202 protein-coding genes, 2 other RNA genes, 3 pseudogenes and 1 other annotated feature (1 of these 208 cut by a window edge) are annotated in these 230,686 nt (G+C 49.4%); of the genes and pseudogenes, 54 read left to right on the top strand and 153 right to left on the bottom strand.

What is annotated here, in order from left to right; all coding sequences use genetic code 11:
• Nucleotides 1–473: 473 nt before the first annotated feature.
• The 4 genes from AC50YG_RS14745 to AC50YG_RS14730 form a co-directional block, all read right to left on the bottom strand.
• Nucleotides 474–2,435 (bottom strand): glycoside hydrolase family 15 protein, encoded by a 1,962-nt coding sequence (locus tag AC50YG_RS14745; RefSeq protein ID WP_494827696.1) that lies wholly within the window; start codon nt 2,433–2,435, stop codon nt 474–476.
• Nucleotides 2,417–3,874: a glycogen synthase GlgA gene (glgA, locus tag AC50YG_RS14740; protein WP_473757748.1), complete on the bottom strand. Its 1,458-nt coding sequence runs from the start codon at nt 3,872–3,874 to the stop codon at nt 2,417–2,419. Before glgA ends, AC50YG_RS14745 begins: the two co-directional genes overlap by 19 nt.
• Nucleotides 3,875–3,982: 108 nt before the next feature.
• Entirely contained in the window at nt 3,983–5,092 is a 1,110-nt protein-coding gene (gene glgD / locus AC50YG_RS14735; protein WP_494827695.1) for a glucose-1-phosphate adenylyltransferase subunit GlgD, read from the bottom strand.
• Nucleotides 5,089–6,255: a glucose-1-phosphate adenylyltransferase gene (locus AC50YG_RS14730; protein ID WP_494827791.1), complete on the bottom strand. Its 1,167-nt coding sequence runs from the start codon at nt 6,253–6,255 to the stop codon at nt 5,089–5,091. Before AC50YG_RS14730 ends, glgD begins: the two co-directional genes overlap by 4 nt.
• A gap of 1,141 nt (nt 6,256–7,396) precedes the next feature.
• Here AC50YG_RS14730 and AC50YG_RS14725 point away from each other — a divergent pair.
• Entirely contained in the window at nt 7,397–8,293 is an 897-nt protein-coding gene (locus AC50YG_RS14725) for a helix-turn-helix domain-containing protein (RefSeq protein ID WP_473757750.1), read from the top strand.
• A 37-nt stretch (nt 8,294–8,330) separates the two neighbouring features.
• Here AC50YG_RS14725 and helD read toward each other — a convergent pair whose 3' ends face one another.
• The gene (gene helD / locus AC50YG_RS14720) at nt 8,331–10,670 is read right to left on the bottom strand and encodes an RNA polymerase recycling motor HelD (protein WP_494827790.1); all 2,340 of its coding nucleotides are present in this window, start codon (nt 10,668–10,670) and stop codon (nt 8,331–8,333) included.
• A 289-nt stretch (nt 10,671–10,959) separates the two neighbouring features.
• On the opposite strand from helD, the gene AC50YG_RS14715 reads away from it, so the two are divergent.
• On the top strand, nt 10,960–11,661 hold the full coding sequence (locus AC50YG_RS14715; protein WP_473757751.1) for a queuosine precursor transporter: 702 nt from the start codon (nt 10,960–10,962) through the stop codon (nt 11,659–11,661).
• 155 nt (nt 11,662–11,816) lie between these two features.
• On the opposite strand, the gene AC50YG_RS14710 is transcribed toward AC50YG_RS14715, so the two are convergent.
• Together AC50YG_RS14710 and AC50YG_RS14705 are read right to left on the bottom strand one after the other, a co-directional pair.
• On the bottom strand, nt 11,817–14,123 hold the full coding sequence (locus AC50YG_RS14710; protein ID WP_494827692.1) for an alpha/beta hydrolase: 2,307 nt from the start codon (nt 14,121–14,123) through the stop codon (nt 11,817–11,819).
• The gene (locus AC50YG_RS14705; RefSeq protein ID WP_494827691.1) at nt 14,120–14,908 is read right to left on the bottom strand and encodes an ABC transporter ATP-binding protein; all 789 of its coding nucleotides are present in this window, start codon (nt 14,906–14,908) and stop codon (nt 14,120–14,122) included. Before AC50YG_RS14705 ends, AC50YG_RS14710 begins: the two co-directional genes overlap by 4 nt.
• A 174-nt stretch (nt 14,909–15,082) precedes the next feature.
• Between AC50YG_RS14705 and AC50YG_RS14700 the strand changes: the two genes are divergently transcribed.
• Nucleotides 15,083–15,712, top strand: coding sequence for a GTP pyrophosphokinase (locus AC50YG_RS14700; RefSeq protein ID WP_341278386.1), 630 nt, complete (start codon nt 15,083–15,085; stop codon nt 15,710–15,712).
• A 59-nt stretch (nt 15,713–15,771) separates the two neighbouring features.
• Here the strand turns inward: AC50YG_RS14700 and AC50YG_RS14695 are convergent, their stop codons facing one another.
• From AC50YG_RS14695 to AC50YG_RS14685, 3 genes are all read right to left on the bottom strand, one after another.
• On the bottom strand, nt 15,772–16,221 hold the full coding sequence (locus AC50YG_RS14695) for a hypothetical protein (RefSeq protein ID WP_494827688.1): 450 nt from the start codon (nt 16,219–16,221) through the stop codon (nt 15,772–15,774).
• Between the two features lie 88 nt (nt 16,222–16,309).
• Nucleotides 16,310–16,519, bottom strand: coding sequence for a DUF1540 domain-containing protein (locus AC50YG_RS14690; protein ID WP_056029269.1), 210 nt, complete (start codon nt 16,517–16,519; stop codon nt 16,310–16,312).
• A 54-nt stretch (nt 16,520–16,573) separates the two neighbouring features.
• Nucleotides 16,574–17,074, bottom strand: coding sequence for a YpuI family protein (locus AC50YG_RS14685; protein ID WP_338551943.1), 501 nt, complete (start codon nt 17,072–17,074; stop codon nt 16,574–16,576).
• A gap of 207 nt (nt 17,075–17,281) precedes the next feature.
• Between AC50YG_RS14685 and AC50YG_RS14680 the strand changes: the two genes are divergently transcribed.
• Nucleotides 17,282–19,162: a S8 family peptidase gene (locus tag AC50YG_RS14680; protein WP_494827686.1), complete on the top strand. Its 1,881-nt coding sequence runs from the start codon at nt 17,282–17,284 to the stop codon at nt 19,160–19,162.
• A 117-nt stretch (nt 19,163–19,279) separates the two neighbouring features.
• Here the strand turns inward: AC50YG_RS14680 and AC50YG_RS14675 are convergent, their stop codons facing one another.
• From AC50YG_RS14675 to AC50YG_RS14480, 40 genes are all read right to left on the bottom strand, one after another.
• Nucleotides 19,280–19,705: a DUF488 family protein, N3 subclade gene (locus tag AC50YG_RS14675; protein ID WP_494827684.1), complete on the bottom strand. Its 426-nt coding sequence runs from the start codon at nt 19,703–19,705 to the stop codon at nt 19,280–19,282.
• A gap of 315 nt (nt 19,706–20,020) precedes the next feature.
• An RNA gene (rnpB, locus tag AC50YG_RS14670) (RNase P RNA component class A) lies at nt 20,021–20,427 on the bottom strand.
• A 75-nt stretch (nt 20,428–20,502) separates the two neighbouring features.
• Complete coding sequence (locus AC50YG_RS14665) at nt 20,503–21,624, bottom strand: Nif3-like dinuclear metal center hexameric protein (RefSeq protein WP_494827683.1); 1,122 nt, start codon at nt 21,622–21,624, stop codon at nt 20,503–20,505.
• Nucleotides 21,591–22,379 carry a tRNA (adenine(22)-N(1))-methyltransferase gene (locus AC50YG_RS14660; protein WP_494827682.1) on the bottom strand — a complete coding sequence of 263 codons (789 nt, stop codon included), beginning with the start codon at nt 22,377–22,379 and terminating at the stop codon, nt 21,591–21,593. Before AC50YG_RS14660 ends, AC50YG_RS14665 begins: the two co-directional genes overlap by 34 nt.
• Complete coding sequence (locus AC50YG_RS14655) at nt 22,379–23,224, bottom strand: hypothetical protein (RefSeq protein ID WP_494827681.1); 846 nt, start codon at nt 23,222–23,224, stop codon at nt 22,379–22,381. The genes AC50YG_RS14660 and AC50YG_RS14655 overlap by 1 nt, the downstream gene beginning before the upstream one ends.
• A gap of 149 nt (nt 23,225–23,373) precedes the next feature.
• Complete coding sequence (gene rpoD / locus AC50YG_RS14650; protein WP_341278393.1) at nt 23,374–24,510, bottom strand: RNA polymerase sigma factor RpoD; 1,137 nt, start codon at nt 24,508–24,510, stop codon at nt 23,374–23,376.
• Between the two features lie 34 nt (nt 24,511–24,544).
• Nucleotides 24,545–26,380, bottom strand: a complete 1,836-nt coding sequence (dnaG, locus tag AC50YG_RS14645) for a DNA primase (protein ID WP_341278394.1) — start codon at nt 26,378–26,380, stop codon at nt 24,545–24,547.
• Between the two features lie 42 nt (nt 26,381–26,422).
• Nucleotides 26,423–26,893 (bottom strand): YaiI/YqxD family protein, encoded by a 471-nt coding sequence (locus AC50YG_RS14640; RefSeq protein WP_473758012.1) that lies wholly within the window; start codon nt 26,891–26,893, stop codon nt 26,423–26,425.
• A 37-nt stretch (nt 26,894–26,930) separates the two neighbouring features.
• Nucleotides 26,931–27,746 carry a pyruvate, water dikinase regulatory protein gene (locus AC50YG_RS14635; protein ID WP_473757761.1) on the bottom strand — a complete coding sequence of 272 codons (816 nt, stop codon included), beginning with the start codon at nt 27,744–27,746 and terminating at the stop codon, nt 26,931–26,933.
• Nucleotides 27,747–27,830: 84 nt separating this feature from the next.
• Nucleotides 27,831–29,915, bottom strand: a complete 2,085-nt coding sequence (glyS, locus tag AC50YG_RS14630; RefSeq protein WP_494827680.1) for a glycine--tRNA ligase subunit beta — start codon at nt 29,913–29,915, stop codon at nt 27,831–27,833.
• Nucleotides 29,915–30,796: a glycine--tRNA ligase subunit alpha gene (gene glyQ / locus AC50YG_RS14625; protein ID WP_473757763.1), complete on the bottom strand. Its 882-nt coding sequence runs from the start codon at nt 30,794–30,796 to the stop codon at nt 29,915–29,917. The genes glyS and glyQ overlap by 1 nt, the downstream gene beginning before the upstream one ends.
• A 390-nt stretch (nt 30,797–31,186) precedes the next feature.
• A complete protein-coding gene (locus AC50YG_RS14620; RefSeq protein WP_494827679.1) occupies nt 31,187–32,215 on the bottom strand; it encodes a pectinesterase family protein in 1,029 nt (342 codons plus the stop codon).
• 129 nt (nt 32,216–32,344) lie between these two features.
• Nucleotides 32,345–33,319 (bottom strand): LacI family DNA-binding transcriptional regulator, encoded by a 975-nt coding sequence (locus AC50YG_RS14615; RefSeq protein ID WP_341278399.1) that lies wholly within the window; start codon nt 33,317–33,319, stop codon nt 32,345–32,347.
• A 60-nt stretch (nt 33,320–33,379) separates the two neighbouring features.
• A complete protein-coding gene (locus AC50YG_RS14610) occupies nt 33,380–34,993 on the bottom strand; it encodes an extracellular solute-binding protein (protein WP_494827678.1) in 1,614 nt (537 codons plus the stop codon).
• Between the two features lie 45 nt (nt 34,994–35,038).
• Entirely contained in the window at nt 35,039–35,920 is an 882-nt protein-coding gene (locus tag AC50YG_RS14605) for a carbohydrate ABC transporter permease (protein ID WP_473757766.1), read from the bottom strand.
• 39 nt (nt 35,921–35,959) lie between these two features.
• Entirely contained in the window at nt 35,960–36,817 is an 858-nt protein-coding gene (locus AC50YG_RS14600) for an ABC transporter permease (RefSeq protein WP_494827788.1), read from the bottom strand.
• Nucleotides 36,818–37,143: 326 nt separating this feature from the next.
• Entirely contained in the window at nt 37,144–38,304 is a 1,161-nt protein-coding gene (locus AC50YG_RS14595) for a pectate lyase family protein (RefSeq protein WP_494827677.1), read from the bottom strand.
• 363 nt (nt 38,305–38,667) lie between these two features.
• Nucleotides 38,668–40,206 (bottom strand): MDR family MFS transporter, encoded by a 1,539-nt coding sequence (locus tag AC50YG_RS14590; RefSeq protein WP_494827673.1) that lies wholly within the window; start codon nt 40,204–40,206, stop codon nt 38,668–38,670.
• A 160-nt stretch (nt 40,207–40,366) separates the two neighbouring features.
• The gene (recO, locus tag AC50YG_RS14585) at nt 40,367–41,113 is read right to left on the bottom strand and encodes a DNA repair protein RecO (RefSeq protein ID WP_494827669.1); all 747 of its coding nucleotides are present in this window, start codon (nt 41,111–41,113) and stop codon (nt 40,367–40,369) included.
• A 53-nt stretch (nt 41,114–41,166) separates the two neighbouring features.
• Complete coding sequence (locus AC50YG_RS14580) at nt 41,167–41,325, bottom strand: YqzL family protein (RefSeq protein WP_338556873.1); 159 nt, start codon at nt 41,323–41,325, stop codon at nt 41,167–41,169.
• A 107-nt stretch (nt 41,326–41,432) separates the two neighbouring features.
• Complete coding sequence (era, locus tag AC50YG_RS14575) at nt 41,433–42,356, bottom strand: GTPase Era (RefSeq protein WP_473757769.1); 924 nt, start codon at nt 42,354–42,356, stop codon at nt 41,433–41,435.
• A complete protein-coding gene (cdd, locus tag AC50YG_RS14570; RefSeq protein ID WP_341278407.1) occupies nt 42,356–42,802 on the bottom strand; it encodes a cytidine deaminase in 447 nt (148 codons plus the stop codon). The genes era and cdd overlap by 1 nt, the downstream gene beginning before the upstream one ends.
• Before the next feature lie 21 nt (nt 42,803–42,823).
• On the bottom strand, nt 42,824–43,195 hold the full coding sequence (locus AC50YG_RS14565) for a diacylglycerol kinase (RefSeq protein WP_494827668.1): 372 nt from the start codon (nt 43,193–43,195) through the stop codon (nt 42,824–42,826).
• Nucleotides 43,195–43,692, bottom strand: a complete 498-nt coding sequence (ybeY, locus tag AC50YG_RS14560) for an rRNA maturation RNase YbeY (protein WP_494827666.1) — start codon at nt 43,690–43,692, stop codon at nt 43,195–43,197. The genes AC50YG_RS14565 and ybeY overlap by 1 nt, the downstream gene beginning before the upstream one ends.
• On the bottom strand, nt 43,689–45,947 hold the full coding sequence (locus AC50YG_RS14555) for an HD family phosphohydrolase (protein ID WP_494827664.1): 2,259 nt from the start codon (nt 45,945–45,947) through the stop codon (nt 43,689–43,691). The genes ybeY and AC50YG_RS14555 overlap by 4 nt, the downstream gene beginning before the upstream one ends.
• A 17-nt stretch (nt 45,948–45,964) precedes the next feature.
• Entirely contained in the window at nt 45,965–46,936 is a 972-nt protein-coding gene (locus tag AC50YG_RS14550; RefSeq protein ID WP_338551966.1) for a PhoH family protein, read from the bottom strand.
• A 6-nt stretch (nt 46,937–46,942) separates the two neighbouring features.
• The gene (gene yqfD / locus AC50YG_RS14545; protein WP_494827663.1) at nt 46,943–48,136 is read right to left on the bottom strand and encodes a sporulation protein YqfD; all 1,194 of its coding nucleotides are present in this window, start codon (nt 48,134–48,136) and stop codon (nt 46,943–46,945) included.
• Between the two features lie 12 nt (nt 48,137–48,148).
• Nucleotides 48,149–48,427 (bottom strand): sporulation protein YqfC, encoded by a 279-nt coding sequence (yqfC, locus tag AC50YG_RS14540; protein ID WP_341278412.1) that lies wholly within the window; start codon nt 48,425–48,427, stop codon nt 48,149–48,151.
• 173 nt (nt 48,428–48,600) lie between these two features.
• A complete protein-coding gene (locus tag AC50YG_RS14535) occupies nt 48,601–49,140 on the bottom strand; it encodes a YqfB family membrane protein (RefSeq protein ID WP_494827661.1) in 540 nt (179 codons plus the stop codon).
• A 55-nt stretch (nt 49,141–49,195) separates the two neighbouring features.
• Nucleotides 49,196–50,188: a flotillin-like protein FloA gene (floA, locus tag AC50YG_RS14530; protein ID WP_056029336.1), complete on the bottom strand. Its 993-nt coding sequence runs from the start codon at nt 50,186–50,188 to the stop codon at nt 49,196–49,198.
• 47 nt (nt 50,189–50,235) lie between these two features.
• On the bottom strand, nt 50,236–51,624 hold the full coding sequence (locus AC50YG_RS14525) for an NfeD family protein (protein ID WP_494827659.1): 1,389 nt from the start codon (nt 51,622–51,624) through the stop codon (nt 50,236–50,238).
• 214 nt (nt 51,625–51,838) lie between these two features.
• A complete protein-coding gene (locus tag AC50YG_RS14520; RefSeq protein WP_046229920.1) occupies nt 51,839–52,282 on the bottom strand; it encodes a GatB/YqeY domain-containing protein in 444 nt (147 codons plus the stop codon).
• 15 nt (nt 52,283–52,297) lie between these two features.
• Nucleotides 52,298–52,471 (bottom strand): 30S ribosomal protein S21, encoded by a 174-nt coding sequence (rpsU, locus tag AC50YG_RS14515; RefSeq protein ID WP_046230300.1) that lies wholly within the window; start codon nt 52,469–52,471, stop codon nt 52,298–52,300.
• 100 nt (nt 52,472–52,571) lie between these two features.
• The gene (locus AC50YG_RS14510; RefSeq protein ID WP_494827656.1) at nt 52,572–54,506 is read right to left on the bottom strand and encodes an FAD-dependent oxidoreductase; all 1,935 of its coding nucleotides are present in this window, start codon (nt 54,504–54,506) and stop codon (nt 52,572–52,574) included.
• Between the two features lie 143 nt (nt 54,507–54,649).
• A complete protein-coding gene (locus AC50YG_RS14505; protein WP_494827654.1) occupies nt 54,650–55,579 on the bottom strand; it encodes a polysaccharide deacetylase family protein in 930 nt (309 codons plus the stop codon).
• Between the two features lie 43 nt (nt 55,580–55,622).
• Nucleotides 55,623–55,967 carry a histidine triad nucleotide-binding protein gene (locus tag AC50YG_RS14500; protein ID WP_494827652.1) on the bottom strand — a complete coding sequence of 115 codons (345 nt, stop codon included), beginning with the start codon at nt 55,965–55,967 and terminating at the stop codon, nt 55,623–55,625.
• Between the two features lie 129 nt (nt 55,968–56,096).
• Nucleotides 56,097–56,714, bottom strand: coding sequence for a hypothetical protein (locus AC50YG_RS14495; RefSeq protein ID WP_494827651.1), 618 nt, complete (start codon nt 56,712–56,714; stop codon nt 56,097–56,099).
• 86 nt (nt 56,715–56,800) lie between these two features.
• Nucleotides 56,801–60,793: a helicase-exonuclease AddAB subunit AddA gene (gene addA / locus AC50YG_RS14490; protein ID WP_494827649.1), complete on the bottom strand. Its 3,993-nt coding sequence runs from the start codon at nt 60,791–60,793 to the stop codon at nt 56,801–56,803.
• Entirely contained in the window at nt 60,768–64,355 is a 3,588-nt protein-coding gene (gene addB, locus AC50YG_RS14485; RefSeq protein ID WP_494827647.1) for a helicase-exonuclease AddAB subunit AddB, read from the bottom strand. Before addB ends, addA begins: the two co-directional genes overlap by 26 nt.
• 152 nt (nt 64,356–64,507) lie before the next feature.
• Complete coding sequence (locus tag AC50YG_RS14480; protein WP_494827645.1) at nt 64,508–65,887, bottom strand: class I SAM-dependent rRNA methyltransferase; 1,380 nt, start codon at nt 65,885–65,887, stop codon at nt 64,508–64,510.
• Between the two features lie 103 nt (nt 65,888–65,990).
• Between AC50YG_RS14480 and AC50YG_RS14475 the strand changes: the two genes are divergently transcribed.
• Nucleotides 65,991–66,965, top strand: coding sequence for a Na/Pi cotransporter family protein (locus AC50YG_RS14475; protein ID WP_494827643.1), 975 nt, complete (start codon nt 65,991–65,993; stop codon nt 66,963–66,965).
• Between the two features lie 22 nt (nt 66,966–66,987).
• On the opposite strand, the gene AC50YG_RS14470 is transcribed toward AC50YG_RS14475, so the two are convergent.
• The 16 genes from AC50YG_RS14470 to gpr form a co-directional block, all read right to left on the bottom strand.
• A complete protein-coding gene (locus AC50YG_RS14470) occupies nt 66,988–67,419 on the bottom strand; it encodes an NUDIX hydrolase (protein WP_473757784.1) in 432 nt (143 codons plus the stop codon).
• Nucleotides 67,420–67,529: 110 nt separating this feature from the next.
• Complete coding sequence (mtaB, locus tag AC50YG_RS14465) at nt 67,530–68,960, bottom strand: tRNA (N(6)-L-threonylcarbamoyladenosine(37)-C(2))-methylthiotransferase MtaB (protein ID WP_494827640.1); 1,431 nt, start codon at nt 68,958–68,960, stop codon at nt 67,530–67,532.
• Between the two features lie 4 nt (nt 68,961–68,964).
• Complete coding sequence (locus AC50YG_RS14460) at nt 68,965–69,744, bottom strand: RsmE family RNA methyltransferase (RefSeq protein WP_494827786.1); 780 nt, start codon at nt 69,742–69,744, stop codon at nt 68,965–68,967.
• A gap of 231 nt (nt 69,745–69,975) precedes the next feature.
• On the bottom strand, nt 69,976–70,650 hold the full coding sequence (locus AC50YG_RS14455) for a site-2 protease family protein (RefSeq protein ID WP_473757786.1): 675 nt from the start codon (nt 70,648–70,650) through the stop codon (nt 69,976–69,978).
• The gene (gene prmA, locus AC50YG_RS14450; RefSeq protein ID WP_473757787.1) at nt 70,647–71,645 is read right to left on the bottom strand and encodes a 50S ribosomal protein L11 methyltransferase; all 999 of its coding nucleotides are present in this window, start codon (nt 71,643–71,645) and stop codon (nt 70,647–70,649) included. The genes AC50YG_RS14455 and prmA overlap by 4 nt, the downstream gene beginning before the upstream one ends.
• 213 nt (nt 71,646–71,858) lie before the next feature.
• Nucleotides 71,859–72,053 carry a hypothetical protein gene (locus AC50YG_RS14445; RefSeq protein ID WP_473757788.1) on the bottom strand — a complete coding sequence of 65 codons (195 nt, stop codon included), beginning with the start codon at nt 72,051–72,053 and terminating at the stop codon, nt 71,859–71,861.
• A gap of 133 nt (nt 72,054–72,186) precedes the next feature.
• Nucleotides 72,187–73,314 carry a molecular chaperone DnaJ gene (gene dnaJ / locus AC50YG_RS14440; protein WP_494827639.1) on the bottom strand — a complete coding sequence of 376 codons (1,128 nt, stop codon included), beginning with the start codon at nt 73,312–73,314 and terminating at the stop codon, nt 72,187–72,189.
• 360 nt (nt 73,315–73,674) lie between these two features.
• Nucleotides 73,675–75,501 carry a molecular chaperone DnaK gene (gene dnaK / locus AC50YG_RS14435; protein ID WP_341278430.1) on the bottom strand — a complete coding sequence of 609 codons (1,827 nt, stop codon included), beginning with the start codon at nt 75,499–75,501 and terminating at the stop codon, nt 73,675–73,677.
• 64 nt (nt 75,502–75,565) lie between these two features.
• Entirely contained in the window at nt 75,566–76,138 is a 573-nt protein-coding gene (gene grpE / locus AC50YG_RS14430) for a nucleotide exchange factor GrpE (protein WP_494827637.1), read from the bottom strand.
• Nucleotides 76,139–76,160: 22 nt separating this feature from the next.
• A complete protein-coding gene (hrcA, locus tag AC50YG_RS14425; protein WP_046229934.1) occupies nt 76,161–77,186 on the bottom strand; it encodes a heat-inducible transcriptional repressor HrcA in 1,026 nt (341 codons plus the stop codon).
• Nucleotides 77,187–77,480: 294 nt separating this feature from the next.
• Nucleotides 77,481–77,960: an N-acetyltransferase gene (locus AC50YG_RS14420; protein ID WP_081418578.1), complete on the bottom strand. Its 480-nt coding sequence runs from the start codon at nt 77,958–77,960 to the stop codon at nt 77,481–77,483.
• Nucleotides 77,961–78,091: 131 nt separating this feature from the next.
• On the bottom strand, nt 78,092–79,261 hold the full coding sequence (hemW, locus tag AC50YG_RS14415) for a radical SAM family heme chaperone HemW (RefSeq protein ID WP_494827636.1): 1,170 nt from the start codon (nt 79,259–79,261) through the stop codon (nt 78,092–78,094).
• Between the two features lie 115 nt (nt 79,262–79,376).
• Nucleotides 79,377–81,194 carry a translation elongation factor 4 gene (gene lepA, locus AC50YG_RS14410; protein ID WP_494827634.1) on the bottom strand — a complete coding sequence of 606 codons (1,818 nt, stop codon included), beginning with the start codon at nt 81,192–81,194 and terminating at the stop codon, nt 79,377–79,379.
• Between the two features lie 104 nt (nt 81,195–81,298).
• Entirely contained in the window at nt 81,299–81,754 is a 456-nt protein-coding gene (locus AC50YG_RS14405; RefSeq protein WP_494827633.1) for a hypothetical protein, read from the bottom strand.
• A 34-nt stretch (nt 81,755–81,788) separates the two neighbouring features.
• Complete coding sequence (gene spoIIP / locus AC50YG_RS14400; protein ID WP_494827631.1) at nt 81,789–83,015, bottom strand: stage II sporulation protein P; 1,227 nt, start codon at nt 83,013–83,015, stop codon at nt 81,789–81,791.
• A 200-nt stretch (nt 83,016–83,215) separates the two neighbouring features.
• Entirely contained in the window at nt 83,216–84,217 is a 1,002-nt protein-coding gene (gene gpr, locus AC50YG_RS14395) for a GPR endopeptidase (protein WP_341278437.1), read from the bottom strand.
• Between the two features lie 181 nt (nt 84,218–84,398).
• Here gpr and rpsT point away from each other — a divergent pair, with 181 nt between their 5' ends.
• The gene (gene rpsT / locus AC50YG_RS14390; protein ID WP_341278438.1) at nt 84,399–84,671 is read left to right on the top strand and encodes a 30S ribosomal protein S20; all 273 of its coding nucleotides are present in this window, start codon (nt 84,399–84,401) and stop codon (nt 84,669–84,671) included.
• An 84-nt stretch (nt 84,672–84,755) separates the two neighbouring features.
• On the opposite strand, the gene holA is transcribed toward rpsT, so the two are convergent.
• From holA to AC50YG_RS14355, 7 genes are all read right to left on the bottom strand, one after another.
• Entirely contained in the window at nt 84,756–85,793 is a 1,038-nt protein-coding gene (gene holA, locus AC50YG_RS14385) for a DNA polymerase III subunit delta (RefSeq protein WP_494827629.1), read from the bottom strand.
• A gap of 232 nt (nt 85,794–86,025) precedes the next feature.
• Complete coding sequence (locus AC50YG_RS14380; RefSeq protein ID WP_494827628.1) at nt 86,026–87,069, bottom strand: anti-sigma factor family protein; 1,044 nt, start codon at nt 87,067–87,069, stop codon at nt 86,026–86,028.
• The gene (locus AC50YG_RS14375; RefSeq protein ID WP_056029404.1) at nt 87,066–87,614 is read right to left on the bottom strand and encodes an RNA polymerase sigma factor; all 549 of its coding nucleotides are present in this window, start codon (nt 87,612–87,614) and stop codon (nt 87,066–87,068) included. The genes AC50YG_RS14380 and AC50YG_RS14375 overlap by 4 nt, the downstream gene beginning before the upstream one ends.
• 202 nt (nt 87,615–87,816) lie before the next feature.
• Nucleotides 87,817–88,191, bottom strand: a complete 375-nt coding sequence (locus AC50YG_RS14370) for a hypothetical protein (protein ID WP_494827627.1) — start codon at nt 88,189–88,191, stop codon at nt 87,817–87,819.
• A 905-nt stretch (nt 88,192–89,096) separates the two neighbouring features.
• Nucleotides 89,097–91,808 carry a ComEC/Rec2 family competence protein gene (locus tag AC50YG_RS14365; protein ID WP_494827625.1) on the bottom strand — a complete coding sequence of 904 codons (2,712 nt, stop codon included), beginning with the start codon at nt 91,806–91,808 and terminating at the stop codon, nt 89,097–89,099.
• Nucleotides 91,809–92,318: 510 nt separating this feature from the next.
• Nucleotides 92,319–92,849: a deoxycytidylate deaminase gene (locus tag AC50YG_RS14360; protein ID WP_341278443.1), complete on the bottom strand. Its 531-nt coding sequence runs from the start codon at nt 92,847–92,849 to the stop codon at nt 92,319–92,321.
• 118 nt (nt 92,850–92,967) lie between these two features.
• Nucleotides 92,968–93,759: a ComEA family DNA-binding protein gene (locus tag AC50YG_RS14355; protein WP_494827624.1), complete on the bottom strand. Its 792-nt coding sequence runs from the start codon at nt 93,757–93,759 to the stop codon at nt 92,968–92,970.
• A 231-nt stretch (nt 93,760–93,990) separates the two neighbouring features.
• Between AC50YG_RS14355 and comER the strand changes: the two genes are divergently transcribed.
• Nucleotides 93,991–94,830 carry a late competence protein ComER gene (gene comER / locus AC50YG_RS14350; protein ID WP_494827623.1) on the top strand — a complete coding sequence of 280 codons (840 nt, stop codon included), beginning with the start codon at nt 93,991–93,993 and terminating at the stop codon, nt 94,828–94,830.
• Nucleotides 94,831–94,876: 46 nt separating this feature from the next.
• On the opposite strand, the gene leuS is transcribed toward comER, so the two are convergent.
• A complete protein-coding gene (gene leuS / locus AC50YG_RS14345) occupies nt 94,877–97,315 on the bottom strand; it encodes a leucine--tRNA ligase (protein ID WP_494827620.1) in 2,439 nt (812 codons plus the stop codon).
• 80 nt (nt 97,316–97,395) lie between these two features.
• Nucleotides 97,396–97,611: a binding site (T-box leader), on the bottom strand.
• A 274-nt stretch (nt 97,612–97,885) separates the two neighbouring features.
• Between leuS and lplA the strand changes: the two genes are divergently transcribed.
• Nucleotides 97,886–98,881 (top strand): lipoate--protein ligase, encoded by a 996-nt coding sequence (gene lplA / locus AC50YG_RS14340; RefSeq protein WP_494827784.1) that lies wholly within the window; start codon nt 97,886–97,888, stop codon nt 98,879–98,881.
• A 49-nt stretch (nt 98,882–98,930) separates the two neighbouring features.
• On the opposite strand, the gene AC50YG_RS14335 is transcribed toward lplA, so the two are convergent.
• From AC50YG_RS14335 to AC50YG_RS14320, 4 genes are all read right to left on the bottom strand, one after another.
• Nucleotides 98,931–99,374: a VanZ family protein gene (locus AC50YG_RS14335; RefSeq protein WP_494827619.1), complete on the bottom strand. Its 444-nt coding sequence runs from the start codon at nt 99,372–99,374 to the stop codon at nt 98,931–98,933.
• Nucleotides 99,375–99,401: 27 nt separating this feature from the next.
• On the bottom strand, nt 99,402–100,658 hold the full coding sequence (locus tag AC50YG_RS14330; RefSeq protein WP_494827616.1) for a GNAT family N-acetyltransferase: 1,257 nt from the start codon (nt 100,656–100,658) through the stop codon (nt 99,402–99,404).
• Between the two features lie 194 nt (nt 100,659–100,852).
• A complete protein-coding gene (locus AC50YG_RS14325) occupies nt 100,853–101,155 on the bottom strand; it encodes a hypothetical protein (protein WP_341278449.1) in 303 nt (100 codons plus the stop codon).
• A 12-nt stretch (nt 101,156–101,167) separates the two neighbouring features.
• Nucleotides 101,168–101,368, bottom strand: coding sequence for a YwbE family protein (locus AC50YG_RS14320; protein ID WP_494827614.1), 201 nt, complete (start codon nt 101,366–101,368; stop codon nt 101,168–101,170).
• A gap of 285 nt (nt 101,369–101,653) precedes the next feature.
• Here AC50YG_RS14320 and AC50YG_RS14315 point away from each other — a divergent pair, with 285 nt between their 5' ends.
• On the top strand, nt 101,654–103,438 hold the full coding sequence (locus AC50YG_RS14315; RefSeq protein ID WP_494827612.1) for a DEAD/DEAH box helicase: 1,785 nt from the start codon (nt 101,654–101,656) through the stop codon (nt 103,436–103,438).
• A 264-nt stretch (nt 103,439–103,702) separates the two neighbouring features.
• Nucleotides 103,703–103,795, top strand: coding sequence for a sporulation protein YjcZ (locus AC50YG_RS14310; RefSeq protein WP_081418580.1), 93 nt, complete (start codon nt 103,703–103,705; stop codon nt 103,793–103,795).
• Nucleotides 103,796–103,890: 95 nt separating this feature from the next.
• Here AC50YG_RS14310 and AC50YG_RS14305 read toward each other — a convergent pair whose 3' ends face one another.
• From AC50YG_RS14305 to AC50YG_RS14290, 4 genes are all read right to left on the bottom strand, one after another.
• A complete protein-coding gene (locus tag AC50YG_RS14305; RefSeq protein WP_341278451.1) occupies nt 103,891–104,103 on the bottom strand; it encodes a hypothetical protein in 213 nt (70 codons plus the stop codon).
• Between the two features lie 101 nt (nt 104,104–104,204).
• Nucleotides 104,205–104,960: a pseudouridine synthase gene (locus AC50YG_RS14300; protein ID WP_494827610.1), complete on the bottom strand. Its 756-nt coding sequence runs from the start codon at nt 104,958–104,960 to the stop codon at nt 104,205–104,207.
• A gap of 86 nt (nt 104,961–105,046) precedes the next feature.
• Entirely contained in the window at nt 105,047–105,850 is an 804-nt protein-coding gene (gene yjbM / locus AC50YG_RS14295; protein WP_341278453.1) for a GTP diphosphokinase, read from the bottom strand.
• 18 nt (nt 105,851–105,868) lie between these two features.
• A complete protein-coding gene (locus tag AC50YG_RS14290; protein ID WP_341278454.1) occupies nt 105,869–106,966 on the bottom strand; it encodes a quinone-dependent dihydroorotate dehydrogenase in 1,098 nt (365 codons plus the stop codon).
• A 159-nt stretch (nt 106,967–107,125) separates the two neighbouring features.
• Here AC50YG_RS14290 and AC50YG_RS14285 point away from each other — a divergent pair, with 159 nt between their 5' ends.
• Nucleotides 107,126–107,266, top strand: coding sequence for a hypothetical protein (locus AC50YG_RS14285; protein WP_473757809.1), 141 nt, complete (start codon nt 107,126–107,128; stop codon nt 107,264–107,266).
• Here the strand turns inward: AC50YG_RS14285 and AC50YG_RS14280 are convergent, their stop codons facing one another.
• The 3 genes from AC50YG_RS14280 to AC50YG_RS14270 form a co-directional block, all read right to left on the bottom strand.
• Nucleotides 107,267–108,679, bottom strand: a complete 1,413-nt coding sequence (locus AC50YG_RS14280) for a L,D-transpeptidase family protein (protein WP_494827607.1) — start codon at nt 108,677–108,679, stop codon at nt 107,267–107,269.
• 242 nt (nt 108,680–108,921) lie between these two features.
• Nucleotides 108,922–109,155, bottom strand: coding sequence for a ferredoxin (locus AC50YG_RS14275; protein WP_046229957.1), 234 nt, complete (start codon nt 109,153–109,155; stop codon nt 108,922–108,924).
• 131 nt (nt 109,156–109,286) lie between these two features.
• Nucleotides 109,287–110,555 carry a DNA polymerase IV gene (locus tag AC50YG_RS14270; RefSeq protein ID WP_494827606.1) on the bottom strand — a complete coding sequence of 423 codons (1,269 nt, stop codon included), beginning with the start codon at nt 110,553–110,555 and terminating at the stop codon, nt 109,287–109,289.
• 338 nt (nt 110,556–110,893) lie between these two features.
• Between AC50YG_RS14270 and cimA the strand changes: the two genes are divergently transcribed.
• The gene (gene cimA, locus AC50YG_RS14265) at nt 110,894–112,507 is read left to right on the top strand and encodes a citramalate synthase (RefSeq protein ID WP_494827605.1); all 1,614 of its coding nucleotides are present in this window, start codon (nt 110,894–110,896) and stop codon (nt 112,505–112,507) included.
• Between the two features lie 251 nt (nt 112,508–112,758).
• Here the strand turns inward: cimA and AC50YG_RS14260 are convergent, their stop codons facing one another.
• Complete coding sequence (locus AC50YG_RS14260) at nt 112,759–113,670, bottom strand: DMT family transporter (RefSeq protein ID WP_494827603.1); 912 nt, start codon at nt 113,668–113,670, stop codon at nt 112,759–112,761.
• 24 nt (nt 113,671–113,694) lie between these two features.
• Nucleotides 113,695–114,225: a TlpA family protein disulfide reductase gene (locus AC50YG_RS14255; protein ID WP_341278460.1), complete on the bottom strand. Its 531-nt coding sequence runs from the start codon at nt 114,223–114,225 to the stop codon at nt 113,695–113,697.
• 203 nt (nt 114,226–114,428) lie between these two features.
• On the opposite strand from AC50YG_RS14255, the gene AC50YG_RS14250 reads away from it, so the two are divergent.
• Nucleotides 114,429–114,857: a M67 family metallopeptidase gene (locus AC50YG_RS14250; protein WP_494827602.1), complete on the top strand. Its 429-nt coding sequence runs from the start codon at nt 114,429–114,431 to the stop codon at nt 114,855–114,857.
• On the opposite strand, the gene AC50YG_RS14245 is transcribed toward AC50YG_RS14250, so the two are convergent.
• The 3 genes from AC50YG_RS14245 to AC50YG_RS14235 are packed head-to-tail and all read right to left on the bottom strand — an operon-like array spanning nt 114,844 to nt 118,068.
• Nucleotides 114,844–115,578 carry a 3'-5' exonuclease gene (locus AC50YG_RS14245; RefSeq protein ID WP_099519672.1) on the bottom strand — a complete coding sequence of 245 codons (735 nt, stop codon included), beginning with the start codon at nt 115,576–115,578 and terminating at the stop codon, nt 114,844–114,846. The two genes, AC50YG_RS14250 and AC50YG_RS14245, sit on opposite strands and share 14 nt — an antisense overlap.
• Nucleotides 115,579–115,595: 17 nt before the next feature.
• Nucleotides 115,596–116,663 carry a DUF294 nucleotidyltransferase-like domain-containing protein gene (locus AC50YG_RS14240; protein WP_494827600.1) on the bottom strand — a complete coding sequence of 356 codons (1,068 nt, stop codon included), beginning with the start codon at nt 116,661–116,663 and terminating at the stop codon, nt 115,596–115,598.
• Between the two features lie 34 nt (nt 116,664–116,697).
• Nucleotides 116,698–118,068 carry an ammonium transporter gene (locus AC50YG_RS14235; RefSeq protein WP_473757816.1) on the bottom strand — a complete coding sequence of 457 codons (1,371 nt, stop codon included), beginning with the start codon at nt 118,066–118,068 and terminating at the stop codon, nt 116,698–116,700.
• 345 nt (nt 118,069–118,413) lie between these two features.
• On the opposite strand from AC50YG_RS14235, the gene AC50YG_RS14230 reads away from it, so the two are divergent.
• A complete protein-coding gene (locus tag AC50YG_RS14230) occupies nt 118,414–118,863 on the top strand; it encodes a MerR family transcriptional regulator (protein WP_473757817.1) in 450 nt (149 codons plus the stop codon).
• Between the two features lie 65 nt (nt 118,864–118,928).
• Nucleotides 118,929–119,612 (top strand): zinc metallopeptidase, encoded by a 684-nt coding sequence (locus AC50YG_RS14225; protein WP_473757818.1) that lies wholly within the window; start codon nt 118,929–118,931, stop codon nt 119,610–119,612.
• Nucleotides 119,613–119,773: 161 nt separating this feature from the next.
• Here the strand turns inward: AC50YG_RS14225 and gltC are convergent, their stop codons facing one another.
• Together gltC and AC50YG_RS14215 are read right to left on the bottom strand one after the other, a co-directional pair.
• Nucleotides 119,774–120,676 carry a glutamate biosynthesis transcriptional regulator GltC gene (gltC, locus tag AC50YG_RS14220; protein ID WP_473757819.1) on the bottom strand — a complete coding sequence of 301 codons (903 nt, stop codon included), beginning with the start codon at nt 120,674–120,676 and terminating at the stop codon, nt 119,774–119,776.
• A gap of 25 nt (nt 120,677–120,701) precedes the next feature.
• Nucleotides 120,702–121,358 (bottom strand): rhomboid family intramembrane serine protease, encoded by a 657-nt coding sequence (locus AC50YG_RS14215; RefSeq protein ID WP_341278467.1) that lies wholly within the window; start codon nt 121,356–121,358, stop codon nt 120,702–120,704.
• A 94-nt stretch (nt 121,359–121,452) separates the two neighbouring features.
• Between AC50YG_RS14215 and tpx the strand changes: the two genes are divergently transcribed.
• Entirely contained in the window at nt 121,453–121,971 is a 519-nt protein-coding gene (gene tpx / locus AC50YG_RS14210) for a thiol peroxidase (RefSeq protein ID WP_494827599.1), read from the top strand.
• A gap of 72 nt (nt 121,972–122,043) precedes the next feature.
• Here the strand turns inward: tpx and AC50YG_RS14205 are convergent, their stop codons facing one another.
• From AC50YG_RS14205 to cshA, 4 genes are all read right to left on the bottom strand, one after another.
• Nucleotides 122,044–122,439: a DUF1499 domain-containing protein gene (locus tag AC50YG_RS14205; RefSeq protein WP_341278469.1), complete on the bottom strand. Its 396-nt coding sequence runs from the start codon at nt 122,437–122,439 to the stop codon at nt 122,044–122,046.
• A 111-nt stretch (nt 122,440–122,550) separates the two neighbouring features.
• Nucleotides 122,551–122,735: non-coding RNA, 6S RNA (ssrS, locus tag AC50YG_RS14200), on the bottom strand.
• Nucleotides 122,736–122,780: 45 nt separating this feature from the next.
• Entirely contained in the window at nt 122,781–123,569 is a 789-nt protein-coding gene (locus AC50YG_RS14195) for a YesL family protein (protein ID WP_341278470.1), read from the bottom strand.
• Between the two features lie 195 nt (nt 123,570–123,764).
• Complete coding sequence (gene cshA, locus AC50YG_RS14190; protein WP_473757821.1) at nt 123,765–125,363, bottom strand: degradosome RNA helicase CshA; 1,599 nt, start codon at nt 125,361–125,363, stop codon at nt 123,765–123,767.
• 272 nt (nt 125,364–125,635) lie between these two features.
• Between cshA and AC50YG_RS14185 the strand changes: the two genes are divergently transcribed.
• Both AC50YG_RS14185 and AC50YG_RS14180 read left to right on the top strand, forming a co-directional pair.
• Nucleotides 125,636–125,830, top strand: coding sequence for a hypothetical protein (locus AC50YG_RS14185; RefSeq protein WP_046229973.1), 195 nt, complete (start codon nt 125,636–125,638; stop codon nt 125,828–125,830).
• Nucleotides 125,831–126,038: 208 nt separating this feature from the next.
• Nucleotides 126,039–127,226, top strand: coding sequence for a putative glycoside hydrolase (locus AC50YG_RS14180; RefSeq protein WP_473757822.1), 1,188 nt, complete (start codon nt 126,039–126,041; stop codon nt 127,224–127,226).
• Between the two features lie 175 nt (nt 127,227–127,401).
• Here the strand turns inward: AC50YG_RS14180 and pfkA are convergent, their stop codons facing one another.
• Nucleotides 127,402–128,370: a 6-phosphofructokinase gene (pfkA, locus tag AC50YG_RS14175; RefSeq protein ID WP_341278473.1), complete on the bottom strand. Its 969-nt coding sequence runs from the start codon at nt 128,368–128,370 to the stop codon at nt 127,402–127,404.
• Between the two features lie 31 nt (nt 128,371–128,401).
• The gene (locus tag AC50YG_RS14170) at nt 128,402–129,430 is read right to left on the bottom strand and encodes a tetraprenyl-beta-curcumene synthase family protein (RefSeq protein WP_494827782.1); all 1,029 of its coding nucleotides are present in this window, start codon (nt 129,428–129,430) and stop codon (nt 128,402–128,404) included.
• A gap of 260 nt (nt 129,431–129,690) precedes the next feature.
• Here AC50YG_RS14170 and AC50YG_RS14165 point away from each other — a divergent pair, with 260 nt between their 5' ends.
• On the top strand, nt 129,691–130,869 hold the full coding sequence (locus tag AC50YG_RS14165; RefSeq protein WP_494827592.1) for an MFS transporter: 1,179 nt from the start codon (nt 129,691–129,693) through the stop codon (nt 130,867–130,869).
• Between the two features lie 130 nt (nt 130,870–130,999).
• Here AC50YG_RS14165 and AC50YG_RS14160 read toward each other — a convergent pair whose 3' ends face one another.
• The 4 genes from AC50YG_RS14160 to AC50YG_RS14145 form a co-directional block, all read right to left on the bottom strand.
• Nucleotides 131,000–131,716 carry a YebC/PmpR family DNA-binding transcriptional regulator gene (locus AC50YG_RS14160; RefSeq protein ID WP_341278475.1) on the bottom strand — a complete coding sequence of 239 codons (717 nt, stop codon included), beginning with the start codon at nt 131,714–131,716 and terminating at the stop codon, nt 131,000–131,002.
• Nucleotides 131,717–131,833: 117 nt separating this feature from the next.
• Nucleotides 131,834–133,387 (bottom strand): hypothetical protein, encoded by a 1,554-nt coding sequence (locus tag AC50YG_RS14155; protein WP_494827590.1) that lies wholly within the window; start codon nt 133,385–133,387, stop codon nt 131,834–131,836.
• 169 nt (nt 133,388–133,556) lie between these two features.
• Nucleotides 133,557–133,754 (bottom strand): cold shock domain-containing protein, encoded by a 198-nt coding sequence (locus tag AC50YG_RS14150; RefSeq protein WP_046229980.1) that lies wholly within the window; start codon nt 133,752–133,754, stop codon nt 133,557–133,559.
• Between the two features lie 82 nt (nt 133,755–133,836).
• A complete protein-coding gene (locus AC50YG_RS14145) occupies nt 133,837–134,538 on the bottom strand; it encodes a methyltransferase domain-containing protein (RefSeq protein ID WP_494827588.1) in 702 nt (233 codons plus the stop codon).
• A gap of 199 nt (nt 134,539–134,737) precedes the next feature.
• Here AC50YG_RS14145 and AC50YG_RS14140 point away from each other — a divergent pair, with 199 nt between their 5' ends.
• From AC50YG_RS14140 to pepF, 3 genes are all read left to right on the top strand, one after another.
• Complete coding sequence (locus tag AC50YG_RS14140; RefSeq protein WP_341278478.1) at nt 134,738–134,971, top strand: hypothetical protein; 234 nt, start codon at nt 134,738–134,740, stop codon at nt 134,969–134,971.
• 78 nt (nt 134,972–135,049) lie between these two features.
• Nucleotides 135,050–135,232 (top strand): hypothetical protein, encoded by a 183-nt coding sequence (locus tag AC50YG_RS14135; protein ID WP_099519659.1) that lies wholly within the window; start codon nt 135,050–135,052, stop codon nt 135,230–135,232.
• A 277-nt stretch (nt 135,233–135,509) separates the two neighbouring features.
• Nucleotides 135,510–137,300: an oligoendopeptidase F gene (gene pepF / locus AC50YG_RS14130; protein ID WP_494827585.1), complete on the top strand. Its 1,791-nt coding sequence runs from the start codon at nt 135,510–135,512 to the stop codon at nt 137,298–137,300.
• Nucleotides 137,301–137,422: 122 nt separating this feature from the next.
• Here pepF and AC50YG_RS14125 read toward each other — a convergent pair whose 3' ends face one another.
• The 6 genes from AC50YG_RS14125 to hemE all read right to left on the bottom strand — a co-directional run bounded on the left by AC50YG_RS14125 (nt 137,423) and on the right by hemE (nt 144,090).
• On the bottom strand, nt 137,423–138,322 hold the full coding sequence (locus AC50YG_RS14125) for a DUF92 domain-containing protein (RefSeq protein ID WP_494827583.1): 900 nt from the start codon (nt 138,320–138,322) through the stop codon (nt 137,423–137,425).
• On the bottom strand, nt 138,316–139,092 hold the full coding sequence (locus AC50YG_RS14120; RefSeq protein ID WP_494827581.1) for a glycerophosphodiester phosphodiesterase: 777 nt from the start codon (nt 139,090–139,092) through the stop codon (nt 138,316–138,318). Before AC50YG_RS14120 ends, AC50YG_RS14125 begins: the two co-directional genes overlap by 7 nt.
• A gap of 20 nt (nt 139,093–139,112) precedes the next feature.
• A complete protein-coding gene (locus AC50YG_RS14115; protein ID WP_494827580.1) occupies nt 139,113–140,501 on the bottom strand; it encodes a CapA family protein in 1,389 nt (462 codons plus the stop codon).
• Between the two features lie 70 nt (nt 140,502–140,571).
• Nucleotides 140,572–142,059, bottom strand: coding sequence for a protoporphyrinogen oxidase (hemG, locus tag AC50YG_RS14110; protein ID WP_494827578.1), 1,488 nt, complete (start codon nt 142,057–142,059; stop codon nt 140,572–140,574).
• A 26-nt stretch (nt 142,060–142,085) separates the two neighbouring features.
• Nucleotides 142,086–143,027 (bottom strand): ferrochelatase, encoded by a 942-nt coding sequence (hemH, locus tag AC50YG_RS14105; RefSeq protein WP_494827576.1) that lies wholly within the window; start codon nt 143,025–143,027, stop codon nt 142,086–142,088.
• On the bottom strand, nt 143,014–144,090 hold the full coding sequence (gene hemE, locus AC50YG_RS14100; protein WP_341278485.1) for a uroporphyrinogen decarboxylase: 1,077 nt from the start codon (nt 144,088–144,090) through the stop codon (nt 143,014–143,016). The genes hemH and hemE overlap by 14 nt, the downstream gene beginning before the upstream one ends.
• Before the next feature lie 221 nt (nt 144,091–144,311).
• Here hemE and AC50YG_RS14095 point away from each other — a divergent pair, with 221 nt between their 5' ends.
• Nucleotides 144,312–145,523, top strand: a complete 1,212-nt coding sequence (locus AC50YG_RS14095; RefSeq protein WP_494827573.1) for an MFS transporter — start codon at nt 144,312–144,314, stop codon at nt 145,521–145,523.
• Between the two features lie 182 nt (nt 145,524–145,705).
• On the opposite strand, the gene AC50YG_RS14090 is transcribed toward AC50YG_RS14095, so the two are convergent.
• Together AC50YG_RS14090 and AC50YG_RS14085 are read right to left on the bottom strand one after the other, a co-directional pair.
• A complete protein-coding gene (locus tag AC50YG_RS14090; RefSeq protein ID WP_473757834.1) occupies nt 145,706–146,488 on the bottom strand; it encodes an MOSC domain-containing protein in 783 nt (260 codons plus the stop codon).
• A gap of 99 nt (nt 146,489–146,587) precedes the next feature.
• Nucleotides 146,588–147,487, bottom strand: coding sequence for a DMT family transporter (locus AC50YG_RS14085; protein WP_494827571.1), 900 nt, complete (start codon nt 147,485–147,487; stop codon nt 146,588–146,590).
• A gap of 245 nt (nt 147,488–147,732) precedes the next feature.
• Between AC50YG_RS14085 and AC50YG_RS14080 the strand changes: the two genes are divergently transcribed.
• Both AC50YG_RS14080 and AC50YG_RS14075 read left to right on the top strand, forming a co-directional pair.
• Nucleotides 147,733–148,899, top strand: a complete 1,167-nt coding sequence (locus tag AC50YG_RS14080) for an AAA family ATPase (protein ID WP_494827569.1) — start codon at nt 147,733–147,735, stop codon at nt 148,897–148,899.
• Nucleotides 148,900–148,901: 2 nt separating this feature from the next.
• Nucleotides 148,902–149,618 carry a hypothetical protein gene (locus tag AC50YG_RS14075; protein WP_494827567.1) on the top strand — a complete coding sequence of 239 codons (717 nt, stop codon included), beginning with the start codon at nt 148,902–148,904 and terminating at the stop codon, nt 149,616–149,618.
• 163 nt (nt 149,619–149,781) lie between these two features.
• On the opposite strand, the gene abc-f is transcribed toward AC50YG_RS14075, so the two are convergent.
• Both abc-f and AC50YG_RS14065 read right to left on the bottom strand, forming a co-directional pair.
• A complete protein-coding gene (gene abc-f, locus AC50YG_RS14070) occupies nt 149,782–151,551 on the bottom strand; it encodes a ribosomal protection-like ABC-F family protein (RefSeq protein ID WP_494827565.1) in 1,770 nt (589 codons plus the stop codon).
• Between the two features lie 431 nt (nt 151,552–151,982).
• Nucleotides 151,983–152,615 (bottom strand): O-methyltransferase, encoded by a 633-nt coding sequence (locus tag AC50YG_RS14065; protein ID WP_494827563.1) that lies wholly within the window; start codon nt 152,613–152,615, stop codon nt 151,983–151,985.
• A gap of 114 nt (nt 152,616–152,729) precedes the next feature.
• Here AC50YG_RS14065 and AC50YG_RS14060 point away from each other — a divergent pair, with 114 nt between their 5' ends.
• Together AC50YG_RS14060 and AC50YG_RS14055 are read left to right on the top strand one after the other, a co-directional pair.
• Complete coding sequence (locus AC50YG_RS14060) at nt 152,730–153,896, top strand: THUMP domain-containing class I SAM-dependent RNA methyltransferase (RefSeq protein ID WP_473757837.1); 1,167 nt, start codon at nt 152,730–152,732, stop codon at nt 153,894–153,896.
• A 65-nt stretch (nt 153,897–153,961) separates the two neighbouring features.
• Entirely contained in the window at nt 153,962–156,040 is a 2,079-nt protein-coding gene (locus tag AC50YG_RS14055; RefSeq protein ID WP_494827560.1) for an LTA synthase family protein, read from the top strand.
• 109 nt (nt 156,041–156,149) lie between these two features.
• Here AC50YG_RS14055 and AC50YG_RS14050 read toward each other — a convergent pair whose 3' ends face one another.
• From AC50YG_RS14050 to AC50YG_RS14030, 5 genes are all read right to left on the bottom strand, one after another.
• A complete protein-coding gene (locus AC50YG_RS14050) occupies nt 156,150–157,592 on the bottom strand; it encodes a S16 family serine protease (protein ID WP_494827558.1) in 1,443 nt (480 codons plus the stop codon).
• A gap of 120 nt (nt 157,593–157,712) precedes the next feature.
• Nucleotides 157,713–157,937, bottom strand: coding sequence for a YuzB family protein (locus AC50YG_RS14045; RefSeq protein WP_341278496.1), 225 nt, complete (start codon nt 157,935–157,937; stop codon nt 157,713–157,715).
• Nucleotides 157,938–157,981: 44 nt separating this feature from the next.
• On the bottom strand, nt 157,982–158,284 hold the full coding sequence (locus tag AC50YG_RS14040; protein ID WP_341283032.1) for an iron-sulfur cluster assembly accessory protein: 303 nt from the start codon (nt 158,282–158,284) through the stop codon (nt 157,982–157,984).
• A gap of 51 nt (nt 158,285–158,335) precedes the next feature.
• The gene (locus AC50YG_RS14035; protein ID WP_056029577.1) at nt 158,336–158,572 is read right to left on the bottom strand and encodes a hypothetical protein; all 237 of its coding nucleotides are present in this window, start codon (nt 158,570–158,572) and stop codon (nt 158,336–158,338) included.
• A 198-nt stretch (nt 158,573–158,770) separates the two neighbouring features.
• A complete protein-coding gene (locus tag AC50YG_RS14030) occupies nt 158,771–159,748 on the bottom strand; it encodes a M14 family metallopeptidase (protein ID WP_494827555.1) in 978 nt (325 codons plus the stop codon).
• A 119-nt stretch (nt 159,749–159,867) separates the two neighbouring features.
• Here AC50YG_RS14030 and AC50YG_RS14025 point away from each other — a divergent pair.
• Nucleotides 159,868–160,350, top strand: a pseudogene (locus AC50YG_RS14025) (transposase); the annotation flags it as partial.
• A gap of 148 nt (nt 160,351–160,498) precedes the next feature.
• Here the strand turns inward: AC50YG_RS14025 and AC50YG_RS14020 are convergent.
• Complete coding sequence (locus tag AC50YG_RS14020; protein WP_494827554.1) at nt 160,499–160,738, bottom strand: hypothetical protein; 240 nt, start codon at nt 160,736–160,738, stop codon at nt 160,499–160,501.
• Between the two features lie 1,193 nt (nt 160,739–161,931).
• Here AC50YG_RS14020 and AC50YG_RS14015 point away from each other — a divergent pair.
• Nucleotides 161,932–162,087, top strand: a pseudogene (locus AC50YG_RS14015) (IS5/IS1182 family transposase); the annotation flags it as partial.
• 188 nt (nt 162,088–162,275) lie between these two features.
• On the opposite strand, the gene racE reads toward AC50YG_RS14015, so the two are convergent.
• From racE to AC50YG_RS13985, 6 genes are all read right to left on the bottom strand, one after another.
• Entirely contained in the window at nt 162,276–163,085 is an 810-nt protein-coding gene (racE, locus tag AC50YG_RS14010) for a glutamate racemase (protein WP_473757841.1), read from the bottom strand.
• Between the two features lie 264 nt (nt 163,086–163,349).
• Entirely contained in the window at nt 163,350–163,769 is a 420-nt protein-coding gene (locus tag AC50YG_RS14005) for a YtxH domain-containing protein (protein ID WP_494827551.1), read from the bottom strand.
• 58 nt (nt 163,770–163,827) lie between these two features.
• Nucleotides 163,828–164,352, bottom strand: a complete 525-nt coding sequence (locus tag AC50YG_RS14000; RefSeq protein ID WP_473757843.1) for a hypothetical protein — start codon at nt 164,350–164,352, stop codon at nt 163,828–163,830.
• A gap of 84 nt (nt 164,353–164,436) precedes the next feature.
• A complete protein-coding gene (locus AC50YG_RS13995) occupies nt 164,437–165,108 on the bottom strand; it encodes a helix-turn-helix transcriptional regulator (RefSeq protein ID WP_494827549.1) in 672 nt (223 codons plus the stop codon).
• 72 nt (nt 165,109–165,180) lie between these two features.
• Nucleotides 165,181–165,621 (bottom strand): DUF86 domain-containing protein, encoded by a 441-nt coding sequence (locus AC50YG_RS13990; protein WP_473757845.1) that lies wholly within the window; start codon nt 165,619–165,621, stop codon nt 165,181–165,183.
• A gap of 230 nt (nt 165,622–165,851) precedes the next feature.
• A complete protein-coding gene (locus tag AC50YG_RS13985; RefSeq protein WP_056029594.1) occupies nt 165,852–166,139 on the bottom strand; it encodes a Dabb family protein in 288 nt (95 codons plus the stop codon).
• A 110-nt stretch (nt 166,140–166,249) separates the two neighbouring features.
• Here AC50YG_RS13985 and AC50YG_RS13980 point away from each other — a divergent pair, with 110 nt between their 5' ends.
• On the top strand, nt 166,250–166,507 hold the full coding sequence (locus tag AC50YG_RS13980) for a hypothetical protein (RefSeq protein WP_046230008.1): 258 nt from the start codon (nt 166,250–166,252) through the stop codon (nt 166,505–166,507).
• Nucleotides 166,508–166,705: 198 nt separating this feature from the next.
• Here the strand turns inward: AC50YG_RS13980 and AC50YG_RS13975 are convergent, their stop codons facing one another.
• The 10 genes from AC50YG_RS13975 to AC50YG_RS13930 all read right to left on the bottom strand — a co-directional run bounded on the left by AC50YG_RS13975 (nt 166,706) and on the right by AC50YG_RS13930 (nt 175,778).
• The gene (locus tag AC50YG_RS13975; protein ID WP_473757846.1) at nt 166,706–167,095 is read right to left on the bottom strand and encodes a cupredoxin domain-containing protein; all 390 of its coding nucleotides are present in this window, start codon (nt 167,093–167,095) and stop codon (nt 166,706–166,708) included.
• Between the two features lie 192 nt (nt 167,096–167,287).
• On the bottom strand, nt 167,288–167,683 hold the full coding sequence (locus AC50YG_RS13970) for a YhjD family protein (protein WP_341278506.1): 396 nt from the start codon (nt 167,681–167,683) through the stop codon (nt 167,288–167,290).
• Between the two features lie 89 nt (nt 167,684–167,772).
• Complete coding sequence (locus tag AC50YG_RS13965; protein ID WP_341278507.1) at nt 167,773–168,171, bottom strand: phage holin family protein; 399 nt, start codon at nt 168,169–168,171, stop codon at nt 167,773–167,775.
• A 138-nt stretch (nt 168,172–168,309) separates the two neighbouring features.
• Nucleotides 168,310–169,410 carry a GerAB/ArcD/ProY family transporter gene (locus tag AC50YG_RS13960; protein ID WP_494827545.1) on the bottom strand — a complete coding sequence of 367 codons (1,101 nt, stop codon included), beginning with the start codon at nt 169,408–169,410 and terminating at the stop codon, nt 168,310–168,312.
• Between the two features lie 17 nt (nt 169,411–169,427).
• Nucleotides 169,428–169,655, bottom strand: a complete 228-nt coding sequence (locus AC50YG_RS13955; protein ID WP_494827543.1) for a hypothetical protein — start codon at nt 169,653–169,655, stop codon at nt 169,428–169,430.
• A 10-nt stretch (nt 169,656–169,665) separates the two neighbouring features.
• Nucleotides 169,666–170,886 carry a Ger(x)C family spore germination protein gene (locus AC50YG_RS13950; protein WP_494827541.1) on the bottom strand — a complete coding sequence of 407 codons (1,221 nt, stop codon included), beginning with the start codon at nt 170,884–170,886 and terminating at the stop codon, nt 169,666–169,668.
• Nucleotides 170,887–170,897: 11 nt separating this feature from the next.
• Nucleotides 170,898–172,397 (bottom strand): spore germination protein, encoded by a 1,500-nt coding sequence (locus AC50YG_RS13945; protein ID WP_494827539.1) that lies wholly within the window; start codon nt 172,395–172,397, stop codon nt 170,898–170,900.
• Nucleotides 172,398–172,496: 99 nt separating this feature from the next.
• The gene (locus AC50YG_RS13940) at nt 172,497–173,609 is read right to left on the bottom strand and encodes a GerAB/ArcD/ProY family transporter (RefSeq protein ID WP_494827537.1); all 1,113 of its coding nucleotides are present in this window, start codon (nt 173,607–173,609) and stop codon (nt 172,497–172,499) included.
• A 96-nt stretch (nt 173,610–173,705) separates the two neighbouring features.
• Nucleotides 173,706–174,815 carry a GerAB/ArcD/ProY family transporter gene (locus tag AC50YG_RS13935; RefSeq protein WP_494827536.1) on the bottom strand — a complete coding sequence of 370 codons (1,110 nt, stop codon included), beginning with the start codon at nt 174,813–174,815 and terminating at the stop codon, nt 173,706–173,708.
• 123 nt (nt 174,816–174,938) lie between these two features.
• Nucleotides 174,939–175,778 carry an AraC family transcriptional regulator gene (locus AC50YG_RS13930; RefSeq protein ID WP_494827534.1) on the bottom strand — a complete coding sequence of 280 codons (840 nt, stop codon included), beginning with the start codon at nt 175,776–175,778 and terminating at the stop codon, nt 174,939–174,941.
• Between the two features lie 145 nt (nt 175,779–175,923).
• Here AC50YG_RS13930 and AC50YG_RS13925 point away from each other — a divergent pair, with 145 nt between their 5' ends.
• Nucleotides 175,924–177,978 (top strand): beta-galactosidase, encoded by a 2,055-nt coding sequence (locus AC50YG_RS13925; RefSeq protein ID WP_494827532.1) that lies wholly within the window; start codon nt 175,924–175,926, stop codon nt 177,976–177,978.
• Between the two features lie 148 nt (nt 177,979–178,126).
• Here the strand turns inward: AC50YG_RS13925 and AC50YG_RS13920 are convergent, their stop codons facing one another.
• From AC50YG_RS13920 to AC50YG_RS13895, 6 genes are all read right to left on the bottom strand, one after another.
• Nucleotides 178,127–179,065, bottom strand: coding sequence for a glycosyl hydrolase (locus AC50YG_RS13920; RefSeq protein ID WP_494827530.1), 939 nt, complete (start codon nt 179,063–179,065; stop codon nt 178,127–178,129).
• Nucleotides 179,066–179,125: 60 nt separating this feature from the next.
• Complete coding sequence (locus AC50YG_RS13915; protein ID WP_473757856.1) at nt 179,126–179,422, bottom strand: hypothetical protein; 297 nt, start codon at nt 179,420–179,422, stop codon at nt 179,126–179,128.
• 36 nt (nt 179,423–179,458) lie between these two features.
• Entirely contained in the window at nt 179,459–180,949 is a 1,491-nt protein-coding gene (locus AC50YG_RS13910) for an alpha-N-arabinofuranosidase (RefSeq protein ID WP_494827528.1), read from the bottom strand.
• Nucleotides 180,950–181,201: 252 nt separating this feature from the next.
• Entirely contained in the window at nt 181,202–183,085 is a 1,884-nt protein-coding gene (locus tag AC50YG_RS13905; protein WP_494827526.1) for an ABC transporter ATP-binding protein, read from the bottom strand.
• A complete protein-coding gene (locus tag AC50YG_RS13900) occupies nt 183,082–184,809 on the bottom strand; it encodes an ABC transporter ATP-binding protein (RefSeq protein WP_494827524.1) in 1,728 nt (575 codons plus the stop codon). The genes AC50YG_RS13905 and AC50YG_RS13900 overlap by 4 nt, the downstream gene beginning before the upstream one ends.
• Nucleotides 184,803–185,327, bottom strand: coding sequence for a MarR family winged helix-turn-helix transcriptional regulator (locus AC50YG_RS13895; protein ID WP_494827523.1), 525 nt, complete (start codon nt 185,325–185,327; stop codon nt 184,803–184,805). Before AC50YG_RS13895 ends, AC50YG_RS13900 begins: the two co-directional genes overlap by 7 nt.
• A 1,014-nt stretch (nt 185,328–186,341) precedes the next feature.
• Between AC50YG_RS13895 and AC50YG_RS13890 the strand changes: the two genes are divergently transcribed.
• Nucleotides 186,342–186,821: a C40 family peptidase gene (locus AC50YG_RS13890; protein ID WP_341278521.1), complete on the top strand. Its 480-nt coding sequence runs from the start codon at nt 186,342–186,344 to the stop codon at nt 186,819–186,821.
• Between the two features lie 202 nt (nt 186,822–187,023).
• Here the strand turns inward: AC50YG_RS13890 and AC50YG_RS13885 are convergent, their stop codons facing one another.
• On the bottom strand, nt 187,024–187,953 hold the full coding sequence (locus tag AC50YG_RS13885) for a manganese-dependent inorganic pyrophosphatase (RefSeq protein WP_473757861.1): 930 nt from the start codon (nt 187,951–187,953) through the stop codon (nt 187,024–187,026).
• 235 nt (nt 187,954–188,188) lie between these two features.
• On the opposite strand from AC50YG_RS13885, the gene AC50YG_RS13880 reads away from it, so the two are divergent.
• Nucleotides 188,189–188,965 (top strand): Cof-type HAD-IIB family hydrolase, encoded by a 777-nt coding sequence (locus AC50YG_RS13880; RefSeq protein WP_473757862.1) that lies wholly within the window; start codon nt 188,189–188,191, stop codon nt 188,963–188,965.
• 234 nt (nt 188,966–189,199) lie between these two features.
• Here the strand turns inward: AC50YG_RS13880 and AC50YG_RS13875 are convergent, their stop codons facing one another.
• A complete protein-coding gene (locus AC50YG_RS13875; RefSeq protein WP_341278524.1) occupies nt 189,200–189,364 on the bottom strand; it encodes a hypothetical protein in 165 nt (54 codons plus the stop codon).
• A 279-nt stretch (nt 189,365–189,643) separates the two neighbouring features.
• On the opposite strand from AC50YG_RS13875, the gene AC50YG_RS13870 reads away from it, so the two are divergent.
• On the top strand, nt 189,644–190,507 hold the full coding sequence (locus AC50YG_RS13870) for a VOC family protein (protein ID WP_494827521.1): 864 nt from the start codon (nt 189,644–189,646) through the stop codon (nt 190,505–190,507).
• Nucleotides 190,508–190,628: 121 nt separating this feature from the next.
• Here AC50YG_RS13870 and AC50YG_RS13865 read toward each other — a convergent pair whose 3' ends face one another.
• Nucleotides 190,629–192,986, bottom strand: coding sequence for a glycosyltransferase family 39 protein (locus tag AC50YG_RS13865; protein WP_494827518.1), 2,358 nt, complete (start codon nt 192,984–192,986; stop codon nt 190,629–190,631).
• A 180-nt stretch (nt 192,987–193,166) separates the two neighbouring features.
• Between AC50YG_RS13865 and AC50YG_RS13860 the strand changes: the two genes are divergently transcribed.
• Nucleotides 193,167–193,850 (top strand): response regulator transcription factor, encoded by a 684-nt coding sequence (locus AC50YG_RS13860; protein ID WP_494827517.1) that lies wholly within the window; start codon nt 193,167–193,169, stop codon nt 193,848–193,850.
• Nucleotides 193,847–195,349 carry a sensor histidine kinase gene (locus AC50YG_RS13855; protein WP_494827515.1) on the top strand — a complete coding sequence of 501 codons (1,503 nt, stop codon included), beginning with the start codon at nt 193,847–193,849 and terminating at the stop codon, nt 195,347–195,349. Before AC50YG_RS13860 ends, AC50YG_RS13855 begins: the two co-directional genes overlap by 4 nt.
• Nucleotides 195,350–195,419: 70 nt before the next feature.
• Here AC50YG_RS13855 and AC50YG_RS13850 read toward each other — a convergent pair whose 3' ends face one another.
• Nucleotides 195,420–196,691: a purple acid phosphatase family protein gene (locus tag AC50YG_RS13850; protein ID WP_494827511.1), complete on the bottom strand. Its 1,272-nt coding sequence runs from the start codon at nt 196,689–196,691 to the stop codon at nt 195,420–195,422.
• 233 nt (nt 196,692–196,924) lie between these two features.
• On the opposite strand from AC50YG_RS13850, the gene AC50YG_RS13845 reads away from it, so the two are divergent.
• The 12 genes and pseudogenes from AC50YG_RS13845 to AC50YG_RS13790 all read left to right on the top strand — a co-directional run bounded on the left by AC50YG_RS13845 (nt 196,925) and on the right by AC50YG_RS13790 (nt 210,233).
• Nucleotides 196,925–197,638, top strand: coding sequence for a polyphosphate polymerase domain-containing protein (locus AC50YG_RS13845; RefSeq protein ID WP_494827509.1), 714 nt, complete (start codon nt 196,925–196,927; stop codon nt 197,636–197,638).
• 3 nt (nt 197,639–197,641) lie between these two features.
• A complete protein-coding gene (locus AC50YG_RS13840; RefSeq protein ID WP_341278531.1) occupies nt 197,642–198,370 on the top strand; it encodes a DUF4956 domain-containing protein in 729 nt (242 codons plus the stop codon).
• A gap of 18 nt (nt 198,371–198,388) precedes the next feature.
• Nucleotides 198,389–200,017: a CotH kinase family protein gene (locus AC50YG_RS13835; RefSeq protein ID WP_494827507.1), complete on the top strand. Its 1,629-nt coding sequence runs from the start codon at nt 198,389–198,391 to the stop codon at nt 200,015–200,017.
• A gap of 430 nt (nt 200,018–200,447) precedes the next feature.
• The gene (locus tag AC50YG_RS13830; protein WP_494827505.1) at nt 200,448–201,881 is read left to right on the top strand and encodes a PTS mannitol transporter subunit IIBC; all 1,434 of its coding nucleotides are present in this window, start codon (nt 200,448–200,450) and stop codon (nt 201,879–201,881) included.
• A gap of 82 nt (nt 201,882–201,963) precedes the next feature.
• Nucleotides 201,964–202,110, top strand: a pseudogene (locus AC50YG_RS13825) (HTH domain-containing protein); the annotation flags it as partial.
• Nucleotides 202,111–202,251: 141 nt separating this feature from the next.
• The gene (locus AC50YG_RS13820) at nt 202,252–204,042 is read left to right on the top strand and encodes a BglG family transcription antiterminator (RefSeq protein WP_494827503.1); all 1,791 of its coding nucleotides are present in this window, start codon (nt 202,252–202,254) and stop codon (nt 204,040–204,042) included.
• On the top strand, nt 204,039–204,476 hold the full coding sequence (locus AC50YG_RS13815; protein ID WP_473757873.1) for a PTS mannitol transporter subunit IIA: 438 nt from the start codon (nt 204,039–204,041) through the stop codon (nt 204,474–204,476). The genes AC50YG_RS13820 and AC50YG_RS13815 overlap by 4 nt, the downstream gene beginning before the upstream one ends.
• Complete coding sequence (locus AC50YG_RS13810; RefSeq protein ID WP_494827500.1) at nt 204,473–205,624, top strand: mannitol-1-phosphate 5-dehydrogenase; 1,152 nt, start codon at nt 204,473–204,475, stop codon at nt 205,622–205,624. Before AC50YG_RS13815 ends, AC50YG_RS13810 begins: the two co-directional genes overlap by 4 nt.
• A gap of 70 nt (nt 205,625–205,694) precedes the next feature.
• Nucleotides 205,695–207,410 (top strand): phosphoenolpyruvate--protein phosphotransferase, encoded by a 1,716-nt coding sequence (ptsP, locus tag AC50YG_RS13805; RefSeq protein WP_494827499.1) that lies wholly within the window; start codon nt 205,695–205,697, stop codon nt 207,408–207,410.
• Nucleotides 207,411–207,471: 61 nt separating this feature from the next.
• Nucleotides 207,472–207,732: an HPr family phosphocarrier protein gene (locus tag AC50YG_RS13800; RefSeq protein WP_494827497.1), complete on the top strand. Its 261-nt coding sequence runs from the start codon at nt 207,472–207,474 to the stop codon at nt 207,730–207,732.
• 182 nt (nt 207,733–207,914) lie between these two features.
• The gene (gene fabV / locus AC50YG_RS13795) at nt 207,915–209,108 is read left to right on the top strand and encodes an enoyl-ACP reductase FabV (protein WP_494827496.1); all 1,194 of its coding nucleotides are present in this window, start codon (nt 207,915–207,917) and stop codon (nt 209,106–209,108) included.
• A 186-nt stretch (nt 209,109–209,294) separates the two neighbouring features.
• Nucleotides 209,295–210,233, top strand: coding sequence for a ribose-phosphate diphosphokinase (locus AC50YG_RS13790; protein WP_056029736.1), 939 nt, complete (start codon nt 209,295–209,297; stop codon nt 210,231–210,233).
• A 131-nt stretch (nt 210,234–210,364) separates the two neighbouring features.
• Here the strand turns inward: AC50YG_RS13790 and AC50YG_RS13785 are convergent, their stop codons facing one another.
• The 6 genes from AC50YG_RS13785 to AC50YG_RS13760 form a co-directional block, all read right to left on the bottom strand.
• Nucleotides 210,365–211,039, bottom strand: a complete 675-nt coding sequence (locus tag AC50YG_RS13785; RefSeq protein WP_494827493.1) for an NAD(P)H-dependent oxidoreductase — start codon at nt 211,037–211,039, stop codon at nt 210,365–210,367.
• 196 nt (nt 211,040–211,235) lie between these two features.
• Complete coding sequence (locus AC50YG_RS13780) at nt 211,236–213,527, bottom strand: glycoside hydrolase family 3 protein (protein WP_494827781.1); 2,292 nt, start codon at nt 213,525–213,527, stop codon at nt 211,236–211,238.
• A 220-nt stretch (nt 213,528–213,747) separates the two neighbouring features.
• On the bottom strand, nt 213,748–214,734 hold the full coding sequence (locus tag AC50YG_RS13775) for an iron-hydroxamate ABC transporter substrate-binding protein (RefSeq protein ID WP_494827491.1): 987 nt from the start codon (nt 214,732–214,734) through the stop codon (nt 213,748–213,750).
• A gap of 115 nt (nt 214,735–214,849) precedes the next feature.
• Nucleotides 214,850–215,866: a FecCD family ABC transporter permease gene (locus AC50YG_RS13770; RefSeq protein WP_494827489.1), complete on the bottom strand. Its 1,017-nt coding sequence runs from the start codon at nt 215,864–215,866 to the stop codon at nt 214,850–214,852.
• 2 nt (nt 215,867–215,868) lie between these two features.
• Nucleotides 215,869–216,873, bottom strand: coding sequence for a FecCD family ABC transporter permease (locus AC50YG_RS13765; RefSeq protein WP_494827487.1), 1,005 nt, complete (start codon nt 216,871–216,873; stop codon nt 215,869–215,871).
• 127 nt (nt 216,874–217,000) lie between these two features.
• Entirely contained in the window at nt 217,001–218,626 is a 1,626-nt protein-coding gene (locus AC50YG_RS13760) for a helix-turn-helix domain-containing protein (protein WP_494827485.1), read from the bottom strand.
• Between the two features lie 225 nt (nt 218,627–218,851).
• Here AC50YG_RS13760 and AC50YG_RS13755 point away from each other — a divergent pair, with 225 nt between their 5' ends.
• The 3 genes from AC50YG_RS13755 to AC50YG_RS13745 are packed head-to-tail and all read left to right on the top strand — an operon-like array spanning nt 218,852 to nt 222,569.
• Nucleotides 218,852–220,351, top strand: coding sequence for a spore germination protein (locus AC50YG_RS13755; RefSeq protein WP_494827483.1), 1,500 nt, complete (start codon nt 218,852–218,854; stop codon nt 220,349–220,351).
• Entirely contained in the window at nt 220,348–221,451 is a 1,104-nt protein-coding gene (locus tag AC50YG_RS13750) for a GerAB/ArcD/ProY family transporter (protein ID WP_494827481.1), read from the top strand. The genes AC50YG_RS13755 and AC50YG_RS13750 overlap by 4 nt, the downstream gene beginning before the upstream one ends.
• Nucleotides 221,448–222,569 (top strand): Ger(x)C family spore germination protein, encoded by a 1,122-nt coding sequence (locus AC50YG_RS13745; protein WP_494827479.1) that lies wholly within the window; start codon nt 221,448–221,450, stop codon nt 222,567–222,569. Before AC50YG_RS13750 ends, AC50YG_RS13745 begins: the two co-directional genes overlap by 4 nt.
• Before the next feature lie 80 nt (nt 222,570–222,649).
• On the opposite strand, the gene AC50YG_RS13740 is transcribed toward AC50YG_RS13745, so the two are convergent.
• A complete protein-coding gene (locus AC50YG_RS13740) occupies nt 222,650–223,351 on the bottom strand; it encodes a metal-dependent hydrolase (RefSeq protein WP_494827478.1) in 702 nt (233 codons plus the stop codon).
• Nucleotides 223,352–223,988: 637 nt separating this feature from the next.
• Between AC50YG_RS13740 and AC50YG_RS13735 the strand changes: the two genes are divergently transcribed.
• Nucleotides 223,989–225,002: an ABC transporter substrate-binding protein gene (locus tag AC50YG_RS13735; protein ID WP_494827476.1), complete on the top strand. Its 1,014-nt coding sequence runs from the start codon at nt 223,989–223,991 to the stop codon at nt 225,000–225,002.
• Nucleotides 225,003–225,219: 217 nt separating this feature from the next.
• Nucleotides 225,220–226,833, top strand: coding sequence for a helix-turn-helix domain-containing protein (locus AC50YG_RS13730; protein WP_494827474.1), 1,614 nt, complete (start codon nt 225,220–225,222; stop codon nt 226,831–226,833).
• Nucleotides 226,834–227,162: 329 nt separating this feature from the next.
• Here AC50YG_RS13730 and AC50YG_RS13725 read toward each other — a convergent pair whose 3' ends face one another.
• Nucleotides 227,163–228,269 carry an MBL fold metallo-hydrolase gene (locus tag AC50YG_RS13725; RefSeq protein WP_494827472.1) on the bottom strand — a complete coding sequence of 369 codons (1,107 nt, stop codon included), beginning with the start codon at nt 228,267–228,269 and terminating at the stop codon, nt 227,163–227,165.
• Nucleotides 228,270–228,524: 255 nt separating this feature from the next.
• Here AC50YG_RS13725 and AC50YG_RS13720 point away from each other — a divergent pair, with 255 nt between their 5' ends.
• Nucleotides 228,525–228,821 carry a hypothetical protein gene (locus AC50YG_RS13720; RefSeq protein WP_473757902.1) on the top strand — a complete coding sequence of 99 codons (297 nt, stop codon included), beginning with the start codon at nt 228,525–228,527 and terminating at the stop codon, nt 228,819–228,821.
• Between the two features lie 87 nt (nt 228,822–228,908).
• Here AC50YG_RS13720 and AC50YG_RS13715 read toward each other — a convergent pair whose 3' ends face one another.
• A protein-coding gene (locus AC50YG_RS13715) for a non-ribosomal peptide synthetase (RefSeq protein ID WP_494827471.1) crosses the window boundary here: on the bottom strand, nt 228,909–230,686 show its final stretch. The gene runs 1,903 nt beyond the window's last position; the window shows 1,778 of its 3,681 coding nt (coding positions 1,904–3,681); its start codon lies beyond the right edge, outside the window; its stop codon occupies nt 228,909–228,911.

The following is a 230,686-nucleotide window of genomic DNA, read 5'->3' as shown; positions in this document are numbered from 1 at the left end:
TAACTAAATAAAATATAGATAAATTTTAGCAAATTACATATGTAATGGTAAAATACTTTTACGAAGAAGTCTGTCGAAATTAGCTGTCGAATACATACTTTTTTTGTCGGAAATAGTTTTTAAATCGTTTCAATATCATAAAAGCAGCCGTTCCCTCAATGGAAACTGCTGTTTTTTAGCTAATTATCGCGAAAACGAAAGCAACACAATTTCATGTAAGCGTTTTATTAATTGTAAATATACGACATTTATACTTATGATACAGACAAACTTTCTTGTATATAACAGCAGCGTATCCCGTCCGCTTTTTTCGTAATCACATTCCCCTTTTGGAAGCTATTTTTGGCAGAGCATGCTGCGATTACCGCAAAAAAATAGCAGGGAAAAGAACGCTTGCCGCGTTCTTTTCCCTGCTGGACCTTCTTTATGGATGATACTTAATACTGCCTTTTTCATTCAAATAAATGATAGATTTAGCCCTTGAGCTGCTTATACTTCTCTGCGTATTTGCTTACGCTCTGAATGAATGTCGCATGCGACCAAGTGAGCGGTGCGACCGAGAGCGGGCTGCCATCGAACGGATTGAGCTGCTCCGCCAGCAGTCCGCTGGATAAAGCATGGTCTACGACCCATTGCAGTGTCTGCTTCGGCCCTTCCAGATCCTCGAGCTTCTGAGCAGAAGCAATTTGGTAATTGGCGACCCATAGCGTACAAATAATCCATGGATTGCCCGGAATTTTGTCAATGTCGCCGGTTTGCTGGAAATAATAATCGTTTGTATACCGCGCATGTCCGCCAACATCGGTCTGGATTCTCAACCCGTCCCTAATCGCATTCATCGTCCGAACGACTTTATCATCATCGACCGGCAGCACGCCAAACTCCCAAATGCCGAATACGCTGCTCTCCAGCGTCATATCCTTCACCCAGCCATTGTCCTTCTGAATGAGACCGCGCGCAAACCGTCCGCTTTCTTCATCCCACAGCTGTGTCAGCATGCCATGCTTGATCGTCTGGGCTGTATTGCGATAATGGTCGCTGCGCTCGTAATCGCCGAACAGCTCGGTGAAGAAGGCTGCTGCCATTAAACCGCCATACACAGAAGCGACGGTATAGGTCCAGATGCCGTAGCGCTCTTCCCATAGGTCATAGCTTGGCTTAGGCAGAGATAGCTCAGGCTCTATATAGCTGCTGAGGAACGTAGCTGCCTTGCGGATTAAGTTGCTGTATAAGGACTGAGGCAGCTCAATGACTTGATTCCGCAAATAATCCTGCCATAATGCGAACAGGACGAGCGCTGTCTCGTCTTCCTGAATCGGAAGCCTTTGGCTGCCCTGCACGATGTACGGATGCCAGCTGGAGCCGACCGTTCCGTCCGGATTGTATTTGTGGTACAAATAGCCGTCTGGTGCAAGCGCTGCTGCGCAAAAATTGAAAAATGGGGCGATTACGCTCTGGTAACCGGCAAGCGACATCGATTCGGCAATCAATGCGCCGTCACGCGGCCACATGTAGCTGTAATGATCACGATTGTATTGCAAAATATCGGTGTCATTGGCCGCCAAAATCGCGCCGCGCTCATCCACCTGTGTGCGGACAATGAGCAGGCTGTGACGGAACATCCGGCTGATGCTCTCATTTAAATCGCCCAGATCGCTCTCCGCTCTTCTCAGCCAATGATTCCAATAAATAACGACACGGCTAAGCAGCTTTTCTGGACTATTATCGAGGACGTATTGATTAAGCTCCTTGACCTCCTCCAGGTTTTTCCCAATTGACATCCAATAATAAAAGGTTTTTTCGCCGCCTCCCGGCACATTGGCGCCAAGGCCAATCGTGCTGTCCACGGAGCCTTGGGCAATCGTATTGCCCATTAGCACGCCATCCTCTGCATCACGCCAGGTGCCTTCCGCAGAGTGGAACCGCTTGATGCCCGTCGAATATTGCATTAAGCCGCCTTCATCGCTCGAGCCGCTGAACATAAAATAATTCGAGCGCTTGTAATGAAACAGCGTATTATTTTCCGGGTAATAAGCAGCTGTATCGCCAACCTCCGAGCCGTCGATCATCAAATCCTGATGAAAAAACAGCCTTGCCTCGCGGGCATCATTCCGTAAATTACGTACGACGACTCGTTTAATATAAATGCATTCGCGCTGATGAATGCCGTCATTCATTTGCAGCTCAACGCCAAGCCCCTCATGCCTTGCTATAATATTCGTAACGAGCGAATCGTCAATGTAGCCAAGCTCAATGTTCCATTCTGGTTCATCCAGCCAGGAGAAGACGCCTCCAATCCAAATGCCAAACCGGCAATAGTGGCCACCCACATGATTGAGCTGTCCCACATAAGGATAATAAATATCGCGGATGTAACAGGTTTGATCCAAATTCACTAACAGCTTGCCATTGCCAATTACAAGGTGACGGGGCATTGTTTGTTCTCCTCTCGCTGTAACAAAAGTTGATGATATACGGCTACATAGGCTTTGGCGGAGCGATTCCAGCTATAGTTCTCCTTGGAGACATTGTCTATAATTTGTTTCCAGGCCTCTGGATTCCGGTATAGGCGAAGCGCTCTGCTAACCGTACTCCAATATTCATCGGCATTATAGCCCACAAAGCTGAATCCATTTCCTTCTCCAGTATATTCATCATAAGACTGGACGGTATCCTTTAACCCCCCGGTCTCCCTAACGATCGGGACAGCACGGTAGCGCAGCGCAAGGAGCTGGCTAATTCCGCAAGGCTCGAAGCGTGAAGGCAGCAAATATAAATCAGCTCCTGCGTAGATGCGGCGAGCAAGCCTTTCATTATAGCCAAGCCTTACCGCAATTTTGTCAGGGTGACGCTGCGCATACTGCTGCAGCAGCTGCTCATAATGCCACTCGCCCGAACCAAGAATGACGAGCTGGACATCTTGTTGCAGCAGTTCCTCAAGCCTGGCCGTGATGAGATCCAGCCCTTTCTGCTCAACAAGCCGGTTAACCATGCCAATGAGCGGAATTTCCTCCGATTCCGGCAGTCCAAGCTCCTGCTGCAAATCGAGCTTATTTTTCCTTTTTCGGCTAATCGAATTACGGAATGGCGTATGCAGCGAGGAATCCTTCATCGGATCATAGGACTCATCATCAATGCCGTTTACAATGCCCAGAAGATCGCCTTCGCGATGCCGCAGCAGCTCCTCCAGACGCTCGCCATATTCACTGTCCTTGATTTCTTCCGCATAAGTATGGCTGACTGTCGTCAGCTTGTCTGCGTACACGAGACCACCCTTCAAACAGCTGGCTGCGCCATGAAACTCCAGCCCCTCCGGGCCAAAAGCCTCATCACCCGCACCCGTTAAATCCTGCAGCTGCTTGATGTCTAGTACGCCCTGATATTTCAGGTTATGGATAGTGAAAACGGTGCGGATATCCGCCCATTCTGCCGCATATTTCGTCTTGAGCAGAAACGGAATGAGCGCGGTTTGCCAATCATGGCAATGGATGACATCAGGAAGCACATCAACAAAGCTTAGCGCCGCCAGCACAGCAAAGCTAAAAAACACAAAGCGCTCAGGATCGTCTCCATACCCATATAACCCTTTGCGCTTAAAGTAAAACTCATTATCAATCAAATAATAGCAAACGCCATCGATTTCTCCACGAAATAGCCCGCAATATTGGTTGCGCCAGCTAAAGGAAACATTGAAGGAAGCAATTTGTTCGAAATATTCCAAATATTCTGCTGGAATATCCTCATATTTTGGCAAAATAACGCTTGTGCCGATTTGACGTTTAACCAGTGCTTTGGGAAGAGCGCCTGCAACGTCGCCCAAGCCGCCGGTTTTTGCGAGTGGCGCGGCCTCCGAAGTTGCAAACAAAATATTCATTTTTTCTCCTCCTGTTTCGCTTAAAAATGTAGCCAGCAGAGGCTGCGACACGCTGTAGACAAGTCCCAGCTTTACCCCCAGCCTCATGCCTGCTATTCATTTAGTTAGTTAGATCGTCTTGCGCTTGCCCGCCAGAAAGGGAAGCTTCTCTGCTCCTCTTATATCCCGGTTGCAATCGACTCGTACATCCTTATCCAAAATACTATGCTGAATCAGGCTATTTTCGCCAATGATGCCATTTTGCATGATGATGCTATTGCGTATGACTGCCCCTTTGCCAATATGGACACCCCTAAACAAAATGCTATTCTCCACGGTTCCTTCAATGCGGCAGCCATTGGCGATTAATGAATTATTAACCTTGGAGGATTCCAAATATCGCGCAGGCGGTTCATCCTTGACCTTCGTGAATATCGTGCCCGGCTGGAAAAACAGCTCCTTCCACACTTCAGGACAAAGTAGATTCATGCTATTGGTAAAATAGCTTTCAAGCGTATTGACTACGCCCAAATAGCCATCGTATAAATGTCCATAAACCCGCAGCTTGTTCAAGCGGGAGAAAATCGCATGGCGTACGAGATGATCCTGTCCCTGAGCGAGCGAGGTTTCTACGAGTTCCATGAGCAAATCTTTTTTCATCACATACATTTCCATTGAGGAAACATCGCTCAGCATTCGCCCATAGTTTTCCTGAATCGATGTAACTCGGCCATCGCTGCTCATCTTGACCTTGCGCGCCTTGCCAGGCAGATCATGCTGCTTCTTGCACACGATTGTAATATCCGCCCCGCGTGCCTCATGTTCATCAATAATCGGATTGAAATCAATATTGCAAACCATATGGCTGCGCGTAATGACAACATACTCCGCCGTTGAACGGTTGAAATAATCGCGATTTTGATAAAAATGGTATAAATCGCCACGGCTGATTTCCTGCAAATCATCCGTAGCCGGCGGCAAAATAAACAAGCCGCTTTGGCGATTATTCAAATCCCAATATTTACCTGATCCAAGATGATCCATCAGCGAGCGATATTTCGTATGCGCAAACACCGCTACCTTGTTAATGCCAGAGTTCACCATGCTGGACAAAATAAAATCAATGAGCCTGTAGCGTGCTCCAAACGGCACGGTCGCAAGGCAGCGGCTTTGCGTTAAATGCTCCAACTCGTCCGTCTCGTGGATTAAATTGATAACGCCCATTATCCGGTTGCTCATGATGGCTCCACCTCCAGCAATACGTGATCATTCGCAACAAACTGTCCGACAGCTACGACGGTAATCGCATCATCCTCCGGATCACCAATCTGCACGCCGTCTTCGATTACAGCGCCTTCGCCGATAATGGCCCGGTAAACGCGCGCCCCTTCGCCAATCCGCACGTTCGGCATAATGACGGACTCGCTAACCTCACTGTCCTTCTCCATCTGGACGCCATAGAAGAGAACCGAGCGATCTACCCGTCCTTCCACAACGCAGCCCTCCGTCACCATAGATGATATCACCTCGGCGCCCGCCGCTACGTATTGTGCCGGCCGATTAGGATTGACAGAGTAGATGCGCCAGTCTTTATCCGATAAATCCAGCGAAGGCTCCTCTGCGAGCAAATCCATATTCGCCTCCCACAGGCTTTCAATCGTGCCGACATCTTTCCAGTAGCCGCGGAACGAATAAGCGCTGACGATGAGGCCATCCCGCATCATAGCCGGAATAATGTCCTTGCCAAAATCATTGCTGGACTGCCGGTTCGCCTCGTCATAAATTAAATATTTTTGCAATACTGACCATGTAAAAATGTAGACGCCCATCGAAGCGATATTGCTGGTAGGCTTTGCAGGCTTTTCTTCAAATGCAGTTATGCGGTCTTCATCATCGACATGCATGACACCGAATCGGCTGGCTTCCTTCCATTCTACTTCTATACCTGCTATCGTTACATCCGCCCCGCACCGCTTATGATGCTGAAGCATCAGATCGTAGTCCATCGTATAAATATGATCGCCGGAAATGACCAAGACATAGCTTGGATTATATCGCTCAATAAACTCCATATTCTGATAGATCGCGTTGGCCGTGCCCTTGTACCAGACGCCGCCCTTCTGTTTCACATGCGGAGGAAGAATAGCCATGCCTCCATCGCTGCGATCCAGACCCCAAGGCGTTCCAATGCCCAAATAACGATTGAGCTCAAACGGCTGGTACTGCGTCAATACACCTACTGTATCGATACCTGAATGCGTGCAATTGCTTAATGTAAAATCAATAATCCGATATTTCCCGCCAAAATAAACGGCAGGCTTGGCCAAATCCTTCGTCAGTACTCCAAGACGTTTTCCTTCACCCCCTGCAAGCAGCATTGCCAACATTTCTTTACGAGCCATGGACACCAACTCCTTATTCATGAGTGTCCCCCATAACCTGGTTGAGAGAGCAAGGCGATAGCGGGGGAAAATGTGATGAGATGCAACATTTGCAGCCGTGCCCAGCAATCGTATCGCTGACGAAATAAGGCTTCTGCCTTATCCCCGAGTCCCGGGTCAAATGATTTGTCGTCTATGAAAGAGCGGCAACAACCCGGCTCTGGCACTCCAATTTGATAGTTGGAGCAGCATTTTGGAGTAGTTGGCTTTAACAACAAACCCTTGCCACATCATAATCATGATATGACAGATTGTCCGGCAATATGATTATATGCCAGAATAGAACTGGAAAAGAGCTTCCGTCCGTAAGCAGAGAACTATGGAGCTAAAATGAAAGTGAAGCACAGAGCAGCTTAGTTGTGATAAATTCGTATGCGAGAGTTCTAAATCAGCGGTGTTCTTGCCATTGAGTGAAATACAGCTGTAGTGGGGATAATCATCCTGCAAGCTTGGAAAGCTACGATTGACAAGGTCTGCTCCTTCCTTCTAAATTGGACAAAAGCGACGGTTGCCTGATTATTTTTGAGGTAAATGGGGCCAAGGGCCCCATCTTGCAGCTAGTTATATTATACATCTTTCATAGCCAAATGAAACCTTAAATTGCTGATTTACTGACTGATAGAAGATGAATATGTATTTATTTTATACTGTACGGGTTACCCGATGAATGTAATAATGTTTAGAGCAGTATCCCTTCGTGCTGGCGCTTTTTGTACAATTAATCCATTTACAGTTCGTTACAATTTTTGTTCTACGGGGCCGGATAGTAAGAGGGTCTCCATGACGCATAAGACGTTGATGGTGCATGGAGCATAATTCTCTGGCTTTGACGGGTTTGGTGCAGTTCTCAATGTTGCATTCATTATTCATGGTGTATCTCCTCCGGAATCAAGCCTTTTAAAATATATCCCTATTTATTGATTATTTTAACAAGGATAGTGACCAGTTAGAAAGCGCGCTGAGCGCCCAATAAGCTGTAAAAATCGGACAGATATCCATACATCCGCTAGCTATATGCCCGCTAAGCTTTCAAGTTTAATTAATTAAACCTTAATATACATTACATAAATGCCGCACAGCTGGCTCAAAGGAGCGAAAACGATTGACGGTTTTTGAAAGAGTGTTTCAAATGATGGACAGTCCTGCTGCTATTCTCCGATCTGTAAAGCATTATGGCTTCATCATGGATGTCAATGAATCTTTTATCCGCCTAACTGGTCTGGAATATGAATATTTGATAGACAAGCCGATAGGCGAGCTGCTTGAGAACTGGTCGCTCAAGCACTACAAGACCAGCACAAAGCGGGAAGGACTGCTCCACACCTGCAAGCCCGGAGGAACGCCTGTCATGGTGGAGCATAATACCCTGAGCATGCTAAACGAAGAGCGTCAGGCATTATCGCTCATTATACTGAGTGATTTGAGCTCCCACCATTGGATTGAAAAGCAATTCGAGACGAATACGGTGCTGTTTAGCGGTATTCTCGATGCCAACTACCAGGTGCAATTTTTGAAGGACCCCTTCCCCGCCTATTTGATAGCCGACGGCCATTTGAATGGAGAGTCTTTTCTGGAAATTGTGGCCGAAAGCGAGCATCTTCGCCTGCTTCATATTTTGGAGGAAACGCGAAAATTCAAGAAAACAAACCATATTACTGTAAAAACAACCAAAGTGAACGGCGTAGAGCTTGAAGTAAAGATAACGTTCACTCCCATCTTTGACGGGTTTGGACGAATTAAGGAATACGCCTTTATCGTGCTTGATTTGCAGCCTATTAATACGCATGAGTATATCGATTCCAGCATGCGGCTGAAAATTTGGATGGCAAAACGCGACATAAGCGCTGGCCAGCTCGCGGCTGCCACAGGAATTTCCATCCAGACGATTTCTAAGCTGCGCAATGGAAAAATAAAAATGCCCCAGCGGCTTACGGCTGAACTGATTGCCTCGGAGCTTAAGGTTGACTGTTTAGAGATTTGGCAAAAAATACGCAAATAAGGGATGGTCCCCTTCAGGACCATCCCTTATTTGCATTCTATATGTTATTAAGCGGCTCGGCTAACTGCGCTTTGTCCAGAAAGCAGGTTGGCTCGCCCATGTAATAAAGGTGCAGCTCATGCATTGCTCTCGTACAGGCCGTATAAAACAGCTTGCGCTCGTCTTCCCGTCCATATACTAGGCTCGAAGCATTATACAAAATAACAGCGTCAAACTCCACGCCTTTTGCCAAATAGGAAGGAATGACGACAACCCCCTGCTCGAACGTCGACGTTTCTTTGGCAATCAAATGAATATCCGGCACGATGGCGGACAAGGCTTCAAAAGCAAGCCTGCTCTCCTCCGCTGTCTTGCCTATAACGGCGATCGAGCTATTGCCCTGCTGCTTGAGCGCTTCGATCCGCTGGGCAATTTGCTGCTTCAGCTCTTCCTCGCCAGCAATAGCTGTAATCGTTGGCCATGGGCCGCTGCGATTGAATGGAATAATCCGCTCTCCGCCCGCGATAAAGCTGCTTGTAAACTCGGAAATTTGGCGCGTGGAGCGATAGCTTCGCGTAAGTATGACGCGCTCGGTTTCCTGCTCCTCATACATGCCCGCTAATGCATGAAAGCTGTCACCGACTACGGCATGGGCGAAAATCGATTGGTTCAAATCGCCAAGCGCCGTAATTTTGCAGCTCGGGAAAATTTTCTTTAAATAATGGAATTGGAACGGCGAATAATCCTGCGCTTCATCGACGAACAAATGCTTAACCGACGTATTCGTCTGGAAGCCCTCAAGCAGCTCCTTCAAATATAAATAAGGCGTGGCATCCTCATAAAATAATTCCTTCCGCGTCAGCTTCTCAGCCGTGCCTTCGCAGATCGCAGCCCAAAGCTGCGGATATTCGCCCTCCTGCTCGTTTGCTTCATGAAACAGCTGGCGGTACACCTCCGGCATATCCAGAAACTTGAGCCGCTTAACCCGGCTGCGCAGGCGCTTAAAGCGCTCCTGTACAATAATCGCTGCCAGACGGTCGCTCTCCCGCTTATGATCATCGAAGGAATTTTGCGTAAACCCTTCCTTATCCAGCAGCTCGCTGTAAACCGTATTATACGTTTCGTTATCGAGCAGCTCCATCTCTTCTTCTACCCAGCGCTTGCCCCGTTCCTCGCGCCCAAGGCGGGTCAGCTCCTTGAGCAGCCACTCGGCAGTCATGCGCAGACGGTTTGGAATCGGATGAGAACGATTTTGGCTGTAAAAATGCTCATGTATCGCCTCGGCAGTAATTAAGGTGCGGCCGCGGAATTTCAACGCCCGGAAGCGCAATCCCTTCTCGCCGAGCGAAGCGGCATACCGGTCAATAAGCCCAATAAAGGAAAGGCTTGATTTATAGCGGATTCCTTCAATGCGGGCATCATATTCGCTGCCATGGGCGGCAGAGAGCGTATACTCCAATTGGGAGAAAGGGTCCTCCAGATCAAAGGTTTGAACAAGGCGATGCTCCAAATACTGCTGATACGTCGTCTGCTGCATATTTTGCTCGCCAAGCTCTGGCAGTACGGTTGCGACGTAGCTGTTAAACATCGAATTTGGTGAAAAGAGGACGATTTGATCGGCATTCAATGTACCGCGATAGCGATAAAGCAAATACGCCACCCGCTGCAAGGCGGCTGAAGTTTTGCCGCTTCCCGCCGCTCCCTGTACGAGCAGCAGGCGAGCCCGCTCATTGCGGATAATTTGATTTTGCTCGCGTTGAATCGTCGCCACAATGCTTTTCATTTGCGAATCCGACTGCTTGCCCAGCACCGCTTGCAGAATTTCATCGCCAATCGTTACTCCCGTGTCGAACATCCCTTCAATTTCGCCCTGGCGAATGATATATTGACGCTTCAGCGTCATTTCTCCAGAAATTTGTCCACTAGGCGTCTCATACTTGGCAGGTCCCGGAGAATAATCGTAATACAGGCCGGATATAGGCGCACGCCAGTCATAAATTAAATAGTTGGCCCCGCTTTCGTCGAGCAGCGAGCCTACCCCCAAATAAATCGGTTCAATTGCCTCGCGGCTCTCGCCATCCTCTACAAAATCAATGCGACCGAAATAGGGCGATTGCGCCAGCTTCTTCAGCAGTCCCAGCTGCTCCATCGCTACGCGGCGCGTCCGCTCCCGCTCCGACAGCAGTTCCGCCTGCTGCTTCAAGCTTGCATGCGTCTCCGCAGATTCGGCGGAATCCTCAAAATTGACGGTTACGTCATCCCAGAAGTTTTTACGAATGTCTACAATGTCCTCGCGCAGCTCTCCAGCCTGATCCTGCAGGCCTTCGATTTGCTCCTTGACCCACTTCGTTACCCGATTAACTCGCAGCTGTTCTCGTTCAAGCTCAGAATTCGGCATCATAGGTCACGCTCCTTATATATAAAAGTAGTACTTCCCCAAAGTTTCAAATCACAAGGTGAAACGACCGCGCGCCATCCTCTGGTGGCGCGCTGCGTTTCAGTCCGAGAAATATAGAGAAAGGATGGCGATATCAAATACTTTCCTATATTTCAAATAAACATTGCTCGCCCTAAAACAAGCGATTATAATGGCAAAGGCAGAAATATAATCATACATGCTGCATCGCAGCAAAGCAAGCCGCGGTTCGTAAACTCCCGCGTTATCAAAACTAGGAGGTTTTTTTCACATGTTCAACTTGTGGTTCGGCGTTCTTTTTATGCTCGCCCACTTCACACTGTTTCTCATTTCCTACCGTTTATTCGGCAAGGTCGGCGTCTATGCCTGGATCGGCATGGCAACCGTTATCGCCAATATTCAAGTCGTCAAAACCGTTGATTTGCAAATCGGAACACTAGCCATCGTCATTACGCTCGGCAATACGATGTATGGCACCATTTATTTGGCTTCCGACCTGCTTAACGAGAAATATGGCGAAGCCGATGCCAAAAAAGCAGTGTGGTTCGGGTTTTTCACCTTAATTGCCTCAACCATTATTATGCAGATGGCGCTTCTATTTAATCCAGCCGAGCCCGGTCTGGAGGCGCAAGCAGCGCTTCAAAGCATATTCGGCATGCTGCCGCAAATTGCACTTGGCAGCCTATGCGCCTATTTTGTAAGCCAGTTTCTTGATGTGAAAATTTACACGCTGCTCAAGCGGCTGTTTCCAGCCCGCAATCAGCTGTGGATTCGCAATAACGGCAGTACGATTGTCAGCCAGTTCGTCGATACGCTCATTTTTTGTACGATCGCCTTTGCGACCGAATATGAGTTCGATGTATGGATGTCCATCTTCCTGTCTACCTATGTCATTAAGTTTCTGGTGTCCGTCTGCTCGACGCCGTTTCTATATGCAGCGCGAAGCTTCACGTTCAAAAAAGAATCAATCTAAATTCATACATTCAAGGTGAAACGGCCGAAAGCCGTCCTGTGGCGGCGCGTTTCATTCCGAGAAATATAGAGACAGGATAATGAAATGATATCCTTTCCTTTATTTGTACAAATAACCTCCCTTCTGCCGGGAGGTTATTTGTTTACAGCCGCATTTTATTGATAAAAGCCGATGTCATCCAGCATCACCCTACCAGCCGCTCCGGAAAAATAAAACGTTATCCGCGTAATTTTCGCCCCGGATGGCCAGCCGCCTGCTTCCGCAAACCGCGCTAGCGGCAAGCTGTAGGTCTGAAACACCGATTCAATGCTCTCTTTATATTTTCCCTTCTTAATCCGCTTCTCCAGCCAAGGAGCAATGGTAAACTGCGTTTCGAAGGGCAGCGGAATATCGTTAAAGCTGGATAATGGCAAGCGCACCGCCTGCCCCTGTGAAGGCACAAGCTCCAGCTCGATTTGCGGCGCAGCTGCCGCATCATCATCCCTATTTTCCACTCCCATATTTTCCATTGAAAAGCTGAACGTATTAAGTCCTTTGGAAACGATGGCCTCGCTATACGTCCCTGCAAGCTCCAACGTATAGGACGCAGCAGCGTCCCATTCCAGTACAGCACCGCGCGAGCCCTTATTGCGATTGTCCCGGTCCTTCGCCTCCGACTCCTCCCATACCTTGAAGCCTTCGGCGCTCAGCTTGCCTCCGCTCGGCAGCGTCAGCTTGTTCACGTCTTCTTCATAACGCGCTGCCGCGAGGAAGGAAGCATCCTCGTATCTGCTTACATAATTGCTGGTGGAGGGGAGCCAATCCGGCGCCGTTTTGTTATTTTCGAACAAAGGCTTATAAGCATCGTTGCCGTGCAGAGTAGCTTCCAGAAAAGCCGAGACATACACTTTGGCCGCCTGCTGCTGCTCCGCCTGCGTCATCATGTTCTGCTGATTAAGAAACAGGCCGCCGGGAACCCGTTCATCCATCATGCCCCAATCCGAATTAAAGCGGCTGTGGTTCGCCTCGGACATATAGAGCGACGCTTTAAAATACGGCGAGCCTAGCGTAAAGCTGGTGCGAATGTACTGCCTGTCTCCGTAAAAGCTGTTGACGTCGCCATCCCTTGCGCCTTGCAGCGTCAAATAGCTCACATCTTTAATCCGCGCCGATACATTGTCCACCTGCTTATCCGTCGGAGCCAAAGCCACTACTGAAGCAAAATTGACCTGGGCGATGCTGGAAAGCCCTTCATCCTCGGCAAACCATCGTTTGTAATCCACGGCCATCGCTACCGCTTGACCACCACGGGAATGCCCAATTAAAGATACCTTGGAAAAATCAACTTTGCTGTAAAAGGGATTATCCGTCAGCGTACTGAACGACTGTATTTGCTGAATGTGCTTGAGCATGATCCATGCCCGCATTTTCATATCCTGCTCAGGGATGCTCGACCAGACTGAATAATTAAGAAAGTTTTCATCTACCGATATCGCGATAAAGCCCCGGCTCGCAAGCAGCTCGCCCAAGTAGGCATAGCCTGCGTCCGAAAACTCCTCCATTAAATGATTGCCATGCACCATGAGCACAAGCGGAAACGCTCCATCGCCTTCAGGCATCCACACTCTCGCGTTTAACGGAAGCTCACGTTGATCAAAGCCCCAAAACTGCTGCTTGAGCCACGCCCACTTTTTAATGTAAGCCGATGCGTCTACGGAGGTCGCGAGCAGCTCCGTCTCCTCGCCGTATTCGCTGCGCTGCTTGTCACTCCCGCTGCCGTAGGTAAAGGCCTTATAGCTGTAATCGCCGGGCAATGCCGGATTGTCAGCTTCAATGGAAGCAACCGGCACGCCGTCCCCTAGGCTCATATCCGAGGCCCCATCTGCAGATGAATAGTTGGAATCCATATCGGCGGCAGGTGCTGCATCATCAGAAGCTCCGCGCAATTGATTCGCTGCAACGTTTACAAATAGTGCTCCTGCCACAATAATGCCTGCTATGGCGAGCCCTCTGCCGCGCAGCTTCACTATTTGACCGAGCAGCATGCCTGCCATCGCGCCACAAATCGCATACGCCGCTGCAAATAGCGCCGCCATTAGCATGCCAAATTCCGAATAATACAAAATAAAATAAGCTTCAAATCCTACGTATAAAAAAAACCCGGCAAACAAGCGGGGAACGGGCACAAAAACAAGCGATAGCAGCACTGAGCACAGCTGCGCGGCTGCATACAAGGCCGCGGTATTTAACGACACAAAACCGCCGATATCCACAAGCGTCCCAAATCCCGTCGGCATGCCCAGCGCAACCAGCACCATCGCCAGCGTTCCCGCGATCAGCAGCCCTGCGGAGCCATGGTAGAACAGCGTCCTGTCATAGGCGAGCCGCTGCTGCATCCGCGCCTTTAACCACTGGGCCAACCGCTGCCGCTTAGGAAGCTTCGGTGGCGGAACAAAGCCTAATGGCCCTAATGCTGTATTCACTTGCTCTCAGCTGCCTTTATAAAGAGCCAATTGCGGTTCTCACGCTGTTCGATCTCTACAGGCACGCCAAAAAAATCGCTCATGTGCGCTGATGAGAGCACCTTGCTTGTATCACCGGCTTCAAAAACCCGGCCATCCTTAATCAGCAGCGTTTGATTAAAGCAAGGCAAAATTTCCTCCACATGATGGGTTACATAAATAATAGTCGGCGCATCCGGCTGCTGTGCCACCTGATTGATCATCTCCAGCAGCTGTTCTCTCGCAAACACATCGAGCCCGGTACAAGGCTCGTCCAAAATGAGCAGCTTAGGCGCAGCCATCAGCGCTCTTGCAATGAGCACCCGCTGGCGCTCGCCCTGCGAGAGCGTTCTGTACGTCCGGTTCAGCAATACTTCACAGCCGAGGCTGCGCATCAGCGAGATTGCCTGCTCTTCATCCTCCTGCAGCGCTTGATCATACAGCCCAATCGTAGCGAATTTTCCGCTTAAAACAATTTTGAAGGCGGTATCCTGACCGTGCAGCTTCTGCTGGAGCGATGTGCTGACCCAGCCTATGCTTTTGCGCAGCTCACGCAAATCGTATTCGCCAAATTTATGTCCCAGCACCGATACAGACCCGGTCGTTGGCCAAATATAGCCGTTAATCATATTTAAAAGCGTCGTCTTCCCGGAGCCGTTAAGCCCTAACAAGCACCAGTGCTGACCCGCTTCAACCTGCCAATCAATCCCTTGAAGGACGATCTTTTCTTCCCGTTCCCAAGTTACGTTATGAATGTCTATAATCATTGCGCTCATCCTCCCATGTAGTCTAAATTATATGTAAATTGACCGTAACATTCAATCCTTCCACAGCACCCGCCTACTGGGGCGACGTTGTGCCTCCACCCCCGAAATGAGCAATGTGGACGGGAACATGGTACAATAATAGCAGCAATAATGATATTAGGAGTGATGGATCGCATGCAGCGAGATATGATGAAGCAATGGGCGCACTTTTTTTTAACGTATAAATTTGCCTTGGATGAAGTGGAGACGAAGCTGAATATTTTAAACGAGGAATTTCAATTTATTCATGACTACAACCCGATTGAGCATGTCAAAACGCGGATTAAAAATCCCGAAAGCGTCATGGACAAGCTCCGCCGCAAAAATATGGATATTAATTTGGAAAATGCAAAAGAACATATTCGCGATATTGCTGGCGTCCGGGTCATCTGTTCTTTCTCCACTGATATTTATCAAATACTGGAAATGATCAGCCAGCAAACCGACGTTAAAGTGATTGAAGTGAAGGATTATGTCCTCAATCCGAAGCCAAACGGCTATAAGAGCTTGCATCTCATTGTAGAAATCCCTGTCTTCCTGACGAACCGCATTGAAAATGTGCTTGTTGAAATTCAAATCCGCACGAGCGCAATGGATTTCTGGGCCAGTCTGGAGCATAAAATTTATTACAAATATAATGAAGGCATTCCACCGGAAATTCAACAGCAGCTGAAGGAATCCGCCGACATGATCAATTTGCTCGATAAACGCATGCTCGCTCTGAATCAAGAGGTACTTAAGCACCGCGAATTCGCGATAGAATAATCGCAAAAAGCCTCCGGCACCGCTGTATAAGCGGTTGGCCGGAGGCTTTTTTTTCAAGGTCAGGTTATCGCGCGGTACAATGGAATAATGACAACAGCGAGCACAAAGGCAATGAGGCCAATTGTGACTGCCCAGGATCCAAGTCCCTTCGCCCCTTGTCGGTACGCGACAAAGCCAAGCACTGCTGCGGCTGCCCCCATTAGCGCGGGCCATAAAAACCATGAGACGATCGCAAACACCAAACCGACCCAGCCCAGCGCGGTGCCTCCGGTGCTTTCCCTCACCGTATCCTCGCCTTCGCTTTTGCTTTCGCTGCGCGGTACATAAGATACGGGAACGGGTACACCAGCGGCAAATTCCCCCGCCAATTCTTCATTGATATTACGGCTTGCACCGTTTATTTCTTCATCGGATAACAATGCTCTATGATGACGCTCTTCCAACGCTGCTTCGTCGTTTTGCTCCTTCTCCCCATGACTGCTGCCCTCTGTTTCATCCCAGCGTTCCATTTGGGCTCACCTCCACTTCATAAGCTTTGCCTTTCGATTCAAACCATCCTAGCCCGTCCTTCTCCACCTGACAGCCATCCCCAGCTGCTTAGCGCGCTTTAAAGGTATGGCAGCATGTTGCAGACGACTTCGCCGCCTGGTCCTGATGCTGCAAGCCAAGCTCTTCAGCGGCAAATTCTGATCCAAAATCGGCACTTGCATGCTGATCAATATCAATGGCAATGGAATCAGCGCCACAGTTATTACCTTCTGACCAAAACGTGCAATTCGATACGCTGCATGATACGCCCTTTGGCATAAAAAAATCACCTCCGCTATCAAGTTTCCCTGAACGGAGGTGATTCATTCTGCCTTATTTTTGCCCCTGCATCCGGCGCTGGGTCATGTAGTCTGTTTCGTAGTAGGCAAGCTCATCGCGCAGCTCTTCGTAAATTTTGGATAAAGACAATACGATATCGCGGGCTTCACGAACAGGCTTGAACAAGAAGCGAATCGCGTCTTGACCTGTGTATGCGTAGCGGCCATCTTCGGAATAACATTCATTTTTAGGATAGAAGAAGGCATTTACACATTGATGGTACACTTCGTACAAGGCACGTTCTGCAAAATCGTTATCAAAATTGGGGCGTCTGAGCAATACTCCCAGCTTTTCAACCGAGACTTCAGAAAACACCAACAAATGTCTCAAATCGGATAGCAGGCCTTTGTAAAAATTTTGCGCCTCATCACTGCTTTGCTCCCCATTCAATTGTACGAGCGAATAGTGATTCAAAAATGGCTCCAATTGATTCACGGCTTCTTTTAGTTTAATACGGGTTGTCTCACTAAGTGGTTTGACATTAGTCGCTGGCATAGGTAGTTCCCCTTTCTTCAATCCAAACAAGCTTAAACGTTGCAAGATCATAAAACTCTAGGCATCAACATAGTACCACAAATTACTTGCAGATGGTACTGGAGAAACGCTGATTGTGCCGCATATTTTCTGGATTTTAAAGCGAACCTATACATCAAACAGGCTCATGCTGTTATTCCAGCTGTCATTTAATGGAGGTTTGCGCAAATGAAAAAGAAATGGATCGGCGTCTTTACCGTGCTTGTTGCGGCGACGCTGCTGATTCCGACTGCACCTTTGTTTCTTCCTCAAGGCAAAAAACCCGCTGCACCTGTCAAAAGCTTGTCTACCAACCAGGAGAAGCAGCATAAGCTGCGCACGCTCAATCGGGATATGGAGGCCACTTCTTTTCTGTGCGTCTCCGAATGCACCAAAGAATTTTATAAGCTGATGGACACGAGCCAGGCCGGGAAAACCCGGAAAACAGGAAAAACAGTGTCGACCAAGCACGTTACCAGCATGATGAGCATGCATAAGCATATGTCCTACATCCGCTTGATGAACGGAGAGCGAAGCGTACAGCGCGGTGCCATTCCTTCTAACTCCGGCAAAAGCGAAGTAGAAGCAGCTGCGGCAGCCATCAAACAGGGCAAAACCTATGAATCCAAGCCATTTGTAAATGAGAGTGGCAGCCGTTTCATCGTGCTCGGGGTTCCCCATCAGAAATACCGCGGCATGGGCGTCGTCGGCGTCATTAAGCAGGATATTGTCACTCAGGTGGAGCGCCATCAGAAGCGCAATTTGCGGCTTGTCCCCTATCCGAACGAAGGCAACTACCGAATTGAGTCGGTTATTCCGAATACGAACCGTGATACAACGGTACAGACCGGGGAAGACAATGGCAATGCCAGCCATTACCATGTGAAGGATGTTGTGGTTCATTTTGCCGAGAAGGTAACCGATGAGCAGCTTGAAAAAATGAAGCAATCCGTTAACGCCGTTTCCGTCAACCAAATTAATCAGATCGACAATACCTATGTGTTCCGATCCAAAAATATGGAAGCGAAGCAAATGAAGGAATATTTCAGCCGCTCCTGGAAAACGGAATATGTCGAGCCTCACTATTTATATATGACGAATGAAACAAATAATGACGGCGACAGCGGAGACGTCATTCCCAATGACGCGCTGTATGCCAAATATCAATGGAATCTACCCTCCATCGAAACGGAGAAAGGCTGGAAGCTGTCGAGGGGCAGTGATCAGGTCATTGTAGCTGTACTGGACACCGGCGTACAATTGGATCATCCCGATTTGCAGGGCAAGCTGCTGGATGGCACCAACATTGTCGACAGCGAGGCTGAGCCGGATGATGATGTCGGTCACGGTACGCATGTAGCTGGCATCATTGGTGCGTCCGTCAACAATGGCGAGGGTGTCGCCGGCTTATCCTGGTACAACAAGGTGATGCCGGTCAAGGTGCTCGACAGCAGCGGTGCAGGCTCAACCTACTCGGTTGCTCAAGGGCTGATCTGGGCAACTGACCATGGCGCCAAGGTTATTAATATGAGCCTCGGCAATTATGCACAGGCTGATTTCCTGCATGATGCAATCAAATATGCGTATGATCATGACGTAGTCCTCATCGCCGCCAGCGGCAATGACAATACGGATCGCCCGGGCTATCCAGCCGCTTATCCGGAAGTATTCGCTGTTGCGGCAACAGATTCCGCGCAGAAAAAAGCCTCTTTCTCCAACTACGGCGACTATATTGATGTGGCTGCACCGGGAGACAGCATTGCCAGCACGTACCCTGGAGGCCAATATGCAGCGCTCTCCGGCACCTCAATGGCAAGTCCGCATGTAGCGGCGCTAGCCGGTCTCATTCGGTCCGTCAATCCGGATTTGACGAACGAGGAAGTGATGGAAATTATGCGCAAATCGGCCGTTGATCTGGGCGATCCTGGTAAGGATGTTTATTTTGGCTACGGAGAAATAGACATTGATCGTGCTCTCAAAGCCGCAATGAACTTTAATACGGCACTCCAGACGTACCCGGACAAGACGAAAAACCGTCTCAATTCCATCACGCGCAAATACGAAAAATAAGCTGCTGGTAGACTGAGCGGGCATGGCAAAAACGTTTGAACCGCTTGGCAGCCGGTCTGCATAAGACATGAAAAGCATGGCATTGAAGCAGCTCATCCGCTTCCTGCCATGCTTTTTTTAAAACAGCTTTATCTGCTCGATTAAAATCGGATTAAGCTCCTCCGCCTTCACCCCGTATGGCGCAAAAAACTCACCAACCAGGCGGCGATGACAATAACGATGGTCATGGCAAAAACAGACCAGCACCACATGGCTGCCCTCCAGCAGCATGCGGTAAACTTGGCGAAGCGCCTCAAGCTTGCGATCAAATTGCAGCTCCGCAACAAAGCGCTCTTCATATTTCGGCCACCATGCGAAATCAGCATCTTCTTTTCGCCCATCAAGCGAAAACTGGAATAAATCCTGCGAAGGCGCTAAGACTTGACACATCGACACATCCGCAATATCCATCTCCGCTCGCGTAATCATCAGCTTTTTCGCTGCGAAATTTATTTTTTTCAAGCCATTTAAATTACTCGTATACAGCTTGCCTGAAGGCAGCATATGATTCAACCTCCTACGAAAATGCAAAAAAGAGATGCAGGGCCGTTAGCTCCCGAAGGAACGTCCACTAACATCTCTATAATCGCAAATGACGAATGGTTCAAAATATAAGAATTTATAAGTTTCACACTTATCATTAGGCTTATATTTCTCGGATTGAAACGTGCCTTGCCGCCAAAGGACGGCGATAGCCGTTTCACCTTGAAATATAAGAATTTATAAGTTTTTCACGTATAAATAGGCTTATATTTCTAAGGCAAAGCTCTTCGCGTCCCAGAAGGACGACGAAGTCGTTTTTGCTTGTTTAAGTTCGTTACGGAAAGTTTGCCGTAAGCCGGGTTCTGTACTTTCAGTGGTCCAAACGGTGACGACCCTCCCACTAAGAAAGCGACAATCATCTATCTACGCCGCCTATTGCTAAGCGGCTCCAGCAACCAACCCGGACGTGCCTCAGGCTAAGGCCGCAGCTCGAAGCTGCAACGTCCTCTCGGTCTTGCTCCAGATGGGGTTTACCAGGAATACAGTCACCTGTACTCCTCGTGGTCTCTTACACCACGGTTCCACCCTTGCCTGTGCTGGCACGAAGCCAGCCATCGGCGGTCCATTTCTGTGGCACTATCCTTCAGCTCGCGCTGACTGGACGTTATCCAGCATCCTGCCTTGCGGAGCCCGGACTTTCCTCTCGCGGCAACAAGGCCGCCAGCGATTGTCTGTCAAACTTTCCGGTGCATCAACCAGTATACAAGGTATTGGCGTAAAGCTCAAGCTTTAATCATTTTCCAAGCTGCCGCTTGGCTTTATACAAATGTAAAAGGCTCCGTATGGATCGCAGAGGCGAGCGCCTTCGTGTCCGATTTGCGCGACTGCAGCTGCACATTAAGCCAATCGGCTGTGCGCTGCTTCATTATTTTTTCCACATTATGGCCGGGGTCAATAATCGCAATGCCCGCAGCAAGTGCATCATGAGCGGTATGATAGTCAATATCGCCCGTAATGAGCACATCGGCTCCGGCAAAAATCGCATGGCGAACGTAGCGAGCCCCTGAGCCGCCGAGTACAGCGACCTTACGCACTTCACGACCTGCTTCACCAACTACCCGAACAACGGGTACCTCGAATGCCTGCTTCACGCGCTCTGTAAGCTCAGCAAGCGTTACAGGCTCGCTCAGCTTACCCGCTCTGCCTAGTCCAACTGAACGGCCGGTTAAGTCGATTTCGTACAAGTCATAAGCAACCTCATCGTAAGGATGGGCTTTCAGCATCGCTTGTAAGGCTTTGCGCTTTAAGCTGTCAGGGACAACGACCTCAAGACGGACCTCTGCTGTTTTTTCCAGCTTGCCAGGAGCGCCAATGTACGGCGTCGTTCCTTCCCCAGGCAAAAACGTTCCCGTTCCTTCGGTTATAAAGCTGCAGCGGCTGTAATCGCCGATCTGGCCGCCTCCTGCGCTCCAGATCGCCTCCAGCACCTTTTCCTCATGCCCTTTAGGGACGAACACGACGAGCTTATTCCATTGGTCCGTATGCACTTCCTCCAGGCACACACGCCCTTCCGGCTTAATACCGACCAAATCCGCCATCCAATCGTTAATGCCGCCATCTGTTACGTCCAGATTGGTGTGTGAGATGTACACGGCAATATCATTTTTGATCAGCTTCTCATACATCTTGCCTGCTGGCGTAGACGTATCAAGCTTTGAGAGCGGGCGGAAAATAATCGCATGGTGGGCAATAATCAGTTCTGCCCCAGCAGCAATCGCTTCATCCACGACCTCATCCGTCACGTCGAGAGCCACGAGAATATGGCTAATGGGCTTACCCAGCGTTCCTAGCTGCAGCCCGATTTTATCATTTTCTACCGCATAATGCTTTGGAGCCAGCTGCTCCATTATTTGGACGACGGTGTGTCCATTGGCAAGCATGCGAGCACCTCCTTCATAATCGTCATTTCATGACGCAGCTGCGCCAGCTTTCCAGCTGCTTCCGGCTGCTCTGAAAGGGACAAGCTTTGGCATACGCGTTCCAGCTTTTCAAGCTCCGCCTGCCATTTTTGATGAAATACGGGAATCGGCTTACGCAGCAAAAAAGGCCCCATCCGCACGAGCAATGCTAAGCGAATTTCCACAGGCAAGGAGTCCGGCAATAAGGACATATCATAAACTTTAGCGTTATGCTCCTTGCTCTCTTGGCCACCTTGCTTCTGAGCATGGAGAACCTCGTAAATCTTTCCGTCTTCCTCCATGATCGTCTCAGCAAGCAGCGACCAGCCATGCTCAAGCAGCCAGCTTCTGACCCGGTCCTCGCCAACATTGGGCTGAAGCACCAGCTCTTTGACGCCTTCGAGCTTGCCAGCCTGATAGCCAGCCTCCAAAATATCGCTCATTAATGCGCCGCCCATGCCCGCAATCGTTACCGTGTCAACCTCCAGCGGCTGAATGACGGACAAGCCATCTCCTTGGCGAACATCGAGCTTATGGAGCAGCCCTACGGCTGCTCCCTGCCTGCGAGCCGCATCATACGGCCCTTTATTCAATTCTCCGGCAATCGCCGAAGGTACAATTCCCGCTTGCAGCAAATAAACAGGCAGCTGCGCATGATCTGATCCAATATCAGCTATACGCGAGCCCGCTGTTACATAGCCCGCAATCGTTTGTAATCGGTTAGAAAGTTTCAACATTAAGCAACCCACACTATCCATTTTTTTCTCATTGCAAACAATAATATGCCGCCTAAAGCGATTTTAATGAGCAGCTGCAATTGCAGCCAGTCCGTTTCCAAAGCAAACAGCATCGCATACAGCTCAGGCATAAACCATACTAAAGCACATGTTACGAACAATACAGCCGAAACCGGCTTCGACCATTGATGCACAAACCAGCTAGCCCATCCGAACAAGCCCGACAGTGGCAGCCAATAAAGCTGAATGCCGTACCATGCTGGAGAATCGGTCAAACTTGACAATAACCATGCATATACGAGCAGGGAAGCAACCCAGCCGCATAAATGCAAAATATGAATGCGAGCGCTAATGCCATAAACGATCCAAAAAACAGAACAGAAGCCCAGCAAACTAGCCTTCCAGTACCATTCCTCGACGCCATGGAAATTTAGTATGTACATTCCTGCCCCAAGCATAAGCAGCATGCCTACCCCGCCGATTACAAGGCCAGTGGCTTCATTTCGTTTGCGTACCCGCTGGGAAATAATGAGTGAAATGACGACTGCCGAAGCGACGACCCCTATTTGCAATAAAGGATGAAAAGCGTTAAAATAAAGCACAACCAAGGAAATTAAGGTAAAAAACCCAAAAGTAAGGAGCCACTGTTTCCCTGATGCCTGCGAAGCGGCCATGACTGCCTTACCGATTCCGCGTGAAGAAGCTTGCCTTTTTTTAGGATCTTCCTCTTGATCGGGATCCACATATAAATTAAGCAGGAAATCACAATACTGCTGCGGCAGAAGCTTGCTTCTGCTCCAATAATCGATCTCTTTAACAATGGTCTGCCGACGCTCTTCATTCATCCCGGGCTTATTCCTTTCGAGGGAACTTTATACCAACTTGTATTTTGAAAAAAAAGACCTTGCTGCTCGTTCATGCAGAAAGGTCTGATCTGGTAAAACGTTATAGCTATATCGCGTTATAAAACCTGCCTACCGTTCTAAAACACGATTTATTCGAGAAAATCCTTCAAGCGTTTGCTGCGGCTCGGATGACGCAATTTGCGAAGTGCCTTCGCCTCAATTTGCCGTATCCGCTCGCGGGTTACGCCAAACACCTTGCCCACTTCTTCCAGCGTTCTTGTACGTCCGTCATCAAGACCGAAGCGCAAGCGCAATACGTTCTCTTCACGCTCGGTAAGCGTATCGAGCACATCCTCAAGCTGTTCCTTCAGCAGCTCATAAGCAGCTGCATCCGCAGGAGCAAGCGCCTCCTGGTCTTCAATGAAATCGCCAAGATGGGAATCGTCTTCTTCGCCAATCGGCGTCTCCAGCGATACGGGTTCTTGTGCAATCTTCATAATTTCCCGAACTTTTTCCGTGCTCAGCTCCATCTCGGCAGCAATTTCTTCCGGTGATGGCTCGCGTCCCAATTCTTGCAGCAATTGACGCGATACTCTGATCAGCTTGTTGATCGTTTCCACCATATGAACAGGAATCCGGATCGTCCGCGCCTGATCGGCAATCGCCCGTGTAATCGCTTGGCGAATCCACCATGTCGCATACGTACTGAATTTAAAGCCCTTCAGATGGTCAAACTTCTCAACCGCTTTAATCAGACCCATATTGCCCTCTTGAATCAAGTCGAGAAACAGCATGCCGCGTCCAACATAGCGCTTGGCAATACTGACCACGAGACGAAGATTCGCTTCAGCCAGTCTGCGTTTAGCTTCCTCGTCGCCATTCTCGATTCTGCGTGCGAGTTCAATTTCATCGTCAGCAGAAAGCAGCGGCACGCGTCCAATTTCTTTTAAGTACATCCGAACAGGGTCATTAATCTTGATGCCCGGCGGAAGCGCCAAATCATCATCAAAATTAAAGTCGTCCTGTTCTCTTTCCTGTTCTCCTTCACGATTATCAAGCGGATTATGACGCTCCTCATCATTTTCGTTGAGAACCTCAATCCCTTGATCATCCAGCTGCTCGAAAAACTCGTCAATCTGCTCCGGATCCTGGTCGAAAGGCGACAATTTCTCCATAATCTCTTTATAAGTTAGGGAGGATCTCTTCTTACCCTGTTCAATCAGCTGGTCTTTGACTTGATCCAGCTTTTGTTCAGCTTCCAATCCAGTATGCTGATCATTCGCCATATTCCGACTCCCTCCTCCCTAGAAACCCAAGCCTCTATCGTCCTTTAAGCTGTCTCTCTAGGGCATTAATCTCAGTGTGCATTTGCGCGGCTAACATATAATCCCCGGCACGTTCTGCCTGTACCGCTTCTTCCTTCTTAAGCTCAAGTTCCCTGAATGCGGGCACCTTGCTAATATCCTCGATATCAGCGGCTAATATGTCCTCGTCAAAAGGAACATCCTCCATCATTGAAATGGCTGCCGCTGCTCTCTCCAGGCGTTCATCCTGAAGCGAACCAATAAAGCGTCCGACATCTGGATCATGATCCTGCGCATAAAATGCGTACAAATAAGCAGCAAGCGCTGCATGATCCTCCACATTGAACGCTTCGCCAAGCCTGTCGTGCACCGCGAGCGCCGCTTCCCGGTCACGCATCATGACATGGAGCAGACGCCTTTCCGCCTTGATGTATGCGGGCAGCAAGGATGGAGGGCCCGAACTACGGCGATTTTCATTCCTACCATTATTCCACGAATTATCGTTATTATCCCCTTGCGGCTTCTTTTTTTGCAGCTCCAGCACTTTAGCTTGGCAGTCCTGCTTCAAAACGTCAAGGGGGAAATTAAACTCGCGGGACAACTCCTGTAAGTAAACTTCGCGTTCAATAGCGGAATCAAGATCTGCAACAATGGCAGCTGCTTCGAGCAAATAGTTTTTCCGGCCCTCTTCTGTTAGCAGTATATGGTTTTTCCTTGAATATATAAGCTTAAATTTTGTGGTGGTTGCCGCTCCGTCGATTGCTTCCCTAAGGAAGGTATCGGGGCCGTATTCCTCAATATACTCATCGGGATCCTTGCCCTTTGGCAGGATGGACACTCTGACTCTAAGTTTGGCCTTCTCGAGCATCGGAATGGATTTCAAAGCAGCTGCTTGTCCGGCATCATCGCCGTCATAGCACAGGATAATCTCCTCCGCCTGCCTTCCGAGTATGGCACAATGCTCCTCAGTCAATGCTGTACCCATCGTGGCAACACCATTATTTACGCCTGCACTCCAAGATTTAATAACATCCATATACCCTTCAAAAAGAACAACCTGTTTGCTCTTGCGAATAGCTGGCCTTGCATGATGCAGATTGTAAAAAACTCGGCTCTTCGTAAACAGCATCGTTTCCGGGGAGTTCAAATACTTGGGCCCGCCGTCACCAATTACCCTTCCACCGAAAGCAATCACTTTGCCGTCACGATCCCATATTGGGAACATGATTCGGCTTCTGAAACGGTCGACATGACCGCTGCCGTCATTTTTAGCCGATAACAAACCGCCCTTTTCCATTAAAGCTGGGTCAAAATTTCTTGCTGTTAAAAATCGGTTAAGCGTGTCCCATTGGTCCGGCGCATACCCTATCATAAAGTGGTCGATCTGCTTTTCCCTGAGACCCCTATCAAGCAAATAGTCTTTAGCAATTTTGCCATGCTGTGTGTTATTCAATAGATAGTTATACAATTTCGCTGTCAACTGATGAGCCTCAATAATGGCTAAGCGGTCTAAGTCAACTTCTTCGCGCTGACTGCCCTCGGCGCCAGTCCAGGTTACAGGCATCCCTGCTTCCTCGGCTAGCACTCTGACCGCCTCTGGAAAAGAGTAGCCTTCGATCTCTTCCACGAATCGTATGACATGTCCGGTCTTACCGCAGCCGTAACAATGGAAAATTTGCAGCTCTGGCGTGACCGTAAACGATGGGGTCTTCTCAGAGTGGAAAGGGCATAACCCTTTCATGTATTTGCCGTGCTTCGTGAGATGAACATACTTCCCGACTGTTTCTACGATGTCATAATGACGGCGTACCGCATCTATGACCTCCTCCGGTATTTTATTACCGTATGTCATCGTTCATCACCTTCATCCTAAGTAACACGTAAATAATATTCGCTAAATGTCATGTTTCTCCTGCTCGCTTTGCAAAACTTTTGTCATCTTTTGTTGAAATCGATCTCGATCTTCCGTTGTCATGGCTTTCGGACCCTTGGATTTGCCGCCGCTGCGCCTGCGTTTGGCTTGTTCATGACGGCGTTCCATCAAATAATCGATGTTGTCATCCGTATATTGCTCGCCGCGCGGCGAAAGAACAAGTGCCCCCTTGCCAAGCGCAATGCAAGCGAGGCCGAAATCCTGGGTAACAACGACATCGCCCTTCAGCAAATGATTGACGATATACATGTCTACGGAATCTTTCCCCGCCTCCACCTGTACAACCGAAACACCCTCTTCTGCTGCAAGGTGATGATCATAGGAAGAAACCATTAGCACTGGCAACGAGAAGCTGCGGGCAATTTGCTTAATTTCCACTTTGACGGGACAAGCATCTCCATCAACGATTATGGTAGGTTTTTTTATAGAAATAACGACTCACCGCTCGTTTCTTCTCTAGAATAGCACCCTAAGTGAAGCGGATATGCTCCATAATCAGGCTTGCCGTTTCTTCGACCGCACGATGGGATACGTCAATAATGACACAGCCCAACTGCTTCATGATGGACTCCGCATAAAGCAGCTCCTTCTCGATGCGGTCCGTCGCCGCATAAGATGCGCTGTTCGGCAGCCCAAGCGCCTTGAGCCGTTCCTTGCGAATGATGTTCAAATAGGGCACGCCAATCGTCAGCCCTATAATTTTCGCCTTCGGTACATGAAACAGCTCTGCGGGCGGCTTAAGCTCCGGTACGAGCGGGATATTCGCCACCTTGTATTTCTGGTGAGCCAAATACATCGATAGCGGCGTCTTAGACGTTCGGGATACGCCGATGAGCACAATATCGGCTTTCAGCACACCCGAAGGATCTTTCGCGTCATCGTAACGGACAGCAAATTCAACAGCGTCCACCTTGCGGAAATAGTTTTCATCCAGCACATGGTTTAGCCCCGGCTCCTGCCGGGATTGCTGTCCCGTCTTCACTTCAAGACTTTGGATGAGCGGGCCGAGCAGATCAATCGACACGGTATCATACTGCTCTGCCAGCTTGCCCATCGCCTCGCGCAAATGCGGGATGACGAGCGTAAACAACACGATCGCTCCCGCTTCCTGAGCCTGGCGGACTACCCGTTCAAGCGCCGCTACATCCGTAATGAAAGGCGCTCTCCGGATATCCGTCTGAATCGGATGAAACTGTGCGACGGCAGCTCTTACAACAAGTTCGCCCGTATCGCCAGCTGCATCCGAAACGACATAAATAATGACATCTGTCATCGATTTTGTCATGTTTTATCATCCTCCCCTTCTTAGTTAGAAGTTGTTTCGAAGATGAGCGATTCATCGATTGCCGCGGTTATTTTCTGCGTGATCCTATGACCAGACAAGCTTCGAATAATCCGCCACAACCGCTATATCTTCTGCAATTAAAGCCAAGGTCGCCAAACGGTTAGCGCGTACCTTCTCATCTTCCGCCATAACCATTACAGCATCGAAATACGTATTAATTGGTGCTTTCAGCGCAGCAAGCTTCGCTGCAGCATCAGCAATTTCTCCTCCGGCAACAGCTTGCTGGAACAATGCATGAACCGCCTGCCATTCCTTGTACAGCGCCGATTCAGCTGGCTCCGCAAACAAGGCTTGGTCTACAGCTTTAGTCGTTGCTTTGGCAGCCAAATTGCTGACGCGATTGAAAGCATCCACAATCAGCTTGAACGCTGCGCGGTCTGCGCCCGAAGCTTGTGCATTCAATAGAGCTGCACGCTCCACTGTCAGCAGCAGATTGTTGAAGCCTGCACCCATTACAGCATCTACAACGTCATAACGAATTGCTTGCTCAGACAACACATTTTTCACACGAAGCGCGAAAAATTCCGTTAAATCCTTGCGTACTTCATCCGCACTGCGCTTCATGCCTCTTGCCTCATGAACGTCAAGCGCCGCATCAAACAAGTCGCTAAGCTGCAAATTCAAACGCTGTGCCAAAATAATTTGCACAGCGCCAGCCGCTTGACGGCGAAGAGCGTAAGGATCCTGCGACCCAGTTGGAATAATGCCGATGGAGAAGCAGCCGACAATCGTATCCAGCTTATCTGCAAGGCTCACAACTGCGCCAGTGATCGAGGCAGGAGCGCGATCTCCAGCAAAACGCGGCTGGTAATGCTCATTAATGGCAGCAGCAACCGTCTCGTTCTCGCCTGCTTTACGGGCATAATCCTCGCCCATAATGCCTTGCAGCTCTGGAAACTCGCCGACCATTTGGGTTACCAGGTCGAACTTGCAAATATCAGCTGTACGGCTAATATGCGCTGCAGTAGCTGCATCCACATGAAGTTTTGCTGCAAGCAAATCAGCCAAAGCGCTGATACGGCCGACTTTATTAGCAACCGTTCCCAGCTCCTCGTGATAAACAATGTTTTCAAGCTTCGCAAGAGCGTCACCGATCGCCAGCTTCTGATCTTCCTCATAGAAAAACTTAGCATCAGAAAGACGGGCGCGAAGCACCTTTTCATTGCCTTTTGCTACAACGTCAATTTTGTTCCGGTCGCCGTTGCGAACCGTTACAAAGTATGGAAGCAGTTGACCTTTGCCATCCAGCACCGGGAAATACCGCTGATGCTCACGCATCGACGTAATGAGCACATCCTGCGGAATTTTGAGGAATTCGGGATCAAATGTACCATACAGCACATTCGGAATCTCGACAAGGAACAGCACTTCCTCCAGCAAATCCTGATTGATGGCGATTTCCCAGTTTTGCTCCTTCGCCAGCTGCTCAATTTGAGCGACGATGATTTGTTCCCGCTCTTCTACATCGACGACAACATGCTGCTCACGCAAACGTTCTTTGTACGCCGAAGGCTCAGTTACAGTTGTTTCAGCCCCGAGGAAACGATGTCCTCTGCTGCTGTTTCCACTGCGCACACCTGTAATTTCAAACGGAACTACATCTTGGCCATAAAGAGCCAATAACCATTTTATCGGTCGAATGAACCTCAAATCGTAGCTTCCCCAACGCATATTTTTCGGGAACGACATGGAGGTAATCAAATTCGTCAAACCTTCGGACAATACAGCCGCCGTATCAATACCGATGCTGCTTTTGTTCGCATATACATATTCTACTCCTGCCAGCTCTTGAAAATAAAGCTGCTCCGGCTCCGCGCCTTGACTGCGTGCAAAGCCAAGCGCAGCTTTGCTCCAGTTGCCCTGATCATCCTGGGCAATTTTGCGGGATGGGCCTTTTACCTGCTCATTGACATCCGCCTGCTTCTCTTCAACACCCTTCACCAAAACGGCAAGCCGGCGCGGCGTAGCATACGCTTGTACATCTTGATGAGCAATACGCGATTCTGCAAGCCATTTTACCAGCTTCTCCTTAAGCTGATTCATAGCACCTCTTACGAACCTCGCAGGAACTTCCTCCAAACCAATTTCCAGCAATAAATCCTTAGCCATTACGCCTCGCTCCTTTCTTTCAGCATCGGGAATCCAAGGCGCTCGCGCTCTTCCAAATAAGTCGCAGCCACTTGGCGTGCCAAATTTCTCACGCGCATAATGTAGCCCGTCCGTTCCGTCACGCTGATCGCGCCGCGCGCATCAAGCTGATTGAACGCATGCGAGCATTTCAGCACATAGTCATAGGCCGGAAACACAAGATTATGCTCCATCGTCTTCTTTGCTTCTTCTTCGTACATATTGAACAAAGAGAACAGCATGGCCGTATCAGACGTCTCAAACGTATATTTGGAATGCTCATATTCCGGCTGCTTGAACACATCGCCGTACGTTACGCCGTCAACCCATTCAAGATCAAACACATTTTCTTTGTCCTGAATATAGGAAGCAAGACGCTCCATTCCATATGTAATTTCCACAGCTACCGGGCTTGCATCAATGCCGCCCACCTGCTGGAAATAAGTAAACTGCGTAATTTCCATGCCATCGAGCCATACTTCCCAGCCAAGTCCCCATGCGCCAAGCGTCGGGGCTTCCCAGTTGTCCTCAACGAAACGGATATCGTGGTCCCTCGGATCAATACCGAGCCGAGTAAGGCTTTCCAAATAAAGCTCCTGAATATTGTCCGGCGAAGGCTTTAAAATAACTTGAAACTGGTGATGCTGGTACAGCCTGTTCGGATTTTCACCATAACGGCCATCGTTCGGACGGCGAGAAGGCTCCACATAAGCTACATTCCAAGGCTCTGGCCCAATAGAGCGCAAAAACGTCATTGGGTTCATCGTGCCTGCGCCTTTTTCCACATCGTAAGGCTGCACCAAAATACAATTTTGCTCGGCCCAGAACTGCTGCAGCGTTAATATCATGCTCTGAAAGTTCATACCTTTTCCGCTCCTTTTTTTGCTTTTGCTATTTCACCAGCGGCGGCAGTCTCAAGGGAACGCAAAAACTCTCGCCTCTACGTCTGCCGCCAGACATAGGGACGAGAGCTGATCTCCCGCGGTTCCACCCTACTTGGCTTTCTTGACTGCAGCAACAATAACCAGTTAGTCGTACACTAGTTCTTCTCTACTTGCTGCGCAAGAAAACCCGCTTTCTTAAACGCGACTCCGGAGTGCCCTTTCGCTGCTGGTCCGCTCCGGGCTCTCACTATCCCCGAATCGCTAAAGCTGCAACCATCACAACTACTTTCTCCATCATTGTCCGATATTTATATCTGTTTATCATAAACATTTTGCATGCCATTGTCAAACTTACAGGCTGAAAGCCTTCTAATCCAGCAGCCGCACAGCTTGTTGCGGAGACCAGCCATCGGCACCAGCCAAAATCTGGGCCAGAGTATACTCCGCTGCCTGGTCGGCTGTAAGCTGCTGCGACCAGCTAATTCGCTTGTCTCTGGAGCCGCCTGGTCCTGTACTTGCATATTCCGCATAATAAACCGTCAGTTGGGCATCAAGCTTGTTCCAATCATCCCATCCGGCAGGAGCAATATGCTCGCCCATCCAGCAGCTAATAAAAATCGTTTTGGCATGATTGCGCCATGGCCTGCCTAAATATACGCTTCCGGCAGGAGCATCGCCTGTCAAACGGCATTCGTTGAATACATATCCGTGGGGAACATGCTCTGGGGTAGACGCAGCGGTAATCCATCCGTTAATCGCCCCGGGATCTGTCGCGCCGCGATTTTTAGCAAAAATCTCGCAGCGGTTGAACAGCGCCGTCGCCGATCCAAATATAAAATCAACATCGCCTTCTATATAACAGTTCTCGTAATATTGCCGGGACTGCCTTCTTGGAGCTCCCTCCCGCGGACCGCCAAAAAAACTGCGGTCAATTGGAACTTCCGGCAGCGGCCCCGTAAACAGTGTATCCTGATGGCCAATTAAGCGGCAGTTGCGGAAGCAGGCGCGATCGCCATCGGCATAAAGCGCTAGCGCTTGACCCACTTTTTCTCCGGGACCTGCCGAATTGATCAACGTCATATTTTCTCCTATAAAATCATCCGCTCCTACGAACACAGTATACGAATAAAACGTATGATAGAGCTCGCCGTCCGGAAATGCTTTTGTGGCATGGTCGTCAAAGCTGATGATCGTCTCGTTCACATTTTCGCCGATTAAGCTGATCATTGGCTTTTCGATATGAAGCTTTTCCTTATAAAACCCATTGCGAACATAAATGACAACCCGCTCCTGGTTCGTTGCTGGAACGGTATCAACTGCTGCTTGAATAGACGTAAAATCACCGCTTCCGTCAGCGGCTACTACTATAGGGACAACCTTAGCTTCTTCTGCTTTCATTCTAGCCGCTACACCTCCGCCGGAAAAGCCTGCTGCCTGCTCTCGTCCGTCTCCTGAAAAATCGCTTCCGCTGTCCACAGCGTCCAGGCAAGCTTCTTTGTCTGTTGCATTGCAATGTCCTCCTTCAAGCTACATTCGCTCCTTGCAAGCCGCTACCGAATTCCGCAAATACAGCTGCGGCTGGATGACGACCGGATATTTAGCGTCTTCACCCCGTATAAGCGCAACGATCAGCTCAGCCGCCTGAACAGCCAGCTCGCCAAGCGGCGGGCCGATCGTCGTCAATGCGACCTCGGCATACTGCATATCCGGCAAATCATCGTAACCAATTAAGGAGATATCCTGCGGCACTTGGAAGCCCGCTTCGATGAAAGCACGCAGCGCCCCGCGTGTAACCAAGTTGTTGAGGCCGATGAATGCGGTTGGCGAGCTGCTCGTAAACGTATAATTGCGTACGGCAAAATAACCGTCTTCCCAAGAGGAATAAGCCGGAAGCACGCTTTCTGGACAAAATTCCAAGCCTGTCCGCTGCAGCGCTTCCTTATATCCTTCAATTTTAATGTTCTGGGAGTTGCCGATAAACCCAATACGCTCATGGCCATGCGCTTTCAAATGCTCGACCGCTTTGAAGATACCTTCTTTGCGGTCGATTTTAATATAAGGCGAATTCGGGTTTTCATCAGCGCCGAGTACGAAGCATGGCATTGGCATCGAGGAGACGAGCTTCCAGAACGCCTCCCGATCATCCAGCATATACTCCCAAAAAATACAGCCATCCACTCGCAGCTGACTAAAGATGTCTACCCCATCGCCCGCTATGACCAAAATCATTTGATAGCCGCGGCTTTTCAGCTCGCTATGCAAATTTTTCGAGATATTGGAAAAGAGCGGGTTGCTGAGTTCATCCAGAACAAAGCCAATAATATTGCTTTTGCCCGAAGAAAGCTGCTGCGCCATAATATTTTTTCGGTATTGATATTTTTCCGCGATTTCCAGCACCTTCTGTCTAGTTGCCGGTTTAATTAGCGGATCATTGTTCAATGCCTTGGAAACTGTGCTGTAGCTTACTCCTGCAAGCTTGGCGATGTCCTTTATAGTAACCATTCCTAAGCCCACACCTTTCCCGTCAACCGCTTGCGGCCCTCTTGTCCCATGCTATGGAAGCTAGGATTTCGAGGCAGCCAAGTACCGGTCATACTGAGCCTGCCTGCCCGCAATGATTTGTTCAATATTCATATTTTTTAAGTTTGCAATATAAGCATCGAATTGATCAAGACTTTCTTTTCCTGTAATGAATTTCAAATTCATTTCATCTACATACGTTTGGATGTCCGGCATCGACATATTCTCAACGCTTGCTTCCTCTGGCAGCGCATATACGTTAGGGAATGGTGGACGGATATATTGCTCAAGCTCCTTGTCACGCTCCTTATGCCATGGCGCTACAATGGAATCCGCAGAATCCGTCGATTGCGCGCTAGGCAGGTTAACCGGGCCAATGCCATATTTTTGAATAAAATCATTGTCCTTGCCCTTCTCAGTAAACTGCTTCTTGCCGTCCTTCTCTTCGTACGTTACGTCTTCAATACCCCAAGTGTAGTAGGTTTGCGCTTCTTCGCCAATAGCATAGTCCAGAAATTTGAAGGCCAGCTCAGGGTTTTTCGCATTTTTGGAAATGCCGAAAATCCCGCTTACTGGCGTACGGCCCACGTAAAACTGGTCACCATGCGGCCCTTTCAGCGGCAAAATGCCTTGGATGAGCGGCTCCTCCGGTTTGTAGTCCGCAAACAGCGGGCTGTATACCATGGATGTATACCAGCTGAAGTTGAACGTCGCTCCGGTTATATTTTGCGAAAATCTCGATGTCACTTGATCCGCTGTCGTACTGGCAAAATCAACGCCCAGCAAACCGTCGTTATATAAGCCGTTCAGGTAAGTCAAATACTCCTTGTATACAGGCTCGTAGTAGCCATAATGCACTTTACCGCTGTCATCGGCGTAAAAATTACTCGACAAATCCATGCCAAACACCGGTCCAAAGGCCATCGGTATAAATTTGGGGTCCATCGACATTGGAATTTCATCCTGCTTGCCATTGCCATTCGGATCATCCGTTTTGAATTTTCTCAGCATTTCCGTAAATTCGTCGAGTGTGGTCGGCTCTTGAAGGCCTAGCTTGTTCAGCCATCTTTCATTTACCATAAACTCTGGCATGTAATTTTTCGTCAGCGTCTGCTGCGGGATATAATACATTTTACCATCTGGCGTTGTCAGGCTGGCCTTAATATCTGGCGATTTTTCATAAAGTTCCTTCAAATTGACGCCATATTTCTCGTACAGCTCATTAAGCGGCAGAAACATTCCGCTACTCAAATATTTCATCGTCTGGTCCTTGTCGGGCAAATACACAATGTCAGGCAAATCCGTTCCAGCTGCAAGCCTCGGCCCTACAGCATCCGGATAGTTTTGCGGAGGCAGCAGCTCCCAGTTTACTTTCACATTGGCATTTTTCTCAATCTGCTTGACGATTTCTGCCGTTGCCAGGTCCACATTCGTCGTCCACGCATTCGTTCCTAGTAAGGACAGCTCCTGATTAGCTTGGTCGGTTATCGGTCCTGACCCGTTGTAGGCCGGTCCCGACTCCACTGCTGTGCTTGCCGCTGGTGCAGCATTTCCATCTGTTGCTGCCGGTGCTCCACTGTTGCTGCATCCCGCCAAGGCTGTTGCCAAAATCATGACCGACAATACTCTTTTTGTCCCTTTTAACTGTTGTGCCATTTAACGTTCCCTCCCATTAGTAAAAGCCGAGTTTACATGCGGTCGTTAGCCTTTCACTGCGCCTAGCGTAATGCCTTTAACGAAATAACGCTGGATAAAAGGGTAAATCATAATAATAGGCAAGATGCTTACGACGATAGATACATACCTGACCTGCAGAGAGGATACCGCAAGCGAGGCCGTCGACGTCGCACCTCCCATACGCTGCATAATTTCCGGAGATGCCATAATGAGCACCCTTCGCAGAAAAATTTGCAGCGGCTGCAGCTCCTGATTGCCTAAATAAAGCAGCGCGGAGAAAAAATTGTTCCAGTGAAACACCGCGTAATACAAGGTCAGCACTGCAAGCGTTGGCTTGACGATCGGTACGGCGAGCCGGAACAGCATTGTAATATCATTCGCTCCATCAATGGAGGCACTCTCGAAAATTTCCTTCGGAATGCCCTCAAAGGCCGAGCGGCAAATCATGACGTTGAACGTAATGACGAGCACTGGAACGACCATGACCCATCTCGTATTGTAAAGGCCAAGTGTCGTCAGCAGCATGTAGAGCGGAATTAATCCGCCGGAAAAATACATTGTAAAGGCAATGAAGAAATTCAGCTTGCGTCTTAGGAAAAATTGCGCTCTGGATAAAGGGAACGCTGCCAGGCAGGTGGCGACAATGTTCAGCGTCGTTCCGACAACGGTGTACCATACCGTATTGTAAAAGGAAACCCACAGCTCCTTGTACTGAAGCACCATTTTATACCCCGAAATCGTGAAATCGACTGGATATAAAAACACCTGCTGCTTGTCAATCGCGCTGACGGAGCTGAATGATACGCTGACGACATAGAGGAAAGGATATAAGGTTACGAGAATGGCCACACAAGTTATGAAATACACGAGGCCATAATAAATCAGATCTGTGCTAGATTTTTTCATACCAGACTCCTTTTCCAGCGGCTTGTAAGGTGTGCGCTTTTACCATAGCGACATGTTCGTTGCCCGACGGGTCAATTGATTCGCCGCAAATACGAGAATAAAAGTAATGATTGAATTGAATACGCCAATGGCTGTTGCGAAGCTGTAGTTTTGCCCGATGATCCCCATTCGGTATACATAGGTCGAAAGCACATCTCCTGTTTCATACGTTGCTGCGTTATAGAGCAAATATACTTTCTCGAAGCCTACGCTCATAATGCCGCCAAGCGACAGCAGCAGCAAAATAATAATCGTAGGTTTTATGCTTGGAAGCGTTAAATGCCATAATTCCTGAAATTTGTTGACCCCATCGATTTTTCCCGAATCATACATTTCCGGATCAATACTCATAATAGCTGCAATATAGATGATGGAGCTAAAACCGAAGCTTTGCCAAATGTCCGAGCTGGTGAAAATCGTTCGAAACCATCCCGGCTCCATCATGAAATTAATTGGGCCAAGTCCCACTTTCCCCAGCAAAATGTTGACGATGCCATCCGTCGGCGACAGGAAGTTGATCAGCATGCCGGCAATGACAACGGTTGAAATAAAATGCGGCAAATACGTAATCGTTTGGGCGAAGCGCTTGAATGCCCTGTTTTTAATTTCGACTATGCAAATCGCGAATAATATCGGAATCGGAAAGCCGAACAGCAGCGGTAGAAAAGCAAGGAAAAAGGTATTGCGGAGCAGCCTCCAAAAATAAATCGAGTCATAAAATTGGATGAACCATTTTAACCCCACCCAATCCCCGCTGAAGAAGCCCTTTCCCGGCGTAAAGTTTTTGAAAGCCATAATGACGCCCGGCATTGGAAAGTACATAATGACTAAATAATAAATAAAAATAGGGGAAAACATGAGCAGTAAATATTTGTCCCGTTTGATTAGCCTAATCAGAGTCGCAGTGCGGCTATTCAATAAAATCCACTCCCCTCAGGTTTAAATTTACAACGTTTGAAAAATTGAATATGACGCTGACTCCAATCGACCACTAACAGGCAAATTATCTACTCATCATTCCCCCTAACCAAAAATTACAACGTTGTAATTTTAGAATAAATGTATGCGTTTTCATTACGTTTTTATCATTCTAGCAGTTTATTTTCATTTTGGCAATGAAAACGATTTAGAATTTTTTAAAGTCCCGCCAGCACTGGGTTTCAGCTTTCGTTTGATTCGTCAGATTAATGGGGCCCCGCATTCGCTTGCACGATATTCGGAACATTCTGAACAGCATCCAGCGAATAACTGTATGGGAACGGCAGCGATGTTGGGAATGCAGCTCCAGTAGCCGATGCTCCAGTTGTCTGGTTGTAAAAATTGTTGCGCTCATAAAACGTATAGGCATGTGATGAGCTGTCTAGTCCTACCTGGTTGCTTTGATTCGTTTTGTAGAAATAATTGCGTTCGGAAAAAATGACGCTGCCGCTGCCAATCTGGTTCGCATTGTATTGCTGCTGGTTAAATCCGGCTGAATTGTTGCCGCTCGGCGTTGTGCTGTTATCAAAATAATTGTTGTACAGATGAACAAAGCCTCTCATCAGCGGACGCCCTTTCATATTCGGGCCGAACCAGTTGTGATGCATCGTGACATGCAGCTTGCCGCCGCCATAGGTGTATGAATCGCTGGCATTAGAGCCAATAATGAGCGCAAGACGCTCAGAGGCGAGATCCTGATTAACGCCTACCCAATTCCAAAGCGGATTCGGATTCATATTTACCCAGCTGTCTGTGAAGTAGAAATGATTATAGGAGAGGGTTACATTATCCGACTTTTGCGAAACGAGCAGCAAATCGTCACTGATGTTGTAGAAGGTGCAATGGTCAACGAGTGCGTTCGTCACCCGGCGGAAGGATACGCCCAAATAGTTGGTGCCGCTGCCGCCTGGCTGTGTCGCTGCGCCCGAAAGATTTTGCAAATCCTGAATTTTACCGTAAAAGGTAATGTTCTTAATGACGATATTTTCAATATTCGTTCCTGCCGCAAGCAGCTCGCCGCTGAACTTGAGCTGAATATTTTGCAGAACCGCTTGTCCACCCGCAGCCCCTTCAATCGTAACATTGTTCCAGCTGGTGCTTGCAAATGTCAGCGTCGTTAATTGCGAACCGCCGTAAATGTTTCCTCTAACAATAATGTGGTGCTTCCCGCTGTTAAAGGCCGCTTGCAGCTCAGCCAGGTTGGTCACGATGACCGCTGCAGCCGTAGAGCCGTTTGTCGTGCTATATCCGCCTGTTGAAGCCGCTGAAGCTTTAGATACACCAAAATCTGATACGGGCGCTGAAACTAAACAAGCACTGACCATTAACGTACTCAGTAAAACCATCGACCATTTTTTCAAAAGCATTGCCTTACCTCCTCTTGGGTTTTGGTGAAGCGGTGCTGCTGAACAATCGAATCCTCCTTTCTATCCTGAAAGCCAGCAATCTAATAGTAAGCGCTTACAAGATGAAATTGATTATACATCTTTTTGTAAATTTTGGATAGTATTTTCTTTTTTGCAAACTGTGAGGAACAGCTTCATAACAGGGGCCATACAAAAAGCAGCCTATGCAGCAACATTTCGAGTTACCGGTGACCAAGGGAGTGCTGCGGATAGCGGTTATCCAAGAAAAAGCCAAGCAGCGCGCGGGGTCCTTTTGAGGCAACCCACTCTTGCTGCAAAAAAAAGGGAGCGGGCCCACGGCCTGCTCCCCTCCCTCACCATTCCTTATTTTCCCTTTGCCAATTTTCCTGCCTGCATCCGTTCCCGCTCGATCAGTTCTTTCATCGAGGAATTACCCATCAGCAGTACACAAGCAAGCGCCAGCACAGCCGGCACAATCGACCACATGAACGTTGTGGAAATCGAATGCGACAGCGCGCCAACGATTTTATCCATTATTTCCGCGGGAATCGACTCCCTTTTTTCAGGGGTTAAAATTTGCCGGACATTTTCAGTAGGAAGCGCCGCTCCGCCACTGCCGCCTGAAAAAGCGGCGGTCATGCCATTCGTGAAGCTGTTGCGCTGAATAATCCCAAACACGGTAATGCCCACTGTCATCCCGAACGAACGTATAAACGACATCGTGGCATTCGCTGAACCACGCTGCCTCATATCGAAGCTGTGGATGGTGGACATTCCAAGCACCGAGAACGAGAAGCCAATCCCAAAGCCGGTAATGAACATATAGAAGGCAAGCGTCCATTTAGTCGTTTCCGGACTGATCGTTGAGAGCAATACAATGCCTGCAATAAAAATAATGGCGGACAGCACCATAACGTTGCGATATGGCATTTTATTAGCGAGAACACCGCCCATTTGCGCTGCAAATACCGAGCCTAACGTCATCGGCAGCAGCATCAGGCCAGAGCTAGTAGCCGTACCTCCGTACACCCCCTGCACAAAAATCGGAATGTACAGAGCTGCTGTAATAAAGGCTGCGCCATAAAATAGGGCAGCTCCCGTGCTTGCGCCATACAGGCGCACACGGAACATCTTGAACGAAATAATCGGCTCAGCCGCCTTGCGTTCAACAAAAATGAAAATAATAAACAAAATAGCGAAAGTGGCGAACAGCCCTAAAATTTGGGCCGAATCCCAAGCGTATTCATTTCCGCCAAGCTCAAGAGCGAACATTAAGCTGACAATCGAGCCCACAAGTGTTGCGGCTCCCCACCAGTCAATTTTCTGCTTGGAGTGCTCCATCGATTCCTTGTAAAACAATAAAATAAACAGCAAAGCTACAATTCCAAACGGAATATTAATATAAAAAATCCAGCGCCAGTTGATGTAGTCGGTAAAATAGGCGCCAACCAGCGGACCGAATAAGCTTGAGGTGCCGAATACGGCTCCAAACAAGCCGCCCATTTTGCCCCGTTTTTCAGCTGGAAACACGTCAAATACAATCGTGAAGGCAATCGGCAGCATGGCGCCGCCACCGATACCTTGAATAGCCCGGTAAATGCTGAGCTGTGTGATGGACTCTGCGGTTCCGCAAAGTACTGACCCGAGTAAAAATAAGAAAATGCCTAATATAAAAAACCGTTTCCTGCCGTACATGTCGGACAGCTTGCCGAAAATCGGCATTCCCGCCATCTCCGTTACCAAATATGCGGAGGTGACCCATACAAATTTGTCCATACCGCCTAGATCGCTCACAATCGTTGCCATAGCCGTTGAAACAATCGTATTATCGATCGATGCAACGAAGATGGCCAGCAATAACCCTGCTACGACGAAGCCAAGTCTACTTTGACTCGCAGACATGAAAAATTCCCCCTTGAAGTGATGTGTTGTACTTGAAAAGCTCTAGTTGTAGCGTATTGCCTTGCGCCGCTTAGCTTTGTTATTATAAACAATCTCCTCCTAGCGTCCTATTAGACGAGAGAACGAATAAACGCTCGGTCCTGGGACCGAACGCTATTCCTTATAAGCTATATTTATCAAGCTGATCCAGAAAGCCGCGCGACTTCAGTGGAATGCCAATATGCAGATCCATCAGCATACGCATTACCTTCTTAAGCTCTTGCTTCGTTTCTGGCTTGACTTGTATAGAACCAAGCCTGCGTAAATCCATTCGGACAAATAACCGCAGCAGCTTATACGCTGCTTCAGACAATACGATGCCTTGGGGGTCTTTGTGACAGCAGCGACGGCATAAAACACCGCCTGCGGCCGCACTAATTCGGAAGGGAGTATCCTCCCCGCCGCATTCTACACAATGATCCAGTACAGGCGCATAGCCCGACATATCCAGTACTCTCATCTCGTAAAGATGAGACACAATTTGCGGGTCCTTCCCTTCTACCAAGCCGCTTAAATAAGCTTTCAGCTGCTCGAATAGAAAAGAGCTGGTATCCTCCTCCTGCATGGCCCTATCCGTTAATTCTGCCGCATAGGAAGCATAAGCAGTCAGCTCCAGCTGTTCGCGAAGCAGATGGTTGGATGCTAAAATCTCGCCATGATTCAGCGTACCAAGTCCGCTTGTGCGAAAAAAAGTGAATTCCGCATATGTAAAGGGCTGCGCGAGAGAAGCATGCCTGCTCCGAGCCTTCTTCGCGCCGCGTATCAATATCCCTACCTTGCCATTCGTATTCGTCAGCACATTAATTATTTTATTATTTTCCCCGTAATCCATGCTTCGAATAACGATGCCTTCCACACGATACAGCATAATGAAACTCCCCCATGACCTGCTTAAGACAGTCAGGCTGCGCGCCCACTGTACTAAGGAGAAGCTTCTTCTAGCTCGGATGCCCACTGCTGGTCATCACCGAGCAAAGCATTAGGATGATCCGCTTCTCCAAGCTGATCCATTTCCTTGTAGAGCATATAAGACTCCACATCACCGGTCAATGTAAAATACTTCCACGAAAAATTCCGCAATCGTATCAACCCTTTCCGCCTCGGAAATGCTGCTCCAGACGGTATTAGATTGCGTTGATCGAATGAATGTTATCCTTAGCAATTTTCGTCAAATTAGAAGCGGCCCATTAGTCGTTTCTAAAGCCTAAATCTTTAAGCACTCTCTCCTGGTTGCGCCAATCCTTCTTGACCTTAACCCACAGCTCAAGGAACGTACGGGAGCCAAGAAGCGCTTCAATATCGCGGCGCGCAAGCTTGCCAACTTCCTTGAGCAAGGCACCCTTCTTGCCGATAATAATGCCCTTCTGGGAGTCGCGCTCGACATAGATGACACAGCCAATGTAGACAACGCCATTCTCCTGCACCTTCATATCCTCAATCGCAACTGCAATGGAATGTGGAATCTCCTCACGCGTCATATGCAAAATTTTCTCGCGCACCAGCTCCGTTACAACGAACTGCTCCGGATGATCCGTAATTTGATCGGCAGGGTAATATTGCGGCCCTTCTGGCAAATAACGGATCAGCTGATCCATTAGTGTCTCCACATTATTGCCCTGCAGCGCAGAAATTGGAATGATTTCCGCAAAATCATATAAGTCTTTATATTTCGTAATAATCGGCAGCAGCTGCTCTGGATCGATTTTGTCGATTTTGTTCAGCACGAGAAAAATCGGCGTCTTAACCTTTTTCAGCTGTTCGATAATAAAACGGTCGCCGCCGCCAATGCCATCGGCTGCATCAACAAGAAACAGGGCAGCTTCGACTTCCTGAAGCGCGCTTTGCGCGGTTTTCATCATGTAATCGCCAAGCTTGGACTGCGGCTTGTGAATGCCTGGCGTGTCTAGAAATACGATTTGCGTATTGTCTTTCGTGTATACGCCATGGATTTTGTTGCGTGTCGTTTGGGGCTTGTCCGACATAATGGCAATTTTTTGCCCGATCAAATGATTCATCAGCGTAGACTTGCCCACATTAGGTCGGCCGATGATGGCTACAAAGCCGGAACGAAATTTGCCGTTTGTACGGTTGTCAGTTGTAGGTGTACTCATTAGGCTTCAGCTTGCCCCTTTTTCAATACCATTGGTGTAAATGCTCCAGGCAGCAAGTCCGAGACGGTCGAAATCGACCAGTTGCCCCGCAGATTGCCCATAATGACTGGCGTATCTGGGTAAAGCAGCTCAACGAGCACCTGGCGGCAAATTCCGCATGGCGTAATAGGTTCTTCCGTATTTCCAATAACCGCTATTGCCTGAAATTGGCCTGGCTGCTTGCCGTCGGCGATGGCCCGAAACATAGCTGTGCGCTCCGCGCAGTTGCCAGGACCATAAGCGGCATTTTCAACATTGCAGCCAAAGTGGACATGCCCGTCGTTATCCAGCAGGGCAGCGCCAACATTAAACTTGGAATACGGGGTGTATGCCCGCGTCATCGCCTCACCTGCCTGATTAAGCAGCGCAGCATAATTCTCCTGTAAACCTTCATAAGTAACTGTCATTTATTGTTAGCTCCCTTAAAATTACTGGCTTCCCGCCGTTATTACCTGCCATAATGGCGGGCCAAGAATAATAAAACCAATGAAGACGGCAAAGCATGCTGCTAGCAGTACAGCGCCAGCAGCAACATCTTTTGCCGTCTTAGCGAGCGCATGGCGCTCCGGGCTTGCAAGATCTACAACCTTTTCCACCGCAGTATTAATCATCTCTGCTACGATAACGAGTGCCATCGTAAGCAGCAGCAGTGCCCATTCCATACCTGAAAGCGATAGAAAAGCACCGAGCAGAATGACGGCAGCAGCGACCAGCACATGAATGCGCATATGGCGCTCATTTTGCACGCCAAATGCTATGCCCGCCCACGCAAATCCTAAACTGCGTATGAATTTTTTCATTAACGCGACAAGCCTGCCTTCGAAAGCACAGCTTCCTGCTTGCTCGTCATCACTGCCTCATCGCTTTCCGTCTCGTGATCATAACCGATTAAATGCAGAAAGCCATGAACGAACAGGAAGCCAATTTCCCGCTCCAGCGAGTGGCCATACTCCTCGCTTTGCTCGACCGCTTTCTCAACGGAAATGACGATATCGCCCAGCATGCCCGATATAGGATCAAGCTCATCTTCGCTTTCTACTTCAAAAATGATGTCCAGCTCATCCGTGCCGTCATCCTGCATGGCAAATGACAGAACATCAGTAGGACGATCTATATTACGGTAGTCGCGATTCAACTGATGAATTTGCTCATTATCGGTAAAAGTCAGCGTCACTTCGCCCGTTGTCATTCCTTCCGCTTCGCCAGCCAGCCTAAGCAACTGCTCCAAGCGGGCGAGCCAAGCCTCGGGAATGTCTACCTTATTCTGCTCATTGCTATAATCCAGCTGCAAACTCATGCTAAACGCTCCTTTGACTTAACATCCTCAGGGTACTCAATGCGGGAATGAAAAATCCCGATGACGCTTTCCTTGAGCGACTGTGCGATCTTATCCAGCTCCTTGAGCGTCAAATCGCATTCGTTGTATTGGTTGTCATCCAGCCTGCTTTTGATGATTTTGTTGATCATCGCTTCTACCTGCTCAACCGTAGGGCTGCGCAGGCTGCGGACAGCTGCTTCCACGCAATCGGCGATGCCGACAACGGCGGCTTCCTTCGACTGCGCTTTCGGGCCAGGATAGCGGAAGTCATCCTCCGTAAATGAAGGCTCCTCCCCGTGCTCCTCAGCCTGCTTAAGCGCCTTGTAATAAAAGAATTTCAGCGACGTCGTGCCATGATGCTGCTCGGCAATATCCCGAATAGGCTTCGGTATATTATGCGCCTTGAGCATATCGACGCCGTCCCGCGCATGGGCGCAAATGATCGACCGGCTAAGCTTTGGATCAATCGAATCATGCGGATTTTCCATATTCGTCTGATTTTCAATAAAATAATTCGGCCGCTTCGTCTTCCCTATGTCATGGTAGAACGAGCCTACACGGCAGAGCAGCCCGTCCGCCCCGATGGACTCAGCCGCAGCCTCCGACAAATTGCCGACCATGACACTGTGATGATACGTTCCCGGTGTCTCCGTGAGCAGCTTGCGCAGCAGCGGATGGTTCGGGTTAGACAGCTCGACTAGCTTGAGCGCCGACAAAATGCCAAATGTCACTTCAAAAAACGGCATAAGGCCAATAACAAGCACAGCTGTAAGCAAGCCGCTCGCAAAGGCAAAGCAAAGCGAATACACAAGCGGCCCTTGATCCAGCCGCTCCGTCAGCAGCATAAGCGTAAGAACGGAAAACGTACCGAACAGGCTGACCATAATGCCCGCCTTTAAAATCGTCGACCTCTGGCTCGCTCGATGAATCGAGAAGATAGCCGCGACAGATACGACGATAATAACAAAGCCGTATTGGAAATCGAAAATTTGATTTTGCCCCGTGCCCGAATTCAGCACAATGCTGCCGATAATCGCAAACAGAATCGAGCTAATCAACGCCAAATGCATATCCAGCAGCAGCGTAATCAGCATCGTCCCCAGCGCCGCAGGAGCGAGGAAGCCGACATACGGGATCTCATCGGTCTGAATCAATGAAATAATGATCATCACAATGATGTTGATCAAATAAATGAGCCACAGCATTAAAATTTGTGCATTATTATATTTCGGCTTCAAGCCGGAAATGCCGCCCGACTGATGCAAATAGCTGTACATTGCCGCGATGAACAAAATGGACAAAATAAGCAAGCCAAGCTGCGGCCAATAATTGCGTTTATCCTGCAGCAGCGCCGAATCCTTCAGCAGCTCATACATTTCCGGCGTAATAACTTGACCGCGCTTGACGAGAACATCGCCTTCCTTGATGACCACCTGAGGCGTGTTTTTCTTCGCCTGGATTTTCGCTTCATCCGTTGCTTCCTTATCCAGAAAGCGATTCGGCATAATCGAGAAGCGTGCCAGCTCCTGCACGATTTCACGGCTAGTCCGGTCGGAGAGGGAGCTTGCGTTCACCAGCTCCGCCACACGGGTACGCGCAGCATCGGCGCTGCGGAGCTGCTCGCTCATTAGCTTGCGCACGATCTCCTGCGCAACCTGGCGCATTTCCGTGATTGACTCTACGGACATCCGCGGCATTTTATAAAACGTTTCCTCTGGAATTGCATATTCCTGCTCTTTGATAACGACCGCCATCTCATCGAGCAGCGTATCGCTATAAGTGCCATTGCCTTTGTTCACCTTGACGTAATTATCGACAAAATCGGGATACCGGCCAGGGATTTCATTGCGGTATATATCGATTTTATTTTGCGTCGTTACCTGATCGTCCTGGTTCAACTGCTCCATGCGCGAAAATATCTCGCCCAGCAGCAGCTCGCTGCGCAGCGCAACGTTCGAATAGATCGCATCTACGCGATTAGCCGCTTCCTCCTGCGCCTGCAGCGTCGCCTTGCTGTCCGGTATTTGATGGGGAGCGACGATATCCTTCTCGCTGGCAACGCCCTCTTGAATATCATAGGTTTCCGGAACGAGATGCGGAGCGAGACTGAAATAAAACAGCAACACAAATAATAACATGAGCACGAAGCGGACAGCTACGCTCTGTTTCCACCCCGCAGCCTTGGTGCTCTGCAGGTTCCCCTGTTTACCGGAATGATTCTGGTTCTGGTTCATGGAGCGGACATTCCTCTCTATGCTTTGTTCTCAGCGTCCTGATTGTAGGCGACAATGATTTTCTGCACTAAGGAGTGACGGACAACATCCTGCTCGGAAAAAAAGATAAAGCCAAGTTCGTCTATATTTTGCAAAATCCGCTGTGCCTCTATTAAACCTGAGTTTTTCCCTCTTGGCAAATCAATCTGTGTCACGTCGCCGGTAATAACCATCTTGGAGCCAAAGCCTAGCCGTGTCAAAAACATCTTCATTTGCTCCGGCGTCGTGTTCTGGGCTTCATCCAAAATAATAAAGGAATCATCAAGGGTCCGTCCACGCATGTACGCAAGCGGGGCAACCTCAATGGTGCCGCGTTCAAAAGCCTTTACCGTCTGCTCAGGTCCCAGCACATCATGCAGGGCATCATAAAGCGGACGCAAGTAAGGATCGACCTTCTCCTGTAAATCGCCGGGCAGAAAGCCGAGATTTTCGCCTGCCTCGACAGCTGGCCTTGTCAGTATGATTCGCTTCACCAAGCCCTGCTTTAAGGCGGCTACAGCGAGCACGACAGCCAAGTAGGTTTTTCCTGTGCCGGCTGGACCAATACCGAATACGACATCATGCTTGTGAATGGTCTTTACATAATGGCGCTGGCCGATTGTCTTCACCCGGATGGGCTTGCCGCGAAACGTAGTTGTAATTTCAGCCTTGAATAAATCAAGAAGCTCTTCTGCCTGCATCGTACGGGCCAAATCAAGCGCATACATCATGTCCCGCTCTGAAGGCATGTAGCCGCCTCTTACAAGCTGCAGCATGACGCTGAACAGCTGCTCAAGCGAGCGTACCTCCTGCACAGCACCAGAAATGACGATTTCTGCTTCACGAGATGTGATTGAGGACTCGCACTGCGCCTCTACCAGTCTTAGGAACTTGTCCTGTGGACCAAATACCGCTAATCCTTCTCCCGCGTTTTCCAGCGGAATTCTGACGACTATTGTTTCATTTTGCAAACAACCTCAATCTCCTTGCATCTGGACTAGGGGCATCTCTTTCACAATCGATTGCTCTACTTCAAAAAGAACTTTCATATAAACTTTACCATTCTCCGTCTTTTCATGCAAAACAATTTCATCCCGGATGACCGCATCGCTGCCCGCTTTCGTCATAACATTCGCTTTCGCCTGCAAAATTCCACCCGCGCGCGCTTCATCCGCTGATAGTTTCAGCTCTTCCATATGTACTTCCATTACCGTCTGCTTCATCCGACCGAAGGGCAGGCTTATGCTTTTAAAGTTCACCTTATCCTCCTCGACGATCGTCTCCGACTGCTCGTACGGATTTTTGCCGTAGCCGCTCACCTGCAGCGCTCTGCCGCCAATGACGACGTACCACTTCTGCTTTTTTTCCCCCGTATATACTTTAACCTGCTGCGACATCGGTGAAGCAATATTAAACTCATACCAGACCAGCCCACGTACCGAGCCCTTTGCCACAACCGTTTGCGTATAAGCGCCGCCGCCCAGCGTGCCCGAAATCAACGTTTGCCCTTTTTTGACCTTCGCGTTTTTCTTTACGACGGCACGACCGCGTTCCGTATAAATTTCCGTAATGACCGCATCGGCTGACGCAATGAGGTGACGGGGATTTTCCAATTCCCGATGGTCCGGTTCTGTCGTTTCCGCCACTTGAATGATGATTCTCGTTCCTTTCTTCTCCACCCCAATCCACGTTGCTTTCGGCAGCTTGTTGACGAGCCTCTTGGATATAATATCCGTATCCTCCAAACGGAACGACCATTGGAGCGGAAAAATCCCCTCCTGCCTTGCCGCCTCTATAATTTCCTCTTCCGTTAATTTCAAGTTGCCCTTAACCTCAACCGACCATATAAGCGAGGAAAGCAAGTAGATTCCAATGAAAAATAACGCAATGCCTGCGATGAAAAATTTCCGTTTTTCCAGCCTTACCAACCAAAACGGCATCCCTTGCCGCTTTACGACATGCACCCTACAGCCTGTCTCCTTTAAAAAAGGCTTTAAGCGAAAATAATCGCTCACAGACACATCAAACTGCAGCTTGCCATCGCCCGTCCAACCGATGGACGCAAGCTGCAGCCCCCCTTCCAATGCACGATTCACAAGCCGCTCAGGTTGTCCGCCCCTGATATTAACCGTAACGACGCCGAGTACCCAGTCCGACCATTTCAGCTTCAAGCCGCTCCCCTCCTACTCCCGCAAGGCTATGCCTGTAATTTGACCTTCAATAAAAACCTCTTCTGTCCAAATCGTTCGAATAACGAGCGAGTTTCCCGTCACCTCAAGCTCGCCCTTGCTGAGCGCAAGCCTAAGCTGCTCGCTGGAAAAATGTATGACACCGCGATGGTTCTCAATATATAACTGGCGATCGCCGATCATCGTCAGCCGGGGAAGATCATAGACGACATCCTGGGGCAAATCCAGAATATCCGCTGTCATTTTGCGAAGTTTGCGTTTTAAACGGTTCATAGGTAAAGGATCGTCCCCCTTATCACGCTCGCCAGACGTTAAATATGACACAAGGCCCATTATCGTACTATATCAATCTATGCGCGGGGTGCTGGTTTTATGAAAAATAGCGCAGCCTTCAGTCATCCGTAATGGATTTCTGAAAGCTGCGCTATTTAAAAGTAAAGCTAATATTATCTGATCTTGCCATAAGGCCGCTTCGATTTCGGCGGGCCCAATATTTCTGACCAGATAACCGCCTTGCGAAGCTCATCAGCGCTCAAAGGCGCTAAACGCGTGTCAGGAACAACCTCAGCCTCGCTGCTAGCCCGATTGCTGCGCCTTGCGGCGGCTTCACGCTGCTGTGACGCTGTTACAGCTGCTTGCTGCTGCTGCGTGCGCTCAAGCGCTCTGGCGAGCTCTGACAGGTGGTGCTGCTTTTCACGCTCAGCCTCCTCCTCCGCTTGGCGATAGGAAATCGACCGTTCCTCATAATCAGCGTCGTCGTCCCATTCCTGGTAGGCCTCTTCCTGATCATAACGGCCAGACTGCTGCTGCACAGCTGTTCCTTGCTGCGGATAGGCAGTATCAGAAGCGCTTTGACCGTTAAAGTCCGGCATTCGCGGATTGTTCCGTTTTTTTGCACTGACCCGATTGAAGATCGACAGGAGAAAGCCGCCGACAATAACGACGAAATAAATATTTTTTGTAATAAACTCAAATATATGTTCCACTGGTTCAGATTCACCTCCAGGGTAAGCAGCTACGCCCGTACTTTATTCTCCATTATTAATTGTCATTTTTTTCGGTTGGGGCATCGCTCTTGCCAATGGAATTACGCATTTGTGTATCCGACTCCAGGTTTTTCAGGTTCAAATAATCCATGACGCCGATTTTTCCGTTTTTGAGCGCTTCAGCCATAGCAACTGGCACTTGCGATTCGGATTCCACAACTTTCGCCCGCATTTCAATAACGCGCGCCTTCATCTCCTGCTCCTGCGCTACTGCCATTGCACGGCGTTCCTCTGCTTTCGCTTGGGCAATCCGTTTGTCGGCCTCAGCTTGCTCCGTTTGGAGATGGGCACCGATGTTTTTGCCTACGTCTACATCCGCGATATCAATGGACAAGATTTCGAAAGCTGTACCGGCATCAAGCCCTTTGCCGAGAACGGTACGGGAAATCATGTCTGGATTTTCAAGAACGTCTTTATGGGAATTTGCCGAACCGACCGTCGTAACGATACCCTCGCCGACACGGGCGATAATGGTCTCTTCACCCGCACCACCGACAAGTCGCTCAATGTTGGCACGTACAGTAACACGCGCTTTAACTTTAACCTCAATACCGTCCTTCGCTACTGCTGCAACCGTTGGTGTCTCAATGACGCGTGGATTAACGCTCATTTGCACCGCTTGAAGCACATCACGGCCAGCAAGATCAATGGCAGCCGCACGCTCGAACACGAGCGGAATATTGGCACGCTGTGCCGCAATCAATGCATTGACAACGCGGTCAACGTTACCGCCAGCGAGAAAATGGCTTTCCAGCTGATTAATATTCAGCCCAAGGCCGGCTTTCGTAGCTTTAATGAGCGGATTAACAATCCGGCTCGGGACAACTCGGCGTAAGCGCATGGCAACAAGTGTAATAATACCAATACGAACACCCGACGCAAGTGCGGAAATCCAGAGCATAATTGGAAAAAAGCTCAGGAAGACAGACAGTGCAATAATCACAATAACCGCTATAATCAATATTGAAACAACCGGATCCAGACCCATTTATAAATACCTCCATTGCTTTAGTAAAGCGCTGAGTCGCGCTTATGTTATGCTTTCATTGTCTCTTTCACAACTACCCAAGTACCTTCCGCTTTGACGACGACAACACTTGCTCCGGTTGAAATAAACTCGCCTGACGTTACGACATCAATCCGCTCTTCACCGATTTGTACTGTTCCAGCAGGTCTTAACGGAGTAAGGGTAACCCCCTCAAGTCCCAGCAGGCTGTCTTTCTCATCTGCGGATACATAACCTTCTTCCTTCGTCAGCTTATCGCGAAGAATGAATTTGTTCCAAATGCCTCTATGTCTATATTTTCTGAAAATATAATACATCACAAGAACAGCCACAACGAGCGCTGTGACGAGTGAGATAAACGCCGTCATCGGATCGGATGCTGCGGTAACTACACCAGCAACGAGTGCTGCGCCGCCTAACAGTCCCAAAATGCCGAAGCTTGGAACGAATACCTCGATAATGAGCAAAGCCAAGCCTATAACGAAGAGAACAATCGATTCCATGCCTGCAAATCCGGCAACATAATGACCGAAGAAATACAAGCTGAAAGAAATGATTCCCAGAATGCCCGGCACACCAAAGCCTGGCATCAGAAGCTCAACTACGATGCCCGCAATACCAAGGATGAGCAGCACGGTCATCACATACGGATTAACGAGCCAGCGTGATACTTTCTCAGCCAGCGACGGCTCAAACGAAATGAGCTGCTTCTGATCAAGCTTCAGCCATGTAATAGCTTCCCCTACAGAAGCTGCGATATGCTCCGCGTAGCCGCTAGCCAGCGCCTCGTCGGCGGATAGGGATAATATTTCCCCTGCCGGCTTCTCTATGCCTGATTTCGGCAAGCTAACCGCCACTGTCGTATCCACCATGGCAGCTGCAATATTCGCATCCCGGCCATTCAGCTTTGCAGCCTCCATCATCGTCTTCGTCCAATAGGAGACGATCTTCGGGTTATCAATCAATTGGCCTCCGCCATCAACGACAGCCGCTGCGCCAATTGTGCTTCCCGGCTCCATTACAATATTTTGCGCATTGAGCGCAATGTAAGTACCTGCCGACACCGCTTTGCCTTCAATATAGGCAGTTGTAGGAATTGCGCTTTTGCGGATGACCTCCCCGATCTCCTCTGCGCTGGTTACTTCTCCGCCGAACGTGTTAATAACGAGAACGACACGTTCCGCCTTAGCTTCGGCCGCTTCTTTGTAAGCGCGCTCCAAAAATGATTTAAGACCGCTCTCAATCGTCTGTTTGACTGGAACAATGTAGACCGCTCCACCAGCTTCATCCGCGGCAAGCTGCTGTGCCTTTACAGGCTGCATACCGACCAGCAGGCCGCTGCCTAATGCGACAACCAATGCTGAAAAAACAGCTAATTTCGACCAGAAAGCGGTTTGGCGCCATTTTTTTATATTCAACCTTCCACCCCTCCTTTATAGCCATTATATTCGTTATTACGAAGGATTACCCTGAAACGTTGCAAAATAAGCTTAAATAGCTTACACCAACTTACGCCAACTGACCTATTTGATAAGAAAACAGAGTCCTTTTTCATGCGCATCCACCTATAAATGACTGAAATAAAAAGCAAAAAACACCCCTCGGAAGGGATGTTTTCGTCCGAACATATCGTTATTGCAGAAATTGTTGTACGAGCTGATTTACTAGTTTACCGTCAGCGCGCCCTTTTGTTTTAGGCAACAAGGCGCCCATGACTTTCCCCATCTCGGCTTTGGAAGAAGCACCGAGTTCATGGATGGTCTGCGTTACTATCGCTTTTATCTCTTCTTCGGTCAGCTGCGTGGGAAGGTATTGACTAATAATTTCAATTTCTGCGTTAAGACCTGTTACCAGGTCCTCACGGCCGGCTTTGCTAAATTCTTGGAGGGAATCTTTACGTTGTTTGATCTCACGACTTAGGATATCAAGCATTTCACTGTCGTCCAAAGGACGCTTCAAATCAATTTCCAAGTTTTTAGCTGACGCACGCATCATACGAATGGTTGTAAGCCGGAACTTGTCCTGATTCCTCATGGCCTGCTTCATATCGTCGTTCAATCTTTCGCTCAGGTTCATTATACTAAGAGCCTCCTAAAACTTTCTCTTACGAGCAGCCTCGGACTTCTTCTTACGCTTTACACTCGGCTTTTCATAATGTTTGCGTTTCTTAACCTCAGCCAACACGCCATCTTTAGCGATAGAACGTTTAAAGCGGCGAAGTGCAGAGTCAATGGTTTCATTTTTCTTAACCTTAGTTTCAGACACAAGTTTTCCCTCCCTCCGAAACAGACCGTCCAGAGCATTAAACACGGTTTATCAAACTCCATTATAAGTCAAAACAAAATACAGTGTCAACTCACTAATTTCACTCGTAAACAATGCCAAATCCATTTTTCAAAATATCGTAGAACATCATATAAGTATCCCCATTCGTCAGCTCTTCTACATTGAGCATTTGACCAATGATTTCCTCACTAATCCAGCCACGGGAAATGAGATCCTTAAGCGCCGCTTCTCTCGTCGTATCGAGTCCAGCCGTCAGTGCCAGCATATAGGCCGACTGCTCCAATGTCAATGGTCCAGTCAATAAATCCTTCATATCCTTGACCGCACCGTCAGGAAAACCGGGGAACTGGTCAGGATGCGCCTTTTTGAGCGTTCTAAGCTTGTTCAAATAGCGCCCAATGCTCATCGAGCCATCAAGGTCCCATGCCTCATTCGAATAGCTTCCAGACGTCATATACATGCTGGCTGCTGCCACAAGGCCCTTATAGTCCTTGTGTTTCATGTAAGCAGGCTGTTCGAACTTTTCATAGGTCAAGTCCATGCCCTGCTTAACGAGCTTCTTGCGCAGCTTGCTGATGAGCTCCGTCGATTGGGACAGCTCTCTGACTGTGATGTCATTGCTAATGGCAAGGCTCGCCGCCGCTCCTGCAGCTTCTGCCGTCGCCATGCCTAGCGGAATGACCCTTGCGCTGCCATGAGGAATGGTGTCAAAGCTGGCTGAGCGTCCGACTACGAGCAGCCCATCGACTTTAAGTGGAACCAAGCTGCGGAACGGAACGCCATATTGCATCGGGCTTAGCATAATTGTTCCCACATCGCTGTAGTTGATGCTTTGAATATCAACATCGTAAGAGCCATAAGCGATTGCATCCCATTTATCCCGATTTTCCAGCACATCGGCCAACGTCAGCCTGTACTCGCCATAAATATGCCGTGATTCTCTTATATACAGCTCTGATGCAGTACCCGCGTAGTTCATATTGGCGAACTGTGGGTATGTCTTTTTTAAATAGTCAACGATGAGTGGCGACTCTTTTTTGCCGACTTCCATGCCGCGAGCCACGGATTCCGGATCTAGCGGGTCAACTCCATAAATCTGCATCGTGTTAAACAACATCGTTTCATTGTTTTCCCTGCCTATATTAAGACTGCGAATTTTCACCTTCTCGGGGTCGCTTGGCGGATATTTTCTGGCATCGCCAAATCCCCATATGCTCGTGCTGTCTAAGCCTAAGCCTTCCAGCCCTTTGAAATTCCGCCAAGCCTCGTTCGTCACATTGTCCATTCTAAACACGAGCGTTGCTGCCATCTTCGCCTTGCCTTCGCCAATATCCTGGCGCCCAATAGAGTATGGCACGCCAGAGGCGGCAGCGATATCAGCATCCTGCGAAGCATCAATGACTACTTTTGCCGCAACCTTCTCGGCCCTGCCATCCGGTTTAGTAATCGACAGCCCAGTTAGCTGCATATTCTCGCCGGACTGCTGCAAAATCGGCTCCATCTTCTGCACATGCATGAGCAAATCAATGTTTTGCTCCTGTTTAATCATTTTGTAAAAGACGTTGGCCGCCGTATGTGTATCAACCGAGCTGCCTTCAACCTGATCAAACCACTCCTGAAATAACCCTTCATTCAAAAACTTCGATTTGTGCAAATAGCGATAATACCACGGCTGATTTGGGGAATAATTCAAATCGAGCGTATTCAGCCCGCCCAGCGTCATTAAACCGCCCAAAATATCGCGGTCTCTGCCTTCAAGCAGCAGCACGCTCAGCCCATTTCTGGCGCCAGACACAGCAGCCATTATTCCTTCCGGATCGGTACCGACAACAATTAAATCATAGCTCGACTTTACGGCCTCAACCGATTCGACCTTCGTAAAGGGCGCTTGAACACGGTCAATGGACAAACGATCGATAGAAGCTGCTTTAAATTTATATAAATAATAGCAACCGACCAGCATCAAAAAAGCGAGAGCAACGATCGTCAACATTTTATATTTCTTCTTCAACAACTAAAATAACCTCCGAATTATGAATGCCGCCAAGCAGCAAAGCTTTCATTACTAGATTAATAGACTTCATTGGCCGAAAAAGGGCAGGCTCCCGCTTCTCATTAGGAGCCTGCGTATCATGCGAATGCTGCGCCTAAACTGCATCAATGCAAAATGGCTTCCGGATGAAGCAGCGTATGCATATCCGTAGAAGAAGTAACGGTCAACCTCGGAACCAGCATTGGATCGGTTCCCGGCTCAGCAAAACCGCTGCGTACGGAGAACGCCATCCGATAACCATTTTCACGCAAATGATAAATAATCTGTGTGTTCGCCTCGCCGTACGGGTAAGCAAAATAAGGCGAGTCAATGCCAAGCTCTTTTATTTGGTGAATATCATTCGTAATCAGGCTGGCGTCTGCAAGCGAAGAATAGGCAATTCCGCAAACCGCTGTCCCTTTTTTGTGCAAATCATAGGTGTGGCTGTGATATTCAAATACGTCGCTCGACGCTTTCATTTCCTCAGTGGAAAGAAAGCTTGTTTTTTTCGAATCGAATGCTGCCGTCTTTTGTTGAATATGGGTTCCAACAACAAACATCGTCGCGTGAAAGCCATATTTTTTCAAAATAGGATAAGCATAAATAATATTGTTTTGATACCCATCATCGAACGTAATAACGACCGACTTATCCGGCAAAACACCTTCGCCATTTATATATTTCTCGAGCTGCTCCATCGTCGCTGTCTTGTAGCCATTCGTGTGCAAATATTCCATCCCCTGCTCAAACGATTCCAAACTAATCATGGAATTGTTGTCCGGCTCGCTAATGTCAGCCTTTGGAGCAATGTAGTGGTACATCAATACGGGTACCCGATCAGCATTGTCCGCCAGCGTCAACGCTTTTGAATCCAGCAGCGGTTGATTTGCTTGTTTATGCGTCATAATAAACGCTCTATTTTTGGCTAATTCCCAAGAGGTGCAGATTTTTTTCGTAACAACCGTCCCTGGATGGGCTACTGCTGTAGCATAGACAGCGATTAGAAGGACGAATGACAATAGGCCGGCAGCGATATTTTTTTTGGAACGGGACATACAAACTCCTTTCAAAAACCTTTATTGCATGTTCAGCTTTGCCTTATTCCGCATTTAGCGGGCCCAGCTTCTCGCCTCCAAGCAAATGGAAATGCAAATGATACACCAATTGGCCGCCATCGCTATTCACATTGTTAATTAAACGGTAGCCCGATTCGGCAATGCCCTGCTCGATCGCAATTTGACGTGCTGCTGTGAACAGCTCAGCCATTACAGCATCGTCGTCTGCGGTCACATCATTCATTGTGGCAATATGCTTTTTAGGAATGATTAAAATATGTACGGACGCTTCCGGCTTAATATCTTTAAAAGCAATGACTGAATCCGACTCATACACTTTAGTTGACGGCAATGTACCTTCGACAATTTTACAAAAAATGCAATCCATTCAAAACTCCCCCTAAATTATGTTATACAACCTTATTCCATCATAACGGAATGAGCAAAGCTCGTCCAATCCCCTCAGTCTTCCTATAGGATAAAAGATGGATCGGCATAGGTTTTTGACGGCTCGCAGCTATTGCAACCGGGCATCTGTGTGTTCGCCTATCGCCTGCTCCAGCTTATCCGCAATTTCCAGCCAATTGTTGTAGCCATTGCCGATTTGAATGGACAAGCTTCTGTTTTCCAATGTATCTGTATTAAAAGCCATTACAGCTTCCAGCTGCTTGCTGAATGCCTGCTGAAGCTTCGTTAGATAAGCCTGCTCGGCTGCCGTTAGGGCACCCTCATGGCTGCCGACCTTGGCCAACGACTGCTGCACCGCGTTAAAATAAGCTTCCAGCTTGCCGCTAGCAAACTCCGTGCCATTATACTGATGCGCTTCTTTCAAATAACCCATCACATGATCCACATGACGGAAAGCCGTGCCTGCACTGAATTTGGCCTCATTCCGCTCCAAAAGCTCCGCTGATTTCCCCAGGTTCTCAAGCTCAGGCAATACCGCATTATAAAATGCTGCGGCGCCGATGGCATCGGAAGCGACACGCTGTCCAGTCTCATATTTCTTCTCTTGAATGTTGGACAAATATTGCGAATATAAAAACATGTTTCCATTAAGGCTGCACACCAGCAGCACGATAGTGATTGCCAATGCAATCGGCTTTTTCTTCGGCGGTTGTTGCTCTACTGACACGCTTTCTTCCCCCTAAAATTAAATCGCCTTACTATATATAATTACAGCTATTGCTGCCTCTTCGCCATAAAGGTGCTGCTCCAGCTTCAACGAAGTCGCACCGACTGCCCGCCATCAAAAAAGAATACGTGGCACTGCGCTACTTTACGCAGCAAAACGGCTTCGAGCGCTTCCGCATAAAGCTCCAGCTGAAACCGATGGCGCTCTGCTGCCTGCTCCCATTGCTGATTAATGATCCGGTCCGTTTTATAATCGACCAGCACCAATCCATGCTGATCCTCGAACACACAGTCCACCACGCCTTGAATTAAAATCTGCTCGTCCTTTGCTTCGTCAGCAACGGAGGGGTGCACCCGCGAGGCAGGCAGCATGCAGCTGAATGGCACCTCGCGTTTGACCTCACCGGCTGCCAGCAGGCGCAAGCCAAGAGGGCTTGCGAAAAAAGCAGCAATGTTCATGGCATCGATAACCTCCGCCTGACGCGGTGTCAAGAGCTTGCGTTCTACCATGCCGCGGACCATCTTAATAACGACGTCCCCGTCAACTGTGCCATTAAGCGGTATATGCTGCATGACAAGGTGATTGACAGAGCCTTTCTCCGCCGCTGTAAGTGAAATCTGCTCCATAAACCGCGGACGGCGCAAGCGGAAGGAGCCTCTAGGCGCTGGCTGTAGGTCATTGCTATTATTCGCTTCTCCTTGCTCCCTTGCGACACCCGACTGCTCCGGATGTTCTAACGGCTCCGACGATGAATAACTGCCGCTTGCATTCACATCATTCATCGCTGCGGCTCCAGTGTCAAACAAAGGAGCCGCTTCGCGGTCGGCAAGAGCTTCCCCATGAAGACGTTTAATCTCAGTAACAGACGTTTTGGCCGGCAAAAGAGTTGCAGCTTGATGAGAATAATGAAAATCCAATCGCTCGCTCAGCTCGCTGTCCTGCTCCTCCGGCTGCAGCTCAAGCTGCGCCAGCGAAAGAATGCCTTGCAGCCGCATCTCTCTCTCCTCAAGGCCCTCATTTGGCTGGAGCGCTGCTGCTGCTTCACTGCTGAATACCGCCGCTGCAACGAAGCCTGATCGCCATTCCAGCCTTCTCATGCCGGATAGCTGATCTATTTCCTCTGCATCCTGCTGCTCAAAGCTTGATGCGGCGAGCGGTCCAAGCCAATCTAAAAAAGTCGATGCCGATGCCAGTTTAAAATCCGGTATGCTGCCGCTTGCGTCAACAGCTGCCAGCCAGCCTGGCAGCTTCTTAGCTGCATCTGAAACCGTACCGACCAGAAACATTTTTTCCTTTGGGCGGGTGAGAGCCACATATAAAATCCGCATTTCCTCGGCCAGCATTTCCATGCGCAGCCTGCGTCGAATGGCTAGAAATGGCAATGTCGGATAGCTGACACGCTGCTGTGGATCCACAAAACGCGGTCCGAATCCGAGCTGCTTATGGCGCAGAAAAGCACTCCGCAAATCCTGCTGGTTAAATGACTTGCCGAGACCTGCCGTGAACACGACGGGAAACTCCAGCCCTTTGCTCTTGTGGATCGACATAATGCGGACGACATTTTCCTGCTCGCCGAGCGCCCTTGCCGTGCCAAGATCCCCTCCGCTATCACGCATTCGCTCTACAAAACGCAAAAACCGGAACAAGCCCCGGAAAGAGGTTGCCTCGTAACCGCGAGCGCGGTCATGCAAAGCGCGTAAATTCGCTTGGCGCTGCGTGCCGCCAGGAAGACCGCCGGCAAAATCATAATAAGCGGTTTCTCGGTAAATACGCCAAATGAGGTCAGCCAACGCGCCCTGTCTGGCCTCGCTGCGCCAGCGCTCAAGCTGCGCGAGAAAATGGGTCAGCTTCTGGCGCAGCGCCTCTGGAAGCGTTAGGCTGCCTTCGGCAGCTAGCAGCGCTTCAAAATAGCTGACGCCGGACTTTTCTATCCTTATGAGCGCCAGCTCCTCGGCGTCCAAGCCGAAAATAGGAGATCGCAGCGCACCTGCGAGCGGAATATCCTGATACGGATTGTCAATGACACGAAGCAGGGACAATATCGTCTGCACTTCAATGGCATCAAAATAGCCGCTGCTCAGCTCGGCATAAGCGGGTACCCCATCAGCCTGCAGCTCCTCGATGATAATAGGCGCCCACTGCGATGTCGCGCGCAGCAAAATAACGATATCCCGCCATTCCAATGGACGGCTCCGTTTGTTTTTGCCATCATAAACGCGGTAGCCGCTGTCCATAAGCGATTGGATTTTCCGCGCAATCAGCCGGCCTTCCAGCTGCGCTGTCTGCAAATCCTCCGCCGACTCAGCAGCGTCTTGCCCCTCTTCCTCATCCTCTGGCTGCACTTTATCCTCCGCGATGACAGAGCCGGCCTTATCGATGACAATCAGCTCTACTTCGTATGCGCCCGTTTCCTCTGCTGCTGGATAAGAAGCGCCGCATACAAGCTCTGCGCGCTGATCATAATCCATTTCGGCTACGGATTCCCGCATAATGCCGCGAAATACATCATTCACGCCGTCAACTACCTCTTGACGGCTGCGGAAGTTGCGCGCCAGATCAATGCGCAAGCCTGCTGATTGTTCATCGGAAGAAGCAGCTTGAGCTATTGACGATGCATGAGTGGCAGCCTCTTTATCCGCTTCGTCCATGCCCGGCTGAGCAGTCTGTACCGCGTAGCTTTTGTATTTATGCATAAATAGATTTGGCTCCGCAAGCCTGAAGCGGTAAATGCTTTGCTTTACATCGCCAACCATAAAACGGTTCCCCGCTCCCGGTCTTGATATCAGCGTTACAATCGCTTCCTGCACCATATTCATGTCCTGATATTCATCAAGCAAAATTTCATCGAATTGGTTCTGGTATTCCAGCGCCGCATTCGAAGGCAGTGTCTGCTCTACGGACGAGTCTTCCGTGCGCAATATGCGCAGGCAATAATGCTCCAGATCGCCAAAATCCAGCAGCCCCTTCTCCCGTTTCGCTGCTTCATACCTTTTGCCAAAATCAATAATGAGCTCGCTCAGCGCCGCCATTAATGGAGCCAGCTTCTGCAGCTCCTCCAAAAACTGTTCCGGCGTACGCCCGAACAGCTCATCGGCTAATGTGCCGAGCAGCTTTTTGGCACCGTCCCGCAAATCTTTCGCCTGCTCCTGCAGCGATTTGTCATATTCGTCGCCGCGCATCGCCTTTAATTTCCCAAATTCCACCGTATGGAACGGCTCAAACCATTGCTCCCAAGGGCTTTCCTGTACGGCAGTCTTGAGCATGAGGACAAGTGCCAGATCGTCCTCGAAATTGGCAGCATAAGGCGCTGGTCCAGCAGGCTCGCGCGTTAAATCAAGCCCCTTCCGCAGCAGAGCCTCCGCGCCGGCAAGCGCCAGCTCCACATCGTCGCGCAAGCTGGCAACCCAGCTGCTGTGCTGAAGCTCGGCTGCATCTTGCACATTAAAGCTTTGAGCCGTTTCTCGCAGCCATTCTTCAGGCCATGGATGGCTTTGCGCAAAAGCATACAGATCCTGTACGAGCTTATACAGCGGCTCATCGCCGCGTTCTCCGCCCAGCCGGTCCGCCAGCGCCAGAAAAGCGCCACCGGAGCCAGAATCGGCATCAGCCTCGTCATATTTTTCCTCAAAAAGCTGATCCAGCACCTCCATCCGCAGCAGCTCGCTCTCTGTCTCATTGGCGATGCGAAAGCCGGGATCAAGCCCAATCAGCGGATAATAACGGCGAATAACATCTAGACAAAAAGAATGAAGTGTCGTGATCGACGATCTGTTCATCAGCGCAAGCTGGCGCCGCAAATGCTCAGATTCAGGCTGGCGATCCAGCTCCTTCTCCAGCGCAAGGCGAATCCGCTCCTTCATTTCCGCAGCTGCCGCTTTCGTAAAAGTCGCAACGAGCAAACGGTCCACATCGGTCGCGGAAGAAATTTTGCGAATGATGCGCTCCACCAGCACAGCCGTTTTGCCAGAGCCAGCAGCAGCAGCTACAAGGATGTTGGATCCTTCCGTTACAATTGCGCTCCACTGCTCATCGGTCCAGGTGCTGCCTTCTGGTTTAATGGCCTTTATCATTTCCGTCATCGATGCTTTCTCCTTTCTCCAGCCGCTGCCATAGCTCTTCCGTTGAAGGCTTGCGAAGCCGCACATATTCATTGCCGTCAAACAGCGGATCGAACTGACAAACCGCTTTATAATCACAATATTGGCAAGGTATTTTTGTCCCAAGCTTGTACGGCTCAATCGATACCTTGCCACAGCTGATTTCCGAGCCAATTTCGCTAATCGTCCTCCTGACGGAATCCCGCAAAATGTCCCACTGCTTGTCCGTCACGACGGAAGAGCTGCTATAGAAAGCTCCATCCTTCTTAAGCGCTACAGGCAATAGCTCGGAGTATCCCGTTTCCAGCTGATTATCCATGAGGCGCACCGCCTCTGCTTCCGCCGTAACGAGCCCTCTCAGCTTGAAGCGCTTGCGCAGCTCTGCCTTGATTTTCGCTTCCGGCATTTGATTCGACAGCGCAAGCAGCGGATTATGCACGTGAAAATAAAGCACGCCCGCAGGCGATGCCTGCTTTCCAAGCCAGCCGGAAGAATGCGTCACCAATACGTCCAAATACGTTAGCATTTGCAGGGAAAGCCCAAAGGCCACTTCCTCCAGACGCAGCTGAGTCACGCTAGACTTGTAATCCAGCACGCGCAGCAGCAGGCCCTGCTCCGTATCCGCAGCATCTACCCGGTCGATTCGCCCGATTATTTCCATGGACTGTCCATCCTGCAAAGGAATGATAAGCGGCGGCAGCGTTCCGCCAGGCCCAAAATCAACCTCCAGACCGACTGGCTGGAACGCCGCCCGGCGGGCATGCTCACTGAGCATAATGGCCGCCTGCGCTACAATTTCCTTAAGCTTGCGGGCAATATAGCGATAGCGGCCGCTGCTCAGCAATATTTGCGATTGCAGCCTTGGTGCTAGCTCGTCCACTGTATGAACCGCCGCCGCGCGGATTTCACGCTCGGAAGCCGAGCCGAAAGCGTGGCCAAGCCCTTCTTCTCCGGCCAATCGGCTGAGCGCGGCGTGAAATAGTTGTCCCACATCGGGCGCTTCCAGCCGGTTCATTTTACGCTCGCGCAGCTTCAGCCCATGAATGGCAAAATGCTGAAAAGGGCACGACACGAAGCGCTCCATTCTCGAGACACTCGCCCTCAAGCGAACGCCATAAAGCTGCTGTGCCGTATCAGCGGTCAACAGCTCCTCCTGATTCACATATCCAAGCGATTTCGTAAGCAGCGCAAGCTTCGCCTGCCATTCTGGACGTACTGCGAACCAATTGTAAAGCTCCCACCAAAAAGGAGCGATCTCGCTTCCCTGCTTCCAAGCACGCAGCTCCGTTATTAAATACGACAAGGCCCGTTCTGGATGCTGGATATATTCCCTTTGCTCCTTTACAGACATAGCCGGCGTAGGCTCCGCCTGCACTTGCTGTATCGGCAGCCCATGAAACAGCTGTCTTACCTGCCTGATAATTTCGGATGGGAGCAGGCTTTTTCCTTCTTCATCTGCCTCTGACCAGCTCATCCACAAATGACGGCTCGGCGTTGTGAGCACACTATAAATCAGAAAGCGCTCATCGAGCAGCCTTCGCTTGACGCCAGGTGCCATAACCAAGCCTTCCTCAGCCAGCCGCTCCCGCTCCTGATCCGTCAGTACACCATCCTCCTGAAAACGCATCGGCATGACGCCATCATTGGCTCCCAGCACATAACAGATCTGTACCTGTCCGGAACGCGTCCGGTCCATGCTGCCTACCAGCACCTGATCGAGAGCAGGCGGAATGGCTCCTAATTTCAGGCTTTCCAGTCCTGTCTCAAGCATGCCAACGAATATATCGGGAGGCAGCGGTTCATTTCCAACGAGCTCGACCAATTGGTCAAGCAAATTCATGACCCCATCCCACAGCTGGCGATGACCGCGTGAGCGCTGCACACGACCAGCCTCGCTGTCCTCGCGGCTCCAGCGCTCCAGCCGATCCGCCGCCCCCGTATGCTCAAGCAAGCGGTATAAAGCTTCACACATCATGGTGACATTTGAAGCCTTCTCCAGCTCTTTGCCAAACTGCTGCAATGGCGGGACGATTACGCCGCGCGCCGCCATGACTGCTTCGAACTCCGCCTTCGCACGCATGGATGGCGCATTGGCCGCTGCATCCTGTTCTTCCTCAAGCGACTCGACAATGAATGGACGCCATCTTTTTTCATCCAGCCACTTCCAGCCATCGATGCCCGCCGCCAAAACGAAGTTTTCCAGCCAATCAAATTGATCACGGGGAATGCTTCCGTCAAGCGGAAACAGCAGCTCCGTCTTAATACAGCGGAACACCGCCTCATAGCTCCAATTATGCAGCACCGTCTCCAGCGCGGAGCGTATGAACTCGACCAGCGGATGATGAACGGTGGTGTGCCTCTGATCAAGGAAATAGGGGATATTGTATTCTTGAAAAACAGCTTCGATATAGTCGCTATAATCTCCCGTATTCCGCACCATAACCGTCATATCGCGCCAGTTTGTTCTATCTTCCCTTACCCGGCGCAGCATATCGCGCGCCAGCAGCTCCACCTCGGTTCGCCGATTTGCTGCCGCATGCAGCGACAGGCCGCATAATGGACTGGCTGCATCCAGCATAGCCGGATTAGAAAGCGCCATTTGCGTCCGGCCCCCGTAGTGGCGCTCCAAATGAGCCAGCATAGGGCTACTGCTGAACCTGCCCGCCGCTTCACCGCCATCGTTTGTTGTACGCCCATGCATGCCGAGCATAATAGGCTCCAGCATTTCAACTCCTAAGCCCTCCGCCAGCTCCTTCAGCTTTACATATGCATCTGCTGTAGGATGAAACAAATCCAGCTCTAATGGCCGCTCTCCAACCTCATAGGTTCGATTCAGCTTAAGTGTAATCGTCACTTTCTTCGCCCTGCTAATAAGCGAGCTAAGCGCGACATATTCTTTTGGCGTAAAGCCATTAAACCCGTCTATCCAAATTTCCGTGTCTCGAATCGTTGAAAATTCGGACAGCCCCGTTGACAGATGAGCCAAATAATCCTCCGAATCCAAATATTGCCCAGCGAGCTCGGTCTCCAGCTTCTCGTATACAAGCTGCAGGTCATGCAGCTTGCGCTTCAGCAAGGCTGAGTCCTGCAGGGCAGAAGCTGCCTCTTCCCTGCGCTCTGCAATCATCGCCGAATTAATGCCATAACGCTTCCATTCGGTCAACAGCTCCCCAAGACGCTCAATGAAGCCCGGTTTTCCCGCTCCATGCTCGAATAGCTCCAGCTGATTGCCCAGCCGCTGTACGATTTTGTAGAGCAGCATATTCTTGCCCTCGTCGCCAATTGGAATAAGCGCTGTTCCTCCGGTTTCCTGCATGACGCGAAGAGCAAGCCTGCGCAGGCTCAGCACCTGCGCCCGAATCATTCCCTGCAAGCCGCTGCCTCGAAGCAGCGTATACTCGGACTGAAAGGTCGCCTGTTCGGGCACGAGCAAAATAAGCGGAGCCCCGTCCGGGTCTGCGCTCAGCCTGCCGCGAATCGCATCCAGGCAATATGTCGTTTTTCCCGCTCCCGAGCGGCCCAGCACTAATTGAAGCGGCATCATGCAGCCCTACCTTCCGTTACGGTTCTATTATCAACCATACTACCATACCCGTAGCCACTTTTCACGAGCTCTTCAAACATACGTTCTTAAATATTTGGCAAAAAAACCTCTTGAACGAGCAAAAAGCATACTCGCCGTTCAAGAGGTTTCCGTTATTTGCTGCGCACCTCAAAGATGGCAAATTTCAAGTAATGCCCTTCTGTTACGCCAAGCAGCTGCGGATGATCCTTGCCTGCCGCCCGCCATTCCACGAGCCGGAGCAGCTTGCCTGCATCAGCTGCGGCCTCCTGGATCGTCTCCAGAAACAAATCAGGACGCATATGGTAGGAGCAGCTCGCCGTTACCAAATAGCCGCCTTCATTCACCAGCTTCATGCCATGCAAGTTAATATCTTTATAGCCGCGGACAGCACCTGCTACCGCATTTTTTGTTTTGGCGAACGCCGGAGGGTCCAAAATGACAACGTCCCAGGTTTGGCCGCCGCCGCTGATCGGCTTGGACGTATCCGTGCCTGCACGGCTGCGCTCCAGACGCTCCTCTAGCCCCTTCGTTTGCAATCTCAAGTAATCAAAAGCATCGGTTACAACAAATTGTACGCGATCGGTAAAGCCGTTGCGTTCCACATTGCGGCGCGCCGTATCAATGGCATGCTCGGAAATGTCCAAGCAGGTCACTTTCTTCGCACCGTATTTACAGGCGTGCAAGGTAAAGCTGCCCGTATGCGCAAAGCATTCCAGCACCGTAGCACCGTCCCAGTAGGGGAAGGTGACCTCTTTGCCATTTGCATTGACTGGAACGAGTTCCCCTGTTGTCTCTGCACTCGCGCTGCTGTCCTCGACAGGCTTCGGCATTAGCTTAATGCCGCTGCGCAGGCCCCAGCCCTTCATCAGCGGAGCGATGGAGGCGCGATTTTCACGCTGATCATAGAAATAGCCTGTCTTCTGGCCCTCCACAATATCAACCTCAAGCTTAAGCCCATTTTCTTCGATTTCCAAAATCGCCGGGCATTCCCCGTACAGCACGCCTGTACGCTTCTCTAAGCCCTCCAGCTGTCTAACGCCGACATCACTGCGCTCATAGATGCCGCGCGGCTCAAACACCTGGATAAGCGCTTTAATGATCGCATCGCGGTGAATGTCCATACCGAGTGTCAGCAATTGGATGACTAGCACATCATTAAAGCGGTCAACGGTCAGGCCTGGCAAAAAATCAGCTTCTCCGTATACGAGCCTGCAATCCTGATCCGGCACAAAACGGCTGCGGTGCTCCTTCGCCTGCTGGAAACGCTCGTGGAAAAACGCAGCATCCATTGCCTCCAGCGGCTTATACGAAATAATACGCACCGTAATTTGCGATTTAGGATTCCAATAGCCCGTTGCCAGATAACGTCCTTGGTGACTGACTACGTCAACCAAGCCACCCGGCTCTGCGGTGCCTTCCATTTTATCAATCTCGCTTGCATATACCCATGGGTGGCCCTGCTCCAAACGTTTTTTGCGCCCGCGCTGCAGCGCTATCCTTGCTCTCGTCATTATGGCAAAACCAACCTCTCTCATGCTTGTCATGCTTGTCTTGTTTGCTGCATATATGTATGGGTACATCTGTCACTCGTTTTTAGAAAAGGAGATTCAGCCCATGCTTCATTCTATTATTTTGCCGATTGTGATCGGCTTTGCATTATTCTTGAGCGGCATGAAGCTGATGGAGCTGGCGCTGCATCGCCTTGCCGGCACACAATTGAATCGTATTTTGCAGCGGTTTACCGCTACGCCCATTCACGGACTGGCGGCTGGCGCCATCTCTACTGCTTTTCTTCAGAGCAGCACAGCCGTTACCGTCATCTCTATAGGCCTCGTCAATGCCGGGCTGCTCACCTTTCGGCGAACGCTCGGCATCATTCTTGGCACCAACATCGGTACCTGCCTGACGACGGAGCTGCTTGGGCTGAGCCTTGAGCGTCTCACAATGCCGCTGCTCATTCTCTCCGTCTCCGCCTGGCTGCTGACCGCACTGCTCGGCGAGCTGCAGCTTATTCCCGCCTTAAGGACGGGCGGCTGGCTAAGCACGATTCGTTCCGCCTCCGTTGCTACGCTCGGCTTTGGCATTTTGCTCGCCGGCATGGCGATGATGCAAAGCGTCGGCCCGGACATTCAGCAAAGCGCCATGTTTGACTGGTTTATGAGCAAAACGGCGGACAGCCTCTGGTGGGGGCTGGCCGCCGGTGCGGTGCTAACCGCAGCCGTGCATAGCAGCACGGCTGTCATTGCCATTATTATGGGTTTTGCGGCAATCGGAGCGATGCCGCTAGAGGTTGGCATTGCCGTTGTACTAGGCGCAAACGTTGGCACATGCGTCACAGCACTGCTCGCCTCCATTGGCGGATCGCGCGCGGGACAATTCGTTGCGCTCGCCCATATAACGTTGAATGTCGGTGGCGCGCTGCTTTTCATGCCGTTTGTTGGCCTGCTCGCTGAAATATCTGCTTGGCTGACCGCAGCTCCAGCAGCGCAAATTGCCCATGCGCAAACGCTGTTTAATATTTTCAGCTCGCTGCTTGCCCTGCCGCTTTGCTATTTGCCAGCACTGCGGCGGGCACCGCACCCAAACTAAACTTCCAACCCTGCACTATAAGCTATGTAAATGGTATGCCGAGGAGCTCTAATGCGCCGGAGACAATCCGATTGTTGTTGTCATAGCCGGATTGCTTCTGGCGTCTCCATGCATCAAGCGGCTCGAACCAATCCACTCCGCGAATTTCTTCTACTTGAGCTTGCAAATCGCCGCCGATGGCTTCAACCAGGTAATAGTGAACCTCTTTATCGACCGTACCATAGGTATCATGCTGGTACTGATATTTAATTTGGTCAATAGGTGCTACGATATTGCCCTGAAGCCCCGTTTCCTCAGCAATTTCCCGCAATGCGGTCTGCTCAACGGTTTCGCCTGTCTCCATCTTGCCTTTGGGAAGCGATACTTTGCCATAACGATCCTGAATAAGCTGAATTTGCAGCTTGCCTTCTTCCGTGCGGCGGTAGACGACGCCTCCTGCTGATATTTCCTTCACACCTGTTTCCCCCTTGCCTGATTGACATCATATCGCAATAGCGAAAATTCCAGCCGCTGCCTACTAGCGAAGCCAGCGACCGAAATCCGCGCACATTGAATGGCCTTTTGTTATGCTCTTAATGCTTCTGCATTTGTATGAACAGCAGCTTGCTGATCCTGCTCATTATCCAGCTCCAGCACAAAGCTGTGTGTCTCAGAGCCGCGAAGTGCCGACACTTCGCCTTCCAGCACTCGCACGAGCTGGCCACGGCATTCATTGACGCCAGCTTCGGTAACCTTAACGCGGCACAGCTTCCCGATTAATTCTTCGGAGCCGTTGAATACAACTTGAATGTAGTTGTCGGAATAGCCCATAACGAGTCCCGTTCCTGGAGCTCCCTTGTAGTCGCGCTCTGGAATAATATCAAGCACAGCGCCTACATACTTCTCTGCATAAGCAAGCTGCATGCGCTCGGACAAGTCGATCAGCTTGTGGACGCGTTCATTCTTAATTTCATCATCCACTTGATCTTCCATGCGCGCTGCCGGTGTACCCGTCCGTTTGGAGTACGGGAACACGTGCATTTCCGAGAAGCCCAGCTCCTCCATAAAGCGGAAGCCTTCCTCGAACATTTCATTCGTTTCGCCAGGGAATCCAACGATAACGTCCGTGGTAATGGCAACACCCGGCATAACCTCGCGGATACGCTTGATTTTCGCCGCGAATTCCTCGGTCGTATATTTGCGGCGCATCCGCTTCAGCACGGAGTTTTCGCCGGCCTGCAGTGGAATATGGAGATGACGGCACATTTTCGTAGAACGATTCAGCACATCAATCATCGCCTCATCGATCTGGCTTGCTTCAATCGAGCTGATACGGATACGCTCCAGCCCTTCGATATGATCCAGATCCCACAGCAAATCGCTCAGACGGTAGTTATCCAAATCGTCGCCATAGCCGCCAGTGTGAATGCCCGTAAGCACGATTTCCTTGTAGCCTGCCGTAACCAGCTGCTTCGCCTGCTCAACAACGCTATGCGCATCCCGGCTGCGGGACAAGCCTCGCGACCATGGAATGATGCAGAAGGTGCAGAAGTTGTTGCAGCCCTCCTGAATTTTCAGAAATGCCCGCGTGCGCTCGGCAAAATCAGGCACATCCAGCTCCTCGAATTCGCGCGTCTTCATAATGTTGCGAACAGCGTTGACTGGCTGGCGGTCCGCATGAATTTGATCGACAAATGTCATTATTTTCTCGCGATCCTGCGTACCGATAACAAGATCGACGCCGGGAATCGCCATAATTTCGGCTGGGGACGTCTGTGCGTAGCAGCCTGTTACCGCTATAACGGCATCCGGATTGCGGCGCACTGCGCGGCGAATGATTTGGCGGCTCTTCTTGTCGCCTGTATTGGTCACCGTACAGGTGTTGATTAAATAAACATCAGCGGTCGCTTCGAAATCGACCTGCTCGTAGCCTTCATTTTTGAAAAGCTGCCATATCGCTTCTGTGTCGTAAAAATTCACTTTGCAGCCTAATGTATAAAATGCAACCGATGGCATGTTGTTATACTCCTCCCATTTCTCCAGCTTCATACAGCAAGCATGTCAATCCGACGATACCTGCGGTTTCCGTCCGCAGTATCCTTTTGCCGAGGCCGACAATAATGGCTCCTGCTGCTTCTGCCTCATCTGCTTCACGCTCGGTAAAGCCGCCCTCCGGCCCCACCATAAGCAATACGCTCGGAGCGGAAGTATCGTTTCCCCTGTTAGAGCGCCAGCTAGATAGCGCCTGCCTAATGCCCACGCCTTCCGCTGCATCGCCTTCTCGTTCGTAACAAAACAAAACTAAATCATAGGAAGCAATCGATTTGACCAGCTCGCGCCAGCTTCGTACCAGCTCTACAGCCGGTACGCGGCAGCGATGCGACTGCTCCGCCGCTTCCTTGGCGATTTTGCCCCAGCGCTCCAGACGCTTTGCTTCCTTCTTGCCGTCATATTGCACAATCATGCGCTCCGACTGGAACGGGACAAACGAATAGGCGCCAATTTCGGTGCCCTTCTGGATGACCAGCTCCATCTTGTCGCCCTTCGGCAAGCTTTGAGCAATCGTAACAAGCCAGCTCGGCTCGCTATTTTGGGGAAGCTCCTCTGCAATATCCGCCACAACTTCGGTGGACGACGCTTCACGCACCGAAGCAAGCACGACCCGCTGCTCGCCGTCGCTTGCTATAAACGTATCGCCTGCCTTCATCCGCATGACGCGCACAGCGTGGAAAGCATCCTCGCCAAGCAAGCGGACCTCATCATCTGCAAACTGCTCTTTCGCTATAAAATACCGCTGCATATTGTCTACATAACCATCCTTCATAATAGCATGTTTTCATGTCGAAAATCCATGACCAAACCGTGCCAAACAAGGTGAAACGGCAGGCGCCATCCTTTGGCAGCGCAGCGCGTTTCAATCCGAGAAATATAAGCCCATTTATATGTGTCAAACTTATAAATTCTTATATTTCAAGGTGAAACGGCTGCCCTTCGCCCTTTGGCGGCGCAGCGCGTTTCAATCCGAGAAATATTAAATAAACAGTCCGCCGATCAGTCCCATAAAATTGGCTGCCAATTCCTGCGAAAAATTAAGAATCGGGCTAATGGTCACCGCGCGAAGCGGTGGAATAAACAACAGCAGCAGGAAAATAATAATGCCCCATTGCATGTTCTGCTCCATTTTATAGCCGACTTTAAGCGGTACGAGATTTTGAATGATCCGGTAACCGTCAAGCGGCGGCAATGGAATCAAATTGAAAATAAACAGCAAAAAGTTAAGCGAAATGAAATAAGAGAAAAATACTTGCAAAGCATCCTGTACACCAATGGAGCCCATATGGTACAGTCCCGACTTGATGCTGATATAATAAAGAATAATGCCAAGCAGTCCGAGCACAAAGTTGCTAAGCGGACCTGCCGCTGTCACAATAACGCCCATTAAGCGCGGATGCTTAAAGCGATTTTGGTTTACCGGTACAGGCTTGGCCCAGCCAAAGCCTGCAAGCAAAATTAAAATCATCCCCAGCACATCCAAATGAACGCGCGGATTCAGCGTTACCCTGCCGGCATCATAGGCTGTATTGTCACCGAACTTGTACGCCGTGTAAGCATGCGCAAACTCGTGAACGGTGAAAGCAATAATCAGCACAAGCACAGCAAACGGCAATTCAGCGGTCGGATAAGCAAACCATCCTTCCATACTCATTGCGTTACCTGCGGCTTGCGTGCTACGAATACAACCCAGTCTTCATCGCGGCGTATTTCCTCCACGGTAAAGCCGGCTTTCACAAGCCCTTGCTCCACAAGCTCTTCCTTGTTTTTATAAATGCCGGAGGAAATATACAGCCCGCCCGGCTTCAGCGCCTGATAAACCTCATCAATAAACAGCAAAATAATTTCAGCTAAAATATTTGCAACGACCAGATCGACTGGCACCGAGACCGTCGTGGACTCATTTGAACCAACAGATCCGCGTGCCCCTTTGCCGCCTAATACGCCAAGCAGATCGCTGAGCTTAACCTCGACTTGCTCCTCCAGCCCGTTCAGACGCACATTTTCCGTCGCACTTGTGACAGCAATTGGATCGAGATCAAGCGCAAGCACACGGCTGGCACCCAATCTGCAAGCCCCAATCGCCAAAATGCCTGAGCCTGTACCAACATCAATGATTTCCTCGCCGCCCTTAATGACGGATTCCAGCGTCTGCAGGCAGAGGGAGGTTGTTGGATGTGTACCTGTCCCAAAGGCCATGCCCGGGTCAAGCTCAATAATTTTCTCATTCGGCGCAGCCTCGTACTCTTCCCACGTCGGCTTTATAGTCAGTGTTTCCGATACTTTAAGCGGCTTGAAATATTGCTTCCATGCCGTTGCCCAGTCCTCTTCATCTACCATTTGCGAAGTAATTTCATAATCGCCTGGATCAATGCCGAATTCACGCAGCTGTTCGATCGGTGCTACAAGCTCTGCTTTCAAAGCGGCGATATCTGTACCTTCCGAAAAATACCCCTTTATAACGGCATGTCCTTCCGGAATATCATTCAGCGGTGTCTCATACCACTGACCGAGGGACGTGTCCCGTTCTTTGTTCAGCGTGCCGGATTCTTCAATGGAAACCCCGTCTGCATCCCGTTCATGCAAAAAGTTAGAAATCATCTCAATCGCTTGCTCCGTCGTCGAGATTGTAAGTTCATGCCATTTCATTTGCTTCTACGCCTCCAGTGTGAAAAACTAACATCTATTGTACACCAATCCGCATTGATGCACAAAATATGTATTTGAAAATGTGATAAACCTGCTATTTTACAGCCTTTCCAGCTATTAAATCATCTTTTGCGCATAGCAAAAAGAGAGGGCAGGCTGCTTTCCCCTGTCCTCTCCGCCTGCAAATGCCAGTGCTGGCTTTACATGGCCCGTTTACATCAATAGCTCCATACTTCCGCCTGCATCCTCAATTAGGCGCAGTGCCCTGTCCTTGACATGCTCTTCAAGCGTCGCGGTAAGTGCCGTACTGTCTGCCTGTCCATCTACACGAAGCGCCTGCAGCTTGCGCAGCGCTCCCTGTGCCGCCTCAGAATGTTCAAATACAGCACGTACGTGTTGATCAGCCATAATGGGCCAAGCCTCCTTCTTCGTATAGATAAGCGGCATTCCACCGCCCCGCTTCCTACTTCGATAGAATGGAAAACCAGCGCCATTATTATTCATTTTTTCGCAAGCTTTCAGAAAAAAAGACGATCCGCGCTTATTCGCCGCGGAACGCCTTTTTCATCCGATCAAAAATCGATTCGTGATTTTCTGCCGTTTCTGTCGGAACTGAGCCTGTAACGCCGCCAAACTGGCGAAGCAGCTCTTTCTGATCATCCGTCAGCTTCTGTGGCGTAACGACCGTTACTTTAACATGCTGGTCGCCCTGTCCATATCCGCGCAGCTTCGGAACGCCTTTGCCTTTTAGGCGGAAATACGTGCCCGTTTGTGTGCCGGCTGGAATTTTCAGCTTGATTTTCTCCGTCAGCGTCGGAATTTCGATTTCATCACCGAGTGCTGCCTGTACGAAGGAAAGAGGAACCTCGCAATAAATATCGTCGTTTTCACGCTCGAAAAATTCATGTGCTCTGACGCGAATAACGATGTACAAATCGCCCGCAGGACCGCCGCGTTGGCCAGCTTCACCTTCGCCGGACAAACGGATTTGTGCGCCTTCATCAACGCCGGCTGGGATTTTCACAGTAATTTTGCGCTGCTTTTTCACTTTGCCTGCGCCATGACAAGTTCCGCATTTGTCTTTGATTACGCGGCCTGTTCCGCTACAGTTGGAGCAAGCACGACGATTAACCATTCGGCCAAACGGCGTATTTTGCACAACCTCCTGCTGACCAGTACCGCTACATACCGAGCAAGTGTCCGGCTTCGTTCCTGGTTTCGCTCCAGAGCCTGTGCAAGTATCACAAGTCTCGGTACGGGGAATCGTAATTTCCGTTTCCTTGCCGAATACCGCTTCCTTGAAATCAATCGTCATCGTATATTGCAAATCGCTGCCGCGCTGTGGCGCATTCGGATCACGACGGCCACCGCCTCCGCCAAAGAACATATCAAAAATATCGCCAAAGCCACCGCCGTCGAAACCGCCAGCTCCGCCGCCCATGCCCTGATTCGGGTCAACATGCCCGTATCGGTCGTAGGTTGAGCGTTTGCCATCGTCACTCAGCACGTCGTAAGCTTCCTTAACTTCCTTAAATTGCGTTTCGGCATCAGCTGCCTTGTTGACGTCCGGATGATACTTTCGCGCGAGCTGACGGTACGATTTCTTAATGTCATCCGCTGAAGCGTCTTTACCTACACCCAGAACCTCATAATAATCTCTTTTTGACAAACGGTATCACCTCCGCCCATAAATGTGTTGGATAAGCTGGGACAAATGACTTTTATGTGCGCCGTGGTCGCCACTGCGAGAAAAGTTGGACTTCCGGCCGCTGTTGTTTTCTGATTTCTTTAATTATTCCTCGTCGAGGACGAAATCCGAAAACAAAGGCGGACGTTACCACTCTCTCCAGTTCCAACCTTTCTCTCCGTTACTCCCATGCTTCATATATTTCCTTCGTTCAACTTATCCTTTTAAAAAAAGTATAGCTTCGTCTCAACTTCTCGTCGAAGCTTTTTTTATATACTTTAATCATGGAACAAGGTCAAAGACAGGGGAAGCCCTGTCTTTGACCTCTTCCGCGCTACAAGCTTAGTTTTTGTCGTCAACTACTTCGTAGTCAGCGTCAACCACATTGTCTTTGCCTTTTGCTTCCGGCTGCTCGCCTTCTGCGCCCGGCTGTCCAGCCGCTTGCTCATACAGCTTCACGGATAGCTGCTGTACAATTTCAGTCAGCTCATCAGAAGCTGCTTTAATTTCCTCCAGGTTGTCGGTTGCAAGCGAAGCCGTTACCTTTTCTTTCGCAACGTTTGCTTTTTCGATTTCTTCTGGAGCTACTTTATCGCCAAGATCTTTAATTGTTTTGTCTACCGAGTATACGAGTTGGTCAGCGTTGTTTTTCGCTTCTACCAGCTCACGGCGTTTGCGGTCTTCTTCCGCATTCAGCTCGGCATCCTTCATCATTTGTTCAATTTCCGCGTCGCTTAGGCCGCTGGAAGAAGTGATTGTGATTTTTTGGCTTTTGCCTGTGCCTTTATCCAGTGCAGATACGTTAACGATACCGTTCGCATCGATGTCAAAAGTAACTTCAATTTGCGGTACGCCGCGAGGTGCAAGAGGAATATCGCTCAGGGTGAAACGGCCCAGCGTTTTGTTGCCCGCTGCCATTTCGCGCTCGCCCTGCAGGACGTGAATTTCAACGCCAGGCTGATTGTCAGCATACGTCGAATACACTTGCGATTTGCTTGTTGGAATCGTTGTGTTGCGGTCAATCATCTTCGTGAAGACGCCGCCTGCTGTTTCGATACCAAGGGAAAGCGGAGTAACGTCAAGCAATACAACGTCTTTAACGTCGCCAGTCAATACGCCTGCTTGAACAGCTGCGCCTAAAGCAACAACCTCATCCGGGTTAACGCCTTTGTGCGGATCTTTGCCGATCAGCTTTTTAACGGCTTCTTGTACGGCAGGAATACGCGTTGAACCACCAACAAGAACAACTTTGTCGATTTGGCTTGCGGACAGGCCGGAATCGCTCAGCGCTTGACGAGTTGGTTTCAGCGTACGCTCTACGAGGTCAGCTGCCAGCTCTTCAAATTTTGCGCGAGTCAGGTTCGTTTCCATATGCTGAGGAACGCCATCTACCATCGTAATAAACGGCAGCGAAATCGTTGTCGACATAACGCCGGACAGTTCTTTTTTCGCTTTTTCAGCAGCATCTTTCAGACGTTGTACAGCCGCTTTATCTTTGGAAAGGTCTGCGCCTTGCTCTTTTTTGAATTCAGCTACAAGGTGATCGATAATGACTTGGTCAAAATCGTCGCCGCCCAGCTTGTTGTCGCCGCTTGTTGCTTTAACTTCGAAGAAGCCATCGCCAAGCTCAAGGATCGATACGTCAAATGTACCGCCGCCAAGGTCATAAACGAGGATCGTTTGATCTTCTGTTTTCTCAAGGCCGTAAGCAAGAGCTGCTGCTGTCGGCTCGTTGACGATACGAAGAACTTCCAGACCTGCGATTTTACCAGCATCTTTCGTTGCTTGACGCTGGCTGTCATTGAAGTAGGCAGGAACCGTAATAACGGCTTGCGTTACGGTTTGACCTAAGTATGCTTCTGCATCAGACTTCAGCTTTTGCAAAATGATTGCGGAAATTTCTTGTGGCGAATAATCTTTGCCATCAATGCTTTCCTTATGGTTTGTACCAATATGGCGCTTGATCGAAATAATCGTGCGGTCAGGGTTAGTGATCGCTTGGCGCTTCGCGCTTTCGCCGACGATACGCTCGCCGTCTTTTTTGAAACCAACGACCGAAGGGGTTGTACGGCTGCCCTCTGGGTTAGGAATAACGACAGCTTCGCCGCCCTCCATTACTGCAACGCAAGAGTTTGTTGTACCAAGGTCGATACCGATTACTTTACTCATCGTGAATTTCCTCCTTATAATGGTTCTTCATTCCATACATTCTATTATCAAAGGAAAATATCGGTTAGCCGCTCACTTTAACCATTGCCGGACGGAGAACCTTCTCCTTCAGCATGTAGCCTTTTTGAACTTCCTCCACAATAATTCCTTCTTCATATTCATCGGATTCCACCGTCATAATCGCCTGATGGAAGTCAGGGTTAAAAGCTTCTCCAACGACATTCATCGCCGTGAGACCTTCCTGCTCCAGCGTTTGTGTCAATTGGCGGAAAATCATGTCTACGCCTTTCGCAAGCGCCTCTACGTCACCATTAACGGAAACAGCAGCTGTAGCCCGATCGAAGTTGTCGACAACCGGCAGCAGCTCTGTAACGAGCTTCATCGACGCATAACGCGCCAGTTCTTCTCTTTCCTTAGTGGAACGACGACGGAAATTGTCAAAGTCCGCTTGTGTGCGAAGGTAGCGCTGCTGGCTCTCTTCAAGCTGCTTCTCAAGCTCTGCATAACGCGTATCAACTGCTTCAGCTTCATTTTGCCCAGCTTCAGCTGTTTCTTGCGATTCGACAGTCTCGTCTGCCACTAGCTCCTCAACCACATCATTTTGTTGCTCTTTACTCACCCTATTCACCTCCTTCAAATGCCGCTAAAGCATGGCTTCATCATTTATACCAACGGGCCAAAAATGCAGCCATATCTTTAGAAATCATATCTACCAAACTCATTACCTTGCCATACTCCATCCGCGTGGGACCAAGGATGCCGATTGTACCGAGCGGCTGCCCGTCAACCGAATAAGAAGCAGTAATCAAGCTGCAGCTGGCAATCGCCAGATTATCATTTTCCGTCCCGATGCGCACTTGTATGCCTGAAGGCAAGGAGGAAAACATTTTCATCACGGCTGGCGTTTCTTCCAGCAAATCCAAAATCGTTTTTACCTTGTCAACATCTTTGAATTCCGGCTGCGTCAGCATGTTCGTCGTTCCACTTAGGAACAGGCGATGATCGTTATCAGGCTGCAGCGCCTGATCCAGTACGCTCAGCACTTCCTCGCAATGATCGACGTAACGCTCAAGTTCCTGACCGACCTCAAGATAAAGCTTTGATTTCAAGCGGACTAACGGAATGCCGACAAGCTTCGTATTCAAAATATGAACGACCTTCTCCAGCTCCTCCATCTTCACCTCAGACGGCAGCGTAATCGTGCGATTCTCGACGCGCCCTGTATTGGTGACAATGATGGCGACCGCAGAACGCTCATCCAGCGGCACGAGGCTGAAATGCTTCAGCGATGTATTGAACAGCTCCGGGCCCAGCAAAATCGACGTGTAGTTCGTCAGGCTGGACAATATCGATGCTGCATGCTGAATAACCTGCTCCATCTGGCTCATCTGCTCGGTGAAAAAAGAACGAACCTTCGTCATATCCGCATCGTTCAACTCTTCCATCCGCATCAGATGATCGACGTAATAGCGATAGCCTTTAGTAGAAGGAATCCGGCCTGCCGACGTATGCGGCTGCTCCAGAAAACCAAGCTCCTCCAAATCCGCCATTTCATTACGAATGGTAGCTGGGCTGAAGCCAACATCACCGCGCTTAGAAATACTGCGTGAACCGACCGGCTCAGCCGAGCGGATATAATCATCTACGATAGCTGTTAAAATCATTCGCTGTCTATCCGTCAACATGCGCATTCCCTCCAAGTCATCGGCTTTGTCATTAGCACTCGTCTTGATTGAGTGCTAATCGTTAATACAAAAATACCAAACCCGCTTGAGCATTGTCAAGTGAGTTTGGCATTTTTAGTTAGCCTATTTTATTTTTAGCCACTTGTTTAGGCCAATTATCCAGCTTGCGTTTACATACACGTCCTAGTTCCTTCATAACTCGTAAAAAAACCCGATAAAAAAAGAATATTCCCATTTTGGAAATATTCTTTTTCATCAGGCTTGCATGAAAGCATTAATATGATTTAAAAACCCTTACTCCAGCACTTTCAAAACGGCGATTTCATCGCAAGCATTCTGCTTCGGACAGTTGACGCAATCGGTCCATACCTTTTCTGGAAAGATTTCTTTATCTACGACCGTAAACCCATTCCGCAGAAAAAAAGCGACCTCATACGTCAGCGCCATTACCTTCGTAATGCCCTGTTCCTTCGCCGCAGCAAGCAAGCCGTCTACGAGCTTGCTGCCAATGCCCAGACCCTTGTAACCATCCGACATGCCAAGTGACCGGATCTCTACCAAATTATCGCCGAGCTTCGTCAGCGAGCCGCAGCCGACAACCTGGTCGCCTACTTCCGCTACAATAAAAGAATTTATCGAATACTCAAGCATATACCGGGTACGGGGCAGCATGATCCCTTTCTCTGCATAGCCTTGAATTAAATCAAACAATACGTCAACATCATCTTTGGTTGCTTTTCTGCACACTGCCTGCAAGCTGTCCATTAGTTTCATGCTGCTCCCCCCATCCGGTGCTTGTTTCATCACCATATACCTATCATTGAATAAATATACAACATCGCGCATGTTTTCTCAATAGGCATTTTAAAAAATCTTAATATGAATTTTCATATCGGCCAATCTAGCTAAACTTCCAAACCAATAAACGAGCCAAACACTTCATTGCCGAGCAATACGCCTTTATCCGTCAGCCGATAACCCGCACCACGCTCATCCTCCAGACGCTCCATCAAGCCGTCATTCAAATGCTTGTCAATAATCGGGCCAAAATAGCTTTCGAGCGTCTTCCCGTCAAACTGGCGGGTAAAATCAGCTGTACGAATGCCATCCAGCAGACGCAGGCCAACCATCATAAAGTCCTCCATCGCCTCAAGCTCGGAAATCGTCTCGCTATCAAGCCGCGGCAGACGAGACAGCGTAGCGTCAATATAAGGCTGTACCCCCTTGATATTAACATGTCGCTCGCGATTTGCGTACCCATGTGCACCTGCTCCGAGTCCATAATAAGGCTCATTGCGCCAGTACGTTGAATTATGCTTGCTCTCAAAGCCGGGACGGGCAAAATTACTTATTTCATAGTGCTGATAGCCGCCAGCCTTAAGCTGTTCAATCAGCAGCAAATACATATTTAAATCCTCATCCTCTGTAGGCAGCGGCAGCTCATTGCGCTCATACAGCTTGTGGAACAATGTGTTTTCCTCCACTTTAAGGCTGTACAGCGAATAATGCGGCAGCTCAAGCGCAAGCGCCTTCTGCACACTGTCCGCGAGCAGCTCAACCGTCTGCCCTGGCAGGCCAAACATTAGGTCGATCGACAAATTCGTAAACCCTGCGGCTCTAGCGTTCTCCAGGCTACGATACACATCCTCCACATTGTGAATGCGCCCAATACGCTCCAGCAGCGTATTATTAAACGATTGCACGCCAAAGCTGATCCGGTTGACCCCACCGGCATACATCGCCGCCAGCTTGTCAGCATCCGTCGTGCCCGGGTTTGCCTCCATCGAAAACTCGACATCTGGAGACAGCGGAAAATGCTTGCGAACAGCTGCGAGAAATCGCTCCATCTGCGGCGGTGTAAGCACCGTCGGCGTACCTCCGCCTACGAATACCGTATCGATTTGCTCTGGCGGCAGCACGCTGATTGTCCGCTCCATTTCGCGCTCCAGCGCATCCAAATAATCGTCCACCGGCTGTCCTTTCAGCACATAGGACGTAAAATCGCAGTAATGGCACTTATTCGTACAAAAAGGGATATGAATATAAAGCGCTCGCGGCGCGTAATGAATCGTCATGCTGTACACCTGCTTTCCTGTGGCAAGCTCTCTTCAAGCGCCAGTCCGTCATAGTCCGGCTGGCTTCTTGCCTCTCTCATGATAAAAAGGAGAGCCTCCGGCTCTCCTTCTCCCTCTAGCTTTCGTCGATCTTGAGCACAGCCATGAACGCTTCCTGCGGCACCTCAACGCTGCCGACCTGCTTCATGCGCTTCTTGCCTTCTTTTTGCTTCTCAAGCAGCTTGCGCTTCCGGCTAATGTCGCCGCCGTAACATTTGGCAAGTACGTTTTTACGCATCGCCTTAACGGTTTCACGGGCAATAACCTTGGTGCCAATCGATGCCTGTATCGGAACCTCGAACATTTGACGCGGGATAAGCTCCTTCATCTTCTGGCAAATAATCCGTCCACGGAAGAACGCCCGGTCGCGGTGAACGATGACGGACAGCGCATCGACCTGCTCGCTGTTCAACATAATATCCATCTTCACAAGATTGGACTTCCGATAGCCGGACACTTCATAGTCGAACGAAGCATAACCCTTCGTGCTTGATTTCAACTGGTCGAAGAAATCATATACAATTTCCGAAAGCGGAATTTCATACGTAATCGTGACGCGGTTCGTATCCAAATATTCCATATTAACGAATTCGCCCCGTTTGTTCTGGCACAGCTCCATAATCGCGCCGACATAATCATTCGGTACGATAATGCCCGCTTTAACATAAGGCTCCTCGATAAAATCAAGCTTGCCCTGCTCTGGCAGGTTGGACGGATTGTCGATGCTCATGACCGTTCCATCCGTCAGCGTCACCTGATAAATAACGCTTGGCGCCGTCGTAATAAGCGGAATGTTGAACTCGCGTTCAATACGCTCCTGAATAATTTCCATATGCAGGAGGCCCAGGAAGCCGCAGCGGAAGCCGAAGCCTAATGCTGTCGACGTTTCCGGCTCGTAGCGCAGCGAAGCATCATTCAGCTCCAGCTTCTCAAGCGCTTCGCGCAGATCGTTATAATCCTGTGTTTCGATCGGATAAAGTCCGCAAAATACCATCGGATTAATTCGGCGGTAGCCCGGAAGTGCTTCCGGTGCCGGACGCTTCGCATCGGTTACGGTATCGCCGACACGCGTGTCTTTTACATTTTTGATACCAGCAACGACAAAACCTACATCACCAACAGCCAGCTCGTCCACAATGCCCATACGCGGCATGAACGCTCCAACCTCAATAACTTCAAATTCAGCACCAGTCGCCATAAAACGGATTTTCTTGCCCGCTTTGATGCTGCCGTCAATAACGCGAACGTAAACGATAACGCCTTTGTATGCATCATAGTGAGAGTCGAAAATCAACGCCTTAAGCGGCTGATCAGGATCACCTGTAGGAGCCGGAACCTTTGCAACGACCTGCTCCAAAATTTCCTTAATGCCAATGCCTGCCTTCGCCGAAGCATGAACCGCCTCGCTTGCATCCAGTCCAATAACATCTTCAATCTCCTGCTTGACGCGATCTGGCTCTGCGCTCGGCAAGTCGATTTTATTGATGACCGGAAGAATTTCGAGGTTGTTGTCGAGTGCCAAATAAACATTGGCAAGCGTCTGCGCCTCAATTCCTTGTGCGGCGTCTACAACGAGCAGCGCGCCTTCGCAAGCAGCAAGGCTGCGGGAAACTTCATATGTAAAATCGACGTGTCCAGGCGTATCAATCAAATTGAGCAAATATTCCACACCGTCATCCGCCTTATAGGTCAGACGAACAGCCTGCAGCTTAATTGTAATTCCGCGCTCACGCTCCAAATCCATTTGGTCCAGCACCTGAGCTTGCATTTCTCGCGAAGAAAGCGCTCCTGTGTATTCCAAAATGCGATCCGCAAGCGTAGACTTCCCGTGGTCAATATGCGCGATAATCGAGAAGTTTCTAATTTTCTTTTGTCGGTCACGTACGTCAGCCATGCCTAACCCCCACACCATCCATTATTGCTAATCATTCTTTCCATTATATCAGCAATGGAGAGCGCCAGCAATGCGGTTGCCGAAATTCCGGCAGAGCGCCTTTGTTAATTCGTCACCTTTTCAAACAAATCTACAATAAACGCCATGCTTCCGGTCGAAAAAGATTGCAGCAAGCCTGCCGTGCCATCAGCCAGCTTATTGACCGACGGCTCCTGATTTTCATATGGCATGCCCGGCAGCCGGTCGCCATACAGCATATTTTGCTCAGCAAGCTTCCGCACCTCGGCCAGTTCCCTCTCAAGCTCGGATATTTTGCGCGAAGCGGCATCCGACATGCCGGCAATCGACTGTGTTTCAGGTACAGCTGTTCCGCTGACTCCCGTTTCCGCGCCTTGCCCAATGATTGCATCTGCCGGCATGACAGAGGATGCTCCGGTCTCCTCAATCGGCCCGTAAATCCGTTCAATGCCCGAGGAGGACATTTCTATGCCATACAAGATAACAAAAACGAGTACCCCGCCGATGATCGCCCATTTAAACGCATCACGCCGCTTTCTCATACCGACCCTATCCTTTCTACACTAGATTCGCCAATTAGCTTTGTGGAGCTGTAACCTTCTCATCCTGCCAATAAATATCCGCGATCACCTTAGCAAGCACATCTGCGGTGCGATACGACTCTACCAGCGTATTGTCTACACCTCCTACCTCGATCAGCACGCTGTCTGAGGCGAGCGATTGATTGTATTCCCCATTGCCTGTGGCAGCTGTTTTGCCCCATATTCCCCTTGAAATGCCCGGATACTGCTTCTCCAGCGCTTCGTGAATTTTAGTAGCAAATGCCTCGTTTTCCTTCCAGTTCGGATTTTTATGGCCGATGATAAAATAAACCTGTGCATAGCTTTTGCCCTTAATCTCGGTCGTCGTATATTTGCGCTTCTGCGAATCGCGATGCAGATCGAATAATAATTTCAAATCCTTGCTGCTCGCCAGCGCCTCTTTTACCGTCTTCATGGAATATTTATAGGACAGCTCCCATTTGTAATTTTTCATGGCGGTCGGATAATCCGTTTCTGAATGCAAGGCGCCTACCCCGCGCTGCTCCAGCTGCTCTGCGAGCCGCTTGCCGACCAGCGTAATATTCGTTGTGCTGGAATTCGGGTCCTTGGCGCCATCCTTCAATTCCGGGTACCACGATTCCCGATTATGGGAATGATAGATGAATGCGACCTTGGCTTCTCCCGTCGATGGCTTCGTATTTCCGCTGCCGCTTTGCCCTGGCTTGTCCGCTGGGTCAACAGCGCTTGGCGGCAGCGATGGCTGCGGCTCCACAATCGGCTGTTCGCCTGCTGTCCCTTCTTCGGCATGCGAAGGTATCGGCTCATTATCCTCAGGCCCAACGGCGGTATCGGTTCCGCTGCCTTTGCGAATGAGGAAGGAATCTCCGGCATTCATGCCGGGAATGCCGGCCGCTAGCAGGCTTTTGGGCTGGGTAGGATTAATATCCGTCATCAGCCTGACTAGAAAAGCGCTCACCTGCGGCACAGACAGATCGCCAGACTGGTTGCTCCCCTGATAGGCAGGCAGTTCCATTTCCAGCATATCCCCGAACAAACCGCTAGATACTGCCGCTGCAAAACCTTTCATCGAAGACACCGGCGCAGCCGACGCTTGACGATGGGCAACTGCCGCAATGCCTATAATGACGAAAAAAATCATCGAACATAAAGAAAGAACAGCGAATGTTCTTCCTGTGACCAGCAATTGCCGAATTTTCCGGCTTCCATACGCCAAATCGAGCAGCATGATTTTTCGTCTCATCGTTTCGCTTACCTCCCGGTTCTGTGCTAGAGCTGTCTTGCTGCTATTAATCTATGAACGAGTGGACATTAGTAGAACCGACTGCACCCTCATTTTTAATATATTGATCTGCTAGTTTTAGAGTGATAGCGGCATGCTTATATAAAAAAAGCCGCCATACCATGCCTCTGTGTTGAAAGGCATCATATGGCGGCTTACTTTTAATGGGTATAGGCAGCTACATTGTCGGTATCAACCGCATCATGCAGCGAAGCATTGAGCCCGCTCGCAATAATGTTGGCGATGTCCTCGATAAATTGGTCAATCTCCTTCGGCGTAACGAGCAAATCATGGCCGAGCGGGTGAAGCACCTCTTTGACGAGCTGCAGCCGCTCCTGCTCCTCCAACTGGTTCATGATGCCAAATACCTGATTGCTGTCGCCCTTGTTCGTTTCAATGTGCTGACGCATCAGCTCAAGCGTATTATTCACAATTGTAGATGCATACACGACTGTCGGGACCCCTATAGCAATTACTGGAATCCCTAAAATTTCCTTGGTCAGCCCTTTGCGCTTATTGCCGATGCCAGAGCCGGGATGAATGCCTGTATCGGCAATTTGAATCGTCGTGTTCACCCTCTCCACCGCTTTGGAAGCAAGAGCATCAATAGCAATGATGACATCGGGCTTCGTCCGCTCGGCAATGCCTTGAATAATGTCGCTGGACTCAATGCCGGTAATGCCTAATACACCAGGCGCAATAGCGCTGACCGCGCGATAGCCAGGCGCAACCTGATCGGGCATCAGCTCAAAAAAGTGGCGGGTCACCATTACGTTCTCCACGACAATTGGGCCCAGTGCATCCGGCGTCACATTCCAGTTGCCCAGTCCGACAATGAGCACCCGTGCTGTCTTGCCGACTCCGATGCGTTCAAGAAAAATCTCAAAATGCTTGGCGAACATCGTCGCAACCCGGTTCTGCAGCTCCGTATCCTGCGTACGCAGTCCTGGAACCTCCAGTGTGACGTAGTGGCCCTGCATTTTGCCAATTGCAGCGGCCCCTTGCTCATTTTGGACATGAAGGCTTGTAATGACGATGCCATCCTCATCTTGGCGCTCGGAATGGATGCCCGGAATGACGCCGCCCGACTGCTCGGCCATTTCTTTTGCTTCCAGCGCCAAATCCGTTCGAACGTTGTAAGCTTGCAAATCAAGTTGTCCCACCGCATACCCTTCTTCCTTGAAAAATAAATGCTTTCTGCCATTAGTGTTCGCAAGCATTTGGTTTTCATGCGTGCTATTGCTTTTTGGGTATACGCGTGATAATATATTTTAAGTTGTGTTATCCAGAATTATAGCGTATGCTAAAGATTGCCTGTGCATATTTCGTAGGAGGTGAAACTCGATGCCAAACATTAAATCCGCAATTAAACGCGTCAAAACGAGCGAAAAACGCCGCGCTTTGAACGCTTCCCAAAAATCCGCGCTTCGTACGGCTGTTAAATCTGCTGACCAAGCTATCGCCGGCACTGATGTAGCTGTTGCTAAAACAGCTCTAATCGCTGCGACGAAAAAATTGGACAAGGCGGTTACTAAAGGCCTGATTCATAAAAATGCGGCTGCCCGCAAAAAATCTCGTCTTGCTAAAAAGCTTAACGCTATTTCGGCGCAAGCTTAAACCGTCCTTGAACATACAAAAAAGCTGTCTTCCGGTTATCCGGTTGACAGCTTTTTTGTGTGTATATGATGTCGTCGCTGGCCTCTATGCCATCCGCTTTGGGGCGCCAAGCGATAATAAATAAAGCTCAAGGCCAAAGTTTTTATCCAATTGCCCCGTCTTCATCTTATAATCCAGATCAGCAATAGCGGATAGCAATGCCCCTAGCCGCGACGTTGAAAACTTCCGGCACTTCTCCGCAGCCAGCTTGACCGCATAAGGATGAAGTCCGAGCTGTCCGGCCATTTGCTGAGGCGAATAGCGATGCTGCTCCAGCTCTTTAATTTGCAGCATGATTCGCAGCTGCCGTGCAATCAGCGCCGCGATTTTTATCGGCTCCTCGCGTCTGATAAGCAATTGTCTATACAATCGCAGCGACCTGTCCACCTGCAATTCCGCAATTGCATCCACCAATGCGAATACATCCTCTTCCACAGTGGACACCGTAAGCAGCTCCACTTCCTCTCGTCCAATCTGACCGCCAACACCGGCGTGCAGACAGAGCTTGTCCACTTCTAGTGCCAGCTGCTGCATATGAGCTCCGACCCGTGACAGAAGCAGCTCAGCCCCCTCAGCATCCAGCGTGCGTTTCTGCTCAGCCGCCCGGCGGATGGCCCAGCCCTTCAATTCAGATGCATCCAGCTCTTGAAAAGCAATGAGCGCATTGCGATCCTTCAGCTGCTTGACTAGCTTGCGCCGTTCATCCAGCTTCTCCGCGTGAATCAGAAACAGAATGACCGTAGTTTCAGAAGGATTCTCTATATATTGCTGCAAGCGGTCGGTGCGATGGTCCAGCTTTCCCCCCTCTTTCCCGCCAGCCGCAAATACGACGGCATCCCTCACGATGACCAGCTTACGTTCAACAAAGAAGGGCAGCGTCTCCGCTTCCAGTACAGCCTCATCCAGCACACTTTCTGCTGTATCGAATTTGACGATGCCCAGCTCCCGCTCATCAGCGGTGAACATCGCGTCCGCAAGCGTATCGGCAAACTGCTGAATTCGGTAACGGTCTTTTCCGAAAACGACATATACAGAGCGAAATCGCTTGCCCTTAATTTCCTTCAATGCTTCTTTCCCATCCAAAGGTTATTCCTCCCTACCTTCTCCTGTGAACGGCAACAAAGGGATGAGCCCGATCGGCTTCATCCCTTTGTCCCTGAACATCTATATAAACATCAGCAGAAAGATCCATGGCTTCTCCTTCTGCTGATGGTCATACGACGATCAAGGCTAACACGTCGCATCTTCTCTCCACTCTTTACCATACGCAGTTAGAGCGGGAAGTGTGCATACACCTGTAGACCTTCAACTAAAATTAATGTGCTGCTTTGTCATCCTTGAGCGTATTCAGATCAACTGCATATTTTTCAATGCCGCCCGACTCCAGATGAATTTCATAATTCAATATCTTATTGTCCTCCGACCAGCTCAAATTGGCGATCTGGCCGTTTTTGCGCGCCGTTTCCAACAATAGCTTATGGTCGCTTGCCTCATAAATCTTAATGACATAGCCAACAACCTCAGCCGAATAAACGCCGTCACCAGAAACCAATGGAACGGTTGCAAGAGGAGCCTTCTCTGATTCGCCTGAAAGGCTTTCCAATGGTTTCCTATCCTCCTCTGCAGGAGCTTGAGAAGTACTGGTGTCTGTACCCGTGTCAGACTTTGCATCATTGAAATCTGGAGCAGTAAGGCCAGAAGCCGAACCAACATCAGAAGTTCCAAATTCACTGCTGTTATTGCCATTAGCACTTCCGCCATCTTGATTTGATCCGTCGCCGTCTTGTCCTGTTACATTCTTCTTAAGACTCATGCCCGTATCAAGCGATTCCGTGTTCACTTCGCCGGAGGCCTGTGGATCAGTAGCCACAAATTGCCTGACCGCCGACGTGTCGTAATTGGCTATAGGGCTGTCAGCAGCAGTAGCGCTTGCTTCCGTCCGGCCCAAGTCATTGTTTGATTGCGACCCATTAAACCAGCCTGCGTTATAGGAAACGATAAATGTGCCCGCTACAAGGCACGCCGCAACGACGCCTGTAAGTTGCCGAAGTTTCGACGAAGCTCCGCGCGCCGGTGTCTTCCTCCGTTTGGGCGTTGCCGTTTCTTGTGGCTCCACAACAGAGCCAGCCGCTTCGAATGAAAGCTGCTCCAATTGAGGCATAATAGCATCCACAAGGCTGTAGCTTGGCGTTACATGAGGCAGATTTTCCAATTCCGCAGACAAATTTTTCAGCCGCTCAAACATTGCTGCGCAGTCCGGACATTGCTTGAAATGGTTTGTCATGGTTGCTTTCTCGTATTCATCAAGGTCGCCGTCAAGCTCCCTTTGCATATATTCCATCACCTCTTGACAGTTCATCCCCGGACACCACCTTTCTGATAATCATGTAGTAACGTTTGAAGCTGCTGTCTGGCTCTGAATAAATAGGATTTAACTGTGTTTAGGGGCAAATCCAGAGACTCAGCTATTTCATTGTAGGAAAAATCCTGCAAGTATCGAAGCACGACAACAGCGCGGTGATGATCGGGTAGCTTATCAATAGCGTTACGGATGTCTTGAGCTGCGTAAGCGGACAAAACTTCATCCTCTACATTTTGCTTCTCGTGAAACACCATATCATGCTCATCAATGGACACTGTCGGCTTGTTTCTTCTAAACTTGTCAATACAGATATTCGTTACAATGCGTTGAATCCATGTTTTAAATTGGGCTTTTTCTTCGTATGAGCCGATTTTGGTATAAATGCGAATGAGTGCCTCCTGTGCCGCATCCATTGCATCCTGCTCGTTGTTTACTATATAGTAGGCTGTCCGATAAACATGTGTTTCAATCTCTCGCAATAGAGTAATCAATGCATCGCGATCTCCCGACTGAGCGGCTCTAATAAGGCCAGGCTCCACCACGAAGGATCCCCCTCTCTTGCAACCTCTCTGACGAGCAGGTTACGTAAAATGTTGCAAACCTTCGTACAAATTCATTTTTTATTTTAGCCACAAGGCCCATATTCCTATTTTAACAAGCGTACTCCACACTCAAGAATATCAAAAAAAGCAAGCACCGTATATAGCAAGTTCATGACTGCGTGGAGTTAGCCGATTTTTTCTTTTACACAGAGGACTTCTCCAAAAAAGCATATAAGTTAAGATTTATTTTGCCAAAGCGCACTTCACAGCATTCAGCCGGAAAGAAATCCTTTCCACCCACGCATGCCTTGAGCTTGTCCAAAATGTTATTGATGCTGTCCTTATCGAGCTTCAGAATTAGGCCCGATTGCGCGTAATGGAGACTTTCGTCTTCGCTAACCTGTACAAGCCTTAGCTCATTTACCTTTTTACTGTTAATTTGCGCAGCTTCACTTAGAGCAATTGTCGCTTCCTCCCCTGCAAGCATTAGGCAGAGGGCTTCACAAAGCTCTCTTGCACCATATATATCGAATCGGATATCAATGGCATATTTTCCGGCTCTGTTTATTTTTATCATCGAATTCACACTTCCTTGCCTTAATCTCCTGCCGCTGCTTATGCTCATTTTACAGGATCATTTCAAAGAAGCCTACTCCGGGGTTCACTCCACTCCGCTTTTCTTTGTTTATGCCTATAATATGATAGAAGCGTATAGCTTGATGCATGCGCTAAAAATGAGCAGAAAGCTGCTGAGACATACCGCTTTTTCAGGGTGCATATGACAAACTGAGCGGGCTCACTGCTCACTGCTCCTTGCTTAGCGTTTACTTGAAGCAAATGTCAGCTGTCGATTCAAAGCTGGGAACCACATGCTGCGATTGTTGCTGAGATCATTATAATTGAGATCACTATAGCTGAGATCAATGTGGTTAGATCACTGCGGTAGAGATCACTGTAGCCGAGATCAATGTGGTTGAAAATACTGTAACTTAGATCATTGTAGTTGAAAACACTGCGGTTGAGAATCTACGGCTCGGGGCGTGCGCTCCTTTTTTGGCGGACTGAGATTCCGCTATTTTGGGTTTTGATCCGATTTCAGACCTTAAGCGGACAGGAAATCCGTTAATACCCTCTTTATCGCGACAAAATGGCCATTTGCAGCACATTAGCGGCTCCTGAGTCCGCCGCTTGTGCTATACCCTTGATACTGTTGAATTAGCTGCATCTGTGTCCGCCTAGTCCAGCTTTGTACAGGGAGTAAGCCACTTGAACGCAGAACACCCAGCTGCCTTTCGGTACGTAAGTCCACATTTATAAGCGATGACATTACCATCAATAGTGGGAATACTTGTGACTTTAAATTTGATCTGAATCTGGATTTGGATCTGGATATAGCTCACTTATCATTACATACACACCTAAACTATAAGCACTTTTATTAAAAATTCTCCTTTTTATGATTATGTTTATTGTCTTTGAATATCAATTCCTCTTATCCATCGTTCTGACCAATAGCCTCTCCGATGCCGCCCGATATTCAATTTCACCGTCCTGATCTGTTCGGCGCACCTCGGCTCCGGCTGCCTTCAAGCGTCCCAATACATCGCCATGAGGATGGCCGTAGCTGTTTGTCGCACCTGCTGAAATCGCCGCACTCAGCGGCTGCCAGCGTTCCAGCCAATTGGCAGCAGTCGAATAACGGCTTCCATGATGCGCAACTTTAAGCACATCGACTTTAGCGCAGCAGGCCCAATAAAAGGCTGGATTTTCATCCATATCGGCTAGCAAACGCTCCTCCGTCTCAAACCCGATGTCTCCCGTCATTAGAAAAGTATAATTTTTCATCGTCAAATAAAGGACAACACTCGCTTCGTTCTGCTCCTCGATCTTCTTGATTTGCATGTTGGGAATGCTGCTTCGATCCGCGAGGACAACGGCAGAGGGCCATAGAACGGTCAGCTTTGTTTGCTTGCCCATTTCCCACTCCTGCCCCGCCTCCGCCCGGTACATTGGAATCTCATGCTGCACTGCATAGGCAAGCAATTCCTCTGCATCAGGAGAATGCTTCATACTGCCGTTCCATAACAGTCCTTTGACTGGGATCGAATCCATAACCGCTTTAAGCCCCATAATATGATCACTATCCAAATGAGAGACGATGAGCAGATCAAGCTGATGGACACCACGCTTCATTAGCAGCGGGGCGATGACCTTTTTGCCTACTTCAAAAGGATCCTTGCGCGCTCGCCACTCCTCGCCATCCTTACGGAAAGAAACCGTTCCCCCACCGTCGATCAAAAGATGCTTCCCTTCTGGTGTCCTGACATAAATAGAGTCTCCCTGTCCAATATCCAGCACATGAACGCGGCCGTCGCGATCAAATAGGTCAGGATAATAGGCGAAAAATAGCAGGGTTAGCAGCAGGAGGAAAGATGAAAACAGGCTGCTGGGATAAAGAAGCGCCATCGCAGAGGTTGTACTTGGAAAGCCTTTAAATCCTCGAGATGATTTGTGGGTAGCAATGATGCCGCCCGTTCTATGTATGGATGGAAGCTCGTGGAGCGGCTGCGTTTCCAGCTCACTATTTTCGCGACCAGCAGCATAGCCTTCATGCTCTATATCTAGCTCCTGCTCAGGAGAAGCTGAGGATTGACGCACTGGAAGTGCGCGGAATAACAGCGCTAAAGCACCATACCAAGCCGCGATCCACCATAGCGGTGGAGTCGCCCAAATCGTACGAAATAAATCTGCCTTGGCGAGCCAGTCCACAAGCCAAAATGTCCAGTCATTAGCGTAGACACTCGCCCATGCGAGCAGCTTGCCGCCTGATGGCCAAGCCATATGAATGAACAGCGCAGCTCCGCCTAACGGCATAATAATAAAGCTGATAAATGGCACAAGCAGTAAATTAGCCGGAAGCGACAGCAAATGAAATTGGTTGAAATAATAAATGGAAACTGGAAAAGTTACAGCTTGCGCTACGACGCTGACGGCGGTCAAATCGAGCAGCGCTTTTCCCCGCTTCCAGTCAGGCATAGCACGTCTTACAGGAGGGACACCAAGAATAAGACCGAGCGTCACGATAAACGAAAGCTGGAAACTGACATTTTCCAAATAAAAAGGATTGATTGCCAGCATGATGATGGCTGCGGCCGCCAATATATGCAGGCCATCCTTCAGCTTGTGCATGCGCGCAGCCAACAAACCGAGCATACCCATCACGCCGGCCCTAACAACCGAAGGCGAAGCGCCGCTGAGCAGCACATAGAAGGGCACGGCAAAAACGAGCGTCAGCAGCAAGCGCTCCCGCGTCATGCGGCAAAGCCGTAAAATCAGGCCCAGCGCGTAAAGGAACACCGCGACGTGCAGGCCTGATATGGCGAGTATATGCGTTAAGCCGAGACGAGCGAATTGCTGCATGAGGGAGGGATCAAGGTTATCCGTGATCCCGAGAACGAGGCCTTGCATGTAGCCGGCTTGCATGCCCGGGTACATGCCTGTTAGTCGTGCGCCAAGCCAAGCGCGCACGGTGTCGACGCGGCCGAGCAGCGCGGCCGCGGTCCAAGGCGGGCCGGGCGCGATGTCGATCGCGCCCGTGCCCGTAGCTTGAAGCAGCCAGTGGATATTCTGGCTGCTCAAGTAGCGGCGGTAGTCGAAGCCGCCGCGATTAGCCGGGCCAGCGGGCTGCGCCAGCTGGCCCTTAACGTCAACGACGTCGCCGCGCCGCCAAGCAGCGGCGACCTCCTGCTGCGGCTGCTCTTCGAGCCGCAGCTGCACAAGCATCCGCTCGCCGCCGAGCTGGCGCGGCGAGCCAAACCCCGCTACGCTGGCGGCATCGACCGCCAGCTCAAAGCTTGCCCGGTCGCCGTCGATCTCGACGACCGATACAATCGTCCCGGACGCTTCAACCGCTATCGCAGCGTCCGCCCCCTGCGCCTCTGCGGCGCGCAGCACGTCCAGCAGGCCAGTCACATTGCGGGCATCCGCCCACATCCGTTCCCCAGCTGCAAGGACGAAGCCGACTGCACATACGGCTGCCAGCTTTCGCGTCAGCCGCCCCGACAAAACCAGCGCCAGGGCGGCTACCGCCACGCCGCCCGCCGCCAGTGCAGCTCCTGCGCCGCTCAACTTCGCGCCGCTTGCGCAGCCTGCCACAAAACATACCGCGAACCAAAGCAGCGGTCTTCTATTCATTTTCAATCACCTCTTCATTTTGGCTTGAAATCGACTTCATTTTCATGTAAGCAAACTGAGACAGCCCCGCGTTAACGGCTGGCGCCATCCTCTGGCAGCTAAAGCTCGTTACGCGGTGGAATACAAATCATTAATAAGCTCAAACTTTTAAACACCTATATTTGCAAAAAAAGCACCTCTTATCACATGCAGATGCGCATGCGATAAGAGATGCTTCCTCTCAAAATAAACCATTATTTTATCTTCTTTGCTCTTGCTCTTGCAATATTCTATTTCTGTTACTGTTTAACTTTTAAAGGCTGTTCATTTTTTATCATTATTTTTGTTCTATCACTGTTTATGTTCTATCACTGTTTATGTTCCGTCACTGTTTATGTTCCGTCACTGTTTATGTTCTATCACCATTCATTTTTATCAACGCTGCATCTATGGCTGTTGCACTCTCTCTTCCTAGCCCAGTTCCTACCCACTATCACCCATAGCTCTAACCGTCTCTACCCACATACAAAATCAAGAAATAACCGACATTCCCGCCTGCGGCGGCGGTTCATAGCCTTCCAGTAAACGAAAAACAATGCCTAAGTGCCCCATCAGCGTCACAACCTTCTCGCTGTCTTTCGGGTAACCGCGGTGGTAAACAACCTCTTTAATCCCGCTGTTCGCGAGCATATTCGCGCAAGTCCAGCAAGGCTGGTCTGTTACATATACCGTTGAGCCTTCACGATCAGCTCGATCGGTAAACAGCAGCAAATTTTGCTCCGCGTGGATCGTGCGAATGCAGCGCTGCTTTTTAACCATTTGCTCCGCGCCATTTTCCTGCTTAATTTCCCATTCTTCCGCAATCATACAGCCCGCTTCCGAGCAATCCTGAACGCCCATTGGCGCTCCATTATATGCGGTGCCAAGCAGCTTTTTGCCCTGCACCAGTACAGCTCCCACATGCCGCCTCGGGCAGCGTGAGCGCGTCGATACCATATAAGCAATGTCCATAAAATACGTATCCCAGTCTTTACGTTCGGCATCTTGCCCTACTATTGCCATTGTTTCAGCTTCCTCCTTGATGCTCGTTCAAAATAATCGTCAGCCACAATTGCTATTAAAAATACACGATATATTGGTTTTTCATAAAATCCGGCTGCTGCCTGTTATTTTCTCATACTTAAGGATTGGCGACAATGCTGTCTTTCATGCCCTGAAGCAGCTTAGGGCCGATTCCCTTCACTCGCCGCAAGTCATCGACCGATGTGAACCGCCCATTTTTCTCTCGATTTTCAACAATCGCTTTAGCTTTGGCTGGTCCAATCCCTTTCAGGCCATCAAGCTCCTCAGCTGTCGCTCGGTTAATATCCAGCTTGCCCGAATCCGTCGACGACGTTGCTGCCCCTTCACCCGTCTCGCTTTGCCCCGCCCCAACAGCGCCGCTTCCGTTGCCTGCTACATTTCCATTCTCATTGCTATTCTGACTGCTAATTCCATTGCTAGTTCCAGCCCCAGCTTCTGCAGCTCCTCCAGCGTCGACACTTTCCCCATCTTGTATCATCTTCTCGGCACTTTCTACCCCAGATGAGCTCGTTCCCTCTGCTATTCCCCCAGCAGCAGACTTCCCACTTCCGTTTCCCCCATCTCCGCCGCCGCTTGAGGACTGTTTTCCACTACTGCCATTTGTCGCTGCATTCACCTGCTGTCCTTCTGCATCCGCCTGCTTCCCTAAGCCGCTACCCTCTCCAGCCTCGCGCTTCACCCCAGCAGAACCGGATTCACTGCCTTGCTTTGGCGGCAATGCCGCTTCCACAGCCTCATTTAGCGTCGTCCACCCACTTGGAGCCTGCTCCTTCGGCATAAATATAGCTGCTCCAAGCAGCCCACAGGCGAGCAGCAAACAAACCGCCATAATCGTCCGCTTAGCATCCGAACTTTTCCCATATTGCTTCTCCTTCGCTCGTTGCCTCATCCTTTACCCACACCTTTCGCTATGAATAACCGCTCCAAAAAAGATAAAAATCGTTGACATAACTGCCAAGTTGTCAGGAATACGGTAGAAGAACAGGTAAACTGCGAATAGGCTTACTTCGCCTTAAAGCCTGTTCCACTTCGGAAAATCATCACAGCTTACACAGCAATTCAATCAGGCCCCAACAAGGCCGCTTCCATTTCACAACCTCACAACGAAGGAGGTCACCCTATGAAAGTTGGATTTATTGGAACGGGAACGATGGGCAGTCTGCTCATTGAAGCATTAATCGCTTCGGGAGCGCTGGAATCCGATCAAATTTCCGTCAGCAACCGCACTTTCGCCAAAGCACAGGCACTCGCTGACCGCTATGCCGGACTTCAAGCAGAAACGAGCAATGCACGTGCCGCATTTGGCAAGGATATTGTGTTTCTTTGCATTAAGCCGCATGAATTTAAAAAGGTCATCGACGACATAGCGTCTGTCGTAAGGCCTGAGCAGCTGCTAGTTTCGATTACTAGCCCGGTTCTGCTCTCGCACCTTGAGGAAGTAGTGCCCTGCAAAGTGGCCAAAGTCATTCCGAGCATTACAAATCATGTATGGAGCGGCGCTTCCTTATGTATTTATGGCTCCCGCATCCACAGCGAAGACAAGGAACGGCTCGAATCGCTGCTCGCCTTTATCAGCGAGCCGCTGCAAATTGATGAATCCTATACGCGAGTCGTATCGGACCTGTCAAGCTGCGGTCCAGCGTTTATTTCCTGTCTGCTGGAGCAGTTCGTTGACGCAGCGGTTGAAGAGACGGGCATTGACCGCGAGGAAGCGCTCAAGGTGGCCAGCGCCATGCTGCTCGGAACAGGCTTGCTCCTGACTGAAGGAGGCCTTACGCCAGCTGATGTGCAGGCGCGGGTAGCCGTTCCCGGAGGCATTACCGCACAAGCTCTGAAATTGCTTCGCTGTGAGACCGATGATGTATTCAACCGGCTTATCCGGACGACTCATGCCAAATTCCATGACGATGTCGCCAAAGTTTCCATATCTTTCTACGGCGAAGAGGTGAACGGTCAATAGCTGTTCTTCAGCTAACTGACCGTTCACCTCTTCATGTGGCTACCGTTTAATTGGCAACGATATTGACGATTTTACCTTTTACAGCTACAACCTTGCGGATGGTTTTGCCTGCAATAAGCTCCTGCACCTTACCTAGTTCCTTCGCAAGACGTTCCATTTCGGCTTCATCGGTGTCTGCCGCTATCGACAGGCGCTCAATGATTTTTCCATTAACTTGAACGACGATTTCAACCTCTTGGTCAACCGTCCAAGCCTCTTCCCATACCGGCCAGGACTCATAAGTAATCGTCCCTGTTCCGCCCAGCTTCTCCCACAGCTCTTCCGCAATATGCGGCGCAAGCGGGGACAGCATTTTTACAAAATCAGCCATTGCTTCGCGTGGCAGCACTTCGGTTTTATAAGCTTCATTGACAAAAATCATCAACTGGCTGATTGCCGTGTTAAAACGCAGATGCTCAAAGTCATCGGTTACTTTTTTGATCGTACGGTGCCATGTGCGCTTGAATGCCTCGGTTGTTTCAGCGTCCGAAACTTTCGAACTCAAGCTGCCATCATCACCGACGAACAGGCGCCATACACGGCTTAGGAAACGGAAAGATCCTTCTACGCCGTTCGTGTTCCAAGGCTTCGTTGCTTCCAGCGGCCCCATGAACATTTCATACAAACGCAGCGTGTCTCCGCCGAATTCCGATACAATTTCATCGGGGTTAATGACGTTGCCGCGGGATTTGGACATTTTCTCATTGTTCGTGCCCAAAATCATCCCTTGGTTAACGAGCTTATGGAAAGGCTCCTTCGTCTCAACTACGCCCAGATCATACAACACTTTATGCCAGAAGCGCGCATACAGCAGGTGAAGCACAGCATGCTCCGCTCCGCCGATATACAGGTCAACCGGAAGCCATTCGCGCTGCTTCTCCGGCGAACAAATTTCCTTGTCGTTTTTCGGATCGATAAAGCGCAGGTAGTACCAGCAGCTGCCCGCCCATTGCGGCATCGTGTTCGTCTCGCGGCGTGCTTTCATACCCGTTTCCGGATCAATCGTATTGACCCATTCCGTTACATTCGCAAGCGGCGATTCCCCTGTACCCGAAGGCTTAATCGCATCTACATCCGGCAGCAGCAGCGGAAGCTGATCCTCTGGAACAGGCTTCATTGTGCCATCTTCCAGATGCAAAATTGGAATCGGCTCTCCCCAATAACGCTGGCGACTGAACAGCCAATCGCGCAGACGGTAGGTCACTTTGCCATGACCGCTGCCTTTTTCTTCGAGGAAGCTAATCATTTTTGCAATCGCCTCTTCATTGTTAAGCCCATTCAGCAAATCGGAATTTACATGTGCACCGTCGCCAGTGTAAGCCTCTTTGGAAATATCTCCGCCTTGCACGACTTCCACAATTGGCAGTCCGAACTGCGTTGCAAACTCCCAGTCGCGCGTATCATGGCCTGGAACAGCCATAATCGCACCTGTGCCATAGCCAGCCAATACATAATCGGCAATCCAGATTGGCGTTTTCTCGCCATTGACCGGATTAATCGCATAAGCACCCGTGAACACGCCGGATTTTTCCTTCGCCAAATCAGTACGCTCCAAATCGCTCTTGCGGGAAGCTGTCAGCTGATAAGCTTCAATAGCTGCCTTTTGATCCGCTGTCGTAATTTGGGCAACCAGCTCATGCTCAGGCGCCAGCACGCAATAAGTAGCACCGAACAAAGTATCCGGACGCGTCGTGAACACAACAAGGTTCGCATCATGGCCCTCAATAGCAAACGTCACTTCGGCGCCTGTAGACTTGCCGATCCAGTTGCGCTGCATATCCTTGATGCTTTCCGTCCAATCAAGCTCCTCCAGATCCTCCAGCAGGCGCTCCGCATATTCGGTAATTTTCAATACCCATTGGCGCATTGGCTTGCGTACAACTGGATGGTTGCCGCGTTCGCTTAGTCCATCGATTACTTCCTCATTGGCAAGCACGGTTCCCAGCGCTTCGCACCAGTTAACCGGAACTTCAGCTACATAAGCAAGGCCTTTGTTATACAGCTGGATGAAAATCCACTGCGTCCATTTATAATAATCCGGGTCAGTCGTACTGAACTCGCGATCCCAGTCGTAGGAAAAGCCGAGCGACTTGATTTGACGACGGAAATTGTCGATATTTTTAAATGTAATCTCACGCGGATGCTGCCCTGTATCCAGTGCATGCTGCTCTGCAGGAAGGCCAAATGCATCCCAGCCCATCGGGTGCAGGACGTTAAAGCCGCGCAGACGCTTGTAACGCGACACGATATCCGTTGCCGTATAACCTTCCGGATGACCGACGTGCAGGCCAGAACCGGATGGATAAGGGAACATATCGAGTGCATAAAATTTCGGTTTGCCCGCTTCTTCCTTCGTTGCGAACGTCTTGTTCTCATCCCAATATTTTTGCCATTTCGGCTCTACCAACAGTGGATTATAGCCTTGCGGTTGCTGATCTTGACTCATGAATGTTTCCTCCTTAAGCTTGGTAAAGCAAAATTTCAGCGGCTTCCAAACAAAAAAGCTCCCGCCCCTAGCGTATGATCGCTAGGGACGAGAGCTGTCTCCCGTGGTACCACCCTAGTTAGCCCCCGGACATGCTTTGCCGAGTGCTCACTTGTTGCCTTTAACGCAGGCCATACGGTACGCTTGCGCGCACAGCTCCAAGGTGAGATTCATATCGCTGCAGGTCCGGCTTGCACCATCCGCCGGCTCTCTAAGCCATGCCCCGCGATACTACTGCTCCTCATCAACGCCAAATGTGACATTTTAAGAATTAGTTCCGATTATAATGAAGCTTTCGCGCGATGTCAAGAGATAGCCCCTCCGCAACTTCCCTTTTTATTCCAACACACTCACTTCTTGCATGCCAAAATGAACGATGCGTGAACGACAGTCCTTTTTGGCGAGAAAAAGCATTTCTCCTTGCGGGTTGAAAATCCGCTCTCATTTATCCATGGCATTTGCCCCAAGGAGGGGTATAATAGGAGCAGCAAGCTTTTGCAACCTATTACTATTTTCGGAGGAATCGTTATGATGCGTTTTGTAAGCAACGAACATATAACAGACCCTGCGCTTAATTTGGCGCTGGAAGAATATATTTTACGGTCGCTGCCGCCGGAAGACGATTATTTGCTGTTTTATATTAATGAGCCTTCCATTATTATTGGCAAAAACCAAAATACAATGGAAGAAATCAACCCGCGCTATGTAGAGGAAAATAATATCCATGTCGTGCGCCGGCTGTCCGGCGGCGGGGCCGTTTATCATGACGAAGGTAATTTAAATTTCAGCTTCATCATGAGTGACGATGGCCAATCGTTCCATAATTTCAAAAAATTCACCGAGCCTGTCGTAAAGGCGCTAGCCACGCTTGGCGTTCAGGCAGAGCTTACGGGTCGCAACGATATTCAAGTAGGCGAACGAAAAATTTCCGGCAACGCGCAGTTTTCGGCACGGGGCAGAATGTTTAGCCACGGCACCTTGCTGTTTGATTCCGAAATTGAAAATGTCGTATCGGCTTTAAAAGCGAATCCCGAAAAATATGTGTCGAAAGCGACAAAATCGATTCGCAGCCGCGTGGCCAACATTTCCGAGTTTCTGGCAGCACCTATTACAATTGAAGACTTCCGCCAAAGCGTGCTCGCTTCCATTTTTGAAGGCAGCGAGGAAATTCCTTATTACGAGCTGACTGAGGAACAATGGGCAGATGTCCGCGAGCTCGCCCAGAAGAGATATCGCAACTGGGATTGGAATTATGGCCGGTCGCCAGCATTCAATATGCGCCAGACGAAGCGGATAGAAGGAGCTGGTACATTCGATGTGCGTCTCCAAGTTGAAGAAGGCCTGATTGTGGATGCCGCCGTATATGGCGATTTCTTCGGCCGTGGCGAGAGCAGCGAATTTGCAAAGCAGCTTATTGGCCAGCGTTACGAAGCTGCTGCGCTCGGCAAGCTGCTTGGCGAGATCGATCTAGGCTATTATTTCGGCAAAGTGACGCAGGACGACTTAATGGGCCTGATTTTCGAATAAAAGCAAAAGGCGCCCGGCTTTCTCTAATTAAGAGAGCCTAGGGCGCCTTTTATTGCTTCCTAAACCAGACAACAATGCCGTAACCAAGCACAACAGCGACGCTGTTCATGAGTATATCATCGATGTCAAAGCTGCCGCGCCTCGTGAGCATTTGCAGCACTTCCAGCAGCGTAATAAATAGCAGAAACGACAGCAGCGTCTTGCCCAGCCGCCAGCGAAAAACAATGGGAAGCGCGAGGCCAAAAGGTACGAACACGACAATGTTGCCGCCCATATTAATGATCCAATCGCCAAGGTTTATATGATAAAAGTTCGTTACATACAGCTTGATAGTCGAAAACGGAATGATATTATATCGAAGCTCCGCACTGCTGCCCGCCTGCCGGCCAAAGCCAAAAAACATCGCATAAATGAGCCACATCGTATACACAACGATAAGAGCGGCTGTCACTTTTTGTGCAAAGGAACCGGAATTCCCGCCTGCCTGCTTCAACGTAATCGCCCCTCCACTTCGCCCGGGTTAATGGGACGCCGCTAATTTTTTCACCCGATACCAGTAGTTGTATTGCAGCGTAAAACCCAGCTTGTCATACAAGCGATTAGCCGCCTCATTAGCATGCGTAACGAGCAGATAACTGTGCTCCGCCCCACTCTCCTTGCCCCACTGCAAAATATGCAGCAGAAGCTGCTCGCCAAATCCACGCCTGCGAAAATCTGGTGAGGTCACGACGGCATACAGACCGATATATCCTCGCTCCATAACGCCAATACCGCAAGCCGCCGGCGCTCCCTCTACATAAAGCACAGCAAAGGCCGTCTGGAACGGCGGTGATGCAAACATTTTTTTCAGCGTCTCCCGCTCATCAGCCGTATGCTTCGCCATCGACGTATAAGCTTCCAGCCAAGCTTCGCTTAAAAAAGAATCTATGCGAACGTCCAGCCCGCCAGCCGGTTTGCTCATTTGAGCAAGGGGCGCCGTTTTTACGTAAACTGGGTCTATTTTGTCGTAGCCTCGCAGCGCGAGCGTCTCATCCAGCTCTGGCGGCTGGGAGAATGGCGTTATTTTATAGGCCGTATCCAGTCCATGCGCCTTATAAAAAGCTTCGCCATAGGCGATTTTTCGCGAAAGCTCTTCCCCGCTGCAGGCTGCTGGCACAATGGAGTTTGACCGTTTTGTATAGCCGTTCGCCAGACGGAGCTGCCACCCCTCATACATGAGCACCTGCAGCGCAGGCCAAGCATTCATCGATAGCTCCTCCAGCTTGAGATGAAGCCGCTCCTCCAAGGATGAATCTAATGCTGCGCTGTCCAGAAGCTGCTTAATCTGTGCCATATGATGCCGGTCATGCGCGATAAAATCGGTCAAATACGCCTGCAGCCGGAAGGGATGCCCCTCGCTATCTATGTATTCAGCTGCATACTGCTGCTCCGGCAAAGCTTGAATGAGCCCCACAATCGCTTCACGATCCTGAATCGTCTGCCTGATCAGCTTCGCAATTGAAGTATAGCGACCATATAGGCGGGCATTTTCATTAAAAGCATTATGATCCAAATGCTTGAGCGTCAGCACCTGCTGCCGACCCAATCTCTCAATTGCTGTCGTGAGAAAATAACGATCCCAAAGCGCAATATGAGCGACAACTTCGCGAACAGACCATTTTCCCGGAGCCAAGCTTAGCTCCCATACTGCTTCCTCCTGCTGCTCCAACGTCTCCACCAATGTAATCCATTCCTGAAAATACTTGAGCAACTGCTGTTTTCCCTGCTCCTGCTCCATGTACCGCTCTCCCTCGCTTCGCTTTCTCTATATGTGAGCTTACTTTTATAATTCATTCCATTAAACTCGTAAAATTGAAATCTCATATTCGGCATGAGATATAATAGGTTTTGCCCTCTTATCGAAGCCAAACAGCCGCCCTGACGGCGGCACATGCCATTCCATTAACCATTTATCTATTAACAATATATCCATTAAAGCAATTTAAAGCGGGTTATTTGGTCCAGCTGCTGCTCCGCCATTAAAATCGGTCGCTGCTTCGGCCCAAACAGATCAAAATGCGGATAGCTGTCTCGGTAGTGAATATACCGGGGATCGAGCCCATAAGACATGCACCACTGCGCCAGCTTGTCTATATTGGAGCAGCCTACCTTCGTTACCGTCTTCATAGCAGGAAAGCGCGGGTCCAGCCAATAATGCGTCAAAAAAGCGATTTCGCCGCTCTGCACCCGTTCCTTCCAAACATTCATTTCGGTTCTGGATATGCCGAATGCCACTCGTCCATCTCCTTATTCCCCTGGTAAAATATGCTTAATACGGCCCACTTGCCCATCCGTCAGCCGAACTTTAATGCCGTGTGGATGCGTGCCGGAATTCGTCAGCAAATCCTTGACGATGCCTCTCGTCAGCTTGCCCGTACGCTGATCCTGCTTTAGCACAATATCGACCTGCTGGCCCGGCTTGACCGCCGCGCGATTCGTTCCGTTCATGCGTTACCCTTCCTTTTCAAAAAAACGTGGTGAACCAAAGTGTGCACTTGATTAAGACTTTTTCAAAATATAAGCAGTTATAAGTTTAATCCTTATAATAGGCTTATATTTCTCGGATTGAAACGCGCCAAGCCACCAAAGGGTGGCAATTACCGTTTCACCTTGAAATATTTTATACTTTTCTTTCAAAATAGCATAGCATATGTACAGGAAAGATGCACATGATGGGTACAACCTGTTATACTTAACACCAAACGATGTTTTATGAAATGAGGAAATTGTCTAATGTCAACTGATTTTACTGCAATGGGCGTCATGCCGGAGCTGGCCTCGCGTCTCCATGAGAACGGAATTACCGAGCCAACACCGGTTCAAAAAAAATCTATTCCCGTGCTGCTTGCGGGACAAGACGTCATTGCCCAAGCTCAAACCGGAACAGGCAAAACGCTTGCCTTTGCCTTGCCTATATTGCAGCGCATTCAAGTGCACAAGGAACAGGTGCAGGCGCTTATTTTGACTCCAACCCGCGAGCTCGCCATTCAAATTACGAGTGAGCTTACGAAGCTTGCTCCGACTGTTGGCGCTACGGTGCTAGCCGCTTACGGCGGACAAGATGTTGTCGCACAAATTCGCAAGCTGAACAACGCTCCCCATATCGTTGTAGCAACACCTGGTCGTTTGCTTGACCATATTCGCCGGGAGACGATCAACCTGGGCAAGCTGAAAATGCTCGTGCTGGATGAGGCTGACCAAATGCTGCATATGGGCTTCCTGCCGGACGTCGAGAACATTATCGCGCATATGCCTAGAGCCCGCCAGACGATGCTGTTTTCGGCTACGATGCCGGAAGCGATTAAGCGCCTTGCTGCGAACTATATGAATACGCCAGTCGATATCCGTATTCAAAGCACGCATGTGACGCTCGACAACATTAAGCAATTCGTCATCGAAACAACGGACCGCGGACGTGAACGTGCCGTTATGCAGCTCATTGAGCAGCATAACCCTTATTTGGCCGTTATTTTCTGCCGGACGAAGGTGCGGGCCAAAAAACTGAATGCTGCTTTGCAGGATAAAGGCATTCCTTCGGACGAGCTGCATGGCGATTTGACGCAAGCGAAGCGCGAGCAGGTCATGAAGCGATTCCGCGATGCCAAGCTGCAAATTCTCGTCGCAACGGATGTCGCTGCGCGCGGACTTGATGTAGAAGGCGTTACTCATGTGTACAACTATGATGTGCCGCAGGATTCGGAAATTTATATTCACCGTATCGGCCGTACAGGCCGTGCAGGTCAGCGCGGTACAGCAGTAACTCTCTCTTCACCGCATGATCGCGGCGCAGTTGCTCATATCGAGCGCAGCATTGATGCTTCCCTGCAGCGCTTTACGATTGATGAAGAAGGCCAATTAACAGCTGACAACACGAAGCGCTCAGCAGCTCCAGCCAAGGCATATGGCAGAGATTCCTCCTCATCAGAGCGTGGCGGAAGAACACGCGGTGGACGCGATTCGGGACGTTCCGGTCAGCAAGGACGCCGAGGCGGCGAATCCTCTGGTAGTCGCGGACGTCAGCAAGCTGGCGGCAGAGGCCGTGGGCAGCAGGCTGAACGGTCAGCAGCTCCAAGCAAATCGGGCGGCGGCAGCCCCTGGGAAGCAGCAAGCGGCGGCAATACTGGAAGCAAGCGTGGCGGCAATGGAGAGCGTAGCTTCAGTGGTGGCGAGCGCAGCGAACGTTCCTCTGGTCCTCGCAGCTTCGGCGGTGGCGAGCGCAGCGAACGGCCTTCCGGTCCTCGCAGCTTCGGTGGTGGCGAGCGCAGCGAACGGCCTTCCGGTCCTCGCAGCTTCGGTGGTGGCGAGCGCAGCGAACGGCCTTCCGGTCCTCGCAGCTTCGGTGGCGGCGAGCGCAGCGAACGTTCCTCCTCAGGTGCACCGCGCAGCTCTGGAACACGCAGTTCCGGTGGACGCAGCTCCGGTTCTGGCAGCGGTGGTCGCAATTCCGGCGGTTCCAGCCGTGGATCCAGCCCTTCCCGTGGCGGCGGAGCTGGAAGCAGTCGCGGTCGCAAAAGATAAATTAACATTTCAAGCAGCTTTCCGTCGATACCTATCGACGAAGGCTGCTTTTTTCATCCCTCCCGGGCATTCGCCATAGTAACATCCATCATAAGCTGCTGAAATTAGCGGCCTTACAAGAGCCCAATTATAAATGACCCATGACAGGAGTCCATTCCAAACAGGGCGAAATACATACAATACTGTATACCGAGCGGCAGGGAAACGAACATTTCAATAAAGCAGCACCCTAAGCCGGAAATTAACTGTACAGGAGGAATTAGCATGTCTGGTGTACATGGAGGCTTCACATCGACGGGTGCCATCCTGGTCCTGTTTATTCTTCTGGTCATCATAACTAAAGGATTTTTGTACTAATCCTAACCTCACACTGCATGCAAAAAACCGCCGGGATTCGCGCTCCTGGCGGTTTTTCTGTGCTTTATTGCTCCTGATGTACAAGGGAGTAAGACTCATTTTTTATTTTCACCCTTACGCCTGATCAGCTGCAAGCTCCGTTTAATGCTCTCGGTTCCCGCAAAGCTCAGCGTTCCTGCCAAAATGGCGTTGTGCAGCAGCTTAAGCCCCACATTGTACGTCAGCGTGCCGATTACAATTTCAATTATAATGAAACGCCTGATATCTGCTGATGTAATGACGTATACTTTAAAGGTTTGGACGCGCAAGCAGCAATCACCTCAGGATTGGTATTTATTAACCTACCCTATGATGCTGACAGATTGTCTCATTCCTTTTGCTTCGAATGCTGCTGCTTTCTATCCCGTCATTATTGCAAATCTGTCCGTCGATAAGTACGAAGCAGCTCCAGCTCGCCTTCAGTCAGCTCACGATAGCTACCCTCTTCAAGCTCAGGATCCAGCGCCAGAGGACCCATGGCCACCCGCTTTAAATGGACAACCTGTTTGCCTACTGCCTCAAACATCCGCTTGACCTGGTGGAATTTCCCTTCCATAATCGTTAACGTAATCATCGACATAACGCCTTCATTCGTCTGTTCTTGGCTCCGTACATTTAGACGGGCAGGCATCGTCACATACCCATCATCCAGCTCAACGCCCGCAGTAAACTGATCTTGATCTGCACGTCCTACATTCCCTCGCACTACAGCCTCATACGTTTTGGGCACATGCTTGCGCGGCGACAGCAGCTCGTGGGCCAGTTGCCCATCATTGGTCAGCAGCAGCAGACCAACCGTATCCTTGTCCAGACGCCCTACCGGAAACGGCTGGATCGCTTGATCCTCATTTTCGAGCAAATCGACGACTGTCTCATCTTTACGATCCTCCGTCGCCGATACAACGCCTGCTGGCTTGTTCATCATAAAATAAGCGAATTCCCGGTAATTGACCTGCCGTCCTTCGAACCTGACCTCATGCAGTTCAGGATTAATAATCATGCCGCTATCTTTCACAACAGCTCCGTTAACTGTAACGAGCCCCTGCTTGACGAATTTTTTAATTTCACTTCTCGTGCCGTTGCCCGTATGGGACAACAGCTTGTCCAGCCTTATTTTTGCTGCCAAAACGATCTCTCCTCCAAATAACTGCTTCCCTATTTATGCAACAAACCCCCAAAGGCGCTCGCTTGTGCGCCACTGGAGGTCTGTTATTAGCTTTGCGTACCCTTCTTCGCCCGCAAAACCGCCGCTTCAACGTCAAGAGCAAGCTGCTGGAGCCCGAACAAATCCTCCTGCTCCCACATTTCATTAAATTTCAGCTGAAATTGAGCAGCTTCCCGAACGCGGTGGTAAAAATAAAGATCCTGTATCGTGCTGAGCACCTTGCTGACAACATTCGAGCTTTCCTCGAAGCCGCGCTGCGCATCCAAAATTTCATGGCGAATGCTCGACATCTCCTCATCAAGGGAGGAGGCCGCCTCCGCCGCCTTTTTGAGACGCAGACGCACATCCTCAGGCAGGCTTTCCTTATATTTATAGTTCAGCGAGTGCTCGATCGTCGCCCAGAAATTCATCGCAAGCGTGCGAATCTGAATTTCTGCCAATACCTTTTTCTGACCGAGCGCCGTTTGGACAGGATATTCCACGATCATATGATAGCTGCGATAACCGCTATCCTTGTAATTCGTAATATAATCCTTCTCATTCACAAGCTTCAAATCTTTGCGCGAACGAATTAATCCGGCAACCCGGTGAATATCATCAACGAACTGGCACATAATGCGAATGCCCGCAATATCCTCAATCCCTTGCTCCAGCTGGTCAGCTGGCACATGCAGCCGCCTTGCCTTCTCCAAAACGCTCGAAACCTTCTTCACTCGGCCTGTGACAAATTCAATTGGCGAATAGGATTCACGCCTTTTCAGCTCTACGCGCAGCGTTTTAAATTTAACTTTGAGTTCTTCAACCGTTTGCTCGTAAGGCTGTAAAAATAGATTCCAGTCTCGTCCATCCATCAGGGCCGCCTCCTCATCTTATCTATGGTCTGCGCCGATAGCCTCCGTTATGCTGCGGTAGCCATCTTTGCGCAGGCGCTCTTTCAAGCCGCTGGTCAATTCACGCAGCAAGCCTGGGCCCTTGTAGATTAGAGCCGTATATACTTCAACCAATGAGGCCCCAGCGCGGATTTTATCGTATGCATCAGCTGCGGTGAAAATGCCACCCGAGCCAATGATCGGCAGCTTGCCCTCCGTCTGACGGTAAACCGCACGAATAACCTCTGTTGAACGCTCGCGAACCGGAACGCCACTCAGGCCGCCCATTTCCCCAGCGTTCGAATGGGTAAGGCCCGTGCGTGAAACGGTCGTATTCGTCGCAATAATGCCGGAAACGCCGCTATCCTTAATTGTCGCTACCGTCAGCTTAAGCTGCTCATCCGTCATGTCCGGAGCAATTTTGACCAATACTGGCTTCGCGCTTTTTCCTGATTTCGACGCCTGCTGCCTGATTTCCTCCAAAACGGTATCAAGGAGCAGTCTCAGCTCATCCCCATGCTGCAACGCACGCAAGTCCGGCGTATTGGGCGAGCTAATGTTGACGACAAAAAAATCGCCCTGTCCATACAGCGCCTGAATGCATAAGCGATAATCCTCATGAGCAAGCTCATTGGGCGTCACTTTGTTTTTTCCGATATTGACAGCGAGCGGGATGCGGTGTATTTTGCGCTTGTTCAGCCGCTCTGCCATCGCATCAACGCCATCATTATTGAAGCCCATTCGGTTAATCAGCGCTTCGTCAGGCGGAAGCCGGAACAGTCTCGGCTGCTCATTGCCTGGCTGGCTCTTCGGAGTTACCGTTCCTACTTCCATAAAGCCAAAGCCTATGCTGGAAAAGCCATCGGCTGCCTTTGCGTTCTTATCCAGCCCTGCCGCAAGCCCTATCGGATGCGGAAAATGAATGCCGAATAAATCCACGGCAAGCTCCGGCGTCTCATTTACCCCATACATCGCATGCATGATGCCCGTCATGCCCGGAACGCGCCCAGCAGCATGCAATCCATCTATAACCAAATGGTGAGCTTTCTCCGGATCCATGCGAAAAAATATCGGCTTACCTAATGAAGAATAAAGCAATTATACTCACTCCGATCTACAATAAATGTCCTACCCAATAGTGTAGCGTTTTTGTCCAGAAAAGAAAAGGGCAATACGGCTCCTTTGTTATTGCGGCTCTTTCCGAAAACGATTACAATATGACTATATTCCTTATTTATTAGAAAGAGGTTGATGGCCATGAGTTCACCCAAACGCAAACCACCCACAGTTAGAGCAAAAGCGCCCGAAGAGGTCAATAAGAAAGCACTCGTCTGGATAGGCGCTGTTATTGGAGTTGTCATTGTCGCCGTCACCGTTTTGTTATTGGTTAGCGGTTAATCAGCCCAGCCAGTGATATACTTTACCGGGATTCGTCTCGTCCTGACTCGGATTCAGCTTGAAGCGCTCCTTGGATTCCGAAATATCGGACGGCAGAGTCCCGTTTTTAATTCTGACGATCGTACCCATCGGCACCAGATCAAACAACTCCTCCACATCCTGTTTCCCCATACGAATGCATCCGAGCGATTCATCCTGTTCGAGGCTATCCGGCTCATCTGTGCCATGGATGGCATAAAGCGTACTGGAAAGCGTCATCCCCCTGCTGCCGAACTGGCCATTATCGCGCCCATTCGGATTTTTCACCTTCTCGCTAATATAAAAGCTGCCTTCCGGCGTTTTGTCGCCACCTAGCCCAACCTTGAAGCTGCGAACGATAATGTCGCCACTAACAACTGCTAGTCTATAAGTGGATTTATCGACGACGATTTCAAGCGGCTTGCGCCAGGTTTGGTCCACTCCACCTACTAATTCATCCGAATTACTCTGCATAAACTGCGATTGACGTTGCCCTGAATCCGTCTTTGGCTTGTCGCCTTCTGCTTCATTTTGCTGCTGTGCAGGCTGTTTCGCCCCGGACTGATCCGTTTTCATTGCGGCAACAAGCGGTTTAAACATCTCCTTCATGCCAGATGCTTCACCAGCCAAAACATTGTTGGGGTATGGCTTAATGAGATCATCCAGCTTTTCCGGCCACTTCTCTTGCATCCGCTTGTACTGATAGATCGCGCTGGCAAGCGTCCAACGAACCTCCTGCTGCTCGCTCCACGCCTTGAACTTCGTTTTCACCGTGGATGCATCAGCCGGCTTGCAGCTGCATACTCCGCCATCAAGCATTTTCACTTCCATCGGTACATAATCGGACTGCTGCTCCACCGACATCAGCAGCTTGCGACTGCCTGTCCATTTGCGCCAGCCCTCCTGCTCCTCAAGTTTGACTACTGCCGCTACAGACGGCCTCTTAGTCCAGGAAAGCAGCTCTTCCCAAGCGCTTCCGATCGGATTGCGCTCACCCTTGTCGGTCAGCACGACGCCGAAGGTTGGATCAATAGGCGCGTCGATAACAGCAGCCATTCCTGCTGCAGCAGGATCAGCTAGCTTGCTTGCGTTCGAAGGCATGACCATTAGCAGCAGCGCAATCGAAATCGCTCCCATTATTGCGCGGCGAATTCTCCGTTTTTTACGCTGCTGGCGATTCCAATCCTCCAGCATTTCCTGTGGGCTTTCCGCTAGCGGATGAGGCTTGCGCTCAAATGCCTCGTAAATTTCCCCTGCTTGAATGAAGCAATAATTTGCTTTCGCCGTTTTATCGAGCTGCAAATATTGCTTGCCGAGCAAATACCAGGCCATTTTATTGTCAGGATGATTTCTAACATATTGCTTCAGATAGAGGTTATCCTCTAATTGCTCCATCATTAACCCCCCTCAAAGTCCAATACCACTATATCGGCAGCATTTACCTTTTTTTTGACTCTAGTGTAAACGGCTTTGCCAACCTTTGGTGGCAAAAGCTCGTTTCGCGTAGAAATAGAAGCACAATGATAAGCGCCAGCCTTATCTATTCTTCTATTTAAAGCCCACTTCGCACACAAAAAAGCTCCCCATCTACGCAGTGCAACTTCTGCATAGTTGAGGAGCTTAGGTTTAAGCTGGGTTTAGTTAAAAGGCGCGTCCGCGATTTTAATCGAATCAGTCGGGCAGCCGTCTACTGCATCTTGCATATCGTCATAAAGATCTTCCGAGATTGCAACACAGCCTTTATTGCCGTCGTTGCCGAAAATCACCTCTGCCAGACCTTCATCATCGTAATCATAAATGTCAGGAGCCGTTGCGCCGCATGCGCCGCATGCAATACAAGTATCCTTTTCTACCCAAGTGTACTTAGCCATTCAAAATACCTCCCATAAAGTGACGGAATAATGCCGCTATATAGCTTGTCTTCCGTTAATGACATCATAATAATAAAGCTTCATTCATCAATATATACCATCATTCGGCCTTTGGCAACCTGACACCGCGTTTAAAAATCTTCCTTTTGCAGCGAAGTGCCCCGCAGCCGCTTATTGCGAATCAGTGCGGAAGGATCATCGCTGAGCATCCCCGCCGTTAACACCGCATTCTCGCCAAACTTGTCCCGCAGCAAGTCCATCGTCTTTGTCAGCGCTTCCTTCCGCGGCTGCTCCTCATAATTGAACAGATCCAGCTGAACCGCTGTATTCACCTCAGGCGACAAATTTTGCAGCGTAACTCCCAGCAGCCTCACCGGCTCTCCCTCCAGCCAATGCTTGTCGAACAAGCGGCAGGCTTCCTGAAAAATATCTTCCATCGCATGCGTTGGCGAGCGAAATGTATTCGAACGGGTAATGGTCGACATGTCTGGTCTGCGAACCGTAATTTGCACCGTAAGTGCCATCAGCTTCTGCCTTCTAAGCCGCCGTGCGGTCTGATCCGATAAGTTAAGCAGAACACGGTGAATATCTTCCCTGACGATAAAATCCTTCGGCAGCGTCGTCGTATGACCGATCGACTTATTCACTTCCCGCTCTCCATTCACAGGAGCGTGGTCAATGCCACTTGCTGCCCCTTTCATCCACGCTCCAACGACGCCAAACTGCTTAATGAGCAGCCGTTCATCCGTCTGTGCAAGCTGTCCAATTGTGCGAATATTGAGCCGAGCCAGCTTGTCTGCCGTCTTTTTCCCAATGCCGAATAGTACGCCGCACGGCTTGTCCCATAGCAGCTCTGGCACATCACGCAGCCGCAGCACCGTCATTCCATTCGGTTTTTTCATATCCGAGGCCATCTTCGCCAGCAGCTTATTCGGAGCAATGCCAATAGAGCTGGGCAGCTGCCACTCTGTACGGATACGCTCCTGCAAAGCGCTGGCAATTTCCAGCGGTGTTCCAAATATTTTTGAACCGGTTATATCCATATAGCATTCATCTATTGAAACAGCTTCCACCATATCTGTATAGCTTCTGGCAAGCGTCATGAAACCTCGTGAATATTTGCGGTATAAATGGAAGTCCGGCTGAATAAGGATGAGATCAGGACAACGTCTAAGCCCCTCGCGCACCGTCATGCCCGTCTTAACCCCTAGCCTTCTGGCTGTATATGAGCAGGTGACGATGATCCCTTTGCGCAGCTCCACGCTGCCGGCAACGGCTGTTGGTTTATCTTTATATTTATCCGGCTCCTCCGCCTCATGGACAGAGCAGTAGAAGGCATTCATATCCAGATGCAAAATGACGCGGCCCTTCGCTGGATAATGCTCATTCGTATTCGTCATTGTAGAGTTCCACCACCTGCGAGGAGAACCGCTTGAACGCTACGTCTCCACCGTTGTTTATTTGTACTTATCAGCATACCGCTGCCAATGTAGCAAGTCAATTGAACAACAGCAAACTGCAAAAGTCACAAGCGAAAACGGCTGTCTCCGTCCTCTGGCGGCAATGCAACCGTTTCGAGGGTGAAATAGGAATGTATAGGGTGACCCTTATACATTGACCTTCATACATTCTTATATTTAAAAAAAGTAATGGCTCCCCTCTACATTCCAGTCAACTAGTGTTATAATAATTCATTATAATTGTAAAGGCTATCAGTGAAGAAGGAGGCCTTCTGGCCATGACAATGAATTTAACTATTTTTGACACGACGCTGCGTGATGGTACGCAAGGAGAAGGCATCAGCCTATCAGCGGAGGACAAGCTGAAGATCGCTTTAAAGCTTGATGCACTAGGCGTTCATTATATTGAGGGCGGCAACCCGGGAAGCAATAGCAAGGATATTGAGTTTTTCGAGCGCATTAAAGCGTATAATTTGCAAGCGAAGATTACGGCATTCGGCAGTACTAGACGCAAGTTCAGTCTAGCTCACCAGGATGCTAATTTGCTTAGAATTAAAGAATCCGGCGTTCCTGCAGCGACGTTAGTCGGGAAATCTTGGGATTTTCACGTACACACCGCTCTGCAAACGACACTTGAAGAAAACATAGCTATGGTCTACGACTCGCTTGCTTTCCTCAAGCATAACGGTATTGAAGCGATGTTTGACGCGGAGCATTTCTTCGACGGGTACAAGCATAACCCGGAATACGCGCTGGCTGTGCTGCGCAAGGCGCAGGAAGCGGGAACGGATTGGCTCGTGCTTTGCGATACGAATGGCGGCACGCTGCCGGGCGAAATTCACGAAATCGTGTCGCGTGTTCGCGCCGAACTGAATGCTCCGATTGGCATTCATACGCATAACGACTGTGAGCTCGCCGTTGCCAACTCGCTTGCTGCCGTGCAAGCCGGAGCTCGTCAAATACAAGGCACGATCAATGGATATGGCGAACGCTGCGGCAATGCCAATCTTTGTTCGATTATTCCCAATTTGCAGCTTAAAATGGGCTATAACTGTTTGCCGGATGAGAAACTGGGCTTGCTAACAGGAACCGCACGTTTTGTCAGTGAAATTGCCAACGTCCATATGCCTGTAGGACAGCCTTATGTCGGCAATGCAGCTTTCGCCCATAAAGGCGGCATCCACGTGTCGGCGATTATGAAGGATTCCAAAACCTATGAGCATATCGCGCCGGAACTCGTTGGCAACAAACAGCGCATACTCGTCTCCGAGCTGGCAGGCCAAAGCAACATCATATCCAAGGCCCAGGAGCTTGGCCTCGATGTGAACGCCAACAACGAGAAAACGAAGCAAATTATGGAGCGGATTAAAGACTTGGAGCATCAAGGCTATCAATTTGAAGGTGCTGATGCATCGCTTGAGCTGCTGCTTAGAGAAGCTTTTGGCGAGGTTGAAGAAATTTTCACGGTCGAGTCCTTTAAAATGCTGGTGGAAAGCTCTCAAGGAGCGCTCCATACTGAGGCGATCGTCAAGCTGAACGTTGGCGGCGAGCAGGTTTATACCGCTGCGGAGGGCAACGGCCCTGTCAACGCGCTTGATAACGCCTTAAGAAAGGCTCTCGTGCAGTTTTATCCAAAAATCAAGCAGATCCATTTGTCCGACTATAAAGTTCGTGTAATCGACGAGAAAGACGCTACAGCCGCTAAAGTGCGCGTACTTGTAGAGTCTACGAGCATCGACAACACATGGAGCACCGTAGGTGTTTCTAACAATGTAATCGAAGCAAGCTGGGAAGCATTGGTTGACGGCATTCGCTACGCTCTGCTCAACATGGGCAAACCCGACGCTATTGATGCCCCTGTAACCGAGCAGCATGGACTAGTAAACCATTAATTTAGCGCATAATAGGCAACTGTAACGATAAAAAAGGGCATTCCTCAAGCCATCAGTAATAACTGGCTTGCAGGAATGCCCTTTTTTAAAAATATAGGAAAGGATATGATTTTTCTATGCTTTCTCTATATTCCACCCTCGAAACGGTAGCTTTGCCGTCAGAGGACAGCTTTCGGCCGTTTACGCTTGTGCTCTGTTAAAATGGTCGAACACTATTTTTGCAGGCAGCTCGAATGAATGATGCCCCCTCCTTAAGCGGCTGTCTCCGCAGCAACTGCTGTGTACTTGGCCCTTAGTCGGAAAAATAGGCCCATGCTGGCAATCGTCAAAAAGCTTCCAATTAGCTGCGCAGTATTTAAATATTCATTAAGCAGAAAATAAGCCAAAATCATGGCCAGCACCGGCTCGCCGATAATCGCCATCGAAACGTTCGTCGCCCCAATATACTTCAGCAGCATATTAAACACCAAATGTCCGAAGATCGTCGGAATAATCGCAAGCAAGACGAAATACATCCATTCCTCCGCAGCATACCCCGTCAATGCAATTTGATTGACGAGATTGTAAATGAACATGACTGTTCCTGCAATCAAAAATACAATTAAGCTATAAAGATTCGAGGGCAGGCTGCTGCTGACCTTTTGCCCAGCTATCATATACACGGCAACCGCCATCGTTCCGAGCAAGGACAATAAATCGCCAAATAATGCCTCACGCGAAATTCCGATATCGCCCCAAGCGATAACGAAGGAGCCCAATACTGCCATCGCCATACAAAGGCTGCCCGCTATCGTCTGGCGCTCTTTAAACAGAAGAAACGAGCCAAGCATAACAAAAAATGGCTGCAGCGTTATAAATACCATGGAGCTTGCAACAGACGTATATTTCAGCGATTCCATCCACAACAAAAAATGCAGGCCGAGAAAAAAGCCTGCACAACTTAAAACCATCCACTCTTTGCCGGTTAGCCGAATCGTCCGCAGCACCTTCCACGGTACAAGCGGCAGCATAATAACGACGGTAATTAATAACCGGTACATCCCTGCCACCGAGGAAGGGGCACTTGAAAACTTGATAATAATCGACGATACCGCAACAGCCAAAACGGCAATAAACAGCCATACATAAGGGTGGAGCCATAATTTCTTCCGTTCTGTATTCATGTTCGTGCAGGCTCCCTTATTTTCTTATGAATATTTTTCAATGAGACGATCCCATTCCGAAAGCGGAATGACGCCATTGATTCTTTCGCGAATGACACCTTTGGAGTCAATTAGAAACGTCGTCGGAAAAGTATTTACCTTATATTCCTTCGTGACATCTCCCTCACGATCCATCAGAATGGTAAACGTGAATTCATGATCCGCCACAAATTGCCTAGCGGCGCGCTCTTTGTCAAACTTAGTTGAATTAACGCCATACATTGCGATTTTATCCCCGTACTTCTCATGAAGCTCCTGCAAATCAGGCGCCTCCAGCTCACAAGGGCCACACCATGACGCCCAAAAATTCACGAAGCTAAGCTTGCCCTGCTCGCCACCGATTTTGTACATCTGCTCATCAAGCGCCTGCAGCTCAAATTGCTGGGCAGAATATCCCGCTTTCGGCTTAAAATCTCCGGAAGCAGCAATAATTGCGCTGTCTTTCTCCATATATTGCGAAATGGCCAAGCCTGCCAGCACAAAAGCTACTATAAACCATGCGGACGCCTTCTTCATTTTCCCAAATCCTCCTGCCAAATTCATGCTTTTATCTGCTTCTATCGTAACATGGCCGGCAAGACAAGCTCAAGAAAAACAGCTTTCCTTCATTAAACCGTCATATCCGCCATGTTTTCCCCTTTTATTTTAGGTTAAAATAAATCAAATCATACCTTTTCCATATACGATATAGGATATACGATTGACGGGAGGGCATTTGCGTGCAGTTGCAGCTAATACATATAACAACACAGGCTTATGATCGGCTCATTGCCTCATGCCGGGAAGCATTGCCCAGGGAAGCCTGCGGAATTTTGACAGGTGAAAGGGATATCGGCAAAATAGTGGACGTGACCGCTATTGCCAACGTCCATTCTTCCCCTGCCACCGCCTTCGCTTTCGCTCCAGACGATTGGGTAAAGGCTTATTACCGCATGCAAAAAAGCCGGCAATCTCTGCTCGGCTTCTTTCACTCTCACCCAACGTCGCCTCCCCATCCTTCAACTGCTGATGGGCTCGGCATCCATTCGGATGATCGATTATTGTCGTATTGGATTATTTCTTTGCAGCAGCCTTTGCAGCCTGAAATACAGGCTTATTGCTACATGAACGGATGCTTCCAGCCATTGCAATGGGCTATCGCTGACTGAGATAAGCATACAGGTCGCCCAGCGTATTTATATTCCGCTCAAAAATACGCCGCAGATACGACTGCCACAATTCCGCCGTCATTAAGGAATCCTCCAGCGCATGATGCCGCTGTGTAATCGTAATGCCGCTGTCTTCCAGCAAATCATCAAGCGCGTAGCTATCACGCTTCGGCTCCAGCCACTTGGCAACCATCATCGTATCTAATACACGATGGTTTAAGTTAACCTTCGACGTTCGCCATAGCGCTGCGTTGAGAAATTGCTTATCATGTCCGGAAGCATGGGCAACAAGCGGCCGCTTGCCGACAAACTCCATGAAGTCATGCAGCACCTGCATTAAATCAGGGGCATCCTCTACCATTTCATTCGTAATACCCGTTAGCTCCACAATAGCCCGCGGAATGCGGCGCTTTGGATTAACGAGGCTGTAGAACGTCTCCGAGGAATAAATTTCGCTCCCCCGCATTAATACGGCGCCAAAGGAAATAATTTCATCTCCATTCGACGGGTAAAATCCCGTTGTCTCCAAGTCGAACACGATAAATTCCATTTCTCTAAGCAGCATGTCAAGCGGGGATTGCTTGCGCTGCTCTTTGTTGACAGAGCGAATAAAAGCCATTTGCTGGGCGTTTTGCGATCCCAGCATTGAGGCTATGGCCGGCGTAAAGCCGCCCATTTTATATAAGCTCCACATCCGTCCCACGCCTTTAGGTTCCTTCATAATCTCCATCCACCGCCTTACACAAGCCTTCCCATCGTGGTTTTATACACTTTGCGCTGCAGCTTCTTGCCCAGCCGCAAGCTTTTCTTTAATTGATCTTTCATCTCTTTAGTCAGCTTGCTGGAAGCTACTTTGCCATTGTTGCCATACCAGCCGTTTTCCGAGCTTTCAATTGATAACAGTCGAAGCTTAAGAATAAAGAGAAAAGCCTGCTCACATTGCTTGGCTTCCTGCTCCGAAAGCTCCTTTTCTTCCAAAAGCCTCCGCATGCGATCCATCGTAGAAGACTCGCGAATGCCTCGCTGTATCGATAACAAACGAATCGCGTTGACCATAGGAATGTAGGCCCCATATTTAATGTCCAGACTGCCTGCATCCTCTCCATATTGCTCCTTAAGCAAATGGCCGAATACGCCAAGCAGCATTTTGTGCCTCATCGTATTTTCCAGCATGCGTCTAATAATAATCGGCGTTGCCAGCATGTCGGTGAAAAAAATATCCTTAAATTTCTGCATGAGCAGTTCGCTTCCAAAAATACAGCGTGCATCCGCTATAATTAGCAAATACCGAACAGCCTCCCAGCTCGGCTCCTTAAACCACAGGTTAATTTGCTCCTCCCATGCTGATAGTGATTTGCACCACTCGGGGTTGCTGCTGATTACCTCTCCCTCACATGGAGGATATCCAGCTGTTTGGAGGTAGCTGACAATTAACGCTGATAATTCATTAAAGTAGCGCTGCACATACGGCTCATCACCAACTGTATTCTCATAAACAATGCCGCTGTCCTGATCGCTGGACAAGGTTTGCTCTTCCCTGCCTCCGCTGCCGAATAATAAATAGGCGTAAGGCACGGGAGGAGAACCCTTCCCCATCCGTGCCATTTCCGCTTCTGCGAGTGCAATTGCCCGGCTGATCACCGAATCATGCATCTCATTCAATTGTTCATTAAACTGTTCGACAGGGCTTGCAAGGAGAGCTTCCTTCATCCGATCATGTACCTGATCCCGCAAGCTGCGCAGCGTGCCCGCCTCTCCGGCTGAGCCGATCTGCTCCAGCAGCTCCACATGCACAGGGTCCGTCATCTGAGTCTCTCCCCTTTAAATCGCCCTTATAATATTAACCGTGCAGGTTTTGTCCTGCCTTTTTCATTTGCTCAGGATAACCATAAGCGCCATGCTCACTAAGGTCAAGACCTACAATTTCTTGCTCCTCAGTTACACGGAAGCCCATAACCAGCTTCATAACGCCAAGTACCAGGAACGATGCTGCAAGAACGAATGCGCCGCATACAACAACGCTCTCGAATTGGACCCACAATTGTTTCCAGCTACCAGTATCGATAAGACCACCTTGGCCTACGCCAACTTTATCTGCGAGTAATTGTGTTGCAAAAATACCGTTAGCCAGCGTACCCCAAATACCAGCTGCACCGTGAACCGACATTGCATAGATCGGATCGTCGATTTTCATTTTTTCGAAAAACTTCGCGCTGTAGAATACAAGCACACCAGCTACTAGACCGATAACGACTGCCGCCCAAGGATCAACGAATGCGCAGGAAGCTGTGATCGCAACCAGACCCGCAAGTGTACCATTAAGTGTAGTTGTAATATCTGCCTTGCCTGTTACAGCCCACGAAATCAGCAGCGAGGAAACCGCACCCGCACCTGCTCCGAGCATTGTTGTGAATGCTACATATCCAAAGAAGCCGTCACCGATGCTCACCGTGCTGCCTGCGTTAAAGCCGAACCAGCCGACCCACAGAAGCAAGACCGATAGTGCTGTATACACTTGGTTATGTCCTGCAATCTCATTTGCAGAGCCATCCTTGTTGAACTTGCCAATACGAGGCTTAAGTAAAATAGTTGCTGCCAAAGCTGCCAAGGCGCCGGATAAATGGACGACCGTCGAACCGGCAAAGTCTTGTGCACCATCTGCTGCAAGCCAGCCGCCGCCCCAGATCCAGTGAGCAACTACCGGATAGATCGCAGCAATGTAGATAACGGTAAAAATAAGGTATGAGGACAATTTAGCACGTTCCGCAAAGCCGCCCCATGCGATGGAAAGCGATACAGCTGCGAAAGCTAGTTGGAACAAGAAGAAAATGGTTGACGGAAGCTCGTCGTTTACACTTGAAATAGCTGGATTAAAGAAGAAATCGCCCCAGCCGATAACACTGCTCATTCCGCTATCGGCATTAGCCGTTCCGAAAGCAATACCATAACCGATAGCCCAATAAACCAAACCTGCAAGACCAGCTGTGAAAATCGTTTTGCCTGCAACGTGGCCGGCATTTTTCATTCTGGTCGAACCTGTCTCCAAAAGTATAAAGCCGCCTTGCATGAGCAAAACTAACACGAATGCCACCATGACCCATAAGGAGTCGATACCCATATTCAATGTTGCATTGGATGGGTCATTCGCAAAAGCCATTGCCGGGAATACTAAGCACATTGCCCCTAGTGTGAATAACATCTTTCTAATCATTACGACCACTCCCTATACGTTATGTTTCCTAACATTTCAGGAAAGACTTAATGTCATTATAGTCAGTATAGTCGCATTTGACAATACGTTTTATTCTATTTTCAAAAAAAATCTAACATTCCACCTCAAGAAAGCGGTTAATGTTAAGTTTTTTCACAGTCCCTGCCTGATCTTGGCAGCTTTCGTCGCGCTGAAGTTTAACCTTTATGCTTTTCACCTTCTATTATAGGAAGCATCTTCCTAGGCATAATTCTCCTGCGCTCACATATCCATGTCATACGTTTGACTGTATGGTTACTTTCCGATTATCATTAAACATAGACATATATAGATAGAGGAAAGAAGGTGAACGGATTGGAATCTGCTGAACGTTATAAAATTGGAGAACTCGCTAAACTGGCCAACATCAGTCCGCGAACAATTGACTATTATACTTCAATGGGACTTATCGAACCGGCGGAACGCTCTTCTACGAACTACCGCTTGTATAATTCTGAAACATTGATCCGTTTGAAACGTATTGAACAAATGAAGCAAAACAAGCACACGCTTGAAGAAATTAAACATTCATTAGCGCAGTGGGATAGCGTAACTGCTGAAGAGCAGGTATCACGCAAGCTAACCGACCTACAGCTTCGTCTAAGCGAGCTGGAACGCGAGGTTAAAGACTTGGAGCCTGTAATCAAGCAAATGAAGCCACGCCAGGCTAACAAGCTCTACACTCGTCTCATGCCACAAACGGCAGCTTGTATAGAAGCGCTAATGCTGCTGCTAAACAAGGGGAATTTTATGTAAGTTGTACAATAATAGCTTCGCCCCTTGATTGGTAAGTCAAAATTATCATTTGGAGGAATGACGTTATGTTTTTTCACAAAATGGACATTCTCATCCTAATCGCTTTCGCTTTATCGATTTGGGCGCAATTTAGGGTTAAAGGAACGTTCAAAACCTGGTCTACCGTTCGCTCCATGAGCGGACTAACCGGCTACCAGGCCGCACGCAAAATGCTCGATGCTAATGGGCTGCAGCATGTACAGATTGAACCTGTACGAGGCACCCTAAGCGATCATTATGATCCAATATCACGTAAAGTACGACTTTCCGAGCATGTTTATTATGAAAACTCCATATCCGCCTTGTCCGTTGCCTGCCATGAGGTCGGCCATGCGATTCAGCATAAGGCGAATTATCCGATGCTGGCGCTGCGCCATCGCATTTTCCCGGTCGTTAACATCGCATCCGGCATTGCTCCATTCATGCTGATCGCCGGATTTTTGCTGCAACAGGCTAATCTGATTGGTCTTGGCATCATCTTCTTCTCCGTAGCAGTAGCCTTTCAGGTTATTACACTGCCCGTTGAATTTAATGCAAGCAACCGTGCCCGCCATATTATGATTGCCGAAGGCTTTATAACGAATGAGGAAGAACGCGGTGTTGCCAAAGTTCTGAACGCTGCCGCCCTCACTTACGTAGCAGCCGCGCTCATCTCCCTGCTGGAGCTCGTCAAATATATTATGATCTTCTCATCATCAAACCGGGAATAACTAGCTTACAGACTAACATGATCAACTCAGAAGAGTGGGCCCGCCTAAGCATTAGGCAGGCCCACTCTTCTTTTCCCGCAAAAAAAGAACCGCTGCAGCAGCCAGAATAAAATTGGCGCCTGCAGCGGTTCTTTCTCCTACTACCTATAACTGTTCTTGCTTTAATCCTCATGCTTCTTCTCATTGAAATAATGCAGCAGAAAGCCATGGAACACCTTCGCAACGAGCGACAGCTTCTCATTAGAACGATGAATGATGCCGATATTGCGAGTTACATGGGGCTGCTCTACGCGCACCTTCGCTGGCTGTAAAATACCCGTATGATGAAGCGCCATTTCCGGCAGCAAGCTGACACCCATCCCAGCGGCGACCAGCCCGCGGATCGTCTCCGTCTCCTCGCCCTCGAATCCGATTTTCGGTGTAAACCCTGCCTCCTGGCACGCTTCCCATACGATGGGCCTTAACGAATAACCTTCGCTGAACAAGACAAACGTCTCGTCCTTAAGCTGATTCAATTGAATCGAGCTCTCTCCAGCAAGTGGATGTGATGGCGGCAATATCGCATAAAGCTCCTCTGTCAGCAGCACCTGCCCGCATACATGCTCATGCTCATCCGGAAAAGGAGAAATGAACGCAAGATCAATATCACCCTTCACCATATCTCGTATGAGCGACGGATACATCCCCTGCCTAAAACGAAACTTCACATTCGGATGATGCTTGCGAAAAGCGGCCACAACCTGCGGGATTAAGGATACGCCGAGGCTATGCGGAAAGCCTAGCCGAATTTCTCCTTTTTCCGGATCAAGAAATTCATGTATTTCCACAACAGCCCGGTCCAGATCAGCCAATATGACCTCAGCCCGCTTCAAAAACAAATGACCTACAGGCGTCAATTGCAGATTTCTGCCCTTTTGTAAAAAAAGCTTTACGCCAAGCTCTTCCTCCAATTGATGAATTTGACGGCTCACAGCTGACTGAGCAACATGCAATTCTTCCGCCGCCTGTGTCACATGCTCTTTTCTCGCTACTTTGACGAAATAATAAAGCTGACGAAGTTCCATGATCTCTCCTTATCTTATCCAAACATTATCTCCGGACGATCCGCTGCCTGCGTACCATTGCCCGATCGAATAAACCGTACATGAGGAAGCCAGCAAGGCCACCCCCAACATGCGCCCATAAATCTATTGTCGGCAAGATTATGGAATAAATGATGCCTGCTCCCAAAATCATATATACGGTTTTGCGTGATCCATCATCCAGCCAAGCTTTACGGAACAGCGACAAGTATAGATACGCTCCGTAAATGCCATAAATCGCACCGGATGCTCCCACTGACAAATGGACAAATTCCCCATTGCCACCCTCTGTCATAACCGTAATAACTGCACTGAACAAATTGCCGAGCAGCCCGCAAAGCAGATAAAAAACAACATACTTCACAGAGCGCAGCAGACGCTCCAAGGGCGGCGCAAACACGAGCAGGGCAAACATATTAAAAAGCAAGTGCTGAAAGCCTCCATGCATAAAGATGGACGTTAAATAGCGCCACGGCTCTTCCAGTCCGTACGGATCTCCATGAAACGTTAAAAAGGCACCCCAGCGGTACAAGTTTTCTCCGCCAGTCGTTCCACCATTTAAAGCAACAAATATAAAAAAGAGCGTATTTAACGCGATTATCGCAGAAGTTATGGGATAAGATCTTAAATAAACGCGAAAGCTTTCGTATCTTAAAAAAATCATCAGTAATTCCCCCGCTCTAGAATTGGACAATATTGCCGTGCTCCGATTATAATTAATGGGTATTGACCATTTAACTTTGAGGAGGACGTTATACATGTCTCAAGAACGTGCTGGAGCTGCCGCATTTAAGGGCAATCCACTTACATTAATCGGACCAGAATTGAAAGTCGGCGATAAAGCTCCTGATTTTCAAGTAAACAAAACACTCGTTGATAGCGTATCCTTGAAAGATTATGCTGGTAAAATCAAGTTAATCAGCGTTATTCCTTCTATTGATACAGGCGTCTGCGACGCTCAAACTCGCCGCTTCAATGAAGCTGCTGCTTCGCTTGGGGACAACGTCGCTGTACTTACAATCAGTGTAGATCTGCCTTTCGCTCAAGCCCGCTGGTGTGGTGCCGAAGGTATCGATAAAGTCGAGCTGCTGTCGGACTACAAACTTAAAAGCTTCGGCGAAGCATATGGCGTTTACATTAAAGAATTTGGCCTGAATATGCGCTCAATCTTTGTTATCGATGCCAATGATACGATCCAATATGTCGAGTACTTGGCAGAAATGACGGAGCACCCGAATTACGAAGCGGCAATTAACGCGACTAAAGCGCTCGTATAAAATCCAGTATACAATCTTTTATGTGCACAAACAAAGCGAGTGAAGGGAAACCTTCCTCGCTTTTTGTACGTTTTATGAGTTTCCGGTCGTTTTATAAGCAGAGAGCTTCTTGTCCAGCGTCCGATAAAGCTCAAGAATAACCCGGTAGTTCGAACCAAGGTCGCCAAAAGAGCCTCTGGAAGCCGAATAAATATCAACGGCTGCATTTACTGGATTCACACTAATGACCGACACCGTAATGTCCATCGTCCGGCCGAAAGCCGTGCGTTTCTCGAGCACAATCTCCCCAACCGATTGAACTTCATGCAGCACCTTGTAGCCCTGCATTTTCTTCAGCGTAGAAACTACTTCTTCCCAAGCCTTTTCCTTGGACAACTTGTAAAAATGGGATTTGAGCATCGGGTCTTTGGCTTTATCGCCTGTTTGTTCATGACTGCGCAGCAGCCCGATTACGGTCCGCTTCAACAAAAACGATCTCCCCCTCCAGCATCTTTGTATGTAATATCTATATTAACATGTTTTGTTACACAAAAAAAGAACCCTGAGCGTGTTAGCGCAGCAGAGTCTCTTGAGTGTAGATAAAAACCCGCCTATGCCGTCCGACTTACATGTTTCTGAACCTCGCTTTCGCAAGGTGGGTGTCCGCAGAAACGAATTTGAAGTCCCCTTTAGAGGGCATGTCAGCAACGTAACAATTTAGGTCTCCCGAGAAACAGCCATTGGTTCAAAACAACGTAAAGCCGAAACGAACATCGCAGGATGTATTGTTATTATAAACGTTACCTTTACAATTGTAAATGTCTAAACGTTTATTTATTGGACGAGCTCGAATCGCCATCTGTAAGCTCTGCAAATTCGACCTCTTCTGCCTCCTGGGCAAGCCTAGCTTTCTCCGCCTGCTCCTGCAGCTTCTGGTAAATCATGTAGAAATTCCAGAACGACAGATACGCAATAATGCTGCCCATAAAAAACGGAATCAAAAAGGTGAAGCGCGTACTGATATAGATGACCGCACCACTCATTACCGCAGAAGAGAATGAGCGTATTGGACGGCCAATCGTAATCAGAATAGCATTTTTCAACAATTGAAACGTTTTCATGTGATAATGGACAAGCATCGAGAAAAAGTTGAACAAGGAAATGACCAACAGAAGCAGCAACGCAATAAAGATATAAGAAATCAGGCTGTACTGGTCGCGATAAACAATAAAATCGACAATCATAATGGCAAACAGAATAGCGTAGAAAAACCCGCCAATCATACTTTGAAGATAATTTTCCTTATATCCTCTAAAGTACGTTTTGAATAGCGGGACATCCGTTTCACCCATCACCCATTTGCGAGCTACCGCAAACATCGCAGCTGTAGCTGGAAATAAGGTGAACGGAGCAACAATCGCCATGAAAATCAATGTTGTTTTAACATGGTCCAGATAAGCCGCCTCATCTAATGCTGAAGCATTTCCTGGAAATACGCCCACAAACGCCAATAATACAAAAGGAATTGAACATATTAGCCATAATACATTGATTACCGATAATCGCATAATCCATTCGGAGATGCGGTAAAAACCTCCCATTAAACCCCTTGGCTCCATGTGATCTGCCCCCACTATTCCGTCTTGTTCGTTACTATTTTGGTTGTGACATGCACCAAAGCATATTATTCAATCAAGCAGGCTGGCTTAATCAAATGAACAATAAAAAAGGGGAAGTCAGGACGCCCGTAAGGCATCACGGACTTCCCCGGTTTCTTAAGCTTTGTTATTCGGGCTTATCAAGATGATATGACCCTAGTTGTTGTTATTGTTGAAGCTTTCGGACGATGGTTTTGGACGGCGATTCTCGCTAGTGCGAGGTCTGCTGCTGCCACCATCACGGTTACGGTCATAGCTGCTGCTACTGCTGCGCGAGCTGGAGCTCGAACTGCTGCCGCTGCCGCCACGTCTGTCATCACGGCCACGATAGCCGCCACCACCGCCACTGGAGCTGCGGCTGCTGCCGCCGCTAAAGGACGAGGAACCAGAGTAACGACGACCATTCGAACGAATGTCCGGCTTGCGTTTTTTCGCGCGAAGCGGCTCTTCCGGTGTCAATTCAATATTGACTTCCTTCTTCTCGCCTGTCAGCAATTTAACGGCTGCTGCAAGCAAGTGAACGGAATCATATTGCTCAAGCAATTGAATTGCAATTGCTTTGTATTCTGTGAACTCTTCTTCTTGAACAACTTCGAGCAAACGCTCAGCTGTCAAGCGCTGTTTGCCTTCAATCGCTTCCGCAATGCTAGGCAAAGGTTTTTTATTGATTTTTTGACGTGTAATTTTCTCGATGAAATGCAGGTGATCCAGTTCACGAGGCGTTACGAACGACCATGCCGTACCTTCTTTGCCTGCGCGGCCAGTACGGCCGATACGGTGAACATAGCTCTCCGGATCTTGCGGAAGGTCAAAGTTGATAACATGCGTTACGCCCGATACGTCGAGGCCACGAGCAGCTACATCCGTTGCAACCAGCACATCAATGCTGCCATCGCGGAATTTGCGCATTACGCTGTCGCGTTGGTTTTGGGACAAGTCGCCGTGAAGGCCGTCTGCCGTGTAACCACGTTTTTGCAAAGCTTCGCTCAGCTCATCAACCCGGCGCTTCGTGCGACCGAAGATGATAGCAAGCTCTGGGGATTCCATATCAAGCAAACGGCTCAGCGCTTCAAACTTCTGACGCTCATGAACCTCAATATACGCTTGATCGATAAGCGGCGCCGTAACTTGCTTAGGAATAACCGACACATGCTCTGGATTTTTCAGAAATTGCTGTGCAAGCTTCTGAATGTTCGCCGGCATTGTAGCCGAGAACAACATGGTGTGACGCTCGTCTGGAACTTGCTTCAGGATCGACTGAATGTCTTCCATAAAGCCCATGTCCAGCATTTCATCTGCTTCATCAAGAATGACCGTCTGTACATCTTCAAGACGGATCGTCTTACGGTTGATGTGGTCAAGCAAACGTCCTGGTGTACCAATAATAATTTGCGGCTTCTTCTTCAAAGCGCGAATTTGACGTCCAATTTCTTGTCCGCCGTAAATTGGCAATGAGCGTAAACCTTTGTATCGAGTCAACTTCCCGATTTCTTCAGCTACCTGAATAGCGAGTTCACGGGTAGGCGTCATAATTAAGGCGACAATGCGCTCCTCGCTTGTCGGAATTTTATTAATGAGCGGAATTCCGAATGCCGCTGTTTTTCCTGTTCCTGTTTGTGCCTGACCAATTAAATCTTGACCAGCCATTGCAATTGGAATAGCTTTGGACTGGATCGGAGTTGACTCCTCAAACCCCAGCTCCGTGATTGCTTGCAACACTTTAGGTTCCAAGCCAAATTCAGCAAATGTTTTCAAACTTTCTCATACTCCTTTTATCTTCAGCCTACTTGAAAAATATCCAAGCTATTATAGCATACAATCATACACGTTTACCAGCGAAGCTTAAAAACAGATCAAAAGGCGCACGAGAAAGCGGTTGCTTTATCGTATAGCCCCTGCCCGCAGCGCACATGGCAGTTAACCCTGTTTTTTTAAAGTTGATCCTGCTATAATGTGGTTATCCCGCTGTTTTAACGTTTTCATGCCATATGTTTTGCCCTGAACCTATGATGAAAGGGTGATGCCAGGTGGATATCGAAACCGTAACACTGTCACAAATTGTAGAGAAGCTAGCACCCGAGCTCAGTCCTTTTCTTACGGATCGGGAACTCTCGATCAATATCGTATTGAGGGACGGACTGGCTGTACTTGAACCGGCGGATGCAATGGAGATTGTTCAGCACAGCATTTGCGAGCACCAAAGAGAAGCCTTACTGCAATGACAAGGGGATATACCGATTGATAGTAAACCTGCTGACGCATGCGTCAGCAGGTTTTTTGCATGCTTTTCTCTCCGGAAATTCCCGCCCAAAAATGGTGCATTAAGCAACATTTCTCTGTGTAAAATTACGCTTTTTGAAAAAAATAAGTGTCACGCAGCCTAATTCTGCTTTATAATTTGGAAAGAAGAGCTAGCGGGGAGAGAAGGAAATGGACATCATCTTTTCAACTGTCATGCTGTTATACAGCTTGTTGACGGGAAGCGGAGAGGATCATGCAGCCGCCCGGGAGCTCGCAGCCTCGGTACTAAACGCTTCAATAGGAACAAATATCGTGCAGGCAAGCCCATCGGGTGGAGAAGGCCAGGGGACGTCTGAGACGGGCGCTAAGCGTGATCCGCAGAAAGATGCTCCCATTGTGAAGGGCATCTACGTGACGGCTCACAGTGCAGGTGGAGCGCGTATGGATAGCTTGCTTAAGCTTGTGGATGATACGAAGCTTAACAGCATGGTCATCGATGTCAAAGACGACAACGGCTATATTACTTATCCGACCGAGACGCCGGAGCTGCTCGAACTGGGAACTACCCAGAAGTACATTCGCGACATTGGCGACTTGATGAAGAAATTAAAGCAGCATGAGGTTTACCCGATTGCCAGAATTGTCGTCTTTAAAGACACTGTGCTGGCACGCCAGCATCCGGAGCTGTCGTTCCGCCATTCCGACGGAACGATTTGGAAAAATGGCCGCGGTGAAAGCTTTGTTAATCCTTATATGAAGGAAGTCTGGAGTTACAATGTAGCCGTTGCCAAGGAAGCAGCTAAGCTCGGCTTTAAAGAAATCCAGTTTGATTATGTTCGTTTTCCTGAAGGTTTTGATAAGAAAGCCGATTCGCTGAAGTATGAGAAAACAGAGCAGAGCCGAGTCGATGCCGTTGCGGGATTCGTAAAATATGCCCGTGAGCAGCTTGAGCCGCTTGGCGTGCGTGTATCGGTCGATATTTTCGGCTATGCCGCATCGGTGCCTGCAGCCGAAGGCATTGGTCAGGACTTTGTGAAAATTTCCAACGATGTGCACGTCATATCTCCCATGGTTTATCCGAGCCATTACAGCACTGGCTGGTTTAAGCAGAAGGTGCCGGACAAAAGCCCTTATGAAACCATCGTAGGCGCTATGGAGGATACACATGCCAAGCTGGACCCGATCGGTGATGCTAAGCCAATTATCCGCCCTTGGATTCAGGATTTTACAGCCAGCTGGCTTGGACAGGGCAATTATATGAAATATGGCAAGAAAGAAGTCGAGGCACAAATTAAGGCGCTCTCCGACACCGACATTCATGAATTTCTCTTATGGAATGCAGGCAATAAATATTCAGAAGGCGTTAATTACGAATAGCGATTTGATAATGCGCGTTTCATTCCGAGAAATATAGAGAAAGGATAGCGTTAGGATTTCTTTTTCTATATTTCAAACAAATAACCTCCGGTACGCTGCTTTTAAGCGTTGCCGGAGGTTATTTGTTTGTTTTTTAATACGAGCCCTTGCTATTGCCCATACGGGCCTGTAAGCATTATTGCGAAAGACGCAGCGCAAGCTCATACAAATCCAGGTTGAATGGCTTTTTCGTATTGACAACCGTGTCGATATCCGTGGAAAGAAACTCCCCACGCACGATACCGCAAGCTTTGCCCGAATCGCCCGCCATCAGCTGATGCACAGCATAATCGCCCAGACGGCTTGCAAGAATACGGTCAACAGCGGTCGGTGTACCGCCGCGTTGAATATGTCCAAGGACGGTTACCCGCGGCTCAAGTCCGCAACCACGCGTAATTTCGCTGGATACATCATGCCCATTGCCTGCTCCTTCAGCAACAACAACGATACTGTGACGTTTGCCTTTGGCAAAGTTGGCTTCCATCCGCTGCGAAACCTCCGTTAAATTGAACGGCACTTCCGGTACAAGAATGGTCTCGGCGCCGCTTGCAAGTCCAGCATAAAGCGCAATATCTCCGCAATGACGGCCCATAACCTCAACGACAGACGAACGCTCATGAGATGACATCGTGTCGCGAATTTTGTTGATGGCATCAACAACGATGCCCACAGCAGTATCAAAACCGATTGTGTAATCCGTGAAAGGAATATCGTTATCGATTGTTCCTGGCAACGCCATCGTCTTAATGCCGAGCTTGCTCAGCTTGTTAGCCCCTTGATAAGAGCCGTCGCCGCCAATAACGACCAAACCGTCGATGCCACGCCCACGCAAAACTTCAGCGCCTTTCTCCTGGCCTTCAGCTGTCATAAATTCTTTGCAGCGCGCCGTCTGCAAAATGGTTCCCCCGCGCTGTATAATATCGCCTACGCTGCGAAGATCCATTTGACGCAAATCGTCATTCAGAAGACCCTGATAACCGCGTTGTACACCGTATACTTCCAGCCCGTTATACAAAGCGCTCCGTACTACAGCACGAACGGCTGCGTTCATCCCTTGGGAGTCACCGCCACTGGTTAATACTGCGATTGATTTTACTGAAGACATAGTCATTCCTCCAAAATGATGTAATATATTGCTAAGCCTGCTGTTTCCTGATCCACACGCTGTTAATCAGGAAAAACAGGCGGGTAAGCGGACTGTTCTTCATCAGCTTGCGCGTTACGCTGCGCACTTCTTTCTGCGCACGCACCTTCGGATCGGATAAATACAGGGCAAGCAGCCCTTCAATGATAAGGCGATGAAACCGGGAAGCCGGCAAATGCCGCACATCCTCCCTTGCCCACTCCACTATTGTACCGATCCGTTCCGCCATCAAATGGAAGCTGTCGTAATAATTGCAGAAATTCAAATCTCCACCTTCCTGATCCTCCGCCTGATCAATCAAATAATCAAGCATGATATGCAGGCCGCATACGTGGGGGAAATAAACTTCTTTAATTGCCGCCGCATCCGGCGAAGACAGACCATCACCGCTGGCAGCTAAAAATAGCATAAACATGCCGAGCGTCGATCCGCTGGCAGCTGCGAATTCATTCCATTGCAAGTGCGGGTAGCGCTGTGCATGCTTCTCCCACCAAGCGAGCAGCTTCGGCTCACGCAAGTCATGGCGAATGTGCTTGTACACCTGCAAATCCCCATATAGGCTGACCAGCTCGGTTACATCACGCTGAACGCTGGCATAGGAAGGAAGCAGCGCTATTTGGTGCTGGCACACGGCAACGAGGTGGTGCAAATATCCACCGTCGTCCCGCTCCTTCCGGTGGGCATAATAATCCCGGAGCGGCGCTGCCGGATTAACCGCATCAAGCATGGACTGGTGCAGTAGGCGGAAATCATCCGCATCAAGAGAAGTGCTGCGATCGCACAAATTGTCCAGGTAGTCGCTAATCGTTTGCAGCGCAACAATAAGCGGTATCAGAATATGCCGCTGTTCCAAGTTAGCCGCTGCATACACAGCACCGCCCTGACAATGGAATTTCTTGCTCGCTATGCTGCTCAGCGCTTGCGTCCGCAGCTCCCTGTCAGGAATTTGCTCTGCCATCGCCCGCAGCTTCCCAAGCTGCGCTTCAACTTCCGGCAGCACATATTTATATACGCGATGCATAAGTTTTAAAGGCCCTCGGGGCGCACGGCTGCCTGAAAATGTCGTCAATCTCACGATGCACCTCCTCCTCTTAAAAAATGCTGAATAACCGCCGGCTACCAGCCCATTATTACACGATGAATGAAACCTCCACTCATAAATGTACCATTTCAATAAACAATAATCCAGCAGTTCATGTTATAATGGTTTACAATCTATTAATAATTAGCTATAACACCTGTATAATCAAGGTTTTTTACAGTTATGGAGTGAATACAGCAATGACACAACTTGGCCTTGACAAGGCGAAGCCTAACACATCCCAAGAAACGCTGCGCCTCCGCGCCTTCAGCTTTTCTGCCTACTCAACACAGGCACTGCTCGTCTCCTACCTGCCATTATATTTTCTGGCGCGAGGCTACTCCGAGCATCAAATCGGCATTATATATGCAACTGGGCCCTTCATATCTGTCTTTGCGAATTTACTGCTAGGCTGGGCAAGCGACCGGTTTCAGACGATAAAAAAATTGTTTATATTTTTATTATTCGGGCAGCTAGTCATGATCTCGCTGCTGTTCCCAATTCAAGATTTTACGATGATCTGTCTAGTGATGACGATCTTTTATTTTTTTCAGACGCCTATTAACCCTTTGAATGACAGCTTGATTTTATTATCCAGTCAATATACAGGTGTTCCTTATGCGCTCATTCGCATTTTCGGCTCGCTCGGGTTTGCCATATCGGCCTACTTGTTCGGCATTTTATTGAAGGAGATGGGCTCCAATTGGACGCTGCCGCTCGCAGTCTGTACGATAACGATAACGCTAGCGCTCTCCTTTCTGCTGCGTGATTATCGCGGGAGTGCCCGCAAAGTGGATTTCAGCGGTTTTTTCAAGCTGCTGGGCAAAAGAGAGGTCGTTTCCTTTTTCGTCCTCATTTTGATCGTATCGATCGCGCATCGCATGTATGAAGGCTTTCTTGCTGTAACGCTGCATCAAATGGGAGCTAGCGATTCACTTATTGGCCTCGCCTGGACACTTTCCGCCTGCAGCGAAATTCCCGTGCTGTTTCTGCTTGGAAAGTACGGCCATAAATTCAAGGAGCTGCCGCTGCTGTTTATTGCATGCGTATTGTATGCCCTGCGAATGTGGCTCATTGGACATTTGAGCAGCCCTTATCTCGTCGTGGCGACACAGCTCATGCACAGCATTACATTCGGCATCTATTTCTCGACTGCTTTGCGTTATATTTCGCAGATCATTCCCGATGAATTTCGTGCATCTGGCCAAGCGGTATACGCCGTTGTATGGACAGGCCTTGCCGGTCTGCTCAGTGGAACCGTTGGCGGCTATGTATATGAAAGCTTTGGACGCACCGCCTTCTTTAACTTAGGTACTACGCTTGCTTTAATTGCAGCAGCAGGTTTTATTTATAAACATTATACGAGGCGCAGCGCATGAACTTACGCTAACTGAGCGTCCCTCTATAGCTCATGCCATAAATCAAAAAAACAGCTTCGGCTCCACACGATCATGTGGCTCCTGAAGCTGTTTTTGTTCCAGCCTGACTTTGTAGACGTTAATCCCCAAGTTAGTCCTCAAGCTCGAAGTTTGTATACACGTCCTGTACATCGTCATTATCGTCGAAGGAGTCCATCATTTTGGACAGCTTGTCCGCATTTTCACCTTCTACGGCAACCATGTTTTGCGGCAGCCAGCGTACACCTGCGCTAACGAACGTATAGCCTTCCGCTTCAAGTGCGCCTTTCACCTGCTCGAACTCATGCGGATGCGTCAAAATCTCGAAGCTGTCGTCGTTTACGACAAGATCCTCTGCTCCAGCTTCCAGCGTCACCATCATCATGGAGTCCTCATCAATTTCTAAATCCTCACGGTCTACAACAAGCAAGCCTTTATGATCAAACATATAGGCTACACAGCCGCTTTCTCCCATATTGCCGCCACGCTTATTAAAAGACGAACGTACATCAGCCGCCGTACGATTGCGATTATCCGTCAAACAACGAACCATAATCGCTACGCCTCCTGGGCCGTAACCTTCATACATAATTTCTTCATAATCGACTGCGTCGCCGCCCGTCGCCTTCTTGATTGCCCGCTCAACGTTATCATTGGGCATTTGCTCCGCACGTGCATTGGCAATGGCCGTCTTCAGGCCAAAATTCGCTTCGGGATTCGCTCCGCCTTTACGTGCCTGCACATAAATCTCACGCGACAGCTTTACAAACTTATTATTTTTAGCCTGATCGGCCTTCCCTTTGCGATCCTTAAACAATTTAAACTTCATGCCACTCGCTCCTCCGACAAAGATTCCACCTAACAGTGTATCATTTCCCGCCTAATCCGGTCAAAGTCTAAAATGCGAAAAGCGCATGGCAAAATGACGAACTCCTGTCACATATCCTTAAGAAATGTAGCCTTTCTCCCTCCAATATTCCATTGCAAAATCTTCGCCAAAAAAAGGTTTCGTTCCATCCAGCATATCTTGGTTGCAGCGTGTAAGCAGCTTTCGGCCTTTTTCAAAAAATTTGACCGCAGCCAGCAACTTAGCTCCGCCTTCGTAATTGACCATCGTATAATCGTCATCATCTTCATCTTCTGAATACTGAACGGAAATACATTCAGAGCCGTCCATATGCTTCTGGATACGGTAAGAGAAATATTCGACCTTAGCATCGCCCTGTTCATCGGTATAGTCTCTGGCCATGCGCACCAATGCCAATCGCGGAGCATCATTGTCAAGTTCTCCCTCCTGCCGAAATGAAAAATATACATCGCCGATCCATAGCCCGTTCCGCTCTTCATCATCATAATCGTTATACGGCTCGACAAGCGGGAGAGCCAACAGCTCGCGCACCTGCTGCGGATCAATGAGATGACGAGCGTATTCATAGGTCGATACAGCTTGCAGCAAATGAATCCAGTTTTGCTGGCAAAGCTGCTGGATAGCGGCTGGTGAATCATCATCGATCTCCGACCAATCCGTATGCTCGCCCGTGACGCTGCGATATTTGCCTGATAACTGCCATTGCATCGTGAGTGACTGATCTACAGAGCCCGATTGTGCAGCAATAGGTTCTATTTTAAGCAACGCTCCATACGCTTCCCCATCTTGAAAATAGACGCTTCGAAAATGTCCAGAAACCGCTTCATTGCCATAAGCGGTTGCACGGAAAAACTGATCCCCCAGCCAAAATTCATAGCTTGAGCTAGCAGCTTCAGGCTCGCCTAGGAAGCAGAGAGAATCAGCAGTCACCTGCTGCATATATAGCGGTCGGAGCTGTGTATCTTCGAATAAAAAAGGAATTTGCGGCTGCTCATGAATCGGCTTAATTAGCGCTTCATATAAAATTGGCTTGTCTTCCTTCAGAAGACGCAGCATTTCCTCTCGCCAGACGGATGGCTCCTCATCCTCATCTAAAATAATGTCCGGGACAAAAAGCTCGGTCATGTCGAAGCCCTGCCATACACCGAAGTCGTCCCATTCCTCTATGTAGCGTTCAAAAGCTGATGTCCCTTGAATACGCACTCTATATTGATCGCTTGTCATCATCAGCTTTGCCTGCATATTGCCCTCAACGATGAGATCGCCGTGATTATAATCTCCCCAGAACATTTCATCCACTTGCAAATTGCCTGCAACATGGATCTCCTGTCCGCCAACAACCATATGGCTGGCGCGCATATTGCCAAGAACGATCAGGCCGGTAGCACCGTCTGTATCTGTATTGCCAACATAACGATCCACAACTAAATTTCCTTCAACGAGAATGAGCATAGCATTCAGGTCGAGCAAAAGCTCGCTAAGCCGCAAATCCCCTTTATAATACCAAACTTCCTCTTCTTCAAATTCGCCATCATTTTGTTCATGGCGCAAGTAATACCAGCTCTCGCGAGGCAATTTCTGCTTGATTTCACTAAAGCGAAACCGCTGAAACTCGGCACCGGCTTCCATCATCATTGTCCCCCTTTAAAAATAGTTCAAAACGAGGCTTATCTCGCTCTATTATACAGCACCATCCACTGACCACTATCCTAATAGCCTGTTAAAATGCGAAAAGGAGCCCCCGAATTAACCGGAAGCTCCTGTACATGCTGCAATCAAGTATTATAAGAAACTTCGAATCTTATAATTTAACGACGTTAGCCGCTTGTGCACCGCGATTGCCTTCAGTGATGTCGAACTCTACCTCTTGGCCTTCGTCAAGCGATTTGAAGCCTTCGCTTTGGATAGCGGAGAAATGAACGAATACATCCTCGCCGCCTTCTACCGAGATAAAGCCGTAGCCTTTCTCTGCGTTAAACCATTTAACTGTTCCTTTCAAATGAACAACCTCCTAGAAAAAATAAACCGCTGTTTAATCAGCGTATACCCTATATTATACAGTCTCAAACTGGAAAATGCAATTAAACCCTTATTTTCAAAAAATAATCTGATCCAGGAATAAAAGGAAGCTTCGCCGGCATAAGCTCAGCTTGACCGCCCCGCTCTGCGACAGCCTTTAGCAGCTCATCCATGTGCGGGTAAGCCTTCCAGCTTAGCGACAACAGCGGGTAAATCCGCACCTGTCCGCCCGGCTTGCACAGTCGCATCATTTCCAAAACAGCCTGCTTATGGAAATTGAAATCAAACTGCTCCGCATACAAAAACAAAAAATGGCTGCATAACACAAGCGAGAAGGTTCCTTGTTCAAAAGGGAGCTCCGGCAGCTGCCCAAAACGATAACGGGATTTCCCGGCAACAGATCGCAAATGACTTGCAAACAGCTCAAGCGAACGCTCTCTTCCCGCGCGATGATTCGCAGCGTCCTTATAGTAGCTCCAGTCGAATGCCTCCTGCAAAGCGATCAGCTTGTTTGTGGAAACTTCAATTTCTTCTGCAGATTGTGCAATCCACGACTCCACATCTCCGGCATAACGCGGATCAACAGCATGGGCATCATACCCTCGGGCACATGCCTCAGCGGTAAAAGAAGCGCCTCCAGCAGCAATGTCGAGTAGAGGCCCCGCACCCAAATCGTCTTCTGCTAATCCGAACATGTGTACATACTCATCAAAACCCCGGCAGGTGATGGCAACGCCTACCTGCTCATACTTCAATTGCTTCATCTTCTCAACTCTCCTCGTCTCAGCTACACTCTTCCTCGCGAATACGCTCCTATCTCTATAGAAGCTTCGCCTCACAAATGCCACTTTCCCGCATTATAGCTGATATTATAACACCGTCCCTTATTGCTTTCCACCCCCTGGATAGCTAAAATAGTAAGAATACGGTGTAAGCCGTAATGAAAGGTAAGGTGACCTATACATGTTCAAGAAACACGAGATATTCAAAACCGACAAATACAATATGCTGACGGTAGAAGTACAGGGGAAAACCCTCGTCGTACGTGATATTTCTGATCAATGGGGCGAAGAATGCTTTACGTTCGTAAGCCGTCCTGAAATGATGCATTGGGCCGAAAATCGCTTCCGTGCTGACCAGTATGTTGGCCGCGAGGAAGAACGGGAGAACATCATCCGTGCTTTCAAGGAAGTATAAGCAGGAAAAATTAGCCTTTAGAGCGAAGACTAACGAGGCAGTGTTGTGCTTGCGGCTACAGGGGGTGTACGTTTCCAGATGGATTTAATGACTAATATCATCTTTATTGTCGCTTCCTTTGCACTGGGGTGGATTGTCCTTGCAAAACGCGATACTCTCGCTCCCAATTTGCGCCGCGGGCTGGCACTTGCTTCGATTGTTTTAATTGCATTCTCGTTTTTCCTCATTGTATTCAGTCTGTTTCAGATGGGAAGCTCATAAACGCTGGCGGCAGCTGACAAGCCATACACCAAGGAGCAGCCGCCAACGCATCAAATACAAGGTAAATTCTTGTATTTCAACATAACAAGACCGCCTCCGGTACATACTAGGTACAAATTTATGCCCGGAGGCGATTGCAACCATGAAATGGCTACCCGTCCTTGTTTCTTTAAGCCTGACAGCCGGGATTAGTGGCGCTGAGGGAATGATTCAGCCCACCTATTCCAAAACAGCACCACATGCTACTTCATCTACCATTATACCAAGGAGGAATTCGATGAATCACGTACCTAAGCGTTCCGAAACGAAAGTAGAAGCCCGTTGGAAGCTCGAAGACCTGTTTGCAGATCAAGCCGCATGGGATAAGGAGTTTGCCGCTGCCAAAAGCCTGATTGGCAAAATCAGCGCTTTTCAAGGCACATTGTCTGACCCCGCCCAGCTGAAAGCCTGCTTCGAGCAGGAGGATGAATTGTCGCTGCATGTGGAGCGTCTATACGTATATGCCAATATGAAGCATCATGAGGATACGGCTGAGCCGACCTATCAGGCTTTGTCCGACAAATCCAAGAAGCTGAGCGTAGAAACAGGCGAAGCTCTCTCTTTCATTACGCCAGAGGTGCTTTCCTTAAGCGATGAGGCGCTGGATCAATTGATCGCGAATCCGGAGCTGACAGCGTTCCGCCATACGCTCGAGGAAATGCGCCGCCAAAAGGCCCATGTTCTCTCGAAAAATGAAGAGGCGCTGCTTGCGCAAGTGGGCAATATGAGCTCGGCTCCCGGCACAATTTTCAACCTGCTGAACAATGCCGATTTGAAGTTCCCGAAGGTCAAGGACGAGAACGGCGAAGTGGTTGAACTGACGCAGGGCCGTTACATTCAGTTTCTTGAGAGCAAAAACCGCGAGGTGCGCAAAGAAGCTTTCCAAGCGATGTACGATACATACGGAAAGCTCAAAAACACAATCGGTGCAACGCTGAATGCCAATGTAACGAAAAATATTTTTTACTCCCGTGCCCGCAAGCATGATTCCGTTCTCGCCATGTCGCTCTATGGAGATAACATCCCCGAGACGGTTTATACAAACTTGGTTGACACGATTCATAAGCATTTGCCGCTGATGCATCGCTATATGAACCTGCGCAAAAAGCTGCTCGGCGTTGACAAGCTTCATATGTATGATTTGTTCGCTCCGCTTGTAGAGGAATTCGATATGAACATTACGTATGAGGATGCGAAAAAAACGGTCAAAGAAAGCTTGAAGCCGCTCGGTGACGATTATTTGAACGTGCTGCAGCATGGCTTTGACGATGGCTGGATTGACGTGTATGAGAATGAAGGCAAGCGCAGCGGCGCTTACAGCTGGGGAGCGTTCGGCACACATCCTTACGTGCTGCTCAATCACAAGGACAACTTGAACAGCATGTTTACGCTGACGCATGAAATGGGCCACGCCCTGCATTCGTATTATTCCGACACGACCCAGAACTACCGTGATGCGCAATATACGATTTTCCTCGCGGAGGTGGCTTCCACGCTGAACGAAGCGCTGCTGATGGACTACTTGCTTGACAAGTCTACCGATCCGAAGGAAAAAATGTACCTGCTCACCTACTATGCGGACCAATTCCGGACGACGGTGTTCCGTCAAACGATGTTTGCCGAATTCGAGAAAATCATTCACGAAAGAAGCGAGCAAGGCGAATCGCTGACTCCGCAGGATTTGAGCAAAATCTACTACGACCTCAATGTTCAATATTATGGCGACGATATGGCCGTAGATGAAGATATTGCGATGGAATGGGCACGTATTCCCCATTTCTACAACAGCTTCTATGTGTACAAATACGCAACTGGCTTCTCGGCCGCAACGAGCTTCTCCAAGCAAATTTTGGAGGAAGGCGCGCCAGCAGTCGAGCGTTATCTCGGCTTCCTGAAGAGCGGCGGCAGCGACTTCTCGATCAATATTTTGAAAAAAGCGGGCGTCGACATGTCCTCGCCAGAGCCGATTGAGCAAGCGATGAGCGTATTTGAAAGTCTCATCGGCCAAATGGAAGAGCTGACAAAATAATTAATTTGTTCAGCCTCTCTGCTCCCCAGCTTGCTTTCTGAGCTAAGGGGATATGCGCTAAAAGCAAAAATAACACCTTCCACTCCGGCATCATGGAGAGAAGGTGTTATTTTATTTTGCAATTAAAGCCACCAAAGGCCCAGTGTCAAGCCAACTACACCTGCAAGCAAGGATGACAGCATATTAACCCGGTCATTGTTCATAAAATCAAACCCGCGTATCCGCTCGGCCGGCACGCCGCAATGCGTGCGACGCTCCGTTTCGCTGCCGCAGCTTACGCAGCGGTACATCGCCTGCCAAGTGGCGCCAAGCCATGAGTCGGCGAAGCATCCAGCAAAGCCAGCCATTGCCGCAGCAGCAATAAGAGCTGCAGCTGAGGCAAGGCTAAGGCCGCCGCCTGCAAGCCCCGCTGTTCCAGCCTGCAGATCGGCTGCAGACGCTGGATGAAACCAGACCAGCATAACGGCGGCTACAACGCCAATGCAGGCTGCTCCAGCGAGCGCCGCCAGTGAGCCGAGCCGCGTCACAGCACCGCTCGTGCCGGGAGCAACTATTTTGCCGCTCGTCACCGATCGAGGTGGGCGCTTGCTCAGCGCACCGATCTCCGTCGCCCATGTGTCGGCATTTACGGCCGCCATAACTCCAATATAGGCGAGCAGCCAGCCATCGCCAGCTGCTGGAAACAGCGCATGGCCGAAGCACAGCAGCAGGCCTACTCCGCCATTCGCCCACACTTGTCCAGCGTCGCGACGTCCTGTTTTTTCATATCCCGCTTCCGCCTTCGCTTTCGCTCGGGAGTGCTTTTTCCATTTCGACCATAGGGTAGAGGTAACGAAAAACGCAATAAGACAGGCGAACCATACTGGTTCGCCCCATGTCACAAAGCCCGTGCCCATTGCCATTGCCGATAAAGCACCCGATAACGAAAGAGAGCGGAAACGATGGGCGACGAAAGCAATTAAGCCGCTTCCAAACAGACCGCCAAGCAGCCTAAGCCACCATTCATCGATCCAGCCTACCATTTTTCTCGCTCCTCTCCAGTTCTATCTCTCAGTCCTGCCATTGCCTGACGCCAGCGATTCGGGAAATTCGTGCAAATCATTAGCTCCCGGTCCAGCTCCGCGATTTTGCGAATAGCCCGTTCCTCGTTTATCGTCCAGGCCATTACCTGAATGCCAGCTTCCTTAAGCAGCTTCACTCGCTCCTTATTCAGCCTCGAATAATCAATTGAAAGCAAGGTCGACCCCGTCTGACTCAGCTCCAGAGGCAGCGTCTGACGCCAGCCGTCAATAATTAAGCCGGTACGAATACGTCCTTCCGTCAGCTTAAACAGCTTATTCAGCGCTCCGGCATAGAAAGAGGTCAGCACCACTTCATTTTCCACGCCGAATCGGCGCACGCTTGCAAGAACTTGCTCCTCAAGCGCAGGATAGCGAATGCCATTCGTCTTGAGCTCAATGTTAACGTTGCAGCGCCCGGCTGTTAATGCCAGCACTTGATCAAGCGTCGGCACACCCTCATCTTTGAACAAGGGAGAAAACCAACTGCCCGCATCAAGCGTGCCAAGCTCGGCAGCTGTCCAATTGCGGACATCGCCTTTGCCATTCGTTGTGCGCCTTAGCTTATAATCATGAATAACGACCGGAATATGATCCTTCGATAGCTGCACATCAATTTCAATCCAAAACACATCAGGCTCTTCCATCGCCAGCTTTACCGCTGCAAGCGTGTTCTCCGGTGCGCGTCCTGACCACCCGCGGTGGGCAACGCATACATTTCTTGGCTCAGCCATGCGCTCCTCCTCGCTGCTCTTTATTTAGAGACGAGAGCGCCATCCTCACGGAGCTTCACGCCAAAGGACAGGCTCGTCAGGCGCTTCAGCAGCGCTGCCGCATTTTCGGGTTCCATGAGCACTGGCTGCGCTTTGTCCGAGGACATCGGGTAAAACTTCAGGTCACAGTTCCCTTTTTTCGTGCAAATCGCATCCAGCACACCTGTCTCGGCAGTTGGTCCCTTCGGGTAAGCGCTAAAAATAAAGTTCCCTAAACTGTATGCAATCCACTTGCCTTTATACGTCTCAAAACCTTGCAGCACATGCGGATGGCTGCCGATAATGAGATCGGCTCCCGAATCTATGTATTCACGTGCAAAATCCCGCTGATATTGCAGCGGCGTATCTTTGCGCTCTTCTCCCCAGTGAACCATCACGACAACCAGATCGGCCTGCTCCTTCGCTTTCTTAATTGCCGCCTTCGCTCTCGTCGTATCGTAGGTTTCCGCTACGCCTGCAACATTTTTGTCTGCTTTCCACGATACTTCCGGTACAACTCTGCTCAGTCCAATGTACGCTACTTTAATGCCGCGCACGTCTTTAATGACAGGCGCAAACGCATCCGTATCATTTTTGCCGGCTCCCATATGGGAAATTCCCGTCTCATCGAGATGCTTCATCGTATTAAATAAACCTTCGACGCCTTGGTCAAGCGTATGGTTGTTCGCCAAGCTAACGATATCAAAGCCGGCATCCCGAAAAGCAGGAAGCGCTTCTGGAGAACCTTTGAACACATACGTCTTATCTAGCGCCGGAACACCGCTATCCGTCACCGGATACTCCAAATTAGCGGCCATAATATCCGGCTCGCTCAAATAAAGCAGCGATTGCTTATATGGATAGTCGTACCCATTCAGCTTCATCATGTCGCCAACCGAAGCTGCCAGCAAAATATCGCCAACAAAGCTCAGCTTCACCGTATCCTCGTCCCCAGCCTGAAACGACGGCTGCTCGCCAGAAACGTCATTGCCACCTGTGCCATCGACCGCTTCATTGCCAACCTCTTCCGGCTGCTTCTCCGGGGTTGCCGCTGGCTCGCCTGCGCCGTTAGCCTCATCGGCTGTAGGAGCAGGTTCCTTCGTTGCTGCCGCTTCATCAGATGGAGAAGGCGAACTGCTGCCTGTGTCCGTTTCCCCGTTTTGCGGCTTCTGACCATCGCTCGTGCCCGCGGAAGCGGCATCGGCTGCCTGAGGCTTATTTTCCCTATTAAATAAGGACCCAGCATCAAACCAGTTTTGCGTATTAAGCCATAAGCCAATAACGACTGCAATAAGACCTAACATAAAGCCGTTGAAAATGATGAGGCGTCTTAGTCTTCTTTTACGCCTGATTTTTTGCTGCTGTCGCGATTCTGTTCTAGATCTATTCATGACAGGATGCTCCTTTATGAATAAAGTTTCCTGTCTATTATAGCAAGCTTGCTATAAATATGCGAAATAACTAGGAAGAGGAGAGCGCGGCAGCCGCAATTTCCTTGCCCTGCCGAATACAGTCCGGCAAACCTACGCCGTCGAAAGCCGCTCCTGTAATATGAATGCCCGGCACCTGCTGGGCCATTCGATCGCGCAGACGCTTCGTATGGGCCAGATGGCCGACCGGATATTGCGGCATAGAGCGCGGCAGCCGTGTAATTTCCGTAAATAAAGGCGCCACGGCAATATTCATCGTCTTCTTCACATCTTCTCTTACGGCAGCCATTAGCTGGTCATCCGGCAAAAAAGGCGTGATTTGATCGCCTGCCCGGCCTACATAGCAGCGAAGCAGCACTTTGTCTCCAGGACTTGTATGCAGCCATTTCGTCGAGGTCCATGTGCATGCCGTAATCCGCAAGCCTTCCGAACGCGGAATAACGAACCCTGAACCTTTGAAGGTTATACCCAGGCTCGCCTTGTCAAAAGCCATTACGACATTTGCGACCGATACATAATCAATTGCCCGCAGCTCCGCGCAATCGACCAGCGGCTCCAGCAGCTCCGCTGCCTGAAAGGCTGGTGCAGTCACAATGACTTTGTCGGCAGACAGCTGCTCCCCGTTTGCCAACTCAATCGTATAACGGGACCCGAACTGTTCTCCAGCCGTCATGCCAGTAAAACCTGCTGCTGCTTCATCGCCCGCAGTTTTATCATGAATCGCAGTCACCGCTTGGCCTAACTTACGCTCCATGCCCGGCAAAGCTCGGTCAAGCGCATCTACCAAAGTAGACAGCCCGCCTTTAAATGTAAGAAACACGCTGCTTCTTGCCCCTTCCGGCAGCATGCTCATATCGGGAGCCTTAGCGAGCTTTTTGTTGCTGCGCATCCCGCGAATCAAGCTGCCATGCTTGCGCTCTGCAGCTGCGAACTGTGGGAACGTCGCTTGAATGCTCAGCTTGTTAAGGTCGCCAGCGTAAATGCCCGCCAGCAGCGGCTCTGCAATGCGCTGCACAACCTGCGTCCCCAGCCGCCGGCCAAGGAAGCCTCCCAGCGATTCGTCGCCAGCTTCACTACGCGAAGGCTTGATGAAGTCAAGCAGCGCCCGCAGCTTGCCGCCCCAAGAAAGCAAGCCCGTCCGGGCGAAAGGCATAATTTCCGTCGGAATGCCGAGCACGAGTCCCTGCGGCATCGCATGAAGCTTATTTTTGAACAAAATATAGGATTGCTTGCCCTTTGGGTTCGTCCCCGTCAGCTCAGACTCTATGCCGAGCTCTTTAGCCAGCTCTATAATCGCCAGCTTACGGCTAAGAAAAGAATCCGGTCCGCGTTCGATGACGAAGCCGTCACGCTGCAGCGTATTAATTTTGCCGCCCAATACCTCGGCGCTATCGACAAGCGTAATATGAATCGCTTTACCTTGCCGCTCCGCTTCCCGCTGCAAATAAAAAGCGGAGCTCAGCCCGCTGATCCCCCCGCCAATAATGACAATTCGATCAGCTTCTCCGATTCTCCGCATCTCATTCATCCTTTCATTACCAAACTCTAAGTTGCTTCTATTACAGACTCCGCTAGCGTCTCCATATACAGCGGGTCGCGATTTAACATTTTAATACGCTCAAGGGTAATGCCCATATTTTTCGCTGTTGTCTTCGCTTCAATATCGAGGTCAAACAATACCTCAAGATGATCCGACACAAAGCCGATTGGCGCGGCCAGTACAGCCTTAACCCCCTGTTCAGCAAGCTCGGCAAGCGTCTCCAAAATGTCCGGTCCCAACCAAGGCTCTCTCGTCCGGCCTGCACTTTGCCAAGTAAACTGCCATAAGTCGTCTGCAATACCAGCCTGCTTCGCAACCTCTCGCGACGTTTCCAGCAGCTGCTCCTCATAAGGATCGCCGAGCTCGCGAATTTTTTCCGGCAAGCTATGCGCGCTGAACAGCACTTTCACATTTGTCTCGCCGCGCGATGATGCGCTTAGGCGAGCAAGCCCGTCGGTCACCCGTTCCGTCAACGCCTTGAGCAGCTTCGGATGCAGATGGTATTGCTTGACAAACGTCATCTCCAGGCCAAGCTCGCTTGCCTTCTCCTGCGCGCGCTTGATGTAGCTGCCAACGCTCATCGTCGAATAATGCGGGGCCAGTACAATGCCTACTGCCTGCTTAATTCCATCACGAGCCATTTGCTCCACACCGTCTTCGATAAAAGGACGCGCATGCTTAAGCCCCTGATAACAGGCATAACGGCCTGGAGCGAGCTGCTCCAGCTTATCCTGAAGGCCAGCCACCTGTCCGTTCGTATTCTCACGCAGCGGGAATACGCCGCCGACAATCGCCTCATACCGGCCATATAAATCCGTTAACTGCTCTGGAGTAGGCGGATTTCCACGACGAATATGCGTATAATACGCTTCTACATCATCAAGGCTTTCCGGTGTTCCATATGACATAACGAGAACTCCGATTTTGCTGTTTTCAGCTTCCGACATGGCTCGTTTCCTTCCCTTCGCGCGCTGCAATGTATTTTTTTGAATACGAATGTATGTAAGCCGTCAGCTCTTGAAGCTTCTCAAGCGAGGCCTCGGGAAATAATCCATGCCCCAAATTAAAAATAAATCCTGGCTCTTCCAGTCCCTGCTCAATAATTTCCGCGGCATATGATTCAAGTACGCTCATTGGAGCTGTCAGTAGGACAGGATCCAGATTGCCTTGTACCGCAAAGCCGTGATTCAAACGGCGGCGTCCCTCGGGAATCGATACTCTCCAGTCAAGGCCGATCACATCAGCCTGCAGCTTGTGCAGCTCCGGCAGCAGCTCGCCCGAGCTTACGCCTGGGAAATAAATTTTTGGCTGCGGCAAATCCGACAGCTCGCTGAAAATCCGCTCGATCGTCGGCAGTACAAACTTGCGGAAATCTGCTGGCGCAAGCGCGCCTACCCAGCTATCAAATAATTGAAAAGCCTTGCCGCCGCTGGCAATGTGCGCACGCAAATAAGCGATAACCATATCGCCCAGCTTGTCCATCAGCTTGTTCCACACTTCTGGCTCACTGTACATCATAGCCTTCGTACGCAAATAGTTTTTGGACGGTCTGCCTTCAATCAAATAGCTGGCAATCGTAAACGGCGCTCCGGCAAATGTAATAAGCGGGACATCAAGCTCCCGGTCTAAAATCCGGATCGTCTCCAGCACATGGCCGAGATCGCCTTCTACATCGATTGGCTTTAGCCGATCTACATCCGCCGCGCTGCGGATCGGGTTATCGATTACGGGTCCAACATTCGCCACAATATCAAAATCAATACCGATTGAAGCAACCGGATTCATAATATCCGAATATAAAATAGCGGCATCCACGCCGAGCTTGCGCACCGGCATCATCGTCACTTCCGCAGCCAGCTCCGGCTGCTTGCAAATTTCCAGCAGTGAATATTTCTCTTTTATTTTTCGATATTCAGGGTCGTATCTTCCAGCTTGGCGCATATACCAGACGGGTACCTGATCCAGCTGTTCCTTGCGGCAGGCCCGAATGAAACGGTCATTATAGCTCATGTTCGCCGTTCCTCTTTTCTATATAATTTTCTATTAACTCCATTATGCCCGTTTTTGCAGGGGCAAACAACCGCCAGCACCGGACTTCCTATGACAATGTTATGACACTCTCTTTACGCATTCACTTTATTATAACCTGATTCAAGGCGAATTTCGTGCTTTTCCGACAAATTGTTCTTCGTATTTCTGTCTGCCCTGCAGCTTGTGCTATACTAAAAAACATGGAACAGTGGAAAAAAAATCTCATCGTACTTTGGTTCGGGCAATTTCTCGTAATGGCTGGAATGACCATGATCATTCCTTTTATGGCGTTTTATTTGCAATTTGAGCTGGGTCTAACCGATCCGCATGAAATTGCCGTATGGGCTGGCCTTATTTTCGCCGGCAACTTTGTCACGCAATTTATTTTTCAGCCGATATGGGGAAAATACGCCGATCGCTACGGACGCAAGATGATGCTGCTTCGCTCCGGTATTGGCATGGCGATTGTCATTGTGCTGATGGGCTTTGCGACGACCCCATGGCATCTGCTGCTGCTGCGCATGCTGAACGGCACGATTTCCGGCTTTAACCCCGCAGCGGTGGCATTAATATCCGCCAGCACGCCTAAGGATCGAATGGGCTATGCGATGGGAACGCTCCAATCAGGCGGCATTGCCGGAACGATATTAGGCCCTTTTATCGGCGGGCTGCTGGCTGACGCTGTCGGCTACCGTCCGATATTTTATTTGACAGGCTCCCTCTTGTTCGCCGCATCTATGCTGGCATTGTTCGTCGTGAAGGAGACGTTCGATTTGCAAAAGGCAGCAGCTAAAGTGCAAATTTCCGTCATCGAGGGCTTCAAGCGTCTGCGCGGCATTCATGAGCTGACATCGCTGTATGCGGTCACCTTCCTCATCCAATTCGCAATGATGAGCTCGATGACATTGCTGCCGCTGCATGTCCAAAGCCTGCACGGCCCGACAGCAAATTTGGCTTTTTGGGCGGGCTTCGTCGGCTCGGCTGCTGGCATCTCCAATCTCATTGCGTCGCCCGTGCTAGGTAAGCTCAGCGATCGCATCGGGTCGGAGCGCATTCTCGGCTATTCACTTATTGGCGCGGGATTGACCTTTATCCCGCAGGCACTCGCCGACAGCGTACCGCAGCTGCTCATTTCTCGGTTTGTGCTGGGTATTTTCCTCGGCGGACTTGTGCCAACGGTCAACTCGCTCATTCGCAAATATACGCCGGACGGCATGGAATCCCGTGCCTATAGCTTTAACAGCAGCACGCTCGGCCTCGGCAATATGGTCGGCCCGATTACCGGCGGCGCGCTATCCGGCTGGATTGGCATCCGGGGGCTGTTCATTGTGTCCGCAGTTATGATGCTGCTGAATGCACTGTGGGTGTATCGGTCGCTGCTGCGGGGCAAACGGAAAGCTGCTCAAAGTTAGCTCTAGATAGCTCTGCGCTTACGAATCTTCTGATAGAAAACTGTAACGTAAACTTCACAGGGAAAAAGGAGATAAAAGCAGCCTCGGCATTTACGCCGAGGCTGCTTTTTCAAAATATAAGCCGCGAAACGGTTGCTTTGCCGCCAGAGTACGGCGACAGCCGTTTACGCTTGGTTGCCCGCTCAATCGTCAGACAGCAGGAATAGCTCGTCGCCAACATGCACAAGCCCCGCTTTCGTAACCGAGGCGTACAAGCCGACATGCAGATTAAGCTCCTGATTTACTTTTTTGAGCAGCGACATATCCCGCTCCAGCGTATCGGGGTCTAGCGCAATCATGGAGCAGCGCTCGCAATGCTCATCTACTCGCAGCTCCGCGCTGCCAAGCTGGAGCCGCTTGCCGATCCAGCTGTCTTCATCCGGCGCATCACCCGCAAGCGCCACAATCAGGTTTGCCCTGAACCGCCGCGCATCGAGCGGCTTGCCCCACATCGCCTCCAGCCTGCTTAGCAGCGCATCCGTCACAATGAGCACGCTGCTGGCATCCGCGCCTAGCAAATCCGGTGTTTGGGGCGCATAACGCCGCATGGAAATGATCGTGCGGGTGTGCGCCTGTATTTCGGCGAGCAGTTGCTCGCTCCAGGCGAGCTCGCGATTGTCAGGCGACGTGACCGTCACTTCGGGAAACTCGGAAGCCGCTGCCGTACCCTTTTCACAATCAGCATTGCCTTGGAGCTTCGCCTTGTAGCCAAGCATCGCCGGAATTTGCCGCGCCGTAATAAAGCTGTCCCAGCCTTGCTTCGTTTCATCTATAAAAGCATGGCTGCGGTCGCCGTACAGCCCATACGTCTCCACCCTGCTGGATGTGAGCCGCTCGCCCGCAAACGATTTAATCGGGTAACGGTTCATTTCCTTAATCGTGCCAATCCGTGTTTTTACAAGTCCGACTGCCGGTTTTTCTTCCAATGCCCACTTCTCCTGTCTCCTGCAAAATAACTGCATAAAACGGGCGCTACCCCCATAGAGCGGCAGCGCCCGTTTATATTTATACGATTCTATCAGCTATCATAGCACAGGAAGCTCTTTCTTCAAGCGTCTGGGCTTCCTATTTACTACGATTATGCTGGATGCCACAAGCGCGAGGCCCACCGCCAAATTAATCGTTACATGCTCATTCAAAAACAATACGCTGAATACGATCGCTATAAGCGGGATCAGAAACATGAACGAGCCGACCTTCGCAGAATCGCCATTGCGAATAAGCTTGAAGTAGATAAGCCAGCCGACCGCGATAACAAAAACAGAGATGAACAGCGTATCGAATATGAATGGCATATTCCATACAATATCGGACCAGCTTTCGGTCACCGACCCTGCGCCCAAAATGGCAATACCGCCAATGCTCACCTGCATCGCGGTCATCCAAAGGGAATCGACCCGCGGCGCCATTTTTTTCGTATAGATCGTTCCTCCCGCCCAGCATATGGCCGATGCAATTGCAAGCAGCACGCCCCACACGGAAATATGGCCGGAAATGCCGCCCGTCGTAATCGCCGCAACACCGGCGAAGCCTAGCAGCAGACCGATAATTTTTAGCGGATACATCGCCTCGCCAAGCCAGAGCCATGCAAACACACCGAGCAGCACAGGCTGCAAAAAGACAATCGCCGTGAACAGTCCAGCCGGCATATATTGGAGCCCTATCGTCTGAAAGCTGTAATACAAGATGATGTTCAGTATCGAAGCAATGAGATAAATATGCCAATTCTGCTTAAGGCACAGCGGCCCACGCTTCCAAATCGCAAAGCCTACAAGCAAAATACCGCCAATCAGCGTGCGAATGCCTGCAAATAATAAGGGTGGAGAAAAGTCCAGCGCATATTTGGTGAGCGGCCAATTAATGCCCCATATAAACACGAGAAAAATTAAATACATCGTTGCCGCTGATCGGGAAATACCAGGCACCTTGAACAGCTCCTTGTGTGGTCGTTTTACCGAATGATACATTAATTTTCAGCATAAATAAAATAAATGTTTATCATGGAAGGCATTAGCGTTAGCGCACTCCTGGTTGCTTCCGCTTATTTTTCACCCAAATTCATGCGGGACTATACGTACTGATTTTTACAAATTAAACTATGCTATAATCAACTTACCGTTTATCAAGACAATCTGTTATTTGCGAGAATTTAAAATTAGGTTATAAGGGCGTGATTACACTGAAGCTCGTATCATTTAGTTACATAAACAAAGAAACAAACTGGAAATTAAATCAGCTGGAATTTGATTCTCTGACCTTATTAGTTGGAGCTACTGGTGTAGGTAAAACAAAGATATTGAAAGCTTTAACCAGTTTAAAGGATTTAGCTTTAGGGGAAACAAATTCACAAATTGATAATATATCTTTCTCTATAACCTTTGAAGAATTAGGCGTTCGGTATTTATGGGAAGGCGAAACAGAATCTACCCGTTCCCTTAACACTACTGGATTCGATGCTCTAAATGAAAATTTCCTTTCGTTTGGGTTTGCTTTCGAAAAACTATCCATCATTCACCTAAACTCAGATCCAGAAACGCTTTTTAATCGTTCAAGAACCGACCTTATCTTTTCTAATGGAAAATCGGCTCCAAAAATCGCCTTGAATAAAAGCTGCATTGGCATTTTTTCAGAGGAAGACTCGATCAAGCCTGTATACAGTGCTTTTAAAAAAATTGTGATTTTTGATTTCGAAGCAGACCGACAAATCGAATTCAATTCAAAAATTATATCCACCCATAAAATACCAGTTCCAGAACCAGGCTCAGAACTCTATGAAGATTTGCTTACTGTTTTGAAAAATCAAAATGTACCTATTACATTAAAGCTTCTTTTTGCGTCAGTCTCTTTTAAAGAAACCTTAGATAAGATTGCAGCAGAATATAAACAAGTTTTTGATTTTATAAAAGACATAAGGTTCCACTTTGAGAGTTCACCTAATGAAGATGACTCTTATGTATTGCAAATATATGAGGATGGCGTAGGCTGGATTTCCTCACACGACATGTCTTCTGGCATGCTAAAGACGCTTCTCTTTCTTTCTCTTCGCTATTTGGAGCCTGAGGACAGTATTATACTAGTCGATGAGTTCGAGAACAGTTTAGGTGTTAATTGTATTGATTTATTTGACTTCGGCTCTAATCGCAGCTCGCAATATATTTTAACTAGCCATCACCCTTACATTATCAATAAAATCCCTATGAATCATTGGAAAATTGTCAGCAGGGAGGCTGGTACAGTAATCGTTAAAAACGCTTCGGATTACAATTTGGGCAAATCCAGACATGATGCATTCAAACAGCTTATTAATCTTGCCGCCTATTCTGAAGGGCGGGATTAAGCATGAATTTATACATTCTGGTTGAAGGTAAATCAGAAAAATATATTTACCCCGCTTGGCTCCGTATTTTGTTGCCAGAGCTTACATCCGTACAACAGCTTGATGACGTAAACTGCAACCAATATTATTTATTCAGCTGCGAAGGCTACCCCAATGTCATCAATGATGTTGGCAATGCAATTGAGGACATGAAGGAGCACCCGAAATTCGATTACCTTATGGTCGTTCTTGATGGTGATGATATCGGGATACCTGCCCGCAAACAAGAAGTGCTGGCTGAAGCGCAAAAGCATAGCTTTGACCTCAATCGTTTAATAACCGTTGTTCAAAATCCATGCATTGAAACCTGGTGTCTTGGAAACCGCAAAATCTTCAGAAGAAATCCTGAGTCACCTGAATTCCAAAATTGCTTCAAACACTTTAATGTCAATGAACTTGATCCTGAATTAATGCCTTTGCATCCGGAGCTTTCTCAATATACAACTACAGCTCATTATCACGAGCATTACTTAAAATCCATGTTGGCTGATCGTGGCTTGAGCTATACAAAAGGCAAAGGAACTAAGGCTGTACAAAATGATCATTATTTCTCCGAAATGTTAAAACGTGTCAATGAAACAAACCATTTGCCATCATTTCGCGACTTTATTTTATCAATGACGCAATTAAAATTAAAAATTCATGGTCAAGATACAGCAGCTCCATCAACTGAAAACTAATTAACAGCAGTTATATAGATGTTTGATCTACTATTTAAATGGATTATGTTCATTTTGAAATTAAATGAACATAATCCATTTTTCATATCCCTAGCTTACTTTTAACAACTGCTTTATCGTGAAAAATAAAGCTTACTCGTCTACCGCATTTAGCCGTGCGTTATTACCTCAGCTCCCTGCGCTTAGCTACCAGCTCGCTGAATTTCAGCTCCAGCGCCGCCTTGTCTTCGGCTGAACGCTGGGGCAGCGACAGCCGCGCCAACGTCTCCGCGAACTCTTGCTCCAGCTTCAGCCGCAGCTCCTCCTGCTCCACGCTCGCCTTCGCCGCTTCTGTTCCTGCTGCTGCCGAGTTGCTTGCAGCAGCGCCGCCATCGTCAATCGCTTCATTCTCGCTAAAGCGCCATTCCCCGTCACCGAGCAGTTGCAGGATATGTGTCGCCGCCCCGCTAACCAAGCGCCGATCATGCGACGCAAATATAATCGTTCCGGGATACGCCCGAAGCGTTTCTTCCAGCTGCTCACGGGCGTAAATATCCAAATAATTGGACGGTTCATCGAGCAGCAGCGTATTATGCCGCCCCAGCAGCAGCTTCGCAAGCGCTGCCTTCACCCGTTCGCCGCCGCTCAGCAGTGCCACCTGCTTAAACACATCCTCGCCTTTGAACAGCGTCCTTGCCAATACGGTACGCACATGTGCATCGGGATAGACGGCTGATGCCAACACGTTTTGCAAGACGCTTTTGGATTCATCCAGCAGCGATAAATCCTGGCGAAAATAGCCCATACGGCAGGATGGTGCCACTATAACCCCTTCCGCCAACTCATATATGCTCCGAAGCAGCGTCGTTTTGCCCGCCCCATTGCCGCCTACCAGCGCAATGCGCATGCCTGGCTTGATTTGAACGGACAGCTCGTGGAACAGCCTGCGACCATCTGACAGCTTTGCCTCCAGCTGATCCAGCCTGAGCACATGCTTGCTGCGGCAAGGCTCATGCACCTGCGCATCGAACAAGGGCATTTCCAGCTCTGCCGGCTTCTGCTTCACCTCCAGCCGCTCCAAACGGCTTTCCAGCGCATCTGCCGCCTTGTTCAGCTTCGCCTGTGAGCTGCGCATGCCTTCCAGCCCTAGATTCGCCTCCTTATAGCTCATTCGCTTCGGCTTGTGGCTGATGCCCTTTGCCGCTTGGCGCACTTTGGCGAGCGAACCCAGCAGACGGCTCTTTTCCTTGGCGTACTGCTCGTATTCAAAAGCTGCGCGGGCCCGCTTCGCTTCCTTTTCCCGCTTATAGGCCGAATAATTGCCTTTGAAAATAAGGATTTCCCCATCCTCCAGCTCAATAATCGAGGTACATACAAGGTCCAGCAGCTCGCGGTCATGGGAGACGAAAATGACGGCTCCCGGATACGCCGCGAAGGCTTCTTCCAGCTGGCGAATGCCTGCCGCATCCAAATGGCTCGTCGGCTCATCCGCAATCAATATTTCCGCTCCGCTTGCGAACAGCTCGGCTATCGCCGTTCTCGTCTTTTCGCCTCCGCTGCCAAAGCCTTTCGCCTCCTCCGCAGCCAGCGCCTGCCAGCGGCTGGCATTTTCCCCTTCGCTATGGCTGCGGGAGCGGCAAATCACGTCCTCTTGCAGCTCATGCTTCTCGCTGAGCACATCCGAGGGCCGCTGCTCTGCTTGTTCATCCGCCTCTGCCTCGCCCCGATAGCCCGCTGCCTGGCGCAGCTCGGCAATAGAGCCGCTGCGGGTCAATAAGCCTTTATCCGGCTCCAGCCTGCCTGCCAGCACAGCCAGCAGCGTCGATTTGCCCGCTCCATTGACGCCAATGATGCCAACGCGATCACGATCACCCAGCTCCCAGACACCGTCCAGCTTGCCTAACATTCGATCCTGTACTGCTATTTCTATATGCCTAACCTCTAATTTTCCCATAAAAAAACCTCCCCAGCTCGAATAAGTATCGATCTGAAGAGGATTATTCGCCAATTATAGCCATTCCGAAAAAACATGCAGTTACCCCTGTTCACGTATAGCAGCAAACAAGCACGCCGAGATGAAACGGCTGTCTCTGTCCTTTGGCGGCAAAGCCTACCGTATCGAGGGTGAAATATACGGGACATGTCCGGAAATGGGCGCAATAATCCTATCTTCAGAAAATGAACTTTTAATGAATCATAAGTTGTCATTTACAAGCTTCTGAACGAATAGGTTATTTTCTCATGTTCCTCGGACACCGTTCCCTCTCTCGCGGGGCGCTGATTTTAATTCCCCCCTCATTATAGAATAATGAGCTTGCGAGCGTCAACCTTCTCCCCGCGCTAAGCAGACAGACAATCATTTGCCCGGCCATCGCCATTCACCTGCTATTTAACAATCGCAATAGCCAGTCCATCATAGCCGGGAAGTACCGTGCTCAGCAGCCGCTCATCATTTGCAATCCGATCATTAAACGCTCTTACCGCTTGTATAGCTGGACCAACTCTAGCCGCATTCATAGTCCGTCCACGCAAAAATACATTGTCGCCTACAATAACGGCTCCAGGCGTTGCTAGAGCAATCGCATATTCCAAATACGCGGGATAACCTTCCTTATCCGCATCAATAAAGAAAAAATCAAACTGCTGACCCTCTGCTTTAAGCTGCTCCAAGCTCGCTTTGCCATCGCCAATTTTGAACGTGACAGCCTGTCCGTAGCCCGCTGCCTCCACATTGCCGCGCGCGACCTCCGCGTATTCCGCCTTCAGCTCCAGCGACGTCAGCCGTCCGCCTTCTCCCGCTCCCCGCAGCAGGCAAATACCGCTGTAGCCGCCAAGGGCCCCAACTTCGAGCAGCTGCTTCGCTCCTGACATGGTGACGAGCATCGTCAGCAGCCGGCCATAGCCGTCAGCAACGGAAATGTCCGGCATGCCGCTTGCCGCAAGGGTTTCACGCACCCGAATCAGGTCTAAATCTTCCTTATATAAGCTGTCTGCATATTGTTCATTTTCGTTCGTCATTTTTTTACTCATCCTTTCATTTGTCAAAACAAGCTGCGTTTACTATACTTGATTGTATGATTTTGACCGTGAGGATTCAACTGCGCTTTACATACGAAGGAGAGAGTGACACGAATGACAACGAAAATTGAATTGATCGCAACGACGCCGATGGGCCTTGAGGCGATTGTCGCACGCGAGCTGAAGGACCTCGGCTATACCGATCTGACAGTAGAAAATGGACGCATTACCTTCCCAGCCGAGCCGATCGATATTTGCCGCACGAATTTATGGCTGCGCTCGGCAGGACGGATTTTGGTCAAGATGGGCGAATTTCAGGCGACCACCTTCGAGGAGCTGTTCGAAGGCACGAAGGCGCTAAACTGGCCTGACTGGATTCCCGGAGATGGCGAGTTCCCAGTGGATGGACGTTCCCACAAGTCGCAGCTTTCAAGCGTTCCTGCCTGCCAGAGCGTTGTGAAGAAGGCCGTCGTAGAAAAAATGAAAGAGCGATACGGAACTGAATGGTTTCCGGAAAATGAGGGCCGCTATGTCATCGAAGTGACGCTGCTTAATGATCGCGCGCAGCTGACGCTCGATACGACGGGAGCTGGCCTGCATAAGCGGGGCTATCGCAATGTGGCGACGGAAGCGCCGCTGCGCGAGACGATGGCAGCCGCGCTGCTGCAAATTAGCCGCTGGCAGCCCGAGCGTCCCCTGTATGACCCGTTCTGCGGGTCAGGTACTATTCTGATCGAGGCCGCTATGCTGGCTTGGAACGTCGCTCCAGGGCTGCGCCGCTCCTTCAACAGCGAAGGCTGGCCGCTTGTGCCGGACCAGCTGTGGGAAACGGCACGCGAAGAAGCATTTGATGCGGTGAAGGATGATGTCGCGCTGCAAATTGCCGGATCGGATATTGACCCGGGCGCCATCGAAATCGCAACAGCCAACATCAAAAAAGCCGGCTTCGGCAAAGACATTAAGCTGAGCGTCATGCCAGCAGCAAAGATAAAGCCCGAGGGCGAATACGGTGTCATCGTGACGAATCCGCCTTATGGAGAGCGTCTTGGCGATGATCGCGAGGCGGAAGCGGCGCTGCGCCAGTTCGGCATGTCGGCACTCCATTTGCCGACTTGGTCATTTTTCGCTTTTACGCCTGTTGCTGCTATCGAGCATTATATGGGCCGTCCTGCCGACAAGAAACGCAAGCTGTTTAACGGTCGGATTGAATGCAACTATTATCAATTTTTCGGACCAGGCGGCCTGTATGCGAACCGCAAATCCCAATCCTCGGAAAAATAATAAATAGAGAAATAGACTCACCATTCAGGAGAGGAAAGGGACTTTTAGAGAGGAACTTTCAATTCATGCGTCAAAAAATTCGCAAAGCTCTAGCTTACAGCTTGCAAGCGGCAGGCCGCTGGGGACGGCGTCCCTATGGCGCGGAGCTCCTGCTCTTTTTCGGAGTACTGCTGCTTAAGCTGTATGCCTTTGATTTATTTATAGCGGTGCCTAATATGAATATGAACGTCTACGATGTCAAAATCGCTATTGGCACACTTGCGCTTTGCAGCTTCTGGACGCTGCTGCTGCCGCTGCGGGGCCGATTCATCACGCTCATCGCGATGAATGCCCTGTTTTCGGCTATTTTGTATGCCGATTTAATTTATTATCGCTACTTCGAGGATTTGATTTCCGTACCTGTCCTGCTGCAGGCAAGGCAGGTAGAAGCACTTGGGGGCAGCATCGCTACGCTGCTGGAGGCGAAGGATTTTATATTGCTGGCGGATATCCCGCTGCTGCTTGGCTATATCTGTCTGCTCGCATGGAAGCGGCGCGCTGCTAAGGCAGTCGCCCTGCCAGCTGCCACAAACGCTGAGGCCGCTTTATTCCCGATCTTCAAGCAGTCGCCTTGGGGAACAATCGCACGGCGTATAATTCTAAGCTCCGTCCTGCTGGTGATGGGCTTGATGCTTACCTTTGGCGGTATTAATGATGCCAAGCGCACATGGGCAAAAGGATTGTTCGAAAGCAACTGGTGGAATTTATCGCTGTACAATGTGACAGGTGCTCTGGGCTTTCACGGCTATGATTTGTACCGTTATGCCTCGCTGAATTGGCTGAATGCAGAAGCTGTCTCTGCCGAGACGACTTCGCAGTTGCGCGCCTGGACAGAGGAATCCGGGCAATCGCGATCCAATCTGGAGCAGGACTTAAGCTTTGGAGCGTATAAAGGCAGCAATATTATTTTGGTACAGGCGGAGGCTTTCCAAAACTTCATGATCGGCAGGTCGTTCAACGGTCAGGAAATAACACCGAACGTCAATAAGCTGGTGAAGAGCAGCGCTTATTTCAGCTCCTTTTTCCACCAAACCGCGCAAGGCCGAACGTCGGACGCTGATTTTGCCAGCAATTGCTCGCTTCAGCCGCTCGCCAGCGGCTCGGTATTTATTCAATATGCCGGGAATGCATTTCAATGCTTGCCGCAGACACTGCATAATAACGGCTATTACACTAGTGTTTTCCACGCCTATGAAGGAAGCTTCTGGAACCGCAATACGATGTACGCGAATATGAAATACGATGCTTTTATTAGCAAAAAACAATACGAGCTGGACGAGCCAATCGGCTGGTCGCTTGGAGATAAATCCTTTTTCCGCCAATCGCTTGACCGAATTGTCGAGCAGCCGCAGCCGTTTCATTCTTTTCTCATTACGCTGTCCAGCCATCATCCTTACCAAATGCCAGAAGCTGACCAGAAGCTTTCGCTCGGCGAGCTTGAAGGCACGATGATGGGCGATTATTTGCAAGCAATTCATTACGTGGATGAAGCGCTTGGCGAACTCGTTGAACGGCTTCAGCAGGAAGAACTTTGGGAGCATACGATATTTGCCATGTATGGCGATCATGATAATTCGATCAGCGATTGGAGCTTGTATGAAACGCTTCTGGGCAAACCGCTAAACGAGCTTGAGCGGGAACAGATCGTGAAGCAGGTGCCGTTTCTCGTTCATTTGCCAGACGATCGTTATGCAGGAACATATCCCTCTCCGAGCGGACAGCTGGATGTCACGCCAACGCTGCTGCATTTGCTCGGAATATCCTCCAGCGAGCTTGCTATGATAGGAACACCGCTTATTACAGAAAGCATGAGTCAGCCGCAGCTGCAAAATCAGAACCGCAAGCTTGTTGTGCTGCGCAATGGCGCATTTACGAATGGCGACGTTTATTATATCCCTTCCGCAGATGGGCTTGCCGAGCATGGCATATGCTGGAACGTAGCGCAGCAATCACCTGGAGAGCTGGCTCCTTGTCTCAGCCTGCGTGCTGCCGCGCAAACCGAGCTGTCCATGTCGGACCTTCTGGTCATTCATAATTTGATCCCGGAGCTTTATGCAACAAGCACGGTTCGGACGGGCAGCAATCAAATGGCCGTTCAAAAATAAAGCAAATCCCCCATGACACACCGCTTGTATCGCGGCGTGTCATGGGGGATTTTTATGGGGCTCGCTTATAAGCAAGCTGCCAGCCCTCAGGTTTATTTTCACCCGCTGGTCAGGATTTCCCATGGGTTTGCAGCCAGAGCAAAATATCGTCGATTGTCCTTACCGGCACGACGAGCAGCTCAGGTGCTGCGCTCTCCGCCTCCGGCGCAAGCTCCTCCGGCACGAAAAAAACATCCGCATCGGTCCGGCTCACCGCATAAGCCTTCTGCGGCACACCGCCTACAAGGCCTACCGAGCCGTCCGGCTCTATCGTGCCTGTGCCGGCAACATTCAGCCCATGCGTCACCCCGCCTGGTGTAAGCTGATCCAAAAGCGCAAGCGTCAGCATGGCGCCATGGGACGGACCGCCGATATGAGCAATATACGAATAATAGCTGACAGGCCTTGGGGCATCCAGCTTCAGTTCATTTTGCACCGATATGCCGAATACGGCGCGCACAGGCAATTGATCGGTAGCTGCTGCGGCAGCTGTCTTCACCTCAAGTGTTAATTTTTCTGCTAGCGTTCCTCTTTGAACACCGACTTGAACCGATTTTCCCGGTATAACAAAAGCTGGATCTGCCATAAAGGAAGTCAGTTCCATCACATTATCCACCGCCTTGCCATTCAAGCTGACGATTAAATCGCCAGGAACGAGTACGCCCTGTGCAATGGAATCCTTCGTCATGCCAACAATGCGGACCCCCGTCGTTGTTACGCCATTTCCTATGCCCGCCTTGCCTTCGGCAATCGCCGCGGCTACACTGTTCGCATCGGTTTTCATCGTGGAAACGAGCGTATAGGATTCTGACAAGGAGGGCTCATTCTCAGGCTTGCGCTCAAACGTATATTCCGGCAGCACCAGGCTGTAGAGCCAGTCAGCAGGCACCGCAGGCCGATCAAACACCAGCACGCCGCTAATGCTGCCTCCAGCGGCTCCTCCTTCGACATGGGCGTAGCGGTTCATGTTCATCGTAAGCCCCGGATAAGTGACGATATAATTTGTCGGGTACACGAGTACAAAAGCAGCGGCCAGCGCAGAGCCCAGCATCCAAACAAAGGTTTTAGGCCAGCGCCCTCCGCTATTCGAATGACTGCGCCGCATAAGCAGCTCGCTCCAGACCATTTCAATGCATACGATCAACAGCATGCCGCCGATGAGAGGCAGCGACAGCATCAACCTTTGCGGGAAAATAACAATGCAAAAAATAGCGGACACACCGAGTATAGCGATACCGTATTGAACAACGGCAAGCAGCCGCTCGAAACGAATAGTCGCAACAGGTGCAAAACCGCCGCTTCGTTTCCTACGCTCCACAATGCCTCGGCAGACGCCCACCAGCCAAAGCAAAGGAATGATAGCGAGCGCATAAAGCAGCCAGTTGATCATATCAATCCAAAGCATGCCGGAAGCGGCCAGCTTCAGCGGTGCGGGAAGCCAGATCAGTTCAACAGCCATAATGTACAGCAAGGCCAGAACCAACCCAGCGATATAATAGCGGAAACGACGCATGCTCACTCAACCTCTCATGAGGACCTTTCGAGGAAGGTCGCTTGATTTTTCCCCAATGGATAAGCTGATGCAAAAAAGACCCAACAGATGTTGAGTCCCTTCACTGCTGCCCTATCTTGACTATCCTTTAATGTAACGTTTGGCCTTCTCAATCGCTTCATCTTCTGTAGCGCCTTTAATATAACGCCCATTAATAAAAATAAATGGCGACCTAGCGCAAGGCCCGCAATAAGACTTGCAGCCTACCCGAATTTCCGCATCGGGCACAAGCTTTTGCAGCTTTGGAACCAAAGTCTTAACCTGATAATACCTGCATTTGTCACATACCATTATATCATTTGCCATTATTGTTAGTCCTACTTCCGTATTATCTTCGGTATCACAGCCTGTTAATGGTCGCCGTGATTGCCTTGGGAAGGGTTCGTAATGGCAAAGCCTTCTTCAGGCACATAAAAGTAGTCAATGCGAATGCCATCAAGGAATTTGTTGTCCTTCTCCAAAATAACTTCGATATCTTTATCTGTGGATACGACAATATCTTTATCCGTCGGATCATCAATGCCCATGCCATAGTGCGCATGGTCGCCGTGAGAATGCGTCACATGTACGCGAAGCTTCTTTCCTTCATTCTCAGGCTTGTCCAGCTCAAGCTTCAATATCTTTGCCGCATTGCGCGAAATTTTGACTGTCATCATCACTTAAACACTCCTTCATTTGTCTAACCAGCAATTAGAAAAAAAATTTTAGCTTATCCTATTATACTTGTTCTCGGTTCTGCGGGCAAACCATTCTGCAACAATCATCGTCACGGCTATATCATCAAACGGCAAATAGGGCAATGCGTCAGGCAAAACCCAATACAGCAGCACCGGAACAAGGAACAGCAGCTTGTCTTTCCAGGAAACCTCCTTGGAGCGAAGCAGCTGAAAAATTCGGCTGAACGTACGCTGCCAATGCCGGAGCGATAAAAATTTACGCATGTCTTTCGCCGCCTTTCTTTGTTATTTTTGCCTTCATTATAGCATAACCATCCCCGCTAAAAAGCTGGACTAAAGGCGGGTACTCCCGCTGCTCTCCCCCGTACATCCGGCAATAGCCGCAGGAAATCGAAGCTAGCGCTTCATTTCCTACGGCTATTCGCTCTCTGCTTTACGTAAAGTGCTTGCATTTGAAAATGGCTAAAGCTCCCGTGCCCGATGAAGCGACAATGCCTCCACAAGAAGCGGCTTCACCGACTCATAGATGGCGGGCAGCTGCTGAGGCGGCAGCGGATTTTCTCCCCTTCCCGCTTCAATCGTAAAGCCCGGCCTTCTAAAACGCTGAATAAACCAATCTTTATAGCCAGCATCGCTGCCTGTCAGCTTCACGGGCTTATAGCCACTGACGAGCCCTAGCCGCTCCGCCAGCTGCTCCGATTCCTTTGGCTCATAGCCCCGGTAGTTCCAGTAAATTTCCTCGCCCTGCGTGTGCAGCGCGACGGTCAAATCAAAGCGCTGTGCTGTCGTTAAATTCGCCATCGCCATCGCTTCTGGCTCACTTAAAGGATAAGGTCCCGGATAATCGCGTGGACCTGGCCCCTGAACTTCGCGCCGCTGACACTCTTCCTCCCAATGCGCCGGAAACTGGTCATTTAAATCAACGCCGCGCGCATTCGCCTTCCAATCGGCAAATGACTCCCGGCCTTCATTCCATTCCACGAGCTGGGAATAGAAAGGGTGGGCGGGCAGCGCTCCTTGCTGCGCAAGCTCCACGCCATCGGGATTGACCATGGGCACCGCCCACAGCGTCGTCTCCTCATGCAGACGTGCTGCCATCTCCCCGCAGATGGAGCGGCCCTCAGCGCAAGACGCAGCATAATCCGCTACAAATCGCATAAGCAAAGCTGACGTAATCCATTCATTCGCATGGAACGCCCCATTCATATGAATGCTTCTTGCACCCGTTCCGCAGCGCAGCGCAACGATGGGCTTGCCCAGTACACTATGCCCAATTGTATGAACGGTGACAAATGGGTACGCCCCCGTCAGCTCGCGGCAGTTCGCCAGCAGCTCCTGATAGCCGTATTTTCCTCCCCCTACTTCATTATCCGTATGCCTCACCTCGCTCCAAAATCGCTTCTCCTTGATTGTATTCGGCAAAAAAGCTTCCCATGCCACTTGGAGGCCACTGAAAAAGTCCTTTTGAAGCAAGAAAGGTACATTCACTCATAAAAAATGAGGAGAATGTACCTTTTTTCTTGTATTAATGAAAGGAATACAGAAAAGTAGGTGAGCTAATGATTCAAATGCAGCAAACGCTGGTTGTCTGTCCATATATTGAACTTTACAAACTGGTTATACCCAAGGATAATATGCTGCGGCAAATCAATGAGCTCGTTTACTTTTCTTTTGTATATGAGGAATTGAAAGTAAACGATTGCCTGAACAAGGGTAGAAATGCTATCGACCCGATCCGGATGTTTAAGTACTTGCTGCTTAAAGCCCTTTTTGAATTGTCTGACGGTGATCTTGTCGAGCGATCTACATACGACATGTCGTTTAAGTACTTTCTGGATATGGCCCCAGAAGAGTCGGTGATTGACTCCCGTTCGTTAACCAAGTTCCGCAAGTTGCGGCTAAAGGATATGAATCTGCTGGACCTGCTGATCAACAAAACGGTAGCCATTGCAATCGAGAAAGGTGTAATCCAGAGTAAAGCGATCATCGTCGACGCAACCCATACAAAAGCTCGGTACAATCAGAAGTCCTCACGGGAAATGTCGGATGACAAGAACTTTAGTACATTCCCCCATTCTCTTTCGATTCGTATAGGTTAGGCTGCTTCCTTATGTCGCGATTCGTATTATGTCTTCAACGTCAAGCGGCAGCCGAAATTTTCTAGGCTGCCGCTGTGAATTATAACGCGTGTTAATTTTCTAATTTACGGGTCAATGCCTCGATGCTTTGATCTACCGGACTGGCGCAATCAATTATCTCAGTTGTAGGGATTTTTATAACTTCCCCTTCCAATGAATGAAGTGTTAAAAATTCTTCGTCCATATCTTCACAAAAACCTCGTACGAAATCGTTTTTCTCTTTTACGCCAATTAGCACAAAACGTCTCTCATTTACAGACCATTCTATAAATTTACGGATGTTCTCGTTCAAGAAAATCACCATCTATTCTATTTTATGAGGAATTATTTGGATAATTTCTTGAAAACTTGTCGTTATTGAATTTATATTTTCATTTACAGCCATAATGTCCCTTAACATTAAATCATTTTCGTTGTTCATAACTAATATATATTGCCTAATATCATTATCAAAGAAGAACTGCATCATCTCTTCCTTAAAAGTGATAACCGTTTCTTTATTTTTTCCCTGGTAATAGTCATTAAATAAGACCTTACTTTCACCTAACTCATTTAAGTAAACAAGGTCAAAAGTTGAGTCTTTGATAAGTGAAGTAATTAATAGCGAATTGTAGGCATCTTTTGCAAAGAAATGACCGTTTTTCTCCGCTGTGCTTATCCTATTATTATTACCATCAACCCATACTAATTCTGGAATCTATCTAAGATCTTCATTCTTATCATAGGCCATAGTTTGCAAATCATTATCGGAAAATGTGTATTCCTTATTATCACCAACATATAAACGAACCACTGACGCATGCGCACCTAAATAGAAATTGGAAAACGAATCGACCAAAGGGAAAATAATGATTTCTTCGCTTCCATTTTGATCCCATTTAATATCTAAATCCAGATCAATCGTCTAATTCTTCTTAGAATTTAGAATATAGGATTTACCCCATTTTTCCTTACCTTTCTCCGAAATTAATATCGTATCCCTCCCTTGCATTGCGATTAATGTGATTTTGCTATCTATCTGGGTATTTTCAATAAAAACCTTTCCTGTTAACTTACCATTAAATTTACTATTAAGTTTATAATATGGATACTTACTCTCATTATTTTTTTCCGTAAAATCTGAATTCAGCTGGAAATCAAAGAAAAAAATGCGGTTCTGTCGCCTGTCCCTCATCGACGAGATTATTTGCCACAGGTTGGTTATTCCTTTCAGTTTCATGAGCAGAATTCGTAGCGGTTCCACCGCAACCAGATAACAAACAAATTAAAAAAACATATAGAGGTAAACGTCGAAATGCATTCTTCATGTTTGTTAATCCCTTCACATCCTAAGATATTAGAAAACCACCCTCTCATATTCTGAGAGGGTGTTGTTCATTAACGAAAAATTAGCCATTAGTACCAATTGTACGTACCCAATCAGTATTTGCCCAGTAGATGCTTCCTGAATAAGCTACGGAGTGAGCACCGGTAGCACGGAATTCAAAGGAACGCTACAAAATAGAAGCGAAAAACAGTGAGTTGAAACACCGACACAGGTATGATGTAGCCTCATCCTCGGGTCTTGTTGGCATGGAATTACAAGGAGCTATGGCGATCTTCGCAGTAAATATGAAGAGAATATTGAAACTGATGAGTTGAAAAACCAGCCATAATGGCCTGTCTAGAAAGCGAAAAAACGACCGATATTCCTTAAAACGGGAATTTGGGTCGTCTTTTATTTCGTGCTTGATTACTCTCCTCTAAAATCACAAGTTTTTCAGTGGCCTCTGCCACTTGCCAGCGGCTTGGAAAGCTTTTTCGAAGGATGGCAGAGACGGCTAGAGCCGTTATCCGATCGTCGGCACCTGCCATACGACAGGCGTCATCTCAATTTGCTCGCCAAGCCATTGCTGGGCAATGGCTTTGAACATTATTGGGTCGCCGCTAGAGAAAAACTGATGAACAGGCAGCACTTCGCCTCGGGAAAGCTGGCCCTTATCATGAAGGATCGTACTAATATCACGAGCCGTCTCGTCTGCCGAGCTGATGAGCTCAATGCGGGAGCCAATAACCTCAGCGATCGCTTCTGTCAAAAAAGGATAATGCGTACAGCCTAAAATGAGGCAATCCATCGGATATTGGCTTAAGTGACCGATAGATCGGCGAATCGTCTCATACGTTTCGCTGGAACGAAAGTTGCCCCGCTCTACAAGCGGAACAAATAACGGACAAGCCTCGCTTATAACGCGTACGCTTGGCGACAGCTCCTTGAGAGCCAGCTCATAAGCGCCGCTGCTTATCGTGCCTTCTGTACCGATGACACCAATACAGCCCGTCTGGGTGCGCTTGATGGCCGCTCTTGCCCCGGGATTGATAACACCAATGACAGGTATGTCTACTCTAGAACGTATATCCTCAAGCGCAACCGCCGTAGCGGTATTGCAAGCTATAATAATCATTTTCGGCCGAAACTGGATTAAATAATCGACAATTTCCCGTGTAAATTGAACGACTTCCTGAGAAGGGCGCGATCCATACGGCGTTCGAGCCGTATCTCCAAAATAAATAATTTTCTCACGCGGCAGTTGGCGCATAACTTCCTTAGCGACGGTAAGCCCGCCCACTCCTGAGTCTAGTATGGCAATCGGTTGCTGCACAAACACACCGCTTTCTTAAACGTAATGTAGTCGCTCATAAGAAGAATAATTCATCAACAGCATATGTTTTCTGCTATCAAAACGTACCTACATCTTATCTCAATTATGTACAGCCATCAAGAAATACGCTTAAGTTACGGCGCGATACATGCCCTGGAAAATATGGACAAAAGGAAAGAGCCTGCTCCCTATTTAAGGCAGGCTCCATGCATCGCTGCTGCTCAATTCCTCATATTAATGCAGTTTCACAGAGCGGTCGACGCCCTATTTTTCAACCGTTTCAGTGGCTTCCGTCTCAACTTCCACCGTTTCCAGTTCCTCTGAGCGGCTTGCCGCTTCCTCTAAGCCAGTTTGCCCCACTTCGCCGGCAGCCTCCGTCGTAAATTGGGGCTCGCCTTTCCTCCATGTACGCGCACTGCTGATTAATGCCTCTGCTCCATCCTTGGCACGGTCTGCGATGTGAACCGCTTTATCGCCCAGCTGTTTAGCCGTTCTAGTCGTTTTCTCGCTGGCCTGTTCTACTGCTCTAGCCGTTTTTTCGCTCAGATCGTGAACGCCGCCTGCAATATCCTGACGCAGCTCCTTGCCTGCTTTTGGAGCGAGCAGCAGCGCTGTAACCGTCCCTGCGACCGTCCCCGCCAATGCCCCCAACAAAAATCCTTTCGTTTGCTTCTGCTTTGCCATACGATTCGCTCCCTTCATAATTGCGGCGCATTCCGCCATTTTCGCGCCGTTGTTGCTGTCAGCCATTATGCTTGCGCTTAGTTTGCCAAAGCTGCCACGCTAGCATACCTAGCTCTGCCCATTCCATCGCTTCTTTTGCCTTATTTCTCGTTTCAGCCTTCGCTATATGCTCAGCAGCGGATTCGGACAACAGCGAGGAGACCTTGCTAACGGTTTCTGTCGTTTGCTCAATCGTCTCGCCAATTTGTCCTGCCGCTGTAAACAAGGACTGGACATTTTGCAGCTGCTGGTGCACCAGCAGGAGGGATTGCTTCGCTGGCTCTATTAAAGCGACTGTCTCGGCCGCTGTATGCTGCAGCTGTCCCCGCAGCTCATCAGCACTTGTTTGCAGCCTTTCGAGCTGAACCAACCCTTTGCGCAAGCCAAGCAATAGGCCCGCCACCAACCCAATAAATGCTAACGTCGCTGCTATCGCGCATCCCGCTATAACGTCCATCGTCCATTCACCTCCCGCTGTTGACCAGAGCAGGGCATCTGCCCATTTCGTAATGCCATTATAAGCAGCATGGGCTTGGCTTGACACAACTGCATGCAAAAAAACCGATGGCTAGAGCAAGGTCATATGACCCGCCTATCCATCGGTTTATCCCATTAACGTATATGATACCTATACGGCACTTATCTTGTATGTGCATTTGTTCCCGCCTTTAGCGAGACATTCGGTCCGCTCTACCTCAGCATGAAGCAGCGACTGAAATAATGTCAGCTCACAGCTGCAAGCCTGCTGATATTGATTCGCTACCTGAGCAATTGGGCAATTATACTCATTTAATACAAAATGCCCTTCGCCTGCCGGCTCGACCTCGACCATATAGCCTCCAGCATTTTGAATAGCTGCAAGCTCAAGCACCTTCTGCTCCAGCGTTTTTCCCGCCATTCGAGGCGCGTAACGCTCCAGCAGCTTCTGCTTGCGCCCTTCAAACATACGGGTAATGAGACCTGCCGTATTGGCCTCATCTGCCAGCTCGCCAAGTAAATCGAGCGCCAGCGTATGGTAGTTTTTCGGAAAACGGTCATCCGCGTGAGCGGTGAGCTCATAACGATGCATCGGTCTTCCCATAGCCTGCTTGACCGTAACAATCTGAATGGCCTGCTCCTCTTCCAGTGCGTACATATGCCGCCTTACGGCCATTTCAGTCAGCGAAAGCTCACTTGCAAGCTGCGCGGCATTCATGGAGCCATTCATCTTGAGCAAATGCAAAATGCGCTGACGTGTAAAGCCTGGAGACGTTCTCTTATCCGGCGCAGGACCGGAGCTTCGTTGATTTTGCTGCTTCATCCTATCGCCACCTTCGAACGCTTGTTACAGGTATTGTAACATATTCTCAAAGTATGATGTGTACGATTCAGATTAAACTTTCCCCTCAAAATCAACCAGCTCGCGCTCCAGATAAAGCTCCACTTCCTGTTTGAAGCGCAGCAATTGCGGAGCAAGCTGCCTTGTTAGCGGATGCAGCTCAGCTCGCTGCCATTCATAATATTGCTGAACGAGCGGCCTGCGCAGCTGTACCAATTGTTTGAATGTCGGCAGCAGCTCTGCGGAAAATACGCCTTCGGCTCCAGTCACATCAACAATATCCTCGTAACTGCTCGCATCACGCATCATAAATCCGTCAATAAGATAGCTGCCGACATCGGTAACAGTTTCAACTGCAAGATGCAGCGCCCGCTCCTGTGCCAGTCCTTGCAGCATACTGCCATCCCACTGTGCTGCAATAAAGTTCAGCGCCTCAGCTATGTCAGGAATGGCATCAAGCCTCACCGCAATTTGTTCGCGATTCACGTAATACATACCGCTACGCCACCTTTATCGTTACTTCTTTTTTTTGGCCTTGCGCTTTAGCACAGCGACCATAATAATGCTGCTGGCAATAATGACGATTAAATACGTCATTATTTGATATACGTCTTCTCCCATTGCCACTAACGTCCTCTCTTAAGGCTGGCGTGTCTTGGAGATTGCGATGAAATAAAGCACCGCTAATTTGTTGACAAAAGCGGTACTAATTTCCTCACAGCTCCTTAGCTTTCAAAATCGATGCTGACAGACGCTTCGCGAACCTGGGTCATGTGCTCAATTACTTTCTGGTGCACTGGATGAACCTGATAAGCTGCCAACGCATCAAGCGATTCGAAAGTTGTGATTAGGCCAATATCATAAGAACGCTCGGAATGCAGGACGTCCAGACCAACCGTAATCGATTTTAATTCGTCAATTTTACCTTCCATATTGCGAAGCACCTGTGCGGTCGTTTCCACGCTCTCGGCACTGTTATCCTTAAGTTTAAACAAAACAATATGCGTAATCATTATTGTATTACTCCCTTCAACTAGTGGAATTGCTTAAACCCTTTTGTCACATAATAACCTAAGCAGCCGTATTCCGGCAACGTCAAACCGATGAGAGAGGACTGATTAACATGCGTTATAAATTCACGGCCATCGCCGCCTTGATTGGACTCGCCTTATGCCTGTATAATTCCACCGGTTACGATCCGCATAACATGGTGTTTTTTATGTTCAGCGTCCCAGCCTGGTTTGTTGATTTGTTTATTGATGTTCATGAGGTAAGTGTAATGCTCATGTATGTACTTACAGTCGCAACATGGGCGCTGCTCGGATTAATTGCCGACACCATCGTTTACCGCACCTCATCCAGAACGCGTTATCGCGCTTAGCGTAAACGGCCGAAAGCCATCCTCTGGCGGCAAAGCTACCGTTTCGCGGGTGAATTACGAGCCCCTTATAAGGGGGTAACTTAGTACTAGCTTATATTTTCAAAAAGAGGAGCCAGCCGGCTCCTCTTCTTGTTGATAAAACCTATGTGACAGAAAGCGCCCCAGAGCACCTTCGCTTTTTAATGAAAAATTCGTTTATTAAGCCGCTTCTACAATAAGCTTCGTCTTCATTTCTGTATGCCCTGTACCACATGGGATAGAGCAATGCATCACATATTCGCCTGGCTTGTCGAACTCAATATTTGTTTCCAGTTGCTCGCCTTCAAGATCAACATTCAGCTCATCAATTTTCAGACCATGAATACCGCTTTTGTTTTTCAGACGAAGAATGACCTTGTCTCCAACCTTCACTTTATATTCTGTTTGATCAAAAGTGAAATCTGCGTTGGCTTGTACGTTAACTAGCACCGTTCCTTCAGGCAATGCAGCAGATTCATCCACTGGCTTTGCAGGCAAACCTACTGTTAGCAAATAAACACCTAGCAGTGATGCCGCTGTCATTAATACAAACATAATCCACTTATGCATTACAACGTACTCCCCTTTACTATCTAATGTTTACTTCTTATATTACATAAGATTGTCGTATGTACTCAAGCTTAAACTGACTGAGGGGAAAACTTTTTTGGAGATTATGACAAAATGATGAACTTTTCTCATTCCTCACTAAAAGCAGCAGGAGTGAAGCTTGACTTTTCAATTGTAAAGCAGAACTTACTATTATCGACAATACGTCCGAAGCAGCTGCTCAGATTCCGATCGAATATACCCCCATAATAAAATGAAGCGGTGGCGATAGCCTCGGCAAATATACTGGGCTTCCAGCCCATCCTCACTTCGTATCTCCTCAAGCATCTCAATGCCCTTGCTTCGCAGCTGCTTGCGAAGAGCAGCCAGCTCCAGCAGCACACGGTCCTGCAAGCCAAGCAGCATCGTCTCATAAAGCTTAGGAAGCTTTGCTTCGCTTGAATGAAGCACACGAATATCATGATCCAAAATCCTCACAATGATGCCCAGCAGCACATAACGCCTTGCAAGCACAAGCTCCTCCTCTCTCTGTATCGGCTCTCGCTTCATAACCAGTACGCGCGCAGTCGGTTTCTCCAATGGCTTCATCGAAATAAACAGCCCCCTTCGCAATAAGAACATTTGTTCCTATTATATACAAAGCGAGCTGCTATATACAAGTGCTGCACGATGAACTTTTATTTATTTTTATCTTTTAAAACTTCAATCATTTGGCGAATCTTATCCGGTAGCGGCAAACCCAATCTTCCGTAATTTTCAGTGATGGAGATTAATTCATTGGCAATATAAAAATAAATGGCTGCTCCCATCGTCATATTATTGGCATCCAACAGCAGATCTACACGGTGGGCGATGAGTATGACGAGCAGCATAAGCCCTTTGCGAGCAATCCCCCATGCTCCAAATGAACTATTAAGGCCCCGTCCTTCCTTTAACGATGCAGACACCCCGGTCACATAGTCTATAGCCATGACAACGATGAGCAGTGTAAGCGATTCCATCCATACACCAAAAGCAAAAGTCACAATAGAGCCTAAAAACGCACAAATGGAGCAAAGATATACAAACCCTGGCATCAGGTATCCTCCTCTTCTCAATCTATACACTATCGTATGCCGAGAGATTAGGGATGGCCTGTTCATTCTATTAAATATGCATATAACTATGTAGAACTCTTTCATCTGCTGTCCAGATCTAATAGCTTCTTTCTAACTTTACCCCAGATTGCTTGTCCTCCCTTTCTTAAACACTACCATGATGACAGCTGCCAGGACCAAAAGCAGAATATTGGTCAAATCCCAGAAGGGCCATATGGTTGCAAGTCCATTTATAAACGGGATGCTGGGGCCAATTGCATAAGCAAGTCCAAATATTAGCAAGCCGAAGGGAAATATCATTGCACGTTGTTCTCGCAAACCCAGAAATTGAGATATGCCATATATAAAAGCAAAAGCATTAATGGTCATTTTCACATAGGTCGAAACGATATAGCTGATGACCAACACAGCCTCTACCCGTTCTATAAATCGGCCGATGCTAATTCTTTTGGCCATGGCGTAGGCAGCATAAATTTGATGCTCCGTCATGTAATCACCCAGTACGAGCAGCGACATAATAACGATCAGAAATAAAGAAAAGCTCGCTACTAGAGACGCCAGCATAAAATCTCTGGTCCAGCCGTCCGTCGACTTCATGGAAGGAAAGAACATAAAGAAGGTAACCATTTGAAAAAAGGGAAACGAGGTCGAATACAGTACACCTTTGCCATAGTCCACTGCTTTATGGTGAAATACAGGCAGCAGGTTGGAGAGGGATGCTTCCGGAAGCAGCATAACAATAAACATGATGAACATAAGCACCACGCCCATGATAAAAATCTCGGCCGATTTTGCAAAAACAGCCAAACCAGCCCTTAAGGTAATGACAACTATAAGTGTAACCATTAGGATAGTTACCCGAGCTGGTGTTTCCGGCATCATTTGAGTCGTAACAAAATCGCCAACGACCCTCAATTGAACACCTATAGCATTAAAAAGCAGAAATAAAAAAAACAGGCTGCATAGGCCGCCCAGCCATTTTCCTAGTGCAGTTCGATAAATCTCGATCAACGTAAGTCCAGGAAAAAGGCGGTGGCACTTATCAATAAACCAGACGACGACGAGTCCTGAGAACATGCTCAGCAAAGAGGGAATCCATGCATCGGAGTCCAGAATGGAAGCGAGCAAGGTTGGAATAAACCAAAACATGTCGCCCACGATGAAAAATAGCACGAGTACTGCCATTTGTCTTGTGCTTATGCTTTCCCGCTTCAGCATGCCCTCGCCCCCTCCAATTATAATGCATTGAACCAATTTTCCATCGGCTTATAAATGTACACAATAATAATTAATGGACTGGGCAGTCTGATTTGGTTGATCGCACATATGCTCAGAAAAGCCCCACCCAGCAGCATAATCAAATAAACAACGATTTCTTTCTTCCAGCCTTTTTTCGCCAGCTTCGGCAGTTCAATACATGCAAGCGTTATGGCCAGAGCCGATACAAATAAAATTCCAGCCACTTGGCCTCACTCATTTCTTCAAATAGTTTTGAAACGCATCATTTGTCGTGCCGACCTTTGGAATCTGAACCTCAATATCATATTCCAGCTTGACCTGCGGAAAAAGCTCATCCCAATCGTCCTTCCACTTCTCCCACTGCTGAGGCTTGTATTCATGAAACGTATTGCCGAAGCCAAATATGTCGGTATTATAGGTTTTCTGCACATGCTCAACCACTCCCTGAATGATTTCCTGCAGCCTTTCCTCCCCGTTTTTTTCCAGCATTTCAATCGTTTCCGGTTTCGTTAAATCGATTTTGCATTCCACATCGGCCACCGATGCGACCTGCTTCATCTTCACCTTAATGACCGGCTTCCCGTCAACGACCTTTGGGGTAAGCTTCGTTTTACTGCGTATGACCTCCATAACAATGTAGCCTCCATCCGGACAAATCTGATGGCCTACTGTGCTTGTCACATTATCCATTATATAATTGTAGCCCTTGCTGTAAATTTCATTGAGCCAGCCGACCAGCTTGTCAGAATGAAAAACAGCAAGCCCCGTAATTCGGGTACGCGTTCGCGAATCTGCCTGCTGGATATTTGAAATATTTTCCCCTTCACGGGCATTGCCTTCCAGCTGTACACCGGTTAGCACTGGGCTAATACCGTCTGTTACTAGCTGTTCAATCAAACGTTCTATCGTAACCGTTGTCGTAGGCGCCCACGTCTTGGCAGACGTATCCAGCGCGTAAAATAAATTTTCCGCCGGGATCTTCTCCAGCGACGTCAAAATTTTCAAAATTTGATTCGCCGGCGCCTTGTGCGCAATCATTAAGTAAAAATCCGTCCGGGCTTCCGGATTTCGTGACAGCAGATCAAGTACGTTGGCAATACCCTCCCTCGCCAGCGATTCCCCAATAATCAGCACACGGATATGCGCGGAATATATTTTTCGCGAGCTGGTTTCCGTCAGTTTACGGAACGCTTCAAATACGGTTGGCGCAGTTGCCTCATACATGGCTACCGGCGAGCGCCCTCCCCCGCCTGCCTTGGCCGACAGCTCGCTGGGAATAACAACCTGCACCGAGACCCGATATTGATTGCCAACCTTGTCAATGGCCGTTCCCAACTGAATGCCAAGCGTATCTAGCTCCCGCCGATTCCAGCAGCCGCTGACCACAGAAGCGGCTAGCGACCCTATCAGCAATAGCAAGAGCAGCTTCCCTGCTCGCCTGGTAAATCTGCTCATGCTGTATCCTCCTAAATTTTCGATTTGTTACTTGGTCTTTGCCGAACCAAATCTTTCTCTGCGGTTGCCACAGCGCGGGTGCGCATTTTCGTCCAGGGCAGCCGGAACAGCGTATCCTTCTGATTGCTCCATACGAATGGGGAGAACGACTGCATATAGGGAATGCCGAACGATTGCAGACTATTCAAATGCAGGACGAGCAAAATATAGCCCAGCAAAATGCCAAACAAACCAAAGGAAGCGGCAAGCCCCATTAAGACGAATCGAATCATCCGTACCGATATGGACATGCTCGTAGCCGGAATGACAAAGCTTGATATCGCCGTAATGGACACGATAATAACCATCGCCGCCGAGACGATGCCCGCGTCTACAGCGGCCTGCCCAATAACAAGCGTTCCGACGATCGAAACCGCTTGTCCGACGGTTTTCGGCATTCTCACGCCAGCTTCCCGCAAAATTTCGAAGGTGAGCTCCATCGCAAGCGCTTCTATAAAGGCCGGAAATGGCACGCCCTCACGCTGAGCCGCCAAATTAATAAGCAGGCTTGTTGGAAGCATTTCTTGATGAAAGGTCGTTATAGCGATATAAAGCGAGGGAGCAAGCAGCGTGATCATAAAAGCAACAAACCGCAGCATCCTCAGCAGGGTGCTGATGTCTGCCCGCTGATAATAATCTTCCGCCGATTGAAAAAATTGAATAAACAGCGCTGGCACCAGCAGCACAAAGGGCGTACCATCTACCAAAATCGCAACTCGGCCTTCAAGCAGACCAGCAGCAATTGTATCTGGCCGTTCCGTATTGTAGATCGTAGCAAAGGGCGTCAGTGCAGTATCCTGAATCAGCTCCTCAATATAGCCGCTCTCCAGAATACCATCGATATTGATTTCACCGAGCCGCTTTCTCACTTCCTGCACGATCTTCTCATCCGCTATATTGCGCAGATACATGACCGATATAGCGGTTTTCGTAATCTTGCCAATGTCCATGCCTTCTGTCCACAGCTGCGGGTCCTTGATCTTGCGCCGGATGAGCGCTCTATTGGTACCAATATTTTCAGTAAAAGCTTCCATCGGGCCCCGAACAACAACCTGGGAGGTAGGCTCACTGACATTGCGATCCTTCCAGCCCTCGGCTGCTATACATATTGCTTCTGAACTATCTGCCAATAACAGAATAGCCCAACCGGACAGCAGTTGATAAAACAACGGGTCCCATTCATTGATCGTAACGGTTTCACCGACCGCGAGCACCGCATTTTTCAAATATAACAGCCTATTTCCGCTCTTGTGGCTCGCCGTTTGCTCCTCTGACATAAAATAATCCAGGATCAAATGATTAATGATCGTGGAATCCGTTAAGCCATCCATATAAACAAGCGCCGCCTGCAGGCCATTGTCATTATTCAATTCTTTAATCACGAGATCCTGGCTGTTGCCAAGGCTGGCTCTGATGAACGAGAGATTGCTCATTAGTTTAAGGTCCAGCCGCTTATCCATAGAAGCGTTCATCTACAAACCACCTCTCAAAGCTGCACATAATTGCATATATTGTCCAACTGGTTTACTAATTATGTAATGGGATGTTATTAATCGCCTGTTTCTCCTGCTTCATGCGGGGTCCTCCCCCTTCTTGCTCCAGCCCTGTCTTAACCGGGCCGCTACATAGCTCAGCAGCAGCAGCCCCGGCGAGTAACTAAACACCCAGAACAGCCACGCCACATCGAAATGTACAAAAGCAACGATACTTGGTGCCAAAAAATAAGCGTAGCCAACGATAAGAAATCCAAATGGGCGCATCATAAACCGATGATCCTGAAGCTTAAACAGCTGCTGCATTCCCCGTATAAAAGCATAGCCATAGATGAGACATCGAAAATAAGTGGAAATGATGTAGTCAATCGCCAACACCGCTTCCAGCCGCTGCACAAAGTCGCCGATATTGATTTTTTTAGCCATTACATAAGGCGAATATACGGTATGTTCAGTAGTGAATACCCCCAGAACACATATACACATCACAATAACGACCCAAATGGTTATTCCTGCAACGAAAGCAGCCAGCAAATAATCACGGGCAGCGTGCTCGCTTTCCTCCACGCTATCAAAAATCATGAGAAATGCGAACATCTCGCAAAAGGGGAACGCGATAAAAAAAAGCGCCCCCTTCACGATACCCGGGAATCCCGTTACCTCGATTGGCAGCAATTGAGTAAGATCTATTTTTGGAATAAGCAAAATGATGAGTAAAATAAACAAAGCCGAAAATAGTGGAAAAATCACCTCAGCCAGCCGGGCAATCGTCTTTATACCACCGCGTATGGCTAGCGTAATCGGCAAAACCATCAGCAAGCAAATGACTAGCTGCGGCGTCTCCGTCATTATTTGCGTCGATACAAAATCTCCGATTTCCCGAACTTGGGTAATCGATGTATTAAACATCATCACGAGAAACACAAGGGATACAAGCCCACCAGCTATTTTTCCAAATGCCTGATTATTGATATCGATTAAGGTTTTCCCTGGGAAACGCCTGCTAATGCTGTAAATAAACCAAGCGGCTCCAACCCCAAGCGGCAAGCCAATTAGTCCCGACATCCATGCTGATTGTTTTGCAAAAGCAGTCGTCAAAGGGGGAAGAAATAGCTGCATATCGCCGATAATAAAAAACATAACGAGGATGGCTAGCTGCCTCACGCTAATCGTTTGTCGTTGCTGCTGCACTTCTTATCACCCGCTTCGCGTTTGAAATATAACCGTAATCCATTTTGTCCACTAAGATGTTGAATTATCCATAATTGGAATGATGGCAGCCGTCAGCTATTCGGCCGTCTCCTTCTTCGGCAGCTTGCCACGTAGTTTAGCGAATCCCCACCCGAGCAGCAGCAGTCCCGGTGAATAGGTCAAAATCCAGAGCACCCAAGGTACGGCAAGCGTGTTAAGAAATACAATTCCCGGCGTCACCATATAGGAGTAGCCTAACGCCATAAAAGCGAAGGGGACCGTCAATATTCGAAAATCTCTAAGCTTGAACAGCCTAGAAACGCCAAGAACGAAGGCATAGCCGTAGATCAAGCTGCGAAAATAAGCGGTAATGATGAAGCTGATGGCAAAAATCGCCTCCATCCGCTGAACGAAGTTGCCGATGTTGATTTTTTTCGACATGATGTACGGGGAATAGAAGGAATGTTGGGTCATGTAAGTACCGAGCACGAGCAAGCACAGCAGCACCATAATCCATATTGCCAGCCCACCTATTAAAACCCCAAGCATATAGTCACGGGCACGGTATTTGCTTTGAGCAACATTCGGAAAAATCATCAAAAAAGCGAACAGCTCGCAAAAAGGAAAGCCAACAAAAAAGATGGAGCCCTTCATGATGCCGGCAGCGCCCGCACCCCAGATAGGCAAAAGTTCAGTGGCAGTCAAACTCGGCAGCAGCATCAGCAGCAGCAATACAAATACCATTACAAATAGGGGAAATATCGTTTCACCCACTCTTCCGACGGCTCGAATCCCCCCATGTATCGCGATCGCTACTGGAAAAATCATCAGGAGGCAGATCATAATAATTGGCGTCTCGATCAATATTTGTGTGGAGACAAAATCACCAATTTCCCGAATTTGGGTAATCGAGGTGTTGAACATCATCGCCAAAAACAGCAGAGAAACAAGGCTTCCGGCTAATTTGCCAAAAGCCTGATTATTGATTTCAATGAGTGTCATATTGGGGAAGTTTTTGCTTAGGCTATATATAAACCAAGCCATGCCAAGCCCGATGGGCAGACCTATTAACCCTGATATCCAGGCAGCTTCTTCTGCGAATTCGGCCGTAAGAGAGGGTAAAAACAACTGCATATCGCCCATAATAAAATAAATAACGAGGATAGCTAGCTGCCTTGCGCTTATCGATGGCTGTCCCTGCTGCATGCTGCTTCACCCGCTTTGCGCTTAAAATGTTGACTTGCTGCCGTTATCCATTTTGTCCACAGGAATGAATAATTATCCAGCATGCACGGGGGAAGCCCAGTTGGGCAAGCTCCGCTCGGGAGGCTAGCAGTACATTTCACGGTATGCTTTCGGGGAGGCGTTTTCCGCTTTGCGAAAAACGCGAATGAAATAGCTGGATTGCGAAAACCCCGTTCGGCTGGCAATTTCGCTGATCGGCAGTCTGGTCGCAACTAGCAGGCTTTTGGCGGCGGCAATACGGCAGCTGGTCAAATATTGCTGGGGCGTACGCCCCATTACCTGCCGAAATAGCCGTAAAAAATAATAGGGGCTGTAGCCGCACAGCGCCGCCATCTCCGGCAGCGTCCATGCTTGTCCACTCGTGCCACGTATAAGATCTGCTGCTTCACGGATCGCATTTTTGGTAATAAGCGGCAGCGCATCATGCTCCAGACGCTCTGAATTATGGGCAAGCTCCGCCAGCAGCTCATATAAAAGCGCTGACATCCGCGGCTCATGTCGCGTCTCAAAGCTGTCACACAACTCGTACATCTCCTCTGTAATCTCGATAAAACGCGCAAGCGAGGCTTCCGATACAGCAAACAGCCACACGCTGGAAGCATCCGCTGCCCGCAGCAGCAACAGCTCCATCGGTACCATAAAATGAATCCAGCGCACATCCCATGGCTGCCCGGGATCGGTTCCATAATGCTGGAACGCCCCTCGCGGATACAGAAAGCCATCCCCTGCCTTCAGAGCAATACGCTGGCCCTCCTTCATAACAAATCCGCTTCCAGAGCAGATCACATGCAAATTATAGGCAGCTATAGCCCCTGCCGCCCGCTGCTCGTTATGCTGGGGAAAATCATTATATCGGCCAACTGCATCCGGATAGCAGACATAATGTGGAGCAGCCGGCTCGGGCAATTGATAGTAGGAACGCATGGATTAGCTCCTTTCCGCTAAAGATCGCAATATTTTCATATCGATCACAACATAATAGTATATACGCACTGAAATACTGATTCTACAATAATAAAATAACCGATAGATAGCAATTTATTATTATTTTGATGGAGGTATACCCCTTATGACACGCGTAAATCCAATAAATGAGTTTGCCCTTGGCGTCTGCTATTACCCCGAGCAATGGCCGGAGGAGCTGTGGGATGATGATCTTCGCCGGATGAAGGAAATGGGGCTGTCGATCATTCGGGTAGCCGAATTTGCCTGGTCGGTGTTCGAGCCCGAGGAAGGTGTCTTCCAGTTCGATCTGTTCGACAAAGTTATTAACCTTGCCCATAAGCATGGTCTGAAGGTCATCATCGGCACCCCAACAGCAACGCCGCCCGCATGGCTGACTTTTAAGTATCCTGAGGTGCTCAACGTAACCTATGATGGGGTCACGCTTCAGCACGGGCTGCGCCGCCATACCAACTATAACAGTCCCAAATATCGGGAGCTGAGCGCCCGCATTGCTCGTCAAATGGCGGAGCATTACTGCGATCATCCGGCAGTCGTTGGCTGGCAAATCGACAATGAATTCAATTGTGAAATTTCTGAATTTTATTCGGAAGCGGATCATCTGGCTTTTCGTGAATGGCTGCAGCGCAAATACATTACGCTGGATAAGCTGAATGAGGCTTGGGGCGCTGTATTTTGGAATCAGACGTATTCCGACTGGGAGCAAGTCTTTCTTCCGCGTCCAACTGCGGCGCCAAGACAGCCGAATCCGCATCAAGCGCTGGATGAGAAGCGGTTTATATCCGACAGCACCATTTCTTACGCCGAGGTGCAGGCCAAGGTACTGCGTGAGGTAGCTCCCAAGCAATGGGTAACGACGAACGGCTTGTTTGGCCATCTCGACAGCCACCGGATGACGGACGAGCTGCTGGACTTTTTCAGCTACGATTCCTACCCGCAGTTTTCCACTATTAACTTTGACAAAAATGAAGAAAGCCCGCTGCTCGATCGCGGCTGGAGCCTGACGCTGTCTACAACCCGCTCCATTTCGCCGAATTTCTGCATTATGGAGCAGCAGGCTGGACCAGGCGGCTGGGTGAACCGCATGGATATGCCTTCGCCGAAGCCGGGTCAAATGCGCTTGTGGACGTACCAATCCATTGCCCATGGCGCAGATATGGTCGTTTATTTCCGCTGGCGCACGGCAGCCTTCGGCAATGAAATCTATTGGCATGGCCTGAACGACTACCATAATGGGCCGAACCGTCGCCTTCGTGAAGCAGCGCAAATCGGCGCTGAGCTTGCCAAGGCCGGTCCGCACATTGTCGGTACGCGCAACCGGGCGGAGGTTGCCCTCGTACGCGATTATGACAATGAGTGGGATGGCGAATACGATATTTGGCACGGCCCCTTCTCCTGGAAAAGCAGCAAGGAATGGTTCAAGGCGCTGCAGCACCAGCATATTCCAAGTGATGTTCTTTACATGCGAAGCGGCACAACGCTTGCTGACCTGCAGCGCTACCGCGTGCTCGTCTATCCGCATCCGGCCATTATGCGGGATGAAACAGCTGCTTTGCTGGAGCAATACGCCGAGAGTGGCGGCACGATTATATTCGGCTGCCGCACGGGCTACAAGGATGAGCGCGGTCACTGCTACATGCGTCCATTCCCTGGCGCCGCTGCAAGCCTTGTCGGCATTTCCGTCGAGGAGTTTACGCAAATTAAAGGTACGCGCAAGCCGGCAACGATCGAGTGGAAGCAAGGAGGCGGTGAAGCAACTACGGCGGATCTGTTTAATGATGTACTCGCAGTCGAAAGCGATACCGTCGAAATCATTGGCGAATACGCCTCCGATTATTATGCAGGCAAGCCCGCTGTTACCCGCAATGCCGTTGGGGCAGGCTCAGCTTGGTATTACGGAGCTGTATTCAATGAGGCAGCGGCTCGTCATGTGATTGGCCTGCTTGGCTTGTCATCGCCTGTTGCCAATTGGCTTTCCCTGCCAGAGCAGGTGGAGCTGACTATTCGCGAGGGCGAGGCTGGGCCGCTCTACTTCCTCCTCAACTATGCGGAAGAGGCTGCCGAGCTTACTCTCAGCGAGCCGCGCACCGACCTTATAAGCGGCGATAAGCTTCAAGGCTCAGTCGTGCTGGAGCCTTATGGCGTGCTTATATTGACGTAAATGACCTTTGGCTAAGCTGCATTCAAAAAATATAACCTAAAGCAAACAGCACCCCAAATCCGCCTCATCAGCTGAGGAAGATTCGGGGTGCTGTTATTTTAACCTTGCCACAAGCAGAAGGTAGCTAGCAAATGTCAATCGTATCTCACTATTTCGCTTCCGCCTCCAGCGCTAGTTCAAACTCTGCATCGCGGTCACAGACCAGCTTGCCTTCCTTCACCTCAAGCTTGGCTGCTTGAATGGAGCTTCGACGCGTGAGATACCCCGGCACCTGACCTGGTGCCTCCCAATCGCCGCGTCTGCCCGGATGGGTAAAATAGAAAATATACGCCTGCTCGCCTTGGACAACAACATCGGCATGTAAGCCAATGGTCCCGTCATCCTCACGCTGGCCAGGCTCATCTAAGATCAAATTGTTGCGCTCCCAGCTCTCCAAATCATCCGAGCGGAAAACGCCTTGTCCCCGCCATTCGTCGACAATCATCCAATACGAGCCTTGCAGCCGGAATACATTCGGCCCCTCATGCCCTCGCCCCGTAATGACAGGACCAACCACTTTCCAGCTATACAAATCGCTGCTGTCGGCAGCGTAAGTGAACGAGCCGAGCGCCTCATCCTTATACCACATGCGGAATCGCCCATCCGGCAGCTCATAGATGCAGGCATCAATGACTCGGTCCGAGCTGAGACGCACATTGGAAATGAACGTCCAGTCGAGCAAATTAGTACTTGTATAATGAAAAATCTCCCGTTTATGGCCCGCCCAATCATCGGGCACACCTTGAATATAGCTGACGTACATATGGTAAAGCCCATTATGCCAAATGATTTCCGGGGCCCAAAATGTATTTCGTCCCCATTCAATATCCAGCCCCGTCAGCGTTCCCCGGTAATTCCAGCTGCGGCCGCCATCTGCGGAAGATGCGACGCCTAAATCCGTGCCATGCACCCATGCAAAGCCTGGACCTTCCACCGTAGCACGGCGATTCGTATAAATAATCCACCATTCCTGCTGCTCGCGATTATAAATTACGACCGGATCCGCCGCTCCGTCAAAGATTGGATCTCTGAATAATGGCGCCTTCATCTGCTTATTCCTCCCGGCAAGCTCTGTTATCATTCTAAAATAAACAGCTGCTGTCAATGGTTAATGGCTTGCAACAGAGCGCCACCTGACATCATTTGGATTCGGACAGCTTTTTTCCTTATATTTAGCGGAGATTTGCACAATACATCCGCAAACGATGCAGGTTGTCCCGCTCATGAGCTTCGGACAGCTGCCGCATTCCCGAAGGCGCGCTGCGTACACGTCATCGTCCACGCAGCGTTCAGACGACTGAAACATCGGTGCAGCCAAAATCCGCTGTATCTGCGCTTCTGTGACGGTATAGCTGTCATCACAGCCTTTGCAGTTTCTCGCACTCCTGTCCATGCCTGGCTTCATGCCGTCCTCCTCCTTTTCATTCTAATCCTAACTTTATTATTGCTCGATCAGCTCAAGCACCGTAACCGACATCGCTGGAAGCTTAGCCGATACCTGTGCGCCATCCCATGTAAAGCTTGTGAAAGCGGCTGGCTCTACTGCATTTGGCTGCTCAAACGTATTATGCGAGTCAATGGCCGCGCCCGACAGTACCGTACCTTTAATTGTTTTCAAGCCTTGCGTCAAACCGCGCAGCGCAATGGATATATCCGCTTCGGCACTATGATCCAGATTACACAAGCTGATATGGATTTTGCCATCTGCCGCTTTGGAAGCCGATACAGAAATTTGCGGCAGCTTCTCGTCGCCATGCTCGTAACGGGCGCTAGTCGTATGCGTGTCCAGAAGCTCTGCATCCTGATGCACCTTAAACATATCAAAAATATGATAGGTTGGCGTCAGCAGCATTTTTTCCCCTTCGGTCAAAATAACCGATTGCAGCACATTAACGATTTGCGCAATGTTTGCCATTTGTACACGGTCGCAATGATCGTGGAAAATATGCAGCGTAAGGCCGGCAACGAGCGCATCACGAATCGAATTTTGCTGGTACAGGAAGCCTGGGTTTGTGCCCGGCTCTGTATTGAACCATGTGCCCCACTCATCGACGATCAAGCCAACGCGCTTCTCTGGATCATATTGATCCATAATCGCCGAATGCTTCGTAATAAGCTCCTCCATCCACAACGCTTTTCTAAGCGTAAGAGCCCACTCGTCCTCTGGGAAGCCGGTAGCTGCTCCCTTGTCCTGCCAATCCTTCGGAACGGTATAGTAGTGGAGGCTGATGCCGTCCATTTTGCCCGCAGCTTCCCGCATCAGCACTTCCATCCACTTGTAATCGTCGACGTTCGGACCGCAGGCAATGCGGTAAATTTCATTGTCGCCATAATTGCGAACGTAAGTCTGATAACGGCGGTACAAATCTGCATAATATTCCGGACGCATATTGCCGCCGCAGCCCCAGTTTTCATTGCCGACGCCAAAATATTTCAGCTTCCACGGCTTCTCGCGGCCGTTTTTCTCACGCAGCTCCGCCATCGGCGATACGCCGTCAAAGGTCATATATTCAACCCACTCGGACATCTCCTGCACCGTTCCGCTGCCTACATTGCCGGAAATATAAGGCTCGCAGCCGAGCTGTTCGCAAAGCAGCAAAAACTCATGTGTGCCAAAATGGTTATTTTCAACTACGCCGCCCCAATGGGTATTGATCATGCGCTTGCGATCTTCGCTTGGGCCAATGCCGTCCTTCCAGTGATATTCATCGGCAAAACAGCCGCCCGGCCAGCGCAGCACCGGAATATTCAATTTTTTGAGCGCTTCCACAACATCGTTTCGAATGCCTTTCGTGTTTGGAATAACCGAATCCTCGCCAACCCAGAAGCCTTCATAAATACAGCGTCCCAAATGCTCGGAGAAATGTCCATAAATGTTGCGGTTAATCGTACCTTTAGCAATGTCTGCGTTAATTGTAATTTGATTGCTCATCGTTATAGCCTCCCAAATGGATTAATAAAAATATAAATCATTTATTGATAACATTAATTTAGCTTCATCATAAACAATCCAACCACAATTATCAACCCTCTTTTGAAAAATAAATCGGATAAACGTAAACGCTTACTTTCATTGCTCGCTACAAACCTAAATATGTCGTCTACCCTACTATCCGGACTGCAGCATGACACCAAAAAAGCTTCCCCATCCTCACTCGGATGGAGAAGCTTTTTGCTTCAAACCTTATACAACTTCGCTGGTTATGCGCTTGCCCGTGAACTGGCTGTTATACAGATCGGCATAAAATCCGCCCTGCTCCAGCAGCTCCTCATGTCTACCTTGCTCGATAATAGAGCCGTTGTTCATGACCAAAATCAGATCAGCGCCGCGAATCGTCGACAGGCGGTGGGCAATGACAAAGCTGGTGCGATTTTTCATCAGCTCGCCCATCGCCCGCTGGATAATAATTTCCGTACGCGTATCGACGCTGCTCGTCGCTTCATCAAGGATTAGAATCGATGGATCTGCTAAAATTGCCCGGGCAATGGTCAGCAGCTGCTTCTGCCCTTGAGAAATATTCGATGCTTCCTCGTTCAGAATCGTGTCATAGCCTTCTGGAAGGGTCCGAATGAAATGATCGGCATGCGCCGCCCTTGCCGCTTGATAGACCTCTTCCTCCGTAGCATCCTCGCGCCCATAAGCAATGTTGTCTCGAATGCTGCCGTTGAACAACCACGTATCCTGCAGCACCATGCCGAACACCCGGCGCAAGCTTCTGCGCTGAAGCGCTGTAATGTCCTCGCCGTCAATCGTTATGCGGCCGCCATTTAGTTCATAGAAGCGCATCAGCAAATTTATCATCGTCGTCTTGCCCGCTCCGGTCGGACCGACTATGGCGACGGTCTGGCCTGGCTTAACATCAATATTCATCCCACTAATGAGGGGCTCATCCGATTTGTAGCCGAAATCCACCTGCTCGAAGCGAACGGCGCCGATCGGCTTGCTAATTGCTTTAGCATTTTTCGCCTCTGGCACTTCATCCTCTTCATCAAGCAGCTCGAATACCCGCTCTGCGGAGGCGATTGTAGATTGAATAATATTCGCAATGTTGGCAAGCTGCGTAATCGGCATTGTGAACTGTCTTGTGTATTGGATAAATGCCAAAATATCACCGATATTTATTGCATTTCTCGTTACTAGCAAACCACCGATGACGCATACAAGCACATAGCCAATATTACTAATGAAGCTCATAATCGGCATAATGATGCCGGACACAAATTGTGCGCGCCAGCCGGAATCATACAGCTTCTCATTCATTTCGTTGAATTCATCCAGCGATTTGCGCTCATGGCCGAATGCTTTGACGATTTTGTGCCCCGTGTACATTTCCTCGACATGTCCGTTCAAGCGTCCGAGCTCCGCCTGCTGGCCGGCAAAATATTTCTGCGAACGCGTGGCGATCGCCTTCGTTGCAAGTAGGCTCGCTGGAATCGTCAAGAAAACGATCAGCGTTAGAAGCGGGCTGATGGTCAGCATCATAACGATGACGCCGACTAGAGTAATGAATGACGTGATGAGCTGCGTCAAGCTTTGCTGAAGCGTATTGCTAATATTGTCCACATCGTTGACGACCCGGCTCAGCACCTCGCCGTTGGAGCGCGAATCGAAAAACTTCAGCGGCAAGCGCGCAAATTTATTATTTACATCCTTGCGCAGGTCGTAGACGGTTTTCTGGGCGACGCCAGCCATTAAATACTGCTGAATGAAGCCAAATGCGGCGCTGATCAAATACAGCACGACTAGCGTCAGCAGAATCGTGTTAATGGCATCAAAATCAATACGTGCACCCGGCACGCCTTGGGCTATTCCCATTACTCCCTCGTACAGCTTCGTCGTCGCATGCCCCATCATTTTCGGGCTGACGATGCTGAATACGGTACTTAAAATCGCGGTCAGCAGCACAAGTGCAAGCTTCGTGCGATGCGGCTTCAAGTAGGCAGCCAGCCGTTTCAAGGTCCCCTTGAAATCCTTCGCCTTCTGAGGAGGCATCATCATGCCCATTCCGGGCGGGCCCATGCCGATACCCTTCGGCCTTTGCGGGGAATTCTGCTTTTGCTCACTCATGCGATTTCCTCCTCCGAAAGCTGTGAATAGACGATTTCCCGGTACACATCACAAGACTCCATAAGCTCCTGATGCGTCCCGATTCCAGCTAGCTGTCCTTCATCAAGCACAATGATACGATCGGCATCAAGCACTGTGCTTACCCGCTGGGCAACGAGCAGCACCGTCGAATCTACGGTCTCCTTGCGCAAGGCGGCACGCAGCTTCGCATCCGTCTTAAAGTCGAGCGCCGAGAAGCTGTCGTCGAACACATAAATTTCTGGCTGGCGCACAAGCGCACGAGCAATGGACAGCCGCTGCTTTTGCCCGCCAGAAAGGTTGCTTCCTCCCTGCGATACGCTTGCGCCAAACCCTTCCTTCATCGTCCCAATGAACTCAGCTGCCTGCGCCACCTCTGCCGCGTGCTCCATTTCCTCATCGGACGCATTTTCTTTGCCGTAGCGGATATTATCAGCGATCGTGCCGGTGAACAATACGGCCTTTTGCGGTACAAAGCCGATTTTTTCGCGCAGCGTTTCCTGAGATAGATCTCTTATATCCACATCATCAATGATAATGCTGCCACCCGCCGTATCATAAAAGCGCGGGATCAAATTAACGAGTGTCGACTTGCCTGAGCCGGTTCCTCCAATAATAGCTGTTACCTCGCCAGGCGCCGCCTTGAACGATATATTCGATAAAGCGGGCTGCTCGGCTCCCGGATAGCTGAACGTCACATCACGGAACTCGATATAACCCTTGCGCGAGCCTGTGTTCTTAACGCTGGCGCTGTCGGCAATGTCCGGCACCATGTCCAGCACTTCATTAATACGCACCGCCGATGCCGACGCACGCGGAACCATAACGAGCATCATCGATAACATCAGAAGCGAGAACATAATTTGCATCGCATATTGGATAAAAGCCATTAATGAGCCGACTTCCATATCGCCATTCTCAATGCGCAGCCCGCCAATGGCGATAATCGCCACCGTAGATAAGTTCATGACGAGCATCATAAGCGGCATCATTACTGCCATAATTTTGTTCACTTTAATTGCCGTTTCGGTCAGATCACTGTTGGCAGCATCAAATTTCTTATTTTCATAATTTGTCCGATCGAATGAGCGTATAACCCGAATGCCTGTCAGTCCTTCGCGCAGCACCAAATTCAGCTTATCAATCCGAACCTGCATCATTTTAAACAGCGGAATCCCTTTGCGGACGACGAGCAAAATCGCGCCAGCGAGAACCGGCAGTGCGACAACAAGCACCAGCGACAGCTTCGCATCCTTCGAAACGGCCATAATAATGCCCCCGATGCACATCATCGGCGCCATCACCATCATGCGCAAAATCATTATCAACACTTGCTGTACCTGCGTAATATCATTCGTCGTCCGTGTAATAAGCGAAGCCGTGCCGATTTTGTCAAACTCTTGCAGCGAGAAGTTCTGCACATGTCCAAATACCTTCTCCCGCACGAGGCGCCCGAAGCTCGCTGAGGCTTTTGCCGAAAAATAGCTGGCGCCGATGGAGCTGATGCCCCCTACCGCCGCTATTAGTAGCATAAAGGAACCGATTTTCCAAATAAGCGGAGTGTCTCCTTTAGCTACACCATCATCGACGATGTCCGCCATTAGCGTGGGGAGATATAAATCAGACAGCGACTGAATAAAAACAAGCACAAGCACCGCGGCTATCAGCCAGCGAAACGGCTTTAAAAAGCGAAATAACTTTAACATTGCTGTTCATCCCCCGTTTGTTCAGACTCATTCAGCTCATCAAAATACTCAAATGCTTTGGATAAAATCCGAATCAGCTCATGCGAATCCCGCTCTCCCAAGTATTGCGCCAGTCCTGCCATTCGATTCATAAAGTCGGCAATGACCTTCTCCGCGATGCGTTCCCCTTCCTCTGTCAGCGAGATACGGACAGCCCGTCGATCATCGGGATCAGCGTTTCTCTGCACGAGTCCATTCGCCTCCATGCCATTGACCAGTTGGGTGATCGTGGGAGAGGTTACCCGGAGCAAGCGGCTGATGACCGAGATTTTCATCCCCGGCTTATCCTGCGTCTTCATAGATCCCCGCTTGATGCACATCAGCACCTGCATCTCGCTAAACTTGCCGTCCGGATTAGGCTTCTGCCGCCAATTGAGCCGATGAAAGCTGCGAAACACACGAATCAATTCATTCGTAATTTGCTCGCTATGTTCCGTTGCCTTCCTTTCTTTGCTTGTGTCATTCTGGTTATGTTCCAATGAGAGTCCTCCTTTCATTTTATATCTCTTTGCCTTTCGTGTAGGCTACCAATTATTTTCCTGTTAATTATTTTCCCTATAATTATCTTATAACTAAAATAATAGGCAACCTAATTATAAAGCGCTAATCAAACGGCTGTCAATAACCCACTTCCAAGGTTATAAAGTATGTAAACAATCCAGAGCTGGGGTGCTCTGCTACTGCTGCTTGCTTGGCACTAATTCGGGGGCAATCTCATCTAACGATTCAAGGCTGATGAACCGCAGACTGCGATTGTAGCTGAAACTCCGTAGCTCGGACACTCTCTCCGTGTTTCAAGGACTGAGGCTCCGCTATTTTGTCCTTTCATCCGATTTCAGGCTCTAAGAGGACACGAGATCCGTTATCGCTATCAAAGCCCCGTCAAAATGGGTATGGGGAACGTTTTAGCGGCCCCTGAGTCCGCAGCCTGTGCCAAAACCCGTCATTCGATTGAAATAGCTGTTTCTGTGTCCGCCCAGTTGCAAAAGGGGGAACATTCCCTAGAGGAGAGCGATTACGTTTGGCTTTTGGCTTTTGGCTTTTGGCTTTTGGCTTTTGGCTTTTGGCTTTTGGCTTTTGGCTCTTGGTTCTTGGTTCTTGGTTCTTGGTTCTTCTCATCTTTGCCATTCGGTTTAGGGTTTGAAATTTTAAGTGGGGGGTGGGGAAGTGGAGAGGAGTGAAGGGGTGGGGAGTGAGAAGCGGAGCGTTCGCTTTTAGCGCCCCGATTTCTACCTATAAGGTGGAAATATATGCATAGAAATCGGGGTGCTAATGGCGATCGAGCCCCTACCCCTTCACGCAGCGCAGCGCCCCTATCACCCCCATTTACGTTTCAAACATAAATGAATAAATTCTCATTAACTTCTCATAAACACCAAACAACACGAATTCCCCTCCATTTGCGCTCTCATCATGAGAAAAGGCTCATTTTTTGGTGTGTTATAGTGTTTTTAGCCAAAAACGAATCGTACAACGAAAGGAATCACACCATAATGATTAAGAGAAACTTTTTTCGCTCCGTCATCAAATTGAGCTTATGCGCAAGTATTGGTTTGACAGCCTTCACCTTCGCTTCCGGCAACCAGGCGCATGCCGCAACTGAAACATCCCTACAATTAATCGACTCCGGCAAGGAGTTTATTGGAACCCCCTATAAATATGGAGCCCCAGCAGGCATTACATACGCTTTTGACTGCTCTTCCTTTACACAATACATATTCGATGCCATGGGTGTTTCGCTGCCACGCAGCTCATCCTCCCAAGCTTCCATTGGAACCAAAGTAACGAAGGAAAATCTTAGCGTTGGCGATCTCGTCTTCTTTAATACGAGCGGCAGAGGCATTAGCCATGTAGCTATTTATGCGGGCAATAACAAAATCTTGCACAGCGCTACTAGCACAGGCGTAACGATCAGCAGCCTTGGCGAGTCCTACTGGCACAAGCGCTACGTGACAGCACGCCGCGTATTGTAAAAGAAGCGGAGGCTTCCAACGTTTTACACCGTATCTATTAAGCTCTGCAATCATACCCTTAAATATAAAAACGTCCCGAACGCCAACCCGTTCAGGACGTTTTTGCTTATGATTGTATTTCCAGTGCTCCTCCAAATAAAAAAATGCCGCCCTCTTCTCCAGCACTAGGCTGATGAAGTGGACGGCATCCTTTCATTCACTCTTATTTGCTAAGCGTATCTGTCAATACAGGTACAATTTGCGATTTGCGGGACACTACGCCCTTCAGAACGGCTTTGTTGTCAGCCAGCGTGACATTATAGGCTTTCTCAACTGCGCCTGCTGCGCTGCCGATAGCAAGCGCTACAGAATCGCTGTTCAAAATGTCCGTTACGACGAACAGGAACAGATCCAAGCCTTTTTCTGAAACGATCGCGTTAATCGCTGTTTCTAGATCCGCTTGGCGAACCAGTACATCGTTGGTGTCAACCGCGTTTACTTGCGCGATTTCTACTTTGCTGCCGCCCATTTGGAATTCTTTCGCATCAAGCGAAAGCAGTTGAGCGATCGATTTATCGCGTACGTCTGCTCCTGCTTTCAGCATTTCCAGGCCGTATGCTTCTGTATCAACGCCCGCAATAGCTGCAAGCTCCTTAGCAGCCGCTACATCCTGCTCTGTGCAGGTTGGCGATTTGAACAGCAAGGAATCGGAAATGATAGCGGACAGCATTAGACCTGCAATTTGCGGCTCAATAGCTACGCCGTTTTCTTTATACAATTTATTCAAAATCGTAGCTGTGCAGCCTACAGGCTCAGCGCGATAGTATAGCGGGTGGCTTGTCTCAAAATTCGCAATACGGTGGTGGTCAATAACTTCCAGCACGCGAACCTGATCGATATCTGCCGCGCTTTGCTGACGCTCATTGTGGTCAACGAGAATAACCGTCTCTACTTCATTAGCTACCGTTTCTACAAGACGGGGAGCTTCTACTTTGAAATGGGTCAGCGCGTATTGCGTTTCACCGCTAACTTCACCCAGACGAACGGCTTCAACCTCAAAGCCCAGCTTAGCCTTCAAATCAGCATATGCGATCGCAGAACAGATTGTATCCGTATCCGGATTTTTATGCCCGAAAATAAATGTTTTTGCCATTTTACTGTCTCCTTAGTTCTTGTATTTGGGATTGCGGCTGCCCGCATTTCCCAATAAGTTTTTCCCACATTTGATTATATAATATAATGAAGTATACTCCTATGCCCTTACAGAGATTTTTGCAAACAATTCTCAAATAAGCTTGCTTAAAGGCGGAAGCGAATGGTATAAGGGGTATAGAACATTCGGCTTCCAAGTAACTACATCATCCAGATAGAACAGGAGACTTACAAAAATGAGTTATAAAATTGCTTTTTTTGATATTGATGGCACATTATTAGATGAAGATAAACAAATTCCCCAAGATACGATTGATGCGATTCGTGAAATTCAGGAGCAGGGCGTCGAGGCTGTCATTGCGACGGGACGCGCGCCTTATTTTTTCAAGGATATTGCCGAGAAGCTTGCGATCAACTCCTTCGTCAGCCTTAACGGAGCTTATGTCGTTTACAACGGTATTCCCGTATACCATAATCCTATTCCGCGCACAGATGTTAAGGCGCTTGTTGAGCATGCCGGACTTCATAATCATTCGCTCGTCTTTGAAGGACATGATGCATTCTTTTCCAATGCTGAAGCGCATCCGCAGGTGTTCGACTCCGTAACGTCGCTGCGCGTGGCACAGCCGGGCTTTGATCCAAGCTTTTGGGAAAAAGCAGACATTTATCAAATCTTCCTGCACTGTGAGCCGCAGGACGAGCATCTGTATACAGACGTCATCCCGGGCTTGCGCTATATTCGCTGGCACCCGTTTGCAATGGACGTGCTTACGAATGATGGCTCCAAGGCGCTTGGCATTGCCGCGCTGCTGAAGCATTTGGGACTGACGGCGGAGGAAGCACTTGCCTTCGGTGACGGACTTAATGATAAGGAAATGCTCGAAATCGTTGGACTGGGCATTGCCATGGGCAACTCCCATCCGGAGCTGCTGCCATTCGCCGATTACGTAACGACCCATGTTAGTGAAAATGGCATTCGGGGTGGCTTGCGTCACGCTGGCTTGTTGAAGTAGTACTCCATAACGATCTCATCAAGGTGAAACGGCTCTTTCTGTCAGGTATCGCGTAATGCTATACTTTTCTATATTTTAAAAAATAAAGAGGTACAGCTAACGGTTCGAAGCGTTAGCTGTACCTCTTTTCATATATTTGAAATTAGCCGCCGTTTACGTTCAGCCAATTACTTTCCTAATGTTAGACATGCTCACGCAGGTCAGCCTGGCAAAACGTACTGGCCTTTGTCCCGCTTATTGCTCTTCTACGACGGTGCTTTGAAACAAAAATTGAATGAGCCACCACAAGGACAGCAGCACAATAACCGCCGATGAGGTTAAAGAAATCCATTTAAAAAACAAGTACAAAAAAGGATCGCTGGAACGTGTTCTTCTCTGATCTCCACCACTAAGGTTCATAATAAACTTCGCCTCCCGTATGCGTTTTATGAAGCTCTAAGCCAAGCCATGTTGCCATGCTTACTTCCTCCTCTTAATTATTAAGCCCTCTTTGTTCAAGAGCTCTTATCAATACTCTAACATATATATGACATAAGAACCACAGTTAACCACTAATTAGTCACGAATACGTCATATTTGTCAATAAGCTGCAAGCTGGATTTTAAACTTGACAAAAGTTAGTTCATAAAATATAGTTAGTTACAAATAGTAATCAACTTAGCACAGGAGGAATTATAAATGACCTACAGTATAAATACCGATACCGTACTCGGAAAAGTAAAGCTTAACATTAGCGATATGGAGCGTTCGCTGCCATTTTATCAGGAGGTCGTTGGCTTGCAGGTATTGGAGCGCCAAGGCAGTACAGCCAGCCTTACGGCTGATGGCGTCAATGTACTCATTGAGCTGGAGGAAATTCCGAATGCCATCGTCTCTGAGCGCAGAACAACGACCGGCCTATACCACTACGCTCTGCTGCTGCCTAATCGCGAGGCGCTTGGCGCCGCACTTGCCAGATTAATCGCCTCCGGCATTCATATCGGCCAAGCTGATCATCTGGTCAGTGAAGCGCTGTATATTACAGACCCGGACAACAATGGCATTGAAATTTATGCGGACAGGCCACGCTCGGAGTGGAAAAAAGAAGAGAACGGCGATTACATTATGGCTAGCAATCCCATCGATTGGGACGGCCTCCTTGCCGCTGCTGATCCGGCTGCCGCCACACTGCTGCCGGCTGGCACAATAATCGGCCATATTCATCTTCATATTAATGGCATTCCGGCTGCCCGTGCCTTTTACAATGGGCTGCTTGGCTTTGATATCGTAGGCGACTACACCGATTTCAAAGCATTGTTCGTCTCAGCTGGAGGCTATCACCATCATATCGGGCTTAACATTTGGGCCGGCATTGGCGCTCCTGCACCAGCCGCCAGCAGTACCGGGCTGGACTACTTCACCATCGTCTATCCGAATCAAGCGGAACGGGATACAGCTATAAGCAGGCTGCGTGAGGCGGGAGCAGCACTTGACGAGTCAGATGGCGTTATTTTTGCAACCGATCCTTCCAGCATTCGGATTGAGCTTGCAGTAGCAAAATAATAAACAAGCAAGCAGCAGCTACAGCAAAAGCCGCGCAAAACCACTGGCATGTGGTTTTGCGCGGCTTTTATGCATTTTTTACTGAAAGATTTGCTCCAGTTCCATTAAAGAACCGCACTTTTTAGCTGCCGCTCAACAACGCCGCTTGCGGCGTCACCTCATATATGGTTATATTGCTGCCGCCTCCACCAAAGCCTCGGAAGCTGCTGTCTTCCGCATCGCTGTTTCCGCTTGTCGTTTGCCATTCGCTGGCTGCGACCTGCTGACCATGCGAAGTAATCCACTTCGTCAGCTCATTATTATTGCCGCCTCCACGGCCCCCTTGTGAAACAAGGAAATATTTCAGCTCCCCAGCGGCCACGAGCGCCTTCAGCCGGTCTATCGACAGGACGGGATCGGAGCCGGAATAACCACCGAGTATAATCACATTTTCACCGGAATCAATGATATATGGCGCCGCGGTCGAATAGCTGTTCGTCGCAAACAGGTACTTCTCGCCTGTATGGTGCGCCTTCAAAAAAGCAAGCGCCGCTTCATTAAGCGGCTCATCGCGAGAAGAGGCATTCGTCTGATCAGGTCCTGCCTCTGGCAGCTGGCTGCTCTGGCCGTATACGATAGGTGTCGCCGCCCAGTAAGCTGGACCAATGAAAAGAACAAGCAGCCCGAGCAGCGCAATCAGATTCACGGCAGGCTGCTGCCAGACTTTGCGGCGGATCACCCCATGTTCTCCGTTTTGAACGCAAGCGCCGGCTGTCAAATATCCGCCTTGCCCATACGACAGCTTGCCGCCATACAGCTCGGTATCTGCACCAGCATTCGCCTTTGCTTCATAGCCTTCTATGCCCTCTATGCCTTCACTGCTATTTCGGATAAATGACTTTGCTTGCTTCTGCTTCTTTAGCCGCCATGCAATAAGCAGCAGGCTTGCTGCCAATCCGCCAACTAGCACGGCAAGCGACCACCCGCTGCCAATTGTCGCATCAAATGGCTGCATAATATACCATTCAAACCCAGCTGTTGCGGCAATTCCGAGTGGCAGCAACCAGCCTAGCCAGCCCACTCTCCTGTGATATTGGCCCCATAGCTCACTCCAGCCTGCTCCAAGCAGCGCGGCAATTGGAGGTCCCATCATAATTAAATAATATTGATGGAAAAAGCCAGCGACGCTGAAAAACGCCATAACCGGCAGTAGCCACGCCAGCCAAAATAACGTTTCCTTATGCTTCATCGTCAAGTTGCGTCGGCGAAGGCTCGCCAGCATGCCCACGCAAGCGATAAATACAAAAGGCAGGAACCAGCTCGCTTGACCCGACAGCTCCGCTTGGAACAATCGAAGCGGCCCTGCCGTACCTGTTCCAAACATGCCGCCTGATCCGCCACCTCCAAAGCCGCCGCGAGTGCCCATGCCGTCCATACCGATGCCAGGCCCACCGTTAAAGCCGCCAGCTCCAGCGCCTCCTCCGGCTCCTCCGTCCTTATTCCGGTCCACGCCCTGACTGTTTCCAGCGCGGCGCCCGCCAGCATCACCATCCAGCCCCCGCCCATCCTGCTCTACAGCTGCAATGCTGCTGTTGCCGCCTGGTACATCGCCGCTGAACCAGCTATTGACCACATTCGTCTGGGCAAAGGCTGTGTTTCCAATCGTTGGAAGCTGCTGTGGCCCCATCATTGAGCCGGTACCGCCTCCGCGATTTCCAGTCAGTCTTGAAAGCCCGTTATATCCGAATGCCAGCTCCAACACGGAGTTTGTCTGGCTGCTGCCCACATAGGGCCGATTATCTGTCGATATAGAATCAACTGTCACCGCCCAGGACAAGGAAACAACCAGCATAATAGCGGTCGCCCCTGCCAGTAGACTGATTTTCTTAAACCACTTGCCCTTCCACACCATTAAAGCAAATAAATAAAACGCTGGAAGCACCATGTAGGCCTCCATCATTTTCATATTAAAGCCTACGCCTATGACGGCAAAAGCGCCAATCAGCCAAAGCGCCTTGCCCTGCTTCGTTCCGCGGAATAACAGCCACACCGCAAGCAGCAGCGTAAACACGAGCATGCTATCGATATTATTCGTCCGGCTCACTGCAACCGCAACCGGCATCGTTGCCATCGCCGCAGCTCCAATGCGCGCCGCCGCAAGTCCAAAGGACGGTTTGAGCAGCACATACAGCAAAATCGTCGAGCCCATACCCGCTAACGCTTGGGGCAAAATCACGCTCCAGCCATGTAGGCCCAGCACATAGGCAAAAGCCGTCTGTATCCAGAACGTTACCGGCGGCTTGTCAACGGTTACGAAGCCGCCAGAATCGACCGTTGCAAAGAAAAAATGGTGAAAGCTTTGCAGCATGCTGGCGACCGTAGTCGTGTAATACGTATTGACATGGTCATCTGTCCAAATTAAAAATCCATTCAAAAATGCCGAAACGAGGATAACTATCATTAATATTGCATCTAATCGCTGTTTTTTTATTGGTGCCATCGTTCAGCCGCCCTTTCACTTCCGTCTCTTGCTTCACTATGTGAGATTGTGCGCCTTTTCCCTGAAACCCGAATGAAGCAAAGCTGAAAATTTGCTTAAAACTATAAAAATCAGATGAAACTTTCAACGAAACAGATAATAATGAAAGAAGCATTAGTTTGCAAAACTGGAGATGATAAAATGTCGGTTAAAGGAATTAAGCTGCTGCTTGTTGATGACGAGCCGCATATTGTGCAGTTTTTAGAGCTTGGCTTGCTGAATGAAGGTGCGGATATTCGGACAGCCAGCAATGGCGAGGAAGCGATCATGGTCGCTAGCGATTTCAAACCGCATGTTGTCATTTTGGATGTGATGATGCCGGGCATGAATGGCTTTGAAGTATGCCAGGCACTTAAGGCAACGGGCGATAATATCGCCATTATTATGCTAACTGCCAAGGACGAAACGCAGGATCGCGTGAAGGGGCTGAACATTGGCGCTGACGATTATATCATTAAGCCGTTCAGCTTTGAGGAATTGCTTGCCCGCATTCAGGCGAGGCTTCGCAATCAGTTTCCGAATTTGCTCGGGGAAGTTGTATACGGTCCGTTTTGCATCGACGATCTGCGCAAGGAGCTGTCCTACATGGATAAAGTGCTGGAGCTGTCGCCTACCGAATATGAGCTGCTGAAATATATTGTGATGAATAACGGCATTGTACTGAGCAAGGCGCTTATTTTGGACAAAGTATGGGGTTATCATTTTCGCGGCGAGGAAAACATTGTGGAGGTGTACATCCGTTCGCTGCGCGAGAAGCTGCAGGACAAAGAGCACAGACTTATTCGTACACTACGCGGCTCTGGCTATCGCATGGATTTTCCATGACGGGCCGAAAAGCTCCGCTGCTGCTTCGTCTCTTAAAGCCCGAATCGCTTCGCTACCAACTGCTCAGCCGCTCGCTGTTCGTACTGGCAGGGCTGCTTCTGTTAATTGGAACGCTGCAATACGTTTTTATGAAGGACTTTATTTATAATAATCGCGCTGAGGCATTGGAAGCGCAAATTCAGGCGTTGCCTCCCTTGTGGTATATGGACAACATACGCGCTTACCAAAAAAAATCACCCTATAAAGGTGATGCAGCATCGCCGGAGGACCCAAGCAATATGCCTATCATTACTCAGCCAAGGTTATCTCTTGCCTATGTTAGCAATACAGGAGAACGGACGGTACTGACGATTAGCAGTGAAACTTGGACACCAGAGCTTAGCCAAGAAGAATATATGAAAATTTTAAATGATTTAAAAAAACATCGCAAGGTCAGCTATCAGCTGCTCAGCAACAGCGAAGGGGCACAGCAGCTTGTCGTCTTTCGGCTGGCCGGACCGCCAGATTCGCCTGACGGACTCTTTCAAGCGGGCAACGACACGGACTTGCTGCAAACGGTACTTGCGTATCAGCTCGCGATTTTCGCTGGGCTGTCTATTCTTGCCTTGGCAGGAGGCCTATCACTGTATTTGCCGATACTGCGCAAGACGCTTTCGCCTCTGTCGCGTATCGTGAAAGCAGCCCAGCGCACCGATGCTGTCAATCTCACAGAACGGCTTCCTATATCGCAAGGTCAGCAGGAAATCGATCTGCTCTCGGATGCATTCAACGGCATGCTCGGCCGGCTGGAAAGCTCCTTCGAGACGGAGCGGCAAACGACGGAGCGGATGCGGCGTTTTGTTGCCGACGCTTCGCATGAGCTGCGGACACCGCTCACTTCTATCCATGGGTTTCTGGAGGTGCTGCTGCGCGGTGCCGCTACAAATCCTGAACAGCTGCACCGCGCCTTAACGAGCATGAAGCTGGAATCGACGCGTATCAACAAGCTCGTCGAGGATTTGCTGCTGCTAGCCAAGCTTGATCAGGCGCCGGAGCTCGTTAAAGTGGATACGAGCATTGGCAAACTCATTCATGAGTTGGAGCCGCAGCTGCATATTTTGGGCGGAGAGCGAGAGGTGCGAATTGACGCTTCTATAAGCATAAGCGGACGCTGCAATCCCGATCAGCTAAAGCAGGTGGTGCTTAATTTATTTTCAAATGCTGTCCAGCATACCGATGCCGATCTGGGAAAAATATCGCTAAAGCTCGCTAAAGCCGGAGCCTATGCCGCCATCTCCATTACCGATAATGGAACGGGCATTAAGCCGGAGCATCTCCCCCATTTGTTTGAGCGTTTTTATCGCAGTGAATTTTCCCGCACCCGCCTGAGCGGCGGAGCAGGCCTTGGACTATCGATAACGCAGTCCATCGTTGAGGCGCACGGCGGCACGATTGAGGCGGCCAGCATCGTCGGCGAGGGAAGTACTTTCACTGTCAAGCTGCCGTTAGAGGATGCTTAGCTTGCTTAAGAGCGCATATGCAAACAGGGTGCCCCACACAGCCATGAGCTGGCCGCCGGGACACCCTGTTTTATTTTTCACTTTGCAGCACGAACGCATCCAGCTTGTTGCCATCCACATCATAAGCCTCGTATGTCAGCTTATCTCCTTCGATGGTAATGCCGGCAAACATTTGCTTATAATTTTGAAAATGAACCTTATGATAAAATTGATCCTCTTTCTTCTCATTAAACTTCTGCCCCGCTGCGTTAGTCACGACATAGACGGTGCCGCTTGAAGTGCTGATGACACCCTCTCCATCCCCTGTCACCTTGCCATCCTTCAGCGGATATGATCTTGCATATTCATGATTGTGCCCCTGAAGCACGAGATCAACTCCGTATTTGTCAAACAGCTTAACCCAATCATCGATTTTCTCGTATTGATTACCGGCATAAGGACCACGATGCACCGATACGATAATCCAGCGTTTATCTGTAGCTGCCAACTCCTGTTCCAGCCACTTCGTCTGCTCCTTTTTGTTTGATTCCGTGTTCAGCATGATGAAGTGCGCCGGGCCATAGTCGTACGAATACGTCGTTCCAGCGATCGAGCCGTCCGCCCCACTCTCTGGCAAATTGAAATGGGCTACAAATTCATCCGCGTTGCCATCAACCTCGTCATGATTTCCTGTAACTGGCATTAACGGAAAGCGTGTTACCCACTGCTGCGCCTTGCCAAAAAAGTTTTGCCATGCGATTTCATCATCCGGATTTTCCGTTAAATCGCCGTTATGCACCATAAACTGCGCACCAGGGAATGTCCTAAACGCCTGATCCAGCGTATTTCCCCACAGCTCGAAATCCTGCTCCGTTATGCCTTGCGAATCCGTCACATTAATAAAAGTGAAATGATCTGTATCCTGCGCCTCCGTCATAAAATGGAACGCTTCACTCCAGCCATTCTCGCTGCCATCGCCCACACGGTACGTATAGGCTGTGCCGGGCGACAGCCCCGTCAGCTCCAGCTTATGCACCCCTCTTATTACGCCATTGCCCGTATCCAGTGTTGTTGTCTTCCCCTCAAGACGACTGACCTGTATCCCCTCGCCCTCGCCCTCGCCCGACAACATTCCCGCATCCATTCCTTCCATCCATTCCACCACCGTTCCTGACTGCGGATTATCGGTGAACCAAGTGAATGCGCGGCTCGTTGCCGCATCCTCCTTAAATGTCGTAACGACTGCATAAGGCTTACCAGCAGCCTTATCTGTTATCCCATCCGATTTCAGCCACTCTATTCCTGCAACAACGAGCAGGAGCAAGAGACAAAGGGACAAAATCCATATCCATTCCTTTTTCATCACAATCTCCTTCCCCATGAAGTTCGTACCCATGCTGCCTTTTACGATAACGCTCCCGCACAAGGCGCGTCAAACGTTTCACCTGGCTTTCAGCAATCTTTCAGCTGACATTCAGCAATCTTTCAGCTGGCACTCATTTTCACATCAGTATCTGAATTTACAATTGCTTTACAAACAGCTTAGCCAAGACACGATGACAACTAAACGATTAATAGAGAGAAGGAGGGAGTAAATTGCAGCAAAATTTGAAGTTCCGGCATGAGCTGAAATTTATTATTAACCAGCATCAGTACTTCGTTATCAGGCAGCGGCTTAAAAATATGATGCAGCAGGACGCTAATGTCGGCGATACGGGCGAATACCATATTCGAAGCTTGTACTTCGACGATGTGAACAATAAAGCGCTGCATGAGAAGCTTGGCGGCATACGTGACCGAAGCAAATATCGGATTCGCATTTACAATACGCAGGACAAGGTCATCCATTTTGAGAAAAAAATCAAATTCAAGGATTACATTGCCAAAGTCAAGGAGCCGCTTACACGCGCTATGTATGACCAGATGATGGCTGGCGACTACGAGGTATTCAATCGGCCCGATAAGCCGCTGCTTATGGAAATTTACAATGAGATGAAGTACAGGCTGCTTCGTCCGAAGGTGATCGTGGATTATGTGCGCGAGCCTTACGTTTACGAAAATGGCAATGTGCGGATTACATTCGACAAAGATTTGCGAACAGGACTGCATGCGCTGGACATTTTTGACCCGAATCTTGATCCCGTCATTGCCCTGGAAGACAACCGGATGATACTCGAAGTGAAATTCGATGAATACATGCCGGCTTATATTCAAACTGCGCTCCAGCTCGAAGGGCTGCACCGTACCTCGGCATCCAAATACGTGATCTGCCGCAAATATCTTAAATTCAACACTTGGGAGGATTTTTAAACGATGGAGACAACGACTACGGCAGCTGCCGCAACGACAGAAGCAGCGGAAACGGCAACCTCTTTTTCCGATATTATTAAAAACTCGGTGATGAGCAACTTCACCTCCGATATTAGTATTTCAAAAATACTCATTACAATGGGTGTAGCTTTTCTGATTGGTTTCTTCATTTATACGCTGTACAAACGAATATTCAGCGGCGTGCTTTATTCCAAAAGCTTCAACGTCTCGCTCATCGGCATGACGATGGTTACAGCTATGGTCATTATAGCGATCAACTCCAATCTGGTGCTCTCGCTCGGTATGGTCGGCGCATTATCCATCGTCCGCTTTAGAACGCCAATTAAAGATCCAACCGACCTGATCTTCCTATTTTGGGCAGCCGTTGCCGGTATCGTCTCGGGTGCAGGCTTCTATACGCTCGCTGCTATTGGCTCTGTCATTGTCGGTCTCGTGCTCTTCTTCTTCGTCAAAGGCGGCTCGGTTGAGCAGCCGTACCTGCTTGTGGTCAACTGTGACAATGAAACGACTGAGAAGGAAATTCACGGCCGTCTGAACAAGCTCGTCAAGCGTTACAATGTGAAGCAAAAAACCGTTACGCGCGGCAATGTGGAAATGACGATCGAAATTAGGCTGCGTGATCAGGAAGGCGCGTTTGTTAACCAGCTTTCCGAGCTTGAAGGTGTCAAAAATGCCGTCTTGATCAGCTACAGCGGGGATTATGTATCTTAAAATAAGGAGGTTTCCGGCATGAAGGCAAAAGCTTCAACCTTGCTTCTAAGCCTGTGCTCCCTCCTTCTGCTTCTCACCATTACAGCCTGTACCAATGGTACAGGCTCTACTACAACGACAACGGAAGCAAGTGTTGTTTCGGATGGGGAGCAGACGCTGGATGAGACGGTATTTCCCAAGGACAAGGTTATTGACGTAAAAATTACAGTGGACAAAGATGATTTTCAAAATATGCTGGACAATGCCAGCTCCGAGGAATTTAAGGAAGCGACCGTCGATTACAACGGCCAAGTTTTCAATAATGTCGGCTTACGCACGAAGGGCAATCTAAGCTTGATCAGCGTCGTCAATAATAAAGATTCGGACCGCTACAGCTTAAAGCTCTCCTTCGACGAATATGTTAATCAGACGATTGAAGGCGTTAGCAAAATCAATCTGAACAACAATTACAGCGACGCCTCCTATATGCGTGAGTTCCTTACCTATGAGCTTGCTGAAGCCATGGGCTTGCCAACCCCTAAATATTCCTATGTGAATGTGTATGTAAATGGTGAGCTTTGGGGCTTTTACTTAGCCGTTGAGCAAATTGGCGAGGAATATTTGGAGCGTAACTTTGGCAACAGCTACGGTGCGCTTTATAAGGCAAACGGCGGAACCGGCAGCGAGCTGAACTGGCTGGGAACGTTAAAATCGTATACGGGGCTTGATCTCAAATCGGCTTCGTCCAATGACGATATTTTGTTGAAAATGCTCGATGAATTAAATAACGGAACGGACTATGACAGCGTTTTGGATGTACAGGAAGTGCTGAAGTTTATCGCCTTGAACACAGTCGCGGGCAATATGGACAGCTACTTGTCGATGACAAAGCATAACTACTATTTATATGAGGATGATGGCCTGTTCTCGATTTTGCCATGGGATTACAATATGTCATTCGGCGGCTTTGGAGGCACAGGCGTACTCATTGATGAACCGACGTCAGGCAAACTGGCGGAACGGCCTCTCGTCGCAAAATTGCTGGCAGTAGATGAATACAAGGAGCAATACCACGCGATTATAAAAGAAATGATTGAAGGATATTTGGCAGACGATACCCTCGCTGCCCGCGTTAAAGAAATTTCCGAGCTGATTTCTCCTTATGTAAAAGCGGACCCTTCCTCCTTCTATTCTTATGAGGAGTATGAGCAAGGCATTACGACGGTGCTTTCCTTTGCAAGCACGCAGGTAGCGAGCGTCACGCAGCAGCTCGACGGTACAATCCCATCCTCTGGCGATGGCTCTGGCAGCGGCAGCAACGGCTTTGAAGGGGGCATGCCCGGTATGGGCGGCGGTTTCCCTGGTGGAGACGGTGCTCCAAATGACGATGCTAATGCAGCAGGCGGCAATCCTCCAGCTGATGGTGCTAACGCGGCGGGCGGTCAGGGCTTCGGTGGTGGTGGCTTTCCCGGCGGACAAGGCGGCATGATGGCGCCGCCGAATGGCATGGATTTTGGCGGTATGATGCCACCCAATGGCATGGGTTTCGGCGGTCAAAACGCCCAGTCGCAGGGCAGCATTTCGGAAGCTATTACTGCAGGTGTCGCCTTAATCATTTTGATCTTGTCGAGTGTGTTCGTTTTATTCTACAACCGCAGAAGGCTGTAAGCAGCTTTTTGTGAATCGCCATAAAAACAACATAGCGGCAGTATAGGGCTAATTTCCAGTCCTATACTGCCGCTGTTTTTTTGTACAAACCGTTATTTGACGCACTCAAAATCCCCGTACCTTTTGGAATCCCAGGCTGCTAAACGTTCGCTTTTCAGATGAATATTCAGCATTCAATAGCAGATTATTAGCATATTCCCCCTCCATTTCTGCCAAAATAAATACTGTCAACAGCGCTCATGACGCTTTCTTCTTTTCCTTTCATTGCGACTGTAAACGCTATCCATTAACATGATTATATTCCCGTTTGTTAATAGCTGTTTGAAAAACGGTGAAAACTTGTTGCGCGTGATGATCGCTTCGCTCATTCATATACCCGCGCTTATCGAAGCTGTTATTGCTTCGCAATTCATTGAGGAGGAGTCATGTCATGAGTAGTCAAGAAGTACAACCATCGTCATCCGGCGGCGTAAAGGTAGGGGTGCAAAAATTCGGCCGATTCCTAAGTGGAATGGTTATGCCGAATATCGGTGCATTTATTGCCTGGGGGATTATTACAACCCTGTTCATTCCTACCGGCTGGTTTCCAAATGAAGATTTGGCAACGCTTGTTGGCCCAACCATTACTTATTTGCTTCCGCTCTTGATCGGTTATACAGGTGGTAAAATGGTTCACGGCACCCGTGGCGGCGTCATCGGGGCTATGGTTACGATGGGCGTTATTCTCGGATCGGACATTACCATGTTCCTCGGAGCCATGATCGTAGGTCCGCTGGCCGCATGGATATTGAAAAAATTTGACCAAGCGCTGGAAGGCAAAATCCCATCTGGCTTTGAAATGCTTATAAATAACTTTTCTTCGGGCATCATTGGCGCTGCGCTCTCGATTGGAGCATACAAAGGTGTTGGCCCGCTCGTTACCGCATTCAGCAAGCTGATTTCTTCCGGCGTTGAATTTCTCATCAACCACGGCCTGCTGCCGCTGGCGAACATTTTAATTGAGCCGGGTAAAATTTTGTTCCTGAACAATGCGATCAACCACGGTATTTTAAGTCCAATCGGGCTTGAGCAATCGCTTGCTACTGGCAAATCCATTATGTTCATGCTGGAGTCGAATCCAGGTCCCGGCCTTGGTATTTTGCTCGCTTATTGGCTGTTTGGCAAAGGCGCAGCGAAAGGCTCTGCTCCTGGTGCGATCATCATTCAGTTTTTCGGCGGTATTCACGAAATTTATTTCCCATACGTCCTGATGAATCCGCGCCTTATCCTTGCGGTAATCGGTGGCGGCATGGCTGGAACATTCACCTTCTCCCTGCTGGGCGCCGGCCTTACAGCCGCTCCTTCGCCAGGAAGTATTCTCGCTTATTTTGCGCTAGTGCCTAAAGATGGCTACTTCGCCATGATTAGCGGCGTTGTCGTTGCGGCGGCGGTATCGTTCGTAATCGGCGCGCTTCTGCTGAAAACAAGCAAAAACACGCAAGGCGATATTGAGGAAGCAACGACTAAAATGCAAGATATGAAGGCCTCTTCTAAAGGCACTGAAACAGCTGGCACAGCTTCCGCAGCTGCTAATACGGTGAAATCGAAAAACGAAGTAAACAAAATTATTTTTGCCTGCGACGCTGGAATGGGCTCTAGTGCGATGGGTGCTTCCATTATGAAAAAGAAAGTCAAAGCAGCTGGTCTCCCTGTACAGGTGACCAACACAGCGATCAACGATCTACCGTCTGATGCGGATATCGTCATTACCCATAAATCGCTGACTGAACGGGCGCGCCTTAAAGTTCCTGGAGCTGAGCACATCTCCATTGAAGATTTCTTGAAGAGCCCCGAGTATGATGCTTTAATCAAAAGATTAAGCTAAACGAAGCAAGTCTAGACTTTGCGCTTAACGCTGACATTTAATGTCGGCGTTAAGTCCATTTCCCGGATAAGGATGATCTCCCATCAAAGTATCGACGAGACAGCGACGTATTGTAGAGCTGCTGCTGGAGCAGCGGGATGAAATAACAGCGGCCGATATTGCTGCTGAGGTCGGGGCAAGCACCCGAACGATTCACCGCGAGCTGAGTGACATTGAGCTTGTACTAGCTGCCAATCATATCAAGCTGCATAAGCGTTCCGGAATCGGGATCAAACTCGAAGCGGACAGCGAGCGGCTAGAGCGTTTTAAGCAGGCGCTCGAGCATGCAGATCTGTTTGAATATTCAGCAGAGGAACGCAAGGCGCTTATATTGTGCAGGCTGCTTAAGCATACCGAGCCGATTAAACAATTTTCGCTCTCCCACCAGCTGCGCGTTACGATGCCAACGATTAGCCATGATCTTGATGAGCTGGAGCAAATGATTCGCAATCATGGGCTGACACTTGTGCGCAGGCGCGGCTATGGCGTAGAAATAAGCGGACCAGAGCCAGCAAAAAGGCTGTTCATTGCTTGGCTCGCGCAAACGCATCTAGACGAATCCGACCTGTTCGGCCAAGCTCAGGAAGCCGCAGCCCAGCATCCTTTATCCAAGGAGCTGCTGGCGATGGTTGGCAGGAAGCCTTTTTTCTCCTTGGAGCAGGCGTTTTGGAAGCTAGAGGATGGCTGGCAGCTGCAATTGTCAGAAAAGGAGCATTTACATCTGCTCATTCGGCTTGCTGTCACGCTGACGCGAATTCAGGAAGGGCATTTGATTCCGCCGCATGTGAACGGACCTCTGCCTTCCTACTCAGCAAGAGGGGGAAGCAAAGCCGAGGAGCTGCTGCGCATGCTTGCATTGGAGCTGCCTGCTGAGGAAGTCCGCTATATCGCTAAGCTGCTCAAAGCGACCGATTCGTCTGAAGAAGACGGACTGCTGCTCGCCCAGGGAGATTGGACGCTCAGCGCAAGCGTAACGAAGCTGATCGCTTTTATGGAGGAGCAGCTGGGTGAGCCTTTTACCGAGGACCGTTCCCTTAGAGAAGGGCTGCAGCAGCATATGCTCCCTGCTTTTCGCAGAATTGAGGAAGGCAGCACGATTCGCAATCCGCTGCTGGCACAAATTAAGAAAGATTATGAATTGCTGTTTACCCTTATTCGCAAAGGCGTTAATGCTATTATAAGCACGATCGAAGTGCCTGATGAGGAAATTGGCTACATGGTCATGCATTTTGGCGCCTCCATGGAACGGCTGAGGCAGTTTCCGCGAAAAGTTAGAGCGGTGCTCGTATGCACCAGCGGTATCGGTTCTTCAAAGCTGCTTGCCGTTCGAATTAGCAAGGAGCTGCCGCAAATCGAGCTGATTGGCAACCGTTCTTGGTACGAAGCGGCTCGCATGCCGGAGCAGCAATACGATCTCATTATTTCAACCGTTGATTTGCCGATAGCTGCCGAGCGTTATATTAAGCTGAGCCCTCTGCTGCTGGAAGCGGAAGTCGAACGACTGCGATCCTTTATTCAAAATATTACGCTCAAGCATGCTCCGTCGCCAAAAACGCCGGAAACGAGCAGCCACTCGCCGCTGGAGCGGTTGATGCAGTTAAAAATGTATGCTTCCGATGCGGTTATGCTGCTGGAAACCTTTCAGGTTTATACGATGCCGGAACGGCCCGGCCTGCCGCGCGGCGATTTAACGGGCGTCACCGAGGAGCTCATTGAGAGCATTCAGCATTTGCATGCAGTGACCGACGAGCAGAAGGTCGTTCAACTGCTGCTAACACGGGAGCAGCATGGAAGCCAGGTCATTCCAGACACGGAGCTGGCATTGTTCCATACTCGCTCGGATGCCATTGCCTTTCCTGTGCTTAGCCTGTTTCGGTTTAATGAGCCGCTGCCATTTGGAGACAGCGGCGCTGTCCCCGTGAAGCAAATTTTATTGATGCTTGGCCCTGCCGAGCTTCGCCGCACCGCTTTGGAGATTTTGAGCGAAGTGAGCGCGATGCTGCTGATGTCCGAGCTGACAGAGCTGCTCAAGCACGGCAGCTCAGCGGAAATTCAAGCTTTTATATCCTTTCACCTAGAGAAAGAAATCAAATTCAAACTAGATTGGAGAAATGAGCCATGACTATTTTATCCACAGACAAAGTGAAATTGAACGTTCAAGTTAATGACAAATATGAGGCGATCCGCCTTGCGGGACAACTGCTCGTTGAAGCAGGCCATGTTCCGGCGTCCTATGTGGACAAAATGCTTGAGCGCGAAGAACTGCTCTCGACCTATATTGGCGGCGGACTGGCGATGCCACACGGCACCAATGACTCCAAAAGCCTCATCCACTCCACGGGCATGTCCATCCTAATTGTACCTGGCGGGGTAGACTTTGGCGGCGACGAGCCAGCCAAGCTCGTTATTGGCCTGGCAGCGGTCGGCGATGACCATCTGAACATCTTAACAAGCGTTGCGATGCTTGTATCCGAGGAAGACGATATGGAGCGGATTTTGAATGCTAGCTCAGAGGCTGAGCTTATCGCGATTTTCGAGCAAGGTATGGAAGAATGAGGGCCGTCCATTTTGGCGCCGGCAACATCGGAAGAGGCTTCATCGGCCTCCTGCTCTCACAAGCAGGCTGCCGCGTAACTTTCGTCGATGTAAATGCCTCCCTCGTCGCGCTGCTGCAGGAAAAACAGCAATACACCGTTAAGCTTGCCAGCGAGCAAGCAGAGTCGTTCACGGTCTCGGGCGTGGACGCGATTAATGGCAATGATACGGCGCTCGTTGCCGCAGCGATTGCCGAGGCAGATCTCGTCACGACAGCCGTCGGCGTGTCAGTCCTGAAGCATATTGCCGGAGCCATTGCTGAAGGCATCACGCTTCGTCTGGCTAAGAACCCGGCAGCTTCCGCTTCCCTATTGCCTGTTATCGCCTGTGAAAACGCGATTGGCGGCAGTTCGCAGCTTAAGCTGCTTGTTTATTCCCATCTGGCCGCTGACGTTAGAGCACAGGCGGAGCAGGCGATTGCTTTTCCAGACGCGGCTGTTGACCGCATCGTTCCGCAACAGCTGCATGACGATCCACTGCAAGTGACCGTAGAGCCTTTTTATGAGTGGACGGTTGACCGCTCTGCACTGCCGCAAGGCACGCCGGAAATTCCCGGCATCCATTATGTCGATCAGCTCCAGCCCTATATTGAGCGCAAGCTATTCACCGTAAATACCGGACATTGTGTTGCCGCTTATTATGGCTATTTGCAAGGGTATGCCACTATACAGGAAGCAATGCAGGACGCGGCTGTCCGCAGTGAAGTCGAGGGTGCGCTTAAAGAAACGGGCGCGATGCTTGTTCGTACTTACAGCTTCTCGGAAAACGAGCATCAATCGTACATTGAGCAAATTTTAGAGCGTTTTATTAATCCTTATTTGACGGATGAAGTGGTGCGTGTTGGACGTTCTCCGATTCGCAAGCTGTCGCCGGATGACCGTCTTGTGCGGCCCGCCCTGCTCGCCTTCGAGCTTGGCCTGCCTACTGTCCATTTGACTAAAGCAATGGCCGCAGCGCTGCGCTTTGCCTATACAGAAGACCCCGAAGCTGCGGAAATTCAGGCAGCTCTTGCAAGCTCAACACTGAGCGAGGTTATTGCGCGTTATACGTCACTGCCAGCGGATCATCCGCTGCACGGGCAAATTGTAGAAGCCTACAGCAAGCTTTGATCATCTTTGAAACGAATGGCTCTCGGTTTAAATCAATGAGTCGCAGGGTTAAGGAAAGGAATGAGGTTGCATGACAACACAATGGAAGGGTACCGGAGCGTCGCCAGGACTTGCGGCAGCACCCGCTTACTTTATTCATCAAGACCACTATACGCCGAAAAAGCTTGAAGCTGTAAATAGAACCGGGGAGATTCAACGCTTTCGCAGCGCAGTAGCCCAGGCGCAGGAAGAAATTGAAGCAATCAGGGTATCCACGGAGCAAAAGCTTGGCGCGGATAAAGCTGAAATTTTCGAAGGCCATTTGATGATTTTAGAAGACCCTGATTTCATTGATGCCGCAGAAGAAAAAATGAGCGAAGAAGGCATTAACGCTGAATATGCCCTTCATGAGGTTTCAACGTCCTTCATTGAACTGCTGCAAGCGATGGAGGATGAGCTGCTTCAAGGCCGCGCCGTCGATATTAAAGATGTGGCGGGCCGCATTATGAGTCATTTGCGCGGAGTGCCCCATCTCGATCTCGCGAATATGACGGAGGAATGTATTATTATTGCCGAGGATTTGACGCCTTCGGATACGGCGCAGCTCAATTTGGACGTCGTACGCGGCTTCATTACCGAAATCGGCAGCCGCACTTCCCATTCCGCCATTATGGCGCGGACGCTGGAAATTCCGGCAATCGTGGGCGTCGGCTCCGCCCTTCGCTCCCTTCCTGCGGATGCCTTCATCCTAATGGATGCCGCGGCTGGCTCCATCATCATCAACCCGTCCGCTGACGAGCTCGCTGCCTTCCAGCAGCAAAAGCAGCAATATGACCAGCATAAGGCTGAGCTGACCAAGCTGAGGGATCAGCCCTCCTTTTCCCGAGACGGCAAGCAGGTCGAGCTCGCTGCCAACATCGGCAAGCTCGAGGATGTGCAGCGCGCGCTCGATAATGGCGCCGAGGGCATCGGCTTGTTCCGCACCGAGTTTCTTTATATGGGACGCAGCTCGCTGCCAACCGAAGAGGAGCAATACACCAGCTACAAATATGTACTCGAAAAAATGAACGGCAAGCCCGTCGTCATCCGCACGCTCGACATTGGCGGCGACAAAGAGCTGCCTTACATGGATTTGCCGAAGGAAAGCAATCCATTCCTTGGCCAGCGCGCGCTGCGGCTTTGCCTCGACCGCCAGGATATTTTCCGCACGCAGCTGCGCGCCCTGCTTCGTGCCAGCAGCCATGGCAATCTCAAAATCATGTTCCCGATGATTGCAGTCATCGAAGAGCTGCTTGAGGCGAAAAAACTGCTGGCCGAAGAACAGGCAAAGCTTGCTGTCGAGGGAATTGCTGTCGCTGACCATATTGAAGTCGGCATGATGGTTGAAATTCCGTCCGCTGCTGTGTCTGCTGACCTGTTCGCGCCAGAGGTGGATTTTTTCAGCATCGGGACGAATGATTTGATTCAATATACGATGGCGGCGGACCGGATGAACGAGACGGTATCGTATTTGTACCAGCCTTGGCATCCTTCAATTTTGCGCCTCATCAGCATGGTGATCAAAGCCGCGAAGCAGGAAGGCAAATGGGTTGGCATGTGCGGGGAAATGGCTGGCGATACGACGGCGATTCCGCTGCTGCTTGGGCTTGGGCTGGATGAATTCAGCATGAGCGCTGGCGCGATTTTGCAGGCTAGACAGCTCGTTGGCGAGCTGGACCAGGCCGAGTGGGCTGCTTACGCTGAGCAGGCGCTTCGCATTCGGAGCTATGAGCAAGTGACCGATTTCGTTGAGCAAAAACGCAAATAAGAATTAGACTAATATTTAAATACTTCAAATACAAATAAATCCGAAATGGAGTGATCTCCTCATGATCAGTCAAACGTTTACGATTCTTAACCCAACAGGTTTTCACGTTCGCCCGGCTAAAACTTTCGTTCAGGCCGCAAGCGCCTTTCCCTGCAAAATTTCCGTCCTGAACAAGGGCAAAAAAGTAAATGGCAAAAGCTCGCTCAGCATGCTGACGCTCGGCATAGCCGTGAACGAGGAAGTGACGCTGGAAATCGACGGCGAGCAGGAAGCCGAAGCGATGAAAGTGCTAGGCGATTTGCTGACGCAAATTCACGAATAAGCGGGCTTGATTGCCCATCGCGCTTGATCCATTCCAGCAGCATCTAACGCAAGGCCGACTCCACTCGGTCTTGCGTTTTTTCGCGCCCTTCCATTTGCCCGAAAAAATCGGTAAAATGGTAGAGAATTGTTCAGTAATATGGATAGGAAGCCCATTTTGCAAATAGGAAGGAATAATTAAATATGATCATTCAACCAAAAACACGCGGTTTTATTTGTACGACAGCACATCCAGAAGGCTGCGCCGAGCAGGTCCTTCGTCAAGTCGAGTATGTAAAATCCAAGCCGGCCATTGCAGGCCCACGCAATGTGCTCGTAATCGGCGCTTCGACAGGCTACGGCCTAGCATCGCGCATCGTCTCCTCCTTTGCAGCTGGCGCCAATACGATTGGCGTTTATTTCGACAAAGCCGCTGAAGGCGCGCGCACGGCTTCCGCAGGCTGGTACAACTCCGCTGCTTTCGAGAAAGCGGCAGCAGAAGCAGGCCGCAAATCGTTCAGCATCGTTGGAGACGCTTTCTCTGATGAAATCAAAACCCAAACGCTTGATCTGATCCGCAGTGAGCTGGGCACCATTGATCTCGTCGTGTACAGCGTAGCATCACCGCGCCGTACTCATCCGAAAACCGGCGAAACCTTTTCTTCGGTCATTAAGCCGATTGGCGGAACCTACACGAACAAAACGGTTAACTTCCACAACGGCGACGTAACAGAAGCGACAATCGAGCCGGCTACTGAGGATGAAATCCGCCAGACGATTGCCGTTATGGGCGGCGAAGACTGGCAAATGTGGATCGATCAGCTTGAGGAAGCCGGCTTACTGGCAGACGGCGCAACTACTGTTGCCTACTCCTATATCGGCCCTGAAATTACGCATGCGGTTTACCGTGAAGGTACAATTGGTTATGCTAAAAATGATCTCGAAGCAACGGCGAAGCGCCTGAGCACGCAGCTCAGCACGAAAGGCGGACGGGCCTTCGTTTCCGTTAACAAAGCGCTCGTTACCCAATCCAGCTCGGCGATTCCAGTTGTACCACTATACATTTCCGCGCTGTATAAGGTTATGAAGGAAAACGGCACGCATGAAGGCTGTATCGAGCAAATGTACCGCCTGTTCTCTGATCGCCTGTACAATGCTTCCGGCGAAACACTCGTTGACGACAGAGGCCTAATCCGCGTTGACGATTGGGAAATGAGACCTGAAATCCAAGCTGAGGTTGCGAAGCTATGGTCAGAGTTGACTACAGAAAATGTGTACGAGCTTTCCGACCTTGCTGGCTACCGCAAAGAGTTTTTCCAGCTGTTCGGCTTTGAAACCGACGGTATTGATTATGAAGCCGATGCCAACCCGGATGTTGCCATCCCTAACCTACGTTAATCGCTATTTTTAATAAAACAGCCGAGCGAACTATGACTTGAATCTGACCTCCTTCGATGTATAATGGAATGTAGTAGTTTTTCGTAGCAAAACTTAAGTTTATGTTTTGAAGCAGTTTTGCTGCGCAAAACTTAAGTTTACGCTTTCGAAGCAGTTTTGCTGCGCAAAACTTGAAGGAGGAGCACAATGCAGAAGGTAAAAATATTTTCGGGATCATCCAATCGCGCGCTTGCCGAGGAAATTTGTGGTTCACTCGGTATTCCGCTGGGCAATGTCGCCATATCCCGCCAGCAAAGCGGCGAAATTCACGTATCGTATGAAGAACCAATTCGGACATGCCATGTCTTTATTGTACAAGCACTGTCCCATCCGGTTAATGAACATTTAGTGGAATTGATGATTATGATCGATGCGGCGAAGCGCGCTTCCGCTAAGACCATTAATCTCGTCATTCCTTATTATGGATATGCGCGCCAGGAACGCAAATCCGCTCCTCGTGAGCCGATTTCTGCCAAGCTGGTGGCTGATGTGCTGACTACGGTCGGCGCTCATCGCATCATTACCGTGGATTTGCATGCAGATCCTATTCAAGGCTTTTTCGAAATTCCGGTCGATCATCTGACGGCTCTGGATCTCATTATCAGACATTTGAAAAGCCAAAATATCGTCAATCCCGTCGTCGTTTCGCCGGATGCTGGACGAGCTTCAACAGCAGAGAAGCTGGCGAACTACTTGGATTGCCCGTTTGCCATTATGATCAAAAACCGCCCGGCCCACAACCAGTCGGAAATTACTCATATTATCGGTGAAGTAGAAGGCATGACGCCGATTATTATTGAGGATTTGATCGATACCGGCAGCACGATCGTAAACGTCGTTGAAGCACTGCACAAAAAAGGTGCCCATGATGCCTACGTTTGCGCAACGCACGGCTTGTTCTCGGCTAACGCTATCGAGAAGCTGACGCATCCGAACATCCGTCAGGTTGTTGTAACGGATACGATTGCGCTAAGCGATCATTCGGACAAATTTTTCGTACTGCCAATGTCACCGCTCATCGCAACCGCCATTAAGATCATTTCCGAAGGCGGCTCGCTCGATAAGCTCTTTAAAATCGGCGGCTAATATTTTTTGGTGACACAGGCCGCAATCGCGGCAACGCAAAAACGCATGGGAGTGCTGCAAGCAAGCAGACCTCCCATGCGTTTTTATTTTCGGCAGATAATAAGATCAGCGAACATATCCAAAACCGAAGTTTAGTTGACCCACTGTACAATTTCCTCTAACGGCAGCCTTGACTTGGGGCGCTTTGGCTCAGCGAGCCGGTAGCCGAAAGCAGCCATTACGGAAACCTCCAAATTACCGCCCTCCAGCAGCCCTTCTTCGTCCAAAATCGCATGCGCCTGATCCAGATTAAAGCCTTCAATCGGGCAGGAATCAATGCCCATTTGCGCAGCAGCGGTCATCATGTTGGCCAGCGGGATATACGTCTGCTTCGACGACCAATCCAGCAGCGTGCGCTCATTATCCAGCAAATGCAGATCGGACTCCTGAAACGACTTATAAATAACAGGAACCTTCTGATATACTTCCTCGCGCATTCCTTTAACCTGCGTGTACATATGTTTCATATATTCCGAATCGTAGCGCACATTACGGCGTGCTAAAATAACGATAAAATGACTCGCCGTTTCCAGCTGTTTTCTCGCTCCCCAGGATACGTCAGCCAGCTTCGCACGCAGCACCTTGTTTTGAATAATGACAAATTTCCATGGCTCCAGCCCAATGGAGCTAGGGGACAGCCTGCCCGTTTCCAAAATAAACTGAAAATCCTCATCGGATATTTTTTGCTCGAGGTCAAATTCCTTCGTCGCATGCCTGAACCAAAAGGCGTCCAATATTTGCTTTTTTTTCGCTTCGTAATCGTTCATGCTTCGCTTCCTTTCCAAACCTTTAAATTCATCATAATAGAATCTATGGCATGGAACAAGTGAACGCCGTTACGGACTTTACACCTCCGGCTAGCCTACCCACACTTGTGAAAAGGCAAACAACGCCCGCCAGCGTCAGTTCCCTGACAGCGGCGGGCGTTGTTGTACAGCTATACATACTCTTTTAATTGTAATGTTATTTCGTACTGCGCTTGCCGCCTGTATATTTCGCCGTTCTTGCATCTTGAATAACACCGCTCCAGTTCAGACCGTAGCCAAAGTCATAGGTATGGCCTACCGTATCGACATACACATCCATATCATGCGGCGTGTCTTCAAGCTGCTCTTCCACTGTCTGCATGTCCCGCGGCATCTGGAAAGGCAGCAGGCCAGACGGCTCGGAAGCGCCGATGATCGTCTCCAGAAGCGCCTGCTCCTGCAAGCCAAAATGGGCAATAATGGCGTCCGCTTCAGCTTCAAATTCAGCGACTACCGCCGGGTTGCTGAGCGTAATCGAAACGATAACGGGCTTGCCCTTCATTTTCGCTTTCGTGTCCAGCACCATATCCAGATCGGATTCGTTGGCAATGGTAACCGTCTTCCCTTTGTAGCTGCGATTCAGCACATCGCGCGCATCGCCAGCAAGGCTCGTCTCACGTGCATGCACAGCCGTATACGGACGGTATTGAAGGCTGACCGGCACATAGCCATTTCCGCCCGCTTCCGCGTCTGCCTTGCTGTAGCCCATCGTGCTGAGCGGGCTTTCAATGCACACCAATGCAAAATCTGCCTGCTCCGGATTGTCCGTCACGTCAAAATACTTCTGGACTGTATCCACACTAATCGGATAACCCTCGAAGGATGGTGTCGGCAGACCGAGCCAGCTCGCCCCCTCCGGCCGGAACTTCCGGGGAATATAGACGGTCAGGCGCCCGCTTGCAGCAGACAGCGGCAGCGTTTGCCCTTCATTTTTCAACAGCACAATCGATTTCAGCTGCGCTTCGTAGCCAGCCGCCATGAAAGTAGGGGAGCCGACCGTCGCAGTCGTCTGCGCCACTTCCAAATAAGGATTTTCAAAGAGGCCAAGCCGGAAAATATTTTTCAGCAGCCGCACTGCCGATTTCTCGAAACGGCTGCGCATAAACGCCTCGCCATGCTGCTGCACGCCGATTTGATAAGCTTCAATAACCGGACCCGTCTCATTGTTGCCGCCAAATTGGTCAACGCCAGCCATAAGCAGCTTGTAGTGGCGCTCCGCTACGCTGTAGCCTTCCTCAACACCCCAGCAGCGGCCGCCGCTCATCAGCCTCGTAATATCATCGCCTTCATCTGCGGTAATACCCCAGTCCGTGCAGACGACGCCGTCGTAGCCATACTGCTCGCGCAGCAAATCATTTATGAGATAGCTGTTGTAGGAGTTGCCGACATCTTCGCCATTAATCGGGTCTTGTCCTTGCGAAATCGTATAATAAGGCATAACCGCAGAAGCTTTGCCGGTCTTGCCAGCCAGCTTGAACGCTCCTTCCGTAAAAGGACGCAAATGCTGCTCAAATTGCTCTCCCGGATAAACAGCATATTTGCCATAGCCAAAATGCGCATCGCGGCCGCCTTCGCCCGAGCCCCCGCCCGGCCAATGCTTCACCATCGCATTAACGCTGTCATAGCCCCAGCCTTCGGCAATCTCATGCTCGCCCTCCGACGTCTGGAAGCCGTCAATATAAGCGCGACCCATATCAGTTGATAGCTGGGGATCTTCGCCAAAGGTCATGCCAAAACGGAACCAGCGCGGATCGGTGCCAATATCGACCTGCGGCGATAACGCCGTGCCAATTCCGAGCGCCCGATACTCCCTGGCTGCAACTTCGCCGAATTTTTTCGCCTCCTCCGGATCGAACGTAGCGGCAAGCCCCATCGTCTCCGGCCACATCGAAATGCTGCCGCCGGCTCCAGCATTAAATTCCTTCGTCGAATCTGTCGCATGCCGCGGATCAGAGCTCGTATTTACCGGGATGCCCAGCCCTAAGCCTTCAACGTATGCCTGCATCGTATTGTTCCACTGCGCCGCCGTTTCCGGGCTTTCCACCATCGTCAGCAGCACATGGCGCAAATGATCCTGCTCCAGAAAAGCAAGCTGCTGGTCCGTCAGCGCATGTGAGTCCGCACCGCTATTCGCAAATGTCTTGCCTCCATAAGTGCCCGGATGCCAGCCCAGGCTCGCCGGAACGGCCTGATGGCTGCTGTAGAGCATAAGCCCGGCAATTTGCTCGATGCTCATTTTCGAAGCGAGATCCTCAGCCCGCTCCTGCGGACTAAGCCGCCAATCCTCATATTTATCCAGCTTGCCATCCTTGTTCAAATCTTTAAAATAAAAGCCGTCCTGCTCCAAAATACGGACGCCTGACAAAGTGGAATAGCCGAGCTTGGGCCCGTTTTTATTGTGAATATATTGAATAGTAGTAGCCTGATCACGCTTGTCTGCCAAACCGATCCCATCCCTTCGCGTGCCTGTAGATGCCTTGCTTACCTTATAATTATAGCGAATTTGGCCATGCTCAGGCTAATCGTATTCCGACTTTTTAGTTGTGATATTAAGACTATTATTGAAAAAATGGCTGCAGAGCCCATTCGCGCTCTGCAGCCATTAGAAGATCGGTCGGTGACTTCCGTTCCATCACCGTTTTATTAGGACATCCCTCTACTTGATTCGTTTATTTCTCGAACAAGCTCAGGGCATCGTCAAGCGCCATGCTGTGGCCTAGCGACGAATAATCGAGCCATTTTTGCCCGTCAAGCACATATACGTGGTTGTTTTTCACCGCTTTTAAGTTAAGCCATACCGGATTTTGCTCCAGCTGCTCAAAATTCGCTTTCGCCTCATTGCCTTTGCTGATAATGACGAAAATGGCATCCGCATCAAAATCAGGCAGCACCTCCTGCGAAATGACCGCATAAGGCTCATCCGTAATTTTTTCAACGCCCGTTGCCGGTGTCAGCCCCAAATCCTCGAACATAATCGGTCCTACCGGACGTTTCATGCCCATGACGCGAAGCTCCTTCGCTGTTGTGCGAATCGCCATCACCTTGGCATCGGCGCCAAGCTTGCTGCTAATCAGCGTCTTTACGCTAGCCGCTTTTGCTTCATAATCTTTAATAAACTGCTCTGCTTCTGACTGCTTGTCGACATGCTCGGCAATCCGCTTTAAATGATCTCTCCATGTGCCATTGTCCATATCGATGGAAATCGTCGGAGCAATCTTCTCGAATTTGGCAAGGTCTGCGCCAGAATATACTTCATCAATGTAAATAACATCCGGCTTCAGCGCCAGCACAGCTTCCATATCCGGATCTGTAACAACACCAAGCTTCGCTGTGCCTTCCAGACGATCCGCTACGTGGGGAAGGAAATCCTTCACGTCGCCGCCGACAACCGAACCCGCAGGTTTAATCCCTAGAGCAAGTAAATTGTTCGTAATATGAATCGACATGGAGGCGATTTTCACATCAGGGCCATGCGGCTCCACTTGCCCAGCGCTCGGTGAAACGCTCGCTTCTGCAGAGGCTTCGGCTCCCTGGGCTGCATTGCCTCCATTCGTGCTTTGTGGCGAGGCAGCTTGTCCACAAGCCGCCAGCATGGCGACAACCATCAGGCTGATTAGCGTCAGCAGCGCTTTATAAGAAAATAGTGATTTATTCATAACTCGTTAAGTCCCCCGTATTCATCGTCTGAACGTTCGTTCAGCATCAATTGATTTAAATTGTTAAAGCTTCCCTACTTGCACTACCTGCATTACCTGCATTACTCTGCCCAGCTCAAACTTTTTTCCTGAACAGCATATACAGAAAATACGGGCCGCCGATAAGCGCAACGATGACACCGGCCGGAATCGCATTAGGCTGAAAAATAGACCGTCCAATCGTATCCGCAGCTACGAGTATTACAAGCCCGATGCTAGCCGCCGCCGGCAAAAAATAGCGATGCTGAGGGCCGGCTAGCCTGCGGGCCAGATGTGGAGCTACGAGACCGATAAAGCCAATACCGCCGGTCATGGAGACGCTCGCGCAGGACAAAGCTACGGCAAGAATCATCATGAGCAGCCGATTTCGCGTAACGCTGCTGCCTACGCCTGAAGCGATTTCATCGCCAAAGCTGAACAAATCCAGCGTCTTCGATTTTAAATAAATGATCGGCACCAAAATGACGATCCACGGCAGCAGCGCCCAAACGTTGATCCAATCTCTGCCCCATACACTTCCCGCCAGCCAACGTGCCGCAAATGCATACGTATCCGGGTCCAGCTTAAGGGAGAGGAATAGCGTAATCGCACTGACACCTGCTTCTATCGCAATCCCTACTAGAATAAGCCGGATCGGCATAATGCCCCGCTGCCTGTCATACGCCAGCAAAATAATGACGATGGCGATTACACTGCCCCCGGCAAAGGTGAACATCGGAATGAGCATCGCAGGAGAGTCTTCCATCGTCCGAAAGAAGGATACAAATACGATTAGTCCGAAGGCAGCTCCGGCATGCAGGCCCAAAATACCCGGATCAGCCAGCGCATTGCGCGATACGCCTTGCAGCACTGCTCCGGCAACCCCAAGCCCGATGCCGCCAAGCATCGTTACAACGATACGCGGCAGCCGGTAATCGAACAAAATCATTTGCTCCTCCGTCGTTCCCCCGCCCAGCAGCGTCTGCCATACCGCAAGCGGCGATAAACGTATGGTCCCTGTATTTAAGCCGATCAAAATGACTACAATGGCTAAAATAAACATGACGACGCTGACCGTAATCGCCCTGCGAGCCCGATATGCCGATTGATCCATGACTAGAGCTCCCTCCTCTCTTTACGTGCTAAATAGAGGAAAAATGGAACGCCGACCATAGCAACCATCGCGCCAATGGCAAATTCCCGCGGCGGATTGACCATTCGCGATGCAAAATCAGCCCAGACGAGCAGACTTCCGCCAAGCAGCGCTGAAAACGGCAGCACAAACCGGTAATCGACGCCGACGATTCGGCGGGCCATATGCGGAATAACAAGCCCGACAAAAGCAATAGAGCCTGCGGCTGACACCGAAGCTCCAGCCAGCACTACAGCTATGAGCAGGCCGAGTATGCGGATGCGGGCTGTTTTAATGCCGAGTCCCGTTGCCGCTTCTTCGCCAAGGGAGAGAAACGTAATGGGGCGTCCGAGCAGCATCGCACCTGCCAGACCAGCCAGTATAACGGGGGCCAGCAGCTTCAAATGCATCCACTTCATTCCCGCAACGCCGCCTGCATACCAGAAAGCCAAATCCTGGCTGAGGTCAAAATAAATCGCAATGCCAGTGCTGAGCGAATGCAAAATAGCAGCAACAACAGCGCCTGCTATCGTAAGCCGCAGCGACGTCAGCCCGCCAGGAGCTGCCGAGCCCAGCAGCATGATGAACAAGGTGCTTAAAGCAGCGCCAACGAAGGACAGCAGCATCAAATGCGAATAGGATAACGCCGGAAGCAGCGCAAAGCAAAGCGCCACAACGAAAGCCGCTCCGGCATTTACGCCGAGCAAGCCCGTATCCGCCATCGGATTGCGGGTTACCCCCTGCATAATAGCGCCTGCTACAGCAAATGCCATACCCGTAAGTGCGGCGCCCAGCACACGCGGCAATCTCAGCTCATGTATAATTTGATGCGGCGTCAAGCTGGCATTATAATCAAAAACAGCCGTCCAAACCGTATGCAAATCCATTTCCTTCGCGCCATTCGATACTGCCATAAACAGCGAGAACACAAGCCATGCGCAGCCTGCAATAAGCGATAAACTTATCGTATATCCTTTGTTCCATTTCATACGCCTTTACCCGTAAAGCCTCCCCGAATATCAATATTGATAATCATTATCATCTTCTTCATTATAACGGTTCCCGCTTTCCCGTACATGACATAATTCAAGATCGCCATATGGATTATTCTCAGGTTTACAGCGATAATCTATTCGGTGACAGCAGCAATTGCCCGGCTTCCTCCATCTGCAAATCAATGCCATAAGGGGCGTAGACGATCCATTTTGTTTTATCGAGGAAATATACACGATCATTTTTCACGGCCGGAAAGCTTCTCCACACCGGATTCGTTTTCAGCAAAGCTACCAGCAGCCTATGCTCCGCCTCGTTCGAGAAAACGAGAAACAAATAATCAGCTTCATAGCCGGACAGCTCCTCGGGCGTTATCGAAACCCAGTTGAAACCTGTTCCCGGCGCATGCTGCTGGAGTTTTTCACGAATTTTGGCAGGCGGTGACAGCTGCAGCGAGCGATAAAGCACGTGTCCAATATTGCGAGTGCCATAAATGCGCAGCTCCTCCTGCCGCGCGACGCAAATCGTTGCTGTCGTGCCTATGGACAAAGAGCGCATCAAGCTTCTGCGCAGCTGCTCCGCCTTGCGTTCATGGCGTTCCCGCCATTTTCGCGCAGCCTCCTGCTTGCCCGTCAGCTCAGCCAGCTCATGCATATGGCTGTAGATATCCATCGTTGTCCAAGGAATGCCTACGATTGGCGCTACATCATTCACATGCTTCAGCGCCTTTGCCAGCACATTATCCTTGCAAACAAATAAATCCGGCTGCACTTCAAGAAAGGTTTGGCGCCCAATTTCCCAACGGTCAACCGCATGTTTTGGCAGCTCCAGCTCCCTTGTCACAATAGGTAGATGGGGGTGGACTTGAGCAGCGCAGAGCTCTACTCCCAGCGTAAACAGATGATCCGTATAGGCATAGGAAAGCGAGCTTATTTTCAAATCCCGATTCCGCGTGTACACCGTCGGCGCATAACCGCTCGTTGCCTTAAAACGGCGGCTAAAATAAAACTCGTCTCCATAGCCGACATCACCAGCAATATCATGAATCGGCTTATCGGTCAGCAGCAGCAGCTCCTTCGCCTTGTTCATCCGCAGATCGGTCAGAAAAGCGACCGGCGTCTTATTCATCACCTTCTTGAACACCTGTGAATAATAGGACGGGTGCAGCTGGGCAATTTCAGCAAGCTTGTCCACTCGAATGTCCTCGCGAAAATGGGACTGCATATAGCGGAGCGTGAGCTCCAGCCGCTTTTCCAAATCATTAGCTGCCATTGGAGCCGCATGTGCAATAACGCTGCCGAGCATTTCATGCAAATAATGCTGCTCCAGAAACCGGCTGCTCTCCTCCATACCGCTCTCTTCAGCCGTCAGCAAATAAAGCAGCCGCTTGAAGCGGCTGCCTTTGAGCTTAATAAGCCCTTCCACCGGAAACTCCAGCTCACGCTCGTAAGCCCGCTGATGCTCGCCCTGCTCCTTCAAGCGGAATATATCAAAAATCACCCAGCACAGCTCCACTGGAGCAGTTGTATGGAGAGCTAGCTCCATTACCGTATTTGGTGAAAAAATATAATAACCATCGCGGGCAAGCTTCTCCCGTTCTCCGTTTATAATGAGCTCCCCCTTGCCTTTTGCTGCATACAGCAGCGTATGGCTTGGCAGCGGTTGCCTGCCATCCGCCCAGCTTGGGGAGGAAGAGGCTTGCTTGGCTTGTTTTATTTCCAATAATAGATCAGTCAAAAATGTCGTCATCTCTTGGACTCTCCCTTAATTGCCGCAGCAGGGCAAGGCAAAGCTTGGAACGTTCAGCGCTGGGCCTGGCCCGATTGTGCGGCATGCTGCTATTCATTATATAGAAAAAAATAGCCGCTGGCACTCTTATCCCCCACTAGCGCTTTATCTCGTCTGCATACAATTTGCCTCTGCTGGAAAAAATACCAGAACCGAAACAATCAATTAGGGAGGATGTCTGCCGCTATGCCTGATAACCATACGGAGCAAAATAAGCCGCATAGCGACCGCATCAGCACCGACTTACAGGAAAATCTCGCAAAAATTCAGCAGCTTTTCTCCGATACTCCCGATATGGTTATCCGTCGGCTGCTTATTAAACAATCAGGCAAACAGGCTTTGCTCATCTATATTGACGGATTGAATGACAAAGCGGCCATTAATGACAATGTACTGCGTCCCCTCCAGCAGGAAACGACAGAAGGCAGCCAGGAAATTGCCGTCACGGTCGGCCATATGGAGCATTTTCACGACTGGGAGCATGCGGATCTGGCGCTATTTCAGGGGAACAGCCTGTTGTTTATTGATGGCAGCGAACATTTCTATTCCCTTGATACGAAGGGATGGCCGCAGCGCAGTATTGAAGATCCACAGCTCGAATCGTCGCTGAAGGGAGCACATCAGGGTTTTCTGGAAACAGGAGAATTGAACATCGCCCTTATTCGCCGCTATATTCCTCACCGAGGACTTAAAATAAAGCGGCTCACGGTTGGGCAGCGTGGGAAAACCGCCGTTTCTATCATGTACATTGAGGATATTGCAAACGAGAGGTATGTCTCTAAACTGATTGAGCGCATTCAGCAAATTGATGTCGATGCCGTCATTAATACAGGCGAGCTGTGCGAGTTTATTGAGGACAACCCCTTTTCACTGTTCCCGCAGTTGATTACAACAGAGCGCCCCGACACAGCGGCATCCCAATTGCTGCAAGGACGCTGCGCTGTCGTCGTCGACCGTTCCCCGAACGTGCTGATTGCACCTGTAACCTTTCTGTCCTTCTTTCAAAATATTGACGATTACAGCTCACGCTGGACCATAGCGACGTTTCTTCGCCTGCTTCGTCTGTTTGCTTTTTTTATGGCGGCGTTTCTTCCGGCCTTCTATATTTCCGTCGTTTCCTATCACTTTGAAATTATTCCGCTCAAGCTGCTGCTTACGCTTGGCGAATCAAGGGGACAGGTGCCTTTCCCCCCCTTTGTTGAAGCGATCCTAATGGAAATCACGCTAGAGCTGCTGAGGGAAGCGGGCATCCGGCTGCCTGCTCCCGTCGGGCAAACCGTGGGCATCGTCGGAGGTATCGTCATTGGACAAGCCGTCGTTCAAGCTGGGCTCATAAGCAATGTTATGGTAATTGTCGTCGCCTTTACGGCAATTTCATCCTTCATTTTGCCTAACTATGACATGGTAGCAGCGGTGAGGCTGATCCGCTTTATTTTAATGATTTTGGCATCCATGTTCGGATTTGTTGGCCTTGTGATTGGCTTCATGACGTTGATTGGCCATATTCTTGCGTTAAAATCGCTCGGCACCGCCTATGGCAGCCCCATTGGTCCTGTCCGGCTGGCAGATTTGAAGGATACGATTATCCGGGTCCCTCTCTGGCTTATGGATAAACGTCCGCTCAGCACAGCTCCCAAGCAGTCAGTAAGACAACGTCAAAGTCGGATACAGGAGGACACGGAATGAAAAGCTACGTTGGAAAGCAAATTACGCTTTTCCAGTTCATTGCCATCATTTCCGGCAGTCAGGTAAGCGTAGCGGTACTTAGCCTTCCCAGGCGATTGGCTGAATCGGCGGGTACCGACGGCTGGATTGCCATCATTATCGGTTGGGCGGTGAGCCTGATTGCAGGCCTTTCCATTGTAGGTGTCATGAAATATTATCCTGAGGGCACCTTATTCGATCTATTGTCGGAATATATGGGGCGCTGGGCTGGAGTATTGGCCGCTGGGCTGTTTGCGCTCTATTTTTTTTACCTGATGTATGATGGGCTTGTACGCACGATTCTCGTAACAAAAACGTGGCTGCTGCCGAATACGCAGTCGTCCATGCTCATGCTGCTTATGCTTATTCCAGCCTACTCCATTGTTCGGCATGGCATCCGCAACGTAGCGAGATATGCCGAGCTTGTCATATGGATATCGCTTTGGATTCCTTTTGTATATTTGTTTACGCTTAAGCATCCACATTGGCTGTATTTGCTGCCCATTCTCAAGGATGGCTGGATGCCCGTGCTGACTGCCGTGAAGTCAACCATTTATCCGATGCTGGGCATGGTAGAAATTTTCGTACTGTATCCGTATCTAAAATACAAGCAATATGCTGGCAAAGGCATAGTGATCGCCAACTCCATTACAGCACTGCTCTATTTGTTCGTTACGATTATTTGCTACGTTTATTTCAGCCCGGAGGAAAGCAGAATCTACAATGATCCCGTCATCAGCGTGCTGAAGTCTATTGAGTTCAAATTTATAGAGCGCATTGAGGTTACCTTCATAGCCTTCTATTTGTTTATCTTCTCGCTCATTTGGATTCCTACAATGTATTTGGTGTCCTATTGCACCGGCTGGATATTCAAGCAGGAAAGCAGTGCTATCCCCCTTCGCGTGCTTGGTATTTCGCTGGTGATCGGGACGTATTTTTATTTCCCCACTTACAATGTCAGTACCTACCTGGCCAGCCAATTGACTTGGGCAGGACTTACAATGGAGTATATTTTCCCTATATGCCTGCTTGGGTATCTATGGCTAAGCAAGCTTTGGAGAAAAGAAAGGAGTATTCCATGAGCCATACCATCGCCCGGCTAGCCATAGTTGCTGTAATCACGCTCTTTCTTTCCAGCTGCAGTGATCAGCTGAATTTGGAAAATGCCACTACACCGCTCATACTAGGGATGGATTTGGACAAAAATGATAAATTTCATTTTTATTTGACCGCCCCTGTGTTTAGTAAAAATATTAAAAAGAAAAGCAGTGAAATGACAGGAATAGCTAAAACACTGCGGCAGTCAAGATCCGAGCAGGATGCCCAGACAGCAGGCTCTACGCAAGGCCGAAATTACCAAATTATTCTAATCGGTAAGCGAATGCTGGAGCATGAGGGCTGGTTTCAAATGCTCGACGTCATCTACCGGGACGCTCGAAACACGATTACGGACCGGGTCGTAGTTGTTGATGGCTCTGTACCAGAGATGCTGTATTTGAATCCGCCAGATCAGCCGATGCTGCCGATTTTGCTCCGCGGCATGGTAGACTCCACCAGCTCCCATTCGGAAACAGTCAGTACGACGGCGCATGAGCTTCACCGGCAGTTTTTCGATAAGGGGGTTACTCCTTATGCCTCTCAGGTCAAAATCATTGGCGGCAAGGTGCGCATTCAGGGAACAGCACTTCTATCGCAAGCAGGCATATACAAGGGGATGCTCGATGCTCAAGAAACGGTGCTGCTGCGCATTTTACAGAAAAATGCATTGCCGGGCTTTAGCCTCTCCTATCAATTGCCTGAAGAGCCGAAGAAAACGCCGTTTTCCACAAATACCGTCAGTTTTTCTACGGGTAAGGTCAAAACCAAAATTAAAACTAGCTTTAAAAGTAACCGTTTTAAATTTGATATAAAAGTAAATATGGTTGTTGGCCTATCCGAGCATCTGTTTCCCTTCGATGTCTATCATGATAGCAAACAGCTGGAGGATATGATTGCGCAGCAGATGACCACCCATTTCAATTCTCTTATTACGAAGTTCCAAAAGCTCAAAATCGATCCCATCGGGCTAGGCGTATATGCGAGAGCGTACGAATATAGGGCATTCAAAAAAGTTGAGGATGATTGGGCAGAAGTACTGGCGCAGGCCGATATTAACGTGACTGCCAAAGTGAAAATCGCCGCAATGGGACCGATAAAATAAGAAAAACAGGCTGCCCTTGACGGAAGGCCTGCTTGTCTTATGTTCAAACATGCAGCAAAAGCGCTTCATTAATTGTTCGCTTACGCTTGCTTTATAATGTCGAGCTTGTCGCCCGGCGCCATCACTTTGCCATTAAGACCTCGTGCTTCAAGAGCCTGCACAAAGCTTTCGGCATCCTGCCTGATGGGCTCAAACGTATTATAGTGAATCGGTATTACGAGCTTCGCCCGGTACCATTCCGCTGCCTGCAGCGCTTCCTCCGGCCCCATTGTAAACTGGTCGCCGATAGGGATAAAGGCAACATCGATAACCTCTTGATCGCCGATCAGCTTCATATCGCTGAATAAAGCGGTGTCGCCGGCATGGAGGATCGTCAGCCCTTCGGAGCGAATAACAAAGCCCGAAGCAAGCCCTCCGTATGTAATCGTCTGTTTTTCTTCGTCAATAATGCCCGACGTATGGATAGCCGGCACCATTTTCGCCTGCGCAAAGCCTAAATCGACGGTGCCTCCGATATTCATCGGTATGGTCTGCGCACCTTTCCAGGACATATATGCCGCAAGCTCAAAATTAGCTACAACAGGCGCATCATTGGCTTTAGCTACTGGCGCCGCATCCAAAATATGATCTTGATGTGCGTGTGTCAGAAGGACAGCATTCACTTTAATATCCTCGGGCTTCGTAACCGCCTGCCCATTACCGCTGATAAACGGATCAATAATCAGTGACTTATCCCCTGTTATGAGCTGTACAGCAGAATGACCATGGTAAATAATTTGCATCGCTTCCTACACTCCTTTAACGATAAATTAGCTTGAAGTCCTTATTTCCATATTACGCTCCTGCCTGTACAGTTGCAACTTAACGCGAGGAGCATCGCTTTGAATATACGAAGGGCAAGGTGAAACGGCTGCCCTCCGTCCTTTGGCGGCGCGGCGCGTTTCAGTCCGAGAAATATAGAGGAAGGATGAAAAAATCATATCCTTTCCTATATTTCAAGCAAAAGGCGGCCAAACGATAAAGATCGCTTGGCCGCCCTTTTGCCACTAACCTATCTCAATCCTTCAAGAATCCGATCCTGAATAACCGAGTCATCCTCAACAATTGTCGCTCCGGCTTTCATAATGTAAATAACGCCTCCAAAAAAACACGCTGTAAGAATCAAAAAGCAATATAATGCCAACATCGCTTACACCCCCTTGAACTATTTTCCTCTAACCTTATTATAGGAGAGTATGGGGTGTAATGGCGCACGAAAATTTAACAGGATCGTGAACATCTACAGCTGCCCTTGCACGCATTTGTACAAACCAAAATCAGCTTTGAATTTTATCCATTGTACAACTGGCCGCAATCCATTATGCTAGTCGACGATAATGATTATCAATATCCTTGAGATAACGCAGGAGGAGAAACACAATGAAACAAGCGGGACGAATTATTTCTTTACTTACTACTGTCACATTAATGGGGGCATTATTGTTGGCATGCGGAAGCAACACGGAGCAGCCTTCAGCTGAACAAGTAAGCACCTCTCCTACTACAGAAGTGAGCAGTTCACCAGCTGCGGAAAGCCCTGCGGCTTCGGCGGAAGCTGAAACGGGAACTCGAATTTTCAAGGACTGGACAGGCCACGATGTTGAAGTGCCGGTTACGCCTCAGCGCGTTATTTACCATGGCGAAACGACAGGCGATTTGCTTGCTCTAGGCGTTACACCTATCGGAGTTATGAAAAACACAGAAGGCTCCGTCTACGAGGAGCAAGTTAAAGATGCGGAAGATGTAGGCTTTCCAATTAGCGTCGAAAAGTCATTATCGCTTTCTCCTGATCTGATCATTTTCGGCAATTCAGATGATGCCCAGTATGAGGCGCTTGCCAAAGTCGCACCTACCGTTACCTTTGATACGTTTGCGCCGCTTGAGGACCGCATGCGCATTTTGGGTGACCTGCTGAATAAGAAGCAAGAAGCCGAGGACTGGATTGCCCAATATACAGCAAAAACCAAAGAAATGTGGGCTATGCTGCACGAGAATGGCCTGAAGGAAGGCGAAACGGCTTCCATCTTCACGATGTATCCGGGCAACCGCCTGTTCATTATGGCTAATGCTGGACTTCCGCAGGCTGTTTACAACGAGGATGGCTTCAAGCCGACTCCACTCATTCAGGAAATTATTGACGCTAGCGAAGGCTTCCGGGAAATCTCCGCAGAAATTTTGCCTGAAGCTGCAGGCGATCGGATTTTTATTTTAAATCCCGTACCTGATGATGCCAAGAAAGACACGGAAGAGCTGCTGAAAAGCACGATTTGGAAAAACCTACCTGCCGTAAAAGCAGGAAAAGTATATTACTTTGACATTCAGAAAGCTTCCAGCGATGCAACTTCCCGCGAGTGGCTGATTGACGCGCTGCCAGCAGAAATTTTGAAAAAATAACGCTTACTGCGCAAGCTTCGCTACGAATGGCAAATAACAAACGATACAGGTCGAGTTAAAGGGCATCATTGAGCCCTAACTCGGCCTGTTTTCTTTTTCAGCCAAAAAGTTCAATCCTTCTTTCCGTCCATTCGCTTCCCCTCTTATCTGTGGCATAATGAAAGGATACAAAGCAATCGTATTGCTAAAGAACTTAAATGTAAGGAGCATCGCTCGCATGAATGCCCATGAAACCCCGTCCGTTCCGCTTCACCACCTCTTGCTTAAGCTTGTGAGCATGAAGCGGCTAACGAAGTCCGCGGACGTTACTTTTGCCGAGCAAACCGTCGAGAGCCATACGCTGCTCATTATTATCGACAGTGAAGGCACGCTTTATTTGAACAATCGCTTTATCCGGTTTGAAGCGTTCAGCGCATTCCAATTAGCTCCCGGAGATTGCTACCAATTTGATGGCCAGACGAATGAGACGATGGACTACTACTGCCTCGTCTATTCCGTTGTTCGTGTGGACTATGTGCAGCCATCGTTTTATCAGCAATCGCTGTTTCCTGGCAAGCACGAGCTGCGTCTTTACCCGCTAGCTCCGTATATCAAGCTGCTGGAATTGATACAGGCAGCTGGCAAGTCACTCCAAGGCATCGAGGCATATAAACAAAATCTCGCTTTCCAGAAGCTGATGGGCATGCTGCTAGAACAGCATCTTCCGGCAAGCCAAGGCGACCGCCAGCTATATTCAGTTGAGGATACCATGCACTATATTCAGCTTCATTATAAAAGCCCGCTTACAGTCAAGGAGCTCGCGGCGCTGACGAACATGGCCCAGTGGCAATACAGCTCCTTGTTTAAAGCGCTAACGGGGAAAAAACCGCTTGATTATTTGGTATCCCTGCGCATTGACCATGCCAAGGAATGGCTCGCAAACTCCCATGCCTCGCTGCGTGAAATTGCCGAATGGTGCGGCTTCGCCGACGAATATTATTTCAGCCGCCGCTTCCGGCAAATGACCGGCGGTTCGCCAAGGCAATATGCCCTGTCCATGCGGCAGCGCGTTCAGATCAAAGACTGGCTGGGACATCAAGTCATCATCCCAGCAGAGCCGCAGCGCATTTTGTATTATGGCGAGACGCTGGGCGACTTGCATGTACTTGGCTTTCAATCTATCGGGGGAGAGGATTTTTCCGACTTCCCCATGTTCAATAAAGAGCAGGCGACGGAGCTTGCGCCTGATTTGATTATTTTGGCAAGCGGCGACGAGCAGATTTATGAGCAGGCGGCGGACATTGCCCCGACGCTTGCCTTTAACTCTTGGGGAACGCTGGAGGAGCGTTTGCTTATGCTTGGAGACTGGCTTGGAAAAAAACAGGAGGCGCTGCGCTGGCTAGCTAGGCACAAGCGGCGGACGGAACAGATGTGGCAGCAGCTAAGCAGCCATTTAAGGGCAGGCGAGACAGCCTCCGTATTCATTTTTGAACGGGGAAATCGGCTGTTTATTATGGCTGGCAGCGGGCTGGCATCCACCCTCTACCATCCGCTTGGCTTTGCCCCAGTCAGTGAAGTGAAAATGCTCATTGCCGCTCAGCGTGCTTATAAAGAAATAACAGTAGCCTCGTTGCCCCAATATGCCGGAGATCGCCTGTTTATGATTGTTCCCGAAACAGACGATTCGCGGCAAGCGATGGAGTCGCTCATAAGCAGTCCGCTCTGGAAGCAGCTTGCGGCCGTCCAAAGGGGCCATGCCTATGTAGTAGACAATAGCTGGAACTATAGCGATGCAGAAACAGGAAACAAGCTGCTCGGCATGCTGCCCAAGCTATTGCAAAAACCGTCCTGAAGCCGGAGCATCAGGACGGTTTTTTTAATAATATAGGAAAGTAAATCCATGCGCTATCCGTTCTCTTATTTCTCGGAATGAAACGCGCTGCGCCGCCATAGGATGGCGGCAGCCGTTTCACCTTGAAATATAGGAAAGGATATTTTAACGCATCCTTTCTCTATATTTCTCGGACTGAAACGCGCCGCGCCCCCATAGGATGGCGTCAGCCGTTTCACCTTGAAATATAGGAAAGGATATGATTTTTCCATCCTTACTCTATATTTCTCGGAATGAAACGCGCTGCGCCCCCATAGGATGGCGTCAGCCGTTTCACCTTGGTTAGCCTTTTACTGAGCGGTTGTCTTCCACCAAATTGAGGATGGAAGGCGGCTGGCCCCAACGGCTACCGGCTCCCCAATGATTGGCGTTGCAACCTGTACATCCAGTTGCTGGGCTGCTCTCGTCACGCGCTCTACTGGATCATTCCAGTCGTGAAAGCTGAGCGTAAAAGCTCCCCAGTGAATGGGAAGCAGCGTTTTTCCTTTTACATCGACATGTGCCTGCACCGTTTCCTCCGGCATCATATGAATTGCCGCCCAACGCGGATCATATTGTCCACATTCCATAAGAGTCAGGTCAAATGGGCCATATTTCTCGCCAATTTCTTTGAAATGCGCACCATAACCACTATCTCCGCTAAAATATATATTAGCTGCGCGTCCTGTAATAACCCAGGAGCACCACAAAGTAGAATCCCGATTGTTCAAGTTTCGTCCTGAAAAATGCTGGGCTGGAGCAGCCGCTAACCGAATGCCTTCAAATTCCAGCTCCTCCCACCAGTCATGCTCCGTTATGATGGATTTATCTACTCCCCAACGCTCCAAATGGCTGCCTACACCGAGCGGAACGATGAAGCGGCGAACTTTGTTTTTAAGCTTGAGAATGGAATCATAGTCCAAATGGTCATAATGATCATGAGATAAAACAACAGCGTCAATTTGCGGCAGCTCGGCAATTTCAAACGGCAATTTGCCGCTATAACGCTTGTTTCCGAAAAAAGGGAACGGCGATGGCGCTTGGCCAAACATCGGATCGAGCAAAATATGTTTCCCATCCAGTTCAAGCAGCATAGCCGAATGTCCAAACCAAGTGACTTGTGCTTGCTCTCCCTTATCATTCCCGCCAAATTGCAGCTGCTGTAATGGCAGCTTAGCCTGCGGCCTGCGATTAGGGTTTGTTTTCATATAGTCTCGCAGCATGGAAAGTAAGCCCCCTGCACTGTTGTCCATGACCGTCATGCTCAAATTTTTAAACTTGCCATCTTGGTAATGGGGTAAATGTGAAAAAGCCGCCTGCTGCTCCTTCGTTAACACGCCTCCGAGCGCAGGATAGAATTTTAAAACAAGCACTACCGCAAGCAGCAGTATAGCAAGCACGATAATAGCAGTCAGCATGGCAATTACTCCTTTAAGTGATGGTTAATAAAAGCTGGATACATCATAAACGAACGATCATTTATTTAAAAAGAGATTCATGAAGCCCAAAATGAACGCCTTCGCTAATAATAAATGATCATTCAGTTAATGTCAACCTATGTGCTTTTCCTCCTGTTAGCTAATCATCTAAAAGATTGTAACATTTTTCACAGCTTCCCGGCGTCCAATGGATTATAATAGAAGTGAGCCCGGAAGAATAAGGAGGAAGCCCATATGTCTATCCAACATACCGTACATTTCAAAATCATTCGCCCCCATGAAACGAAGACGCTGCACGGGTTGATTTTTCTGGAAGAAAACCAGCAGCCTACTGTAGAGGATTACGCCAAATGCCTTAAATTGTGCGGCCACGATGTGGTCATCCACGATGTCGATAAGTTTATTTTCAAAGCAGAATCTGATGGTGAATCCTATTTAATTGATGTTTTGGAGGATTTCGAAAAGCGCGTGCGTGATCTTGACGCTGAAAATCTCAGCAGAAGCTTCCAGAAGCCAAACCCAAGCTTTTAATCCGCTCCTTTCTTATCGTATAAAAAAACGCCAAGCTCCAGCCCTTCACAGGTCTGATGCTTGGCGTTTTGCTTATTGGTGATTGGACTATCTGACCGGGCGACGCTCACTTGCCTGCGGGAAGTAGCCAATTGACGTTGCATACGCGAGCATATTTCCGATTAGCTGCTCATTAGGCGCTGCGCATGCAATGCTCGATGGCTGCAAGGCGGAGCTTGTCAGCTCGCAGCTGTAGAAATAGGCCGAGTCCTTCGCCCCGTCGCCTTCCAATTGCGCGATTGCGAGCTGCACACCCTCCTGATTTTTCGGGATGGCTTTATCAAGCAGCCACTTCGTATAGGCCGCTGTGCTTGACGTTTCGATGGAATAGCCGCTGCTGCGCAGCATGTCCATCAACCTCCCGTATGGAAGCGGCTCCGGGTTGCAAATATGGTAGACGCCTCCAGCTGTATCCGGCTTAAGTGCCAAGCTCACAATCGATTGTCCGGCATAATCAATTGGCGTAATATCGATGTCCCAGGTAACCTCTGGCGCTTGTCCAAGCAGCAGCATCGATTTGAGCATCCGGTAAAACGCGTTGCTGTCAATGTTTCGCTGGAAGCTGCCGCTTACCGAGTGGCAGGATAAATTTCCTGCCCGATAAATGCTGACGGGCACGCCCTGCTCTGCAGCAGCGTACAGCAGCTTCTCCGCTTCCAGCTTGCTGTTCGTATATAAGCTCTCGACTCGCAGCTCCGGCGCAAGCTCCCCTGCGGCTACCACGGCCTCCCATTGACCGCTTAATGCAAGATCTTCCGGAATGCCAAGCGTAGAAATATGGTGGAAGCGAACCGTTTGGCGGCAAGCGGCGGCAAGCTCCAGCAAATATGCTGTCCCGAGCACATTCGTACGGGCAAATTGTCCCTCTTCGCCAAAATGCCTCACATCCGCTGCACTGTGCATAATCGCATCCAAGCTGCTTATCAACTGCTGATACTGCTGCTCCTCAAGCCCGAGCCGTGGCGCTTCCAAATTGCCTTCTACCGCTACAACGCGCCCTTCCATTAATGGTATCGCCGCATCTCCAAAATAATAAGCAATATGGCTCCGAAGTCTCGCTTCGCCCGGCTCTGTACCTGGCCGTACGAGGCAATAAATGGTCGCATCGCTTTGCATAAGCAGCTCATAGAGCAAATATCCGCCTAAATAGCCGGTAGCACCAGTCAGCAGTACGCCCTTCGGCTGCTGATCAAAGCTGACAGGCAGCTCAGGCCTGTAGCGCATAGCAGGCAACTCTTCCAGTGGCAAGGCTGGCCCAACATGGCGGGCCGTCTCCTGCTGCTCGTGCGCTTCGGAAGCAAGCTGCTCAATGCGCGCGGCAATCGCTTCAATCGTTCTATATTGAAATAAATCATTAATTTTCAATTCCGGGTAATACGGCTTAAGACTTGCTAAAATATGAATAATTCCGAGCGAGTCGCCGCCGATCGTAAAGAAATCATCATGAATGCCGATATGCACAAGGCTGAGTGCCTCTGCCCATGCGCCCGCAATCATTCGTTGAATGCCATTTTGAGGGGCAACGTAGTCTACGCTGATCTGCTCCTCTTGGTAGGAATAGCTTTGCAGCTTTTTCCGGTCGATTTTTCCGGTTGGCGAAATCGGCATTTCGTCCAATTGGACGATCCATTTCGGTACAAAATAAGAGGGCAGCTTATCGCCCAGCTCTTGCTTGATGGTAACGGTAGAGAGCGGCTTACCGTCCTTTGAAGTAAAGAAGCCGACGAGCATATTTTGCTCCTGTGCATCCTTTTTGCAGATGACTGCTACGTTTTGCACATTGGCGATTTTGGAAAAGCTGTCTTCGATTTCCCCAATCTCAATGC

The organism is Paenibacillus sp. J31R34 (assembly GCF_059383715.1).
Note: the sequence above shows the minus strand (reverse complement) of the source record. Positions and strands in the feature narration are given on the sequence as shown.

Coding starts and splice junctions, on each gene's coding strand:
- hemG (WP_494827578.1), bottom strand. CDS start 142,059: ATGCGGAGAATCGGAGAAGCTGATCGAATTGTCATTATTGGCGGGGGG.
- AC50YG_RS13755 (WP_494827483.1), top strand. CDS start 218,852: ATGCCTGATAACCATACGGAGCAAAATAAGCCGCATAGCGACCGCATC.
- AC50YG_RS13720 (WP_473757902.1), top strand. CDS start 228,525: ATGTCTATCCAACATACCGTACATTTCAAAATCATTCGCCCCCATGAA.
- AC50YG_RS14380 (WP_494827628.1), bottom strand. CDS start 87,069: ATGAACTGTCAAGAGGTGATGGAATATATGCAAAGGGAGCTTGACGGC.
- floA (WP_056029336.1), bottom strand. CDS start 50,188: ATGGGTCTGGATCCGGTTGTTTCAATATTGATTATAGCGGTTATTGTG.
- AC50YG_RS13885 (WP_473757861.1), bottom strand. CDS start 187,953: ATGGCAAAAACATTTATTTTCGGGCATAAAAATCCGGATACGGATACA.
- AC50YG_RS13920 (WP_494827530.1), bottom strand. CDS start 179,065: ATGAAGGCGCCATTATTCAGAGATCCAATCTTTGACGGAGCGGCGGAT.
- leuS (WP_494827620.1), bottom strand. CDS start 97,315: ATGAGTCAAGATCAGCAACCGCAAGGCTATAATCCACTGTTGGTAGAG.
- AC50YG_RS14120 (WP_494827581.1), bottom strand. CDS start 139,092: ATGGCTGAGCCAAGAAATGTATGCGTTGCCCACCGCGGGTGGTCAGGA.
- AC50YG_RS13880 (WP_473757862.1), top strand. CDS start 188,189: ATGAGTTATAAAATTGCTTTTTTTGATATTGATGGCACATTATTAGAT.
- AC50YG_RS13865 (WP_494827518.1), bottom strand. CDS start 192,986: ATGGCACCAATAAAAAAACAGCGATTAGATGCAATATTAATGATAGTT.
- glgD (WP_494827695.1), bottom strand. CDS start 5,092: ATGAGCAACCGGATAATGGGCGTTATCAATTTAATCCACGAGACGGAC.
- spoIIP (WP_494827631.1), bottom strand. CDS start 83,015: ATGAGACGAAAAATCATGCTGCTCGATTTGGCGTATGGAAGCCGGAAA.
- AC50YG_RS14055 (WP_494827560.1), top strand. CDS start 153,962: ATGCGTCAAAAAATTCGCAAAGCTCTAGCTTACAGCTTGCAAGCGGCA.
- AC50YG_RS13725 (WP_494827472.1), bottom strand. CDS start 228,269: ATGCTGACTGCTATTATCGTGCTTGCTATACTGCTGCTTGCGGTAGTG.
- dnaG (WP_341278394.1), bottom strand. CDS start 26,380: ATGACATACGGTAATAAAATACCGGAGGAGGTCATAGATGCGGTACGC.
- AC50YG_RS14065 (WP_494827563.1), bottom strand. CDS start 152,615: ATGACGAACGAAAATGAACAATATGCAGACAGCTTATATAAGGAAGAT.
- era (WP_473757769.1), bottom strand. CDS start 42,356: ATGAGTACACCTACAACTGACAACCGTACAAACGGCAAATTTCGTTCC.
- AC50YG_RS14255 (WP_341278460.1), bottom strand. CDS start 114,225: ATGAAGAAGGCGTCCGCATGGTTTATAGTAGCTTTTGTGCTGGCAGGC.
- AC50YG_RS14745 (WP_494827696.1), bottom strand. CDS start 2,435: ATGCCCCGTCACCTTGTAATTGGCAATGGCAAGCTGTTAGTGAATTTG.
- ptsP (WP_494827499.1), top strand. CDS start 205,695: ATGACAACACAATGGAAGGGTACCGGAGCGTCGCCAGGACTTGCGGCA.
- AC50YG_RS14235 (WP_473757816.1), bottom strand. CDS start 118,068: ATGATTAGAAAGATGTTATTCACACTAGGGGCAATGTGCTTAGTATTC.
- AC50YG_RS13870 (WP_494827521.1), top strand. CDS start 189,644: ATGACCTACAGTATAAATACCGATACCGTACTCGGAAAAGTAAAGCTT.
- rpsT (WP_341278438.1), top strand. CDS start 84,399: ATGCCAAACATTAAATCCGCAATTAAACGCGTCAAAACGAGCGAAAAA.
- AC50YG_RS14635 (WP_473757761.1), bottom strand. CDS start 27,746: ATGACAAAATCGATGACAGATGTCATTATTTATGTCGTTTCGGATGCA.
- abc-f (WP_494827565.1), bottom strand. CDS start 151,551: ATGGGAAAATTAGAGGTTAGGCATATAGAAATAGCAGTACAGGATCGA.
- lplA (WP_494827784.1), top strand. CDS start 97,886: ATGCGTTTTGTAAGCAACGAACATATAACAGACCCTGCGCTTAATTTG.
- glgA (WP_473757748.1), bottom strand. CDS start 3,874: ATGAATATTTTGTTTGCAACTTCGGAGGCCGCGCCACTCGCAAAAACC.
- AC50YG_RS13855 (WP_494827515.1), top strand. CDS start 193,847: ATGACGGGCCGAAAAGCTCCGCTGCTGCTTCGTCTCTTAAAGCCCGAA.
- AC50YG_RS14245 (WP_099519672.1), bottom strand. CDS start 115,578: ATGAAGGAACCTAAAGGCGTGGGACGGATGTGGAGCTTATATAAAATG.
- AC50YG_RS13930 (WP_494827534.1), bottom strand. CDS start 175,778: ATGCGTTCCTACTATCAATTGCCCGAGCCGGCTGCTCCACATTATGTC.
- AC50YG_RS14320 (WP_494827614.1), bottom strand. CDS start 101,368: ATGAACGGAACGAATCGCGCGGCGGTCAAGCCGGGCCAGCAGGTCGAT.
- AC50YG_RS14695 (WP_494827688.1), bottom strand. CDS start 16,221: ATGGAACGCTGGGATGAAACAGAGGGCAGCAGTCATGGGGAGAAGGAG.
- AC50YG_RS14145 (WP_494827588.1), bottom strand. CDS start 134,538: ATGAAGCAATTGAAGTATGAGCAGGTAGGCGTTGCCATCACCTGCCGG.
- AC50YG_RS14075 (WP_494827567.1), top strand. CDS start 148,902: ATGAATTTATACATTCTGGTTGAAGGTAAATCAGAAAAATATATTTAC.
- ybeY (WP_494827666.1), bottom strand. CDS start 43,692: ATGAGTTTGCAGCTGGATTATAGCAATGAGCAGAATAAGGTAGACATT.
- AC50YG_RS13830 (WP_494827505.1), top strand. CDS start 200,448: ATGAGTAGTCAAGAAGTACAACCATCGTCATCCGGCGGCGTAAAGGTA.
- AC50YG_RS13970 (WP_341278506.1), bottom strand. CDS start 167,683: ATGAAGCCATTGGAGAAACCGACTGCGCGCGTACTGGTTATGAAGCGA.
- AC50YG_RS14095 (WP_494827573.1), top strand. CDS start 144,312: ATGGAACAGTGGAAAAAAAATCTCATCGTACTTTGGTTCGGGCAATTT.
- AC50YG_RS14685 (WP_338551943.1), bottom strand. CDS start 17,074: ATGCCAGCGACTAATGTCAAACCACTTAGTGAGACAACCCGTATTAAA.
- AC50YG_RS13910 (WP_494827528.1), bottom strand. CDS start 180,949: ATGAGCAATCAAATTACAATTAACGCAGACATTGCTAAAGGTACGATT.
- AC50YG_RS13745 (WP_494827479.1), top strand. CDS start 221,448: ATGAGCCATACCATCGCCCGGCTAGCCATAGTTGCTGTAATCACGCTC.
- AC50YG_RS14365 (WP_494827625.1), bottom strand. CDS start 91,808: ATGAATAGAAGACCGCTGCTTTGGTTCGCGGTATGTTTTGTGGCAGGC.
- AC50YG_RS14680 (WP_494827686.1), top strand. CDS start 17,282: ATGAAAAAGAAATGGATCGGCGTCTTTACCGTGCTTGTTGCGGCGACG.
- AC50YG_RS14355 (WP_494827624.1), bottom strand. CDS start 93,759: ATGAGGCAACGAGCGAAGGAGAAGCAATATGGGAAAAGTTCGGATGCT.
- AC50YG_RS13790 (WP_056029736.1), top strand. CDS start 209,295: ATGCAGAAGGTAAAAATATTTTCGGGATCATCCAATCGCGCGCTTGCC.
- AC50YG_RS14140 (WP_341278478.1), top strand. CDS start 134,738: ATGTTCAAGAAACACGAGATATTCAAAACCGACAAATACAATATGCTG.
- glyQ (WP_473757763.1), bottom strand. CDS start 30,796: ATGAACTTTCAGAGCATGATATTAACGCTGCAGCAGTTCTGGGCCGAG.
- AC50YG_RS14620 (WP_494827679.1), bottom strand. CDS start 32,215: ATGAAAGCAGAAGAAGCTAAGGTTGTCCCTATAGTAGTAGCCGCTGAC.
- AC50YG_RS13950 (WP_494827541.1), bottom strand. CDS start 170,886: ATGAGCAGATTTACCAGGCGAGCAGGGAAGCTGCTCTTGCTATTGCTG.
- AC50YG_RS13890 (WP_341278521.1), top strand. CDS start 186,342: ATGATTAAGAGAAACTTTTTTCGCTCCGTCATCAAATTGAGCTTATGC.
- AC50YG_RS14315 (WP_494827612.1), top strand. CDS start 101,654: ATGTCAACTGATTTTACTGCAATGGGCGTCATGCCGGAGCTGGCCTCG.
- pepF (WP_494827585.1), top strand. CDS start 135,510: ATGAATCACGTACCTAAGCGTTCCGAAACGAAAGTAGAAGCCCGTTGG.
- AC50YG_RS13785 (WP_494827493.1), bottom strand. CDS start 211,039: ATGAACGATTACGAAGCGAAAAAAAAGCAAATATTGGACGCCTTTTGG.
- lepA (WP_494827634.1), bottom strand. CDS start 81,194: ATGGCTGACGTACGTGACCGACAAAAGAAAATTAGAAACTTCTCGATT.
- AC50YG_RS14705 (WP_494827691.1), bottom strand. CDS start 14,908: ATGATTATAGACATTCATAACGTAACTTGGGAACGGGAAGAAAAGATC.
- AC50YG_RS14285 (WP_473757809.1), top strand. CDS start 107,126: ATGAGTTCACCCAAACGCAAACCACCCACAGTTAGAGCAAAAGCGCCC.
- AC50YG_RS13810 (WP_494827500.1), top strand. CDS start 204,473: ATGAGGGCCGTCCATTTTGGCGCCGGCAACATCGGAAGAGGCTTCATC.
- AC50YG_RS14135 (WP_099519659.1), top strand. CDS start 135,050: ATGGATTTAATGACTAATATCATCTTTATTGTCGCTTCCTTTGCACTG.
- AC50YG_RS14225 (WP_473757818.1), top strand. CDS start 118,929: ATGTTTTTTCACAAAATGGACATTCTCATCCTAATCGCTTTCGCTTTA.
- hemW (WP_494827636.1), bottom strand. CDS start 79,261: ATGACGATTCATTACGCGCCGCGAGCGCTTTATATTCATATCCCTTTT.
- AC50YG_RS14330 (WP_494827616.1), bottom strand. CDS start 100,658: ATGGAGCAGGAGCAGGGAAAACAGCAGTTGCTCAAGTATTTTCAGGAA.
- AC50YG_RS14690 (WP_056029269.1), bottom strand. CDS start 16,519: ATGCCAAAGGGCGTATCATGCAGCGTATCGAATTGCACGTTTTGGTCA.
- AC50YG_RS13760 (WP_494827485.1), bottom strand. CDS start 218,626: ATGACGACATTTTTGACTGATCTATTATTGGAAATAAAACAAGCCAAG.
- gltC (WP_473757819.1), bottom strand. CDS start 120,676: ATGGAACTTCGTCAGCTTTATTATTTCGTCAAAGTAGCGAGAAAAGAG.
- AC50YG_RS14050 (WP_494827558.1), bottom strand. CDS start 157,592: ATGCGTCGTTTCCGCTATTATATCGCTGGGTTGGTTCTGGCCTTGCTG.
- AC50YG_RS14040 (WP_341283032.1), bottom strand. CDS start 158,284: ATGACAGTCAAAATTTCGCGCAATGCGGCAAAGATATTGAAGCTTGAG.
- AC50YG_RS14600 (WP_494827788.1), bottom strand. CDS start 36,817: ATGTTTTCCCCTATTTTTATTTATTATTTAGTCATTATGTACTTTCCA.
- AC50YG_RS14280 (WP_494827607.1), bottom strand. CDS start 108,679: ATGGAGCAATTAGAGGATAACCTCTATCTGAAGCAATATGTTAGAAAT.
- AC50YG_RS14475 (WP_494827643.1), top strand. CDS start 65,991: ATGCTTCATTCTATTATTTTGCCGATTGTGATCGGCTTTGCATTATTC.
- comER (WP_494827623.1), top strand. CDS start 93,991: ATGAAAGTTGGATTTATTGGAACGGGAACGATGGGCAGTCTGCTCATT.
- yjbM (WP_341278453.1), bottom strand. CDS start 105,850: ATGGATGGACGAGACTGGAATCTATTTTTACAGCCTTACGAGCAAACG.
- AC50YG_RS14615 (WP_341278399.1), bottom strand. CDS start 33,319: ATGGTTACTATAAAGGACATCGCCAAGCTTGCAGGAGTAAGCTACAGC.
- AC50YG_RS14275 (WP_046229957.1), bottom strand. CDS start 109,155: ATGGCTAAGTACACTTGGGTAGAAAAGGATACTTGTATTGCATGCGGC.
- AC50YG_RS13990 (WP_473757845.1), bottom strand. CDS start 165,621: ATGTATTACGTGAATCGCGAACAAATTGCGGTGAGGCTTGATGCCATT.
- AC50YG_RS14405 (WP_494827633.1), bottom strand. CDS start 81,754: ATGAGAAAGCGGCGTGATGCGTTTAAATGGGCGATCATCGGCGGGGTA.
- AC50YG_RS13815 (WP_473757873.1), top strand. CDS start 204,039: ATGACTATTTTATCCACAGACAAAGTGAAATTGAACGTTCAAGTTAAT.
- AC50YG_RS14165 (WP_494827592.1), top strand. CDS start 129,691: ATGACACAACTTGGCCTTGACAAGGCGAAGCCTAACACATCCCAAGAA.
- mtaB (WP_494827640.1), bottom strand. CDS start 68,960: ATGCCATCGGTTGCATTTTATACATTAGGCTGCAAAGTGAATTTTTAC.
- AC50YG_RS14125 (WP_494827583.1), bottom strand. CDS start 138,322: ATGGTAGGCTGGATCGATGAATGGTGGCTTAGGCTGCTTGGCGGTCTG.
- AC50YG_RS14115 (WP_494827580.1), bottom strand. CDS start 140,501: ATGAATAGATCTAGAACAGAATCGCGACAGCAGCAAAAAATCAGGCGT.
- AC50YG_RS13875 (WP_341278524.1), bottom strand. CDS start 189,364: ATGAACCTTAGTGGTGGAGATCAGAGAAGAACACGTTCCAGCGATCCT.
- recO (WP_494827669.1), bottom strand. CDS start 41,113: ATGCTGTATCGTGTGGAAGGCATCGTTATTCGAAGCATGGATTACGGG.
- AC50YG_RS14675 (WP_494827684.1), bottom strand. CDS start 19,705: ATGCTGCCTTCAGGCAAGCTGTATACGAGTAATTTAAATGGCTTGAAA.
- AC50YG_RS14660 (WP_494827682.1), bottom strand. CDS start 22,379: ATGTTGAAACTTTCTAACCGATTACAAACGATTGCGGGCTATGTAACA.
- AC50YG_RS14715 (WP_473757751.1), top strand. CDS start 10,960: ATGTTCAACTTGTGGTTCGGCGTTCTTTTTATGCTCGCCCACTTCACA.
- helD (WP_494827790.1), bottom strand. CDS start 10,670: ATGCCGAATTCTGAGCTTGAACGAGAACAGCTGCGAGTTAATCGGGTA.
- AC50YG_RS14520 (WP_046229920.1), bottom strand. CDS start 52,282: ATGAACCTGAGCGAAAGATTGAACGACGATATGAAGCAGGCCATGAGG.
- AC50YG_RS14370 (WP_494827627.1), bottom strand. CDS start 88,191: ATGATAAAAATAAACAGAGCCGGAAAATATGCCATTGATATCCGATTC.
- AC50YG_RS14170 (WP_494827782.1), bottom strand. CDS start 129,430: ATGCATCGCGTATATAAATATGTGCTGCCGGAAGTTGAAGCGCAGCTT.
- AC50YG_RS14240 (WP_494827600.1), bottom strand. CDS start 116,663: ATGACGGACCCTGTGCATGTGGAGCTGCTGGAGCAGATCGGCTCAGCC.
- AC50YG_RS13975 (WP_473757846.1), bottom strand. CDS start 167,095: ATGCATAAGTGGATTATGTTTGTATTAATGACAGCGGCATCACTGCTA.
- AC50YG_RS14195 (WP_341278470.1), bottom strand. CDS start 123,569: ATGGAGCCAAGGGGTTTAATGGGAGGTTTTTACCGCATCTCCGAATGG.
- AC50YG_RS13850 (WP_494827511.1), bottom strand. CDS start 196,691: ATGAAAAAGGAATGGATATGGATTTTGTCCCTTTGTCTCTTGCTCCTG.
- AC50YG_RS14555 (WP_494827664.1), bottom strand. CDS start 45,947: ATGAACCAGAACCAGAATCATTCCGGTAAACAGGGGAACCTGCAGAGC.
- AC50YG_RS14480 (WP_494827645.1), bottom strand. CDS start 65,887: ATGACGAGAGCAAGGATAGCGCTGCAGCGCGGGCGCAAAAAACGTTTG.
- AC50YG_RS13985 (WP_056029594.1), bottom strand. CDS start 166,139: ATGATTACGCATATTGTTTTGTTTAAACTTAAGGATAACAGTGCCGAG.
- AC50YG_RS14505 (WP_494827654.1), bottom strand. CDS start 55,579: ATGTCCCGTTCCAAAAAAAATATCGCTGCCGGCCTATTGTCATTCGTC.
- AC50YG_RS14260 (WP_494827603.1), bottom strand. CDS start 113,670: ATGAATACAGAACGGAAGAAATTATGGCTCCACCCTTATGTATGGCTG.
- tpx (WP_494827599.1), top strand. CDS start 121,453: ATGTCTCAAGAACGTGCTGGAGCTGCCGCATTTAAGGGCAATCCACTT.
- AC50YG_RS13995 (WP_494827549.1), bottom strand. CDS start 165,108: ATGAAGCAGCAAAATCAACGAAGCTCCGGTCCTGCGCCGGATAAGAGA.
- AC50YG_RS13925 (WP_494827532.1), top strand. CDS start 175,924: ATGACACGCGTAAATCCAATAAATGAGTTTGCCCTTGGCGTCTGCTAT.
- AC50YG_RS13900 (WP_494827524.1), bottom strand. CDS start 184,809: ATGTTAAAGTTATTTCGCTTTTTAAAGCCGTTTCGCTGGCTGATAGCC.
- AC50YG_RS14700 (WP_341278386.1), top strand. CDS start 15,083: ATGCAGCGAGATATGATGAAGCAATGGGCGCACTTTTTTTTAACGTAT.
- AC50YG_RS14035 (WP_056029577.1), bottom strand. CDS start 158,572: ATGCGTAAATTTTTATCGCTCCGGCATTGGCAGCGTACGTTCAGCCGA.
- AC50YG_RS14565 (WP_494827668.1), bottom strand. CDS start 43,195: ATGAAAAAATTCATACGCAGTTTAGGATTTGCGTGGGCGGGCATAGCA.
- fabV (WP_494827496.1), top strand. CDS start 207,915: ATGATCATTCAACCAAAAACACGCGGTTTTATTTGTACGACAGCACAT.
- cimA (WP_494827605.1), top strand. CDS start 110,894: ATGACAATGAATTTAACTATTTTTGACACGACGCTGCGTGATGGTACG.
- AC50YG_RS13740 (WP_494827478.1), bottom strand. CDS start 223,351: ATGCAAATTATTTACCATGGTCATTCTGCTGTACAGCTCATAACAGGG.
- AC50YG_RS13980 (WP_046230008.1), top strand. CDS start 166,250: ATGCGTTATAAATTCACGGCCATCGCCGCCTTGATTGGACTCGCCTTA.
- AC50YG_RS13965 (WP_341278507.1), bottom strand. CDS start 168,171: ATGCCAGGGTTTGTATATCTTTGCTCCATTTGTGCGTTTTTAGGCTCT.
- AC50YG_RS14155 (WP_494827590.1), bottom strand. CDS start 133,387: ATGATGGAAGCCGGTGCCGAGTTTCAGCGGTTTCGCTTTAGTGAAATC.
- AC50YG_RS14060 (WP_473757837.1), top strand. CDS start 152,730: ATGACAACGAAAATTGAATTGATCGCAACGACGCCGATGGGCCTTGAG.
- AC50YG_RS14445 (WP_473757788.1), bottom strand. CDS start 72,053: ATGGCTGATCAACACGTACGTGCTGTATTTGAACATTCTGAGGCGGCA.
- AC50YG_RS14610 (WP_494827678.1), bottom strand. CDS start 34,993: ATGGCACAACAGTTAAAAGGGACAAAAAGAGTATTGTCGGTCATGATT.
- AC50YG_RS14045 (WP_341278496.1), bottom strand. CDS start 157,937: ATGGCAAATGATATAATGGTATGTGACAAATGCAGGTATTATCAGGTT.
- AC50YG_RS14655 (WP_494827681.1), bottom strand. CDS start 23,224: ATGAATGAAGAGCGTCGGCAGACCATTGTTAAAGAGATCGATTATTGG.
- AC50YG_RS13750 (WP_494827481.1), top strand. CDS start 220,348: ATGAAAAGCTACGTTGGAAAGCAAATTACGCTTTTCCAGTTCATTGCC.
- AC50YG_RS14005 (WP_494827551.1), bottom strand. CDS start 163,769: ATGGCAAAGCAGAAGCAAACGAAAGGATTTTTGTTGGGGGCATTGGCG.
- AC50YG_RS14665 (WP_494827683.1), bottom strand. CDS start 21,624: ATGCTTGCCAATGGACACACCGTCGTCCAAATAATGGAGCAGCTGGCT.
- AC50YG_RS14595 (WP_494827677.1), bottom strand. CDS start 38,304: ATGCTTTTGAAAAAATGGTCGATGGTTTTACTGAGTACGTTAATGGTC.
- AC50YG_RS13960 (WP_494827545.1), bottom strand. CDS start 169,410: ATGCTGAAGCGGGAAAGCATAAGCACAAGACAAATGGCAGTACTCGTG.
- AC50YG_RS14160 (WP_341278475.1), bottom strand. CDS start 131,716: ATGAAGTTTAAATTGTTTAAGGATCGCAAAGGGAAGGCCGATCAGGCT.
- AC50YG_RS13905 (WP_494827526.1), bottom strand. CDS start 183,085: ATGAGTGAGCAAAAGCAGAATTCCCCGCAAAGGCCGAAGGGTATCGGC.
- AC50YG_RS13945 (WP_494827539.1), bottom strand. CDS start 172,397: ATGAACGCTTCTATGGATAAGCGGCTGGACCTTAAACTAATGAGCAAT.
- AC50YG_RS14730 (WP_494827791.1), bottom strand. CDS start 6,255: ATGGCTCGTAAAGAAATGTTGGCAATGCTGCTTGCAGGGGGTGAAGGA.
- AC50YG_RS14215 (WP_341278467.1), bottom strand. CDS start 121,358: ATGATTTTTTTAAGATACGAAAGCTTTCGCGTTTATTTAAGATCTTAT.
- glyS (WP_494827680.1), bottom strand. CDS start 29,915: ATGGCTAAGGATTTATTGCTGGAAATTGGTTTGGAGGAAGTTCCTGCG.
- hemE (WP_341278485.1), bottom strand. CDS start 144,090: ATGAGCTATAATGACCGTTTCATTCGGGCCTGCCGCAAGGAACAGCTG.
- AC50YG_RS13840 (WP_341278531.1), top strand. CDS start 197,642: ATGGAGACAACGACTACGGCAGCTGCCGCAACGACAGAAGCAGCGGAA.
- AC50YG_RS13730 (WP_494827474.1), top strand. CDS start 225,220: ATGAATGCCCATGAAACCCCGTCCGTTCCGCTTCACCACCTCTTGCTT.
- AC50YG_RS13915 (WP_473757856.1), bottom strand. CDS start 179,422: ATGAAGCCAGGCATGGACAGGAGTGCGAGAAACTGCAAAGGCTGTGAT.
- AC50YG_RS13735 (WP_494827476.1), top strand. CDS start 223,989: ATGAAACAAGCGGGACGAATTATTTCTTTACTTACTACTGTCACATTA.
- rpoD (WP_341278393.1), bottom strand. CDS start 24,510: ATGGCGAATGATCAGCATACTGGATTGGAAGCTGAACAAAAGCTGGAT.
- AC50YG_RS14455 (WP_473757786.1), bottom strand. CDS start 70,650: ATGAGTATGGAAGGATGGTTTGCTTATCCGACCGCTGAATTGCCGTTT.
- pfkA (WP_341278473.1), bottom strand. CDS start 128,370: ATGTCTTCAGTAAAATCAATCGCAGTATTAACCAGTGGCGGTGACTCC.
- AC50YG_RS13800 (WP_494827497.1), top strand. CDS start 207,472: ATGATCAGTCAAACGTTTACGATTCTTAACCCAACAGGTTTTCACGTT.
- AC50YG_RS13860 (WP_494827517.1), top strand. CDS start 193,167: ATGTCGGTTAAAGGAATTAAGCTGCTGCTTGTTGATGACGAGCCGCAT.
- addA (WP_494827649.1), bottom strand. CDS start 60,793: ATGACGGAAATGATAAAGGCCATTAAACCAGAAGGCAGCACCTGGACC.
- AC50YG_RS14360 (WP_341278443.1), bottom strand. CDS start 92,849: ATGGCAATAGTAGGGCAAGATGCCGAACGTAAAGACTGGGATACGTAT.
- hrcA (WP_046229934.1), bottom strand. CDS start 77,186: ATGTTGACGGATAGACAGCGAATGATTTTAACAGCTATCGTAGATGAT.
- prmA (WP_473757787.1), bottom strand. CDS start 71,645: ATGAAATGGCATGAACTTACAATCTCGACGACGGAGCAAGCGATTGAG.
- AC50YG_RS14460 (WP_494827786.1), bottom strand. CDS start 69,744: ATGCAGCGGTATTTTATAGCGAAAGAGCAGTTTGCAGATGATGAGGTC.
- AC50YG_RS14310 (WP_081418580.1), top strand. CDS start 103,703: ATGTCTGGTGTACATGGAGGCTTCACATCGACGGGTGCCATCCTGGTC.
- hemH (WP_494827576.1), bottom strand. CDS start 143,027: ATGTCGGAAGCTGAAAACAGCAAAATCGGAGTTCTCGTTATGTCATAT.
- cdd (WP_341278407.1), bottom strand. CDS start 42,802: ATGACAGTTACTTATGAAGGTTTACAGGAGAATTATGCTGCGCTGCTT.
- AC50YG_RS13770 (WP_494827489.1), bottom strand. CDS start 215,866: ATGGATCAATCGGCATATCGGGCTCGCAGGGCGATTACGGTCAGCGTC.
- AC50YG_RS14605 (WP_473757766.1), bottom strand. CDS start 35,920: ATGAAAAAATCTAGCACAGATCTGATTTATTATGGCCTCGTGTATTTC.
- dnaK (WP_341278430.1), bottom strand. CDS start 75,501: ATGAGTAAAGTAATCGGTATCGACCTTGGTACAACAAACTCTTGCGTT.
- AC50YG_RS13835 (WP_494827507.1), top strand. CDS start 198,389: ATGAAGGCAAAAGCTTCAACCTTGCTTCTAAGCCTGTGCTCCCTCCTT.
- AC50YG_RS14420 (WP_081418578.1), bottom strand. CDS start 77,960: ATGAAACTAATGGACAGCTTGCAGGCAGTGTGCAGAAAAGCAACCAAA.
- yqfC (WP_341278412.1), bottom strand. CDS start 48,427: ATGAACCGTTTAAAACGCAAACTTCGCAAAATGACAGCGGATATTCTG.
- AC50YG_RS14590 (WP_494827673.1), bottom strand. CDS start 40,206: ATGTCTGCGAGTCAAAGTAGACTTGGCTTCGTCGTAGCAGGGTTATTG.
- AC50YG_RS13775 (WP_494827491.1), bottom strand. CDS start 214,734: ATGAATAAATCACTATTTTCTTATAAAGCGCTGCTGACGCTAATCAGC.
- AC50YG_RS13935 (WP_494827536.1), bottom strand. CDS start 174,815: ATGCAGCAGGGACAGCCATCGATAAGCGCAAGGCAGCTAGCTATCCTC.
- AC50YG_RS14180 (WP_473757822.1), top strand. CDS start 126,039: ATGGACATCATCTTTTCAACTGTCATGCTGTTATACAGCTTGTTGACG.
- AC50YG_RS14270 (WP_494827606.1), bottom strand. CDS start 110,555: ATGACGAATACGAATGAGCATTATCCAGCGAAGGGCCGCGTCATTTTG.
- AC50YG_RS14500 (WP_494827652.1), bottom strand. CDS start 55,967: ATGGATTGCATTTTTTGTAAAATTGTCGAAGGTACATTGCCGTCAACT.
- addB (WP_494827647.1), bottom strand. CDS start 64,355: ATGATGCCGCTTCAATTAGTGCTGGGCCGCTCGGGAGCGGGAAAAACG.
- AC50YG_RS13765 (WP_494827487.1), bottom strand. CDS start 216,873: ATGAAATGGAACAAAGGATATACGATAAGTTTATCGCTTATTGCAGGC.